The sequence below is a fragment of the Haloterrigena salifodinae genome, assembly GCF_003977755.1.
In the GTDB taxonomy this organism is placed as follows: Archaea; Halobacteriota; Halobacteria; order Halobacteriales; family Natrialbaceae; genus Haloterrigena; species Haloterrigena salifodinae.
This window is the reverse complement of record NZ_RQWN01000001.1, coordinates 1282568-1455844: the sequence shown is the minus strand read 5'-3', so window position 1 is coordinate 1455844 and position 173277 is coordinate 1282568. Positions and strand designations below refer to the sequence as shown.

General features: G+C 66.4%; 158 protein-coding genes and 3 pseudogenes (1 of these 161 running past the window's edge). 95 read left to right on the top strand and 66 right to left on the bottom strand.

What is annotated here, in order from left to right; translation table 11 throughout:
- A partial coding sequence (locus EH209_RS07305) for a hypothetical protein (protein ID WP_211338330.1) occupies positions 1-1216 on the bottom strand: 1216 nt, incomplete at its 3' end.
- Between the two features lie 533 nt (positions 1217-1749).
- Here EH209_RS07305 and pdxS point away from each other — a divergent pair.
- Together pdxS and EH209_RS07295 are read left to right on the top strand one after the other, a co-directional pair.
- A complete protein-coding gene (pdxS, locus tag EH209_RS07300) occupies positions 1750-2664 on the top strand; it encodes a pyridoxal 5'-phosphate synthase lyase subunit PdxS (protein ID WP_126662225.1) in 915 nt (304 codons plus the stop codon).
- 97 nt (positions 2665-2761) lie between these two features.
- Positions 2762-3541, top strand: coding sequence for a hypothetical protein (locus tag EH209_RS07295; RefSeq protein ID WP_126662224.1), 780 nt, complete (start codon positions 2762-2764; stop codon positions 3539-3541).
- 7 nt (positions 3542-3548) lie between these two features.
- Here EH209_RS07295 and EH209_RS07290 read toward each other — a convergent pair whose 3' ends face one another.
- Together EH209_RS07290 and EH209_RS07285 are read right to left on the bottom strand one after the other, a co-directional pair.
- Positions 3549-3899, bottom strand: coding sequence for a hypothetical protein (locus EH209_RS07290; RefSeq protein ID WP_126662223.1), 351 nt, complete (start codon positions 3897-3899; stop codon positions 3549-3551).
- 41 nt (positions 3900-3940) lie between these two features.
- Positions 3941-4822 (bottom strand): homoserine kinase, encoded by an 882-nt coding sequence (locus EH209_RS07285; protein WP_126662222.1) that lies wholly within the window; start codon positions 4820-4822, stop codon positions 3941-3943.
- A 102-nt stretch (positions 4823-4924) separates the two neighbouring features.
- On the opposite strand from EH209_RS07285, the gene EH209_RS07280 reads away from it, so the two are divergent.
- Positions 4925-6319, top strand: a complete 1395-nt coding sequence (locus EH209_RS07280) for an FAD-dependent oxidoreductase (protein ID WP_126662221.1) — start codon at positions 4925-4927, stop codon at positions 6317-6319.
- A gap of 168 nt (positions 6320-6487) precedes the next feature.
- Here EH209_RS07280 and EH209_RS07275 read toward each other — a convergent pair whose 3' ends face one another.
- Positions 6488-9691: a methyl-accepting chemotaxis protein gene (locus EH209_RS07275; RefSeq protein WP_126662220.1), complete on the bottom strand. Its 3204-nt coding sequence runs from the start codon at positions 9689-9691 to the stop codon at positions 6488-6490.
- A gap of 312 nt (positions 9692-10003) precedes the next feature.
- On the opposite strand from EH209_RS07275, the gene EH209_RS07270 reads away from it, so the two are divergent.
- The gene (locus EH209_RS07270; protein ID WP_126662219.1) at positions 10004-11341 is read left to right on the top strand and encodes an ABC transporter substrate-binding protein; all 1338 of its coding nucleotides are present in this window, start codon (positions 10004-10006) and stop codon (positions 11339-11341) included.
- Positions 11342-11485: 144 nt separating this feature from the next.
- Here EH209_RS07270 and EH209_RS07265 read toward each other — a convergent pair whose 3' ends face one another.
- From EH209_RS07265 to EH209_RS07255, 3 genes are all read right to left on the bottom strand, one after another.
- Positions 11486-12757 (bottom strand): MFS transporter, encoded by a 1272-nt coding sequence (locus EH209_RS07265; protein WP_126662218.1) that lies wholly within the window; start codon positions 12755-12757, stop codon positions 11486-11488.
- A 99-nt stretch (positions 12758-12856) separates the two neighbouring features.
- Positions 12857-14095, bottom strand: a complete 1239-nt coding sequence (locus EH209_RS07260) for a polysaccharide deacetylase family protein (protein ID WP_126662217.1) — start codon at positions 14093-14095, stop codon at positions 12857-12859.
- A 134-nt stretch (positions 14096-14229) separates the two neighbouring features.
- Positions 14230-14826 (bottom strand): DUF6149 family protein, encoded by a 597-nt coding sequence (locus EH209_RS07255; RefSeq protein ID WP_126662216.1) that lies wholly within the window; start codon positions 14824-14826, stop codon positions 14230-14232.
- 267 nt (positions 14827-15093) lie between these two features.
- Here EH209_RS07255 and EH209_RS07250 point away from each other — a divergent pair, with 267 nt between their 5' ends.
- The 6 genes from EH209_RS07250 (at position 15094) to EH209_RS07225 (ending at position 19697) form a co-directional block, all read left to right on the top strand.
- Positions 15094-16332 carry an NAD(P)/FAD-dependent oxidoreductase gene (locus EH209_RS07250; protein ID WP_126662215.1) on the top strand — a complete coding sequence of 413 codons (1239 nt, stop codon included), beginning with the start codon at positions 15094-15096 and terminating at the stop codon, positions 16330-16332.
- A gap of 218 nt (positions 16333-16550) precedes the next feature.
- Positions 16551-16778, top strand: a complete 228-nt coding sequence (locus EH209_RS07245) for a hypothetical protein (RefSeq protein WP_126662214.1) — start codon at positions 16551-16553, stop codon at positions 16776-16778.
- 76 nt (positions 16779-16854) lie between these two features.
- Positions 16855-17265 (top strand): DUF7124 domain-containing protein, encoded by a 411-nt coding sequence (locus tag EH209_RS07240; protein ID WP_126662213.1) that lies wholly within the window; start codon positions 16855-16857, stop codon positions 17263-17265.
- A 110-nt stretch (positions 17266-17375) separates the two neighbouring features.
- The gene (locus EH209_RS07235; protein WP_126662212.1) at positions 17376-18260 is read left to right on the top strand and encodes an aldo/keto reductase; all 885 of its coding nucleotides are present in this window, start codon (positions 17376-17378) and stop codon (positions 18258-18260) included.
- 43 nt (positions 18261-18303) lie between these two features.
- On the top strand, positions 18304-19071 hold the full coding sequence (locus EH209_RS07230) for a class I SAM-dependent methyltransferase (protein ID WP_126662211.1): 768 nt from the start codon (positions 18304-18306) through the stop codon (positions 19069-19071).
- An 89-nt stretch (positions 19072-19160) separates the two neighbouring features.
- On the top strand, positions 19161-19697 hold the full coding sequence (locus EH209_RS07225) for a DUF5815 family protein (RefSeq protein ID WP_126662210.1): 537 nt from the start codon (positions 19161-19163) through the stop codon (positions 19695-19697).
- Positions 19698-19753: 56 nt separating this feature from the next.
- Here EH209_RS07225 and EH209_RS07220 read toward each other — a convergent pair whose 3' ends face one another.
- Positions 19754-22021 (bottom strand): hybrid sensor histidine kinase/response regulator, encoded by a 2268-nt coding sequence (locus EH209_RS07220; protein ID WP_126662209.1) that lies wholly within the window; start codon positions 22019-22021, stop codon positions 19754-19756.
- A 336-nt stretch (positions 22022-22357) separates the two neighbouring features.
- On the opposite strand from EH209_RS07220, the gene carB reads away from it, so the two are divergent.
- On the top strand, positions 22358-25582 hold the full coding sequence (gene carB, locus EH209_RS07215) for a carbamoyl-phosphate synthase large subunit (protein ID WP_126662208.1): 3225 nt from the start codon (positions 22358-22360) through the stop codon (positions 25580-25582).
- 864 nt (positions 25583-26446) lie between these two features.
- On the opposite strand, the gene EH209_RS07205 is transcribed toward carB, so the two are convergent.
- From EH209_RS07205 to EH209_RS07185, 5 genes are all read right to left on the bottom strand, one after another.
- Positions 26447-27103 carry a metal-dependent hydrolase gene (locus EH209_RS07205; RefSeq protein ID WP_126662207.1) on the bottom strand — a complete coding sequence of 219 codons (657 nt, stop codon included), beginning with the start codon at positions 27101-27103 and terminating at the stop codon, positions 26447-26449.
- A 194-nt stretch (positions 27104-27297) separates the two neighbouring features.
- Complete coding sequence (locus EH209_RS07200) at positions 27298-28032, bottom strand: CehA/McbA family metallohydrolase (RefSeq protein WP_126662206.1); 735 nt, start codon at positions 28030-28032, stop codon at positions 27298-27300.
- Positions 28029-28727 (bottom strand): CDP-alcohol phosphatidyltransferase family protein, encoded by a 699-nt coding sequence (locus EH209_RS07195; protein WP_126662205.1) that lies wholly within the window; start codon positions 28725-28727, stop codon positions 28029-28031. The genes EH209_RS07200 and EH209_RS07195 overlap by 4 nt, the downstream gene beginning before the upstream one ends.
- Before the next feature lie 158 nt (positions 28728-28885).
- Positions 28886-29461, bottom strand: a complete 576-nt coding sequence (locus EH209_RS07190) for a GNAT family N-acetyltransferase (protein ID WP_126662204.1) — start codon at positions 29459-29461, stop codon at positions 28886-28888.
- A gap of 111 nt (positions 29462-29572) precedes the next feature.
- Positions 29573-31231 (bottom strand): hypothetical protein, encoded by a 1659-nt coding sequence (locus tag EH209_RS07185; RefSeq protein WP_126662203.1) that lies wholly within the window; start codon positions 31229-31231, stop codon positions 29573-29575.
- 200 nt (positions 31232-31431) lie between these two features.
- Between EH209_RS07185 and EH209_RS07180 the strand changes: the two genes are divergently transcribed.
- The 3 genes from EH209_RS07180 to EH209_RS07170 all read left to right on the top strand — a co-directional run bounded on the left by EH209_RS07180 (position 31432) and on the right by EH209_RS07170 (position 34418).
- Positions 31432-32595, top strand: coding sequence for a hypothetical protein (locus EH209_RS07180; protein ID WP_126662202.1), 1164 nt, complete (start codon positions 31432-31434; stop codon positions 32593-32595).
- 65 nt (positions 32596-32660) lie between these two features.
- A complete protein-coding gene (locus EH209_RS07175) occupies positions 32661-33446 on the top strand; it encodes an ABC transporter ATP-binding protein (RefSeq protein ID WP_126662201.1) in 786 nt (261 codons plus the stop codon).
- A gap of 72 nt (positions 33447-33518) precedes the next feature.
- Positions 33519-34418 (top strand): DUF5518 domain-containing protein, encoded by a 900-nt coding sequence (locus EH209_RS07170; protein WP_126662200.1) that lies wholly within the window; start codon positions 33519-33521, stop codon positions 34416-34418.
- A gap of 95 nt (positions 34419-34513) precedes the next feature.
- Here EH209_RS07170 and EH209_RS07165 read toward each other — a convergent pair.
- Positions 34514-34884: pseudogene (locus EH209_RS07165) on the bottom strand (cupin domain-containing protein).
- Positions 34885-35116: 232 nt separating this feature from the next.
- Between EH209_RS07165 and EH209_RS07160 the strand changes: the two are divergent.
- Positions 35117-36208, top strand: a complete 1092-nt coding sequence (locus EH209_RS07160) for an endonuclease/exonuclease/phosphatase family protein (protein ID WP_126662199.1) — start codon at positions 35117-35119, stop codon at positions 36206-36208.
- Positions 36209-36417: 209 nt separating this feature from the next.
- Positions 36418-39009: a dihydropteroate synthase gene (gene folP / locus EH209_RS07155; protein WP_126662198.1), complete on the top strand. Its 2592-nt coding sequence runs from the start codon at positions 36418-36420 to the stop codon at positions 39007-39009.
- 336 nt (positions 39010-39345) lie between these two features.
- On the opposite strand, the gene EH209_RS07150 is transcribed toward folP, so the two are convergent.
- The gene (locus tag EH209_RS07150; protein ID WP_126662197.1) at positions 39346-39804 is read right to left on the bottom strand and encodes an FxLYD domain-containing protein; all 459 of its coding nucleotides are present in this window, start codon (positions 39802-39804) and stop codon (positions 39346-39348) included.
- A 405-nt stretch (positions 39805-40209) separates the two neighbouring features.
- On the bottom strand, positions 40210-40470 hold the full coding sequence (locus EH209_RS07145) for a hypothetical protein (protein WP_126662196.1): 261 nt from the start codon (positions 40468-40470) through the stop codon (positions 40210-40212).
- A 332-nt stretch (positions 40471-40802) separates the two neighbouring features.
- On the opposite strand from EH209_RS07145, the gene EH209_RS07140 reads away from it, so the two are divergent.
- Positions 40803-41579, top strand: coding sequence for a hypothetical protein (locus EH209_RS07140; RefSeq protein ID WP_126662195.1), 777 nt, complete (start codon positions 40803-40805; stop codon positions 41577-41579).
- Between the two features lie 88 nt (positions 41580-41667).
- On the opposite strand, the gene EH209_RS07135 is transcribed toward EH209_RS07140, so the two are convergent.
- Complete coding sequence (locus tag EH209_RS07135) at positions 41668-41928, bottom strand: hypothetical protein (RefSeq protein WP_126662194.1); 261 nt, start codon at positions 41926-41928, stop codon at positions 41668-41670.
- Positions 41929-42083: 155 nt separating this feature from the next.
- Between EH209_RS07135 and EH209_RS07130 the strand changes: the two genes are divergently transcribed.
- Positions 42084-43190, top strand: a complete 1107-nt coding sequence (locus EH209_RS07130; protein ID WP_126662193.1) for an aldo/keto reductase — start codon at positions 42084-42086, stop codon at positions 43188-43190.
- 36 nt (positions 43191-43226) lie between these two features.
- On the opposite strand, the gene EH209_RS07125 is transcribed toward EH209_RS07130, so the two are convergent.
- From EH209_RS07125 to EH209_RS07115, 3 genes are all read right to left on the bottom strand, one after another.
- Complete coding sequence (locus tag EH209_RS07125; RefSeq protein ID WP_126662192.1) at positions 43227-43496, bottom strand: hypothetical protein; 270 nt, start codon at positions 43494-43496, stop codon at positions 43227-43229.
- Positions 43497-43577: 81 nt separating this feature from the next.
- Positions 43578-43898, bottom strand: a complete 321-nt coding sequence (locus EH209_RS07120; protein ID WP_126662191.1) for a DUF7521 family protein — start codon at positions 43896-43898, stop codon at positions 43578-43580.
- A 1-nt stretch (position 43899) separates the two neighbouring features.
- Entirely contained in the window at positions 43900-44244 is a 345-nt protein-coding gene (locus EH209_RS07115) for a winged helix-turn-helix domain-containing protein (RefSeq protein ID WP_126662190.1), read from the bottom strand.
- Between the two features lie 102 nt (positions 44245-44346).
- Here EH209_RS07115 and EH209_RS07110 point away from each other — a divergent pair, with 102 nt between their 5' ends.
- Entirely contained in the window at positions 44347-44775 is a 429-nt protein-coding gene (locus tag EH209_RS07110) for a hypothetical protein (protein WP_126662189.1), read from the top strand.
- A gap of 28 nt (positions 44776-44803) precedes the next feature.
- On the opposite strand, the gene EH209_RS07105 is transcribed toward EH209_RS07110, so the two are convergent.
- Positions 44804-45607 carry an SDR family oxidoreductase gene (locus tag EH209_RS07105; protein WP_126662188.1) on the bottom strand — a complete coding sequence of 268 codons (804 nt, stop codon included), beginning with the start codon at positions 45605-45607 and terminating at the stop codon, positions 44804-44806.
- A gap of 206 nt (positions 45608-45813) precedes the next feature.
- Between EH209_RS07105 and EH209_RS07100 the strand changes: the two genes are divergently transcribed.
- The 4 genes from EH209_RS07100 to EH209_RS07085 all read left to right on the top strand — a co-directional run bounded on the left by EH209_RS07100 (position 45814) and on the right by EH209_RS07085 (position 49429).
- Positions 45814-47385, top strand: coding sequence for an ATP-binding protein (locus EH209_RS07100; RefSeq protein ID WP_126662187.1), 1572 nt, complete (start codon positions 45814-45816; stop codon positions 47383-47385).
- 138 nt (positions 47386-47523) lie between these two features.
- Entirely contained in the window at positions 47524-47658 is a 135-nt protein-coding gene (locus tag EH209_RS24570) for a DUF7560 family zinc ribbon protein (protein ID WP_126662186.1), read from the top strand.
- A 192-nt stretch (positions 47659-47850) separates the two neighbouring features.
- Entirely contained in the window at positions 47851-48840 is a 990-nt protein-coding gene (locus EH209_RS07090) for a bile acid:sodium symporter family protein (protein WP_126662185.1), read from the top strand.
- 124 nt (positions 48841-48964) lie between these two features.
- Positions 48965-49429, top strand: a complete 465-nt coding sequence (locus EH209_RS07085) for an NUDIX hydrolase (RefSeq protein ID WP_126662184.1) — start codon at positions 48965-48967, stop codon at positions 49427-49429.
- 50 nt (positions 49430-49479) lie between these two features.
- Here the strand turns inward: EH209_RS07085 and EH209_RS07080 are convergent, their stop codons facing one another.
- The gene (locus EH209_RS07080; RefSeq protein WP_126662183.1) at positions 49480-50916 is read right to left on the bottom strand and encodes a DUF402 domain-containing protein; all 1437 of its coding nucleotides are present in this window, start codon (positions 50914-50916) and stop codon (positions 49480-49482) included.
- Between the two features lie 22 nt (positions 50917-50938).
- The gene (locus tag EH209_RS07075; protein WP_126662182.1) at positions 50939-51316 is read right to left on the bottom strand and encodes a DUF7532 family protein; all 378 of its coding nucleotides are present in this window, start codon (positions 51314-51316) and stop codon (positions 50939-50941) included.
- Positions 51317-51457: 141 nt separating this feature from the next.
- Here EH209_RS07075 and EH209_RS07070 point away from each other — a divergent pair, with 141 nt between their 5' ends.
- A complete protein-coding gene (locus EH209_RS07070; protein ID WP_126662181.1) occupies positions 51458-52471 on the top strand; it encodes a PrsW family intramembrane metalloprotease in 1014 nt (337 codons plus the stop codon).
- 116 nt (positions 52472-52587) lie between these two features.
- On the top strand, positions 52588-54840 hold the full coding sequence (locus EH209_RS07065; protein ID WP_126662180.1) for an AAA family ATPase: 2253 nt from the start codon (positions 52588-52590) through the stop codon (positions 54838-54840).
- A 338-nt stretch (positions 54841-55178) separates the two neighbouring features.
- On the opposite strand, the gene ubaA is transcribed toward EH209_RS07065, so the two are convergent.
- Positions 55179-56018 (bottom strand): SAMP-activating enzyme E1, encoded by an 840-nt coding sequence (gene ubaA / locus EH209_RS07060; protein WP_126662179.1) that lies wholly within the window; start codon positions 56016-56018, stop codon positions 55179-55181.
- A 178-nt stretch (positions 56019-56196) separates the two neighbouring features.
- Between ubaA and EH209_RS07055 the strand changes: the two genes are divergently transcribed.
- From EH209_RS07055 to EH209_RS07045, 4 genes are all read left to right on the top strand, one after another.
- The gene (locus tag EH209_RS07055; RefSeq protein WP_126662178.1) at positions 56197-56382 is read left to right on the top strand and encodes an HVO_0416 family zinc finger protein; all 186 of its coding nucleotides are present in this window, start codon (positions 56197-56199) and stop codon (positions 56380-56382) included.
- Positions 56383-56542: 160 nt separating this feature from the next.
- A complete protein-coding gene (locus EH209_RS23955) occupies positions 56543-56701 on the top strand; it encodes a DUF7563 family protein (RefSeq protein WP_007260282.1) in 159 nt (52 codons plus the stop codon).
- Between the two features lie 97 nt (positions 56702-56798).
- The gene (locus EH209_RS07050) at positions 56799-58673 is read left to right on the top strand and encodes a UvrD-helicase domain-containing protein (protein ID WP_126662177.1); all 1875 of its coding nucleotides are present in this window, start codon (positions 56799-56801) and stop codon (positions 58671-58673) included.
- Positions 58670-59890, top strand: a complete 1221-nt coding sequence (locus tag EH209_RS07045) for a M24 family metallopeptidase (RefSeq protein ID WP_126662176.1) — start codon at positions 58670-58672, stop codon at positions 59888-59890. The genes EH209_RS07050 and EH209_RS07045 overlap by 4 nt, the downstream gene beginning before the upstream one ends.
- Before the next feature lie 22 nt (positions 59891-59912).
- On the opposite strand, the gene EH209_RS23950 is transcribed toward EH209_RS07045, so the two are convergent.
- Positions 59913-60065 (bottom strand): hypothetical protein, encoded by a 153-nt coding sequence (locus tag EH209_RS23950; RefSeq protein WP_164722008.1) that lies wholly within the window; start codon positions 60063-60065, stop codon positions 59913-59915.
- Between the two features lie 49 nt (positions 60066-60114).
- On the bottom strand, positions 60115-60402 hold the full coding sequence (locus EH209_RS07040) for a DUF7533 family protein (RefSeq protein ID WP_126662175.1): 288 nt from the start codon (positions 60400-60402) through the stop codon (positions 60115-60117).
- Between the two features lie 134 nt (positions 60403-60536).
- On the opposite strand from EH209_RS07040, the gene EH209_RS07035 reads away from it, so the two are divergent.
- Positions 60537-61190, top strand: coding sequence for a riboflavin synthase (locus EH209_RS07035; RefSeq protein WP_126662174.1), 654 nt, complete (start codon positions 60537-60539; stop codon positions 61188-61190).
- 419 nt (positions 61191-61609) lie between these two features.
- Here the strand turns inward: EH209_RS07035 and EH209_RS07030 are convergent, their stop codons facing one another.
- The 3 genes from EH209_RS07030 to EH209_RS07020 form a co-directional block, all read right to left on the bottom strand.
- Positions 61610-62395 (bottom strand): SDR family oxidoreductase, encoded by a 786-nt coding sequence (locus tag EH209_RS07030; protein WP_126662173.1) that lies wholly within the window; start codon positions 62393-62395, stop codon positions 61610-61612.
- A 97-nt stretch (positions 62396-62492) separates the two neighbouring features.
- Positions 62493-63977: a sodium:solute symporter family protein gene (locus tag EH209_RS07025; protein ID WP_126662172.1), complete on the bottom strand. Its 1485-nt coding sequence runs from the start codon at positions 63975-63977 to the stop codon at positions 62493-62495.
- A complete protein-coding gene (locus EH209_RS07020; RefSeq protein WP_126662171.1) occupies positions 63974-64276 on the bottom strand; it encodes a DUF3311 domain-containing protein in 303 nt (100 codons plus the stop codon). Before EH209_RS07020 ends, EH209_RS07025 begins: the two co-directional genes overlap by 4 nt.
- Before the next feature lie 215 nt (positions 64277-64491).
- On the opposite strand from EH209_RS07020, the gene EH209_RS07015 reads away from it, so the two are divergent.
- The 4 genes from EH209_RS07015 to EH209_RS07000 all read left to right on the top strand — a co-directional run bounded on the left by EH209_RS07015 (position 64492) and on the right by EH209_RS07000 (position 67532).
- A complete protein-coding gene (locus EH209_RS07015; protein WP_126662170.1) occupies positions 64492-65319 on the top strand; it encodes an ArsR/SmtB family transcription factor in 828 nt (275 codons plus the stop codon).
- 175 nt (positions 65320-65494) lie between these two features.
- Entirely contained in the window at positions 65495-66901 is a 1407-nt protein-coding gene (dnaG, locus tag EH209_RS07010) for a DNA primase DnaG (RefSeq protein ID WP_126662169.1), read from the top strand.
- 114 nt (positions 66902-67015) lie between these two features.
- Complete coding sequence (locus EH209_RS07005) at positions 67016-67255, top strand: hypothetical protein (protein WP_126662168.1); 240 nt, start codon at positions 67016-67018, stop codon at positions 67253-67255.
- Positions 67256-67331: 76 nt separating this feature from the next.
- Positions 67332-67532, top strand: a complete 201-nt coding sequence (locus EH209_RS07000) for a hypothetical protein (RefSeq protein WP_126662167.1) — start codon at positions 67332-67334, stop codon at positions 67530-67532.
- A gap of 69 nt (positions 67533-67601) precedes the next feature.
- Here EH209_RS07000 and EH209_RS06995 read toward each other — a convergent pair whose 3' ends face one another.
- Positions 67602-68951 (bottom strand): DUF92 domain-containing protein, encoded by a 1350-nt coding sequence (locus EH209_RS06995; protein WP_126662166.1) that lies wholly within the window; start codon positions 68949-68951, stop codon positions 67602-67604.
- A gap of 210 nt (positions 68952-69161) precedes the next feature.
- Between EH209_RS06995 and EH209_RS06990 the strand changes: the two genes are divergently transcribed.
- A complete protein-coding gene (locus EH209_RS06990; protein WP_126662165.1) occupies positions 69162-69767 on the top strand; it encodes an undecaprenyl diphosphate synthase family protein in 606 nt (201 codons plus the stop codon).
- On the opposite strand, the gene EH209_RS06985 is transcribed toward EH209_RS06990, so the two are convergent.
- Positions 69764-70147: a DUF7344 domain-containing protein gene (locus tag EH209_RS06985; RefSeq protein WP_126662164.1), complete on the bottom strand. Its 384-nt coding sequence runs from the start codon at positions 70145-70147 to the stop codon at positions 69764-69766. The two genes, EH209_RS06990 and EH209_RS06985, sit on opposite strands and share 4 nt — an antisense overlap.
- A 90-nt stretch (positions 70148-70237) precedes the next feature.
- Positions 70238-71194, bottom strand: coding sequence for a polyprenyl diphosphate synthase (gene uppS / locus EH209_RS06980; protein WP_126662163.1), 957 nt, complete (start codon positions 71192-71194; stop codon positions 70238-70240).
- A 116-nt stretch (positions 71195-71310) separates the two neighbouring features.
- On the opposite strand from uppS, the gene EH209_RS06975 reads away from it, so the two are divergent.
- The 4 genes from EH209_RS06975 (at position 71311) to hemA (ending at position 74946) form a co-directional block, all read left to right on the top strand.
- A complete protein-coding gene (locus EH209_RS06975) occupies positions 71311-71718 on the top strand; it encodes a DUF5778 family protein (protein WP_126662162.1) in 408 nt (135 codons plus the stop codon).
- Between the two features lie 128 nt (positions 71719-71846).
- Positions 71847-72929: a siroheme decarboxylase subunit beta gene (ahbB, locus tag EH209_RS06970; RefSeq protein WP_126662161.1), complete on the top strand. Its 1083-nt coding sequence runs from the start codon at positions 71847-71849 to the stop codon at positions 72927-72929.
- 29 nt (positions 72930-72958) lie between these two features.
- Complete coding sequence (locus EH209_RS06965) at positions 72959-73615, top strand: precorrin-2 dehydrogenase/sirohydrochlorin ferrochelatase family protein (protein ID WP_126662160.1); 657 nt, start codon at positions 72959-72961, stop codon at positions 73613-73615.
- Positions 73612-74946: a glutamyl-tRNA reductase gene (gene hemA, locus EH209_RS06960; RefSeq protein ID WP_126662159.1), complete on the top strand. Its 1335-nt coding sequence runs from the start codon at positions 73612-73614 to the stop codon at positions 74944-74946. The genes EH209_RS06965 and hemA overlap by 4 nt, the downstream gene beginning before the upstream one ends.
- Positions 74947-74949: 3 nt before the next feature.
- Here hemA and EH209_RS06955 read toward each other — a convergent pair whose 3' ends face one another.
- The gene (locus tag EH209_RS06955; RefSeq protein ID WP_008893856.1) at positions 74950-75129 is read right to left on the bottom strand and encodes a hypothetical protein; all 180 of its coding nucleotides are present in this window, start codon (positions 75127-75129) and stop codon (positions 74950-74952) included.
- A gap of 230 nt (positions 75130-75359) precedes the next feature.
- Between EH209_RS06955 and EH209_RS06950 the strand changes: the two genes are divergently transcribed.
- Complete coding sequence (locus tag EH209_RS06950) at positions 75360-75641, top strand: 4a-hydroxytetrahydrobiopterin dehydratase (RefSeq protein ID WP_008893857.1); 282 nt, start codon at positions 75360-75362, stop codon at positions 75639-75641.
- Between the two features lie 2 nt (positions 75642-75643).
- A complete protein-coding gene (lwrS, locus tag EH209_RS06945) occupies positions 75644-76033 on the top strand; it encodes an LWR-salt protein (protein WP_126662158.1) in 390 nt (129 codons plus the stop codon).
- Between the two features lie 46 nt (positions 76034-76079).
- Here lwrS and EH209_RS06940 read toward each other — a convergent pair whose 3' ends face one another.
- Positions 76080-76517: a DUF7344 domain-containing protein gene (locus EH209_RS06940; protein WP_126662157.1), complete on the bottom strand. Its 438-nt coding sequence runs from the start codon at positions 76515-76517 to the stop codon at positions 76080-76082.
- A 185-nt stretch (positions 76518-76702) separates the two neighbouring features.
- Between EH209_RS06940 and EH209_RS06935 the strand changes: the two genes are divergently transcribed.
- Positions 76703-77332: an HAD family hydrolase gene (locus EH209_RS06935; protein ID WP_126662156.1), complete on the top strand. Its 630-nt coding sequence runs from the start codon at positions 76703-76705 to the stop codon at positions 77330-77332.
- A 63-nt stretch (positions 77333-77395) separates the two neighbouring features.
- Positions 77396-77593, top strand: coding sequence for a hypothetical protein (locus EH209_RS06930; protein ID WP_126662155.1), 198 nt, complete (start codon positions 77396-77398; stop codon positions 77591-77593).
- 324 nt (positions 77594-77917) lie between these two features.
- Here the strand turns inward: EH209_RS06930 and EH209_RS06925 are convergent, their stop codons facing one another.
- The 3 genes from EH209_RS06925 to EH209_RS06915 all read right to left on the bottom strand — a co-directional run bounded on the left by EH209_RS06925 (position 77918) and on the right by EH209_RS06915 (position 80932).
- On the bottom strand, positions 77918-78181 hold the full coding sequence (locus EH209_RS06925; protein ID WP_126662154.1) for a glutathione S-transferase N-terminal domain-containing protein: 264 nt from the start codon (positions 78179-78181) through the stop codon (positions 77918-77920).
- A gap of 99 nt (positions 78182-78280) precedes the next feature.
- Entirely contained in the window at positions 78281-78934 is a 654-nt protein-coding gene (locus EH209_RS06920) for a helix-turn-helix domain-containing protein (RefSeq protein WP_126662153.1), read from the bottom strand.
- A gap of 126 nt (positions 78935-79060) precedes the next feature.
- Positions 79061-80932, bottom strand: coding sequence for a molybdopterin biosynthesis protein (locus EH209_RS06915; protein ID WP_126662152.1), 1872 nt, complete (start codon positions 80930-80932; stop codon positions 79061-79063).
- Between the two features lie 260 nt (positions 80933-81192).
- Here EH209_RS06915 and EH209_RS06910 point away from each other — a divergent pair, with 260 nt between their 5' ends.
- From EH209_RS06910 to EH209_RS06840, 15 genes and pseudogenes are all read left to right on the top strand, one after another.
- Positions 81193-82656, top strand: a complete 1464-nt coding sequence (locus EH209_RS06910; protein ID WP_126662540.1) for an MATE family efflux transporter — start codon at positions 81193-81195, stop codon at positions 82654-82656.
- Positions 82657-83261: 605 nt separating this feature from the next.
- Complete coding sequence (locus tag EH209_RS06905; protein ID WP_126662539.1) at positions 83262-84284, top strand: eCIS core domain-containing protein; 1023 nt, start codon at positions 83262-83264, stop codon at positions 84282-84284.
- Positions 84285-84287: 3 nt separating this feature from the next.
- A complete protein-coding gene (locus tag EH209_RS06900) occupies positions 84288-85205 on the top strand; it encodes a hypothetical protein (protein ID WP_126662151.1) in 918 nt (305 codons plus the stop codon).
- A gap of 70 nt (positions 85206-85275) precedes the next feature.
- Positions 85276-85473: pseudogene (locus tag EH209_RS06895) on the top strand (eCIS core domain-containing protein); the annotation flags it as partial.
- Between the two features lie 559 nt (positions 85474-86032).
- Positions 86033-86356, top strand: coding sequence for a hypothetical protein (locus tag EH209_RS06890; RefSeq protein WP_126662150.1), 324 nt, complete (start codon positions 86033-86035; stop codon positions 86354-86356).
- A gap of 37 nt (positions 86357-86393) precedes the next feature.
- On the top strand, positions 86394-86723 hold the full coding sequence (locus EH209_RS06885) for a hypothetical protein (protein WP_126662149.1): 330 nt from the start codon (positions 86394-86396) through the stop codon (positions 86721-86723).
- A complete protein-coding gene (locus EH209_RS06880) occupies positions 86720-87760 on the top strand; it encodes an AIR synthase family protein (protein WP_126662148.1) in 1041 nt (346 codons plus the stop codon). The genes EH209_RS06885 and EH209_RS06880 overlap by 4 nt, the downstream gene beginning before the upstream one ends.
- Positions 87761-88319: 559 nt before the next feature.
- Positions 88320-89681 (top strand): bifunctional hydroxymethylpyrimidine kinase/phosphomethylpyrimidine kinase, encoded by a 1362-nt coding sequence (gene thiD / locus EH209_RS06875; RefSeq protein WP_126662147.1) that lies wholly within the window; start codon positions 88320-88322, stop codon positions 89679-89681.
- Positions 89678-90670 (top strand): TIGR03560 family F420-dependent LLM class oxidoreductase, encoded by a 993-nt coding sequence (locus tag EH209_RS06870; RefSeq protein WP_126662146.1) that lies wholly within the window; start codon positions 89678-89680, stop codon positions 90668-90670. Before thiD ends, EH209_RS06870 begins: the two co-directional genes overlap by 4 nt.
- A gap of 96 nt (positions 90671-90766) precedes the next feature.
- Complete coding sequence (locus tag EH209_RS06865; RefSeq protein WP_126662145.1) at positions 90767-91189, top strand: hypothetical protein; 423 nt, start codon at positions 90767-90769, stop codon at positions 91187-91189.
- A 97-nt stretch (positions 91190-91286) separates the two neighbouring features.
- Positions 91287-91616: a tRNA-binding protein gene (locus EH209_RS06860; protein ID WP_126662144.1), complete on the top strand. Its 330-nt coding sequence runs from the start codon at positions 91287-91289 to the stop codon at positions 91614-91616.
- Between the two features lie 248 nt (positions 91617-91864).
- Positions 91865-93364 (top strand): globin-coupled sensor protein, encoded by a 1500-nt coding sequence (locus EH209_RS06855; RefSeq protein WP_126662143.1) that lies wholly within the window; start codon positions 91865-91867, stop codon positions 93362-93364.
- Between the two features lie 96 nt (positions 93365-93460).
- Complete coding sequence (gene mutS / locus EH209_RS06850) at positions 93461-96238, top strand: DNA mismatch repair protein MutS (protein WP_126662142.1); 2778 nt, start codon at positions 93461-93463, stop codon at positions 96236-96238.
- Between the two features lie 75 nt (positions 96239-96313).
- Complete coding sequence (locus EH209_RS06845) at positions 96314-98278, top strand: PAS domain-containing protein (protein ID WP_126662141.1); 1965 nt, start codon at positions 96314-96316, stop codon at positions 98276-98278.
- 73 nt (positions 98279-98351) lie between these two features.
- Positions 98352-99386 (top strand): hypothetical protein, encoded by a 1035-nt coding sequence (locus EH209_RS06840; RefSeq protein WP_126662140.1) that lies wholly within the window; start codon positions 98352-98354, stop codon positions 99384-99386.
- A 36-nt stretch (positions 99387-99422) separates the two neighbouring features.
- On the opposite strand, the gene EH209_RS06835 is transcribed toward EH209_RS06840, so the two are convergent.
- On the bottom strand, positions 99423-100259 hold the full coding sequence (locus EH209_RS06835; RefSeq protein WP_126662139.1) for a YihY/virulence factor BrkB family protein: 837 nt from the start codon (positions 100257-100259) through the stop codon (positions 99423-99425).
- A gap of 186 nt (positions 100260-100445) precedes the next feature.
- Between EH209_RS06835 and EH209_RS06830 the strand changes: the two genes are divergently transcribed.
- The 3 genes from EH209_RS06830 (at position 100446) to mutL (ending at position 104948) form a co-directional block, all read left to right on the top strand.
- Positions 100446-101243, top strand: coding sequence for an SDR family NAD(P)-dependent oxidoreductase (locus EH209_RS06830; RefSeq protein WP_126662138.1), 798 nt, complete (start codon positions 100446-100448; stop codon positions 101241-101243).
- Between the two features lie 381 nt (positions 101244-101624).
- The gene (locus EH209_RS06825; RefSeq protein ID WP_126662137.1) at positions 101625-102521 is read left to right on the top strand and encodes a dihydrodipicolinate synthase family protein; all 897 of its coding nucleotides are present in this window, start codon (positions 101625-101627) and stop codon (positions 102519-102521) included.
- A 195-nt stretch (positions 102522-102716) separates the two neighbouring features.
- Positions 102717-104948: a DNA mismatch repair endonuclease MutL gene (gene mutL / locus EH209_RS06820; protein ID WP_126662136.1), complete on the top strand. Its 2232-nt coding sequence runs from the start codon at positions 102717-102719 to the stop codon at positions 104946-104948.
- Between the two features lie 51 nt (positions 104949-104999).
- Here the strand turns inward: mutL and EH209_RS06815 are convergent, their stop codons facing one another.
- Positions 105000-105203, bottom strand: a complete 204-nt coding sequence (locus EH209_RS06815) for a hypothetical protein (RefSeq protein WP_126662135.1) — start codon at positions 105201-105203, stop codon at positions 105000-105002.
- A 222-nt stretch (positions 105204-105425) separates the two neighbouring features.
- Here EH209_RS06815 and rtcA point away from each other — a divergent pair, with 222 nt between their 5' ends.
- The 7 genes from rtcA (at position 105426) to EH209_RS06780 (ending at position 113293) form a co-directional block, all read left to right on the top strand.
- Complete coding sequence (rtcA, locus tag EH209_RS06810; protein WP_126662134.1) at positions 105426-106589, top strand: RNA 3'-terminal phosphate cyclase; 1164 nt, start codon at positions 105426-105428, stop codon at positions 106587-106589.
- A gap of 135 nt (positions 106590-106724) precedes the next feature.
- Positions 106725-107678 carry a bifunctional 2-dehydro-3-deoxygluconokinase/2-dehydro-3-deoxygalactonokinase gene (gene kdgK1, locus EH209_RS06805; protein ID WP_126662133.1) on the top strand — a complete coding sequence of 318 codons (954 nt, stop codon included), beginning with the start codon at positions 106725-106727 and terminating at the stop codon, positions 107676-107678.
- Positions 107679-107811: 133 nt separating this feature from the next.
- Positions 107812-109179 (top strand): PGF-CTERM sorting domain-containing protein, encoded by a 1368-nt coding sequence (locus EH209_RS06800; protein ID WP_126662132.1) that lies wholly within the window; start codon positions 107812-107814, stop codon positions 109177-109179.
- 194 nt (positions 109180-109373) lie between these two features.
- Positions 109374-110549: a hypothetical protein gene (locus tag EH209_RS06795; protein WP_126662131.1), complete on the top strand. Its 1176-nt coding sequence runs from the start codon at positions 109374-109376 to the stop codon at positions 110547-110549.
- A 102-nt stretch (positions 110550-110651) separates the two neighbouring features.
- Positions 110652-112130 (top strand): dihydrolipoyl dehydrogenase family protein, encoded by a 1479-nt coding sequence (locus EH209_RS06790; RefSeq protein WP_126662130.1) that lies wholly within the window; start codon positions 110652-110654, stop codon positions 112128-112130.
- Positions 112131-112195: 65 nt separating this feature from the next.
- On the top strand, positions 112196-112777 hold the full coding sequence (locus EH209_RS06785; protein WP_126662129.1) for an Hsp20/alpha crystallin family protein: 582 nt from the start codon (positions 112196-112198) through the stop codon (positions 112775-112777).
- A 156-nt stretch (positions 112778-112933) separates the two neighbouring features.
- The gene (locus EH209_RS06780; protein ID WP_126662128.1) at positions 112934-113293 is read left to right on the top strand and encodes a hypothetical protein; all 360 of its coding nucleotides are present in this window, start codon (positions 112934-112936) and stop codon (positions 113291-113293) included.
- A gap of 171 nt (positions 113294-113464) precedes the next feature.
- Here the strand turns inward: EH209_RS06780 and EH209_RS06775 are convergent, their stop codons facing one another.
- Complete coding sequence (locus tag EH209_RS06775; RefSeq protein WP_126662127.1) at positions 113465-113869, bottom strand: CBS domain-containing protein; 405 nt, start codon at positions 113867-113869, stop codon at positions 113465-113467.
- A gap of 191 nt (positions 113870-114060) precedes the next feature.
- Between EH209_RS06775 and EH209_RS06770 the strand changes: the two genes are divergently transcribed.
- From EH209_RS06770 to EH209_RS06760, 3 genes are read left to right on the top strand one after another with little or no spacing between them, the layout of a single operon-like run.
- Positions 114061-116358: a hypothetical protein gene (locus tag EH209_RS06770; protein ID WP_126662126.1), complete on the top strand. Its 2298-nt coding sequence runs from the start codon at positions 114061-114063 to the stop codon at positions 116356-116358.
- Entirely contained in the window at positions 116351-117469 is a 1119-nt protein-coding gene (locus tag EH209_RS06765; protein WP_126662125.1) for a PD-(D/E)XK nuclease family protein, read from the top strand. The genes EH209_RS06770 and EH209_RS06765 overlap by 8 nt, the downstream gene beginning before the upstream one ends.
- Positions 117462-121268, top strand: coding sequence for an ATP-dependent DNA helicase (locus EH209_RS06760; protein WP_249038757.1), 3807 nt, complete (start codon positions 117462-117464; stop codon positions 121266-121268). The genes EH209_RS06765 and EH209_RS06760 overlap by 8 nt, the downstream gene beginning before the upstream one ends.
- Before the next feature lie 99 nt (positions 121269-121367).
- On the opposite strand, the gene EH209_RS06755 is transcribed toward EH209_RS06760, so the two are convergent.
- Both EH209_RS06755 and EH209_RS06750 read right to left on the bottom strand, forming a co-directional pair.
- Entirely contained in the window at positions 121368-121787 is a 420-nt protein-coding gene (locus EH209_RS06755) for an EamA family transporter (RefSeq protein WP_126662124.1), read from the bottom strand.
- Positions 121784-122206: an EamA family transporter gene (locus tag EH209_RS06750; protein ID WP_008893893.1), complete on the bottom strand. Its 423-nt coding sequence runs from the start codon at positions 122204-122206 to the stop codon at positions 121784-121786. The genes EH209_RS06755 and EH209_RS06750 overlap by 4 nt, the downstream gene beginning before the upstream one ends.
- A 183-nt stretch (positions 122207-122389) precedes the next feature.
- Between EH209_RS06750 and EH209_RS06745 the strand changes: the two genes are divergently transcribed.
- A complete protein-coding gene (locus EH209_RS06745; protein ID WP_126662123.1) occupies positions 122390-122935 on the top strand; it encodes an 8-oxo-dGTP diphosphatase in 546 nt (181 codons plus the stop codon).
- A gap of 204 nt (positions 122936-123139) precedes the next feature.
- On the top strand, positions 123140-123943 hold the full coding sequence (locus tag EH209_RS06740) for a hypothetical protein (protein ID WP_126662122.1): 804 nt from the start codon (positions 123140-123142) through the stop codon (positions 123941-123943).
- A gap of 29 nt (positions 123944-123972) precedes the next feature.
- Here EH209_RS06740 and EH209_RS06735 read toward each other — a convergent pair whose 3' ends face one another.
- Entirely contained in the window at positions 123973-124947 is a 975-nt protein-coding gene (locus EH209_RS06735) for a quinone oxidoreductase family protein (RefSeq protein ID WP_126662121.1), read from the bottom strand.
- Positions 124948-125095: 148 nt separating this feature from the next.
- Between EH209_RS06735 and EH209_RS06730 the strand changes: the two genes are divergently transcribed.
- From EH209_RS06730 to gltB, 3 genes are all read left to right on the top strand, one after another.
- The gene (locus EH209_RS06730; protein ID WP_126662120.1) at positions 125096-125872 is read left to right on the top strand and encodes a YihY/virulence factor BrkB family protein; all 777 of its coding nucleotides are present in this window, start codon (positions 125096-125098) and stop codon (positions 125870-125872) included.
- A 64-nt stretch (positions 125873-125936) separates the two neighbouring features.
- Positions 125937-127418, top strand: a complete 1482-nt coding sequence (gene proS / locus EH209_RS06725) for a proline--tRNA ligase (protein WP_126662119.1) — start codon at positions 125937-125939, stop codon at positions 127416-127418.
- 514 nt (positions 127419-127932) lie between these two features.
- Positions 127933-132537: a glutamate synthase large subunit gene (gene gltB / locus EH209_RS06720; RefSeq protein ID WP_211338329.1), complete on the top strand. Its 4605-nt coding sequence runs from the start codon at positions 127933-127935 to the stop codon at positions 132535-132537.
- A gap of 67 nt (positions 132538-132604) precedes the next feature.
- Here gltB and EH209_RS06715 read toward each other — a convergent pair whose 3' ends face one another.
- The 4 genes and pseudogenes from EH209_RS06715 to EH209_RS06700 form a co-directional block, all read right to left on the bottom strand.
- The gene (locus EH209_RS06715) at positions 132605-133213 is read right to left on the bottom strand and encodes a peroxidase-related enzyme (protein ID WP_126662118.1); all 609 of its coding nucleotides are present in this window, start codon (positions 133211-133213) and stop codon (positions 132605-132607) included.
- An 88-nt stretch (positions 133214-133301) separates the two neighbouring features.
- Positions 133302-133526: pseudogene (locus tag EH209_RS06710) on the bottom strand (DUF123 domain-containing protein); the annotation flags it as partial.
- 186 nt (positions 133527-133712) lie between these two features.
- Positions 133713-135986 carry a hypothetical protein gene (locus tag EH209_RS06705; RefSeq protein WP_126662117.1) on the bottom strand — a complete coding sequence of 758 codons (2274 nt, stop codon included), beginning with the start codon at positions 135984-135986 and terminating at the stop codon, positions 133713-133715.
- A 172-nt stretch (positions 135987-136158) separates the two neighbouring features.
- Positions 136159-137166, bottom strand: a complete 1008-nt coding sequence (locus EH209_RS06700; protein WP_126662116.1) for an RAD55 family ATPase — start codon at positions 137164-137166, stop codon at positions 136159-136161.
- A 175-nt stretch (positions 137167-137341) separates the two neighbouring features.
- Here EH209_RS06700 and EH209_RS06695 point away from each other — a divergent pair, with 175 nt between their 5' ends.
- On the top strand, positions 137342-138331 hold the full coding sequence (locus tag EH209_RS06695; RefSeq protein ID WP_126662115.1) for an NAD-dependent epimerase/dehydratase family protein: 990 nt from the start codon (positions 137342-137344) through the stop codon (positions 138329-138331).
- Here the strand turns inward: EH209_RS06695 and EH209_RS06690 are convergent, their stop codons facing one another.
- Positions 138332-139408, bottom strand: coding sequence for a peptidase (locus tag EH209_RS06690; RefSeq protein ID WP_126662114.1), 1077 nt, complete (start codon positions 139406-139408; stop codon positions 138332-138334).
- A 159-nt stretch (positions 139409-139567) separates the two neighbouring features.
- Here EH209_RS06690 and EH209_RS06685 point away from each other — a divergent pair, with 159 nt between their 5' ends.
- The gene (locus EH209_RS06685; protein WP_126662113.1) at positions 139568-140629 is read left to right on the top strand and encodes an NAD(P)-dependent glycerol-1-phosphate dehydrogenase; all 1062 of its coding nucleotides are present in this window, start codon (positions 139568-139570) and stop codon (positions 140627-140629) included.
- 97 nt (positions 140630-140726) lie between these two features.
- On the opposite strand, the gene EH209_RS06680 is transcribed toward EH209_RS06685, so the two are convergent.
- The 3 genes from EH209_RS06680 to EH209_RS06670 form a co-directional block, all read right to left on the bottom strand.
- Positions 140727-141548 carry an ABC transporter permease gene (locus tag EH209_RS06680; protein ID WP_126662112.1) on the bottom strand — a complete coding sequence of 274 codons (822 nt, stop codon included), beginning with the start codon at positions 141546-141548 and terminating at the stop codon, positions 140727-140729.
- On the bottom strand, positions 141545-142501 hold the full coding sequence (locus EH209_RS06675; protein WP_126662111.1) for an ABC transporter ATP-binding protein: 957 nt from the start codon (positions 142499-142501) through the stop codon (positions 141545-141547). Before EH209_RS06675 ends, EH209_RS06680 begins: the two co-directional genes overlap by 4 nt.
- Positions 142502-142608: 107 nt before the next feature.
- Positions 142609-144429: a S9 family peptidase gene (locus EH209_RS06670; RefSeq protein ID WP_126662110.1), complete on the bottom strand. Its 1821-nt coding sequence runs from the start codon at positions 144427-144429 to the stop codon at positions 142609-142611.
- 315 nt (positions 144430-144744) lie between these two features.
- Between EH209_RS06670 and EH209_RS06665 the strand changes: the two genes are divergently transcribed.
- Both EH209_RS06665 and EH209_RS06660 read left to right on the top strand, forming a co-directional pair.
- Entirely contained in the window at positions 144745-145320 is a 576-nt protein-coding gene (locus tag EH209_RS06665) for a hypothetical protein (protein WP_126662109.1), read from the top strand.
- A gap of 206 nt (positions 145321-145526) precedes the next feature.
- Positions 145527-146588 (top strand): glycosyltransferase, encoded by a 1062-nt coding sequence (locus EH209_RS06660; RefSeq protein WP_126662108.1) that lies wholly within the window; start codon positions 145527-145529, stop codon positions 146586-146588.
- A 908-nt stretch (positions 146589-147496) separates the two neighbouring features.
- Here EH209_RS06660 and trpB read toward each other — a convergent pair.
- From trpB to EH209_RS23945, 3 genes are all read right to left on the bottom strand, one after another.
- Complete coding sequence (trpB, locus tag EH209_RS06650) at positions 147497-148654, bottom strand: tryptophan synthase subunit beta (RefSeq protein ID WP_126662107.1); 1158 nt, start codon at positions 148652-148654, stop codon at positions 147497-147499.
- A 157-nt stretch (positions 148655-148811) separates the two neighbouring features.
- Positions 148812-149795 (bottom strand): YeiH family protein, encoded by a 984-nt coding sequence (locus tag EH209_RS06645; protein ID WP_126662106.1) that lies wholly within the window; start codon positions 149793-149795, stop codon positions 148812-148814.
- Between the two features lie 4 nt (positions 149796-149799).
- Positions 149800-149940 carry a hypothetical protein gene (locus EH209_RS23945; RefSeq protein WP_164722007.1) on the bottom strand — a complete coding sequence of 47 codons (141 nt, stop codon included), beginning with the start codon at positions 149938-149940 and terminating at the stop codon, positions 149800-149802.
- A 15-nt stretch (positions 149941-149955) separates the two neighbouring features.
- Here EH209_RS23945 and EH209_RS06640 point away from each other — a divergent pair, with 15 nt between their 5' ends.
- Positions 149956-150159 carry a hypothetical protein gene (locus tag EH209_RS06640; RefSeq protein ID WP_126662105.1) on the top strand — a complete coding sequence of 68 codons (204 nt, stop codon included), beginning with the start codon at positions 149956-149958 and terminating at the stop codon, positions 150157-150159.
- Positions 150160-150180: 21 nt separating this feature from the next.
- On the opposite strand, the gene EH209_RS06635 is transcribed toward EH209_RS06640, so the two are convergent.
- Positions 150181-151866 (bottom strand): NADH-quinone oxidoreductase subunit D, encoded by a 1686-nt coding sequence (locus EH209_RS06635; protein ID WP_126662104.1) that lies wholly within the window; start codon positions 151864-151866, stop codon positions 150181-150183.
- Positions 151867-152219: 353 nt separating this feature from the next.
- Between EH209_RS06635 and EH209_RS06630 the strand changes: the two genes are divergently transcribed.
- The 3 genes from EH209_RS06630 (at position 152220) to EH209_RS06620 (ending at position 154088) form a co-directional block, all read left to right on the top strand.
- Positions 152220-153110 (top strand): acyltransferase, encoded by an 891-nt coding sequence (locus EH209_RS06630; RefSeq protein WP_126662103.1) that lies wholly within the window; start codon positions 152220-152222, stop codon positions 153108-153110.
- A 93-nt stretch (positions 153111-153203) separates the two neighbouring features.
- A complete protein-coding gene (locus EH209_RS06625; protein ID WP_126662102.1) occupies positions 153204-153533 on the top strand; it encodes a DUF7577 domain-containing protein in 330 nt (109 codons plus the stop codon).
- A gap of 234 nt (positions 153534-153767) precedes the next feature.
- Positions 153768-154088, top strand: a complete 321-nt coding sequence (locus tag EH209_RS06620; protein WP_126662101.1) for a HalOD1 output domain-containing protein — start codon at positions 153768-153770, stop codon at positions 154086-154088.
- A 127-nt stretch (positions 154089-154215) separates the two neighbouring features.
- On the opposite strand, the gene EH209_RS06615 is transcribed toward EH209_RS06620, so the two are convergent.
- The gene (locus EH209_RS06615) at positions 154216-154965 is read right to left on the bottom strand and encodes a hypothetical protein (protein WP_126662100.1); all 750 of its coding nucleotides are present in this window, start codon (positions 154963-154965) and stop codon (positions 154216-154218) included.
- Between the two features lie 242 nt (positions 154966-155207).
- Here EH209_RS06615 and EH209_RS06610 point away from each other — a divergent pair, with 242 nt between their 5' ends.
- Positions 155208-155453 carry a hypothetical protein gene (locus EH209_RS06610; protein WP_008893919.1) on the top strand — a complete coding sequence of 82 codons (246 nt, stop codon included), beginning with the start codon at positions 155208-155210 and terminating at the stop codon, positions 155451-155453.
- A gap of 161 nt (positions 155454-155614) precedes the next feature.
- Here EH209_RS06610 and EH209_RS06605 read toward each other — a convergent pair whose 3' ends face one another.
- Together EH209_RS06605 and prf1 are read right to left on the bottom strand one after the other, a co-directional pair.
- Complete coding sequence (locus EH209_RS06605; protein WP_126662099.1) at positions 155615-157033, bottom strand: CARDB domain-containing protein; 1419 nt, start codon at positions 157031-157033, stop codon at positions 155615-155617.
- A gap of 222 nt (positions 157034-157255) precedes the next feature.
- Positions 157256-158515 carry a peptide chain release factor aRF-1 gene (prf1, locus tag EH209_RS06600; protein ID WP_126662098.1) on the bottom strand — a complete coding sequence of 420 codons (1260 nt, stop codon included), beginning with the start codon at positions 158513-158515 and terminating at the stop codon, positions 157256-157258.
- Between the two features lie 181 nt (positions 158516-158696).
- On the opposite strand from prf1, the gene minD reads away from it, so the two are divergent.
- Positions 158697-159554 (top strand): cell division ATPase MinD, encoded by an 858-nt coding sequence (gene minD / locus EH209_RS06595; RefSeq protein ID WP_126662097.1) that lies wholly within the window; start codon positions 158697-158699, stop codon positions 159552-159554.
- Positions 159555-159876: 322 nt separating this feature from the next.
- Positions 159877-160473, top strand: coding sequence for a hypothetical protein (locus EH209_RS06590; RefSeq protein ID WP_126662096.1), 597 nt, complete (start codon positions 159877-159879; stop codon positions 160471-160473).
- Between the two features lie 104 nt (positions 160474-160577).
- On the opposite strand, the gene argS is transcribed toward EH209_RS06590, so the two are convergent.
- From argS to EH209_RS06570, 4 genes are read right to left on the bottom strand one after another with little or no spacing between them, the layout of a single operon-like run.
- The gene (gene argS, locus EH209_RS06585; protein ID WP_126662095.1) at positions 160578-162365 is read right to left on the bottom strand and encodes an arginine--tRNA ligase; all 1788 of its coding nucleotides are present in this window, start codon (positions 162363-162365) and stop codon (positions 160578-160580) included.
- A gap of 58 nt (positions 162366-162423) precedes the next feature.
- The gene (locus tag EH209_RS06580) at positions 162424-162960 is read right to left on the bottom strand and encodes an NUDIX domain-containing protein (protein WP_126662094.1); all 537 of its coding nucleotides are present in this window, start codon (positions 162958-162960) and stop codon (positions 162424-162426) included.
- Between the two features lie 25 nt (positions 162961-162985).
- On the bottom strand, positions 162986-164089 hold the full coding sequence (locus tag EH209_RS06575) for a pyridoxal-phosphate dependent enzyme (protein ID WP_126662093.1): 1104 nt from the start codon (positions 164087-164089) through the stop codon (positions 162986-162988).
- Between the two features lies 1 nt (position 164090).
- Entirely contained in the window at positions 164091-165050 is a 960-nt protein-coding gene (locus EH209_RS06570; RefSeq protein WP_126662092.1) for a succinylglutamate desuccinylase/aspartoacylase family protein, read from the bottom strand.
- Positions 165051-165211: 161 nt separating this feature from the next.
- Here EH209_RS06570 and EH209_RS06565 point away from each other — a divergent pair, with 161 nt between their 5' ends.
- Complete coding sequence (locus EH209_RS06565; RefSeq protein WP_126662091.1) at positions 165212-166600, top strand: MFS transporter; 1389 nt, start codon at positions 165212-165214, stop codon at positions 166598-166600.
- Positions 166601-166667: 67 nt separating this feature from the next.
- On the opposite strand, the gene EH209_RS06560 is transcribed toward EH209_RS06565, so the two are convergent.
- Positions 166668-168197: a stage II sporulation protein M gene (locus tag EH209_RS06560; RefSeq protein WP_126662090.1), complete on the bottom strand. Its 1530-nt coding sequence runs from the start codon at positions 168195-168197 to the stop codon at positions 166668-166670.
- 160 nt (positions 168198-168357) lie between these two features.
- On the opposite strand from EH209_RS06560, the gene EH209_RS06555 reads away from it, so the two are divergent.
- Positions 168358-169524: an MBL fold metallo-hydrolase gene (locus tag EH209_RS06555; protein ID WP_126662089.1), complete on the top strand. Its 1167-nt coding sequence runs from the start codon at positions 168358-168360 to the stop codon at positions 169522-169524.
- An 88-nt stretch (positions 169525-169612) separates the two neighbouring features.
- Positions 169613-169783 carry a hypothetical protein gene (locus EH209_RS23940; RefSeq protein ID WP_164722006.1) on the top strand — a complete coding sequence of 57 codons (171 nt, stop codon included), beginning with the start codon at positions 169613-169615 and terminating at the stop codon, positions 169781-169783.
- Between the two features lie 14 nt (positions 169784-169797).
- Here EH209_RS23940 and EH209_RS06550 read toward each other — a convergent pair whose 3' ends face one another.
- Positions 169798-170181, bottom strand: a complete 384-nt coding sequence (locus EH209_RS06550; protein WP_126662088.1) for a nuclear transport factor 2 family protein — start codon at positions 170179-170181, stop codon at positions 169798-169800.
- Positions 170182-170450: 269 nt separating this feature from the next.
- Complete coding sequence (locus tag EH209_RS25085; RefSeq protein ID WP_394343686.1) at positions 170451-170591, bottom strand: hypothetical protein; 141 nt, start codon at positions 170589-170591, stop codon at positions 170451-170453.
- Here EH209_RS25085 and EH209_RS06540 point away from each other — a divergent pair.
- From EH209_RS06540 to EH209_RS06530, 3 genes are all read left to right on the top strand, one after another.
- Positions 170529-170693, top strand: coding sequence for a TrkA C-terminal domain-containing protein (locus EH209_RS06540; RefSeq protein ID WP_249038771.1), 165 nt, complete (start codon positions 170529-170531; stop codon positions 170691-170693). The genes EH209_RS25085 and EH209_RS06540 overlap by 63 nt on opposite strands.
- 108 nt (positions 170694-170801) lie before the next feature.
- Positions 170802-171305, top strand: a complete 504-nt coding sequence (locus tag EH209_RS06535; RefSeq protein ID WP_126662087.1) for a DUF367 family protein — start codon at positions 170802-170804, stop codon at positions 171303-171305.
- A gap of 152 nt (positions 171306-171457) precedes the next feature.
- Positions 171458-171607, top strand: coding sequence for a 50S ribosomal protein L40e (locus tag EH209_RS06530; RefSeq protein WP_126662086.1), 150 nt, complete (start codon positions 171458-171460; stop codon positions 171605-171607).
- A gap of 135 nt (positions 171608-171742) precedes the next feature.
- On the opposite strand, the gene EH209_RS06525 is transcribed toward EH209_RS06530, so the two are convergent.
- Complete coding sequence (locus EH209_RS06525) at positions 171743-172360, bottom strand: MBL fold metallo-hydrolase (RefSeq protein WP_126662085.1); 618 nt, start codon at positions 172358-172360, stop codon at positions 171743-171745.
- Between the two features lie 184 nt (positions 172361-172544).
- On the opposite strand from EH209_RS06525, the gene EH209_RS06520 reads away from it, so the two are divergent.
- Positions 172545-172718, top strand: a complete 174-nt coding sequence (locus EH209_RS06520; RefSeq protein ID WP_008893937.1) for a DUF5786 family protein — start codon at positions 172545-172547, stop codon at positions 172716-172718.
- A protein-coding gene (locus EH209_RS06515) for an endonuclease dU (RefSeq protein WP_126662084.1) crosses the window boundary here: on the top strand, positions 172718-173277 show its 5' portion. It continues 28 nt past the right edge of the window; 560 of the gene's 588 nt are visible here — the first part of the coding sequence; its start codon is at positions 172718-172720; its stop codon lies off the right edge, out of view. Before EH209_RS06520 ends, EH209_RS06515 begins: the two co-directional genes overlap by 1 nt.

The window sequence follows — 173277 nt, the reverse complement described above, 5'->3', positions numbered from 1 at the left end:
CACCGTCGTAGGGCCAGTCGGGGTCCTCGTTGTAGGCGCCGCGATCGTACGTTTCGTTGGCGTTGATGAGGACGAGGTACTCCTGACCAGCCTGGAGATCGTGCTCGATCTGGAAGCTGTCGCCGGAACCGAGATCCGAGATGTCGACCGTCGTAAGGGTGTTGCCGAGCCCGTCAGCGAGTTCGGCGCTGTCCACACCCGTTGTCTGGTCGGAGATCGTGAGTTCGAGGCCTGCGAGGTCGTCTTCGACTGCGATCCGAACTCCGCTGGGAGTGGTCGTGTCGGGCGTCACCCGCGTGTCCGCAGGCCTGTCGACGCTCCCTGCGACGTCCTTGTTATCGTCATCATCGTTGCTGTCGTCCGGGAGCGCAGTTAGCTCGGTGTAGGCGTAGAAGTTAGCGGTCGAGGACCTGTCGCGGGCCCAGATGCCCTCGAGAACCTGGAACGAACCACCGTCGTAGGGCCAGTCGGGGTCCTCGTTGTAGGCGCCGCGATCGTACGTTTCGTTGGCGTTGATGAGGACGAGGTACTCCTGACCAGCCCGGAGATCGTGCTCAATCTGGAAGCTGTCGCCGGGACCGAGATCCGAGATATCGACCGTCGTGAGGGTGTTGCCGAGCCCGTCAGCGAGCTCGGCGCTGTCCACACCCGTTGTCTGGTCGGAGATCGTGAGTTCGAGGCCTGCGAGGTCGTCTTCGACCGCGATCCGAACCCCGCTGGGAGTGGTCGTGTCGGGCGTCACCCGCGTGTCTGCGGGCCTGTCGACGCTCCCTGTGACGTCCTCGTTATCGTCATCATCGTTGCTGTCGTCCGGGAGCGCAGTTAGCTCGGTGTAGGCGTAGAAGTTAGCGGTCGAGGATCTATCGCGGGCCCAGATGCCCTCGAGAACTTGGAACGAACCGCCGTCGTAGGGCCAGTCGGGGTCCTCGTTGTAGGCGCCGCGATCGTACGTTTCGTCGGCGTTGATGAGGACGAGGTACTCCTGACCGGCCCGGAGGTCGTGCTCGATCCGGAAGCTGTCGCCGGGACCGAGATCCGAGATATCGACCGTCGTGAGGGTGTTGCCGAGCCCGTCAGCGAGCTCGGCGCTGTCCGCACCCGTAGTCTGGTCGGAGATCGTGAGTTCGAGGCCTGCGAGGTCGTCTTCGACTGCGATCCGAACCCCGCTGGGAGTTGTCGTGTCAGGCGTTACCCGCGTGTCCGCGGGCCTGCTCACAGTCCCTTCCGATTGGCTGTCCTCATTAGCTGCACCCACCCCGATCGAGGCGAGTCCACTAGCCGAAAGCGCTGCACCTGTCGCCAGTACCGAGCGGCGATGCCATTCTGGCATATGGTCGACCAGGCTGGATAGTGTCATCAATATATAGTTGGTAAAAGGTAGTTTTCAACAGCCCAATTGTTTCAGACGGGAGTGACGGACCGCGAGCCGTCGAATCTGGGCTGTTCGGAAATCGCCTTGAGCCGGTATCTCATTCGACGCGGACCGATCGTCTCGCCGTCGACGGATATCGGACCGAAGTGTCCCGCTAGGACGAGTGACGACGGACATCCCAGTCGATCTCGGTTGCGGTTATCGGGAATGATCCGAATCAACGTTTGAAACCGGACTTCGGGCCGGAAATCGACGGTTGGAACCGCCCGCTCTCACGAGCCTCGGTCGTGGTGAGTCGAAGCGTGACGCCACCGACCTACGCCGAACCGTAACGGCAGAAGGACACGCGTAAGTGCGGTGGCTTACAACCGCGTACTATGACCGCCGAAACCGACACCGATCTCGAGGAACTCAGGCGCGGAACCGATCTCGTCAAGCGGGGGTTCGCCCAGATGCAGAAGGGCGGCGTCATCATGGACGTCGTCAACAAGGAACAGGCCCGTATCGCCGAGGATGCCGGCGCGGTTGCCGTGATGGCGCTGGAAGCGGTCCCGGCGGACATCCGAAAGCGCGGCGGCGTCGCCCGGATGGCCGACCCCGCCGACGTCGAGGAGATCGTGAACGAAGTGTCGATCCCGGTGATGGGCAAATCGCGGATCGGCCACACGAAAGAGGCCCAGATTCTCGAGGCCGTCGGCGTCGACATGATCGACGAATCCGAGGTGCTCACCCCTGCCGACGACGCCTACCACATCGACAAGCGCGACTTCACCGCGCCTTTCGTCTGCGGCGCGCGTAACTTGGGCGAGGCACTGCGCCGGATCGACGAGGGCGCGGCGATGATCCGAACCAAGGGCGAGGCCGGCACCGGCGACGTCAACCAGGCCGTTCACCACCAGCGGACGATCAAGGGCGCGATCCGCGAACTCGAGGGCATGAAACACGAGGAGCGCGAGGCCTACGCCCGCGAGATCGAGGCGCCCGCGGAACTGGTCCACGAGACCGCCGAGATGGGCCGGCTTCCGGTCGTCAACTTCGCGGCGGGCGGTATCGCGACGCCGGCCGACGCCGCGCTCATGATGCACCACGAGTGCGACGGCATCTTCGTCGGCAGCGGCATCTTCGGCGCCGAGAACCCGCCGGTGATGGCCGAAGCGATCGTCGAGGCGACGAACAACTGGGACGACCCCGAGCGACTCGCCGAAATCTCGAAGAACCTCGGCAAGGGGATGAAAGGCGACGCGAACGCCGACCTCCCCGAGGAGGAGAAGATGCAGGGTCGCGGCGTCTAACCGACTGGCGGCGAAACTCGCTTTCGGTACCGACGGTCCCGACGCGCAACCGATCGGCAAGCAACTCCGTTATCTCCGCCTAGCACCTCTATTCCGTATGAGTCAGACGAAGTCTCCATCTGCCGCCGAGCAACTGTCGGACCGGCTCGAAGCGGGAACCGAACGGTTGCTCCGGGAAACCACCGACGGCGAGCCGTCCGATTCGCTGTCGGCGACGGCGGCCGAACTGTGGGACGTCGTCGAGGAAGTCGAAGACCTCCTCGAAACGATCGATCTCGAGAATCTGCCGGACGTCGTCGAGACGTCGGCGCTACCGGATCTCCTCGAGCTAGACGGACTTCCCGACGCGATTCGCGAGAAGGATCTAGACCAGGTGCTGGATCTCAGCACGATTCGACGCGCCATCAACCTTCACGAACTCTGGAACACCGTCGACCTCGTCGATTTCCAGAGGGAGCTACGACAACTCAAGGCCGAACTCGAGGACGTCGTCGGTCCCGACGCGCTTGACTCCTCGGGCGACTCCGAGGCAGCAGCGGAAGTGAGGTCGTTCGTCGACGAGATAAAACCCGACGCGGCGGACGCGGCGATCCAACAGAAGGCAAAAAAGGCCGCCAAAACGGCACGGAACGGGGTCATCGAGGGACACTCGAAATTCGAGACCCTGTACGAGTCGAAGCAACGAGGCTCCGGCTACGCCGGCCGGAAACCGGTGTCGAATAATCCGACTGCGGTCTCATCGGTGCCTTACGGCCCGCTCCCGGCCGGCATCTCTACGCGCGTGTCGACCGTGCCAGGGAACGTTCGCGGGGCCAAGGTCAACGCGCTTCCGCGGATCTACGGACGCCGTTGGAAGACGGCTCGCAGACCGCGGTAGCTCGGGGCTACCACCACGTCTCCGGCGGTGGAACGACCCTTGTTTCGACGAGCACGAGAAACGCGAGATACGTCACCGCTCCGCCACAGAACAGCGACAGTACGACCTCCGGTGCGGCGGTGGCGCCGACGGCGACGACGATCAGCGCCGCGACGAGAGACAGTCCCTCCACAAGTGGTCGTTCCCAGTAGTCGCGGACGGTCTCGTACGCCCGAGCGGCCACGAGTTCGAAGACGATCGTGCCGAGTCCGCCGAGAGCGACTGCGAGGGGCGATAGCGACGCGTCGACAAGGACGAACGCGATCCCGACGGCCGCGAGAACGAGTGTCGCGAGCGCGGCGTCAGTTCGGGTCCCCATGGTTCATTCGACTCGAGACGACTCGAGACAGGAATTGACGATCAGTCCCGGTACAGCGTCGCGCCCTTGCCGATCCGGGTCTGGTAAGCGCGACTCTCGATGCCGAGGGCGTCAAACGCGTCGATCATCGCGCCGGCGATCGCGCCCTGGTCGGGGCGGTGACAGGCCGCGAGGATACCCGGCCCGGCGCCGCTGACGGTGACGCCCGTCGCGCCAGCCTCGAGGGCGGCGTCGCGAACGCGGTCGTAGCCGTCGATCAGGGCGGTGCGTTCGGGGGTGACGATGGCGTCTTCCATCCCGCGGCCGACGAGGTCGGGATCGTCGCGGGTCATCCCGACGGTCAGCGTCGCGGCGTTGCCGACGGTGTCGACGACGTCCTCGAGGGCGGCCGAATCGGGGACGACCTCGCGCGCGTCGCGCGTGGAAACGGACATTTCAGGGAGACAGGCGACGACGGGGATCGAGGCGTCGAGTTGCGTGACGCCGTCGTCGGTGACGACGGTGAAGCCGCCCAGCAGCGAGGGGGCGACGTTGTCGGCGTGGGCCTCGCCGGAGACGAGCGCCTCGCCCTCGGCGGCGATGGGGACGAGCTCCTTCCGGGAGAGCCCGCGGTCGTAGAGCGCGTTGAGGGCAACGGCCGCAGCGGCCGCGCTGGCCGCCGAGGAGCCGAGCCCCGAGGAGGGACGGATGCCCTTGTCGATCTTGATGTGGGCCGGCGCGTCGAGGGCGTCTGCGACCGCCCCGACGGTGTTCTGGGCCGGATCCTCCGGAATGTACTGGCTGCCGGCGCCGGTCACGGTGATCTGCGTTTCCGGCGCGCGTTCGACTCGGACCACGTCGGCGGGCGTGCCGAGGGCGACACCGAAGACGTCGAAGCCACTCCCGAGGTTCGCACTCGTCGCGGGTGCCCGCACGGTGAGCATGCCGATTCCTTCCGAGACGGCAGGCAAAAAGGTAGCGGACCGCGACGGCCCGCCGATCGACCGACCACAATTGCAAAGAGTCGCTACCCCCGTTCACTCGATATGATCGGCGTCGTCGGCGGATCGCTGTCCGGACTCGCGGCCGCCTATCGCCTCCGCCAGCGCGGCTACGACGTTCGCGTCTTCGAACCGGGTGACGAACTGGGCGGTATCGCGGCCGCGACTCCGCCTTCGACTGCATCTTCACCATCCCAGTCTCCGTCTTCGCCGTCCGGAACCCCCGCTGCGCCGCTCGAGCGCGTCCCCGTCTCGTTTACCTGTCCCGGGGACGAGGCCGCCCTCGAGTTGCTCGCGGAACTCGGCCTGTCCGGTCGCCTCGAGTGGGGACCGATCCGGACGGCGATGTACGTCCACGGCACTGTCCACCCTGTCGACGCGTCCTGGGAGTTTCTGGCCTACCCGCCGCTGTCGCTTTCGGATACCGCGCGTCTCGCCACGCTTCAGAGCGGGATCGATTGCCGCGGCCTCCCTCGGCGACGGCCGCGATTCGATGCCTACGAGCCGTCGGACTACGGCGATGTCCCGGCGGAGGAGTTCGTCCGCGAGCACGCAAGCGACGCCGTCTACGAGCGGTTCTACGGACCGCTGCTCGAGGCTCGCTTCGGCTCGGCGACGTCGGACGTCAGCGCCGCGTGGGTGCTCGAGCACTGCCGCGGACGGCGAGATCGGACCCGGTTCGGCCGGGAGAAGCGGGGCTATTTCGCCGAGAGCGCGGCCGTCCTCGTCGAGTCGCTGGTCGACGCCGTCGGTCGCGAGCGGATCACGACGAGCGCGCGCGTGAGCGAACTCGGGACGACGGACGGCGCCGTCGAGTCGATCACCGTCGACCGAGGCGGCGCGAACGAGCGCCACGCCGTCGACGCAATCGTGCTGGCGACCGTCCCCGAGGGCCTCGAGTCGTCGCTCGGCTCTCCGTCGGCGTCGTTCCGTACACGGACCTGTCTGCGGGTTTCGACGACCGCCGAGACGCCGCTGACCGACGCCTATCGCGTGACGATGGTCGACGACGCCCCCTTCGACGAACTCGTCACGCCGACGGTACTGCGTTCGCCCGACGCGACCGGCGGCCATCAGTACTACCTGCTCGACGGCGGCGAAGCGGTTGCCGAGAGTCGCTCGAGCGAAACGGTCGAGCGGCGGTGGCTCGAGGCGCTGGCGACCCGGTTCTCGTCGTTCGACCGGAACGACCTCGTCGCCGTCGACTCGACGCGGATCCGGCAGCCGATTCCCGACGGCGTTCACTCGAGCGTCGACGGGACGTCTCCGCACGCGCACACGATCGATACTTTTGACGGACTCTACGACGCGACGGTCGTCCGGCAGCCGCAGTTCCCCCAGCGACGGGCCGGCGGCGCGCTCGAGACCGGCCTGCGTTGTGCGCGGGCGGTTTCCGAACCGAATCGTCGCGTCTCGGTCCGGCAGCCAGTGGACCACTGAGCAGTGAGTAGGTACTGACGCCCCTGATGAGAGTAGTGGCTTCGCCACGGCTGGAGCCCCGGCTCAGCGCGGATCCCGTTTCGATCGTAGATAAAATGACAACGATGATCGGCGGCGAATCACTGCCGAAAGCGATCGCCGCGAAACGACTCGAGTCGCGTGTTCGCTCTACTCGTCCGTGTTGCCGAACGTGAACACGTCGTCGTTCTCGTCGGTGTCGGCCGTCTCCGTCTCGTCGGTGTCGGCTGTCTCCGTCTCGTCGGTGTCGGCTGTCTCCGTCTCGTCGGTGTCGGCTGTCTCAGCGTCATCCGACTCGGCGTCTTCGTCGCCGGTCGCATCGGACTCGCCATCTTCGACCGGCTCGATTGCCACCGCCGAGTCCGCGTCGTCCGCGAGCGGATCCGTCGCGTCCGCCGCGGCGTCCTCGGAGTCGTCGGTCTGGTCGGCGTCGGCTGCCGATTCGTCGGTCTCGTCGTCATCGGCTGCCGGTTCGCTGGCGGCCGTGCTGTCGTCGTCGATCCCGAGGATCTCCTCGGCACCGAGTTCGTCGCCGGCGGTCGTCTCATCGTCGGCCGTCGGCTCTTGGTTCGACCGGTCAGACTCCTCGAAATCGTCCGGAGCGGGGGCCGGCGTCGGCTCGGCGTCGATCTCACTCTCCGTCGTCGATCCGCTGTCCGTGATCGACACCTGCTCGTCCGACTCGGACTCGAGCGCGTCGGCGTCCGGAGCCGGCGCGGGTTTGGCATCGGCCGTCTCAGCGGCCGGCTCGACGTCGTCGGACTCGGTTTCCGCCGGCTCGGCCTCGAACGACTCGGTCGGCTGTGCCGCGTCGCGTTCGGTCGCCTGCTCGTCGGCCATCTCGGGCGACTCGAACGTCTCGCTTTCGTCGGTCGAGAGGGTGATTCCCTGTCCTTGCTGGTCGCGCTCGGAATCCTGGGTCTGCTCGTCGGACTGTGACTCGTCTCCGTCCGCGTCGACCGCGGCGTCAAACTCGGACGTAGTCGTCGCGGCGGTCGGATCGCCATCGCCGTCCGAATCGCGGTCGTCCTCGAGCTGCTCGCGACTGATGTCGGTCTCGAAGCGGTCGAGCGCTTCGGAGAGCTCCGCGGCCTGGCCGGAGAGGTCGGAGGCAGACTGGGTCACTTCGGTCAGGGCCGTGGTCTGCTCTTCGGCGGCGGCGGCGACGTTCTCGGCCTCAGTGGTCGTCTCCTCGGAGATCGTCGCGGCGTCGTCGACCATCGCGACGACTTCCTGCGTCGAGGCGGCCTGCTCTTCGGTCGCGGCGGAGATCTCCTGGACGCCCACGTTGGTCTCCTGGGCAAGATTGGCGATCTCTTCTAAGGCTTCGACGGCCTCGGTGACCTGCTCGCTGGCGGCCTCGATCTGGTCGCTGGTTCCCTCGACCTCGTCCGCGGACCGCTCGGTGCGTTCGCGGATCGCCTCGAGGCGGTCCTCGGCTTCGTCGGCCGCCTCGGCGACATCCTCGGAGAGCGCCTTGACCTCCTTGGCGACGACGGAGAACCCTTCGTCGTCCTTCCCGCCGGCCGAGCGGGACGCCTCGATGTTGGCGTTCAGCGCCAGCATGTTCGTCTGGCGGGCGATCTCGGAAATGGTGTTGATCAGTTCGTCGATCTGCTGGACCTCCTGCTCGAGGCGGCGGATCTCGCTGACGGCGTCCTCCGCCTCGGTCTCGATCTGGTCCATCGCGGTGACCGCTTCCTGGGCAGCCTCCTGTCCTTCCTGGCCAGTGTCGACGGTCTGTTCGGCGATGTCCGCGACCTCGTTCGAGGAGGCGGCGATCTCCTCGGTGGTCGTCGAGAGGCCGCTCATCTCCTGGTTGACCGACTGCAGCGACTGGTTCTGCTGCTCGGCGCCGTCGGAAATCTCCTGGATCGACTCCGTGACCTGCTGGGAGGCGGAGCGAACCTCCTCGCTGGAGGCGGTCACCTGCTCGGAAGCGGTCGCGACGTCGGTCGCGAATCGATTGAGATCGGCGACGGTTTCCTCGATCTCCTCGAGCATGTCGTTGAAGTCCTCGGCGATCTCCGCCATCGCCTCGTTGTCCGTCTCGGCGTCCATCCGGGCGGTCAGGTCGCCGTCGGCGGCCGCTTCCATCACGTCGCTGTACTCGTCGGCCGTCCGCTCGAGTTGGTCGTTAATCTCCGCGATGCGCTCGCGCTCGCGTTCGGCGTCCTCACGTGCGGATTCGGCCTCTTCGATCTGTTCGCCTAAGGCGACGCGCATCGAGTCGAAGCCCTCGTAGAGCCGGCCGATGTTGTCGATGCGTTTGGTCTCGAGGTCGACGCTGAGGTCGCCCTCTTCCATCTTGCTGGCCTTCTCGGTGAGACGGTCGATCGAAACGGCGGTGTTCCGACCGAGGACGACGCCGATCACGCCGATCATGAGCACGCCCACGATCGTCGCGATGCCGCCCCACTGGCCGACCGTGTCGACGAACCCGTAGGCCTGGCTCTCCGGTTCGTGAGTGACGACGACCCAGTCGGTACCGAAGACGCGGGCGGAACTGACGACGTAATCCTCGTCCTCGAAGCCGTAGGCGTCGGTTCCGAGGTCTAGCGAGGAGCCTGCGATCTGGTGGGTGCCGGCGCTTTCGGTGCGGGCCGACTGGACGATCTCGTTTCGATCTCCGTCGGGCGTGGCGTAGGTGGTGCCGAGCGTCTCGTGGTCCTCGCCGTAGCCCACGTTATCGAGCATCACCTCGTTGTCGCCGTCGAGAAGCATCGTCGTAACGCCGGACTCGTCGTTCAGGCGATCCGCGTACGCCTCGAGATCCGCCGTGTAGACGATCGCTTCGTCGTCCGAGCCCGGAACGGACTGGACGTAGGTCATGACGACGACGGAGCCGTCGCCCAGCTCCCGCTCGACGAGGTGGGCGTCGGAGACCCACGGGACGTCGTCGTTCTCGTGGACCCGTTCGTAGGTTCCGGATTCGATGCCGTCGATCTCGCTGGCCGCCGTTTCCTCGCTGTCGTAATCCGTACTCGCGAGGACCGTGTCGTTAGCGGTGTCGACGTAACTGATCGAGTGGATATCCGCATCGAGATGCTCTTCCCAATCCAGGAACCGGCTCTCGGCCGCAGCCGGGTCACCGTTCTCGACGACGTCGGAGCGGGCGATGACCCCAACCGTGTGTTCGTTCTGCTCGTTCCACATCTGGAGGTTCTGCGCCTCCTGGCTTGCGAGGGACGTCTGGTCGTTCTGGACCCGGTCTTCAACCTGCCCGGTAATCCCGGCGGTTGCGGCCATCCCGACCACACCCACCCCCAGAGCGAGTATTAATAACATGATCCCGAACTTGACCGCGTATCTGCGGCGAATAGCTGTTGGCACCAATCGTCGAAGGCCGTCCATAGATACTGTACGGGTCTGAGTGTCGATATATAAATGATGATCCGCTATTATCGAAGCTGATAACGTGTATCGGGCAGATTCCGTTATTTTTAATTTGAGATGGAGAGCGATCCGTCAGCGATGCTACCTACTCTCACTGTGTTCGCTCGTACCGGCGACCCGTTGCGGATGTCAATCCGATATCGGGCGGATTATCGGCCGAACTGCGCTAATTCGTCCGTGTTACGTCTGGAATCCCATTATCTCACATCTGGATGATGTATCGGCATCGTCAACAATCATTAAGACGTATTAGTAACAACAGCTGTCAGGATGACCGATTCGAATCGGCCGCAACTGCGGATGGGAACGGCGGGGAGCCGACGCATATCCTCGAACAGGCGACGATTTCTCAAGGCGACTGCCGGCGTGGGTGCCGGCGTCTCTCTTACCGGCTGTCTCGGCCAGTATCAGGTACTCGGCGGCAACAGTGACGAAGAGCCGGTCAAGATCGGCGTGCTGGCGCCGAATCCGAACAGCAATCGGATGGGACGTTCGATGGTTCAGGCTGCGGAACTGGCGGTCAAGCACCTGAACGAAGAGGGTGGGATCCTCGGCCGCGAGGTCGAGCTTGTCGTCGGAAACACGAAGGAGAGCTCGCTCGAGGCCAGGCGCCAGTACCAGCGACTGATCCTCGAGGAGGGCGTCGACGCGACGACCGGCGTCTTCTCGAGCGAGGCGCTGTTGAGCATCATCGACGACGTCGCCGAACAGGAGACGCTCCACCTCACGAGCGGGGCGGCGACGAGCAAAGTGAGTCGGATGGTCCGCGACGACTACGAGCGGTACAAGTACCACTTCCGGATCGGCCCGAACAACGACATCGACCTCGGGCGGATCCAGATGGACTTCCTGACCGAGATGTACGAGGACCTCGGCTGGAACTCGATCGCGCTGTTGGCCGAGGACTACGACTGGACCGAGAAACCGTGGGAGGTCTATCAGGACCGCCTCGCTGACACGGATATCGACGTCGTCTACGAGGAGCGATATCCGGCCGCGACCAACGACTTCACGGAGCAGTACGATCTGGCCGAAGAGGCGGACGCCGACGCGGTGTTCATCACGACCGCACACACTGGCAATCCCGCTCTCCTGAACTGGAAGCTACCCACCAAGCGATCGTTCGGGTTCGGCGGCGTCCACGTCCCCATGCAGCTGCCGGCGTACTACGACTTAGTCGGAGGACAGTGCCGGTACGCCGTCACGCAGACCAGTTCGACGGCGAAGACGTCGATTACCGAAAACACGCAGGACTTCGTGACGGCCTATCAGAACGAGTACGGCGGGCAGAACCCGATCTACACGGGCTACCACACGTACGACGGCGTCCGAGCCATCGCGTACGCCGCCGAGGAGTCGAACTCGCTCGACTCCGACGATATGGTCGGCGCCCTCGAGAACGCGTCCCACCCCGGCTACGCCGCGACGGTCGAGTTCTACGACAACGATTCTGAGACGCCCCACGACCTCGTCTACAACTACGGCGAGACGGTCTACTTCCAGTGGCAGGAAAACGAGGACGGCGAGGGCGTCCAGGAGGCCATCTGGCCGCCGGATAAGAAGACCGGGGACTACATTACGCCGCCGTGGCTCGAAACCGAGGCCTAACGCGACGAAATCCGCTGGCGACCAGGGTTGACTGATCGGATGGGTTTTCTACGGACGACTAATCGGGACGATTTCGGGCGACTCCGGGCGGCCGTCGATTCAGTCGAGTCCGGTCGGCCCGAGCGTTCCGTTGACGACGCGCCGTCAGTCGTCGGCCCGGGTATCGACTGTTTGATCAAGGTCGACGAACCTGTCGAGGCCGGCGAGCAGGGCCGCCGAGAGTAGTAGTCCGACGAGGGCGAAACTGGCGACCAGGAGGAAAAACGCCGCGAGCGGGAAGCCGCCGAGGACGAAGCCACCGATGGCGATGCTCGCCGAGCCGAAGCCGAACTCGCCGAGGTAGGTGTAGCCGTAGGAGAGCCCGCGACTGTCCGCGGGCGTGTAGACCGCGACGGCGTTCTGGTAGAACGGCTGGATCGCAAACAGGAAGAACCCGAAGGCGCCACAGAGCGCCGCGATCGCGACGATCCCCATGCCGGTGACGGGAACGAACGCGACGGCCAGCACCGCGAGGACGGCGAAGATGGTGATCATCCCGCGGGCCGGCGCCACGCGGTCGGTCAGTTTCCCGCCGGCATACTGGCCCGCCATCCCGACGACCAGCAGTCCAACGTAGATGTAATCGGCCGGCTCGATCCCCTCGAGGCTCGCGGGGACGGCGAAGCCGGCCATGGCCTCGAGGCCGTGGAGGATCTCGGGCAGGTAGGTCAACATCCCGCGGTAGTACAGCCCTTCGAACATCACGATGGCGAAGACGACGGCGAACGCGCTCGCGAACAGCGTCCGCGTCTCCGCGAACAGTTCCGAGATCGATAGCGCCTCGTCGGGGCTGGCGTCGACGTCGTCGTCGACGGCTGCCGTCGGATCGAACGATGCGCTGAGGCCGTACAGCACCGCGAGAACGCCGGGGACGGCCAGAACCGCCGCGACGAGTTCCCAGTCGAAGACGACGAGCAGCGTCGCCGTGACGAACGGACCCAGGGCGATGCCGGCGTTCCCGGCGATCCCGTGCCAGGCGAAGACGGTGCCGCGCTCCTCGACCCCGGTGCTGATGAGCGCCAGCCCGGCGGGGTGGTAGATACTGGCGGCGACCCCCCACAGGACGAGGGCGACGGCGATCGCGTAGACCGACCTCGCGAACGAGAGGATGAGGAAGGCCCCGCTCATCCCCGCGAGACAGTACAGGATGAGCCGCTTGGTCTCGTATCGGTCCGAGAGGATGCCGCTCGGCAGCGCGCCGATTCCGAAGAGCGCGTAACCGAGCGCGACGATCTGTCCGAACAGGGCGACACCGGTGTCGAACGTATCGAGCCAAACCACCAGGAAGATCGGGATCGACGTCTCGAACCAGTGGACGAGCGCGTGGCCGGCCATGGTGAAGCCGGCGATCGATCGATCATTGCTATCGAGTGCCATCGAATCGTCTCGTTGTTGAAACGGGTCTCTCTGGACACTTAGCGGCTTGGATCCCGACACCACCCGATCGCTCCCTGACGGGCGCGAGGTCGACCGCCCCTAGAACAGGAACCGCTCCTCGAGGTCCCGGGGAAGAATCACCTCGAGTTTGCCCTTCGACTCGTACTCGCGGATCATTTCGATCATTGTCTCGAAGGCCTCGAGGTGGTCGCCCTCGAGGCGGTGGAAGAAGAGACCGGTGATCCCGCGCCGTTCGACGGTGTGCTCGAGCGCGGTCCGGACGCGGTCGGCGCTGGGGTTGCCGATTCTGGAGGCCAGTTTCGTATTCGTCGTATACCCCTGAGCCGGCGGGCCGCCGCCGAAGCCGATCGAGTGGTACTCGTCGACGAGTTCGATCGACGTCGCGTCGTACTGGCCGAACGGGTAGGCGAAGTAGTCGGCGCCGTCCTCGAACCCTCGCTCGACGAGCCACTCCTTGCCCGCCCGGATCTGGGTCTCCTGTTCGTCGGCGTCGAGTTCGGGCAGTTTCGGGTGATTCTTCGCGTGGTTCGCGACGCACCAGCCGGCGTCCCGGAGTTCGCGGAGTTGGTCGACCGTCAATCGGGAATCGCCGCCGACGTCGCCGCCGCCGATGTACCCGGAGTTGACGAACGTCGTCGCGGGATAGTCGTACGACTCGAGGCGCGGCAACGCTTCCGTGTAATCGGTGACGTGTGCGTCGTCGAACTGGATCATCACCTGCCCCGTCTTCGGCCGCGGCGTGAAGTGAAGGTCGTCGAACCAGACCGTCCGTCGGTCTCCCTCGGTCGTCCAGAGGCGCAGGGACACTTTCCGGACGCTCGCCGCGTCGAACGCCGGATCGGTCTCGCTGACGCCGAAGTTGTACCGCTCGAGGGGGAGGTCGCCGACGATTCCGCGGCGGTACTCGATCGCGGCACCCTCGTCGTCGACCAGTCGGAGCCACGGGACGACGAGTTCGTCCGCCGCGACGGCGACGCCGGGAACGACGTCGGTAAGATCGCGCGGGTCGGCGAACGTCCTCGTGAGTCTAGCCATTTGCTCGGTCTCACCGACCGTCAGTCGGGCGCTCTGCGAGCCGATGGCGGCGCGGTCCGGATCCGCCGTCAGCGTCCCGCCGGCGACCGCCCACGCCTCGAGGTCCTCGAAGTCGTCAACGGTTCCGGCGACGTCGGGGAGATCCGCGGCGGGATCGCTCGCCGGCGGCGACGAGTCGTCGCCGTTCTCTGCGTCCTCGTCGAGCGCGGGCAAGTCGGCACAGCCCGCTAGCCCGAGTCCCGCCGTCGACGCTGCTGCCGCGAGATACGTTCGTCGGTTCATCGACGAAGAACAAATCTGCAAGCAATATTGTTACGATTGAATTACTATCCAGTAGACGAAAACAAACGCCGAAAACGTCGGTGCGAAACGCCTCGATCACGAACGCGCGCGACGGAACACAGACCGGGAGTCGGTCAGTCGGCTTCGATATCCTCGTCCTCGAGATCGATCGCCGTCGAGACGTCGGCGTCGTCCGGTTCGTCCTGGCCGCCCACGACGAGGTCACCCCCCTCGGTCTCGACGTAGACGTCGTCGGCGAATCCGCCCTCCGCGTGGGGGTGTTCGGGGTCGTCGAGTTTTTCGGGCGTCGAGGGTGCCTCGGGAAGCCCCTCCGGCGGTTCGAACTGGCCGAGCGGGTCGTCGATCGTGATATCCCACCGCTCGAAGAAGTCGCCGTAGCGCTCGTGGTGGGCCTCGAGTTCGTCGACCGGAATCTCCAGCATCTCGGTCCAGCCATGGTTGTAGAAGTCGAAGTTGGCCTGAATGTGAGTGATCTCGCGGGCTTCGGCCTCGGAGAACCCTTCCTGCAGCGCTCGCAGGTAGCTATCCATCGTCGCGTCGAAGAGGCCGTCGAGGTGGGCCTTTCGCTCCTCGGCGTGGGCGGGGTCGGCCTTCCCGGTGAAAATCTTCGTGTGCAGTCTGACCAGGCCCGCGTTGGCGACCGAACGGACGCCCGGCGTCTCGAGGGCCTTCCGATAGGCGAAGTGTTTCGCGTTTTGACGGAGTTTCATGCGACGATATAGGGAGCAGCGCCTAAAGAACGGTTCGGACAACTATGCAGGTCCGGCCCCGATATCGACGGCTCGCTCGGACGGGAGACCGTCAGAGATAACAGCAAACCTTGCGAAGTCAACTATCGGAAACGAAAGCTCGACGTGTGATTACCGATTTGAAGGTTCACATCCAATTTCATCATACAACTGTTGCAGGGAAACTCCCGTTGGGTAAAATAGACGAGATAGCAACCCACTTTAACCCGCATTACGAACGGTCCGAATATGACCCATTACGTGATCATCGGTGACGGAATCTCCGGCAGTTCGGCTGCCGAGACCCTCCGGGAGGAGGATCCGGAGGCGACGATTACCGTCATCACCGATGAGGGGGAGCCACTGTATAACCGCATTCTCATCAAGGAACACGCGAAGGGCAAACTGCCGGAAGCCCCCATCTCGATTCACGACGAAGAGTGGTACGACGAGCGCGATATCGACCTCTCACTGAACACTCACGTCACGAGCGTCGACACGGACGAGCGGGTCATCCACACCCACGACAACGGCGATATCGAGTACGACAAGCTCCTGGTCGCGACCGGCGGAACGCCGACGCAGCTCCCGGTCGAAAACAGCGACGCCGACGGGATCCACCACTTCTGGACGTTTCAGGACGCTCGCGGGATTCGCGAGCACGCTGAGCAGTCCGACCGCGGCGTCATCGTCGGCGCCGGCCTGCTGGGCATCGACTTCGCGGCCGTCTGCGGCGCGCAGGGCATCGAGGCCGACTACCTGATGCGTGGCGGCCGCTGGTGGCGCTACGCGCTCTCGGACGACGGCGCCGAGATCATGCACAAGGGCATGCGCGAAGTCGGCGTTGAACCGGTCTTCGACAGCGGCGTCGACCGCTTCGAAGTCGACGACGACGGCCACGTCACCGCCGCGGTCGACCCCAACGGCGACCGCTACGACTGTGACTTCGCCGGCGTCGCCATCGGCCTCACCTTCAACACGGAGTTCCTCCGCGGAGCCGGCCTCGAGCAGAACAACGGACTCGTCGTCGACGAGTACATGCAGACCAACGTCGACGACGTCTACGCCGCCGGCGACATCACGCGCTTCTACGACGTCCTGCTGGGCGATCAGGCCCAGAACGGCTCGTGGGGCTCGGCCAAGGAGCAGGGTCGCGTCGCCGCGGTTAACATGGCTGCCGACGACGAGGCAGAGGAGTTCGAGTGGGTCTCCTCGTACTCCATCACGCACTTCGACTTCCCGTTCCTTTCGTTCGGTCACCCGACGCTCGGCGACGAACACGCCGAGCGCAAGTACAGCGACACCGAGTGGCGCCGCATCGCCTTCAAGGACGGCAAGATCGTCGGCGGCGTCCTCATCGGCGACCTCTCGCCACAGAGCAAGTTCAAACAGCTGATGCGCGAACAACGCAAGGTCGCCGACCAGGCCGAGGTCCTCCTCCAGCAGCAGGTCGATCTCGACGAACTCGCGCCGACACAAGAACAGTAACGGCCGCCGACGGGAGCCGGCCGAACGATGGCCGGCACTCGAGGCGCTCGTTCGTCCGTTCGCGTCTTTTGCTCCCCTGCGTTCGGGTATCAACGACGTCGTACCGAGGGTCACCTCCGCGGTTCGTCACCGCTTCGGCAGTTCCGACTCGAGGCTGCGCTTTTGATTTCCGGTCGATTCGGCGGAATCGTTAAGTAGTACCACGACATTTGGTAACGATGAACATGGCTTCCGGCGAACTTCTCCAACGACAGCTCCGACTCGAGCGCGCCGACTCCGTCTCGACGGGCGCGACCGTCCGCCACGTCGACCAGCTCGACACCGACACGCTGGAGGCGTTCTACGAGAGTCTCGAGGCGAACCGCACGCTGGCGGAATCGGACGTCGACCTCGAGGCTGGCGATATCATCGTCTTCACCGAGTACTATCGGGTCGTCTGCGCCTAGGCCGCTCCGGTTCGTCGGCTCCCGTTCCGTCGAAAGTATCGAAGTCGTTTTCCCGCGTGCGCGCCTTCGGTGACCTATGAACGGCGACAGCGACATGACCCTGGCGTTCGAGCTCGAGGCGCTGAAAGAGTTCGCCTCGCCCGAGAGCGTCTTCGAAGACGCCAGAGGCTGGACGGAGTACATCGGCGTCGTCTCCGAGAAACCCACGTACGTCGTGACGAACTTCACTCGGAAGAACCGCATCCGACAGGACTTCTTCTCCGGACCGCGGGGCAAAGCCGAGAGCCTCGAGGGCGTCAAAGACCAGTTCGACACCGACCGGTACGTCTTCATCGGCTCGACCGAGGAGGACGAACAGCTCGCCGACGAGGTCGACTGGGAGTACTTGGACGTCGAGAACGCCGCGGAGGCGGCCGACTGGATCATCGCCGCGAACACCGAGACGGGCGACGACGACGCCGAACCGGTCCGCGACGACTGGCCCTGAGGATTCGGTCCGATCGCGGCGTCTCGCTTCGTTCACTCGTTCTACTCACGCAAGCCGGATCGCGCTGCCGATGGCCCGTGACTTATGTGCAGTCTCACCAATGGGCCGGTATGGAAACGCGTGACTTGGGCCCGACCGGCCACGAAAGCACGGTTGCGACCTTCGGTGCGATCGCGCTCAACTGGCTCGAGCAGGAGGGCGCGAACCAGATGGTCGAACTCGTCCTCGACCGCGGCGTCAACCACTTCGACGTCGCGCCGACCTACGGCGACGCCGAACTCAAGCTCGGTCCCAAACTCCGCCAGCACCGCGAGGAGATCTACCTCGGCTGCAAGACCCAGGAGCGGGACTACGACGGCGCGCGCCGCAAACTCGAGCGCTCGCTCGATCGGCTCGGCGTCGATCACATCGACCTCTATCAGGTCCACGGCCTCGAGTATGAGGAGGAACTCGAGGAGATCACGGGCAACGACGGTGCGCTCGCGGCGTTTCGCGACGCCAAGGAGGAGGGTCTGATCGGCGATATCGGCCTCACGAGCCACGGGAACCCCCAACTCATCCTCGACGCGATGGATCGGATCGATGACCTCGCAACGGTGATGTTCCCCCTGAATCCGGTCGTCGCCGCGAAGGACGACGACGATCACGATTACGAGGCCGTCCTCGGGCGCGCAGACGAGGAAGGAATCGGTACGCTCGGAATCAAGGCCTTCGCGAAGGGCTCGTGGCCCTCGACCGAGGAGTTGCCCGAAACTGATCGGCCGTACGCCAACTGGTACGAGCCGGTCGATACGCCCGACGAGATCCGCGAACGGTTCGACTTCGCCGCGTCGCAAGGACTTTCGACCGTCGTCACGCCCGGCGATCCGAAGCTCGTTGCGATGGTGCTCGACGCCGCCACCCGGTACGACGGAATGGCCGAGAGCGAACAGCGCTCGCTCGTCGAGGAGGCGCGCCACGACGACAGCCCGGTTCCCGAACAGCTCCACCACTGAACCCCTGAACCGCCCGCGACGGCGAGCCGACCCGCGAGACCACATGGACGTTCCACGCACCGTCACGACCGCCCTCGAGGACCGCCCGATCGAGGGCGCGGTCTGTCTGGAAGCCGGCGCCGGCGTCGGCAACGCGACGGCGGGACTGCTCGCGAGCGGCGCAGCCAGAGTCTACGCCGTGACCGACGATCGAACGCACGCGGAGACCGTGCTCGAACGGATCCGGACGGACCGCGACGCCGTCGACCAGAACCGAAACCGAGATGGAGAGCGGATCGAACGGCGACTCGCCGTCCTCGAGGCCGACCTTCGGGCGATCCCCCTTCCCGACGACGCCGTCGAGGTGATCACCGCACACGGGCTGTTCAACGTGGTTCCGCCCGCCGACCTCGACGCGATCGCCGGCGAGCTGACCCGCGTCGCCGCACCTGGCTGTCATCTCCTCGTCGACGACTACGAGCCGCCGCCCGACGACGCCGCCGTTCGTGACCTCTTCGCCCTCGAGAACGCGGCCGCACAGTTCGCCGACGGAACGCCGATGGTAACCTTCTACCCGGCGGAAGTGCTCGGTCGGCTGTTCGCCGGCTACGGGTGGACGGTCGATCGGCACCGAACGCTGTTGGACCCCGTCCCGTGGACCGCGAGCCACCTCGAGGCCCACACCGAGGTGGTTCGCTCGAGGGTAGATGCGCTCCCCGCGGACTCGGAACTGGGGGCCGCGTTGCTCGAACGGGCCGATACCCTCGTCGAAGTGATCGGCTCGGAGTCGACCGGCGAGATGTACAGCCTCGCCCTGCGCCGGCCAGAGTGAGCGCCGACGAAAGATCTCGGTCGGCGACTGCGGCCGTTGCGACGCCTCGAGTCGTCGCCCTTTTGGCTCGTCCCCCCCAACGAGGAGCAATGGCAGAGCCCCGCGTCCCGGGATCCGGCGGCGACCGGCACCTCGAGCTTCCCTGCGGCAACTCGATCGACCCCCACGAGATCGATCTGGGGATGCGCGAGTACTCCTGTCCCTGCGGCGCGTCCCACGCCGTCGTCACGGACGTTCACCCGCCCTCGCGGTTCTTCCCCGAATCGCTCGTCGCCGTCCTGCGGGAGACGATCGAGCCGGCCGACGAGTTCGAGGAGTTCGGCACGCCCCATCTGCTTGGCGTCGTCATGGAGGAGTTCCCCGAGAAGGTCCGCACCTACGACGCCAGCGACGACGGCGCCGTCGGCTACGCGATGCTGTGGGTGACCGACTTCGACTCCCGGCGGCTCCACGAGATTGTTGTCGAACTGGTGGTCGAACTGATGGAACACGCGGTCAGCCACGCCGACGACGATACCGCCATCTCCGAGTTCGAGACCCAGATGCTCGAGTTCGACATCGAGGAGTTCGTCGACCAGTACCGTCGCCAGCGCGAGTTCGAGAGCGAACACGACCGCGCGCTGTAACGGCCCCGGGCCACGTTTTCTGGCGAGTCGCGTCCGATAGCGGCCCGCCCGATCCGTCACGACGGGACGGAGACGGCCAACCGCAACCCACCCGCGTCGCTTTCTTCGACCGCGACCGACCAGCCGTGGGCCTCGACGACCTCGGCGACGATCGCCAGCCCGAAGCCGGTTCCCTCGGCGTCCGTACTGTACCCCCACTCGAGGACGCGGTCGCGTTCGCCAGGCGGGATTCCGGGCCCGTCGTCGGCGATCGCGAACCCCTCGAAGGTCGGCTCGACCGTGACGGTAACGGGCTCCCCGTCGCGTTCGCCGCGGTTCGTCGTCTCTTCGTCGAGATCCGCCTGGGTCCCCTGGGAGCCGGGGCTCGCGGAGTCGTGTTCGACGGCGTCCTCCTGAGCGTGCGAAGGAGGGCTCGTTGAACCGTGTTTGACGGCGTCCTCGGGAGCATCAGCGACCGAGGGCTCGGAAGACACACCGTGTCTTCCGTCGTCCTCCTGAGCGTGCGAGTCAGGGCTCGTCGAACCGTGTTCGACGGCGTTGCGGAACACGTTCTCGAAGAGGACCCGGAGCCGCTCCTCGTCGCCGTCGACCGTCGGCAGCGCCCCGTCCCAGACTACCTCGAGGTCGCCCTCGACCGTCCGGTCGGCGCGCTCGACGACGGCGGCGAGGTCGACCGGCTCGGTCTCGGTCAACCGCCGGCCGCTCCGGGCTAAGGTCAGGACGTTCTCGACGAGTTCGTCCATTCGGGTAAGGGCCCACTCGAGCTCTTCGACGTAGCGGTCGGTCTCGTCGTCGTCGCCGTCGATCCGGCCCGCGAGGAGTTCGAGGTGGCCCGTCGCGAGCGTCAGCGGGTTCCGGAGATCGTGTGAAACCGTACTGGCGAAGGCCTCGAGCCGTTCGTTCTGGCGCTCGAGTTCGCGGCCGTGCTCCGCGAGTTCGCCCTCGCGCTCGGCGCGGTCGAGGGCGGCTTCGGCGTTGGCCGCGAGGATCCGCGCCAGCGTCAGCGCCTCCGGATCGAAGTCGTTGGTCTCGAGCGAACTCACGATGAAGACCCCGTGATCGCCGAGCGGAACGTGGCCCTCGCTGCGGATCGGCGTCTCGGGGTTGCGAACGTTCGGCGCCTGCCGGACGTCGCCGTGGACGATCGCCTCGCCGGCCTCGTAGGCGTCCCAGGCGATCCCGCCGCCGGGTTCGATGTTCGACGGGATCCCATCGAACAGTTCGAGCACGCGGTCGCTCATCGCGACGGGAACGAGCCCGCCCTGCTCCTCGTCGGTCGCGTCCGGCGAACCGTCGCTGACGGGCGGCTCGCTCTCGCTAGGGGCGCGAGCCGCCGATCGCGTCAGCACGTTCGGCTCGTACAGGTGAACGGAGTTGAGATCGAGGTCGAGCGCGTCGGCGGCGATTTCGGTCACGATGCGGGCGATCTCGTCGGTCTCGGTCGCCGCCATTAGCCGGCGCGTCCCGTCGTGGAGCCGTCTGATCCGCCGCTCGCGCTTCGTCCGCTCCGAGACGTCGCGGATCACGCCGACGCTCCCGGTCAGCGTTCCGTCGTCGACCAGCGGCGCGACGTTGACTTCGGCGTCGCGGGTCGTTCCGTCGACCACTTCGACGGTCAGGTCGACGGTCTTCCACGTCCGACCGTCGATCGCTCGGACCGCCTCGAGCGTCGAGCGGATGCGGCCGGCGTCTTCGTCGGCGACGAAGTCGTCCACCGGCCGGCCGAGGAGTTCGTCGCGCGTCGTCTCGAACGCGTCGGCCATGGCTTCGTTGGCCATCTCGATGCGGTCGGACTCGTCGAGCACGTACATCGAGTCCCCGACCGTTTCCACGACCGTTCGATACCGTTCGAGGTCCTGCTCGCGTTCGCACTCTCGGTTCGGGCCCCCTGGCACCGCCCGCTGATCCGTCCGAGCGCGGCTCGCTTGGTTGGCGTCCGGTCCGCCCACGGTTTGCAACTGCTCGCGGAGTCGCTCGACCGAATCCGTCCGTCCCTTCGGAACGTAGCCCGAGAATCCGGCCGTGATCGCCTCGCTGGCGAGCGTCTCGCTCCCGTCGGCGGTGTAGAGGAGAAACGGGGCGGTCGCCAGTCCGTCGGCTCGCAGCGAATCGTACAGCGCGAGCGCGTCCGTCTCCGGATCGTCGAGGCGGTATTCGGTGACGACGCAGGCGTACGCGTTCGACCCGTCCGCGAGCGCGTCGCGGAGGGCGGCCGCGGTCGCCACCTCCTCGAGTTCGATCGCGGCGTCGGCCGCGAAGTCGCGCGACAGCCGCCGTCGATCCGTCTCGTCGGGATCGACGTACAGCACGGCTTTTGACGGCATCGAACGTGTGCGTCCGGCGTCGACCATCTCGTTGCGTCCGAACAGTAACGGGGCCACGATAAGCGATTCGGCCGGCGCGCGTGGACTCGCCCGTCCGATCGCCGAACTGTCGACCTCGAGACGGAGGACGCGGACGGACGCCGATCCGTAAAACGGCAGGGCGGATCACGCCGAAGATGAGATAAAATATGGGTAATTTCCGTCGAAACGGCACGACGGACCGTGCCGTCGACGACCCGTATCGAGGGTTGGGTTCGAATTTCGAAAAGCCATTTCGAGATTCGTACTGTATCGTGGGGCTTATTACGATGTGCGAACTCCAGACGAACAAGAGAAATGAGTACGGACCAGCCAAGCGAGGGCGAGACAGGGGACGGACGCACGATTCTGCTGATCGGGAGCGGCCCGATCCAGATCGGACAGGCAGCCGAATTCGACTACTCCGGCGCACAGGCCTGCCGGGCGCTGCAGGAGGAGGGCGCCCGCGTCGTCCTCGTCAACTCCAACCCCGCGACGATCATGACGGACCCGGAGATGGCCGACCGTGTCTACATCGAGCCGATCACGACCGAGGCCATCTCCGAGATCATCCGCAAGGAGCAGCCCGACGGCGTCATCGCCGGCCTGGGCGGCCAGACAGGCCTGAACGTCACGGCCGAACTGGCCGAGGAAGGCGTTCTCGAGGAGTACGACGTCGAGATCATGGGAACGCCGCTGGACACCATCTACGCCACGGAGGACCGCGACCTCTTCCGCCAGCGCATGGAAAAGATCGGCCAGCCGGTTCCCGCCTCGACGACCATCTCGCTCGACGAGGGCGAGGAGGTCTCGGAGATGACCGAGGAGGGCCTGAAAGAGCGCGTCCAGGCCGCCGTCGACGAGGTCGGCGGACTGCCGGTCATCGCACGCACTACGTACACGCTCGGCGGTTCGGGCTCGGGCGTCGTCCACGAGATGGACGAACTGCTGCGCCGCGTTCGCAAGGGTCTGCGCCTCTCGCGTAACAGCGAGGTGCTGATCACCGAGTCCATCGCGGGCTGGGTCGAGTACGAGTACGAGGTCATGCGCGACGCCGACGACTCCTGTATCATCATCTGCAACATGGAGAACATCGACCCGATGGGCATCCACACCGGGGAGTCGACGGTCGTCACTCCCTCGCAGGTCGTCCCCGACGAGGGTCACCAGGAGATGCGCACCGCCGCGCTCGAGGTCATCCGCGAACTCGGCATTCAGGGCGGCTGTAACATCCAGTTCGCGTGGCGCGACGACGGCACCCCCGGCGGCGAGTACCGCGTCGTCGAGGTCAACCCACGCGTCTCCCGCTCCTCCGCGCTGGCCTCGAAGGCGACCGGCTACCCGATCGCCCGCGTGACCGCGAAGGTTGCGCTCGGCAAGCGCCTCCACGAGATCACCAACGAGATCACCGGCGAGACGACCGCCGCCTTCGAACCCGCGATCGACTATGTCGTCACCAAGGTCCCGCGCTGGCCCAAAGACAAGTTCGACGACGTCGACTTCGAACTGACAACGGCGATGAAGTCGACCGGCGAGGCGATGGCCATCGGCCGCAGCTTCGAGGAGTCGCTGCTCAAGGCGCTTCGCTCTTCCGAGTACGAACCCGACGTCGACTGGGACGAGGTCGGCGACGAGGAACTCGAGGAGCAGTATCTGGCTCGTCCGTCGCCGGACCGTCCCTACGCCATGTTCGAGGCGTTCGAACGCGGCTACACGGTCGACGAGATCTGCGAGCTGACGGACATCTACGAGTGGTACACCGAGCGCTTCAAGCGCATCGCCGACGCCACGGTCGCCGCCCAGGAGGGCGACTTCACCGAGGCCGCGATCGCCGGTCACACGAACGCGACGATCGCCGCCGCGGCGGGCGCCGACGTCGGCGCCGTCGAACAGGAAGTGCCGGGTCGCACCTACAAGCAGGTCGACACCTGTGCCGGCGAGTTCGAGGCCGAGACGCCGTACTACTACTCCGCGCGCAAGAACGAGTTCGAGTCGGGGCCGCTGAAGGGCGACGCCGCGGCCGGCGAACTCGAGGTCGACCGCGACATCGAGAGCGTGATCGTCGTCGGCGGCGGTCCGATCCGCATCGGGCAGGGCGTCGAGTTCGACTACTGTTCGGTCCACGCGGTCCAGGCGCTTCGCGACATGGGCATCGAGGCCCACGTCGTCAACAACAACCCCGAGACCGTCTCGACCGACTACGACACCTCCGACGGGCTGTTCTTCGAACCGATCACCGCCGAGGAGGTCGCCGACGTCGCCGAGGCGACCGGCGCCGACGGCGTGATGGTCCAGTTCGGCGGCCAGACCTCCGTCAACATCGGCGAACCGCTCGAGGACGAACTCGAGCGCCGCGGACTCGACTGCGCGGTCATGGGTACGAGCGTCGAAGCGATGGACTTGGCGGAGGACCGCGACCGCTTCAACGCCCTGATGGACGAACTGGGCATCGCCCAGCCCGAGGGCGGCGCCGCCCACAGCAAGGAGGAAGCGATGGAACTCGCCCACGAGATCGGCTACCCGGTCCTCGTGCGCCCCTCCTACGTGCTGGGCGGCCGCGCGATGGACGTTGTCTACGACGACGCGGAACTCGAGACCTACATCGAGGAAGCCGTCCGCGTCTCTCCGGACAAGCCGATCCTGGTCGACGACTTCCTCGCCGACGCCGTTGAACTGGACGTCGACGCCGTCGCCGACGGCGAAGACGTGCTCATCGGCGGCGTGATGGAACACGTCGAGGCCGCGGGGGTCCACTCCGGCGACTCTGCCTGTATGATCCCGCCGCGCTCGCTCGACGACGACACCCTCGAGCGCGTCCGCGAGGTCACCGAGGCCATCGCGACCGCGCTCGACACCGTCGGGCTGCTCAACGTCCAGCTCGCGGTCCGCGACGGCGAGGTTTACGTCCTCGAGGCGAACCCGCGCTCCTCGCGTACCGTCCCATTCATCTCGAAGGCCACGGGCGTCCCGATCGCCAAGATCGCCGCCAAGGTCATGGCCGGCAACACGCTCGAGGACCTCGAGATCGAGGAGCAGATCCCCGAGCAGACCTCGATCAAGGAGGTCGTCCTGCCGTTCGACCGCCTGCCGGGCTCGGACCCGCGTCTCGGCCCGGAGATGAAGTCCACCGGCGAGGTCATGGGCAGCGCCGACACCTTCGGTAAGGCCTACGACAAGGCCCAGGACGCGACGAACAAGCCGATTCCCGAGTCGGGCACCGCGATCATCGACCTCTCGGCCGACAAGTTCCCGGATCCGGAGACCGAAGAAGGCGAGCGACTCGTCGACGGCTTCACCGAGTACTTCGACCTCTGCGAGGAGGTCGACCTCGCACAGGCCGTCCGCGAGGGGAAGGTCGACCTCATCGTTTCCCGCGACCGCGACCTGCTTGAGGTCGCCGTCGAGGAGGAAATCACCTACTTCTCGACGCCCGCCAGCGCGTCCGCTGCGCTCGAGGCGCTCGAGGCGAAGGACGAGCCGATCGACGTGCAGGCGATCACCGACCGTCCGAAGCGCACCGCCGAGTGGGGCCGCTCAGAATAAGGCCGGCTCGAGGGAAGCGAAATCGAGCCGTCACACGGTTCAGATCATCCGGCTGCCAATCTTCAGCGGGAAATTTATCTGGTCCACAATGCCAAGCGATAAAGCGAGTAATTCGATCGCTCAACATATACGGTAACGAGCGGAATGGGGTATACTATAACTCGTTAAAACGCGGTGCAACCATCGGTGTTACTATTGCTTCTATCCACGCTGCAACACCGATAAGCCATTATAAAATAGCGTAATTGAAGTACTAACTCCAAAAGTGAACGTACCGACGTAAAGAAGAGTTGCTACCAAGCATTTCTCGAGAAGAAAAACTAGATCGACTACTCGCCTCCTGTGGGAGAATCGACGGGGATAATCGGACGCTGTGTCAATAGACCTATAGACACTCTGACAAAAAGAGGACGGTCGATGCGGTAAGCGGAGGATCGGATCTTCTTGTCCGTATCACTGCTACTCCGATTGCCAATAGAGTATCGAAGCCGCTGCAACGAGTCCGGCCACAACTACTGGAGTTGAAGCGACGAGTATTGTCTGTTCGATCGTAACGTAGTCAGACAGTATATATAGTATTGCTGTCGCTAATGCCCCGGCCAATATGACAATGTTTGCAGTGTGGCGTTCGACACTTTTGTTGCTTCTATTCATACAGTGATTGAACTTTATATTAGATCCGCAGCAATTTTTCGATCAAGAGAGTGCTACGAGACTGCACGATTGCGACGGTCGCCGAAGCGGCGGGTATCGATAAAGTGACGGCCAGTACGATCTTCCGTCGAGGCGAAGCGAAACTGGTGAAATCGGCTCTCTCCGGCCCGGGACGGGGAGACCGACTCGAGCCGTGACGATTCGATCGGCTCAGCGCCCGAACCGGATGTTGACCGTCGTCCCGTCGGTTTCCGTCTCCTCGACGGACACCGCGGGGAGGACCGCGCGCAGTCTCGTCGGGACGAGCCCGCCGGCGACCGCGCTGATCGTCGCGAGTCGCTTCCGACACAGCGAGTAGCCGCCCGCGAACGCGACCAGGCCGAACAGGACGCGGTCGACGGCGGGTCCGGTCAGTCCGGAGTTGATGGCGACGGCCGCGAAGGCGAGGCAGACGAGGAAGTCCTCCGGCGCGCCCGAGTAGCGGACGTACCGACGAGGCCGGTGCCAGCGCCCGAGGACGTGGTTGTAGACGCCGTTTTCGGTCACGGGATTCCACGGCTCGCGCTCGGCGCTACCCCCGAGGACGTCCGAGAGCGAGTGGAGGGCGGCGGCCCCGACGGCGACCGTCAGCACCAGGAGCGCACCAGACCCCGTCAGGACGGCGAGCGCTGAGAGCACGAGCGTCGCGACCGAGAACCAGACCGGAAAGTGCAGCGTCTTCCGGTGGCGCGCCACCAGATCAGCGTCGGGCGCCAGACCGCCGAGGAACGCGGCCGCAAGCAGCGCCGGGCCGCCGTACTCGCCGACGGCCGGCAGGAGGAGCACGGCGGTCGCGAGGGCCATGAACCCGTGGGTGAGCGCCATCATAGCGATACTGTTCGGTACGTAGTTCTCAATCCTGATAAAGAAGCGCCTTTTCGCGGTCGTGTTAGTCAGGGGAGACTCGAGAGGCGACGGTCGATCAAACCGTACTCGAGCGAGGGCCCTCAAATCACGACGATAGCGCGACGAGAAGAACGTCGCGGCCGTATCGCCGGCCGCGTTCCTCCGGCGAGATGGAGTCAGAACAGCGAGAGCGAGGTCGTCTTCCGCCGGGCGTTGCCGACGACCTTGGTCAGGTACTGCCAGGTCGTCGTTCGGTCGCCGACAGGATCGGTTCGGCCGGCGCGCATCGCCTCGAGGACCGTCTCCGTCGAGGGTGTATCGGTGGTGGAAGGGACGGCGTCAGCGGGGAGTCGAACGTCGGTGGCGGCGCGGCCGACGTTCTCGGGCCGGTGGGCGTCGCTGGCGCCGAACCGAGGGAAGTCGCGGCGGGTCGCGAACCGGTCTGCCTGCCGGTTGCGGACGTTCGTGACGGCGTGGGCGTTGTAGACCTCGACGCCGTCGACACCCTCGATCGCGGCCTCGCGGGCGCCGTGGCGCGAGCGCTGGAACGGGTGGGCGACGACCGCGATTCCGCCGGCCTCCCGCACCGCTCGGGCCGTTCGGGGGAGTGGACGGCCGGGTTCCGGCGCGGCGTCGACGCCGAGCGCGAGCAGGTGACCGTCGGCGGTCGAGACCTCGCAGCCGACGATGACGAGGAGGTCGTCGGGTGCCAGCCGCGCGACTTCGCGGGCGCCGTCGATCGTGTCGTGATCGGTGACGGCGATCCCGTCGAGGCCGGCGCGGCGGGCGGCGTCGACCAGTTCCGCCGGCGTCGTCGTCCCGTCGTAGGACGCCGCGGTGTGAACATGGGGATCGATTCGGAGCGTTTGCGGCCCCGGATCGACCCCGGCGTACTCGGCCCGACTCGTCATAGGTAGCCGAACTCGAGGCCCAGCGCCAGGCCGACGGCCGCGACCGCGGCGAGGCCGGCCAGCACGTGGGTGCCGTCGGTCTTGTAGGCCTTGTAGTCCGAGACCATCAGCGGGCAGGCGGCGGCGACGAGCAGCCCCGCAACCCAGCCGTTCCACGGGCCGACGAGGGCGGCGACGAAGTAGTTCGCGACGACGAGGAGGTTCGTGTGGACGACGGTGGTTCCGTGGTAGTAACTGGCGCCGCCGTCGGAGCCGAACCCTTCCTCGTTGTGCCGAACCAGTCGCAAGCCGCCGAAGGCGAGCACGAGGAAGCCGACGACGAGGCTGGCGAGCACGTGCGGCGCGAGGACGAAGTGATAGAGCAGCACCGCCGGCACCAGGTAGGCGAAGATGTCGATGAAGGAGTCCACCTGCCGGCCGAAGGGTGACGACGTCCCCGTGCGGCGGGCGTACCAGCCGTCGGCCTTGTCCAGCAGGAACGCGCCGAACATGGCCAGCAGCGCCCAGTTGGGTTCGCCGCCGACGAACAGCAGCGCGCTGGCCCAGCCGACGAACAGCGCCCCGAGGCTGATGTAGTCGGCGCCCGTCAACTGTTCGAGCACGTTCGTTCGGTCCGCCGTCGTCCCGACGCGCCGATCGGCGAGATCCAGTCGGTTCCTGACGCCCCGTATCGCCTCTCGCAGTTCGTTGGTCATCCGCTCGCGTGACACCTCCACCCGAACCGGAATAAAGCTGCTCCGAGAACTATTTACTTAGTACGGATCTATATAGTTCTTGGTCGCTACGTACCGGTACGGAGTTCCAGATGATCGGCGCGAGGCGGCGAATTCAGCGTTCTCGAGGCGCGTTCCGGTCAGGGCGGCCGTACCGACCGGTGGGAGAACGACCCGACTCTGACGTAGCGGCGGCGGCGCCGCGGGTCGAAGCCGCGGCGCTCGAACAGAGCTCGCGAGGGGCTGTTGTCGAGCGCGACCAGCGCCGTCGCGCGCTCCGCACCCCGTTCCCGAGCGAGTCGGCAGGTCTCGCCGACCAGCGCCGTTGCGATGCCGCGATTGCGGTGGTCGGGATCGACGAAGACGCGCCTGATATACGCCCCCTCAAAGCGCAGTTCCCGCTCGAGGGGATGGATTTCGTGGGTCGCGTCGACGGAGCAAAACAGGTAGCCGCGGGGACGGCCGTCCTCGAGCGCGGCGACGACGAGTTCGTCGGACTGGAGTTCCTCGATCGGCGCGTCGAGCGCCGCGACCGTCGAGGGGTCGCAGGTCTCGACCGCGTACGCGCTGCGTTGAGCCCCGCCGTCGGCGGCCGGCGCGTCCTCGAGTTCGGCGACGTACTCGATCATCTCCGTCGCCGTGATTCCGCGACGTGCGAGCGCGTCGTAGACGGCGCGACCGTACCGATTCCGTGTCAGCCGCCACAGCCGTGGCATTGCGCGAGCGGTTTCTCGGCTCGCAAAATAAGTATTGGGCTGCCGACACCGGGACGTCGACGGTTGCCGGCGACGACGACGATTCAACCGCGCTCGAAGGGGGGCGTGGATTCAGTCGAGCGTGTACCAATCGAACCGTTCGACGGCGTACAGATACGAGACGACGGGCGCGATCAGGCCGGTCACGAGGACGGCCCACGCGGCGATTGTAATCCCGCGTGCGGAGACCGACACCGTCGGTCCGGGGACCCACGACGAGACAGCGACCACGGTCTCGGCGATCAGTTCGGGGGCGTCGGCGTAGAGCACGATCGCGGCGACCGCCGGGAGGACGATCGCCAGGGAGTAGACGACGAACGCGGTCTTGCTCGGCATCACCGCCTCGCGGTTGTTCGTGACCTTGACGCTGCCGAAGCGGGGCGCCACCGTCCCGATACCCGTCGCGAGCGCGGGCGTCACGACGGCGCCGACGGCGGTGCCCGCGGCCAGCGCGGCCGTCCGCTCGAGCGGGAGCGGGCTGGCGAGGCCGAGGGCGAGCGAACCGACGAGGCCGATCGGGCCGGCGACGAGCGCGCCGGCGACGACCAGTCCGGTGATCGCCTGTCGGCCAGACAGCGGCGACGCCACGACGGCGGGCAGCCCGCGGCCCAGATCGCCCAGCGGGTTGAGCGTGAACAGCGCGCCGGCGGCCCAGACGAGGTACACCGAGAGGATCACGGCGATGTACGCGGGCACGCGTCCGGTCTGGACGATCTCTTGGAAGAACACGATCGAGCCGAACAGCGGGTAGGCGACGTACGCCAGCCGGATTGGCGCTCGCTTCGTCCGTCGGATCGCGGTGACGGCCACCGTTCGGACCGGCCGCGAGAGGCCGCGACCGAGCAGGGCCGCGAGCCGGTTCGACGACTCCGTCGCGGTCGCCTCTTCCTCCTCGAACCGGGCTGGATCGGCGAACCAGTGGACGCGTGCGGTAACGATCGCAGTAGCGAACGCGGCGGCGCTGACGATAATGGCACCGACGAGCGCGCCCACGATCGCCGTACTTGAGGCGTCGACGTTCGGAACGGCCGCGAGCAGGATGTGGCCGGACCAGCCCAGCGGCGTGTCCTGGAGGAGCGAGAACAACCAGCTCGTGAGCCCATCGATGCGGCCCGTCGCGAACACCCAGAGGTACGCGATCCAGAACGCGGCGAACACCAGGATGCGGAAGCGAGCGATCGGTTCGTAGACGGTGACCAGATGGCGGACCCAGGTTCCGATCACGAAGCCGATCGGGAAGGCAGTGACGAACGCGAGACAGACAAACAGCGGGCCAAACAGAACCGGCCAGATCGCTCCCGCGCCGTAGGCGAACGCGGCCGAGATCAGTATCGTCGCCGGCACGATCCAGACACCGAATAGCAGAATTTCAGCGCCAATGACGCCAATGACGACGTTCCGTAACGAACTCGAGGTCAGTAGAAAAGCTGGTTCGTCGGGATCTGCCGCCGACGAAAATGTGCGTAACGTTGCGAAGAAAATCAGGAAGAACCAGCCGACGCCGACGCCGCCAGTGACGAAATCAGTTGTGAATGCGGCTTGGTCCGAGGACACCCCGTCGGCGAATTCCACGCCCAGTCCCGGGAAGATGTAACCGCTTGCAAAGAGGACTGAGCCGCCTACGAGAAGTGCCAGAAACCCCGTTACGAGGAGTTTCGTCGTATCGGACGCGACCGTTCGCACCGTCCGCCGAAACTCCGTTTTGGCGACGAGAGCGGGGATTCCCGTCATCAGTGATCGCCTCCGTTCTCGTCTCGACGTACCGTCGATTCGGGGATCATGATCGGAAACGCGCGCCGTACCCAGTAAATAGTTCGGATATTGTCATTCGAACGGAGTCGATCGAGCGCGTTGTTACCCTCGTTTAGTTTACCGAGTTGGAACGTCTCGGGTCCTTATAGGCCCTCGAGCGTTACTCCGGGTCGCGACCCATGACCGACCAGACCAGACGCGACGTGCTTCGGCTCGCGACCGCATCGGCGACCGTCGGTGTCCTTCCGTTCGGTTCGACGGCCGCCGCGCAATCGGACGACAGCGAGTGGGAACGGGTCGAATCGCCGACCGGAAAAGCGTTGAACGACGCCGTCGATACCGCGGCGGGGCCGTTCGCGGCCGGGGCCGACGGAAACGTCGTCGCCCGCCGCGAGGACGGCTGGCAGACGGTCGTGGCGTACGGCCCGCAGGCCCGGAGCCGTCGTTTGACCGGAATCGATGCCACTGACGACGGCCGAGCGGTCTGGTTCGTCGGCGGCAGCGGCGTCATCGGCGAGTACAACGTCGAGACGCGGACGCTGACCAACTACTCCGCGCCGAAGGGGAAGACCAGCACCTGGGAGGACTGCGCCGTGCGGGGGACCGCCGGCGAGAACGAGCGGGTGTACTTCGTCAACGGCTCCGGCGAACTGCTCGTCGGCGTCCGCCAGGACAGCGGTGCGATGCAGTACGAGGAGGTGATCAAACCCGGCGGCGGCTCGACGATTCCGGGGATCGACTTCCACGCCCGGGAGGCGGGCCACGTCTGTACCACGAGCCAGTTCATCGGGGAGACTGCCGACGGCGGCGAGACGTGGGAGCGGATCGGCATCGACTTCGCGGGTGGCGCGTTCTTCGATCTGGCAAGTCAGGGCCAGCAGGACGTGAACGTCGCCGCCGGCTCCGGCATCGTCTATCGCTACGACGGCTTCCGCTGGACGCCCCACGTCGTCGACGACAAGCGACGGGCGATCCGGGCCGTCGATCGCGACGGGACCGGCGGACTCGCCGCCGGCGACGGCGGGACGGTCTACGAGCGCCGGTCCGCCGGCCAGTGGCGCCGGCACGAAATGAGCGTCGAATCGAAACTCGACGGCGTCGCGATGGGGTCGTCGTACGACATCGCAGTCGGCGACGACGGGACGATCCTCGAACGGCGAGTCGAGGGCACCGGATCTGGCAACGACGAATCCGGCACCGAGAGCGGAAACGAGACGAACGAGACGTCTCAGGCGAGCGTGACGACACTCGACGCCGCGACCCTTTCACTCGACGCCGCCGAACGGCTCTCTGTCGAGAACTACGTCGAGGGCGAGTGGACGACGCCGGGACAGGTGCAGTAACGGCGCGCCAATCGCGGCCGCGATAAATGACACACCTTTAACTTTATTCGGACGAAGAATCGATCATGAACCCCGCTGACGTCCCCGCGATCGAGACCGACGGGTTAACCAAACGATACGGGGAGACGACCGCCGTCTCCGACCTGACGATGGACGTCGACCGCGGGACGGTCTACGGCTTTCTCGGCCCGAACGGGGCCGGGAAGACCACGACGATGCGGATGCTGACGACGCTCACCAGACCGACGTCGGGGACGGCCCGCGTCGCCGGCCAGCCGATCACCGATCGCAACGCCGTTACGCCGCACATCGGCTACCTCCCCGAGGAGCCGCCGATCTACGACGAACTCACCGGGCGCGAGCAACTCGAGTACGCCGCCGGGCTCCGCGATCTGCCGGAAGCCGAGTCGTCCGAACGGATCGAGTCGATGCTTGAGCGGTTCGACCTGCGCGAGGACGCCGGTCGGCGGATCGAGGGCTACTCGAAGGGGATGCGCCAGAAGGTCGGCGTCATTCAGGCCGTGTTGCACCAACCGGCCGTCGCCTTCCTCGACGAACCGACCAGCGGACTCGATCCCCGCGCGGCCCGGACGATGCGAGAGACGATCGCCGATCTGGCCGACCAGGAGATGACGATCTTCCTCTCGACGCACATCCTCCCCGTCGTCGACGAACTGGCCGACGAGATCGGCGTCCTCCACAAGGGCAAACTGGTCGCACAGGGCGACCCCGAAGAGCTGAAATCCCGCGCGGAGACCGGCGAGGCCCGGAGTCTCGAGGAGGCGTTCCTCGAGGTGACCCAGGAGACGCCCGAGGCCGAGGAGCGGTCGGCGGAGCCGTCGATCGAGTAGTCCGTACGGACGTTCCGGCTCCATCCGTCAATGCATTAATGGGTTTGTAAGTGGTATAATTCCAACAACACCATGCACCCGATCCGCGCCCTCCACGCTCTCCGCGATGGTGTGTCCGACAACTCGCTGCGGGTCGCGATTCTCGTCGGCCTCGCGACGGTCCCGTTCACCGTCGCCCTCTCCTGGGATCCGATTGCGGACGATATCGTCGCCGGCGGCTCCGTTTCGGGTGCGCCGCTCTTGCTAGCCGGATTGTTCGTCGGCTACTACTACAGCGATCGAGAAACGGAGAGTCGTCGCGCAGGTATCTGGACCGGTCTCGTCGCCTCGATCGCGGCGGTGCTGGTCTTCGGCGCTAATACGGTCGCGACGATCGTCTCCGAACCGTCGCAATGGGCTGTCGTCGCCGTGATCGGGACGCCGTTTGTCCTCGCTCTCGGCGTCGGATTGATCGTTCTGTTCTCGATGTTCACCGCGCAGTTTGCCGACTGGGTGACGACGAGACTCCGGCGCGCACACCGAGCCCCGGACGCGTCGGACGATGGCGGGTTGACCGTCCCCAATCCGAGGTGGCGGACGATCCTCGCTGCGTACGTTCTCGCTACACCACCCGTGCTGGGCTCCGTATTCCTCGAGATTCCTGCCAGCGGTGCCGGATTCGTCCTCTCGGTGCTCGGGCTGCTGGTTTTGGTTCCCCTCTCGGTAGTCGCCCTCGGTGCGCTTTTCGCCGATGCGACCGCTCCCCGGAGTTCGAAAACAGACTGGGCGCCGAACGCGCTGGCGTACGTCGGCGCCCCGATCGGGACGTACGCACTCGTCTACGCGGTAGCGGCGCTCCGCGGATCGGGTCATCCGGACGGCTACGCCATCTACGCGTTCATCGGCGTCCTCTGGATCACGGCCGTCGTCTACCTCTTCAATCGACATCGGTACTTCGACGCCGGTGGCTCGGCGGTCCGCCAACTGGGATGAACCGGGAGCGGTCGACGCGACGTTTCGGTGGTCCAAGCGGTGACTGCTGCGGTAACGGCGGCGATGACGCTGCGATGACGACGTGACCGTCGGAGTTAGGGGTCGAATACGCCCCGCTGAAGTCCCTCGCGAACGGGCGCGTGTTCCTCGTCCGTCGGCGGCGGCGCCGTAACTAACAGCGCCTCGGGTCGGCCCTATCGGAGGCGCGCACGCCGCGATCGACGTCGGCCGGAACGACGACGACGTCGCCCGGTTCGACGTCGTGCTCGGCGTCGCCCTCGCGGACGACTCCGTCTCCGGACCGGACGCAGATCGCCACGTCGCTACCCGGCGCGTGGACTGGAATGAACTGTCCCGGCTCGAAGTAGCCGAGGACGACCTTCATCCGATCGCTCCGGAAGACCGGCGCGGTGCTGAATCGCTCCTCGTCGTACGTCCGTTCGGTGTCGAAGTCCGTTGCTGGCATCGGTGATCGTCCTCCGGCGGCTCCCGAAATTACGCGTACGGGAGCGTAAACAGGCTGAACAGGTCGCTTTCTCCCGAACGTGTTAGCCCGTCGCGATTGGAACGGGACGTTCGATCGATCGTCGACCAGCGGTCAGCTATTCCAGTAACGTACTAATACGTACACAAATTTTAATAGATATAGATAAAATATTAAATATAAAACCGATCGTCGGATGATCAGTCGTTGACGCATGACTGACAGCGCGGACCTTCCGACGTTTCGACGGCGAACGGCACTAAAAGCCGGCGCGACCGGCCTCGGCGGCGCACTGCTCGGCGCGGCGGGCGCTTCGAAACCCGTTCGGGCGGCGTCCGAGTCCTATCGGTTCCTCTGGGTGAACGCGTGGCTCGCCGACGGCTTGGAGGGCGTTGCGGGCCTTCCCTTTCCCGTCGCGGCGAAACCGCAGTACCAGGAGCGGGCGAGCGAGCTCGGCAGGCGACTCGGCGAGGAGGGTTACGACGTCGTCGGCCTCTGCGAAGTGTTCAACGACGAGCAGGAGACGATCGAAGCCGAGTACGTCGATGGTGCCGGAACCGGGACGGCGATCCAGGGCCCCGGACCGGACGGCGGCGAGAAGGGTGCGGGACTGCTGGATCTGGTCGCGGGCGTCACCGTGACCGACCACGCGACGCTCGAGTACGACGCCGAACCGAGCGACCATCTGACCTACGTCGACGCCCACGTCGGGAAGGGGGCAAACTACGTCGAACTCGACCTCGGCCCCGGGAAGGTCGATCTGTTTACGACGCATCTGGTGTCCGGTTCGCTCCTGCCGTGGACCGACGGCGGCGACGAGGACATCCCGGCGCTCCGAAGCCAGCAACTCGAGGAACTGGGCGCGTTCGTCGCCGAGCGGACCAGCCCGGAGAACGTGACCCTTGTCGCGGGCGATTTCAACGTCGCGCCGGACGGCGCGGCGGCCGACGCCCTCGAGTCGTTCGCGTCGACCGCTGGGCTGTACGACGCGTGGCTCGACCACGGGCGCGGACCGGGCGGCACGAACGACGCCGCGATCGTCGACGGCTGCGCCTTCGATCCGAGCGGCGCGCCGCCGGCGTACTGTCCCGCCGACGACGCGGGCGAGCGAATCGACTACGTCTTCCTCGAGGAGCCGACGGCCGACCACGAGCTGGATCTGCGCGTCGACGCGCTCGAGCGCCGCGTGTTCTGGCGGGAACTCGCGCCGCCGGACCAGTTTTACGCGGACGATAACGGCGAGGTGCCGAACTACCTGGCCGATCACGTCGGACTCGACCTGTCGCTGACGGCGGCGGACGCGTGAGTCGCTGTCCGGTCCGCGATCGGCGTCTCCGCCTCGCGGAGACAGCACGCACTGAGCGAAATCTTCGGTATCCGCAAATCACGGGATGCGCTCGCCCGAACGGACCGACTATCGATCGCTCTCGAGACCCGACCGCAATCCGACCGAGACGCGACCGCGACGAGAGCGGAGTCCGACATTCCTAAGCGCGCGGACTCTGTGGTTCGGGTATGGAGTATTACGAGGCGGCGGATTTCTTATTCGATCTGCGGCGCTTTCGCCCCAAACCGGGGACGGAGTCGACGGCGCGGCTGCTCGCCCACCTCGGCGACCCCCACGACGGGGTCGAGTTCGTGCAGATCGCCGGCTCCAACGGCAAGGGAAGCACGGCGCGGATGGTCGAGCGAAGCCTCCGGGAGGCCGGGCTCTCGGTCGGCCTCTACACCTCACCCCACCTCGAGGACCTGCGCGAGCGGATCCGCGTCGACGGCCGGAAGATCCCCCGCTCGGCGGTCGGCGAGTTCGTCGAGGCGACCCGCGAGTACATCACCGACCGGGGCGCCGACGGCGAGTCGCCGACGTTCTTCGAGACGATGACCGCCATGGCCGTCTGGCAGTTCGGCCGCGAGGACGTCGACGTCGCCGTCCTCGAGGTCGGCATCGGCGGCAAGTACGACGCCACGAGCGTCGTCGACCCCGTCGCGAGCGCGGTCACGAGCGTCACGTTAGAGCACACGGGCATCCTCGGCGACACGATCGGCGAGATCGCCCGCGACAAGGCCCACGTCGCGCCCGCCGACGCCCCGCTGGTGACCGGTACCACCGGCGACGCCCTCGAGGGGGTCCGCGAGGTCGCGGGCAACGTGATCACCGTCGGGGCCGCGGATGCCGACCGCGACGACGAGCCCGACGTCCGCGTCGAGTACGGCGGCCGCGTGAACCACACCGAAGCCGCCGTCACCGTCGAGCGCGGCGACTGGAACCTCGAGACGCGGCTCTCGCTGCTGGGGTCCCACCAGGCCGAAAACGCGGGGATCGCCGCCGTCCTGGCCCGGCAGGTCGCCGACGTTTCGGACGACGACCTCGCGCGCGGGCTGCGAAGCGCCCACTGGCCCGGCCGGTTCGAGGTGATGGACACCGAGCCGCTGGTCGTCTTAGACGGCGCGCACAACCCCGGCGCCTGCGAGACGCTCGCGGCGACGCTCGGCACCTACGACTACGACGACCTCCACCTCGTCTTCGGAGCGATGCACGACAAGGACCACCGCGAGATGGCCGCGACGCTGCCGACGCCCGACTCGGTCGTCGCGACCGAGCCATCTCTCGACCGCGCCGAGGACCGCGACCTCCTCGCGAGCGTGTTCGAAGACGTCGGCGTCGCCAACGTCCGAACGTCGGCCGCCGTCCAGGACGCCCTCGAGACCGCCCTTCGGGAGGCCGACGCCGACGACTGCGTGCTCGTGACGGGCTCGCTGTTTGCCGTCGCCGAGGCCCGCTCGCGCTGGACGAACGCCGGCGTGCCCAAACGGATTCGCGACCGCGAGGACGCCCGGGAAACGCTCGCGACGGCGAACGTTCCCGCCGCGAGCGATACGGAACTGCAGGGCGACGCCGTCCATCGCGTCGTCTCGCTCTCGCTGGGCTACCGACAGGCCACGGCCGTCGAGCGAGAACTGCTGCGACTCGGCGGCGAGTGTGCCCTCTCGGGGCTGCAACGCGACGAGGAGTCGGTCGACGCCGTCCTGATGGGCACCGTTACCCAGTTCGAACGCCTCGTCGAGCGCCTCGAGTCCAACCCCGGACCGGAGGCGGGCTCGGACGCCGACGCGACCGCCCACGGCTTGCTCGAGGTCGCCCGGGTGCTTCGGGAGAGTCTCGAGATCGAACCGGCGGCGGACTCGAGTCCACAGGGGCCGACCGGAGAGTCCTTGAGTCCACGGGAGTCGACTGCGGCGGTCCCGAGCGGCCAGACCGCGACTGCCGGTTCCGACGCCGACGCGGGGCACCCCTGGGACGACCGAACCGCCGTTATGGGCATCCTGAACGTCACGCCGGACAGCTTCCACGACGGCGGCGAGTACGACGCTCTCGAGGACGCCGTCGCCCGCGCCGAGGCGATGATCGAGGCCGGCGCCGACGTGATCGACGTCGGCGGCGAGTCGACCCGGCCCGGCGCCGACCCGGTTCCGATCGAGGAGGAGATCGACCGCGTCGTGCCCGTCGTCGAGGAGATTACCGATCTCGACGCCCTCGTCTCGATCGACACCCGAAAAGCCGCCGTCGCCGAGGCCGCCCTCGAGGCCGGCGCCGACATCATCAACGACGTCTCGGGGCTCGAGGATCCCGAGATGCGCTTCGTCGTCGCCGACCACGACGCGATGCTGGTGTTGATGCACAGCATCGACGCGCCGGTCGTGCCGGGCCGCGAGATCGAGTACGACGACGTCGTCGAGGACGTGATCGACCGCCTCTCCGAGCGGATTCTGCTCGCGGAGAAGGCCGGCATCGACCGCGAGGATATCATCGTCGATCCGGGGATCGGCTTCGGCAAGTCGACTCGCGAAGCCTTCGAGATCCTCGATCGCACCGACGAGTTCCGGGCGCTGGGCTGTCCGATCCTGATCGGGCACTCCCACAAGTCGATGTTCGAACACGTCGGCCGCGAGACCGGCGAGCGCGGCCCGTCGACCGTCGCGGCGAGCGCGATCGCGGCCGATCGCGGCGCCGATATCGTCCGGGTCCACGACGTCCCCGAGAACGTCGCCGCGGTCCGGACGGCGCTCGCGGCCCGGGATCCGAACCGCTTCGACTGGCAGCCCTGACGCCGATCGCTCGAGTCAGGGGACCCGTTACGGTTCGTTTTCAGTAGATAGCAGCACGGTTTCTTTGTTCAGATATGGGTCTGAAAGCGAATCGAGTAATTTGGTAACTACAGGTACGAATCTAAGACTGATACTTCTATAATCTATCGGAAATGTTGGAAGAGCCTTGCTGAATACAGAGCGCGAGTGTTGCACGAGATCGTGACCGATCTACGAGAGCAGTGATCGCTCAGTACAGGAGATATCTGTCTTGGCCAGCACCGCTGGATGCAGCGCAAGAATAAGTCGCCTTCTGATGACGGATTCGGTTCGGCTTCCGATCTTTGAAGGCTGTTTTTAGTAGTTCGTTACGCTGGTTTCAATCTCGTAATTTTTGACACGGGATGAGTCGTCTCCCAAGAACATGGCGTCGAATTCCCAGACGCGTTCAGCAGCAAGATCGCTAGTGTTTGCCAGTCCTTCAGCAATCTGCACGCCTTCCGAGTCCAAGAAGTACACAGTGACTTCGACGTAGCTCAGCGTCTGTCCAGAGACGTTTTCGAGTTGGCCCTTGACACCAGAACTGTACGATTCTTCGTACCATGCGTGTTCAAGGAGTTTGACTTGTTCTTCGCTGCCACTACTTCCGTCACCATTGCCACTGCCGTTTCCGCTGTCACCGGAGTTGTCGTTATTGTTGGTGGTGTTGGTGTCGCCGGTTTCGCGGTCGTCAGGATCAGATGATTCCTCTGAACAGCCTGCAATGGTGGTGGTTAGTGCTGCGCCGCCCGCAACCAGTAATTTCCGTCGATTCATACAGTCAGGTATGTTGTCGTGTTAATAAGAATATCGATAAGTTCCTTTATGTTAGTGTTCAATGTTCTTTTTAAGATACTTTGGTGATCATTCTTCTCGGTTAACTTGCTATAATTCGCAATAGACGGGTAGCAGTTCACCTCATAATTCTGAGCAGGAGTGGAATTTGGTGTATGGATGGCGTATATATGTGTGGGATATAGCTATTCGCTCAGTTCGCAAGTCTACTGAACAGCCAAGTCATTGGATTCATCGTGAAACAAACGAAGGCGTTGTGCTGAACTCATGCTCTATATTCAGCAGGTCGTTTCTGACGCCTATCCGAGAGATGTGGAGCTGCTCCCGTAACGCCTTCGCCTGTACTGAACGCGATTTTCGCTCCCATCACTGAATAAAGAACCCGTATTACCAACTGCTGCTTTGGGCTTCGGTTTCGGCGTCAGTTCTCGATCCGGATTCGTCTGCCAGCAACGCCGACTGCACGTTTAGCAGGAGGGTCGTATCGAGCGTCCCGCCCTTGGCGGGGACCGACTCGAGCCTCAATGCCAGTTCGGCCGCGTCCCGCCGGTTCGAAGTGTCGGTGCCGGCGATCACACCGATCACCTGCTCCGAGAGCCCGTCCCACGAGAGGATCGGGTGGAGGCGAGCGAAAGCGAGGAAGAACAACGCCAGACCGAACAGAACGCCGAAGATCGGATGGGGATACGCGAGAACGACCAGCGTAGACCGTATTGCTCCTAACAGCCATCGGACGAATTACCCGATACGACGGAGTGGCGGACCGACTCGGCCGACAGCCAAACGGAGCCGCTCGAGGCGCATCGCTCGGGTATCGTGACCGCGTACGGCATCGTCGTTTCGCTCGGCTGACTGTTCGCCGACCGGCTGACAGCGATCGGTCGTCGATCCCTCGACGTTCAGCTTCAGTTGCCGGTCCAAGCTTCAACCGTCCGGGGGGTGTAGCCACCACGAGCGCAGCGTGCGCGGAGGTTCATCCAATGTCCGAGGAACACGATCACGATCTGTCGACGGAGCTCCCGACGGAAGCGACCGAGAAACTCGACGAGTACGACGTAGACGATCCGATAGGCGCGGTGCTGTCGATCGTCGGTGGCGATCTCAAAGCCGCGGTACCGCTGTTAGGGGGCGGCGTGGCGCTCCTCTCGGCGCTCCGATCGCTCGGCAAGGGCCAACTCCGGGCGATCCCGAAAGCCGCCGTCGCCGCCGGCCTGCTCAGCTACGGGCTGCGCAACCGCGGCGGGGACGAGACGGAGACGTTCCAGCCGACCTTAGACGATATCGAGGCCGGGACCGAGGGGAAAGACGTCTCCGACGCGGCCCATGCGGCCGCCGAGCGCCCCGATTCCGGACAGGAATCCGAGATCGACGCCAGCGGAGACGTTCACGAGTCGGCACAGCTCGGCGACGAGGGCGAGACGGGATCGCGGATCGAGTTCAGCGACGAGACGGACGAGGAAGAGACGCGTACCAAACCGGACCACGCGGGCGACGAGGAGGATCCGCGCCGGGACACCGGCGACGACGACGACGAGACGGTCGAGGTCGACGTCTCTGATACGGCCATGGCCGAGGAGACCAGCGAGGCGACGGGTCCCGATCCCGAACAGGCCCAGCCCACCCAGACCGACGCGACCGAACCCGAAGAGACGCCCGAGGAGGACGCCTCGGACATGAAAGTCGACCCGGGCGAGGAAGCCGACAGCACCGACGACGAGGACGAGACAACCGAGGACAGCGACGACGAGGACCAGTAACTCGAGTCGAATCCACACCGTTCGCGGACCGTCCGTACGGACGTGGAGACTGTTCTGTTTGGAAGCGGACTCCTTTTCGAGCCGTCGACTACGAGCGACGGCGCTCCCGCGGCGGTTCCTCGCTCGTCGACTGCTGTGCCGATTGCCACCCCGTGAGCAGGACGGCCGGAAGCGCGATCGCCGCGATCGCGAGGAGTACGCCGCCGACAACCGCCCAGTTCGTGATGCGACTCGGGTCGAATCGCGGGATCGCAGTGACTCTGAGGATGATGACCGCTACGATGGGGACGACGACGAATGCGAGTAGCAACGCGGCGTACTCGAGGCGTCGGTCCCACTGCGTGTCCATACCGTGGGTTGTCAGTCGACTCGCATGAGTCGTTTGGATCAGGAGCGGCGGCGCGACTGAATCGAGTCGACGGATTACGCAACCCCCATCATATTTCGGGATCCGAAAAGCGATATTCCGCATCCCATAAGTTCCCTCGATACGAACGGATGACTATGCAATACCAGGAACTCGGCGACTCCGGCGTCGAGGTCAGCGAAGTCGGCTTCGGCGCGTGGGTCGTCGGCACCGACTGGTGGGGCGACCGCTCCGAAGACGACGCCCTCGAGATGATCCGGTACGCCGTCGAGCAGGGAATCACCTACTTCGACACCGGCGACGTCTACGGCCACGGTCGCAGCGAAGAACTGGTCGGCGAGGCCCTTTCGGAGTTCCGGGACGAGGTGACGATCGCCACCAAGGTCGGCTACGACTTCTACGACAATCCCCAGGCCGGCCACGGCGAACTGCCCAAGGAGATGGACCCCGAGTACCTCCGGAACGCCGTCGAGCAGAGTCTCGATCGCCTCGGCGTCGACTCCGTCGACGTCCTCCAACTGCACAACGCCGACGTCGACGAGATCACGCCCGACGTGCTCGAACTCCTCGACGAACTCGAGGAAGAGGGGCTGATCGACGCGACCGGCCTCGCGTTGGGCCCCTCGATCGGCTGGCTCGCGGAGGGCGACCTCGCCATCGAGGAGGAGTTCGACTCCGTCCAGTTAGTCTGGAACGTGCTCGAGCAGGAGGTCGGCAACCACTTCCTCGAGACGATCGAACGCACGGGTTCGTCGACGAGCCTGATCCCCCGCGTCCCCCACTCCTCGGGGATCTTGAACGAGCAGGTCACGCCCGACACCGAACTCGGCGAGGGCGACCACCGCGGCTTCCGTCCCGACGAGTGGTACGAGACCGGCTGGGAGAAACTCGAGAAGCTCCGGTTCCTCGAGCACGCGGAGCCACGCTCCGCGGACGGCTTGAGCGAGCAGGGCTCGCGAGAGCGAGACGGAGAGCGAACGATGGGACAGGCGTCGATCGCGTGGCTGCTCTCCCACGAGTCGGTCGCGACCGTGACCCCGACATTCCGAACGAAAGACGACATCGACGAGTGGACCGCGGCGAGCGACGTTCCGAAACTCTCCGCGGAGGAACTGGCCCGCGTCGAGGAACTGTACGAGAACGACTTCGACATCGACCGCGACGACGGCATGGACTCGCTTCGCTCCTCCGTCGACGGCGCGGACATCGAGTCGGCCGGCCTCGACAAGCTGGCAGCTGACTGAGCGCGTTTTCGGTCCTCGAGTACGTCGCGGGAGCGACTACTCTCGATCGGTGTTCGTCAACCTGAACTCGAGTTCGAGGTGCCCTTCGGTCTTCACGTTGACCCCGCCGAGTTCGTCCGAGAGTTGCTCCCGCGCTCGAGAGCTCGGCTCGACGGTGACCGAGACGCTGTTACTGTTGGCGTTGTACGCGATGTTGCCGACCGTGACGTCGAACGCGAAGAGGTCGGGGACGTCCTCCCTGAGCCGATCGCGGACGTTGTCGACTTCCGACCGCACGTCGGCCATCTCGTCGTTTAACGTCGACATCGGTGAGCGTAGGTAGTGCGAGACGTTAACGCTTCACCTTGATAGTTCGACTCGAGTCGCCCGCCGACGACCAGCGGGGCGTCAGGAGGGCATTCGGAGCGCGTAAAGGATCGCGACCAGCCCCGACAGCTGACTGAGCTGACTGAGGACGGCGATCGCCGTCTCCGGAAGGAACGGAAGCGCCGCGTAGAGCACGACCAATAGAAACGGCACGGCGAGCGCGAGTGCGAACCCGACGGCGATGACCAGCATCGGTCGGCTGTCGTTTCGCCGGTAGCCGCGGTAGGCCTGATACGCGATGAACAGCCCGATGAAAGCACTCAGCACGTCGGTCGCCTGAACGAACGTCACGAGCCACTCTGTCGTCGTCGTTTCCCAGAGCTGGAGCGGTATGGGCTGCACGCTAGATCCCCTCGATGAGATCGGTGAACCGATCCGCGATATCCGTTCGGCGGTCGATCCGAAGCGACAACCCGTCGTCCTCGAGTTCGATCGTGATCCGCTCTAAGTTCGTCGCGTAGACGGTCCGGTGGTGGCCGCCCTCGGGATCCGGTTTCGTTCGCTCGACGAGGAGCCCGCACTCGCGGAGGTCGTCGAGCCGCCGGTACACCGTCGGTTTGGACGCGTCACAGCGGTCGCTCAAGGTGGTCGCTGACATGGGTTCCTGGCTCGTCTGGGTGAGGATCGTGCGCACCGTCGAGTCCTCCAGCAGGGTCCCGATCGTCTCGACGTCCGGCTCCTCACTCACGGTAGCATCGTCTACCGAGAACTACTATAAAGGGATTTTCACGACTGCAGCCGCTGCAGTCGTGCTCGCGGATCTTTTGGCCCTGAACGCGTTGATGGTCGTATGTCACCGTCGACTCGAGCGATCGACGATCGAACCGACTCGACGAGGCTCACGCGCCGCGCGGCGGGCTGGCTGCGGACCCGCCTCGGGCGCTCGAGTCCGCTCCGACCGACCGCCGGCGGCGGACTCGCACTGGTTGCGGTCAGCGCCGCCGTGAGCCTCGCGGCGGCCGGCCTCCTCGGGGAGACGCTCCGGATCCGCTGGAGCGTCGGCACCTACTACGGTCCTGAGTACGCGCCGACGGCGATCGTCCTCGCCGCGTTCCCGATCCTCGTCGCCGTCGCGGTCGGCGCGTTTCGCGGGGGCGCGACGCTCCTCGAGCAAACCGAGACGGACAGTAGAGAGCGGGGGTACTACGAACTGGCTACGCTGTCGGTCCTGCTGTCGCTGCTGGTCGCCCAGCTCGCCCTCGTCCTCGCGAACCTGTGATGATCGACGGGCGCGGACGTGACGGCGCCTATCGGCGTCCGCCCGCCTCGGGACGTTCGCGACGTGCGGACTCGAGCCACGTCTCCCACGTCGTGGTCCCGACGGTTCGATCCGGACAGCAGGCCGCACCGGACCGGAAACCGGCAGCGACCGACCCCGGCAGCGGGAGGCGGACGATGGGCCGTCGGAGACCCCGAACCTCGCGATAGGTTTCCGCGAGGTCGCGGACGGTCAGTATCTCGGGACCACCGACGTCTGGTACCCGTCCGACCGCGTCCGGCGTCGCGCGGTCGGCGATCGCCGCTGCCGCCTCGCCGACGTCGATCGGCTGGAGTCGAATCCCGGTCGGGAGCGGCCAGATCGGCACGCGCGCGATCGTCTCGAAGATGTCGTGAACGAACGAGTGGAACTGGGTCGCCCGCACGATGGTCGACGGAACGGGACTCTTCTCGACGGCCCGTTCGGCCGCCAGTTTGTGCTCGTAGTACGAGTACGGAATCTCGTCGACGCCGACGATCGAGACGTAAACGACGTTCGAGACGCCGGCGTCGGCCGCCGCCTCGAGCAGCCGTTCGGTTCCGCGGATGTCGACCGCCTCGGTGTCGCCCTGCGGGGCGGTCGCGGCGTGGACGATCACGTCGACGTCCGACACGGCGTCGCGGATTCCCGTCCCGTCGACCAGATCCAGCGCGGTCCACTCGACGTCGGTCCCGCCGTCGGTCGGCGGCGATCGACTCGCCGCGACCACCTCGCTGCCCGCGTCGCACAAGTGCGGTCGCAACGCCGACCCCAGCGTCCCGGTCGCGCCGGTCAAGAGTACTTGGCAACACATTGTGAATTTCCTTGTCCGGAAGCCCTGAAATAGATAGCCCGAGTTCGTCGAGACTCGGAAGGTGAACCGGGCGACGACCGATCGACTACTGATAACTGTAGTTGATGATACGGTTTCTTTATTCCGTCTTGGAACTGAATCCGAGCGATTGATTCGTTATGTAGAGTTGCGTAATACCCATGTCTCTCAAAGTAGTAGGTTATCCAATGACGGACCCGGAGACGTCGAGTAACCCCTCCAATCAAAGTTCTCCAGAAGCGGTCTTGGAGCGCGTAACCGACGCTGTCTTCGAACTTAACGATGACTGGCAGTTCACGTATTTCAACGACCAAGCTGCAACACTATTTGAGCGAGACCAAGCGGAACTCCACGGGAAAATTATCTGGGAAGAGTTTTCCGAACTCACCAATTCGACGTTCCAGTGGGAGCACGAACGTGCGATGGAGACCCAAGAAGCCATCACATTCGAGACACACTATCCGCCGCAAGACGGTTGGTTCGAGGTCCGTATTTATCCCACTGAAACTGGGCTTTCAGTGTACGTCCGCGACATCGCCGACCCGGATAACCGTCAGCAGGAACTCGAGAAACGTGAGCACGCTCTCCGGCGTGCTAATGAGGTGATGGCGGCCCCGGACCGACCGTTTTCCCAGCAGATAGAGGCGCTCCTTGAAATAGTCCGCACGACAGTCGGCACTGAGTTTGCGACGCTCTCACAGGTCAAAGAAGATACTGGTGAGTATATCTTCGAACATGTGGCCGCGCCGGAAGAGGTAGACCTCGAACCGGGCGACACGACGCCGCTAGAGACTCTCCCTAACTGCTCACGCGTCGTCGAGACCGAAGAGACGCTCGTCCTGCAGGACGTGAAGGCTGAGGCTCCCGAATTGGCCGACCCGGAGTGGGGAATTGCCTGCTATCTCGGGACGCCGGTCATCGTACACGGAGAAGTGTACGGGACGTTCTGCTTCTACGGGATGGAGGCGCAAACCGAAGCCTTCTCCGATTGGGAGGTCTCGTTCATCGGTCTGCTCAGCAACTGGGTGAGCAACGAACTCGAGTACAAGGTCTACGAAGAAGAACTTGAGGAGTCTAACGAGCGCTTGGAGCAGTTCGCTTACGCCGCCTCTCACGATCTCCAAGAGCCCCTACGGATGGTGACGAGTTATCTCCAGTTGGTGGAGTCGCGGTACGCAAACGACCTTGACGAGGACGGCCGGGAATTCATCGAGTTTGCAGTCGATGGTGCCACGCGAATGCGCGACATGATAGATGGATTGCTCGAATATTCGCGAGTCGACACGCGTGGGGACCCTTTGGATCCGGTTGCGTTGGATACCGTTCTCGAAGACGTTCGCGCGGACCTCCAGTTGAAAATTGAGGAGACGAACGCTGAGATCGTTACGGAGACACTCCCCACTGTCGAAGGCGACGCCGACCAACTCCGGGAGGTGTTCCAAAATCTGCTAGACAACGCCATCGAATACAGCGGCTCTGAGTCACCACGAGTATACGTCTTGTCCGAGCGAACGGGCGACAAATGGACGATATCGGTTCGTGATGAGGGTGTCGGTATCGACTCCGCGGACACCGACCGTGTTTTCAACGTGTTCCAGAGCCTCCACACACAAGAAGAAGGCGGGGGGACAGGAATCGGGCTGGCGCTGTGCGAGCGCATTATCAAGCGCCACGGCGGCGATATCTGGGTTGAGTCTGACCCACACGAGGGAACAACGTTTTCTTTCACCCTCCTGGAAGCAGATACGTCCGATAACTGAACGTGCTGTACCGAACACGAGTTTCACGGCCAACTTTGAATAAAGAAACCGTGCTACTAGCTACTGATACCCCTCTATATCTGGGTTGAGAGACTATGCCGAACGCCGACGTATCACTAATCGAGAGGGACACAGCCCATGAACACGTACGAATTTTCCTGTCCGAACTGTCAGAGAGCGATTCCGGTGACTAATCCGATGCGCGAGGCGACGCTTGCGAACGGCTGTCCGATCTGCGGTCGATCGGTTACCGGCGAACACTTCGCCGTTTGACGCCGCTGCGAACGCCGATCGCTCGACGGCGGTTTCGATATCTCGAACGGATAGCGACCGATTTCCCCGAGTGAGACGGACGAACTCGAAACGGTCGACGGTTCGGGCTGTCGAGACGCACTGCGGTCCGACGTGCGGAAATACACGGAAGCCGGAATGTTGATGCCCGAGACACGCGGATTGCTAATTCGAATGGGCTGGCAGTCTTCTCTAGAGCGGGTCGGTGAGTTCACGAGCAAGTACTCCGTCCTCTGGGTGCTGATCGCCGCGCCGCTGGCGCTCTACGCGCCGGATCTCTTCACGCCGATCGCGCCGTATATCACGCCCCTACTGGGAATCATCATGCTCGGAATGGGGCTGACGCTGACGCCCGACGACGTCCGGCGAATCCTCGAGCGGCCGCGCGACGTCGCCATCGGTGCGCTGGCCCAGTGGATTCTGATGCCGACGATCGCGTACGCCCTCGTCGTCGCGCTCGGGCTACCGTGGGAAATCGGCCTCGGATTGATCCTGCTCGGTGCGGCGCCGGGCGGAACGGCGTCGAACGTAATGACGTACCTCGGACGGGGTGATGTCGCGCTGTCGGTGTCGATCACGACGGTGACGACGATCGCCGCGCCCCTGGTGATGCCGGCCTGGATCGTCACGCTGGCCGGCGAGTCGATCTCGGTCACGTTCGCGGAGATGGCCGGGTCGATCATCCAGGTCGTACTGCTCCCGGTCATCGGTGGGCTGGTCCTTCGACACTTGCTCGATAGGTACGCGCCGGCCGTCGCGAAGGCGGGGCTCTCCGTTTTCCCGGCGATCAGCGTGATCACGATCGTCGCGATCGTCGCGGCCGTCGTGGGACTTAACGTCGAGACGATTCTCGGCGCCGGCGCGCTCGTCTTCCTCGCGGTCGTCCTGCACAACGGACTCGGACTGGGATCCGGCTACGCCGTCGGCCACGCGACCAATATGGCCGAGGATCGAGCGCGGGCCTGTGCGTTCGAAGTCGGCCTCCAGAACAGCGGCCTCGCAGTAGCCCTCGCCACGGCGCACTTTAGCGCCAGCGCCGCGCTGATCCCAGCGCTGTTCAGCGTCTGGCACAACGTCTCCGGGCCAGCGCTCGCGACGCTGTTCGCCCACCTCGATGCCGACGACCCCGTTGAGGGCGACGAAGCGGCGATCGTTTCGGACTAATCAGAATCGTCTCGTTCCCGTTTCGATGCCGACCATATTTCGGGACGAGCGCCCGATTTCCCTAATCTCCGGTAACACATCAGGTGGTGGGTTTTTACGGATACGTGATGTGGCTTCTACCATCATGATAGACGTAACGTACGTCCAGAAAGCGTGCGCATACATCACTCGCGGGTCGGGTGAGTTACTGGTCTTCGAGGGGCCGGGTCACGACGGCCTCCAGATTCCGAAGGGGACGCTCGAGGCCGGCGAATCGCCCGCTGAGGCGCTGTTTAGAGAAGTCCTCGAGGAAAGCGGTCTCGGCACGTTAAACGGAGCAACGAAGCTGACGACCGACGTCTGGACGCGCCGCGAGTCGCCGCCCAAGCGGTACGTCCGGCACTTCTTCCACGCGACGGTCCACGAACCGCGCGACAGCTGGACTCACACTGTCACCGACGGCGGCGAGGAACACGGCGCCGAGTTCGAGTTCCGGTGGATCCAGCCGTCGACGAACCGCGAGTTCGCCCTCGATCTCGACGACTACGTCCACCTGCTGCCGACCGGCTCCGCCTCCGGTGAGGGCGATATCGCGAGCATCTCTGACTGAGCCGGCACTCGGGGTTCGAACGTTATCCGGCGACCCGCACCGGCCCGCCCTCACTTGGAGAGCGCCCGTTCGACGGCCGCCGCGACGCTCGTCGCTTTCTCGGCAAGTTCTTCGGAGACGTGTCCGTCGTCGACTGCGGCCTCGAGTTCGTCCTCGTCAACGGTTTCGACCGTCCCGTCGGCGCGGCGGATCACGTCGACGTAGAGGTCGACGTACCGCGCCGTCCCGGGGAAGAGTTCGACGGGCGTACAGACGTTGACGTACGTTCCCTTCGCCGTCCCGTTTTCGTCCCTGTACGTCGTCGGATACCACCAGCGACCCTCCCGGAACTTGGTGACGGCGACGTCGCCCTCCTCCTTTGGAACCCCGAGCGCGTCGTAGCTGCCGCCGCCGCGCATCGACCGCTCGAGGGTGACCGAGCCGTCGGCGTCCCAGTCGGTCACCTCGCCGCGGCCGAGCGAGATGAGTCGCCCGTCGGGCTTGCCGTGGCCGATCTCGAGGCGGTCGCCGGTCGTCGGTCCGAACTGGCGCGAGACCGCATCGAAGGGGAACCCGTCGCCGTCGTCCTCGTTCTCACCGGGGGACTCGCAGACGGCCTCCGCGAAGTCGACGGCCGCGCTCGCGGCCCGGTCGGCGGCCTTGGTCCGGTGATGGCCCGCCATCGTCGTCTCGACCTCGCGGCGAACTCCGTCCAGCGCGAACCGCGACTCGCGGCCGAACCAGACCCACGTCGTGGTCCGCGGGGCGGCGAGGAGGTCGGGCTCGCCCGGCGTCTCGGGCGCGTCGGCGAGCGCGTCCTTGAGCGCCTGCGCGCGATCGACCGCGCGCTCGAGGGCGGTTCCCATCGCCTCGAGGTCGGCGTCGGCTGCCGTTCCCTGCCAGCGCACGCCCCAGTCGTCGGGGACGTCGACCGACAGGAGGTCGGTCATGCCGACGAGTTCGTCGGCCCGCTCACCCCGGAGTGCCGCTGAAACGCCGGACCGATCGCGCGAGAGGGTGACCAGTCCGTCCGCGGCTTCGAGGGTCGGCTCGACGCGCGGATCGTCGTCGGTCCACGGCGGCGTCGGCTCGGTGATCTGGACGCGGTAGCGGTTCCCCGAGTCGACGTAGCCGTCGGCGTCGTCGTAGTGGAGGTAGCCCCGTCGGCTGTCGCCGAGGTCGACCGTCGCCCCGCCCCCGCCGCCGGCGTCGACGACCTCGCAGTCGAAGACCGCGCCGCGGGAGACGTCGTCGTCCCAGCGGAAGCTATCGATCGCGAGGGACTCGAGTTCGCTCGCGACCGTCTCGACCGCGTCGGGATCGCCCGAGAGTTCGACGCCCTGTCGGTCCCGAGTCGTCTCGATCGCCACGTCAGCCGGCGCGGCCTCGAACGAGGCGTCGAACCGTTCTCGAATGGGCTCGGAGGCCTGGACGACCTCGAGACCGCGGTTGCGGAGCAACTGCGTGATCGCAGTGGTGTAGATGCCGCGAACGCGTCCCGTTGTCATCGCTGTCCCTCCATACTGGGGATCACCGCAGCGTCTCCCGGTCCGGCGCGAACCGCACGCGGCCGTTGATCGTCGGCCCGAGCGTCAGTTCGACCGACTCGTCGGGCAGTACGCGGCCGTCCTCGACGTAGACGCCCCACGTGTCGAACCGCAGCCAGCCCCGCATCTCGTCGGCGTGGGTCGTCAGGTCGAGGTACTCGACGGCGTGTTCGGGATACTCCGACGACGAGTGAGCCATGTCCATGTCCGAGTAGACGGTGTCGTGCTCGTCGAAGAACGCCTCGAGCGCCGCCGCGTCGGCTTCGACGGCCTCGACGACCGCCTCCGAGGCGGCCCGGAGATCGTCGGCCTCGAGGCCGACGTCACGAAGCGCCTGCTGGGTTCGCTGATCGAAGTGCATGGGAACCGATACGCGAGGCGGGCCTTTGTGAATTCCGAGTTGGGCTCTCTCACAGCGACGGTGAGTCCGAACGCCGTCGGGTACCCACCACTTGAGTCCGTGTGCCGAACCTATACTGGGCCGGCTCGTATACACTTGCGTATGGCACGCAGGCGCGATCCGGTCGAAGCGGCCAGCGAGGAGTCGACCGATCTGTACGACGTCTCGACGTGGGAGCCGAGATCCCACCTCGATCGATTCGCGTACGCGATCTACACCGCGATCAACTACGGGTTGCAGACGATCGTACTCGCGGTCGCGTTCGCGATCACGGTCGCATTGCTGGTCCAACCGGCGCTGCTCGTCCTCGAGGAGGGATCAATCTTCATCGCCGTCTTCTTCGGGCTCTCGGTCGTTCCGGCGGCGATCCTCGCGGCCTTCATCTGGTACTCGGATATTACGACGAACGAACCGCTCACGCTACTCGTCGCAACCTTCGTGCTGGCCGTGTTGTTCGCGACGTTCGCGGCCGTCGTCAACTCTCTATTCAGTCCGAGCTTTCAGGCGCTCGGCTCCGTCGGCATGCTCCTCTTTTTCTATCTGATCGTTGGCCCCGTCGAGGAGACGGTGAAACTGCTCGCGATCCGATTCTTCGCGTACCGGAGCGAGGCGTTCGACGCCGTCATCGATGGCGCGGTCTACGGCGCCGTCGCCGGACTCGGGTTCGCCGCGATCGAGAACACCCTCTACATCTCCGGTGCGGTCGCAACGGCCGACGGCGGACTCCTCACCGTCGCCGCCGGAACCACGACCGTCCGGGCGCTCGTCGGTCCCGGCCACGTCATCTACTCGGCGATCGCGGGCTACTACCTCGGACTCGCGAAGTTCAACCCCGAGCACGCCGGGTCGATCGCCACGAAGGGGGTGTTGATCGCCGCGTTCATCCACGGCACGTACAACGTCACGGTCGGTATCGTCCCGGAGCTCGTCACCGGCTTCACCCCGCTTCCCTTCGGTGCGGCGTTTATCGGCTACGTGGTCCTGTTCGACCTCGCCATCGGCGCGTTCCTCTACCGGAAGATCGCCAGATACCGTCGGGCCTTCCGCGCCGTCAGGGACGATACCGGACCGGAACCGCAGTCGGAACCGACCGAGTTCGACCCGCCCGGACGCTGACGGGCCTCCGTCTCGATCACCGTTTCAGCCGTCTCGACCCGTCAGAGCGGCGGTTCTGGCGCGGCCCGCGGGTGCAGGCAGCAGTGGCTTGCCTCGGAGCGGCCCGAGAGTCTCCCATGAGCGCTACGTTTACCGACGACGATCTCGAGAAAACCGTCGAGAACGAGTCCGGCGAGGTAATCGGGACCGTCGCGTCCGTCGAGGACGACACGGCCCTCGTCGAGCCCCGGGCCGGCCTGGTCGACTCGATCAGGGCCGCCCTCGGCTGGAGCGGAAACCACGAGGACGCCGTCGCGATCCACGAGGAGACCGTCGACGAGATCTCGAGCGAGACGATCCGTCTCGAGACGGCCGCGGCGGGCGAGACGTCGACGGACGAACCGGCGGACATCGACGGAGCGGCATCGACGCCGTCGGAGATCGACGACGCGACGGAGCCGGTGTCTCGAGCGGGCGACGAACCCGCGAATACTGCGGAACGCGAACCGGACACCGGACTCGCCGAGGAGATGAGTCGGACCGCCCAGCGGGACACCATCGATGAGGGAGAGACTGCGACGGGGAACGCAGCCGAGCGGACCGCCGAGCCCGCCGATACGCCCTCCGAGGCGCCCGATCCGTTCGAAGCTGACGACGCGCAGTCGGAGACGACACAGCCAGCGGAGCCGTCCATGATCGACGACCCGGATATCGACGAGTCGGTCGAACCGTCCGACGAACCGGAGATGGGCGAGCCGATAGACGCGCCCGGCGATCCGGAACTGGACGAGTCGCCGGACGCTTCTACCGACTCCGGCCCGATCGAACCGATACGTGGGACCGACGACTCGACGGCGGATGAATCGACAGACGCTCCCGCCGATAGCGACGCATCCGCCGGGAGCGATCCGTCCGAGACGGCAGACGAGACCGAGACGGTGGAGCCACTCGAGACGGACGAACTGGGAACGGAAGACGAGACGAGCAGAGGGGACGAGTCGGTGACGGAGCACGAGCCGGACAGAGAGAGTGAGCCAGACACGGGACCTGAACTGGACACCGAAACCACCGACGCACAGGCGTCGTCCGACGAAACGAGCGGAACTCGAGACGGGGACGTCTCCGACGAGATGGATCACGCGGGCGTCCAGAACACGCCGGTCGGCGAGGCCAAGTCGGCGCCCGACCATGCCGAGACGGGTGCGCCGGCCGATGCCGACCTCAAGGACGATATCGACTACGAGGACGACGCCGACAGCGGGGACGTCGCCGACTCGGCTGCGGAGTCGGCGACAAGCGACGACGCGTCGAAGTCGGCGACCGAGGAGACGGACCTCGCCGACAAACTAGACACCGGTAGCGATATCGAAGCTGCGGTAGCGTCCGACGACGAGCGGTCCGACGACGCGACTCGAGCGGAGCGTGACTCGAGCGACGACGCGGACGTCGCCGACGCGGTCGACACCGGTCTCGACCTCGAGTCGGCCGCGGAATCGACCGCCCACGACCGGGAGGCGGCCTCGAGCGGGACCGAATCGACGGATCTCGCCGATGCGGTCGATACGGGCGTCGACATCGAATCGGTCGCGACGGCCGACGCGGAGTCGCGGTCCGACGCCCGTCCGGAGACGGAACTGGATCCCGACATCGACGCTCGCTCGGGTTCCGAGGCCGACCCCCGGCCGGAGACCGCACTCGAGTCGTCGTCACCGACGGACGTCGTTCCCGACGTCGACATCGAATCCGCGGTCGACTCCGACGAAGATGCAGGTTCCAGTGCGGATGCGGAGATCGATCCGGAAGCGCTCGCCGGCCAGGAGGCCGACGCCGAGCCCGCGGACGGAGCGGTCGCCAGAGAGCGCGTCGACGAGGAGGAGGAGGTTTCCGACGCGGAGACCGAGACCGACACCGAGACAAGCGGCCGAGACGATCGATCGGGCTCGCCGCTCACAGCGATGATTTCGGCACAGCGGGCCGCGATGACCGGCGGACAGGAGCTGGTCAAGCAGGGAATCGCCGCCCAGCAGGCCGCCGCCCGCTCCGCGGTCGAGACGCCGCTCCGGCTGCAACGGCAGGGCCTCGAGGCGACGCAGTCGGCAACCAGCGGCTACTTCGACGCCGTCAGTGCGTTGCTGGGTGTCGCTGATTCGGATCGTCGAGCGTCCCAGTCGATGGACGAGTCGATCGGCGACCTCGAGGACGCACACGCCCAGCTCCCGGCCGACGAGTTCGAGCAGCAGCTCGCGTCTCACCTCGAGTTGCTCCAGTCGATGCGAGCGCAACTCGAGGAGACAGCCGATGCGAACGACGAAATTGCCGATGACCTGCTCGAGCGACAGGTCGCGATCCTTGAGGCGTGCCAGCAGCGGCTGGCCGACGACGCGGAATAGCGGGATCGATTTTTCACATGACGTTGCGCAGTGAAGACAGCCGTAGCGTTCCAAGGCGCGTTTCCGAACGGCGTTTGGATGAACGCGAGGTTCTGCCTCTCGTGGCAACAAGGAATTGCCACTCCCTCCCCAGCCGATTCGTTCGTTCACGCCGCTCACTCACTCATCCACTGAGAGACACAGAGCGTCTCTCAAGCCTTCGTTCACTCCGTTCACGAAGACCTCGCACGATGTTGGCTCGCGGTTCGCTGATAGCTCACCGCAATCCAGCGCGCGCCACCGTACAGCGGGTTCTCAGGCTGGAGTAATCGGAGCAGAGATCAGGTCGGTGTGTCCGTTCAATCCGCGGAAATCTCGCAGCTCCCCTCGTAGCTGACGTCCTCGACCGACTCGATCTTGGGCTCGTCGCCGCAGACCGGACAGGTCGGATTCGACTGGATCGGCACCTCCTCGAAGCTCATGTCCATCGCGTCGTACATGAGCAGGCGCCCCTCGAGGAGCTCCCCCTTTCCGAGGATGTACTTGACGACCTCGGTAGCCTGAATGCAGCCGACGGTGCCGGGCAGGACGCCGAGGACGCCGGTCGTGGCGCAGTCGGGGACGGTGCCCGGTTCGGGTGCCTCGGGGAAGATACAGCGGTAGCAGGGCGGAGAGTCCCCTTCTCCCCCGCGCTCGTTCGTGAACGTCGTGACCTGCCCCTCGAAGCGGTAGATCGCGCCGTGGGAGAGCGGCGTCTCGGTGAGGACGCAGTGATCGTTGAGCAGGTACCGGGTGCCGAAGTTGTCGCTGGCGTCTAAGACGACGTCGTAGCCGGCGACGAGTTCGCCGACATTGTCGGCCGTGATGCGGGTCTCGTAGGTCTCAACGTCGATGTCCGGGTTCAGCGCGTCGACGTAGTCGGCGGCGCTCTCGACTTTCGGGCGGCCGACGTCGGCGTCGCCGTGGACGATCTGGCGCTGCAGGTTCGACCGCTCGACAACGTCGTCGTCGACGATCCCCAGCCGGCCGACCCCCGCCGCCGCGAGGTACTGGATCGCCGGTGAGCCCAGACCGCCCGCCCCGACGACGAGGACGCTGGCCTCGAGCAGCCGTTGTTGGCCCTCGGGCCCGATCTCGTCCATGATGACGTGTCTCGAGTAGCGATCGAGTTGGGTCGCATCGAGGCGCAGGTCGCTCATGGGAGCTAGTTGGGCCGAGACCGAGAAAAGTCCGCGGGTCGTGCCGGCGACGCTGGAACACCGCTCGAGTCGACCGGAGGGGCGACCCCGTCATCGGGTCGCCAATGGTGTTCGGCGTTCGAGGCAGATGTGGGGGCCAACCCAATCGTTTAATACTGTGGCAGCCATTGACACACTTATGGCAACCTCACCCAATGACGGCGGTGACGACGTCATCGACCAATTCCTCTCGGACCGCGGTCACACCGTAGAACGAGTCGGGTGGGAGCAGGAGTATAACAAGAAGCAGTGCCCCGAGTGTGGCGGCCTGCACGACACGGCCGCTACGGCCTGTACCGTCTGCGGGTGGGAACCGACGCCGTAACGCGACTCCGCGTCGCTCGTTTTTTCGCGTCCGCCGAACCGAACGGAGCAGCGTTCGCCGACTCGAAGACGGAGAATTAGGCATCTGTCTGTCCGTAATTTCAACGCATAATATGCGATACAACTATAACGTATGGTTACCCTATAGTTCGCTGAGAACAATGCCGGAATGCCAGAACTGCGGCGCGTTCGTAACGGATGCCTACGCACGCGTGTTCACGCCGCGTGACGTCGACGATCCGCGGGTCTGTCCCGACTGTCAGGACAAGATCCGCGACGGGGCCGACGTGCGAACCGCCCGCTCTCCGCGGAACCCCTAACCGTCGGTATCGATCCGTTTCCGTCGTCGAACGGCCGTCGATTTTTGCCGACGAAAACCCACGTGACTTATGGGTATTGCGACCCTGAACAGGGATAATGGCTACCACGGAGACGAAGGTGACCCGGTTGTTCGGTGGTCCGGGCAGCGGGAAGACTACTGCCCTGCTCGACCACGTCGAAGAGATCCTCGAAGAGGAGGGTGTAACCTTCCGGGATATCCTCGTCGTCTCGTACACGCGAGCGGCAGCACAGGAGGTTCGCGAGCGACTGGCCGAGCGACTCGGCGAGAGCCCCCGCGCACTGCAGGGCAACGTCTGTACGATGCACGCGAAGGCCTACGAACTGCTGGACCTCTCTCGAAGCGACGTCATCGGCGAGTCCGACAAGGAAGAGTTCTGCGAGGAGTACGGCATCGAGTACGAGGACGAGTACTCGGGCGCCGGTCGCCGAACCGCCCGGTCGACGACGATCGGAAACAAGGTCATCGCGACCAGCCAGTGGCTCCAGCGGACCCGACGGGACGTCACTGACTGGTACGACGTCCCCTTCCAGTGGAACGACGAAGAAGTGCGACTGCCGCCCGAAATCGATCCCAACGCCCAGGAGGGCAACAAGTACACCCCGACCTGGCCCAGCGACGACGACCGGATCGACGTCCCCGAGGCGATCCGCGCCTGGCGCTCCTACAAGGGCGAGGAGGGCAAGATCGGCTTCGCAGATATGCTCGAGCGGGTCGCACAGCGCTCCCTGCTTCCGAGCGTCGACTTCCTGGTGATCGACGAGTTCCAGGACATCACCACGCTGCAGTACGACGTCTACGAGGAGTGGAAACCCCACATGCGGCAGGTGCTGATCGCCGGCGACGACGACCAGGTCGTCTACTCCTGGCAGGGCGCCGACCCTGCGCTCTTGCTCGACGAGCAGGTCGACGAGGACGTCATTCTCCCTAACTCCTACCGACTCCCCTCGAACGTCCTCAACGCAGTCAACAAGGAGATTCGCCACATCGAGACCCGCCAGGACAAGGACCTAAAGCCCCGCAAGGAGGGCGGGGCCGTCGAGGCGCGAGCGAACGCGTCGATGCTCGACGTCGTCCGGAACGTCCGGCGGACGCTCGACCAGACCGACGGCACCGTCATGATCCTGTTCCGGGCGCGCTACCAGATGTTCCAGTTCATCGACGAGTTCATCACCGAGGGCGTGCCGTTCACGTCGCTGACCGACCAGCGGATGTGGACCGACCGACTCACCCAGTACGTCCGCGCCGTCGAAGCCATCGACGAAGGCAGGGACGTCACTGGCCTGCAGGCTCGGCGGCTCGCCGACATGCTCCAGGAGTCGGCGTTCGGAACCAACGAGCGCGACGACCTCTTCGACACCATCGACGACCGCCAGGAGGAGGCCGGCATCGACGACTTAGCGGAGCTCATGATCCCCGCCGACGTCGTCGCGGACCACGTGCCGTTCATGCCCGGTCCCGCCTCGGCGGCCGACATGGTTCGGAAGGTCACCAACTTCCAGAAGAAGAGCGTCCGGTCGTACTTCGCGATTGGCGAGTACCTCAGGATGGAGACCGACCGCGTCCGCGTCGGCACCATCCACTCCGCGAAGGGTCGCGAGGCCGACCACGTCATCGTCGGCACCGACCTCACCGAGAAGGTCGTCGAGCAGATGGTCGCGACCGTCGACGACCCCGAGGACGTCCCCGGCTGCGAGGAGTTCACCAAGAACACGTCGCCGGTTCCCGTCCTGACCGACAACGAACGACGCGTCTTCTACGTCGGCATGTCCCGGGCCCGGGAACGGCTCGTCCTCCTCGAGAACTTAGTCGACGGCGCGCCGACGCTGCCGATCGACGTCCTGCTCAACAACCGGCTGACCGATATGCCCCTCGAGGACCTGATCGAGCAGGCCCAGCAACCCCAGGACGCCGAGGCCGACGACAACGAGGTCGAAGCCGAAGCGCCGTGACCGACGCCGACTCGACCGCGAACGACGCGGTCGACACTGCCGGGGCCCCCGTCGGCAGCGTCGCCGAACGCCTCGAGTCGCGTCTCGCCGACACCCTCGAGCGACGCGACGCCGTCGCGTTCGTTCACGTCGGTTTTCCGCGCGATCCGGGACTCAGGTACTGCCAGGTGGCGCTCGAGGATCTCGAGGAACTCGAAGACCAGCCGCCGGCCGAGCGGAATCAACTGCTCACAGCCGTCGCGTTCGACGGTGACGACCGCGAGTGGCACGCGGCCACGGCCGCCGACGCGTCGACCCATCCCGCTCGAGCGCTCGCCTCGCAACTCGCCGATCGCGTCGCTTCCGGAACGGTTCTGACACCGGCGCGGCTCCCCCACGACGCCGCGCTTTACCTCGAGGAAGCCGGCTTCGAACCGGCCTCGACAGACGTCCTCGAACGCGCTCGCGCGGCGAAGACGCCGGCCGAACGCGAGCGGATTGCCGCCGCGCAGACCGCCGCGGGCGCCGGAATCCGCCGCGCGGCCGCGCTGCTCGCGGACGCGACGGTCGACGACGGCCACCTCGTGGCCGACGGCGACGCCGTGACCCCGGCCCGGCTCCGGAGGGTAATCGACGAGAGCATCGTGGCAGCGGGCGCGTTTCCCGCGGGCAACACCGTCATCAATCCCGATCCCGGACACGCGCCCTCGAGTCGCGACGCAACCGTCGCCGCTGGCAGCGCCGACGCAGCCGACGAACCGCTCCGCCCCGCCGAGCCGATCGTCCTCGAGACAGCGCCTCGCGGTCCGGACGGCTACCACGGGGGTCTCGTCCGTACGCTCGTCGTCGACGGCGACGGCGGTCGGGAGCGGCGGGCCCACGTCGGCGCGACCCAGTCGTTTCGCTCCGCGGCGGCGATGCTGACCGCCGACGCCGAGTCGGTCACCGCCGTCGAGGCCGACCTCGAGGCCGAGGTCCGCGCGTTTGGCTTCGAGGACCCCGACGCTGTCGTGACGCGGGTCGGCGGCGTCGGGCTCGAGCCCCGAGAGCGACCGCTCGCGGGCGGCGACGAGATCGAGCCCGGAAGTGTCGTGCGACTCGAGTCGGCGGTGCGGGTCGACGGCGACCGCTGGCTGCGGATCGGCGACCTCCTCGAGAGAGGCGATCCCGGGGAGCGGGCGACCTATCTGGCGGCGCCGTCGCGCTCGCTCGAGCCGCGGGCGTTGCTGGAGGAGTGAGGAGTAGCGGCCTCCGAAACGCTCAGTGGTCGCCGTCGGCGTCAGCCGTCGAGCGCTCGTCGCCTGCCTCGTTGTTCGCGTCCGCTTCCGAGTCAGTTATTCGATCGTAAACGCGCAGGACGCCCTCGATGAGGAGATTGACCGCGTGGATGAGTCCGATGACGAGGTCGCTCATCTACCCGTTCGATAGCCGCTCGAACGAGATAACTATCGGTGGTTAGCCACTATCGTCGTTCGTCTTCGGGAGTGACGTCCACCACGTCGCGGTCGTCGTCCGACTCGGCTTCCGGGTCGCTGGCGATCGATCCGACGACCCGTTTGACGGCCAGTTCCGGGATGTCCGACGGCATGGTCAGCCAGTGCTGGACGACGACGAGTAACACCGCGAGGGTGAGCAGGGTCACGCCGACGAGCGTGTTCCCGTCGATCAGGAACTGGATCCCGGCCATGGCAGCGGGAAGCGCGAAGACGAGCGTCCCCGCGAGTTTGATCGTGTCGATGATACCGGCCATTACCCCGGCGTACGAACGATGCGGTCAAAAGCGCGGCGACTCCGTCACTGCCGCCGGCGACCCTCGAGTCGCCACAGAACTGGAACGAGTTCCGAGTTCGGAACGGCTTTATCCGTCGACTCGGACCTTCGAGTATGTTCACGGGAATCGTCGAGGAGACCGGCGAGATCGTCGCCCGCGAGCGGACCGACGACGGCCTCCGACTCCGCATCGGCGCCGACGAGGTCGCGACGGGCCTCGAGCACGGCCAGAGCATCAGCGTCAGCGGCGTCTGCCTAACGGTCGAACGCTTCGAGACGGGCACGTGGTTCGAGGTCTTCCTCGCGACCGAGACGGTCGAGCGGACCTATCTGGGGACCCTCGAGGAGGGGGACGTCGTCAACCTCGAGCGAGCGATGCCGGCCGACGGCCGGTTCGACGGCCACGTCGTCCAGGGCCACGTCGACGCGGTCGCGACGGTGACGGAAATCGAGTCCGTAGAAGAGGACTGGTTCTTCGAGTTCGAACTGCCCGAGGGGTACGCGAAGTACGTCGTCGAGAAGGGGTCGATCACGCTCGACGGGATCAGTCTCACCGTCGCCGACCTAGACGAAGGCGTTGCGTCGAAGACGCAACGAGACCGAGGCGGTGAAGCCGCCGAGGCCGCAGGTCGGGTGACCGTCGCCATCATCCCGACGACCTACGACCTCACGACGCTCTCCGAGAAATCGGTCGGCGATCGGGTCCACCTCGAGGTCGACGTGCTCGCGAAGTACGTCGAACGGCTGCTCGAGGCGCGGTTCGAGTGACGAATTCGGCGACGACTCCCATCGCAAGAAGCCTCTCACAATTCCTCGTATCCAGCCGTCGATCGATGCTACGGACTCGGCGGTGAGAATGGCGAACGGAGCGCTCCGAAGAACAGGAAATGCCCTCGACTCGAGAGTGGGAACGAACACGAGTGGTCTGCTGATTCTGGCAACGGGGATTGCCACACCCTCCCCAACTGATTTCTCCTCACGGGTGCGAAGCACCCGTTCGGATGGTTCGCGGGACCAGCGGTCCCGCGCTAACGCTCACTCCTTTCAGTCGTTCGCTCATCCCTCGCGCAGTTTCGTCGAGAGTCTTCGCTATCACTCAGACTCTCGACAGCGCACGCCACTGAATAGCCTACATCTCCCAGGCTGTTGAAACCCGTTCGGAAACGGTCGAACGCTGTCGGGTACGACTAGCTCCGCAACAGCCCGCCGTCGATCGGGAGCGCGACACCGTTGACGAAACTCCCGCGAGGACTCGAGAGCAGCGCCACGACGTCGCCCAGTTCGCGGGGCTCGCCGAGGCGGTCCATCGGGATGTCGCTCGACATGTCCGCTAGCCCCTCCTCGTAGTCCTCGTAGACACCGCGCTCGATGTTCGCCTCGATGAGCTCCTCGATACGGGGCGTCTCGATCGTTCCCGGGAGAACCGCGTTCGCGCGAATTTCGGGTGCGAACTCCCGCGAGACGGTCTTGACGAGGCCGATCACGCCCCGGCGTACGGAGTTCGACAGCAGGAGGCCGTCGGCTACCTCGCGGACCGTCCGGGACGTGATGCAGGTGATCGTGCCGTGTTCGGACTCGAGGAGGTGCTCGTGGGCGTTCTCGATCGTCCAGACGACGCTCATCACCAGCAGGTCGTAGGCCTGGTACCAGTCCTGTTCGTCGGTCTCGAGGAAGGTGGTGCTCGGCGGGCCGCCCGAGGAGGTGACGAGGTGGTCAATCCCGCCGAAGGCGTCGACCGTCTCGCTGACGAGATGGGAGACCTCGTCGGGGTCCGTGAGGTCGGTCGGCGTCGCCCGGACCTCGCCGTCGCCCGTGTCGGCGAGTTTCTCGCGGGCCTCCTCGAGGCGCTCCTCGTCGCGCCCGCAGATCATCACGTTCGCGCCCTCCGCGGCGAGGGTCTCGGCGCTCGCGAAGCCGAGCCCGCTCGAGGAGGCCGTCACCAGTGCGCTGTTCCCGTCGAGTTCGAGGTCCATGCGCGTACCCAGGGCGACGAACTACAAAATCCCGGTGCCAGTGGCAAGGGAGTCACGAGAAACCAGTTGCGACGGGGTCGGGCGGACGGACGGCCGTTCAGTCCGCACCCAGCCGCTCGAAATAGAGCGCCCGCCGCTCGGCGGCCGCGGGCGTCGTCACCAGCGAGACGGCGACGGTGACGAGCAGTCCGACGCCCATGCCGACGATGCCGGCCGTCCAGCCGGCGTAACTGCTGGGAACGACCGAGAGAAAGAGACATAAGAGGTAGAACGTCTGACTGGCGAGGATTCCGGCGGTGATCCCGGCTCGAGTCGTCCGGCGCCAGTAGAGAGCCACGAGTACGGGGAGGGCGAGCTGTGCGAACCCGCTGAAGGCGGCGTCGCCGAGTTCGAACAGCGTCGCGGGGTTCCAGAGGCTCGCGAGGAAGGCCGCACTGGCGAAGACCACGACGCCGATGCGGGCGATCAGATCCTCGCCTCGCTCGGAGAGCGCCCGTCCGAAGAACGCGAGGATCGGGCGACATAGGTCCCGCGTGAAATAGGACGAGCCCGACAGCAGCATCGAGTCCGAAGAGGACATCATCGCCGCCATCGCGCCGGCAATGACGAGCGCAGCGAACCAGACGGGCGTGTACTCGGCGAGCACGATTGGGAGCACGTTACCGCCCTCCGGCACCGTCAACTCGAGGCCGGCGGCCCACGCGCCGAGCATGAACGAGGGGACGAACAGCAGAACGCAGAGGATCGGCCAGAGGGCGAACGAGCGTTTGAGCACCGTCTTCGAGCCCGCGGCGAAAAAGCGCTGATTGACCTGCGGGAACATCGCGACGCCGAAGCCGATCGTGATCGCCGTCGAGAGCATCCACTGGGGCGTGTAGTAGGCGCTACCCAGCGAGAGGAACCCGCTCGTCGCCTCGCTCGAGGCGATCGCTTCGGTCGCGGCGCCGGGACCGCCGACGGCGGCGAGCACCCAGATCGTCGCGACCCACGTCGTGACGAGCATGAACGCACCCTGCAGGGTGTCAGTCCAGGCGATCCCGCGCATCCCGGCGACGACGACATAGAGGATCATGAACGCGGTGATCAGCCCTGAACCGGCGGCATAGGGAACGGCGCCTTCGGTGAGCGCCTCGAGGGCGGTCCCGGCGCCGACCTGCTGGAGCATCACGTACGGGAAAAGGTACAACAAACTGATACCGGCGATCAGCCCGCGGAGTCGTTTCGACCCGAAGCGGTCGCCGAGCATCTCGCCGAGCGTGACGTAGCCGTACTGGCGGCCGAGCAGCCACTGCTTGTAGCCGATGACATACCAGAGGACGGCGAAGATGATCCCGTCCATTAGCCCCATGACGAGGATCCACTCGGGACCCTGCGCGTAGGCGATGTTCGGACCGGCGAAGAAGGTAAACGCCGACAGCAGCGTCGCGAAGGTCGTAAAGAGCAGGACGACCGTTCCCAGCGTCCGACTCGCTAGGTAGAAGTCCTCCGCCGTCCGGTCGGTCAGTCGGTAGGCGACCAGTCCGACCGCCAACGCCAGCAGCAGGTAGCCGACGATGATCCCAAGCTGTAAGGCGACGCTCACGGCCGGTCACCTCCCGTTGCCGGCCGCGACGAGCGATTTCCGTGCTCGAGACCCGAAGGTTCCGACCCGCTCGCGTCGCTCGAGTCGCCCTCGCGCCCGGGTTCGATGCCGATACCCCATGCCCGCTGAGCGAATGTCCAGAAGACGACGGACGCGAGCCACATCCAGCCGACGTGCCACCAGAGCCACAGCGGCAGGCCGGCGACGACCGTCGAATCGCCCCAGAGGAACCACGGGACCGCCAGCGCACAGAGGCTGGTCCCGACCGTGATCCACCCCAGGAGTTGCAGTCGACGCATATCCGGGTGTTCGGCCCGACGTTGGTAACAGTTTCCCTTCAACCGTCGCGATTGAAGACGTTTCGTTATCGACTCCTCGAGAGCGCTCTCCGCCGACCGTTTCAGACTCAAATCGCTCTTTGACAGCGCAAGTCACTGGTTATCCGAAGGTAAAATCGCTCTTTCAGACAGGACAAAACGTATAGTAATCGCCGCGCGAGTACGAAGCGAACCACATGGCCCGGCTGTTCCCGTTTCGCTCCGAACCCGCCGAAACCGAGGGCCAGCCGCGCATCGTCGGTCTCGAGGGTGAAGACGCCGACGCGGTGTTCAGCGCGCTCTCCTCGACGACGGCCCGCCGGATCTACGCGCGCCTCGACGAGGAGCCCGCGACGCCCAGCGACGTCGCCGAGGCCATCGACTCCTCGATCCAGAACGTCCGCTACCACCTCGAGAACTTGGAGGAGGCGGGGCTCGTCGAGGTCGTCGACACCTGGTACTCCTCGCGGGGCAACGAGATGAGCGTCTACGCGACGACCGACGGGCCGCTGATCGTCACGAGCGACGACTCGACGGCCAGCCGGCTTCGCGAGGCCCTCTCGCGGTTCGTTGGCGGGGTCGCGCTACTCGCCGCCGGCGGCCTGTTCGTCCAGTACTCCCTCACGCGATGGGCCGAGTCGGTGACGGAGTCCGCGCCCGCCGAGACGGCGCCGACGGGCGCTGCCGGGGACGAAGGCGACGGACCGAACGGCAGCGAAACGAGCGGCGACCGAGCGGACGCAGGCGGGGACGGCGGCGGAACGGGAGCCGCCGAGGAGCAGTCGGACGACATCGGAATCGCCAGCAATGAGACTGGCGGCGACAGCGCGCCGAGCCCCGACGGCAACGGGACGACCGAGAACGCGACCGACAACGAGACCGTCGACGCGGCGGCCGACGGTGCCGCAGACGTGGCCGACGCGATCTTCGACGTCGCGCCGCCGGGACTGCTCTTCTTCCTCGGTGGCCTGCTCATGTTGCTCGCCGTCACGGCCTACTGGTACTGGTACCGCCCGACGTACTGAGTCCCGCTCGAGGCGACTCGAGGACATTCCGATCGCCGGGTCAGTCGACCTCCGCCGGCGGCCGATTCGACCCTCGGCGTTCTGCAAGGTCAACAGCTATTTCCCCGTCACGATCCAAAACCTACATAAACCGATCGCGATCCCGACCGTGGGACCGCGCAGCGAGGACAGATCTATGGAAGACACGTCGAAATATCTCATCCACGCCGATGTTACGGCCGAGGGCGTCGTCGAGCGGAGCGACGTCGTCGGCGCGATCTTCGGTCAGACCGAAGGCCTACTCGGCGACGAACTCGATCTCCGCGACCTCCGCCAGTCGCAGAAAGTCGGACGCATCGACGTCGAAATCGTCAGCACGGGCGGCCAGTCTCGGGGCCACCTCACCATCGCGACCAGCCTCGACAAGGTCGAGACCGCGACGCTCGCCGCCGCCCTCGAGACGATCGACCGGGTCGGCCCCTGCCGGGCCGACCTCGAGGTAACCGAAATCGAGGACGTCCGCGCCGCCAAGCGCAAGGCGGTCGTCGACCGCGCGAAGGAACTGCTCCAGACGGGGTTCGACGACAGCGTCATGTCCTCCGAGGAGATCCTCGCGGAGGTCCGCCAGCACGTCCGCGTCGAGGACATCACCGAGTACGAGGGCCTCCCCGCGGGTCCCCGTGTCACCGACAGCGACGCGATCATCGTCGTCGAGGGCCGTGCCGACGTCCTCACTCTTCTCAAATACGGCGTCAAAAACGCCATCGCGGTCGAAGGGACCAACGTCCCCGACGCGGTGGCCGAACTGACCCACCACCGTACGGTCACGGCCTTCCTCGACGGTGATCGGGGCGGTGACCTCATCCTCGAGGAGCTGTCCCAGGTCGGCGACGTCGACTACGTCGCGTTCGCGCCGGCCGGCGAGTCCGTTGAGGATCTCGACCACCACCAGCTGTTCACCGCCCTGCGGAACAAGGTCCCCTACGATACCGTCTCGGGGATGAACGAGCCCCGCGAGGCCGTCGCCGCGACCGACGGCAGTTCGACCCCGGCCCCGGCGCCGACCGAGTCGTCGACCGACCGCGACGCCGACGACTCGTCGCAGGCGATCGACGGTCCCGTGACGTCGCCGCCCGAGACAGCGAGCCCCTCGGCGCCGACCGGCGACACGGACGGCAGGGATGAAACCGTCGACGACGGTGCCGTCCGCGACGACGTCTCAGACGCGTCGGCCTCGGCCGAAACCGGTTCCGACGCGATAGTCGAAGACGTTACCAGCGACGCCGAACCCGAGACCGTTTACGGCCACGCGACGGCGATCGTCCGGCGGAACACCGGCCGCGTCCGCTTTCTCGACGCCGACGGCGACACCGTCGACGAGGCCGACGCGAGCGAGGCCTACGACTCCCTCGAGGGACTCGAGACGGCCCCGACGACGATCGTCCTCGACGAGATCCTCGACCAGCGGCTGCTCGACCTCGCGGCGGACCGCGGCGTCGAGCGGATCGTCGCGCACTCGCTGGGGCAGTTCACTAAGCGACCGACCGCCGTTCAGATCCACGCGATCGACGAGATCGCGGACGAACCGCCGAACACGGAGTAGCAGCCGCCGTCGGGGCGCCCTGGTCGCCCTCGAGTCCCGATTCGATCCCGATTCTCGAGTCGTCTGTCTCGTCTCCCAAGACTGAAGGTGCTACTGAATGACAATTCGGAGAAGATGGAGACAGCAGCGCTCGAGTCAGTCTCTGCACTCTGGATCGGGAAGTTCCTCGCGGCCGTCGTCGTCGGGCTCGGTATCGGCACGCTCGTGTCGCCGGAGCCCGTCGCGGTTCCGGTCGTCGGCACCGTCTCCAGACTGCTGGTCGGGAGCGGCGCCGTCGTCGTCGGGAGCGGCCTCTACCTGTGGATTCGACGGTCGACTGGCGGCCGTGGCTGTGGCGACTCCTGCGGCTGTTAACGCGGCGCTCGCGCGACTCCCAGCGAGCGGGACTCGGTCGAGTAATTGATAAGCCGAGAGCGCCGAGCGAGCGGTAATGACACCGCCGGTAACAGCGGCGCTCGCGTTGCTCGGCGTCTGGATGCTCACGACCTTCTGGGCGACCGCTGCCAGCGCCACCAGGCAGGCGCGCACCGACGACCGACTCGATCGCATCGTTCCCGACGATCGGCTCGACGACCTCGAGGCATCGACCGGGAAAACCGCCGAGCGCTCGTTCCCCACCGCCGACGACTGAGGCCGGCCACCGCAGTCGGGCGGACGGAACGCGTCTCGTTTTCGCGACCCTTGTCGATCGGTGTTCTTCTTAGCCGAGCACGGCAAACGACAGGACCAGCAGCGCACAGACCAGCGCGCCCGAGAGCGTCGCGAGGAAGTTGACGCTCTGGTTGCCAAGCACTCGTCCCTCGAGGGTCGCACCCAGCAGGCTGTCGACGGTCATGCCGACGACGCCGGCGGCGATGATGATCGCCGCGCCGACGGTCGCGACCGCGTCAAAGAGACCGTAGGAGATGCCGGCGACGACGGTCGCGCCCACGACGCCGGCGATCTCGCCCTGCCAGGTGACCCCGCCGTCGGTGCCGGGTTCGACGGGCTCGAGGGTGGTGATCAACCGCGGCGTCTCGAAGACGCTGCCGATTTCGCTCGAGAGGGTGTCGCTCATCGCCGTGGCGACGGAACCGGCGAAGGCGAACAGAAATAGGCTCGGTTCTGGATTGCCGGGCAACAGCGTCGCCGAACTGGCCGCGTATCCCAGAACGGCCCCGAGCGCGACGGCGGCGTTACCGAGGACGTTCCCGCTGCCCCGGGCGCCGTTGTTATCCTCGGCGACGCCGCGTTCAGCCTTCTCTTCGTAGCGGTACTTCGAGGAGAGGCCGCCGATAGCGAAAAAGGAGATGAGGACGGCGAACCAGCCGTAGCCGCCAAGGACGATCGTCAACAGCCCCAGCAGGATCCCGGTGAGCATCCCCGCGATCGAGGCCGTCTCGAGGGCGTAGGAGAGGTAGCCGAATGCGACGGTGATCGCGAGCGCGGCGACGATCTCGCCCCCGGAGAGGGCCAGCGCCGGCTCGAGCTCCGCGAGCAGCCAGCCGAGGAGGCCGACGGTGAGCATGACGACGGGATCGTCGTTCGCGAACAGGATGTCCCGGAGCAGCGACGCCAGCAACGCGCCGCTCGCCCCGAGGAAGAGCATCGTCGGCAGCGCCGCCGAAAGCGACTCGAAGGCGGCGCCGTCGGCGATCGAGCGCGCCACCGACTGGCCGACGACGGCGGCGACGGTCGCGACGACGCAGAAGGCCGCCGTGTGGACGACGTCGCGGTCGGTCCACTGGTGGGCGAGTTGCTCGGCGAGGTTGCCGTACCCGACCAGCAGGACGGTCCCGACGAAAACCGCGATCGACATCGACGTCGTGACCGCGATGAGGCCGAGCGTGGTCCCCGCGAGCACGAGCGTGACGATGCCGTAGAGGCGCCCCGCTTCGTAGTCGCTCGGATAGGCCAGCAGTTCGAAGAGCGGCCCGTCGGTCACGGCGAGCGCCCCGAGGGCTGCGACGGCGGCGATCACAGCCCCGACATGCGGGTTGCCGAGCGGAACGGCGAGTGCGAGCGTACAGAGGGCTGCAAACACGCCTGCTCGCCGAACAGGTGCTGTCACGATACCGAGTCCTTTCTGTGGCGTTCACTTGAAGCTTCGTGAACTTCGCTGTGGCCGTTCTACCCCGCCTCACCGGGGTGTTGCGTCGGAACCTCTCCGTTCGGATGACCGACCGGTCGGCTACAGGCGGGTCGATCGCCGGCCGGGACGAGGAATCGCTACCCGCGAAAACCCGAAACCGGTATGGGATCGGACGGGAAACTCACTGCCGTGGGTCTGTACGAACAGTATCTCAGCCTCCGCATCCGTCGCCACGACGGCGAATTCCCCGATCACATCGCGCTCGTCATCACCGAGCGCGACCTCCTCGAGCGGGACGCTTACGGGACGCTGACGGACTTCTTCGCGTGGGCCTTCGAGTACGCCACCCAGGTGACCGTCTACGTCAGCGTCCTCGACGCCGCGGCGGTACCGGCCCTGCGACGCGAACTCGAGACCCTCGAGGCGCCCCGCGAAGTGGCCGTCCGCGGTCCCGATGATCGGACGCCGGCGGAAGCGCCCATTCGCATCGGAATCGGTCTCGGCGGGAAACACGAGTTCACCAGCGCGGTCCGGACGCTCGCGGAACACGTCGAGGACGGACAACTGGCGCCCGAGGAGATCGACGACGAGCGGGTCGAGAATCACCTCGTGTTCCCCTCCGAGCCCGACCTCGTGATCAAGACCGGCGCCGAGCGGCTCTCGGATTTCATGATCTGGCAGTCGGTCTACTCGGAGCTGTACTTCACGGACGTCAACTGGCGGGACTTCCGCAAGCGGGACTTCCTGCGGGCCGTCCGGGAATATTGTAACCGCTCACGTCGGTTCGGCCGCTAACGGCGCCGGTCACGGACGTCGCTCGACTCGCGGTCGTCGCCGTCCGGCAGCGTTCCCAGCGGTTCCTCGAGGGCGACGAGGGGGCCCGACAGATGGACGGTTCCGGATCGGAGATCGTACTCGAGCAGCCCGTAGTCCTCGAGTTTCGGCAGCGTCGCGTGAACGAGCGTGATGCGGACCGCCATCCGGGTTCGCTCGTCGTCGACCGCGGCGACGTCGGCCGCCAGTCGATCGAGCGAGACCGGCGGGTCACACCGCGACAGCACTCGAAGCGCGATCCGCGTCCGCGAACTCCCGAGCAGGGTTGCAGCCGCCTCTATCGAGCAATTCGTCACTTGTGCGAGCCGCTCGATGTCGACGACGCTGCCAGCTACTACCATGGTTATTATTTTTCCACACATATCGGTAAAATTTTTGGGGTCGCGGCGGCTCCCTATTGCGACTGCGAGTGCGTCGGCGGTCGCAGCCGATCAGTCGGCGGCCCGACTGTTCGAGTCGATGCCGTCGCCCTGCTCGTTTTGGCTCGTTTCTAACTCCTCCGGATCGGGCTGTTCGGCGGTCGGTAGCGAGTCGCGGAACCGCTCGACGACCGACTTCGCCTCCGCGAGTTCGGCGTCGCTGACGGCGCCCAGTAGGGCCAGCGCCCGCCGAGCGCGGTTCCGTCGCCAGGACTCGGCGCGGTGCTCGTAGGTTCGGATCCCCCGCAGGAAGTCCGTCTTGGAGAACTCCGGCCAATAGGGCGTACAGAAGAAGACGGCCGCCTCGTTGCCGTTGGCGTGCCACGGCAGGAAGTTCGAGGTCCGCTCCTCGCCGGCGGGTCGGATGATGAGGTCGACATCCCGGATCGGGCGGTCGTAAAGTCGACGTTCGATGTCCTCGACGTCGATTTCCGCTGGGTCGAGGTTGCCCCGCTCGACGTCCTCGGCGACCCCGCGGGCGGCCTCGAGCAGCCGCGACCGACCGCCGTACGCGAGCGCGATGTTGAGCACGAATCGGTCGTACTCCTGCGTACGGCGTTCGGCGTATTCGATGGCGTGTTGTACCCGGTCGGGGAGCATCTCCGTCTCGCCGATCGCCCGGATACAGACCCCGTTCTCGTGTACGCGGTCGGCGTCCGCGAACTCGTGGAGTTTCTCGCAGAGCAGATCGAACAGCGCCTCGTTTTGCTCGTCGGGACGGTTGAAGTTCTCCGTCGAGAACGTGTACAGCGTCAGCTCCTCGACGCCGATCTCCTGGCACCACTCGAGGACCCGTTCGGTCGTCTGTGCACCTTCGCGGTGGCCCTCGGGAGCGTCGTCGCCGTTGCTGCGGGCGTACCGTCGGTTCCCGTCTTGAATCACTGCGACGTGGGTCGGTGCGCCGGAAATCTCCCGCGAGAGCAACCCCTCGTAGGCAGCGTCGACGCGTTCACGGAGCCACCGCTTCATTACCGGAGTAAAGGTCTTCTATCCCTATGTGTCTTGCGTGCCATCTAGCAGCATGAGAACGCAAGCCCTCGAGAAAATCGTGACCGCTATCCGTTCGGCCCCGCTCAGTTCGAACAATGGCAGACGCGATCGACGACGACCTCTACCAGCGGACCAAGGCACTGCTCGAGCCCGGCGAGATCGATCTCAACGGGGCGATCGTCCGCACCGACTACGACGGTCAGGAAGACGTCAAGATGATGCAGGCGACCCTCGACGTCGGCGATATCATCGCCGAGCGCTCGGAGTACGATCCCGAGGACTGCTACGTCTACTCGGGGAACGACGACCCCGATTTCTCCTCGAACCAACACCAGGGGCTGACCTTGGACGACGAGGAGTTCGTCTGGGAGTGCCAGCAGCTGCTTCGGGAGGGGAGCTTCGACATCGTCATCTACTACCGGGCGACGGCGGACCACGAGGCGATTCTCGAGGATATCCGCGAGCTCGGCCACGAGGTTACCGGCGTTCGAGGCGACGAGTAGCGGGACCGAGCCGACGCGGCGATTTTCGAACAGCTGTTGCCTCCGTACGGGACCCTCGAGCGGGTCCGAGTCGTCTCGAGGAGCACGTCTCCGAGGTCCTTATAGTTCGGTAGTCCGGAGTGCCGCGTATGACCACTGACGTCGACCTCACGGTGCGCAAGCGGGCGGTCGTCAACGCCTATCAGGGCGGATTCCCCGTCGCCGAACGGCCCTTCGAACCGGCCGCAGCCGCCATACGCGACCGCGGGGTCGACATCACGGCGGACGAGTTGCTCGAGACGATCAGCGAGTTGGACGAGCGCGGCGTCCTCTCCCGGTTCGGCCCGCTCGTCAACGCCCAGGAGATCGGCGGGGCAGCGACGCTGGTCGCCATGCACGCCCCTGAGGATCGGTTCGACGAGATCGTCGAGCAGGTCAACGCCCACCGCGAGGTGGCCCACAACTACGAGCGCGAACACCCCCATCTGAACGTCTGGTTCGTCGTCTCGGTGGCTGATGAGGATCGCGTCGACGAAGTCCTCGGGGAGATCGAAGACGAAACCGGGCAGGAGACGTACAACCTGCCCAAACAGCAGGAGTTCCGCGTCGAGGCGAAGTTCTACGTCGACGGCCCGTTAGACGGCGACGGCGATCCCGAACGGGCCGGCGTCGACTGTACCGACCTCGGCCCCGACGTGGCGCCGGTCGACAGCGAGACGCTCTCGCCGGCCGAGCGCGACCTGATCCTCGAGATTCAGGACGGACTCCCCCTCACGGAGACGCCGTACGCCGACGTCGCCGACGCCATCGGTCAGGAGCTCGAGTGGGTCCTTGAGACGATCAAACGGTTCGAACGAGAGGGGAAGATCCGGCGGATCGGCGTCGTGCCGAACCACTACGCGCTGGGCTACGCGGAGAACGGGATGACGGTCTGGAGCGTTCCCGACGACCGAGTCGAGGAGGTCGGTCCCGAGATCGCCGCCCTGCCCTTCGTCACTCACTGTTACGAGCGTCCGCGCCACGAGGGCGTCTGGCCGTACAACTTCTTCGCGATGACCCACGGCCGTAGCGAGGCCGAGAGCCAGCAGCGTATCGAACAGGTTCGGGAACGGATGGACGACTACTGGGACGTAACTGCCGACGACTGGGATACCTTGCACTCCACACAAATATTGAAGAAAACCGGCATTCGTTTGGACGAGCGTGCCGATGCGAACACCGAGGCCGAGTAACGGATGACGAACGAGCGTTCGATACCAGAATGATCCCACTTCTTCACGATTTCACGGGCGCCACGGTGCTCGTCTTCGGCGGTGGTCGGGTCGGCGCCCGGAAGGCCCGACGGTTCGCCCGCGAGGCCAACGTGGTCGTCGTCAGCCCCGACTTCGCCGACCGAGAGTTCGGCGGCGCCGAACTGGTTCGCGCCGCGCCCGATCCGGCCGCCGTCGACGACTGGATCGAGCGAATCGATCCCGCGCTGGTCGTCGCCGCGACCGACGATGAGGCGCTCAACGAGGCCGTCGCGGAGGCGGCTCGAGCGCGCGGCGCGCTGGTCAACCGTGCCGATCGATCTGGCGAGCGGGACGTCGGCAGCGTCGTCGTTCCCGCGACCGTGCGCGAGGATCCCGTCGTCGTCTCGATCGCGACCGGCGGCACCGCCCCCGCGTTGAGCAAGTACCTCCGACAGGACCTCGAGGAGACGCTCGCCGGCGCAGGGGAGATGGCGCGGGTCTGTGCCGAGTTGCGGACGGAACTGAAATCGCGGGACGTCCCGCCCGAACGACGGCGAGCGATCGTCACCGACATCGTCAATTCTCCGGACCTTTGGACAGCTTTACGTACCGGTGCTTCCAACTACCGTCAAGTGATTGAGGACGTGTTGGGCGAAGAGCTATATACTAGGGGTGATCGACCGTGATCTCGGCCGGAGTCGTCACGGCTGCGCGAGTAACACACGAGAGCGGCAGCGTCGACGACCTCGCGGCCGCGAGTCCGGAGAGCCAACGCGAGGCCGTCGCCGACCTGCTTTCGGTGCCGGAGATCGAGGAAGCGTACGTGCTCTCGACGTGCAACCGGGTCGAGGCCTACGTCGTCGGCACCGACGCCGCCGTCGGGCGGGCCGCACTCGAGGAGTTCTTCGCGGCGGTCGACGACGACGCGGTCGTCGTCAGCGACCACGACGAGAGCTTACACCACCTGCTGTCGGTCGCGGCCGGCCTCGAGTCGGTCGTCCTCGGCGAGGATCAGATCCTCGGGCAGGTCCGGAGAGCCTACGAGGACGCCCGCACGACTGGCGGCATCGGCGAGATGCTCGAGACCGCCGTGACGAAGGCGATCCACGTCGGCGAACGGGCGCGCACCGAGACCGAGATCAACGAGGGCGTCGTCTCGCTGGGGTCGGCGGCGACGAAACTCGCCGACCGGGAGCTCTCCCTCAGCGGGACGACCGCGCTCGTCGTCGGCGCCGGCGAGATGGGCCGTCTCGCGGCCCGCAGCCTCGCCGACGCCGGCGTCGAGGACATCGTCGTCGCGAACCGGACGGTCGATCACGCCGAACACCTCGCGACCGAACTCGACGCCGACGCCGAGGCGGTCCCGCTGGAGGCGCTTTCCACCGTCGCCAGCGGCGCCGACGTCGTCGTCACCGCGACCGGCAGCGAGGAGCCGATCCTCGAACCGGACCACCTCGCGACCGACGGTGGCGCCGACGCCGACGCCGAGACGAACCGCGTCGTCGTCGACCTCGGACAGCCCCGCGACGTCGAGCCGGCCGCCGGCGACCTCTCGACCGTCGCTGTCTACGATCTGGACGACCTCGAGTCGATCACCCAGGAGACCCGCGAACAGCGCGCGGACGCGGCAAGCGAGGTCGAATCGATGGTCGATCGCGAGTTCGACCTGCTCTGTGACCAGTACAAGCGCGCCCGCGCCGACGAGGTGATCGCCGCGATGTACGAATCCGCCGAGCGCATGAAGGAACGCGAACTCGAGACGGCGCTGTCGCGACTCGAGGGCGATGAGTTTTCCGCGGAACAGCGGGAGGTCGTCGAGGCGATGGCCGACGCGCTGGTCAACCAGTTGCTCGCGCCGCCGACCAAGAGCCTCCGCGAGGCGGCGGCCGAAGACGACTGGAGTACGATCAACACCGCCCTTCAGCTGTTCGATCCCGATTTCGCCGGCGACGACGGCCCCGTCGCCCCACCGGTCACCGGCACCGCCTCGCCGCTCGAGGCGACCGACGACGACTAACGGTTAGTGCCAGAGCTTCGTCGCGTCGACGATATCGAGTGCATCGTCGGCTTCGACTTCCCAGATCCTGAGGACGAGGTGTGCCTTGCAGTAGTACTCGGTCGTCTCGATCCCGGTGTGTTCGTTTTTGAGAACGAGTTGGCACGTCTCGTCGTTCGCGCAGTCGCCTGACCGGTCACACATTACACTGCCAGCACGTACTCCGCTCGTGGATAAGTCCTTGTCGGCGCCACGGCCGTCCGGACCTCGCTTCCGGCTATCGATTCGGTCGCGATGCGCGTTATCGTCTGTCGCGAGTGTTGTCGTCACGGTCGTCGAATCCCGATTCGATCCGCTCGCGGGTGTCTCGAGACCCGTCGCGGCCAATACGCCGTGGCACAATCATTATCTGATTGGCTTCCGTTCGAGCGACTATGGCCGACCTACTGTCCGACGACGAGATCGACGCACAACTGCCCGACGAGTGGACCCAGGAGGGCGACGAGATCGTTCGCGCCTACGAGTTCGACGACTACCTCCGTGGGGTCAACTTCGCCCAGATGGTCGGCGAGATCGCCGAAGCGCAGTTCCATCACCCCGAGATCATCATCCGCTACGAGGAAGTCGAGATCCGACTGACCTCCCACGAGGAGGGCGGCGTCACGGAGCAGGACATCGAGATGGCCGAGCTGATCGAGTCCGAGCGCGACGCCTGAGGATGGACGCCCGGTACGTCTTCCGCGCCGAGCTTCGCCTCGAGGCCGACGAGTCCGGGGTCCGGCTCGAGCCGTCGACGACCGAGACGACCGTCACGGTCTTTCGCGAGGCCCCGGAGCCGGGCGAGGAGGGCTGGCTCTTCTTCCGGGATACGCTGTGGCGCGGCGAGGTGGGCGATGCCGACTACGGCCGCCAACTCGCCGAGGAGTGGCTCGGCGAGCCAGTCGAGTCCGTCTCGTTTCGCGAGCTACAGGTCGACGAGGAGTACTTCGCGGCGCTGAAGGACGCAATCGCCGACGACCTCGACCTCTTTAACGCCGACACCGTGTCGAAGGCGCTCTCGAAGTATCTCGGCTCGAGCATCCGAGTGACGGATACCGAGGTCGAGTAGCGCCGAACCGCATCGGGTTCGGTCGCGGGCACCGCGACGGCTCGTTTCAGTCCTGATCGGTCGGCGCCCCGCCCGCGCCCTCTCCTGTCACCGGGCCTACACCGTCGGGCGTCGCACACGCATCGAGTACCGCTTCGAGCGGTTCCGGGAGGCCCTCGAGACGCAGCGTTTCGGTTCGCCGATCGTACGAGACGATGCCCGCGGCCGCCAGCGCCGGGACATCGGCGTGGACGAGCATCGTTTCGATCGTTTTCCGGTGTGTCTCGTCGACAGCGTCGGGAGTCGTCCCGTCCAGTTCCGCGGCGATCCGTCTCGCGAGGACGGACAGTTCCTCAGTACTTCGTTCACGCATCACGTACAGTGCGTAGCGCCGCCGCCGTTCGCACAGCAACCGCAGGAATTTGTCGAGATCGGATCCGCCGCCGTCGACCGCGTCCGTCGGAGTCACTGTCCCGTTTTGACTACTATCGCCGTTGTTCGTCATAGTATAATTGACTGGTACCACCTGGTTATATATTGTGGATAGTGCCGATCTCGACGGCCGTGCGATTTACCGCTACTGAGTGTGATATTTGTGCCCGGATCCCGTCGCCGATTGCGACGGGCCGCGGTGTTCGGGTGCGAACAGGCGATACATCTTTACTCGAGACGCTCGTACCACAGTGTCCGATGGACGGCGAGTACGACTTTTGGCTGCTCGATCTCGACGGCACGCTCGTCGATGTCGAGTGGTCCTACACCCGGGACGTGTTCGACCGGGTCGGCGAGCGACTCGAGTACGAGTTCACCGACCAGGAAGCCGACATCCTCTGGAGCGGACTGACCGGTTCCCGGGATCGACAGCTCCGGCAGTGGGGCCTCGATCCCGACGAGTTCTGGACCGCCTTCCACGACGAGGAGGATCCGCTGGTGCGGGCCGAGCAGACGTATCTCCACGACGACGCCGCGTTCGTCACCGACCTCGAGGAACCCGTGGGGCTGGTGACCCACTGTCAGGAGTTCCTCTGCGAGCCGGTGCTCGACCATCTCGGTATCCGCGACTGGTTCGACGCCCGCCTCTGTTGTACCCCCGAAACGGGGTGGAAACCCGACCCGAACCCGGTCTACCGCGTGATGGACGACCTCGGCGTCGGTGAGAACGGTCATACGGGTGTCCTCGCGGGCGACGGCGCCAGCGACGTCGGCGCGGCCTGGAACGCGGGCCTCGACGCGATCCACGTCGAACGCGTCGGTCACGAGCGCCGGGGCCGGTGCGTCCGCGGCGATTACCGCGTCGAGTCGTTCGACGAACTGTTCTGATCCCCCGGGGATCGGACACCGAAAAGGCTTCAGGACCGTGGTCGCAGCTAGCGATAGCAACGGATGAAGTACTGTCTGCACTGCGACTGGCACACGAGCGCGACCGACGAACCGTCCGCCCGAACTCGATCACGTGCGGCGATCGATCACCATGTCGAGACCGGCCACACCATCGACTCGAGCGACGGCGTCGTCCCCCCGCGGCTGCCTGACGTCCCCACCGAAATCTTCGTCGACGATCTGGTTCCCTCGAGCGACTGATTTCCGACTCGAACCCGAGCACGGACCACGTTGGAGCGACCGTTCCGATTCGGTGGTTGTCAGTTCAGCCACCTCGGCGTCGCGTACCGGAGGTGTTTTATGACGATAGGAGAAAGGGTGGGTAGACGGCACGGTCAGCAGTCACCTTTCAGCCCGTGTGGTTTCCACGCGGGTTCACCTGCCTTGACCTACCCCGTCACTTCAACACTCGAGAGCGGCTGCTATCGCAGTTTCTGAAACCTGTCGACTACCGACCGTCAGCTACGCGTACGTCGTAGTTCGCCGCCAGTGTGCTCGAGGAATCGACAGCGACGCACTCGACCGTCATTCGTAGTGTGTCTCGAGGTAGTCGATGATCTCCTCGCTTTCGGAAAGCGTCTCGCCGCGGTCGGTGTCGACGAGGAACGGGATCGCGTCCTCGCCGCCGATGTCGACCATCGCCTGCTGGGTCAGTTCGTTGAGGACGTCGCCGCCCTCGTTGCCGGGTCGACGCGGGTTGTGTATCACGTACGAGACGCCGAGATCGGTGAGCGTCTCCCGAACCTCGGCGCTGTGCGGACAGCCCTCCGCCTGGTAGAGTTCGAGCATGTACGGTATCGTCGTCGTTCGAGGGCGTAACCCTTGGCCACGCATTCGTCGCCGGGCGCGACCGCGAGCGGCGAGCGGGGCGATCGACGACCGCTCACGTCACTCGAGGTCCGATCGATTACTCGCCGGCTGGAGTTCGTCGTCGACCAGCGTCTCGTAGGCCCGCCGGAACCGTTCGGACAGCGCCTGGTGGGAAATTCCCAGTTCGTCGGCCAGTTCCTCCATCGAGATGCCGCGGGGGATCTCGAAGTAGCCGTGCTCGAGGGCGGCCTCGAGGGCCTCCTGCTGTTGGGGGGTGAGCTGCGTCTCGTCGTCCGTGACGCCGGTGACATCGCTGACCCGGCGCAGGTCGGCGGAGATGCCGGCTTCCTCGAGGCGGTCGTAGGCGTCGACGAGGGCGTCGCGGTCGCGAAACCGGACCCGTACCTGCCACCAGCCGTCGGTCCCCCACATCTCCAGCAGGGAGCCGCCCTCGGCGAGCAGTTCGTCGCTGAGCCGCACCGTCTCGTCCACGAAGGTCACGTCGTACAGCAGCTGTGACTCGGTCTCGACGAGGAGTTCGTGGCCCGCGACCGACGGGTCCGCCTCGAAGGCGGCCTCGGCCCGCTCGCGGTCGACGTCGGAGAGCCAGAGGGACGGTCGCGTCTTCGACACCGAGGACTCGAGTTCGAACGTGGCGTCGGGAACGTGCTCGAGGGCGACCCCCAGTGTCGTCTCCGCAGCCGGAAGGCGGAACTCGGCGATCGTGGACATTACCACCCGTACACGCTACTGGAACAAAAAGCGCTGTTCAGACGGAGATGACTGTTGTTCTCGTTGATATCGCCGGGGGATAATCACGGTCACGGCTCGTCTTCGGTCAGCGAATCCGGGACTCCGTTAGTCGTCGGCTTCGGTCCCGAACTCGGCCTCGAGGGCGGCGGCGAGTTCCCGCACGCTCTCCTTGCTCGTCCGATCGGGGTTCGCGAGGGCGCGGACCGGCTGCTCGTCGATGGGGACGAAGCCGAGGTCGAGTCGGTCGGCGGTCTCGTGCAGTCCGAGGGCGACGTCGGCCTCGCCCGCGATAACCTTGCGAGCGGGGCTCTCGTGGGCCCGCAAACCCAGATCGAAGCCGTCGATCGACTCGCGGAGGTCGCGGGCGCTCGCGTCGCGGTCGGCCGCGAGGTCCGATAGGGCCGCCTCGAGGCTCGAGCGCAGTCCGGAGTCGCTCGTCCGGTTGACGAATCGCAGGTCGCGCTCGATCAGATCGGCCAGTCCCTCCACCTCGCGGGGGTTGCCGGCCCGGGTTATCAGTCCCCACTCGCGGTTCCAGCGACCGATTTCCTCGGCGTCGAGGTCCTGATCGAGCGGCCCCGCCGCGACCGCGACGTCCGGCACGCCCTCGCGGAGCCGTCGCAGCCCGGGACGGGTGCCGACCGAGAGGTAGCGGGGGTTCTCGAGGCCGTCGAGCAACCGATTCAGCGTTGGATCGTCCTCGCCGACGCCCAGCAGCGTGGGCGGCCGGACGTCCGGCGAGAAGAGGCGGACGGTGACGGACTCACCCGCTTCGAGGTAGTCGGTCTCGGGACCGACCTCGACGACGCCGTCGGCCTCGGCGAGGCTGGTCGTCGCGCCACTGCCCTTGTCGACGGGGTAGACGAGTGTCTCGCCGTTCGAATCCTCGATCAGACCGACCGGCATCAGCCGCATCCGGCCCTCCTCGTAGCGCTCCTCTCGGGCCATCGTCCCGGCGACGGTCGCGGCCCGCGGCTCCGGCAGGCCCGCCGCCTCGCGAATCGCCGGTGCGACGAAGGTGCGAAAGACCATCATCGCGGAGACGGGGTAGCCGGGGAGGCCGACGTACGCGGAGCTCTGGAGGCGGCCGACGAGCATCGGCTTCCCGGGTTTGACGCTGACGCCGTGGAGGAGCAGTTCGCCCTGCTCCTCGATCACCCGGTAGATGACGTCGACCGCGCTCGCGCTGGTCGACCCTGAGGAGAGCACGAGGTCGCACTCCTCGGCGGCCTCCCGCAGAATGCGTTCCATCTCGTCCTGTTCGTCGCCCGCGTGAGGGTAGAGCACGGCCTCGCCGCCGGCGTCCTCGACGCCCGCCGCGATCGTGTAGCTGTTGACGTCGTAGATCTCGCCGCGCGAACTCTCTACGTCCTCGCCGGGCCGGACGAGCTCGTCGCCCGTCGAGACGATGCCGACCGTCGGGGGTGCGCGGACGGGAATCTCGTCGATCCCGAGCGCCGAAAGCAGGCCGATGTCGCGAGGAGTGACCTGCGTCCCCGGGCCGAGCGCCCGTTCGCCCGCCGCGACGTCGACGCCGGCGAACATCACGTTGTCGCCGGGCGCGACCGACGTTCGGACCAGTACGTCGTCGCCTTCCCCGTCGATATCGGTCCGCTCGACGGGGACCATCGCGTCCGTGCCGTCGGGCATCACCGCGCCCGTCGAGATCTCGACCACCTGGCCCTCCTCGAGCGCGACATCCGGTTCCTCGCCGGCGTGGACCTCGCCGACCACCTCGAGTCGCGCCGGGTCGGCCTCGTCGGCGCCGAACGTGTCCCGGGCCCGGAGCGCGTAGCCGTCCAGACTCGCCCGGTCGAACCCCGGTACGTCGAGTTCGGCGTCGAGTCGCGCCGCCAGCACCCGGCCGCGAGCGTCCTCGAGCGAGACGCGCTCGAGTCCGCCCTCGAGCGACAGCGAGTCGATTGCCGCCCGCGCCTCCTCGGGGGTCGCGAGATCGCGAAACTCCTTGCGTTCCATACCCGCAGTTGGCGACCCGGAGGTAAAAACGTCGGTCGAACGCGCCGGTCGACTCGAGCGGTCCGCGCCGGAGCGATCGGGAACCGCCGCCCCGTCGCACCGTTTTCGGCTTTGAATGTCAAAACCGAGGGGGTATGGATAATGAACAATGATGGTGTACTACTTGCTGAATGTGAGATATTCTCCCTAGATATCTCAACATATGAAGTCATTTAGTGCTCGGTCACGAACGAATCGTTGTGAGTTCTCGCTTGCGTACCGTGCCGAATCCCCTCCGCTGGCTGCTGCTCTCCGTCGGGTATCTGCTCGCGCGGCTGGGCGTGATCGCTCCCCAGCGCGTCGAGCGGACGACCGACCTCGCGTGGCCGCGGATCGTCACGGGGCTCGCCCGGATGTCGAAGTCCGCGGCGGACGTCGCGATGGTCGGGATCGCCCTCGGGCCGGCGGCGATCGCGGGCGTCGGCCTCGCGACCCCCTACTGGGGGCTGGCCTTCGGGATCAGCGGCGGGATCGCCGGCGCCACGATCAGTTTGGTCTCCCAGCGTTACACCGGTGGGAGCGTCCGCGAACTCTCGCTCGCGGTGACGACCTGCGCGCTCGTCACCGCCGCGATCATGCTGCCGCTGGCCGCGCTGTACGGGGCGGTCCCCGAATGGCTGGTCGGCCTCGTCGGCGACGACGCGGCCTCGATCGCGTACGGTTCGGACTACCTCCGCGTTCTCGCTCTCGGCGTCCCGTTCGCCGGGCTGAACCTCATCGGGAGCCGGACCCTCGTCGGCGCCGACGACGCATGGACGCCGATGATGCTCCGGGCCGGCGGCGCCGTCGTCAACGTCGCGATCAACGTCGTGTTGATCTTCGTCCTGGAGATGGGCGTCGTCGGCGCGGCGATCGGGACGGTCGTCGCGAACGTCCTCGTATTGACCGCCTTCGTCGTCGGCTTCACGACCGGTCGTCTCCCGGTTATCGGCGCGTTCCCCGTCACCCTCGACCTCGGCTGGCCGCCGGTGACGGTCGCCGACCTCCGCGACGTGCTCTCGATCGGGACGCCGCTGGTCTTTACGAACGGCGCCCGCCGGGCCGCCCAGTTCCCGATGCTCGCCATCGTCGCGCTGTTCGGCCCGAACGTCCTCGCGGCCTACGTCGTCGCCCGCCGCGTCCGCGACCTGATGGACACTCCCGGCTGGGGCTTCTCGCTGGCCTCGAGCAGCCTCGTCGGACAGGAACTGGGCACCGGCGACGAGCGCTCCGCTGACACCTACGGCCGCGAGGTGCTCTGGTTCGGCGTCGGGGTCTACCTGATCAGCGCGACGATCGTCTTCGTCTTCGCCGAGCAGGTCGGCCGCGTCTTCGTGGACGATCCGTCGATCCTTCCGCTGGTGACGACGTTCATCGCCGTCGCCTGCGTCAGCGTTATCTTCCGGGGAGTCAGTGGCGGCGCGACCGGGCCGCTGCGAGCCAGCGGCGACACCAACTGGCCGTTCTACGGGCAGGCGCTGGGGCTGTACGTCTTCGCGATCCCCGTCGCCTACCTCGGCGCCGCTGCCGTTCCGATACCGGGTCTCGAGGCCGCGACGCCGCTGGGTATCGGCGCGCTCTACGCCGCCCTGGTCCTCGAGACGCTCGTTCCGGCCGTCGTCACCTACTACCGGTTCGAGACCGGCTCCTGGAAGGTCATCAGCCGGAGCTTCCGTCCCGAGTCGGGCTCTTCACCCGGCGACTGAGGTCCGGGGCAACGGTGCTGGTTCAGTACGCATGAACGTGGGGTGGCACGACACCGCGCTGGTCTACGCCAAAACTCGACCGCCTCAGCGGTCGCGGCGACTGAATCGATGTCCGTTCGTTCGCTGTCCGGCCGACTGTGACGACCGACCACGACCCTCGAGAGCCGACGCTGAGCGATACCGGAACACCGGGTAAATCGTGGTATGAATTACGAGAGCAGTCTGCTGGTACGCTTCGTCCACAGTTCGCTCCGAAAACGGCCGGCGAGTTCGCCCTGCCCTTTCCCCAGAGACACTATCACAAAGAAATATATATTTAGAATTGAAAATTCAATACATCGATGGAATTCCGCTCCATGAGCGAGGTGACCGACGACACCGCTCGGTCGTCCGGCGGGGCCCGGGACCGCAGACGATTATCGAGTTCATCTCGGTCCGCTACTCCGTCACGCGCCCGGTCTGCCGGGAAACGATTCGGGATCGACTTCTACAAAGATGGATTAGAGACGAACCTCCAGCGTCTTGCCTACGACCACGGGCCACAGCAGGTCCGCGAGTGGGCCGACGAGGGGATGCCCGTCGATATTATGGGCAAACCCTGGGACATGGAAGACTTCCGCGAACGCCAACAAGACCGGCCCGCTGCGGTCCCCACTGATATCGAGCGCCGGAACAACAAGTCCGTCCAGCGCTCGCGGGGCGCGCACAACGAACCCGCAACAGCCGGCGACACGCAGGTGCCTGACAGCGTTCGGGACGTCATCTCCTCGCCCGGCCAGCAGTTGGATACGTCGATCCAGCGCGCGGTCGAGGAGCGCATGGGCGACAACCTCGGTGACGTCCGCATCCACACCGGCCCGAAGGCCGCCACCGCCTGCGAGGACATCAACGCTCGCGCCTTTACCGTCGGGAACCACATCGCGTTCAACCACGGCGAGTACGATCCAAGTTCGCCGGAAGGCCAGCACGTGCTGGTCCACGAGTTAGCACACGTTCGCCAACAGACCGGCAGTGCCGTCTCGATGCTTCCTCAAGATGGGGACCTCGAGATCGACCCCGATCCTCGCCTAGAACGTGAGGCCGAGGAGACGGCCGACCGCGTCATGCGTGGGGGCGAACTCGGCCTCTTTCGGATGCGTAAAACGGAGTTTCACGTCCAGCGGTTGCCAGGAGGAGAATTGGTGAACAAGGCCAAGGGTCTCCTTGAGACTGGGACGGAGAAAATCGACGAATCGACGACCAAGCGGTACCGACTGACGAAAGACCAATTGGTGGACATGGTACAGTCGGTCGAGACACCGACGGGACTCACCGAGTACATCGAGCACCACGATATCGACGTGGCCAGTCGTGTCCAGGACGCGGCCAGCAGCACAGTCAAAGGCGCGACAAAAGGCTGGACGGTAGGCTCGATGCTCGGATCCGTCGCTGGCCCAGTCGGGGCTGTTGCCGGCGGACTCTCTGGTGTGCCACTCGGAGCGTTCCTCACCACCAAGTTCGGTGAACAGACTGCCGGTAAAATACAGAAAATCGTACGTGAAGTCCTCGATCTGAAAACCGACCAGGAGTTCGATTCCGAGGACAGGTCTGGATCGGATGCCATGGTTGGTCAAAGCAGGAGAACATAAACCATGAACGCACAAATCACAGGAGAATCAGATGAGTTAGTTGGTCTAAGTGTTATCGATAGTAACGACATTGAGCATGTCCTTGATATTCGTAAAAAGGATGGTGAAATAACAGGCCACGAGCAGGACGGCTACCCGGACGATCCGAGTGAGCGAACATATAGCGAGGGCGAACACGTCAGTCAGGCCCGTCGGTACGCGAAGTATTACGTCGATCAGGAGACGGAGCACGACACATTGCCATGGGATCTGGACGCGGATCAGTTCGAGGCAGTCCGACAGGCGTTGCGGGCTCTCTCAAGTGAGGAAATAGAGAAGTACTTCGGCGACCTCCTTGCCCAGAGTTTGAGCCACTACGCGGACGACCCAGATGTCGACATCGGGGATACCTCGCGCCCGGAAGTACTTCCCGCGGAGCAGATCGGCGGTGAGGACGCGGTTATCTACAAACAGGAGATTTATCTCGATGATAGCGGCGCGATCGAGGCTGTGTCGGACATCGGGATGACCTACTACGTTGCCAGGGGCGAGCGCAAAACGGTCTGGCGCGGTGATACGCCGGACCGAAAACCGGATGCCCGAGTCGAACTGTTCCCAGCTCCGCTGGTTGATCCGGCGCCGTTTCGGGACTACCTCGTGTATAATCTGCGGTGTCAGATCCGAGACTGCTATCTCATGATGGGGCTGGAACCACCTGAGGAGTACCGGGTACTCGGTCACGGCCAGTATCGCTTCACCGGCAAATACGATAGCTTCGACATCTATCCGCCGTATCACGACTTCAACGCTGATATTCCTGGCTATACTCTCGAGTTCCGTCCAGATCTCCCGATCACTTGGGGTGAACTCAGCGGACTGGTCGATTCAGACGGCGATCAGTCGCTGTACGATCAAATCAAGAACACACTGTTCAGCCGCTAACCCGATGCTCGTTCGTTCCCCACAGCAAGTACCGGGAGATCGACTAGCCGACTCGATTCAACGGGCCGTCGAGTACGATCCATCCTCCCCGGAAAGCCAGCACGTCCTCGTCCACGAGTTGGCTCACGTCCGCCAACAGACTGGCGGTGCCGTCTCGATGCTCCCCCAACCGGGCGAACTCCGCATCGATCCTGACGAACACCTCGAGCGCGAGGCCGAAGAGACGGCCGAGCGCGTACTGCGCGGGGGCAAGCTGGGCGTACAGCGGTTCAGTTAGACCGAGTGTCGCGTCCAGCGGTTGGCCGAGGCTGAGCGGCCGGAATGGGCACGCGAGCAGGCGGCTGCAGAGAGATCACACTCACTCTCGCCGAGGAGCACTTCTACCCAAAGACCGTCTCTCCTCGCTCGAGCAGACTGTCAGCGGTGATTCAACCATGGAAGAATCGGAAATCGAATGTTACTGACGCAGGTCGGCACAACACGGATTGACCATCTTGCGGAATTGCCAGTAGCCTGTATTCGAGCGGAAATCTCTTCCTCGCTGGACGACGTCCGTATTCACACGGAGTCGACGGCTGCCAGCGTCTGCGGGGTGATCACCGCTCGAGCCTTTCCCGTCGGTATCGGACCAGCGTCGAACAGATATCCGCTAATAGAGCCCGCTGAATCGATCACTCTTGCACTATTTCAGCCATGCAAAACCGCCATCAGTCGAATCGCGATTCCAAGTCATCGCCGTCTAGCGGAAGATGTGTGCATACCAACCAGTTGCTTATAAGCACAGTCGGATGAATGGCTTTTTCCCCTCGAGCGCCAAATCCTGTGGTATGGCTACCCATGGCTTTCAGGACGGCTCCGGCACGGGCGTCTCCCTGCCCGACGCGGTGCCGTTCGATCTGCCGCACTTATCGCGACTGAGCTGGGAACTCGGATCGCGCGTGGTCGACGGCGAGGACGTCGTTCGACACAGCGAGTGGGCCCGGGCGGGCCGCTCGTGGCTCCTGACGATCTTTCGGGTGACGACGAACACTGTCGTCATGCGAGTCGAGACGCCCGTCGGCCGGGAACGGTTCTACGGCGCCGCCGAACAGGACCTCGAGTCGGCGCTGCCGAAACTGAAGTCGGCGCCCCGCTGGGATCGCCTCGAATAGCGAAACAGTTGTTATATTTTCAACCGAACGGGCGCGTATGGCAGACGCCACGACCGAGACCAAGCGCTTTGTCGTCTCGCTCCACCGTTCGCTGCTCGGCGTTTTGCTCGCGGTCGTCGCGCTGATCGGGTTCGGCTGGTTTCGCCGTGCGGCCGCCACCGGCGAGCACATCCTGCTCGGCCTCAGCGGACTAGCGGTTACGGCGTTCGCAATCGTCTGGCTCGCACGCTATTCGCCGAAGGTCTTCGCGAGCGGTAGCCGCTTCGCGACCGGCGTTCTGTCCGCGCGCGTCGAATTCTTTTGGAGCGGTCGCACCGCCCCGAAACCACTATCGCTAAGGCCACTCCGTGGGACCGCTCGAGCGTGAGCGACCTCGGCAAGATCGATCGGCAGTTCTTCGACCGCCACGTCGCGCCAAACCTCGGCGCGGACCGCGACGACGTCGCCGTCGGTCCCCAACACGGCGTCGACTTCGGCGTCCTCGAGATCGGCGGACAGGCGCTGGTGACCGCCACCGACCCGATCTCGATCATGCCTCAGTTAGGACTCGAGCGCGCGGCCCGATTCGCACTCGACCTCGTGCTCGCGGATGTCGCCGTCAGCGGAATCCCCCCGTCGCACCTCTCGATCTGTTTCACCCTCCCCGAGACGATGACTGACGACGAGTTCGCGACCGTCTGGGAGACGATCCACGAGGAATGTGCCGATCTCGGCGTGGCCGTCGTGACGGGCCACACCGCCCGTTACACCGGCCCCTCGCATCCGTGGGTCGGCGCCGCGACCGCGATGGCCGTCGGCAACCCCGACGCTCTCGTCCGGCCCGACGGCGCCCGCCCGGGCGATCGGCTGCTCCTGACGACCGGCCCCGCCGTAGAGTCTGTCGGGCTCTTGAGCACGTTGTTCGCCGACCAACTCGAGGATGGGTTGTCCGCCGACGTGATCGATGACGCGCAAGCCCGACTCGAGGAGGTCTACTGCGTCCGTGGCGCCCTCGCAGCGGCTGCCGCGGGGCCGGTGACGGCGATGCACGATGTGACCGAGGGCGGCCTCGCAGGCGCGTTGAATGAGATGGCCGACGGCGCCGGCGCTCGGTTTTCGGTCGATCGAGACGCCGTTCCGATGCGTCCCGGCGTCCGGGAGGTATGCGAGCACCTCGAGATCGATCCCTGGGCTGCGACCAGCAGCGGCTCGTTGCTGCTGGCGGTCGCTCCCGAGGGCGTCGACGACGTGGTGGCGGCCCTCGAGGACCGGGACACCGTCGTCGCCGAAATCGGCCGGGTGGAGGAACCGAGCGGTACGGACAGCGACGGCGAGGTCGTCGTCGATGGCGACCGCCTCCCGCACCCGAGCGTCGATCCCTCGTGGCGAGCGTACGCCGAACTGGCCGCTTCGGCGGACGAATAGGACGAACAGCGTTCTTGTCTCGACGTGGTCTCTCGGACCGCTCGAGTCTCCGTAGCGGACCTCTCTTTCTGCGGTGGCGCGTGCAGCGTCGCGGTGAGTCGATGACGAACCGAGACGCAACGCTGCGCGAGGGATGAGTGAACGACCGCAGAGAGTGAACGAATCGGCTGGAGAGAGTGTGGAAATCCCCGTTGCCACGATAGCAGAGGCACTGTCGTCGGAGCCGACACGACTCGATCATAGCGCAAACGAGCGTTCTGCTCATGCTGGCAACGGGGGAATCGCCTCGGCCTCCCCAGCCGATTCGCTCGTTTCACTCGCTCATCCCTCGCGTGGGATCGCCTCGCGGTTCGCTGGGCTCACGGCACACATCGCTCGCCTCCCGAGGCGCTCACGGGGTTCGCGCCTCGCACCCGCTCACCGCGAGGCCGCACGCGCCACCGCAGTTCGTCGGTAGAAGTTGCGTTCGTCCGACGGGAGGTGCGACGACGGCGATTGAGCCGACTCTCACGATCGTCGACCATGACCGCTTTGTATAACCGGAAAATACGATCCACGTATGAGAACGCCAGCACCCGATTCGCGCCCGGTAGCCCTGACGATCGCCGGCAGCGACTCCGGCGGCGGCGCCGGCATCCAGGCCGACCTCGCGACGATGGCCGCCCACGGCGTCTTCGGCACGTCCGCGATCACGGCCGTCACGGCTCAAAACACCCGGGGCGTCGAGTCCTCGCACGTCCTGCCGACGGAAGAGATCGACGCCCAGATCGAGGCCGTCACCGGCGACTTCGCGATCGGCGCGGCAAAGACGGGGATGCTCGCGACGACACCGGTCATCGAGACCGTCGCCGACTACGCCCGCGAGTTCGAGTTCCCGCTGCTCGTCGATCCCGTGATGGTCGCGACCTCGGGCGATCGGCTGCTCGAGCCTGAGGCCGAGCGCGCCTACGAGGACCTGCTCGGCGAGGCACGGCTGGCGACGCCCAACGCCGACGAGGCCGAGGTGCTGACGGGTATCGAGGTGACCGACGACGAGAGCGCGATTGCGGCCGGCAAGGCGATCCTCGAGACGGGCGTCGACGCCGCCCTCGTCAAGGGCGGTCACGTCCCCGGCGAGACGGTCCGGGACACGCTCGTCACCGCGGATGGCGTCCGGACGTTCGAGCACCCGCGGGTCGGCACCGAGGCGACCCACGGCTCGGGCTGTACGCTGGGGTCGGCGATCGCGGCCCGACTCGCGACGGGCGAACCCCTCGAGACGGCCGTCGAGGGCGCCACGCAGTTTCTCGCCCGCGCGGTGCGGTACTACTACGACGTCGGCGAGGGTCACGGCGCGGTCAACCACATGGTCCCGCTGCGAAACGAGGCCAGCCGCGAACTGACGGCCGAGGAGGTCCAGGCCGTCGTCGACCGCTTCGTCGACGCCGACGTGTCGGCGCTGGTCCCCGAGGTCGGGATGAACGTCGCCGGCGCGACCCCCTACGCCGAATCGGTCGCGGAGACCGCAGCCGTCGAGGGGCGAATCACGCGCACGCTCTCGGGCGTCCAGCCCAACCGCGGGGTTCGGTTCGGCGCCTCGAGCCACGTCGCCCGATTCCTGCTCGCGGCCCGGGAGTTCTTCCCGGAGCTTCGGTTCGCGGTTAACTGCCGGTTCGACGACGACGTCGAGGACGCGCTCGAGGCCCTCGAGTGGCCGGTCGCCGAGTACGACCGCGACGAACAGCCCGACGAGGTCGCGGCGACCGAGGGGAGCACGATGGGCTGGGGGGCTCGACAGGCCTTCACGGATCGCGACGACGCTCCGGTCGCGGTCGTCGACCGCGGCGAGATCGGGAAGGAGCCGCTCGTGAAGCTCGTCGCGAGCGATCCGGAGACGCTGGCCGAGCGAGCGCTGGCGCTCGAGAGCGAGGTGGACCGATGAGCGCCGACGGCGCCGGCGCCGCGACCGACCTCGACGTCGGACTCGTCCTCCCGCAGTACGGCACCGAGACGGAAACGGTCCGGAACGTCGCGATCGAGGCCGAATCGCTGGGCTACGACGCGGTCTGGCTCGAGGACCACTTCCAGTCGTGGATCGGCGACCCGCGGCGGGGAGTCCACGAGTGCTGGACGACCCTCAGCGCCCTCGCGGAGGCCACCGACGAGATCCGGCTCGGCACGCTCGTGACGAGTCAGGACTACCGTCATCCCGCCTTGCTGGCGAAGATGGCCGCACAGGTCGACCGGATCAGCGACGGCCGCCTCGAACTGGGCCTCGGCGGGGGCTGGTACGAAGCCGAGTACGACCGCTTCGGCTACGAGTTCCGAGATCCCCCGGCAAAGCGTCTCCGACGGCTCGCCGAGACGGTCGAGATCCTGCAGGGGCTGTGGACCAACGAAACGTACAGCCACGAGGGCGAGCACCTTGAGGTCGACCTCGAGGACGCCTTCTGCGAACCCCGGCCGGTACAGGACCCACATCCGCCGGTCTGGATCGGCGGCGGGGGCGAGGAGTTCACGCTGCGGTACGCCGCCGAACTGGCCGACGGCTGGAACTTCGGCACGCTCGAGCCCGAGGGCTTCGCCGACAAACTCGCCGTGCTGCGCGAGCACTGCGAGAGCGAGGAACGCTACGACGCGATCCGCAAGTCCGCGGAACTGTTCGTCTTCGTCGGCGAGACGACCGACGACGCCGAGGCGAAACGCGAGCGATTCGCCGACGACTTCCTCCCCGACGAGCCGTCCGAGCCCCGCGAGTTCTTCCTCTCGGGGTACGTCGAGACGGCGCCGACGGGGACGCCCGAGGAGGTTCGGGACCGCCTCGCGGAGTACGCGGACGCCGGCATCGAGGAGGTCATGCTCGTGGTTCCCGACGCGGCCGACGACGGGGACGAGAGCCTCGATCTGCTGGCCGGAGAACTGCTCGACTAGGGAGACCGATGCCTCGAGCCGTCCGTTCTCGGCCCGACGGGTTCGTGTTTTTATCCAAACAGCAGCGTTATGATGGATTCCGTAGTACGGACACGTATGATTGACTCGAGAACGTGGATGCCAGCGATAGCGCTCGGGCTGGCGACCTCGGGCGGCGTCTACTGGCTCGCCGATGTGCCGTTGCTCGCCACGTACGTCGGCGCGTTCTGGACGATCGGGGTCGGGCTGACGGCCTATCACGCGGACGCGATCCCGGGACTGTTGCGGGGCAACTCGGAGTGGGGGACGACGGCCCGCCTCTGGTCCGGCGCGTTCGGCGGACTGATGGCGCTCGCGGCGACCGCCGTGATGGGCCCGCAACTGCCGGTGTCCTCGGAAACGAGGTTCGCGCTGGGGCTGCTCGTCATCGGGGTCGCGATAACGATGGCGAACGTCGGTATCGGCCTCGCGCTCTCGCTCGCCGGGGACGGTGCCGGAACGGTCGAAACGCGAGTCGAAGCTCCCGGCAGCGATAGCTGAGCGCAGTCGACCCCGAACCCGGAGCCGGCTGTCACGACGAGCACACGCCGGTTCCGGGAACCGAACGCTCATTCTCGAGGATCGAGTATCGCGCCGCATGGTCGAGAGTCCGTTCGACGTCGACATTCGCGTCGGCGAGGTACTCGCGGCGGAACCGTTTCCCGAGGCGAACAAGCCGGAGATGACCAAGCTGTGGATCGACCTCGGCGGGGAACACGGCGAGGTCCAGTCGGCCGCGCAGTTGGATCACCACTACGATTCCGACGAACTCGAGGGCCGGCAGGTGCTGTGCGCGACGAACCTCGTCACGGTCCGGATCGCGGGCTTCAAATCCGAGGCGCTGACCGTCGGCGTCCCCAGCGACGAAGAGTATCCGATCCTGGTGTCGCCGGACGAGGGAGTCCCGACGGGCGGGCAACTGTACTGATCGGTCGGTCCGACCGTCCGATCGCGGTCATCGGTCGGCGGCCAAAAGCGCGCTCTCACCCGACCGATCGACGCGATTACGGATCTCGAATAAATACTTGATGGCTGATAATATATCGAACTCCTCTCACATCTACGTTGATTTTTGGCCGGTAGACAGGATATACCAAGTCATCCACGGAGATTGTTCGAGGCAACGGTAATTGTCCGGCAAGAACACTTATGGCGGTCAGGGGCCCTGATGTATCCATGTCACAACACAGTGGGCCCTCGAACTCACAGCTGCCCGACCGGAACGCAGGCGAAGCGGCGTCGTTCACCGTCGACCGAGCGACCGTCGAGCAGGTGAAATCGTTCGTCGGGATGGGCCCCCGGGACGAGGAGCTTCTCGAGTCGATGTCCGATATCTTCGAGCGGATCAGCGACGACCTCCCCCAGGAGTACTACAATAACGTCCAGGCCCAGCCGGAGGTCCTCGAGGCGTTTGGAAACGAGGGCGTGACAGCGGATCAGGTCGAACGCGAACAGCGAACGTATCTCCGTGAGTTCGGTCAGGGCGAGTACGACCACTCCTTCTTCGAGCGGCGCATGCAGACCGGCTATATCGACCCGTTCCTCGAGGCGGGACTCGACAAGTACGTCGGCTCGTTCGGGCTCGTCTACGAGCGGATGCTCAACGAGATCGCCGCCGACGTCAAAGCCGAGTTCGAGACGGCCGACGACGAGTCGGACGCTGAGCCCGCTGTTGAAGACGCGGTCGACGCCACCGTCGAACGATCGCTCGCGTTCCTCCGGACGGCGGTTATCGACCAGCAGCTCGCGATCGAGTCACGCGTCGACGTTTACCTGGCCGAACTCGAGGAACAGGAACACCGCCGGGAGCAGGTCCACGAGGAACTCCAGGGGATCCTCGGCGACTTCGAGGAGTTGGCCGACGAGATCAACGACGGCATCAACAACATCGACGGCTACACCGAGGAGCAGTCGGAGTCGATCTCGGAGATCGCCAGCGAGATGTCGACGCTCAGCGCGACCGTCGAGGAGATCGCCTCGAACACGGAGGAGGTCAGCGCGACCACCGAACACGCCGAGGAGATCGCCGTCGACACCGCCGAGACCGCCGAAGACGCGATCACCAAGATGGAGCGGGTGAAAAACGCCTCCGACGAGGTCACCGACGACGTCGAGAACCTCCGCGAGGGTGTCCAGCGAATCGACGAGATCGTCGAAGTGATCAACGATATCGCCGACCAGACCAACCTGCTCGCGCTGAACGCCTCCATCGAGGCGGCGACGGCCGGCGAGGCCGGCGACGGCTTCGCCGTCGTCGCCAACGAGGTCAAGTCCCTTGCCGAGGAGTCCCAGGAGGAGGCGACCAACATCGAGCGGATGATCGCCGAGATCCAGGAGGACACTCACGACACGGTCGAGAGCCTCGAGACGGCCAACAACGAGATCGAGGACGGCGTCGAACTCGTCGAGGAGACGGTCGACAACCTCGAAGAGATCGAGAACGCGGTCAAGGAGTCCTCCTCAGGTATCAGGGAGGTCGCGACCGCGACCGACGATCAGGCCGCCAGCACCGAGGAAGTCGCGGGGATGACCGACACCGTCATGGAGACGGCGACCAAGGTCGCCTCCGAGACCGACGACCTCGCGCAGGCGAACGCGGAGGCCAACCCGCTGGTCAAGGAGATCGTCGACCTGGTCGAACAGTTGACCGAGGTCGAAGAAGAGCACGAGGTCTAGGCGGTCAGACGAGCGGTCCCGTCTCCGTCGGGCACTCGAGTCGACGCCCGCGGCGGAACCCGCATGGTTTTAGCGGTGGCGGAACAGTCACCGCGTATGACCGAGGCGACGGGTATCGTCGGAGAGTTCTTCTCGCTCAAGGAGGACACCGACGCCGATCTGCTGACGATGCAGTGTGGCGATTTCTACGAGTTCTTCGGCGAGGACGCCGAGACCGTCAGCGAGGAACTCGATCTCAAAGTCTCCCAGAAGTCCTCGCACGGCTCGTCGTATCCGATGGCCGGCGTGCCGATCGACGATCTGACGCCCTATCTGAAAGCACTGGTCGAGCGCGGCTACCGGGTCGCCGTCGCCGACCAGTACGAGACCGACTCCGGCCACGCCCGCGAGGTCGTCCGCGTCGTCACCCCGGGGACGCTGCTCGAGACAACCGACGCCGACGCGCAGTACCTGGCGGCGGTGGTCGACGGCACCGAGTCCCCAGGCAACGGCGGCTACGGCCTCGCCTTCGCCGACGTGACGACGGGACGGTTCCTCGTGGCCGACGCCGAGGACGCCGACGACGCGCTGACCGAACTGTACCGGTTCGATCCTGTCGAGGTGTTGCCGGGTCCCGGCGTGCGCACCGACGACGACCTGCTGGGCCTCGTGCGAGAGCGGATCGACGCCGCGCTGACGCTCCACGAGACGGAGGCCTTCGCGCCCAAGCGAGCCGCTCACACCGTCCGGGAGCAGTTCGGCGAGGAGACGGTCGACCGCCTCGACGTCGGCGAGCCGACCCTCGCGGCCGCCGGCGCGGTGCTCGATTACGTCGCGGAGACCGGCACCGGCGTGCTCGCCTCGATGACCCGCATTCAGGCCCACCACGGCGACGACCACGTCACGCTGGACGCGACCACCCAGCGCAATCTCGAACTGACCGAAACGATGCAAGGCGACCGCGAGGGATCTCTGTTCGCGACGATCGACCACACCGAGACCAGCGCCGGTGGCCGTCTGTTAAAGGAGTGGCTCCAGCGGCCCCGACGATCGCTCGAGACGCTCGAGCGCCGCCAAGAGAGCGTCGCCGCGCTGTCCTCGGCGGCGCTGGCCCGCGACGAGTTACAGGACCGGCTGGACGAGGCCTACGACCTGGCGCGGCTAGCCTCGAAGGCGAGCCACGGAAGCGCCGACGCGCGTGATTTGCTCTCGGTACGGCAGACGCTCGCGGTGCTGCCCGCGCTCGCGGAGGCCATCGAGTCGAACCCCGACCTCTCGGCGTCGCCGCTGTCGGACATCGTCGACCGGCCCGACCGGGACGCCGCGAGCGAACTGCGGGAGGCCCTCGAGGAGGCCATCGCGGACGATCCGCCGTCGACGGTGACGCAGGGGGGACTCTTCCGGAAGGGCTACGACGACGAGTTGGACGAGGTGATCGACCGCCACGAGGAGGTCAAGCGGTGGCTCGATACGCTCGCCGACCGGGAGAAAGGGCAGTACGGTCTGAGCCACGTGACCGTCGACCGAAACAAGACCGACGGCTACTACATTCAGGTCGGCAAGTCGGCCGCCGACGGCGTCCCCGATCACTACGAGGAGATCAAGACGCTCAAGAACTCCAAGCGCTTTACGACCGACGAATTAGAGGAGAAGGAACGCGAGATCCTGCGACTCGAGGAGCAACGGGGTAACCTCGAGTACGAACTGTTCGAGGAACTGCGCGAGGAGGTCGCCGCGCGGGCGGAACTGCTCCAGGATGTCGGGCGGGCGCTGGCGACCGTCGACGCGCTGGCGAGTCTGGCGACCCACGCGGCCGAGAATCGGTGGGTTCAGCCCGAGTTGCACCGTGACGACCGCCTCGACATCGAGCAGGGCCGCCACCCGGTCGTCGAGCAGACGACGGAGTTCGTCCCGAACGACGTGCGACTGGACGAAGAGCGGGGCTTTCTCGTCGTCACTGGCCCTAACATGTCCGGTAAGTCGACCTACATGCGACAGGTTGCCGGAATCGTCCTGCTGGCCCAGATCGGAAGCTTCGTCCCCGCCGAATCGGCCGAGATCGGGCTGGTCGACGGTATCTTCACCCGCGTCGGCGCGCTGGACGAACTCGCCCAGGGCCGCTCGACGTTCATGGTCGAGATGAGCGAACTCTCGAACATCCTCCACACCGCGACCGAGGACTCGCTGGTGATCTTAGACGAGGTGGGCCGCGGCACGGCGACCTACGACGGCATCTCCATCGCGTGGGCCGCGACGGAGTATCTGCACAACGAGGTGCAGGCGAAGACGCTCTTTGCCACTCACTACCACGAGTTGACCGGCCTCGCCGAGAAGCTGCCCCGCGTCGCCAACGTCCACGTCGCAGCCGACGAACGCGACGGCGACGTCACCTTCCTCCGGACGGTTCGTGACGGTCCGACGGATCGCTCCTACGGGATCCACGTCGCCGACCTCGCCGGTGTTCCTGGCCCAGTCGTCGAGCGCTCGAGAGACGTTCTCGAGCGCCTGCGCGAGGAGAAGGCGATCGAAGCGAAGGGGGGCTCCTCGAGCGAGCCTGTCCAGACCGTCTTCGACCTCGGCGACGGCGAGTTCCGCGGGCCGGCGAACGCGGACGGGGGTGAGCCGAGTGAAACGAGGCGAACGTCAGAAGGCCGCCGGTCTTCTGGAAGTGAGCGAACCGACGGTTCGCGATCCTCGTCGGAGGCACCCTCCGACGGTGGCCAATCGGCCGACAGGGACGGGACGGACGAACACGAACAGGGCGAGACGGTCGACCCCGAGGCGAAGGCCGTCCTCGAGAAGTTCGCGGAGATCGACGTGAACACGACGCCGCCGATCGAACTGGTCACGGAGGTCCAGAAGCTCCAGGAGCGCCTCGAGGAGACGGACCGCTGATCCCCTCGTGATCCGGGATCGAATCGGACGGGCCCAAAACGTCATTCGACCCGTCACGAAACGGGACGTATTCCGATGACCGCCGAGGACGAGTCCGACGAGCGGCGACGGCGGCACTGCCAACGCTATCACGAGGCGGTCCTCGATCTCATGACCGACGAGGACGTCGTCGAGGGCGCCTTCGACGCGGCCCTCCGTTCGATCACGGAGACTGCCGCCGAAATCGTCGGTGCGACTCGCGTCAGCGTCTGGCTGTTCGACGACGGCGGCGACCGCCTCCGCTGTGTCGACCGCTACGACGACCGCACGGACGACCACACCGGCGGCACGGAACTGGTCTCGGCCGACTATCCCGCGTACTTCGAGGCGTTACGGACGCACCGATCGATCAGCGCCGGCGACGCCCGTACGGATCCGCGAACGCGGGAACTGACGGCCGACTATCTCGAGCCGACGGGGGTCGAATCGCTGCTCGACGCGACGCTCCGGTCGGAAGGCGACGTGATCGGCGTCGTCTGTCACGAACAGGTCGGCCGGACGCGCGAGTGGACCGAGACCGAGATCCAGTTCGCCGGTGACGTCGCCGACGTCGTCCATCGGGCCCTGCGCAACCACCGCAGCGCCGAGCAGCGACGGGAGCTCGAGTTCCGCCGATCGCTCCTCGAGGCCCAGCAGGAGGCGATGCCCGACGGGGTCCTCGTCGTCGGCGACGGCGGCGAGCTCCACACCTGGAACACCCGGTTTCGCGATCTGTGGAACCTCTCGGCTGACGGGCTCGAGCCGCCCCGCGGCGACGCCGTCCTCGACCGCATTCGCGACCGGGTCACGGACCCGGCGGCGTTCGTCCGCCGGATCGAACACCTCACCGAGAACCCCGCGGAAACGAGCCACGATGAGCTCGCGGTCGACGACGGCCGGGTGTTCGAGCTCTACTCGACGCCGGTTCGCAGCGACGCTGGAACGCAGTACGGTCGCCTCTGGCTCGTCCGCGACATCACGGAGCGACGGGAGCGACAGGACGAACTCGAGTTGAAGAACCGGACGATAGACGAAGCGCCGATCGGAATCACGCTTAGCGACGCCACGCAGCCGGACAATCCGCTCGTCTACGCCAACGATCAGTTCGAACGGCTCACCGGATACCCCCGCGAGGAAATCCTCGGTCGGAACTGTCGGTTCCTCCAGGGCGAGCGAACCGCGACCGAGCCGGTCGACGACTTGCGCGCGGCGATCGACGCGGAACGATCGAACACCGTCGAGCTCCGCAACTACCGGAAGGACGAGAGTGAGTTCTGGAACCGAGTCACCGTCGCACCGGTGGCGGACGAGAACGGGGACGTGACGAACTACGTCGGGTTCCAGCAGGACGTCACCGAGCGCAAGGAAGCGACGCGACAGCTCCGCGTGCTCCACCGCGTCCTGCGGCACAACCTCGCCAACCAGATGAGCATCATCCGGGGGACCGCCGAACAGCTCGCCGAGCGGTCCGGCGGCGACACCGAAGCCGCCGCGGAGACGATCGTCGAGGAGGCCGACCAACTGCTCGGCTTGACCGATAAACACCGCTCGATCGTCCGCCTGTTGAGCGAGCGACCGACGCCGGAGCCGATCGCACTCGAGCCGCTCTGTCGCCGACCGTGTCGGAGCGTCCGCACGGACTACCCCCACGCCGACGTTACGCTCGCGGGCGATCCGAACGCGACCGTCGTCGGGATTCCAACGCTCGAGACGGCGGTTCACGAGCTCCTCGTAAACGGCGTCGTCCACGGCGATCGGACGTCGCCGTCCGTCGAACTCCGCGTCGAGCGGCGACCCGAAACGGTCCATCTTCGGATCGTCGATGACGGTCCCGGCCTTCCCGAGGAGGAGCAGCGGATCATCACCGGCGACGGGACGGTCGAACCCCTCTATCACGGCCTCGGGATGGGGCTGTGGCTTGTTCACTGGATCGTCTCCCTCTCCCGCGGGACGATCGACATCGAGGAAACGGGCCCGGACGGAACGACGATTCGGATCGAACTCCCGCGCGCGGACGAGTGACGACGGGAACGGACGCTGGCAGCGCCCGTAGCGCAGCGCAGTGATTTTTGCCGGCAGGCGTTGCGGATCCGATATGAGCTACGACGCGCTCGTCGATCGACTCGCGAGTGACGATCGCGAGCGGCGGATCGCGGCGTTTCCGGACGGCAGCGTCGATACCTATTACACCCCGTTCGACGCGGCGGGCGATCGGATTGCGGACCGCGAGACGTTCGGGGATCGGATCGCTCGCGGCGACAGCGACTCAGTTCCGATCGAGCGCGACGCCCGGGAGCCGGGCGGGCAGGCGGTGAACATGGCCCGACAGGCCCACGCACTGGGCGACGAACCGACGCTCTACGGCCACCTCGAGGATCCGATCTTCGACGACCTGCCGTTCGAGACGGTGTCGGTAGGCAAGCCGTCGCGGATCTCGGTCTTCTCCTTCGATGACGACGACCTCCTGCTCTCCGAGCGGTCCTCGGCCGTCGCGAACTGGTCGCTGTCCGATCTCGAGGCCGCGGTGCCGAGCGGCGACGCCGGCGAGGCGCTGGCGGCCGACGCCGTCTGCTGTGGCAACTGGGCGTCCATCGAGAGGCTGACCGACGCGCTCGAGACGCTCGCCGAGGGCTCGCTCGAGTCATCGACGTTCGTTCTCGATCCCGGGCCCGTGAATACGCGGTCCGATGGGGCTCTGCTCGACCTCCTCGAGACGCTCGGCGAACTCAAGGAGACGACCGACGTCGTCTACAGCGTGAATCGGGCCGAACTCGAGTGCACGGCGGCCGCGACCGGGGCCGACTCGGATGCGTCCGGAATCGGCGCCGACCTCGAGCGCCTCGAGAGCGTTCGGGAGATGGCGGGGATCACGGCTGCCGTTCTCCACGAGACCGAGCACGCGGCGGTCGCGACGCGGACGGAGACGATGGTCGTCGAGAACGTCGCCCTCGAGGACCCCGAACGGCGGACGGGCGCCGGCGACCGGTTCGGCGCTGGCCTCGCCGTCGCCCGCGCACGCTGCTGGGACTGGGAGACGGCGCTCGCGCTCGGGAACTGCGCGGCCTCGTACTACGTCGCAACGGGAGAAACCGGCACGCGAGACGACCTCCGGTCGTTTCTGGACGACTGAACTCGAGTTCGAACGCCGACCGATCGGCGCCGCGGGTCACGCCCCGACTGTTTCCTGCGTGCTCTCGCCGTCGACATCGCGGTCGTCCTCACGGTCGGTCGCGTGGTGGCCACCGATCACGACGTTGACCGCCGCGCCGACCAGCAGAATCAGCGCGTTGCCATAGAGCCAGATCAACAGTAGGATGACCGCGCCGAACGTCTCGAACGTCCCGACGGTGTTCACCAGCCCCACGTAGATCCCGAAGACCGCCTCGAGGACGACCCAGCCCCCAGCGGCGATGAACGTTCCCGGCAGGGCGTCTCGAACCGAGACGTCCGGATCCGGGAAGACGTAGTACATCGGGAAGAACGCGACCGACAGGGCGACGAACAGGGCAATCGGCGTCGCCGCCTGAACGGCGGGGTGGCCGATCGCGGCCAGCGTCGTCGCCCCGAAGCCGGCGCCGACGGTGGCGATCAGGATGACTGCGAAGACGACGGCGCCGTTGACGACCTTCTCGGGGAACGAGTTCTCCCCGTCTGCGTAGAGTTCGTCGAACGCGGTCGTGACGCCGCGGAAGATCCGCAACATCCCCCACAGCAAGGAAACGAGCCCGATCAGCGACGCGCCGGCGCGCTCGGAGGCGTGGGTCAGCGCCTCGTAGACCAGCCCCTGGCCGGCGGGGCTCAGGTGGTCGCGAGCCATCGCGACGAGCTGTTCGGTCAGGTACTCGTTGCCGACCGCGCCCGCGACGAGAAATAGCAGGAGTAGGAGGGGCAATAGGGAGAGAAAGGCGGCGTGGGCGATGCTGCCCGCCATAAACGTCACGTTGTGCTCGTCGATGACCGCGACGACCTCCCGGGCGACGGCGTAGCTCCGTCGCGCGTCCATACCCGACTCGAGGCCATCGGCGCCGAAAAGACCGCCGCTGGCACGTGCCACCGTCTCACAACTGGGTCGATCGAGCCTCGAGAGCCGACTTCCAACCGGCAGGATCGAGCGACTGTTGGCCGGCCGTCGGGACGGAGAAGTGTCGGATCGGTACGACTATGGCTCGAGGCGACGCGAGTCGACACGATGCACGAACCGGAGTTCGGCGTCGCGGGGAAGACCGCGATCGTCACCGGCGCGAGTCAGGGTATCGGGGAATCGATCGCGAAGACGCTCGCGGCCGACGGCGCGAACGTCGCGATCTGTTCGCGTTCGATGGACCGCGTGGGACCGGTCGCGGAGGAGATCAACGAGAGCGAGGCTGACGGCGAGGCGCTGGCCGTCGAGTGCAACGTCCGCGAGCGCGAACAGGTCCAAAACCTGGTCGACGAAACCGTCGACGAGTTCGGCGATATCGACATCCTCGTGAACAACGCCGGCGGGGAGTTCGTCGCCCCCTTCGAGGAGATCTCCGAGAACGGCTGGCAGACGATCGTCGACCTCAACCTCAATAGTACCGTCCACTGCACGCAACTGGCCGGCGAGGTCATGCGCGAAGGCGACGGTGGCGCCATCATCAACCTCTCGTCGGTCAACGGCCAGCACGCCGCGCCCGGCGAGAGCCACTACGGCGCCTCGAAGGCGGCGATCATCCGGCTGACCGAGACGCTGGCCGTCGAGTGGGCCGAACACGACATCCGCGTCAACTGCGTCGCGCCGGGGCTCGTTCAAACGCCGGGCGTCGCCGAGACGCTGGGCATCGACAGCGAGGACATGCCGCCTCGAGAGAAAGCCGAGCGCCGCATCGGTCACCCCGAGGAGATCGCCGACGTCGTGCAGTTCCTCGCCAGTCCCGCCGCCTCGTTCATGAACGGCGAGACTGTGACCGCGAAGGGCGTTCCCCGGGCCGGGAACTCGATGTCGCAGGATCTGGGGCTCGAGTAGCGCGGGTTTCACCGCTTCTCCTGCGGTGGCGCGTGCTGTCGGGCGTCCGAACGAGAGTGATGACGACCGATGACAGCGCGCGAGCGTAGCGCGGAACCAACGGTTCCGCGGACCGTGCGAACGGGCAGAGCGCGGCGCAACGCGCCGCGGTTGTCGGGACGGCAGAGCCGCCCCGCAGCGCCCGTGAGCAGCAATCGGTCGGGGAGGAGGAGGAAATTCCGGTTGCCACGCGAGCAGGAACTGCACAATGCGTACCGGTCGGCGACGATCGAAAACCCGCCGAAACTGTACTCGAGCGAGCGATCACGGCCGACTCGAGCGCTCCCTAATCGAAATCGAGAGAGCGAGTATGTTTTTGCACCCCCCGGGAAACATCCACGTATGGAACTTCAGCAGGCACTCCGTGGAATCACTACTCCGCTCGTCACCCCCTTCGATCCCGACTCGAGCGATATCGACGAACCCGCGCTCCGCGACCTCCTCAAGCACCTCCTCGAGAACGACATCGACGCCGTCTTTCCCTGTGGCACCACGGGCGAGTTCGCCAGTCTCACGCCCGAGGAACGGAACCGCGTCCACGAGATCACGGTCGACGCGGTCGACGGCGAGGTGCCCGTCCTCGCGGGCGCTGCGGCCACGAGCGTCGCCGAGACGGTCGACTACGCCGAGGACGCGGCCGCGATCGGCGCCGACGCGGCGGTCGTCACGCCGCCGTACTTCCACACGGCGAACGCGCCCGAAGGCAACCAGCGATTCATAGAGCAGGTCGCCGATCGATCCCCGCTGCCGCTCCTGCTGTACAACATCCCGGTCTGTACCGGCCAGCGACTGGAACCGGAGACCGTCGAGGCCGTCGCCGCCCACGACAACATTCTCGGCCTGAAGGACTCGAGCGGCGACCTCGAGTACTTCCTGTCGGTCATGCGCCGAACGCCCGACGAGTTTCTCATGCTGCAGGGGTACGACGCGCTTCTCGTCCCTGCGCTACGCATGGGCGCCGACGGCGGCGTGAACGCGCTCTCGAACGCCGTGCCCGCACAGCTTTCCGAACTGTACGAGGCGTCCGGCGACGAGCGCGGCGACCGACTGCAGGATGCCGTCAGCGAACTGTTCGGCGCCTGCGCCGCTCACGGGTTCGCGCCGGCGGCGAAGACCGCCCTCGAGTACCGCGGCGTGATCCCCTCGGACGCCGTCCGTCCGCCGCTGGTCGAGGTCCCCGATGACGGCCGCGAGTCCATTGGGGACGCCGTCGACGGCCTGCTCGAGACGAGCGAGTAGCGCCCTCTGCGGCGCCGATATCGTCGAGCGAGACGCTCCGGCGAGTCGGACAGTCACTAATCCACAGATTAACCTCGCTCGAGCGAGAGCGACCGCCATGAACCGAGCGAACGGCGTCAGACGGACTCGTGCAGAGGACCGCAGTTCAGGCTCTGTCCTCGAGTCACACGACCGTTCGTACGCGGGGATCGAGCCATGACCGACGAGCCACCACAGGAGACCGAGATCCGCCAGCTAGACGAGGACACCGTCGCCCGCATCGCCGCCGGCGAGGTCGTCGAACGCCCCGCCAGCGCGGTGAAGGAACTCGTCGAGAATAGCCTCGACGCGGACGCCGACAGCGTCGACGTCACCGTCGAGGAGGGCGGTACCGAACTGATACGGGTCGCCGACGACGGCCGCGGCATGGGCGAGGTCGACGTCCGCGCGGCCGTCCGCGAGCACACGACGAGCAAGATCGAGGGGCTAGAGGACTTAGAGTCGGGCGTCGCCACGCTGGGCTTTCGTGGCGAAGCCCTACACACCATCGGCTCAGTCTCGCGGGTGACCATCTGCTCGCGCCCGCGCGGCGAATCCGGCGCGGGAACGGAACTCGTCTACGAGGGCGGGGAGGTGACCAGCGTCGAGCCGACGGGCTGTCCCGAGGGAACGATCGTCGAGGTCGAGGACCTCTTCTACAACACGCCCGCCCGCCGGAAGTTCCTCAAGACGACCGCGACGGAGTTCGCCCACGTCAACCGCGTCGTCACGCGCTACGCGCTGGCCAATCCCGACGTCGCGGTCTCGCTGACCCACGACGGCCGCGAGGTGTTCGCGACGACGGGACAGGGCGACCTCCAGGCCGCCGTCATGGCGGTCTACGGCCGCGAAGTCGCCTCGTCGATGATCCCCGTCGAGGCCGACGGCGACGACCTCCCGCCGGGGCCGCTCGAGTCGGTCTCCGGGCTGGTTTCCCATCCCGAGACCAACCGCTCGAGTCCGGAGTATCTCGCGACCTACGTCAACGGCCGGGCGGTCACCGCCGACGCCGTCCGCGAGGGGATCATGGGCGCCTACGGCGCCCAACTGGGCGGCGATCGCTACCCGTTCGTGACGCTCTTTCTCGAGGTGCCCGGCGAGGCCGTCGACGTCAACGTCCACCCCCGGAAGCGGGAGGTCCGGTTCAACGACGACGATTCCGTCCGCCGGCAGGTCGACGCCGCCGTCGAGTCGGCGCTGCTCGAACACGGCCTGCTGCGCTCGCGCGCGCCCCGCGGCCGGTCGGCGCCCGGCGAAGCCAGCGTCGTTCCCGGCGACGCCGCTCGCGGGACGAACGACGGGGAGCCGACGGCCGAGGACCTCCCGGCTGCCCTCGAGGGCGACGGCGAGTCAGAATCGGGATCCGATTCGTCGTCCAAGCCGACGGCCGACGATACCGCAGCGGCCTCGTCGCGGTCGCCGTCGACGGTCGACGCCGACTCCGCCGACGGCGGTTCGACGACGGGTTCGGCCGGATCGCCACCGGCCGGCGGCGCCTCGAGCGGCCCGTCGGGAACCGCTTCGAGCGGTCCGTCCGGCAGCGACTCGAGTGGGACGTCTGAAACTCCGTCGGGAACCGCCTCGAGCGGGTCAGCGAAACGCCCCTCGAGCGAACCGGCAGAGAGCGACTCGAGTGGCGCTCCGGAAACCGAGTCGACAGCGTCTCGAGCGGAGTCGAGCACCGATCGCGGGGGTGACGACCCCGATCGGACCGGCCGCGAGCCGGAGCGCAAGTTCGCCGCGGCCACCGAACAGCGGACCCTCGACGGCGAGGCGGCGACTGGCGACGAGACCGCGTTCGACTCGCTGCCCGCGCTGCGCGTGCTCGGACAGCTCGACGACACCTACCTCGTCTGCGAGACCGACGACGGGCTCGTGTTGATCGACCAGCACGCCGCCGACGAGCGGGTCAACTACGAGCGCCTGCAGCGGGCGTTCGCAGACGACCCCGCCGCACAGGCGCTGGCGGAGCCCGTGGAACTCGAGTTGACCGCCGCCGAGGCCGAGGCCTTCGAGGGGTACCGCGAGGCGCTCTCGCGGCTGGGGTTCTACGCCGACCGGACCGACGACCGGACGGTGGCCGTGACGACCGTCCCCGCCGTCTTCGACGAGACGCTCGAGCCCGAGCGACTGCGGGACGTCCTCGCGTCGTTCGTCGAGGGCGACCGCGAGGCGGGCGCAGAGACGGTCGACGCGCTGGCCGACGAGTTCCTCGGCGACCTGGCCTGCTACCCGTCGGTTACGGGGAACACGTCGCTGACCGAGGGGTCGGTGGTCGACCTCCTCGAGGCCTTGGACGACTGCGAGAATCCGTACGCCTGTCCGCACGGGCGGCCGGTTATCGTTCGGTTCGACGAGCGCGAGATCGAGGATCGGTTCGAGCGGGATTACCCGGGACACCAGGGGTGAGCCCGCCGGTTCTGACCGGCGCTCTGGACTCGAACGCGGGCTCGGCCGGACTCAGTCCGGCCGGCTGTTGATCCGGTCGAACCCCTTCCAGATCCCGACCACGATAAGGCCGGCCAGCAGAGCTAGCCCGGCGAACAGGGCGAGTTCGGACGACGCTTCCGCTTCGACCAGCCCGCCCGCCCAGCCGAGGGCGAACACCAGCACGCCCGTCACCGCGATGACGAGGATGACGAGTCGATCGCCGAATTCAGTCATGGGCGCCGTTGGCGAGCGGTCGTTGTAACGGGACGGCCTGCAACGGCGCCGTTAGCTTCTGTATCCTCGCATCAGTGGCTAACTCGCTCGATATCGGACGCCCCGATCGGCCCGCCGTTCCGTCGCGGTCACCGTAACCGACGCTGCTCGAGCGCGGCGAGTCGCCCGAGCGCCGGCACCGGCATCGGCAACGGTACGGGGATCGACGCCGAACGGCCGTCCATGACGATCGATCTCGACGGCGCGAACGCGGGTGGCCAGTTCGTCAGGACCGCGCTCACGCTGTCGGTCCTCGAGAACGAACCGATCCGCATCGAGAACGTCCGCGGGAATCGATCCACGCAGGGACTGCGCCACCAGCACTTGGCGGTCCTCGAGACGATGGCCGCAGTCTGCGACGCCGACGTTTCGGGCGCGGAACTGGGCGCCGAGACGATCGACTTCGAGCCCGACCTCGAGTCGACCGCGGACGCCAGCGGCTGGGGCGGCGCCGGACGCGGCCGGCTCGCGGGCGGTACCTACGAGGTCGACATCGGTACCGCGGGGAGCGCGACGCTGCTGTTCGACGCCCTCCTGCCGCTCGCCTCGGTGCTCGAGTCGCAACTGTCGGTGACGGTCACCGGCGGCACCGACGTGCAGTGGTCGCCGCTGCTGGACTACGCGCGACGCGTGAAACTGCCGCTGCTCCGCCGGGTCGGGCTCACCGCCGCGATCGAGGTCGATCGGCGGGGGTTCTATCCCGACGGCGGCGGGCGGGCTACGCTGCAGTTCGCGCCCTCGACGCTCGAGCCGATCGAGCTCGCGGAGCGCGGTCCGCTCGAGGGCGTCCGACTCTACTCGACCGAGTCCGCGTCGCTGGCCGATCGGGACGTGGCTCACCGGCAGGCCGAGGGCGCCCTCGAGCGGCTGGCGCTCGCGGAGGCCGACCTCGAGGTCGTCGACCGTTGCGAACGGACGGTCGAGAGCCCCTCACCAGGCTCGGCGATCGTGCTCCGCGTCGATCACGAGACGGGGATCGCGGGCTTTACCGCGCTGGGCGAGCGCGGCAAACCGGCCGAGCGCGTCGGCGAGGACGCCGCCGACGCCGCGAACCGTTTCCTGAAATGGGATGTCGAGGACGAAGGCGAGCCGGCGCCACCTGTCGACCGCCACATGGCCGATCAGTTGCTCGTCTTCCTTGCGCTCGCGGGCGGTCACGTCCGGATTCCCGCCGTCACGGACCACGTGGCGACGAGCCGCGAATTACTCGAGGCCTTCGGCGCCGATCTCGACCTCGACCTCGACCTCGAGCGCGACGCGGCGAGCGGCGCCGACGGCGAGACCGCTTCCACGGCCGATGACGCTCGGCCGGCGCTGGTGACAGTCGACTCGACCGTCGATACCTGACTCGAGGTCCGAAACCGCGGTCAACGGCTCTTACGCAGCGATTAACTCACCGCCATAACTTATACCGCAGCCGTCCCTTGCTCAGGGTATGACCGACGCAGACAGTACCGGCAACTCGGTTCGGGGGGCCGATTGGTGAGCGATATCGTCACGTTCGGGGAGACGATGCTCCGGCTGTCGCCGCCCCAGAACGAGCGCCTCGAGGACGTCGACGAGTTCGAGGTCCGAGCGGCGGGGGCAGAGAGCAACGTCGCGATCGCGGCGAGTCGGCTGGGCGCGACGGCGGCGTGGATTTCGAAGGTTCCGGAGACGCCGCTGGGGAAGCGCGTTGTCGGCGAACTCCGCCAGCACGGGATCGACACCGACGTCGTCTGGAGCCACCGCGGGCGTCAGGGCACGTACTACCTCGAGCGGGCGGGCAAGCCCCGCGGAACGAACGTGATCTACGATCGGGAGAACACCGCCGTCTCGACGGCGAAAGCCCGCGAGTTCGACATCGATCGGATCCAGAACGCGCGCGTCTTCTTCACGACCGGGATCACGCCCGCGCTCTCGCCGACGCTCCGGGAGACGACGGCGAACATGCTCAAGGCGGCCCGACAGGGCGGGACGACGACCGCCTTCGATTTCAACTACCGAAACAAGCTCTGGTCGCCCGACGAGGCCCGCGAGACCCTGACGCAGCTGTTCCCGGGGATCGACGTGCTCGTCATCGCCGCCAGAGACGCCCGGACCGTCCTCGGCATCGAGGGCGATCCGCGCCAACTGGCCCACCGGCTGGGCTCCCAGTACGACTTCACGACCGTCGTCGTCACCCGCGGTGCCGAGGGCGCGATCGGCTGGCACGACAGCGTCGTCCACGAGCAGGAGGCCTACGAGACCGACACCGTCTCGTCGATCGGCACCGGCGACGCCTTCACTGGCGCGTTCATCGCCCGCCGCCTCCACGGCGACGACGTCCCGACCGCCCTCGAGTACGCCGCGGCGACGGCGGCGATCAAACGGACGATTCCGGGCGACGTCGCGCTCGTCTCCAAGGAGGAGGTCGACGCGGTCGTCAAATCGGGCGGGACCGACCTCTCTCGGTAGAGCAAGCGTCTCCGAAGCTGGACCCGAGGGGGCTCTCGTGACGCTTGGCGTGCCGGTTTCGGCTCTTCGCGGCGTTCGTTTTGACGGGTTTGTCAGAAGCTATGTTATATCCCGGTCGGAAGCTGCGACCGTCATGAACCGTGGATTCGCAGTGATCGTGACGCTGCTCCTGGCGACGAGCGCCGTCGGCGCGGCGTTCGGAGCCGGCGCGGGCGCGTCGACCGGCGCGGAATCGAGTACGACCACCGACGGCGAAACCGAGACGGCGAGCGCGGCGACGGCCGGCGGCGAGGCGTACGCCGGCACCCACGTCGCGTTCGACGTCGAGGACGACGCGGTCACCGACTACCGGATCGGCAGCGACGAGACGTTCTCCTCGGTGGCCGTCCAGTCGACCAGCGAAGCCGGAGCCGGCGCCGATCTCGGCGCCGAGGTCGACCTCGAGACGCTGACGACCCTCGAGGGCGCCGGGCTCTCGCTGGCCGCCAAATCCGAGACGAACGCCGAGGTGCGAGCCAAGAGCGGCGCGACGCTGTCGGCCCACGACACCGAACGCGGGACGCTCGTTGTCGAGAGCGGCTCGGAGAGTCAGTACGTTCGGGCCGAGCTCGCCGCTAACGCCAGTGCCGAAGAAGAGGGCGACCGCGTCCGCGTCGAGACCGGCGACCACGAGGGCACCTTCCTCGTCGTCGGCGACGGCGAGGTGACGGTCACCGACGACGGCAACGTCACGGCCGAACTCGCCGAGAACGCGACGCTGACGTTCCGGTCGTACGAGGACGGCGAGCGCGACGAGACCGCCGAGTACGAGGAATCGCTGATCGCCGACGGGAACGCCGCCGTCGAGGTCCACGTCGAAGACCGGAGCGGCGAGGCGGTCGGCGAGGCCGTCACGTACGGGCAGGAAACCGGTGCCGAGGTCGAAACCGAGGCGCGCGATCGGGTCAACGTGACCATCGACCGTGCCACCCACGAGGGGACGGTCGTGCTGACCACCGTCTCCGAGGCGGCCGTCGGCAACCTCGAGGACCTCGAGGTCCGGGTCGACGGCGAGGCCGCCACGGAGGTCTCCTCGAAGAGCGAACTCGAGGGCGCGATCGGGAGCGACGAGTCCCGGTACATGGTCGCCCAGCAGTCGGAGGCGTCGGCCGAAGCGACGGTCTACATTGCCGTCAACCACTTCTCGGAGCGCACGGCGACGATCGACGGCGCCGACGGCGACGATTCGGACGACGGAGCCAACAGGACGGACGATGGCGACGAGACGGACGGGGCGGACGGCGACGATAGCGGAACGGACGACGAGACGGACGCAACTGAGAACAACGGGACGACCGACGGGAGTGAAAGCGGTGCGGACGGCGACGCCAGCGACGAAACCGACGACGGTGAGGAAAGTGACACCAGTGCAGACGGTGGCGACGGGATGCCCGGCTTCGGCGTCGGCGTCGCCGTCGCCGCGATCGCCGTCGCCGGTCTGTTCACCCGACTGCAGGATTGAGTGACGCCCGTCGGTGCGAGGCGAGCCAATAAGCTCGCAAACCGGTTCGTTCGAGTTTGTTCCTCTTTCTCAAACATCATCTTTCGAGAATAACTCGTATAGCTAGATGGGTACACAATCGTGCGGTCGTATCCTGCAGTTGGACGACTTTGTCAAAAGGGCCTTTACACCCCGGTGTCTCCCGGCGGAGTGCAATGCCCCGAATCGCAGCCGTTGCACTCGCAGCCCTCGTGACGATGGCGACCCTGTCGGTCGCCGTCGTCGGCGCTGCGGGCACAGCACAGCCCTCCGAATCGCACGCGATGACCGCCCAGGACGTGACGGCCGACGGCGAGGCGTACGCCGGTACCCACGTCGCGTTCGAGACCTCGAGTAACGCGATCGTCGACTACCGCGTCGACGACGAGACGGTCTTCGAGAACGTGACCGTCGCCAGCCAGAGCAATTACCAGAGCCAGACCGAGGCCGGCGCCGACGCCCGGCTCTCGGCCGTGGTCGATCTCTCCGGTCTGGGACTCTCCCTCGACGCGCAGAGCGAGACGCGCGCCGACGTCGCGACCGACGGCTCGGCGTCGCTGTCGGCTCACGACACCGAGCGCGGCATCCTCACCGTCGACGCGGGCGAGGACGCCCAGTACGTCGCGTTGAACCTCTCCGAGGAGAGCAACGCGACGGCCAGCGACGAGGGCGACCGCGTCCTCGTCGAGACCGACGAACGAACCGGCGCGCTCGTCGTCGCCGGCGACGGCGAGGTCGCGGTCAACGACAACGGCGACGTGACTGCCGACCTCGGCAGCGAGTCGACGCTAGTCTTCCGCTCCTACGAGGACGGCGAGCGCGACGAGAACGCCGAGGAACAGGAACGACTGATCGCCGAGGGAACGGCGACCGTCGAGGTCTACGCCGACGCGGTCGACGGCGAACGCGTCGTCGACGTCGCGACCTACGGTCACGACACCGCCGTCGAAACCGGCGCCGAGGCCGAAGAGCGCCTCGAGATGTCCGTCGAACGCGCCGAGAGCGAGGGGAAGATCGTGATCGTCTCCGTCTCCGAGGCCGCCCTCGAGACCGTCGGGAGCGCCGAGGACCTCGCGGTGACCGTCGACGGCGAGGCCGCCGCGGAGGCCTCCTCGTACAGCGAACTGGAAGGCGGGATCGGCGAAGAGCCCCGCTACATGGTGACCTCCTCGGGCAACGCCGAGGCGGCCGCCGACGTGCTCGTCGCGATCGACCACTTTTCGGAGCGGGACGTGGCGATCCAGAACGCGGACGACGTCGAGAGCGGCGACGACGACAGCCTCCCTGGCTTCGGCGCCGGCACGGCGCTGGTCGCCGCGCTGATCGGCGTCGGCGCTCGCGTCCACAGCTAACGTCTCCGCCGTCCGCCCCGCACCGCGTTTTCAGTGTATCGAACGCTTTCGCTCACCTACCTCCTGAGGAACGCCTTTTTGTCGCGCCGGCGTACACCGGCTATGGTACACGTCGCGATCGTCGGCGCGTACGGCAGCGCGGGGGTCGCCGTCGCCGACGAACTCCTCGAGCGCCGCGGGGAGCTCTCCGACCTCGAACTGACGCTGATCGACGACGGCGACCCCGGCGGCGGCCTCTGCATTCTGCGGGGCTGCATGCCGAGCAAGGACGTCCTCTCGGCCGGCCAGCACCGCTACCAGGCGCGCCACGACGACCGACTCGAGGGCGTTCCCGACGTCGATCCCGAGGCGGTCGTCGCCCGGAAGGACGACCACGTTTCGGGATTCGCCGAACACCGCCGCGATCGCGTCCACGACCTGGCTGAGCACGAGGGCGTCGAGTTGCTCCGCGAGACGGCGCGGTTCGTCGACGACCGCGTCCTCGCGGTCGGCGACCGTCGGATCGAACCCGACTACGTCGTGGTCGCGACGGGCTCCGTACCGAACATCCCAGATCTGCCCGGCATCGACGACGTACCGGTGCGGACGAGCGCGGACGTCCTCGACGCGACCGCGTTTCCGGACTCCGGGATCGTGCTGGGCAACGGCTACATCAGCCTCGAGCTCGGGCCCTACCTGAGCGAGGTCGGCGACGTCGACCTCACCGTCGTCGAGCACGACGAACGGCCCCTCGACGCGTTTCCGGACGCCTACGGCGACACTCTCCTCGAGATCTACCGCGACCAGTTCGGGATCGAGGTGTTGACCGCGACGGACGAGCGGCGCCTCGAGCCGACCGACGACGGCGGCGTTCGCCTGTTCGCCGAGCGAGCGGGCGACGGTGGGACGGGAGACGGCGGCGAGGAATTGACCGTCGAGGCCGACGAACTCTACTGTTTCACCGGTCGCAACCCGAACCTCGAGGGGCTGGGCCTCGAGCAGACGCGACTCGAGCCGGAATCGGGCTGGGTCGGGTCGAAGATGCAGGCCACCGACGACGAGCGCGTCTTCGTCATCGGCGACGCGAACGGTCGCGAGCCGATCCTCCACGTCGCCAAGGAGCAGGGCTTCGCGGCCGGGGCGAACATCGTCCACCACGCTCGCGGCGACGACCTCGAACCTTACGCGAACGTCCCCCACCACGTGATCTTCGCGGGGCTAGGCGTCTATCCTGTCGGCAGGGTGGGACACACGCCGGCGACGGCTGCCGACTCCGGCATGGACGCGTTCGTCGTTACCCGCGAGGCGTCGTCGGACGGCGTCTTCAAGACGAAAGACCACCCAGAGGGGCGGGCGACGCTGGTGATCGACGCCGACAGCGGGGCCGTCCTCGGCTATCAGGGGATCCACCTGCACGCCGACGTGATGGCGAAGACGATGCAGGTCGTCGTCGAAATGGGACTGGACGTCCGCGAGGTTCCCAACCGGGCCTACCACCCCACCACGCCCGAGATCCTCGACGGCCTCTTTCGGGAGGCCTGCGCCAAACTCGAGGAGCGCCAGCAGTGCGTCGGTCCCGATTCGAGCGATCCCGCGCTGTAGACGCGTGCTATCACGTGTCCAGAAATCCTTATTATTAATCGTGTCCTATAGGGCGTCGATTATCGATGGCATCCTTCGACGAGATGAACCGCATGTTTCGCGAGATGGACCGCGCGTTCGACCAGCTCCGCACGACCTGGATGCACGAGTTCGCGTCGCCCGGCTTCGGCGGGACCCTCGAGTCCGGTCGCACCGGTCCTGATTCGGATCGACACGCCCCCGGAACCGACCGCCGTACTCCCGAATCCGACGACGGCTCCCTCGAATCCGGACGCCACGTATCCGGCCCGCAGTGGCCCGTCTTCGGCGGCTTCGGAGGGCAGACCGGCGCCGCGATGGGTGATGCGGCGACCCTCGAGGACGAGGGCGACGCCTACGTCTTCGTGATGGACCTGCCGGGCTTCGAGAAGACGGACATTGGCCTCAGCTACGCGGACGGTCGCCTGACGATCGACGCCCGGACCGACGTCGAGTCGGGCACCGACACCGCTCGCTCCGTCCGGTCGCGCCGGGTCGGCCGCCACGTCCCCGTCCCGACGGAAATCGTCGCCGACGAGATCACGGCGACCTACCACAACGGCGTCCTCGAGGTCCGCATGCCGATCGCCGAGGACGGCGACGACGGCCACCGAATCGAGGTCGAATGAGAGGTGACGCGACGACGGCCGTCGCCCGTTTCGAGCGGACGCGAGTGCAGAACACACTGATACACCGCAGTTCGACGTACCGTATTCTCCATCGTCGGTTCTCGAACGATGGGGTCCGGGCGTACACCCAAGGCGGATGCGACCGAACGACTACCCATGGGTGAGGACACCACTCACGACGGAGCCGACGAGCGGGAACCGGAGCCGATCGAGGAGGATCCGACGGACGCGATCGATCTGGAACTCACCGAGCGCGTCCGCGTGGGCGTCACCCGCGGCGAGACCGACCTCGAGATCGGGCCGCCGCGGGACTATCCGGACCGGGCCGACGTCTCCGTCCGACCGGAGTCGGAAAACGGGGACCGGATCGTCGTGAGCATCGACGCGATGGCGGGCGATCACGGCACGGGTCACGCAGACGTCGAACTGACGCCGGCGGAGGCCCGACGGCTCCGGGATCGCCTCGACGAGACGATCCGCTGGATGCCGGACGGAAACGGCGATCCGGAGCGCTGACGCCGTTACCGTTGGCGCCGCGCTATCGATCGGATCCCGGCGAACGGGGCACAGGAACTCGTCATCGCCGCTCTGACGGCCACGAGAGCGATTCTCCCGTCAATCAGGTAAACGAGCCCGATGGCCCGAGAGCGGACACCGCGACTGAACGCCGACCGGCGGCGAAAAGAACTACTCGGGGCTCGGCGTCTCCTCGCGCGAGAGGTACGACGTCAGATCGGACGTCGTGACCATCCCGATCACGCCCACTTCGTCGTCGACGACGGGGAGGTGGTGGAACCCGTGCTCGATCATGACGTCCGCGGCGTCGCGGATGCTATCCTGAGCCGAGACCGTCACGATATCCTCGGTCATGTACTTCGAGACCGGCGTCTGGTCTTTCGGTTTCCGTTCGGCGACGATGCGAACGAAGTCCGTCGTCGTCAGGATCCCCTCCAGTCGGTTGTCATCGTCGGTGACGACGACCGAGCCGATCTCGTTCTCCAGCATCAGTTGCGCGGTTTCCTCGACGAGCGTCTCCCGCGTCACCGTGTGAAGCGACGAGGACATGACCCGTCCGACGAAAATATCCTCCATACACATCTGTATTCTTTATACACTATAAGAATTGTCGAAGTCGAGTCGTTCGCCGATGGTCGACGGGTCGATCGGGACGCGCGAGACTGCCGATCGATCAGCCTACCGACACGCCGAGTTGCGAAAACCACGTTCAGTCCGCGGCGCAGGTTTAAGTGCGAACTCGGCTATACTGGGTGACAGACCGATCGATGGCTCCGTCACCGGCATCCCTCCAGGGGACCTGCAAACTCCGCGCCGAACCGGCCCCCAGCGACGAGCTTTTCGACTGGATCGCCGGCGAGTACGCTGCCTTCGCGGCCGAGTACGGCCCGCGGAACGTGCTGGTGTTGAAACGCCATCCCGCCGGCCTCGAGCGCCTCGCCGACGCGCTGGCTGACACCGGAACGACGGACGGGACGCCCCAGTCCCCGCGCGTCGAGTCGCTGCCCGAGCACGCCTCAAAGGTCCTCGAGGCGCTGGACCCGACGCTCGACCGGCTCGAGTACGAGGAGCGCATCGAGCTCATCTCGCTGGTGATCGACGGCGCCAGCCGCGAGGTGCCGCCGTACCTCGAGCGCGCCGCCGCCCACGAGAGCTTCGCCCGCGACGTCGGGCAACTGCTGCTCGAGGCGACGCGCCAGCGGTTTCGCCTGGCGGACGTCGAGAGCGAGGACCCCCACGACTGTCTGGCCTTCCTGTACGCGATGAACGACCGGTTCCACGCCGAACTCGAGGACCGGGGCTACGTCGAACGGGCGGACGTGATCCCCCGAACCGTCGACGCGCTCGAGGCGAATACGGACGATCTGCGGACGCGGATCGGCGAGTCGATCGACGCCGTCCTCGCCGTCGAGTTCGAGGAGTACCGTCGGCTCGACCGGCGCTACCTCGCGGCGCTGACCGCCGACGCGGACCTTGTCTGTCTCGGCGAGCGCCACGCCAGCGTCGAACGCACCCGCGTCGAGTCTGGCTCGATCGAGGACTGCGTCGGCGACGGGCTGGAAATCGAGGTCCTCGAATCGGACGAGAACGGAAGCGAGACCGCGGCGTCACCGCACCGCTCCGTAACGCGATTGCTGGCGACAGGCGAAACGCCGCGGACGGCCGGCGGTGCACCGCAGACGACCGACGAGGCATCCCGGACGATCGATGGGCTGTCGCCGACGACCGGCCGATCAACCACCGGGTACGCCCGCCGAATCCGCACCCGGACCGCCAGGGAACAGATCCGGTCCGTCGCCACCGAGATCCAGGCGCTCCGGGATCGGAACGGCTGGAGCTACGACGCCGTCGCCGTCGCCGTCCCCCGGATCGAGCGGGTTCCCGAAACCAGAACGCAGCTCCGCGAGGCCGGGATCCCGACGGCGACGATCGGCACGCCGTCGCTCGCTGAGGATCCAGCCGTCAACGAACTCTACGCGTTCGTGACGCTGCAGTGTGCGCGCGAACGCGACGGCGACGGCTGGATCGACGCCGCGTTCGCCGGCGACCGCAGCTCTCCGGACCGTGACGCGGACGATCCGGAGACGGTCGCCCTCGAGCGGCTCCGGGCCCGCGTCGACGACTTCTCGCCCGCCCTGCTGGCCGACTGCGCCGGCGCGAGCGTCTCGCGGTCGCTCGAGCGGTGGATCCGCCGGACGGATCTGAAGGGGCGGATCGCCCGCGAGGAGGACTGGATCGACGCCCGCGAGGGGAACGCGGGAGTGCGTCGGGTCCTCGAGATCGCCCGGTTCGTCGAGGAGACCGACCTCGTAGGCCCGGACTGGGGCGGGCTGCGACGGATGCTCCGACGGACGATCCAGTACGACGCGCCGTACGTCCACGCGGTCGAGACCCAGCCGCCGACCGGCGGCGTGACGGTCTGCGCCGTCGACGACCTCAAGTACGACTCGCGGGAGGCCGTCTTCCTGCTGGACCTGATCGACGACACCTACCCCGGCGAGCAGTTTCTTACCCAACTGTTCCCGACGGCGTGGCTCCGCGAGATGGACAGCTACCCGGCCGTTACGGACCCCAGCGTCGAGGACGTGACGTCGACGTTCGCGACCGTCGACGCCGACGGCGTCGGCGATCCGTTTGAGACCTACCACGCCCAGCGTTCCCGGCGGCGCCTCGCGCTCGGGGCCCGTGCCGCGCGGAGCCGCCTCTACTGCTGTTCGTACGAACGCGGCGCCGGCGGCCTGCGGCGGACCTACGACGAGTCGCGCTACTTGCAGGAACTCGAGGCGACGCCCGGGCTCGAGCTCCGGGCCGTCGACGCCGACACGGACGCGGCGATCCACGGCGAGTCCAACGCCCTCGAGGCGTTGCTGGCCCAGCCGCGGGGCGAACTCGAGCGCATCCTCCGGGAAGCGAGTACCGGCGGCGAGGCCGACCTCGGCGCGACCGAGGAACTCTTCGAGGAGATCGCGGTCGTCCTCGCCGAGGGAGACGTCGACGACGAACTCGCCGAGGCGGTCCGCTCGCAGTTCGAGTTCGCCGCGGGCGAGGTGATCCGCGATGACTGACGGCGCCCGGCCGAACGCGGACCCGGACTCAGAATCGGATCCGAACCCCGTTCCCGACGCGCTCTCAACCGACGCCGTCGCGACCTACCTCCACTGTCCCCGACGGTACGAGTTCGCCCACGCGTACGATCTCGAGGTTGAGGGCGACGGCGACGAGTCGTCGATCGACGACCGCGTCGACCTCCTGCGGACCGCGATCTGCGACGCGCTGCGACGCGGCGAGGCCGACCGCGAGTCCCTACTCGAGGCCGCCCGAAACCGGCTCGAGGCGCTCTGGGACGACCACGACGAGCGGTTTCACTCGCTGGCCCAGCGCCGACACGAACGGCGGGTCCTCGAGGCGACCCTTGAGGCCTACGTCGAGGCGGTCGGCGCCGAGCACGCCGCTGGCATCGAGGCGCTCGCGTCCGACGCGGGGGGCGGGGAACTTATCGGCCCGAACCTGCCGCTCTCGAGTACGATATCGCTGCCCGAACGGGATGGGGACAGTGATGGAGCCGCCGATACGGGAGCGATCCCCGACAGCGTCGCGGTCGACGCGACCGTCGACTACGTTTACGCGGACGGCTCGTCGGTCGTCGGCGTTCGCTTCGTCCCGACGCTGGCGCCGCTGGGACTGCTTCGCTACCGCTCCGAGTGGGAGGGCGATATCTCCGGCCAGTTCACGGACCACTTCGAACCCGACGCGGACGCCTTCGAGCCGTCGTTCGTTGGCGCGCTCTTCGAAACTGCGACGGTCCTCGACGGCCTCCGGAACCGCTGTGCCCGGCTCGGCCTCGAGGACCGAACCTGCCGGTACGTCCAGATCCCACTGGCGGACCGCTCACGTACCGCCGTCAACTGGGTCCGAGAAACCGTCGAAACGAGCCTCGAGACGATGGATCTGACCGACCGCTACATCGACCACCACACCTACGGCATGACCCACGAACACCGCAATCAGACGGTCGACGATCGCCTCGCGCGCGTCGTCGCCGACCTCGTCGCGGGCGCGTTCGACCCGACCGACACCGGTCGCTGGGACGAGATCTCGAGCGAGGCCTGTCCCGACTGCGACTACACGGTCTGCTGTCAGGACTACATCGCCGCGGAGGTGCGGTTCGATGGCTGAGGACGACGCGCGCGGACCGCGTTCGGATGCTGGCGAGCACGTGGATGCGACCGTCTTCGACGCTCTGGACGCCCTTGAGCCGAGGGGCAACCAGCGGGAGGTCATCGAGAGCCGGGCGGACTGCACCTCCGTCGACGCCGGCGCCGGAACCGGAAAGACGACGACGATGCTCATGCGGATCGAGCGGGCGATCGAACGCGACGAGGTCGACCCCGACGACGTGCTGGTGCTGACCTTCGCCAACGAGGCCGCCGGGAGCATCCGCGAGGCGGTCGCCGAGCGCCTCGATCCCGCGGCCGCATCGGCGATCGACGTCTACACCTACCACTCCTTCTGTTACCGGCTGGTCCGAGAGTACGCCTACTATCTGGGCTACTCGCCGGAGTTCGACGTCGTCACCGAGCGCAAGCGACGCCGGATCGTCGGCCGACTGCTCGCGAGCAACGACTATGGGTTCGCGACCGCCACGCGGGGCGACGGCTCGCCCGACGACCTCACCGCCGCCGTCGACGACTTCATCCAGTCGATGAGCCAGGAGGACGTCACGCCCGACGAGCTCCGAGAGCGGCTCCCCGAGGTCCGCACCCTCGAACTCTGCAACGAGTTCGTTCTCTGGCTCGAGCGGACCGCCGGCCAGGATCTTTCCTTCGACAACGAGGCGCTGCGGTACTTCAACGCCGACGATCACCTCGAGACAGCCGCCGCGTCGTTGGTCGAGTACGGCAAGCTGCTGGAGTACTGCCGCGAGAAGATCGCCGAAGCGCCGGAGCCGTTCCGCGAGGACGCCGTCGTTCGCGATATCGATCGCTACCTCCGGGTCGTGCAGGACTCGGTGACGAACACGATCGAAGCGCTCTCGCTCGAGGATCGGACGACCAAACAGCTGCCGCGGGCGCTGTTTGGCAACGAGATCTGGCGGACCGCGACCGAGCGCGTCGAGCAGAGCCCGTTCGGCCGGCTGAAACACTACGTCGAGTTCCTGCGGCTGGCCCGCCACTACGCCGAGGTCTACGCCGACTACCACGACGCCCTCGAGGAGGAGGGCGCACTGGACTTCGACGAACTGGTTCGGACAGCTACCGGACTGCTGGACGACCCGGCGATCGCCGACGAGATCACCGGCGAGTGGACGCAGGTCTACTGCGACGAGTTCCAGGACACCGACGAGACCCAGTTCGGACTCATTACCGAACTCACGGACGGGCCGGACCGACCAGACCTGCTCGCGATCGGCGACAAGGATCAGGCGATCTACGGCTGGCGCGGGACCGACCGGGAGGGACTCGACCGGCTCGCCGACGCCTACGACGACCACCGGGGGATCGAACTCGAGCTCAACTTCCGGTCGCGCCAGGAAATCCTCGATCTCACCAACCGCTGCGACTATGGGCCCCAGTCCTCGAAACGGCTCCGCGAGGTCGGGCGGACTCCTGGTGAGTACCGAACGGAGAGCGACCCGACGGCAGGTCACGAAACGGGTACTGAACCGGACGAAGACCGACCGGATCGCGTCGTCAAGATCGAGAGCGATGAGCTCGGCCCGTCGCCGGCGGATCAGGTCGCGACCACCGTCTCGAGGCTTCTGAACGGCGAATCCGAAAACGTTCCCCGGCGCTCGCTCGAGGACATCGCGGTCATCGTCCGCACGAATCGCCACGCGCAGGCCGTCGCCGACGAGCTTCGAGAGCGACGGATCCCCTATGAGATCTCCGGCTCGCCGCGGGGCGAGATCGACCCCGGGATTCGGACGCTCATTTCGTATCTCCGGGTCCTCGTCGATCCCGACGCCGACGCGCACCTCCGGCGCGTGCTGCTCTACCGGTACCGGCTCTCCGAGGCTGACCTCGCGACGCTGCAGCGCGCGGACGGCTCACTGTACGACGCCGTGATGAGAATCGGTTCGGCCGAGGAAGTCGAGTCCACGGCGCTCGAGGACCCCGATCGCATCCGACGGGCACGCGACCACCTCGCGGAACTCGAGGACGTGCGTGACGTCTACCCGCTGTCGGGGTTCGTCCAGCGGTTCCGCGAGGTGACCCGCCTCGAGTGGTTCCTCACCGGCGAGGAGCGCGAGGAACTCGAGCGGATCGAGCGGTTCGTCGACGCCTACACCGGGGACTCGGTGATCGGGACGCTGACGTCGTCGTTCGTCGACGCGCTCGAGCGAACCCTTCAGGGCGGGGGCGGCGAGCGAACGCGTGGCACCCAGTCCTCGGATTCGGTCGACGTGATGACCGTCCACCAGGCGAAGGGCCTCGAGTTCGACACCGTCCTCGTCCCCTACCTCTCCGACGAGGAGTGGTGCGTCGAGCGCGACTACGCGCAACGAGCGCGCTACCGGCTGCTCGCGGCGACGCTCGACGACGAGATCGAGTCGCCGTTGCTGGCCGACCTCGCGACCGAAACCGTCGGCGAGGAGTGGCGCGTGCTCCACGTCGCGCTCACCCGGGCCGAGAACCACCTGTTCGTCTTCGGGAGCGAGTACGACTACGACGGCGACGAGGACGAACTCGGCTGTGCGACCGCCGACGCCTGTCTCTCCGACGACATCGAGTGGTCGGTCGCCGGCGAGCGGATGGAACTGTGGTCGTCGCTGCGCGCGAGCTTCGAGCGGGTGCGAGAGACCTACCCCGAGACCGTCGTTGACCGAACCGACGAACTCGCGGCCGCGGCCAGCGTCGATCCGGGGACGATCACCTACTACGCCGGCTACGACGACCGGTACGTCGAACCCCTCGAGACGCGGGACGCGATTCGGACGGTCCACCGACTGGGGCGACTGCTCCGCGGAGAGACGCTGTTGCCGGCCGCCGACGCGGCGAGTCACGGACTCGAGACCGGCGGGAGCGGTGGACTCGGTATGGCCAACGAGACCGGCCCGAACGGCGAGGCGGATCCGAGCCGGCAGGTCCCGACCGGCCGCCGGCTCTCCGCGCTGACGACCGACACCGTCCGCTTCCCCGTCGAGACGCTCTCGAACGCGACGACGCTGCCGGTCACGCTCCGCCACAGCTACACTGCTCTCGAGACTCACGATACTTGTCCGCGCAAACACTACCTCGATCACGTCGTGCGGGCGTTCGACGATCCGACGACGGGCGTCGGCGAAACGACAGCGCGACCGGAGCCGGACGCGGCGGCGGACCGACCGCTTGAGTCCGGCTCCCGGCTCGTCGGCACCGTCTTCCACGACGTCGCGGAGGAGGCGTTCTACCGCGAGTACCGGACCCGCGAGGCGTGGCGCGAGGCTGCCGTCCGCCAACTCACCGCGCGGGACTTACTCGAGTACCGCGAGGGCGTCCTGGGCTGTATCGATCGGTTCTTCGAGGCCGACGCGGCCGACTACGACGCGCCGGTCGCCGACTGGGAGCCGGTGGCCGCGGAACTCCCCTTCTCGCTCGAGGCGGTCGCCGACGTGACCGGCGACGTCGTGGGCTATATCGACTCGATCCGGCGGACGCCCGACGGCGAGCTGACGGTGCTCGACTACAAGGCGACGGCCGAGCGGATCGCGCCGGCCGACGCCACGCAACTGGCGCTGTACGCCCGCGCCTGCGAGCAGCGATTCGACGAGCCGGTGTCGGCGGTCGGCTACGTCTACGTGAGCGAGGCCGTCGGACCGCGCGTCGACCTGCTCGACGCGGACGAGCTGCCCCCGTGGCCGGCCGTCCGCGAGCGGCTCGCGGCGGTCGACGATCCCTCCTTCGAGGAGACGACGCCGGGCGACCACTGCCGGAACTGTCCCCACCGATCGCTCGGCTGCGGGCCGGACGACCTCGAGACCTCGAGCGACGACTGACTGCGGAGGGCGATGGATCCCGATGAGAATCTCAAATTCGGCGACGATCGACTCGCACTGAGCGACGAGAATGGCAGCCGGTGCCGACTCACACCGCGGTCACAGCGACATGAGGACGACCGCGAGCACGGCGAAGGCGATCCCCAGCCCCTTCCTGATCGTCAGGGACTCCTCGAGGACGACGATCCCGATGACGGAACTGATCGCGATGAACAGGCCGTAGATCGGGACGACGACGCTCACCGGACCGAGCGCGAGCGCCCGGTAGTAGGCCAGCAGGCCGACAGCGAGGAACGCGCCCCAGACCGCGATGTAGGGCGCTTTCGGGTGTGAGAGATACTGCCACGGAGATGTCCCGCGGTAGGCCATCAGCGCGCCGATCAGCACGGTCATGAGCCCGTTCGACAGGAAGACCGCGGTCGTGCTCGGGATCGACTCCATCGCGATCTTCAGCAGGGGCGCGACCAGACTGTACGTCGCGAACGCCAGCAGGGACAGGACGAGGTGGTTGCGCTTCACTGCTCACCACCCGCGCTACAGACGATCGCGAGGACCGCGCAGCCGATGCCGGCCGCTCGAGTCAGCGTCAGCGTTTCGTCGAGAAACAGGATGCCAATGACCGAACTGCCGACGATAAAGAGTCCGTAAATCGGGACGACGACGCTCACCGGGCCGGCCTCGAGCGCGGCCGTGTACGCTAGGATGCCGACCGTCAGGAAGACGCCGCCGGCGTAGACGTAGCCCGCGCCGGACGAGGTCGCGAGAGACGGGTCGGCGGTGCCCGTGGCGACCATCACGACGGTCGCGATCGCGAGGAAGACGAGCGTCGCGAGGAACAGCCCCGGCGCCGCCGGGACGTCCTCCGTGACGTAACTCGTCAGCGGCGCGACCGCGGAGTACGCCAAGAGCGCGACGAGAACCCACACTAGATACTCCATACAGATGCTCGGGGGGGAGACACTCTAACGGCTGTCGAAGGCGGCGAGGATTCCCGGGAAGATGACAACGGATGAATGTGGGCGCGTGACATAGTATGCGTCCGCCAATGGGCGGAGCATCGGACAGCGGGCCCGTTCGCTCGAGTGCGGGCGCTTTATCCCGACCGGGTCGAACGATGGCGTATGACCGAGACGACGCTGTGTTTTCCGCTGCGGAGCCGCGAGGTCGACGGCGGTGCGACGGGCGACGGCGAACCGACCGCGACCGACGAGGTGCTCCTGATCGAGAAACGTCGGGGGCTCGGCGCAGGCTGGTACAACGGCCCCGGCGGCAAACTCGAGGCCGGCGAGACGCCCCGCGAGTGTGCGGTCCGCGAGACCCGCGAGGAGGTCGGCCTCGAGGTCGATCCCGCGGCCCTCGAGAAGGCGGGCGAACTCGAGTTCGTGCTCGACGGGACAGAACATACGTTCTGCCACGTCTATCGGACGCGATCGTTCGCCGGCGAGCCGACCGCCAGCGAGGAGGCCCGGCCGGAGTGGATTCCCGTCGACGAGGTGCCCTACGACCGGATGTGGGACGACGACCACCTCTGGCTGCCGGGCGTCCTCGAGGGGCGGACGGTCGCCGGCGAGTTCCGGTTCGAGGGCGGCACGCCGCTCGACGAAGCCGACTTCGTCGATCACGACCTCGAGTGGGACGTCGATCTCGAGGCGAATTCCGACGACTGAAATCCGTAACTCGACGGCCGGCGTCCGTGGCCGGTCGATCGTCGCTCCAACCGATTCTACCCTCGAAATGATGCCGAACCAGTCTTTCTCAGAAAACTGTGCTTCCTCCGTAGGTGGGCTGTAACCACTCCGGACGATACGGACCCCGACTTGAGTACTGCGTGATTACTCTTCTATCCGCTCGTGGACGGTCGACCCGAGAGTATGACCGAGACGACTCCTCGGCGGACGTTCGTCGCAGCGGTTGTCGGCACCGTGGGCGCACTCGCGGGCTGTCTGGGCGAGACCCACGAGGACAGCGAGGAGAGTACCGAGGACGGAATCTTCCGAGAGACCGAATCGGTACAGTCAGCTGATAGAAGCAACGCGAACGAGGCGACGGACGACGGGGGCGATGACGGGTCCGACGGGAGCGATGACGGCGGAGAGACGGACGGCTCCGACGGCGCGGACGAGGACGACGGCTCCGACGAAACGAACGAATCGGAGAGCGACGGCGGAGCGGATGAAGACAACACTGACGACGGATCGGATGAGGACGACGGCGAAGCGGACGAAGAGGGAGACGACGGTGAGGAGGACGATAGCAGTGCGGACGAAGACGAGAACGATACCAGCGAGGACGATTCGGACGAAGACGGTGGCGAAGAGACGAACGCTGAAGAGGGCGACGGCGATGGCGGGAGCGGTTCGGAAGACGACGACGGGAGCGACGGTGATGGCGGGAGCAGTTCGGAAGACGACGGGGGCGACGGCGAGACGAGCGATGACACTGACGCGGAGCCCACGGACGACGGCGGATCATCGGACGAGGAGACGGGTGATGGAGACGGATCGTCTGGCGATGACGGGACGTCCGAAACGGATGATGGAGACGGATCATCTGACGATGACGGAACGTCCGAAACGGACGATGGAGACGGCACGGACGATGGAGACAGTACAGACGATGAGGATAATACGGACGACGAAACCGACGACGGAGAAGACTCGAATGACTCGGGGTAGTCAGCGCTTCACCGCCGTCCGATCGGCGTTTACGGCTTCAGCACGACTTTCCCGGAACTCTTGCGGTCCTCGATGTACTGGTGGGCCTCGGCGGCGTCCTCGAGCGCGAACGACTCGCCGAGGATCACCTCGAGGTCGCCGCTGGTCAACCCCTCGGTGAGTTCGGGAACGGCCGCCATGACCTTACTTGGGTCGTGAACGGAGGCCTGACCGAGGTGGAATCCTTTGACCGTCTTGTTCTCGAAGAGGAGGCGTCGGTTCTGGACCTCTGCGGGGACGCCGCTGGCGACGCCGAAGGTGACCATCCGGCCGAAGTGGGCCATCGCGTCGAGGCTGCGCTCGAAGACGTCGTCGCCGACGCTCTCGAGGACGAGGTCGACCCCCTCGCCGTCCGTTTCGTTGTCGACGACGTCGCGGAAGTCCGTCTCCGTGTAGTTGATCGGGTGGTCACAGCCCAAGTCGGCGGCGAGATCCAGTTTCTCCTGGGTACTCGCGGTTCCGAAGACCTCCGCGCCGTGGTTCGAGGCGAGTTGTACGGCGGCCGTCCCGACCCCGCCTGCGGCGGCCTGGATCAGGACCGTCTCGTCCTCCTCGAGGCCGCCCCACTCGAACAGACAGCAGTGGGCGGTGAGAAACTGGACGGGGAAGCCGGCGGCCTCCTCGAAACTCGTCCCCTCGGGAACGGGGAAGAGCATCGCGGCGTTGGCGGTCGCGTACTCCGCGTAGCCGCCGGTGTCGAGCATCGCGACGACGCGGTCACCCTCGGAGACATCGTCGACGCCCTCGCCGACCGCGTCGACCGTCCCCGCGGCCTCCATCCCCGGGACGTAGGGCGCGTCGGGACCGTCCGGATAGACCCCGCGGCGCTGCATGATGTCCGCGAAGTTGATCCCCGCTGCCTCGACCTCGATGCGGACCTCGTCCGCGTTCGGCTCCGGCAGGTCTGCGTCGACGACCTCGAGCGCGTCGCTGTCGCCGTACTCGGTGACTTCGATCGCTTTCATACCGAATGCATGTACCGGTGTCGGACACATAACGCTGTCAGAACCGGACGAAACCGAGGGAGCGTTCATCGTCGTCAAGAGGGAAACGAACCGAGACGGTTGCGACTGCCACGAGCGGGTTCAACTGGGCGGCCGTCGTACGACCGCTATGTCGACCGTCGGCTCCGTCGTCGCTCTCGCGAGGGATCGGAATCTCACGTTTCTGGCCGCGGGGATCGCCTACTACGCGTTCGTCTCGACGATACCGTTGTTATTGCTCGCCGTGACGGTCGCCTCGTTCGTCGGAGGACAGGCGCTGGCCGATCGCGTGGCCAGCATGCTCAGTCAGCAACTGTCGTCTTCGGGACAGCAGATGGTGTCGCAGGCGCTGACCAACCCGTCCGGCCGGGCGGCCGCGTCAATAGTCGGGTTCCTCGCGCTGGCGTGGAGCGCCCTGAAGCTCTTTCGCGGTCTCGATCAGGCGTTCGACGAGGTGTACGCGGGCGCGGTCGACGCGTCGCTCCTGGGCCAGATCCGGGACGCCATCGTCGTCCTCGTCGGGATCGCACTCTCCGTCGCGCTCGTCGTCGCCGTCGGCGTTGCGCTCTCAATACTCAGCCTGCAAATCCCGTTCGCCAACGTGATCGGAACGCTCGTGTTGATCGTCGTCCTGACGATCGCGTTTCTGCCGATATACTACGTTCTTCCGCCGGCGAGTGTCTCGATATCGGAAGTGCTCCCGGGCACGATCATCGCCGCGATTGGCTGGGTACTCCTGCAGATCGGGTTCCGGATCTACGCGGCCAACGCCGGCCGGTATGCAGCTTACGGCGTGATCGGCGCCGTCCTGCTGTTCGTCACGTGGCTCTACTTCGGCGGCATCGTAATACTGCTGGGCGCGGCGGTGAACGCCGTCCGTCGAGGAGCGACGGCGGAGACGAGGTAGGTGCTCACGACCAAGCGTCCGGCCTTCGCATGGTTTAAGACCGCGCTGACTGGATGACGTACCAATGAGCGACGAGAGCCAGGAACTCGGAATCACCGAGTCGAAATCGCACAAACCCGGCGAGTGGTATGCCGAAGTCGTCCAGAAGGCCAACCTCGCGGACTACGCGCCGATGGGCGGCTTCATCGTCACGAAGCCCCGCGGCTACGCGCTGTGGGAGGGTATTCAGGACGCGCTCGACGGCTGGTTCAAGGAGACCGGCGTCGACAACGTCTACTTCCCGCTGTTCATCCCCGAGTCCTTCCTCGAGCGCGAGAAGGACGTCGTCGAAGGGTTCGACCCCGAAGTGGCGTGGGTAACTCAGGGCGGCCACGAGGAACTCGAGGAGCGGCTGGCGGTCCGCCCGACCAGCGAATCGATCATCGCGCCCTTCATGGCCGACTGGACGCGCAGCCACCGCGACCTGCCGCTGCGGATCAACCAGTGGTGTTCGGTCGTCCGGTGGGAGGCCACCGAGACCAAGCCCTTCTTCCGGACGAAGGAGTTCATGTGGCAGGAGGGCCACACCGCCCACGCCTCCGACGAGGGCGCCTGGGACGAGGTCTGGACCCGACTGGGCCAGTACGAAGACCTCTACGAGGACGTGCTCGCGATCCCGGTGCTGCGCGGAAAGAAGCCCGAACACGACAAGTTCCCCGGCGCGGACACGACGACGACCGTCGAGGCCTTGATGCCCGACGGCAAGTCCGTCCAGGGCGGCACCAGCCACAACCTCGGCCAGAGTTTCGCCGAGGCGTTCGACATCACCTTCGCCGACGAGGACGAGGAAGAACGGACGGCCTACACCACCTCGTGGGGCGTCTCCTGGCGCGCGATCGGGGCGCTCATCATGACCCACTCTGACGATCAGGGGCTCGTGCTCCCGCCGACGATCGCACCCACGCAGGTCGCCATCGTCCCCATCTGGCAGGAAGACACCAAGGAGGACGTCCTCGAGTACTCCGAGAACATCGCCGACGAGCTCGAGGACGCCGGCTTCCGCGTCGAACTCGACGACCGCGACGAGCGCAATCCCGGCTTCAAGTTCAACGAGCACGAACTCAACGGCGTTCCCCTCCGGCTGGAGATCGGCCCCTACGAGGTCGAAGACGAGGAGGTCACGATGGTCCACCGGCCGGACAACGAGGAGTCCGTCGAGGACCGCGACGAAATCGTCGAGAGTGTCGACGAGCACCTCGACGAGATCTACAACAAGCTCTACGAGACGGCCGAGGAGAACTTAGAAGAGAACATCCGCGAGGCCCACAGCCCCGAGGAGATCCTCGGAACGATCGGCAAACACGGCGGCTACGTGAAGACGCCGTGGTGTGGCGACGAGGCCTGCGAGGAGGCCATCAAGGAGAAGATCGCCGCCGAGATCGTCATGCAACCGCTCGAGGACGTGGGCGGGCACTCGAGCGGCGAGGTGCCCGAACCCGATCACGACGAGTGCGGTGTCTGCGGCGATCCCGCCGACGAGATCGCCTACTTCGCGAAGTCGTACTGATCGCTGATCGGGTCGCCGTCCGCTTCGGTCTGTTCTTCACGTTCCGCTCGGACGGCGTACTCTCGTCGACTCGAGGCAGAATTCGGTTCTCGATCCGCAGTTGGTTCAAGTGAATTCGGTAGCGGGGCTGCCCGCGAACAGCGAACGGGTATATCCATCCGAACCTAACTCTTTAACCGAATCTTCCTTACGGAAAGAGTGAGTACGAACGGATGTGGTGTTCACTCTGGTGGGTGAGCACTACGTGCCTCTGACACTGCTGCCCTGCCCGGGCAGCGATCCTTTCCCGCTGGAGAACGTCGTTTTTCGAAGACAGTAGCCGCTTTGTAGAGACGGGTTTCGCGAACCAATTTTGGCGTTGAACGACCGGAACGCGTCCGCAGCGACGGATTGGCCTGATCAATAATGATACTTGTATAGTATGGCAATAGACCTTATATCCAGTTATATGTGTTTATAATACACTTAGCCATAATGGGACAGTCTCTTATAGCAGTTCTCGTAATGAGGGTGTATGTCACAGCCACAGATAGCGTCATCCGCCGAGCGTTCGCGGGGGCTTGTAGACCCCGCGGACGAACGGTCGAACTGCGGCGTCGGCGTCGTCATGGACCTCGATGGGGATGGGGGACACGACGTCGTCGCCGACGGATTGGAACTACTCGTCAACCTCGAACATCGCGGGACCACCGGCGCGGAGAAAAACACCGGCGACGGCGCGGGTATCATGCTGCAGCGACCTGACGCCTTCTTCGAGGACGTTCTCGAGACCGATCTCCCCGAACTCTATGCCGTCGGATCGCTCTTTCTGCCCCAAGACGACGCGGCCCGGGCGGCGCTCGTCTCGCTCGTCGAGGACTCGCTTTCGACCTACGATCTGGAGGTGCTCGAGTGGCGCGACGTCCCGACGGATAACGCGGAGCTCGGGAAGACTGCCGTCGATTCCGAACCGGACGTCCGGCAGGTCGTCGTCGCTCCCGAGGACGACATCGATCAGGAGACGTTCGATCGACGCCTCTACGTCGGTCGACGAGCCCTCGAGAACGCCGTTGAGCAACGTGCTCAACGAGCCTCCGCTCGCGATGCTCGCGGAGACGCCGTCGAGGACGTCGATCCGAAGTACTACGAGCGCTTCTACGTCGTCTCGCTCGATTCGAAGACGATCGTCTACAAGGGGCTGCTGAAGGGCGTTCAGGTCCCCTCCTACTATCCCGACCTGACCGACGAGCGCATGGAGTCGACGTTCGTGATGGTCCACGAGCGGTTCTCGACGAACACGCTCGGCGCCTGGCACCTCGCCCACCCCTACCGGAACATCATCCACAACGGCGAGTTCAACACCATTCAGGGCAACATCAACTGGATGCGAGCCCGCGAGACCGACATCGAGAGCGAGGTCCTCTCCGATCTCGAGGCGGTCAAGCCGATCATCGACGATCCTGATCAATCCGACACCGCGAGCGTCGACAACGCCCTCGAACTGCTGATGCAGGACGGTCGGGACTTAGCGCACGCCCTGCGGATGCTCGTCCCCGAGGCCTGGCGCGGCGACGACGCGATGGATCCCGATCGGAAGGACTGGTACGACTTCCACGCCTCGCTCGTCGAGCCATGGGACGGCCCCGCGCTGGTCGCGGCGACCGACGGCGAACGCGTCGGCGCCGTCCTCGACCGCAACGGCCTGCGTCCCTGCCGGTACGACGTCACGTCCGACAACCGCCTGATCATGGCCAGCGAGGCCGGCGCGCTCGATACCGACCCCGAAAACATCGAGGAGCGAGGCCGCCTTCAGCCCGGGCAACTCTTCCTCGCAGACCCCAACGAGGGGCGTGTCATCCCCGACGAGGAGGTCTTCGACGACCTCACCGACGAGCGCTACGGCGAGTGGGTCGAACAGGAACAGGTCCACCTCGACGATATTCAGACGACCGACGATAGCGCGCCCCGGCAGTCGGTCGACGACCTGCGCGACTACCAGGCCGCCTTCGGCTACACCCACGACGAACTCGAGAACCTGATCGAGCCGATGATGCAGAAGGGGAAGGATCCCGTCGGCTCGATGGGCGACGACACGCCGCTGTCGGTTCTGACGGAGTTCAACCGACCGCTGTTCTCCTACTTCAAGCAGCTGTTCGCGCAGGTCACCAACCCGCCGCTGGACTACATCCGCGAGGAACTCGTCACCTCGATGGAGTCGCGGCTCGGCTACCAGCGCAACCTGCTCGACGAGTCGCCCGAGCACGCCCGCCAGCTCGTGCTCGACTCGCCGATCCTGACCGACGCCGAACTCGAGTCGATCCGCGACTGCGAGGCCAACGGTATCACGGCCGCGACGATCGACATCACCTACGAGCCCGAACGCGAGGGCTCGGGCGACGACCTCCGCGACGCGATCGAACGCGTCCGTGAGGACGCCGTCGAGGCGATCGAGGACGGACACGACGTAATCGTCCTGTCCGACCGGAGCGTCGACGAGGATCGGGTCGCGATCCCGAGCCTGCTGGCGACGGGCGGCGTCCACCACCACCTCGTGCGCAACGGGCTGCGCAACCACGTCGGCCTCGTCGTCGAATCGGCCGACCCGCGCACCGTCCACCAGTTCGCGACGCTGGTCGGTTACGGCGCCGGTGCGGTCAACCCGTACCTCGCCTACCAGACCATCGCGGACATCACCGCCGGCGAGGACGGCGCGGACACCGAGGTCGCCATCGACGCCTACGTCGGCGCCGTCGAGGACGGCCTGTTGAAGATCATGGCCAAGATGGGGATCTCGACGGTCGAGAGCTACCAGGGCGCCCAGATCTTCGAGGCCGTCGGGCTCGACAGCGACCTTGTCGAGGAGTACTTCGAGGGCACCGAGAACCGCACCGAAGGGATCGGCCTCCCCGAGATCGAGGCCGACCTCCGTGAGCGCCACGAGACCGCCTTCGTCGACGAGGACGATCCGAACCTCCAGCGACAGGGCGAGTTCGAACACCGCTCGGGCGGCATCCACCACCAGTGGAACCCCGACACCGTCGGCGCGCTCCAGCAGTCCGTCCGCTCGAACGACTACGAGCGCTACCAGGAGTTCGCCGAAAAGATCAACGACCAACAGCAGAACCTCCAGACCCTGCGCGGGCTGCTCGAGTTCGATTCCGACCGCGAGTCGATCTCGCTCGAGGACGTCGAGCCGATCAAGGATATCGTCGAGCGGTTCTCGACGGCCGCGATGAGCCTCGGGAGCCTCTCGCCGGAGGCCCACGAAAACAACTCGATCGCGATGAACCGGCTGGGCGGCAAGTCCAACTCCGGCGAGGGCGGCGAGCCCCCGGAGCGGTTCGCCACCGAACGCGAGTGTAACGTCAAGCAGGTGGCCTCGGGCCGCTTCGGCGTCACCTCGACGTATCTTTCGAACGCCGACGAACTCCAGATCAAGATGGCCCAGGGCTCCAAGCCCGGCGAGGGCGGTCACCTTCCCGGTTCGAAGGTCAACGAGATGATCGCCCACGTCCGCAAGTCCACGCCGGGCGTCGGCCTCATCTCCCCGCCGCCGCTGCACGACATCTACTCCATCGAGGACCTCAAGCAGCTGATCTTCGACCTCAAGGCGGCCAACGAGGAGGCGGACATCAACGTCAAACTGGTCTCCGAGGCCGGCATCGGCACGGTCGCCGCCGGCGTCGCCAAGGCCAACGCCGACGTGGTCCACATCTCAGGCCACGACGGCGGTACCGGCGCCTCGCCGCGCACCTCGATCAAGAGCGCCGGCCTCCCGTGGGAGCTCGGTCTCGCGGAGGCGAACCAGATGCTCTGTGCGACCGGCCTGCGCGACCGCATCCGCGTCTCCGCCGACGGCGGGATGAAGACCGGTCGCGACGTCGCCGTCGCCGCCCTGCTGGGCGCCGAGGAGTACGTCTTTGGGACCGCCTCGCTGGTCACCGGCGGCTGCGTGATGGCCCGGCAGTGTCACAAGAACACCTGCCCGGTCGGCGTTGCCACCCAGCGCGAGGACCTGCGCAAGCGGTTCCCCGGCGAGCCCGAGCACGTCATCAACTACATGACGTTCATCGCCCAAGAACTGCGCGAGCTCATGGCCGAACTCGGCTTCGAGACCCTCGACGAGATGATCGGCCAGGTCGACGTGCTCGAGCAGCGCGACGACGTCGACCACCCGAAGGCCCGCAACGTCGACCTCTCGGAGGTCCTCGCGGACCCCGGCAGCGACGTTCGCCGCAAGATCCGCGAACAGGACCACGAACTCGAGGACCAGCTCGACCGAGATCTCATCGAGGCCGCGGCCGACGCCATCGAGGATCAGGAACCGGTCTCGATCGACGCCGAGGTCACGAACGTCGACCGTACCGTCGGCGCGATGCTCTCGAACCGCATCACCAGCCGCTACGGCGAACCCGGGCTCCCCGAGGACACCATTACCGTGGACCTCGAGGGCACCGCTGGACAGAGCTTCGGCGCGTTCCTCGCCAGCGGCGTCTCGATGCACTTAGACGGCAGCGCCAACGACTACGTCGGCAAGGGCCTCTCGGGCGGCAAGATCACGATCCGCACGCCCGAGACGGCCGGCTACGATCCGACGGAGAACATCTCGATCGGCAACGTCGCGCTCTACGGCGCGACCGACGGCCAGCTGTACGTCAACGGCGTCGCCGGCGAACGCTTCGCCGTCCGCAACTCCGGCGCCAAGGCCGTCGTCGAGGGCGTCGGCGACCACGGCTGCGAGTACATGACCGGCGGCGTCGTCGCCGTGCTCGGCGAGACGGGCAAGAACTTCGCCGCAGGGATGAGCGGGGGCGTCGCCTACGTCTACGATCCCGACGGCGAGTTCGAAGCGAAGGCCAACACCGGCATGGTCTCGCTGCACGACGCCCTCGAGGAGAAAGACGAACAGATGCTCCGACGACTCGTCGAGAACCACGTCGCCTACACCGGCTCCGAGCGAGGGGAACTCCTGCTCGAGAACTGGGAGCGCGCGCTCGACGCCTTCGTGAAGGTGATGCCCGAGGCCTACCACGAGGCGATCACCGAGCAGGGCAGCGACGACGTCCGCGAGGAACTCCCCGGCGCGCCCGACGTGGCCGCCGAGGCTGAATCGACCAGCTTCGCGGCGAGCGACGACTGAGCGGTCGCCCGTAATTTGACCGTCCGTTCGTTTTCCGCTGTTTTTGCGTTCCCGTCCGTTCTGAATGTCACTCTCGGGCCAGCGTGTGAAACTCCTCGTTGGGTCGCATATCGGCGAACATCGCCAGCCGATTGCTCAGGTTGTAGAACGCGGTCACGGACGCGATGTCCCAGCACGCTTCCTCGTCGAACCCCGCCTGACGGAGCGCCTCGAGATCCGCTTGTTCGACCTCGGCCGGCCGCTCGGTGAGTTTCACGGCGACGTCGAGCATCGTGCGATGTGCGTCGTTGATATCGGCGGTCCGGTAGTTCGCCACCAGTTGGTCCGCGAGGAGCGGATCCTCGGCGTAGATCCGTACGAGCGCGCCGTGGGCGACGTTGCAGTAGTAGCAGTGGTTGACGCCAGAGACGGCGACGACAATCATCTCGATCTCTTCGCGCTCGAGGGCCGTGTCCTCGACGAGGGCGTCGTGGTAGTCGAAGAACGCGCGGAAGTGGGAGGGCTTGTACGCCATCGCCGCGAACACGTTGGGCGTGAATCCCGCCCGCTCGCTCTCGTCCGCGATGCGTTCCCTGAGGTCGTCGGGAAGGTCCTCGAGGTCGGGGACCGGAAACCGGTTCATCGCGTCGTCGCGCAGTTCAGGATCGACCGCACCGTCGGCCTCGGATTCGGTCATAGGTACCGTTCCACACGGATCACATAACTCGCGGTGGCGGTTCGCAGTCGCGGTCTCGATCGGGGGTCGATCGTCGAGCGACGGCGAGCTACTTGAAACGCGGACGACCGCCTTCGGCGAGCGCCGCCTCGCGAATGACCGCAGCGTCGGCGCTCGGAGCGGTCAGCAGGTGCCCCGAACAGTCGCAGACCGACGCTCCGAAGCCGTCGACCTGCTCGCCCGGGAGCGACCCCGCGAGTTCGCACTCCCGGTCGACGTCGGGGAATGCGATCGCGCTCTCGAGGCGCGTCTTATCGTGTCCGAGCAGGTAGTCTCGCGCTCGCCCAGCGCTCCGACCGCGAGGGTCGCGCTCACGGGACGTCGACGACGAGCACGGAGGTGCCGCTCTCGCTCATAGTCGAGCGTCGGGCGCGAAGCGACAAAAACGAGGTCGGTTCGAAACGCGGTGAGGTCGGAGCGACTTGGATCGACTCGAGGCGGACGGAGACGGAAGCGGCCGTTAGCGATCGCGATCCTGCTCATCGTCCCGCGGAACGGGATCGTTCTCGTGGACGTGTCGTCGGCTGCTCATGTCTTCGTCCTCGCGCTGGCTCTGCTGGCGCTCGTCGCCGCCGCCGGGGAGCCCCTGACTCGACTGGTCGCCGCGGTCGGTCGAGGAGGGCTGATCGCGCTCGCGGTTCCAGTCGCGGTTGTGGCCCTGCTCGCCGCGGTCGTCGGCGCGCCGGGACACCTGATCGTTCGGGCTCCGGTACTCCCGGTCGAACTCCGGTTCGTCGGTCCAGTCGCCCTGCTCGGAGCGCTGGCTCTGGGGCTGGTGCTCGAGGCCGCCGCCGGACCGATTTTCAGGCTGATACTGGTCGGGAGAGTAGCCGGTATCGCTCCGGCCGCCAGTCTGTTGGCCGCCGCCCTGCTGTGCGCGGCCGGCGCGGGGCTGGCCGTGCTGGCCCTGATGTTGCTGGCCGCGTTGACCCTGGCTCTGCTGGTTGTACTGGTCCTGACCGCGATCGGACTGTTGCCCCCGACCTTGTTGGCCGCGCCGAGCGTCGTCTTGCCGGGCCTCGTTACGACGCTCGTGGCCGCGCTGGAAGCCCTGCTGGCTGCCGCCCTGCTGAGCGGCGTCGCTGCGGCCGCGCTGGCGCCGCTGATCCTGTTGCTGGCCCCGATAGCCGCGTTCGCGACGGTCCTGCTGGTTCTGTTGGTCCTGCATTTCCGTCTCGCCGCGGGGCATTCGTTCGTTGATTCCGCGTTCGCGTCCGCCCTGCTGGTCGCCCATCTGCTGGGGTTGCTGGCCGCCCTGTGGCTGGGACTGCTGGCTTCCCATCTGCTGGGGTGGCTGGCCCCCCTGCGGCTGGGGCTGCTGGCGCTCGTGGCGGGCCTCGCCGCCATATTGGAGGCTCGACTCCTGAATCGCATCGGTCTCGAAGTCGTTCTGTTGGCCCTGATGGGACTGGCCGCGCTGGCCCTGTTGTCGTCCCGTCTGCTGGCGGTCCTGCCGCCCGCGCTGTTGACCGCCCGTCTGTCGTCCGCGTTGGCCGCCCGTCTGTTGGCGATTCTGCTGGCCGCCCATTCCTTGGCGACCGCGCTGACTGCCAGTCTGTTGCCGACGCTGCTGACCGCCGGTCTGTTGCTGGCGCTGTTGGCCGCGCTGCTCCCGCCGGCCGCCGGGGGGCTGCGACTGGGCGCCGCTCTGTCGCCGGCGCGCTTCGGCGCCGTACTCGAGGTCCGCGTCGTCGCTCACGTCGGGTTCGAACTGACTCCCGGGCTGGCGCTGGCGTTCGCGGCGGGACTGTTCGTAACCGCCGTGTTGCTCGTACTGTCCGGTTCGCTCGCGGCCCTGTCCCTGCTGGCCGCGCTGTTCGTACCCCTGAGACCCGCGCTGGGGCGACTGTTGCCCTCGCTGTCCGCGCTGCTGAGTACCCATTCCCTGACGGTCCTGTTGGCCACGCTGTCGACCGCCCATTCGTTGGTTCTGCTGGTCGCCCATCTGTCCGTGCTGCTGCTCACCCATGCGCTGGCGACCCTGCTGGCCGCGCTGTTGGGGCTGGCCTTGCTGGCCGCGCTGTTGGGGCTGACCCTGCTGGCCGCGCTGTTGGGGCTGGCCTTGCTGGCCGCGCTGTTGGGGCTGACCCTGCTGGCCGCGCTGTTGGGGCTGACCCTGCTGGCCGCGCTGTTGGGGCTGACCCTGCTGGCCGCGCTGTTGGGGCTGACCCTGCTGGCCCTGCCGGCCGCTCCGACGCTGTTGGTCGCCCATCTGCTGGGGGCGCTGGCCGCCCTGCGGCTGGGACTGCTGGCGCTCGTGGCGGGCCTCGCCGCCGTACTGGAGGTTCGACTTCCGAATTGCGTTGGTTTCGAACTCGCTCCCCTGGCCGCCCTGCTGGCCTCGGTCGCCCTGATTCTGCTGGGGCTGTCCGCGGTGGCCCTCCTGGCCGCGCTGCGTTCGCTCGCCGCGGCCGGCCTCATCGCGGCGACCCCGCTGGCGGTCCCCGCCGGCCGACTGGCGACCGTAGTCCGGTTCGCCGGCGGTCCCGCGGACGTCTTCCTCCGAACTGTGCCACTCCTCCGAGCGGCCTCGAGAAGCCTCCTCGGAACGGTCTCGAGACGGGCCGTTCGCGCCCGTTTCCTCGCTGCCGCCGCGGCTGTAGAGTCCGTGTAACCAGCCGCGGTCGTCGTGGTGCTGTCGTCCCTCGGACTCGCGATACCGATCGTCTCGCTCGGCGTCGCTCGAGCGGTCGGTGCCTCGGTCTCGTCGGTCGCGGTCGTATCGGTCGTTCATGGCTGTGACTGTGGCGCTGTGGTCGCTCGGTGGTCACTCGTCTCGATTCCTGGCCGTGCGTTGCCGGCCGGTCGCGGACAGGGCCGGCACCACGGTGCTGTCGACATCGTGTGCTGGACCGTCCGGGCGGATAAAAGGAAAGCGCGCGCTAGCGTGCACGCGCCCGAATGTGTCAGCGCCGCTCCCGGACGCCCTGCATTTCCCGTGACGGCGGGCCGCCGGGCGTCGCCTGTCCGGCGGTCTCCACGACGGACGCGAGGAGGCCCCGAACTGGTTCGTACTCGTAGGTGATCCACTGGGGGAGAGAGCGGGCGCCGGTGAGCTTCCGGACGCCCAGCTGCCGGAGTCGCGTGTCGGGCTCGAGGTGATCGGCCAGCCGCAGGTCGACGACGCCGTCGAAGACCGATTCGTCCATCGCGACGCCTTCGTCGCCAGCCGTCCAGCCGCCGAAGATCGGCACGTACCGCGCCTTGCAGACCGTCGCCCGCGTCTCGGTGACAAACTCGTGGACGTGGTCCGTCTCGAGGCCGCGAGCGAGTTCGCTCAGTGAATCGATCGCGACCAGCCCGGTCTCGGTCATCTCGAGGTTGTCGAGCGCCTCGTTCAGCTCCCGCAGGATCGGTTCGACATCGGTCGGCTCCTCGATCGGGACGATCGAGTCGGCGGCGGCCTCGCCGACGAACTCGATCCACTCGCCGCGGTGGTCGCGGAACGCGTCGCGGTCGGCGAGCTGGTGGGTGAAGCAGTCGACGAGCCGGAGGCGGTCGTCCTCGAGGGCTGGTAGGACGTTCCAGCCGTTCTCGAAGAAGCGCTCGAGGACCGCCGCCGGCGGCGTAGTCGCGGTCACGAGAACGGCCGGCTCGCCGCGCTCGATGGCGCGCCAGACGAGTTCGGTCAGCAGTTCGCTCCGGCGGGTCCCTGCCTCTCCCGACAGACAGACGAACGAATCGGCGGGGACGCCGTTGGGAATCAGCGAATCGAGGGGTTCGACACCTGTAACGATGCGCTTGTACGCGCTCGGATCGGGCACCTCGTCTCCGTCTTCGCCGGCTTCGAGACAGGTCGTCGAACAGAACTGCCCGTCGTCGGTCTCTTCGGGTTCGCCGGGGATCGGATAGTGACAGTGGTCGCACTCGAGAGGATACTCGGGAGAGCGCTCCGGCCGCTGTTGTGATGTCATGGGTAACGCCGGCTACGACGAACGAGGAAAAAGAACCAGTTCGTATCGAGAGTGACTTTCGGCTGCGTCGAATAGTTACTTCCGACGCGGCGGTCGGCCGGACTCGCCGACGTCGAGCGGGTCGGATCGCCGTCCGGTTCGCCACCGTTTTCCACGCGACCGTCGAGGATCGGATATGGACGACGCACTCGTTATCGGCGGCACGCGCTTTATCGGCCGCCACCTCGTCGAAGAACTCCTCGAGCACGGCTACGACGTGACGATCATCAATCGCGGGAGTCACGAGAATCCTTTCGCGGACGACGACCGGGTCGACCACGTCGAGGGCGACCGGACGAACGAAGCGGCCCTCGAGGCGGCCGCGACGACCGTCGACCCCGACGCGGTCTTCGACTGCGTGGCCTACCAGCCACGGGACGTCCGCGAGGCGACGCGGATCTTCGCGGACTGCGAGGCCTACGTCTACGTCTCCAGCGGCTCGGCCTACGGCCGCGAGGACATTCCCAAGCGGGAGGACGAGACGCCCCTCGAACCCTGTACGCCCGACCAGGCGACCGACGACTCGATGGAGACCTACGGTAATCGGAAGGCTGAGGGTGACCGGGCCGTCTTCGCGGCCGCCGAGCAGGGGGTGAACGCGATGAGCGTCCGCCCGCCGGTCGTCTACGGTCCCCACGACTACACGGAGCGCCTCGACTGGTGGATCGACCGCGTGAACCGCTTCGACCGCGTCGTCGTCCCCGGCGACGGCACCAACGTCTGGCATCGCGCGTACGTCGAGGACGTCGCCAGTGCGCTCCGGATCGTCGCCGAGCGCGGCGAGCCCGGCGAGGCCTACAACGTCGGCGACCGACGGCTCGTCACGCTCGCGGAGATGGTCGAGCTGATCGCGGACCGGCTCGAGACCGACGTCGAAATCATCACCGCCGGCCCGCGCGAACTCGCCGCCGCCGACATCGAACTCGACGACTACGTGCTCTATCGGGACTATCCGCACGTCCTCTCGACAGCGAAACTCGCCGCGCTGGGCTGGGAGGCGACGCCGCCCGCCGAGGCGATGGAACGGTCGGTTGAGGCGCACCTCGAGAGCGACCGGGACGGCGACGACAACGGGCCGGACCGCGAGGCTGAGGAGCGCGTGTTAGGGATCCTCGATACGCTCTGATCAGCGCTCGCGGAGTTGCTCAAGCCGCCGGGCCCGTGACGGCTTCGCCGCGAGCCGTTCGTGGAGACGGGTCCGATCGTCGGTCGTGTCCGCTCCGGCCTCGATCGCGCGGGCGAGCGCGTCCGCACCGACCTCCTCGGCCGCGCGTCGATCGGCGGCGAACTCGGCTCGCTGGAGTGTTCGAAGGAGGAGCGGTCCGGCGACCGCGAGGGCGACGATCGCACCGAGGAACGACAGCCAAACGGTCAGCGTCAGGAACAGGCCGAACAGCACTGCCGTGACGACCGCTCGCCGCTCGAGGAGTCGACGGTCGTCAACGGCGCTGGCCCGCGCACTGAGCGCCGCCAGCTCGTCGTCGCCGAGGACCTCGAGCGCGTAGTCGGTGGCGTACGCGCGGCGGTTCCAGAACGGTCCGTCGAGATAGAGGCCAGCGATTTCGGTTTCGCGACCCGGGATCACGCCGACGATTGCGGCGGACAGGTCGGCCCGATCCGCCGCGACCTCGAGCCGTCGGCGCTGGTCGGGCGTCGGTTCGGTGACCGTCTGAGAGAGCCGAACGCTGTGCTGGAGCCAGGCGTAGCTCCCGAGGACGAGGACGAGAAAGAGGAGCGGGATCAGCGACGGGCGTGGGTCGGACGCGGCGACCAGCGCTGTGAACGGCGCGAGCGCCCCCATCACGAAGAGCGCGATCGCCGCGAGGTACTTGGCGAGCCGGCCGACTGCCGTCGTGGCGTCGGTCTCGAGGTCGCGTCGCTCGCGGGCGTACGGAAAGACGCCGAGGTACGCGACTAGCACGGCGACGATCGCTCCGGCCGCAGTCGGGAGCCAGGCGAGTGGTGCGGCGAGCCCGCCCGCGAGTGCCGGATGGACGGATGCGAGCGCGCGCTCGGTCGCGGCGACGAGGCCGCCGAACGCGAGGCCGATAACCGCAGCGAGGCCGACGACGGCGAGGAGCCGATACGTCCCGCGAGAGCGACCGTCGTCACGGGCGCGTCGGAGCGAGTACCAGCCGTAACACCGGCCACCGACGTAGCCGGCAGCGAGCAGGCAGACCCAGAACGCAGTCACCGCGATCATACCTCACCATACCAGTTGGAAATTTACTAATCTGTTCGATCGATTTGATAGACGGCGTCGGGCTCACCGCCCTCGACGTCGACGGGCCGTGGGTGAGAGCTCACCGATTGATGGCCCCGCGAGGAAAAACCCATGTCCCGGGGGTGTGTGTGATCCGGTATGTTCGAGAAGTCGACGTGGATTCGCCTGCCGCGCAATGTCGTGGTCGGGCACGGCGTTATCGACCGAGTCGTCGACGTCGTCGACGATCTGCACCTGCAGGGCCGGCCGCTGTTCGTAACCAGTCCGACGCCGAAGGACGTCGCGGCGGACCCGATCGCCACCGATTTCGAAGCCGCCGGAATCGACCCCGCCGTCGTCACCGTCGAGACGGCGTCCTTCGAGGCCGTCGAGGATGTGATCGAGGCCGCCGAGGCCGCAGAGGCCTCCTACCTGATCGGCATCGGCGGCGGCAAGGCCATCGACATCGCCAAGATGGCCAGCCACCACCTCGAGATGGGCTTTCTGTCGGTGCCGACGGCGGCCAGTCACGACGGCGTCATCAGTAATCGGGGCTCCGTCCCAGACGGCGACACCCGCCACAGCGTCGCGGCCAAGCCGCCGCTGGCGGTCGTCGCCGACACCGAGGTGCTCTCGCAGGCCCCGTGGGAACTGACGACCGCGGGCTGTGCCGACATCATCTCTAACTACACCGCGGTGATGGACTGGCGGCTCGCCAAACGGCTCAAGGACGTCGAGTACTCCGAGTACGCCGCCGCGCTCTCGGAGATGACCGCCGAGATCTTGGTCGACAACGCCGACCTCATCCGCCCGGGACTCGAGGAGTCAGCCTGGGTCGTCAGCAAGGCGCTGATGTCCTCGGGGGTCGCGATGAGCATCGCCGACTCCTCGCGACCGGCCAGCGGCGCCGAACACCTCTTCTCGCACCAACTCGACCGGCTGGCGCCCGACGCGGCGCTCCACGGCCACCAGGTCGGCGTCGGCTCGATCATGACCGCCTACTTACACGGCGGCGAGGACGGCATCTGGCGGGACATTCGGGACGCCCTCTCGAGCATCGACGCGCCGACGACCGCCGTCGAACTCGGCATCGACGACGAGACCGTGATCGAAGCGCTGACGACCTGCCACGAGATCCGCGACCGCTACACCATTCTGGGCGACGGGATGAACGAGCGGGCCGCGCTCGAAGTGGCGACGAAAACGGGCGTCATCAACTGATCGCGATCAGCCGGTCGTCTGCCTGATTGACGTCCAAAGCGCCGATCGCCGATCGGTCAGCGATCGACGGGTGAAAAGCGGGGACGAGAGCCGCCGATCAGCCCAGATCAGCGCGTTCGAACCGCCAGATGCCGAGCACGAGCGGAACGATCAGCCACGCCAGCAAGATGACGATCATCATCTCGCCCTCGAGATACCACGGCTGATCCTGGAAGGCCCCTTCGGGCAGGTCCGCGAGGAAGATATTAAACGCTCTAGAGAACGCTATCATCGGACTCATAAGCGCCTCGATGAAGGTGAGCACCTCTCCGGAGAGATCGCGGCCGAGGACGTCGTTGAAGATCCAGCCGAGTGCGGTGTTCACCAGTCCGAACAGGACGAGAACGGTCGTCACGAAGAAGAAGGCGATCGTCCCGCCCATCGCCCGCGAGCGCGAGGCCGTCGCGGCGGAGATGCCGATCGCGACCGAGACGTACGTCAGGGTAAACAGGATCGTCAGCGCGAGCGCTCCGAGGAACATCTCGACGTCGACTGACGGATACCAGAGGACCCCGAGAACGGCGCCGATCCCGAAGCCGAGGAGGATCGAAGCGACGACGACGCCCGACCGGGTGAGGAACTTCCCGAGGACGACCTCGCGACGACTGTTCGGGATCGAGAGCATGTACTTGATGCTGCCGGACTCGCGTTCGCCGGCGATGGCGAGATAGGCGGTCACGAGCGCGACGAGCGTGAGAACCAACGCTCCGGTGCCGGTCAGGCTCTGCAGGGCGTTTCGGAATTCGGGCTCCTCGACGCTGTTCTGACCGAAGTAGAACATCGCTACCGCGAGAAGCAGGTAGAGGCTGGCGACGAACCAGACGATCTTCGCCCGGCGAACGTCGAGGAAGTCCTTCTTCGCGACGGCTAACGTGCTCATGCCGACACCTCCGGTGCCGGTGCCTCGGCCTTATCTTCGTCTCCCGCGCGCTCGCCGTTCGTGTAGGTGTTGAACAGCTGCTCGAGCGAGGTGTCCTCGGAGATGATGTCCTCGACGGTCGTTTCGGCGGCGACGCGCTCGACGACGTCGGCCTTAGCCGAGGGCTCGGCGCAGGTCGCCGTGATCGTCGTCCCCTCGACGCTGACCGAGCGAACGCCCTCGACTCGTTCGAGGGCGAGCGAGTCGGGCACCGTCGCGACCTCGAGCGAGATCGGCGCACCGAGGTCGAGGTCGCCCTGCAGGTCGTCGAGCGTGCCGGTTGCGACCAAATTCCCGTCGTTCATGATTCCGATCCGGTCGCAGACGGCCTCGACCTCGCCGAGGATGTGACTCGAGAAGAAGACCGTAGTCCCCCGTTCGGCCTCCTGCTGGATGATTTCGCGCATCTCCTGCATTCCCGTTGGGTCGAGTCCCGAAGAGGGTTCGTCGAGGATGAGGAGGTCGGGGTCACCGACCAGCGCCATGCCGAAGCCCAGTCGCTGGGTCATCCCCTTCGAGTAGCCGCCGGCGGCTCGATCGCCGTCTTCGCTGGTGAGTCCGACCCGTTCGAGGAGGGCGTCCGGGTCGTCGTCGGTTCCCTTGGTGTCGATGACCCACTGGAGGTGTTCGCGCGCGGTGAGTCGGTCGTAGACGCTCGCACCCTCGGGGAGGACGCCGATTCGGTGGCGGATCTCGTCGGTGTCGGCCTGCGCGTCGAGGCCGAGCACCGTCGCGGTTCCGTCGGAGGGGCGAACGAAGTCCAATAGCATGTTGATCGTCGTCGACTTCCCGGCGCCGTTCGGGCCGAGGAAGCCGAAGACTTCGCCGTTTTCGACGGTCAAGTCGAGGCCGTCGACCGCGAGGACGTCCTCGCCGTACCGTTTGGTCAGGGCGGTCGTTTTGATAGCTTCCATACATGTTTTCCAAACCGCTGAACTGTAAGTCTTGCTAAGGTAATGGGGAACGATTAACGTCCGGCATGGGCTAACAAAACTAGCGGCCCAAATCCGTCTCGAGTCGATCAGACGTGCTCGTCGAGGAAGTCCGCGATCGTGGAGTAGGCCTCGATGCGGTTCTCGAGCTTCGAGAAGCCGTGGCCTTCGTCCTCGAAGATCAGCTTGCGGACGGGGACGCCCTGCGCTTTGGTCTTCTCCGCGATCTGCTCGGCCTCGCCGACGGGGACGCGCGGATCGTTCTCGCCGTGGAGGACGAACAGCGGCGCCTCGATGCGCTCGATGTTGTTCGTCGGCGAGATTCCCTCGAGGAACTCGCGGTCCTCCGCGAGCGAACCGTACTCGGCCTCGCGGAGTTCGCGGCGCCAGTCGCCGGTGTTTTCGAGAAACGTGACGAAATTGGCGATGCCGACGACGTCGACGCCGGCGGCCCAGAGGTCGGGGTACTCCGTCAGCGCGGCCAGCACCATGAAGCCGCCGTAGGAGCCGCCCTTGGCGGCGATCCGGTCAGGATCGACGGCGGGGTGGTCCTGCAGCCATTCTACGCAGGCCTCGATGTCGGCGACCGAATCCATCCGCTTCTCGACGTCGTCGAGGGCCGCGTAGTCAGCGCCGTAGCCCGCGGAGCCGCGGACGTTCGGTTCGAAGTAGGCGTAGCCTCGGTCGAGGAAATATTGCTTGACGGAAGAGAACGAGGGTCGGCGCTGACTCTCGGGGCCGCCGTGGATATCGACGATGACCGGCGTCTCACCGTCTTCGGCGCCGTCGGGAAGCGTCAGAAAGCCTGGCACCTCGAGATCATCGAAACTCTCGACGTGGACGAGGTCGGACTCGTCGAACGATTCGGAGGGGATGCCCGCCGTCGGCGCGTGCGTCCACTGTTCGGTCTCGCCGCTCTCGATGTCGACCACGAAGACGTTCGTGTTGACCGCGTCGCCGGTCGTCGACAGCGCGAAGCGCTCGGCGTCGGGATCGAAGCTCACACCGCCGGAGATCCCGCCCGGCAGATCGGGTTCCGGGAAGGTCTCGAACGCGGTGGGATCGCTCCCGTTGAATTCGCCCACGGTCAGGTCGGTGTAGCCCTCCACGTTCCGGGAGTAGACGAACCGGCCCGTCTCGTCGTCCAGCGCGACGCCGCCGACGTTCCACCCGTCTCCGTCGGCGACCGTCTCGAGGGCTCCGCTCTCGAGGTCGAGGTAGGCGAGATAGAGAGTGTCGGCGTCGCCCTCGTCGGTGACGAGGTAGATACCTTCGCCGTCCGGGGCCCAACTGGCGCTCTGATAGCGGACGTCGCCCTCGTGGGGCGTGAGGTGCTCGAGGTCGGGCTCGTCGGCCGCGAGGTCGAGCACGTACAGATCCTGGTCGAAGTTGGAGTAGGCCTGCGAGACCAGCAGCCGGGAGTCGTCGGGACTCCAGCCGGACAGCGAGAGCCAGCCGTCGCCCTCGTAGACGAGTTCCGCGTCCGCTCCCCGCTCGTCGCGGTCTTGGACGTAAATGTCGAAGACGGACTCGTCACGGCGGTTCGAGGCGAAGGCGAACCGCTCGCCGTCGTGGCTCCAGCCGCCCCACCGGTGTTTGGCGTCGGGCATCGCCGTCAGGTTCTCGATCTCGCCAGTCTCGGCGTCGAGTTTGAAGAGTTGGGCGCGCTCGTTGCCGCCCTCGTCCATCCCGAAGATCAGTTCCGATCGCTCGGGCGACCACGAGGCGAAGGTCACTCGTTCGTCGTAGAAGGTCCGCTGTTCGGGCCACGTGCGGGGTTCCTCGAGCGTCCAGACCTGCGGGGTCCCGGTCGTGTTCATCAGGAAGGAGAGTCGTTCGCCGTCCGGACCGAAGGAGGTCCCGTAGGCGCTTCGAATATTGAGGTAGCGTTCGATCTCGTAGCTGCCCATACACGGGGATGACGCCTCGAGTGGGTAGTGGTTTGGGTTGAGGCGATGCTGGTGCCGGGGATCGACGAGCCCCGACCGCCAGCCGCCGGTCGCAGTCAAGAGCGATCGCGCGCCGAACCGCGTTGTCCCAAATCGGTTCGGCATCGTAGCGCGGCTAGGGTGATCTTACAGCGGCGAGCGATCGAGTCCGCGGACGAAACGATTGATTCCGGCTCCTACGGCGCGCACGCCCGCGCAGAGCGCCGTTCGACTCGACGACTCGACACCTGATCGCAACGCGTAACAAACTGCCTCGAGCCGAAAGCCTGCGATACGATGCAAGATACTGGGGGCGAACCCGACGGCGGCGAGCGCGTCTCGACCGGCGCGGTCCTCGCGATGGTGGTCGTCGTGCTCGTCGCGTTCGGGCTGACGATCGCTGCGATCGGCGTCGGATTTTCGACGGGCGAGTCGGAGACCACCGACAGCGAGGAGTCGGTCGATATCGACGGGCTCGAGGACGACGGGGCTGCGGCCGAGGAAACCGAGGACGCCGCGGCCAACGACTCTCCGGACCGAGACGAGGGCGCTGACGGGAACGATTCGGACGACGGGAACGACTCGAGCCAGAGCGAGTCGGACGGCGGGGAAAATGAGACGGACGATGCGGACAGTGGATCTGGCAACGAGACCGACACGGATGGTAACGAGTCGGACGAGGACGCTGAAGCCGGCGAAGGAGACGGTGCTGATGACGAAAACGACACGGCCGGTGAATCCGCGGCGGAGGGGGACAACAGTTCGGAAGACGCGGCGACCCCGGCGGAAGGCGACGGCGACGATGGGAGTTCCATCGTCGAGCGAATTACCGGCTTCTTCAGCGACGTGCTCCCGGTCGGTAACGGCGAGTGATCGATTCGAAACGGACCGACGGCCCAGCGTCCGATCCGGCCGTGTCATTCGTCTCTCGTTCCAGCGCAGTACTCGATCGTCTCTCTCTCGAGAGCCGCTCGGTTCGCGGGACTCGAGACGCACCGACGTCACCTCGCGACGAGCGTCGGTGCGTCAACGGGACGAAAAAAGTGACTTTATAGCCGGGGGGTGCGTGGCGACCGAGTATGCGAATCGCGTTCGTCTCGCTCGAAACGGTACACCACCGCGATACCGAGACGAACCGGCGCCTCCAGTCGACGCTCGAACTCCTTCGGGATGCGGGCCACGACGTCCACCTATTCTGTACGCGATTTTGGGACGGCGACTCGCCGACGCTCGAGCGCGACGACGTCACCTACCGGGCCGTCACGGACGACCCCGACGCCCGGCGCTCGTTTTGCCTGCGGCTCCCGTTCGACCTTGGGGCGGCCGGACCGGATATCGTCCACGCGACCGCCCGGCCGCCGACCGCGCTACTGGCGGCCGGCTGTGGGGCGCGGCTCGCGCGGGCGCCGCTAGTCGCCGAGTGGTACGGCGACGGCGGCGTCGACGACGACTGGTGGACCAGGCGGGCGACGGGACGGGCCGATCGGATCGTCGCACCCTCGGAGCTCGTCGCCACGTGGGTTCGCGAACGCGGCGCCGACGGCGACCGCGTCGAGACGGTGCCCAACCCGATCGACCTCGAGCGCGTTCGGGAGGTGACACCCGACGACCGCGTCGACGTGGTCTACGCCCGGCGGCTCGACGAGGGGGCGAACTTAGAGAGTCTCCTGCTCGGGCTGGCGGAACTCCGCGGCCGCGACTGGACCACGACCGTGATCGGCGACGGGCCCGAACGCGAAGCCTACGAGCGACTCGCGAGGGACCTCCGGATCGAAGACCGGCTCTCCTTCGTCGGCGACTGCTCGCTCGAGGAGCGGATCGCGGCCTACCGCGGGGCACACGTCTTTGCGCAGACGGCCGAACACTGCGTGTTCCCCACGGAGATGCTGTGGGCGCTGGCCGCCGGCTGCGTCGGTATCGTCGAGTACCACGTCGACTCGAGCGCCCACGAACTCGTCGAGGGCTGGGATCGGGGGTTCCGGACGACCAGCGAGGACGAGCTCGCCGACGCTATTCTCGCAGCCGGCGACCTCGAACACCGGACGTTCGACGACCGGTTCGCCGACTACGATCGGTCGGCGGTCGCCGAGCGATACCTCGAGCAGTACCGGACGCTTCGGGAGGAGTACGGGCTGTTGTAAGCGATGTCGGCGCCGCTTCGATGGCGCAGTCGTCCCCCTCGGCCGCTCGGGGCCAGCGATATATTGGTTAGATAGAACTATCGACCATGACCGACGACTGCGAGTTCTGTCGACTCACTGCCGGTGAGCGACCGGCCCACGTCCTCGCCGAAACTCCGGCCGTCTCGGGCCACGCGCTGGTCGTCCTGTAACGGACGGGATGTGGCGCGGCGCAGTAACAGGAGAACTTCGGGTTGGTCCGTTGCAGAGCTGTTTGACGCCTCCCGAGAGTACGGACGGTCTCGAGCGCGTACCAATCGAATTCGGTCGCGGTGGCGCACGCTGGCGATCGGTCCGAACGACTGTGAGGACCGATCGACGGAGTCGTGCGAGGGATGAGCGAGCGGTGCGAGGGATGAACGGAGTGAATCCCTCGGAAGCGAACGGGGACCAACGGGAACCGTGAGCAGTGAGCGAATCGGCTGGGGAGGGTGTGACAACCCCTGTTGCCACGATAGCAGGATCCTTTGTTTTACTTCCAACCTCTCGAACGCCTCGCTCAATTATAGCAGATAGTAACACGATCCCGTTATCCAGAATCTGGGCTGAAACTGAGTTGGATAATTCGCCGAGTACATCTGCTTACTGAACATTCTTTATCCGTAATATTTTAGTGAACAGCCTAAGGGCACATCGGTATGGATGCCAAAGATTACGTGATTATGTATATCCTCAACGTGATTGCCACCGTCGTTGGAATCTTTGTGTACGTCACTATTGGCGGCTCGTTCTAAGGAGAGGCCTCTTCGGACTGCACAGGACCACACCGCTGCTGAACACGACTCCCCGTCTCACTCTGAATAAAGAACGTGTGCTATCACGCACTAATCGATAACGCGAAAGTCGAACGCGAAACTCTCGTTTCCTCGTTACTGTGAGAGGTCGAACTTCGAGGCCGCGGTCTCCATGTCCTTGTCGCCCCGGCCGGAGAGGTTGACGAGGATCGTCTCGTGGTCGCCGTCCTCGGCCAACTGGATCGCCCGTGCGATCGCGTGACTGGACTCGAGAGCCGGGATGATTCCCTCCGTTTCGCTCAGTTCGCGGAAGGCGGCCAGCGCTTCCTCGTCGGTGATGCCGGTGTACTCGCAGCGGCCGACGGCGCGGAACATGGCATGTTCGGGGCCGACACCGGGGTAGTCGAGGCCGGCGGAGACCGAGTGGACCTCGACGTCGTCGTCGAGCACGCGCGTCTTCATGCCGTGGATGACGTCGTCTTTCCCCTGTGCGAGCGGCGCGGCGTGACGGTTCGAGTCGCTCCCCTCGCCGCCGCCCTCGGCGCCGTAGAAGTCGACATCGTCCTCGCGGAAGGCGTGAAAGAGCCCGATGGCGTTCGAGCCGCCGCCGACGCAGGCGACCGCGGCGTCTGGCAGGTCGCCCGTCCGTTCCCGAAACTGCTCGCGGGCCTCGCGACCGATGACGCTCTGGAAGTCCCGGACCATCCGCGGGAACGGATCGGGACCGACGACGCTGCCCACGAGGTAGTGGGTGTTCTCGACGTTCTCGGCAAAGTCCTCGAGGGCCGCGTCCACGGCGTCGGCCAACCCTTCGTCGCCGCGGGTCACCTCGGTGACCTCGGCGCCCATCAGCCGCATCCGGAAGACGTTCATCTCCTGCCGTTCGACGTCCTTCTTCCCCATGTAGATCTCCGTCTCGAGGCCTAGCAGGGCGCCGACCATCGCGGTCGCGGTGCCGTGCTGGCCGGCGCCGGTCTCGGCGATGAGCCGGTCCCGGCCCGCGCGCTTCGCGAGCAGAGCCTGGCCGAGCGCGTTGTTGATTTTGTGCGCGCCGCCGTGGAGCAGGTCCTCCCGCTTGAGGTAGATCTCGGCGCCGTAGCGGTCGCTCAGGTTGCTCGCGTAGTACAGCGGCGTCGGTCGCCCGGCGAACTCCTCGAGGAGCCCGCGTAGCTCCGATTGAAAGTCGTCGGTCTCGGCGACCTCGTCGTAGGCGGTTGCGAGCTGTTCGAGCGGTTCCTGCAGGGGGTCGGGGACGTGCCGTCCGCCGTATCCTTCGAATGCGCCGTCAGACATACGTTCGCAGTGGCACGCCGACGGCAAATAGATTCCGTGCTCAAGCCCCGATCCGATCGCGCTTTGTTCGCGACCGGGGATCCGACCGGTGAGGATGGTCGCCGGGTCGTCGGCGCCTGCGAACACGTGTGATAGTCGCAGCTACTTTGACGCCCGGTCAGAAGAGCACCAGCAATGCCGCGAGCGAGAGCGCGCTGCTGACGAGCAACGCCAGTAGAACGACGACGGCGGGCATCGGTCCGGTGGCCCGGAGATCGGCGAGCCGGATCTCGGTTCCGAGGCCGACGAACGCGAGCACGAACAACCAGTCGTAGGTGTTCTCGATCGAGGTCACCTGGGCCGAAGAGAGGACGCCTGCGCTCGAGACGATGGCGAGCGCGAGAAAGCCCAGCACGAACGTCGGGAACTCGTTCCAGAGCGTCCGGACGGAGGGACGACCATCACCATCCGTGTTGGCGTAGTAACTCGCGTACGCGAGGACGACGACCCCGATCAGGGCGTTTCGCGCTAACTTCGTCATCGTCGCCCACTGGCCGGCGACGTCGGAGTGAGCGAAGCCGACGGCGACGACGGGGCCCGTCGAGAACATACTGACGCCGGCCCACGTGCCGAACACCATCCCGGAGAGGTTCAGCAGGTCGCCGACGATCGGGTAGACGACGATGGTGATCGCGTCGAACAGGAGGACCGTCGCGGCCGCGTAGGCGATCTGTTCCTCGCGGGCGCTGACGGCACCCGCGACCGCGACGACCGCCGAGACGCCGCAGATACTGGCGCCGGCCGCGAGCAGCGACCCCATCCGATCGGCCAGCCCAAACACGTTGCGCGCGAGGAATTCGACAGCGAGCAGCGTCGTGGCGGTCACGCCGACCACGAGCAGCAGGACGAGTCCGCCGACCTCGAGGACGGTCCCGAGCGAGATCGAGGCGCCCATGAGCACGATTCCCCCGGCCAGCCACAGGCCGTGCGTCGCGATCCCGGGCTCGAGGCGGTCGGGAATACCTGCGGCGTTCGTCGCGACGAACCCGAGCGCGATCGCGAGCAGGAGCCGGTTGAACCCCAGCGAGACGGCGAGCGCTCGGGCGAGTATCGCGCCGAGACAGAGGGCCAGCAGCCCCGGCAACAGTCGACGGCCGTTCATTGCATTATCGCGGAACCTGCAGTTCGAATGCGCTCGCCGGTGCGACGATCGCCGCGCCAACGCGGACGCTTCGCCAGTCGCGCTTGAGACCCCTCCGGCGATCCGTCGCGGCGACGGCGGTCGGCTGCCAGCCATCGATCGACATGTGTCCCGTGCTCGGGTGACGTCGCAGTTAACTGTTCTCGATTTCGTCGGCGGTTACGCCGCGTCGAAGGTCGATCGGGTCGTCGAACTCGCGGAGAAACTCGACGGGGTAGCCGAGGAGGCGTCGGGAGAAACTGTCGATCACATCCGGACCGCGCGAAACCACTGTCTCGAGTACGTCGAGGAAGACGGCGGCGACGAACAGCCGAGAACCGAGTGAGGCGCTCGAGAACTGCGGATCTCAGCGGTCGACGCTTCCGAGGACGATATCGAGACTCCCCAGCGAGGCGATCAGGTCGGCGACGTACTCGCCGTTTGCCATCTCCGGCAGCGCGGAGAGGTTGTGGAAACACGGGCTGCGGATCTTGAACCGGGCAGGCGAGTTCGAGCCGTCCGAGCGGACGTAAACGCCGAGTTCGCCCTTGGCGATCTCGACGGCGCGGTAGGTTTCGGTGCCCGCGTCCGGCTTGAGGGTCCGGGGGACGTTGCTCTGGACGGTCCGCTCGTCCTCGGGCCAGTCCTCGAGCAGGTCGAGACACTGCTCGATGATCTTAGCCGACTCCTCGACCTCCCGAAGGCGCACGAGGACCCGCGCGTGGTTGTCGCAGCTGTCTTCGGTGACGACGTCCCACTCGAGTTCGTCGTAGTAGCCGTAGGGATCGTCCCGGCGGACGTCATAGTCGATGCCCGAGCCGCGAGCGACGGGCCCCGTACAGCCGTAGTCCTTCGCCACCTCGGGCTCGAGAACGCCGGTGTTTATCGTTCGAAGCTGGAAGATTTCGTTGCCGGTGAGCAGGTCGTGGTACTCGTCGACCTTGGACGGGAGTTCGTCGAGGAAGTCCCGGCACTTCTCGATCCACTCTTCGCGCGGTTCGGGGAGGTCCCAGGCGACCCCGCCCAGCCGGAAGAAGTAGAACATCATCCGCTGGCCGGTCAGGTCCTCGAGGATGTCCTGGACGACCTCCCGATCGCGCATGCCGTACTGGAAGATGGCGGTGAAGTCGCCGTAGACGTCCAGCGCGAACGTCGAGACCGCGAGGAAGTGACCGAGCATCCGCCCGAACTCGACGGACATGGTCCGCAGGATCTGGGCGTACTCGGGGACCTCGATGTCCGCGAGGTCCTCGATGGCGCGGGCGACCGCCCACTCGTTGGGGAGGTTCGCGGTGTAGTCCCAGCGATCCGCGTAGGGGATGATCTGGTGGCGGTATGTGCCGTTTTGGCACATCTGCTCCTCGCAGCGGTGGAGGTAGCCGATGTCGGGGTCGACGTCAACGACCGTCTCGCCGTCTAACACCGTCTCGAGGTGGAGCACGCCGTGGGTCGCCGGGTGGTGGGGGCCGATGTTCAGGAACATCGTGTCGCTCTCGGCCTCGTGGTGGTCCGGCTGGATCGGATTGGCGTGTTCGGTGTATTTGACGACCTGGGGCTTCTCCTGGTCGTAGTCGAGCGCGAGCGGGTGGCCCTGCCACGTTTCCGGCAGGAGGATCCGTCGCGGGTTGGGGTGGCCCTCGTACTCGATGCCGACGAGGTCGAAGGCCTCCCGCTCGTGCCAGTCGGCCGTCCGAAATACGGGTTCAGCGGTCTGACAGACGGGGTCGTGCTTCGGGAGCTGGACCACCAGCGTCACCTCGTGGGTGCGGTTCCCGTACTTCGTGAGGTGGAGGATCGACTCGTAGCGATCCTCGTACTCCTGGGGGGTGATACACGAAAGGTGGTCGAAGCCGGCTTCGTCGCGCAACAGCGCCAGCACCTCCTGGATGTCGTCCGGGCGGATCACGAATCCGGGCGCGTTCTCGTGTTCGTCCCGGCGGAGCGTGTACTCGGAGAGCAGCGACTCGAGGCGCTCCTCGTCGACGCCGTCCTCCCGGAGGTGGTCGTACTCCGGATCGATGCCCTTCGGTTTTCGCTGACGTTGTTCACTCATTGGATACCCGTGCGCCGACGAACGGGGCGCGCGTACCAGGCGTACGACTGACACGGAATTGAGGGTTTTCCCGGGTTACGGTGACTGTCGTCGCAGCCGACCGACCGAGCGGTCGGCGGTTCCGATGTCTCGTCGTTCACTGCGACGCCTCGTGTTCACTGGGCCAATTGGCACGCAGAACTCGCGCCAGTGCCTCGAGGCTACATCCGGTACGAGCAATACTTCCCTGAGGGCGTCTCCGGTACTATCGCCGCCGACGGGCCCGCTCGCCAGTTTCTCGCGGTTCAGGACCGATCCAGCAAGCCGATTATTCAATCGAATCTCCTATTAACACGGCGACAATACCTCAGACTATGACAAAGCGGTACGTCTCGCTCCCCGGGGAAGCGGAGGCGGGAATGCGCGAGTTCATCGACGAGGTTGACCGACGACTTTCGAGCGACGAGGACACCTGTTCGGTCGTCGAGGACGTCCTGATCGATCTCTCGGGCGACCGCGAGGCCTACGAGCGCTGGCAGGATGGTGAGTCGGTCTCGCCGGCCGAGCGCGTTCGGTTACAGAGCTACGACCCCTGTAACACGACCCTCGAGAGCGAGTACTACGCCGAGAAGGACGAAGAAAAGTTCCGCCGCTCGAAGCACCTCCAGTGGCTGTGGCGGCAGTTCGACAGCCTGCCGATCGCGGACAACGTCGAGTTCGCGCTCCGATTCCGCCGGATGCTCGCCGATCACCTCTTCGAGGACTGCGGCGACGGCTGTCGCTTCTTCAAGGGGATCTCGTTCACCTACGGCCACAACATCACGATCGGCGACAACACCATCGTCCACGACGACGTCCACTTGGACGACCGCGGGAAGCTGACCATCGGCGACCGCGTCTCGATCTCCGACGGCGTCCACATCTACAGCCACGACCACGACGTCGTCGATCAGACGGAGGTCCGCAACTACCACACGATCGTCGAGGACGACGTCCGCCTCACCTACGACGCGATGGTCCGCGCGGGCTGTAAAGTCAGCGAGAACGCCATCGTCGGCGCGCGCGGCATCGTCCAGAACGACGTTCCCGCCCACCACATCGCCATCGGCACGCCCGCCAAGAGCGTCAAGATCAAGCCCGGCTGGGAGGACGCCGCCACCCCGATCGACGAGGCCGGCGTCAACCGCCAGGAGCAGCGCCGCATCGAGTACGACCTCCCCGACGACCTCGAGGTCTTCGACGAGTTCCAACGCGACCTCCGCTGACCGGTCGTCGAGCCTGTTAGTCGTTCCATTCTGACTCTCAGCGATTCCTGAGGCGGGGAATATCCAAGTGCCTTGAGAACCTATCGCATACTGATGGAGCTCTGGGGCTGGCTCATCGGCTACGTGGTCTTGTTCGCCCTCCTGCACCTGGTACTGTACTACGTTTACCTCCGCGGGGACGACGGCGACAGCACGGGTTCGCCCTCGTTCGCCGACCCTGACCGCGCGAGTTCCCGCACCCCGCCGGGACCGGACCGGTATCCGCGCGCGGTCGACGATATCGGCGACCCCGACGACCCCGAGGGCGACTACGACCTAGAGTTCGACGGCGAGACGATCCGCTGTCCCCACTGCGGCGTCCGGAACGAAGCCGACCAGACGTTCACCTACTGCTGGAACTGCATCTCGGCGCTCCGCCGGTGAGCCCGTCGCATCGGTCTCGATTCCGGTCGCCGCCTCGACGGTCGGGGACCGCCTCGTCGAAGTCGACCGAGAACCCTTCCTCGAGTCGGCCCTGTGCCCTTCGATTCGCCATTCTCGAAAAATAGACTGTCACATTGACCAATGAATATCCAATACATCCGTCAAAATAGCCGAGTAATGAACGATTACGCTTTTAGTCTTCAAGCACACAGTGGGCAGGGACGACGAACAGTCATGCACGGAAACCCTACTCACTCCCCCGCCTCGCAGTCTCGCTCTCCATCGGTCTACCGCGCAACGCACGACCCGGACGGTTCGGCCAGGCTCAGCACGACCGTGAGCCACGCGCTGGCCGACTGCATGGGTACCGACGTCACCGACGGGTACGTCTCGCTGTACGACGCCATCGATCCCGAGGCTCTGGACAGACTCTTCCGCCCGCGCCACGACGGCCGCCAGCGAAGCGGCGGCTCGCTCGACTTCACCGTCCGCGACCACTACGTGACGGTCTCGAGCGACGGCGAAATCCTGATCGAACCGCCCGCGAAGCGGTAACCTTCTTCTCGTCGATCGTCAGCATCCGTCGCGTCCGAAGTGACGACGGCGGCGACGAACCCTCTCCTCGTCCGAAGTGAAGACTGCCGATGCGGCGACGACAGCCGCGAAAAGCGACTCGACCGGCCTACGCCGACAGCGCGTCCGCCAGCGTCTCGAGGTGATCGACGCCGACGACGGCGACGATGTCGCTCTCGGTCTCGGTTCGCAGAGTCTCGAGCCGATCGATCATACAGCGCTCGCGGGTGTCGTCGCGGTAGGTGAGCGCGCTGCCCTCGGTCGCGACGCTGCCAAGTAGTGCCTGGACGCTGGCGACGTGGGAGCGCTCGTGGGCGGCCTGGCGCTTCGGCGTGTCGTCGTGGTCGCAGTCGTACTCGATCGGATCGTCGCAGGCGATGGTCATCGACGTCGCGTGGGTCAACGTTGCGGCAACGCGGCAGGTCAGCGCCTCTCGCGTCGCGCCGCCCAGCCCGGAGAGGACGCGGCGGGCCGTCGACGGCGAGACGCGGTCGGCGATCAGCCGCGCCACGAGCCGCCGGACGAACGACCAGTTCGGCGCGTCGATGCCGACGACGTCGGCCTCGGGCGCCGCGTTGATCGCGGCGCTCATCTCGCCGCCGAAGCGGGGCGGGGACGACGCGGAGCCGTCGCGGGCATAGGCGCGGTACAGCGGCAGAGCCGCCGACGGCAATTCGAGGGCGACCGTCTCGGGGGCGACCGACTCGAGGATGTGATCAACGCGCGCGATGCTTGCGGGGTGGTCGTGGACGACGCCGAGAAGAATACAGTCGCCCGACGACCCGGGCACCCGGCGGCAAAACTGGGGCGTGATCCGGGGGTCGTCGAACGACGCGGCGAAGGGAGGGGATTCGTCCATTGATCGACTGGTAATACGCGACTACCGGCATAACCCTTCTGTTGTGCACCGCTTCGAGCGGCGCCGAACGCCATTATCGCGCCGTAACCGGCGCCTACTCGAGCGATAGCGGGCGAGCGGGCGATAACGGGCCGGTGACCGGCGGAACGGTTTCGGCGATTTATTGCTCGCGTCTGCCTGTCGTCGGCTAGTCGGTCCGGCCGCCGGACCGGACTCGACGCGAGAACCATCGTCGAACGAGTATGAGCGAGAGGACACTCACCGAAGCGGACGAGGGGAAACGGGTCCTGAACACCGACGGGACCGAAGTCGGCCGGCTGGTCGACGTCCACGACGGACGCGGCTACGTCGAACCGGATCCGAGTCTGACGGACACGATCGCGGCGAAACTCGGCTGGGGATCCAGGAGCGAGGAGGCCCACCCGCTTGACGAGGGTAGCATCGCGGAGATCACCGACGACGCGGTCCGCCTCCGCGGAACGCTCTAGTTTTGGCCGCTCGACTGCGAGTACGTCCCTCGGCCTGTCGGGCCGTCTCGATCGGGACAGTCGTATCGCTATCTCAACGCCTCGAGTCGAGGCCGTCGTCGCCGTCCGCGCTTCGAGGGACCGCTTCGCGGCGGGCGTGATCGCCCTCGCGACCCCCGAACCTAGCTCTCGGTGCCGTGGACGGTGACCGACCGGACGGCCGAGTCGTCCGGGGTCTCGACCCGAACCGGGAACTGAGTCGTCTGGGCCGCCGGATAGGTCGTATAGCCCAACGACACCGTCGTGCTCGCACCCGACTCGAGGGAGACGCTCGTCGAGTCGACCTGCTGGGGATTGTGACCGACGACGAGCGCGACGGTGCCCGAGGCCGATCCGCCGCCGGTGTTCTCGACGACCGCCGTCACCTCGAGGAAATCGCCGGCGTTGACGGGAGTGTTCGTTCCGGAGATCGAAACCGAGAGGGTCCCCTCGCCGCCGTCACCGGCCCCGCTCTCGATCTCCTCGAGACAGGATTGGGCCTGCGGGTTCGAGCGGGAGATCGTCGCGGTCGGGTAGTCCGGCGGCAGCGTGATCCCGGTCAGCACTGTCCCGAGTTCGCCGTAATCCGGAACCTCCACGCGAGCGCCGTCGGGCGTGGCGGAGACGTCGCGTTCGTCGCCGATCTCGAAGACGATCGTGCCCGCGAACGGCGCGTCGACGTGGGTACCGATCTCGATCCAGTCTTCGATGATCGTGTTCCCGTAGAGCGGTTCGCCCCCGCCCTCGTTGTAGAAGCCGGTGCTCGCCGCCACGTTGTCGCCGTCGCCGAACGTGCCCGAGACCTCGGCCCGCGTACACGAGGTGAAGGTTACGTTCGTCTCAACGGGGTCGTCGTTCGTTCCGATCACGCGGACGGTCTGTTCGGCCGAATCGGACGAGCCGACCACCCGAGCCGGGAACTCCTGCGTGTTGGCGACGAGGGCCGTCTCGAACTCCAGGGTCACCAGTCGGCCGCCGGTGGACGGCACCGAAACGGTCGCCGAATCGACGGTCGTCGGATTGTGGCCGACGATCAACTCGACGGTCTCCGTCGTCGACACGTCGCCCTCGGTCTCGAGCCGTGCGGTCACCTCGAGGACCTCGCCGGTCGCGAGGGGATCGTTCGTTCGGTAGATGTCGATCGCGACCGGCGGCGTATCCGCGTAGACGAGGACGTTCGTGCGGTCGGTCGCCCCGTCGACGACGACCCAGACGGGAAACTCCTGATCGTTGTCGACGATCGCCGTCTCGAACGTGAGTTCGACGGTCGCCGTGGCCCCGGCTCCCACCTGTATCGACTGCGTGTCGACGACCGTTGGATCGTGGCCGACGACGAGCACGGCGTCGGTCGATAGGGATCCGCTGCCGCCGTACCCGACCGTCGCGGTCACCTCGAGGACGGCCCCCGTCTCGACCGGACTGTTCGTCTCTTGAATCGTTACGTCGATCGGTGCGTCCTGCATCGTCGCCCGCGGCGCGGCGGTCCCCGTAGCGGCGACGGGAACGAGTCCCCCGACCGCGACACCCTCGAGTACCCCCCGGCGCGTCGGTGTCTGCCACATATTCGATCGACGTCGGCGAACGATCGAAAAGGGTAGAGTCCGTTACATCTTCTAATCGGTGAATGCACCCCTTCTCCCGGTACTGGAGAGATTACAACTGACTGGTAACGGCCCTGTAGGGGAACGCGTTCGATCAACGGCGGTCAACGAACGAATCGGTCCGTCCGAAGTCGAGAGAAAGGATCAGCGATCGGACGGGCGAACGGAGCGAGTATGGGGTGCTTAGACGCCGGTGGAGTACCGCAGGAGACCGGCGAAGCCGCCGAAGGCGTTGTAGAGCTGTTCACCCTTCTCGAAGTCCGTCGAGATGAACTTGGTCTCGGTACCCCGCTGTTCGGCGATTTCGATGAGGTGGTCGATCGCGTCCTCGCGGTCGTCCTCGGTCGCCTCGACCTCGGTGCCGCAGTCGTTACAGGAGTGGTCGGGCGTGGACTTGCGGCGGTCGATGACTTCGCGGTCGGTGTTGCCACACTCCGGACAGTCGTAGGTGACGACGTCCTTGCGGAGGTCCTCGCTGATGAGCAGCCGGTCGACCGCGCCCATCATCAGGTTCCGGCGGGTCTGCTCGAACCCGTACGTAGCCTGATCGCCGGCGTTGAGTTCCTCGAAGAACTCCTCCATCACCTTCTTGTCCTTCATCACCTCGGCGTCGGCCAGCGCCTCCTCAGCGTTGTCGACGAGGTCCTTCAGGCCGGACTCGTCGGTGTAGGCGACGTCGAACTTGCCGATGACGTTGTCCTGGATCTCGTGGTGGAGGTAGTCGCCGTCGAGGAACTCGTCTTTGGTCGGCGAGGGACCGCCGACGAGGATCCCGTCGAGTTCGTGGCGCCGGGGGACGAACAGGTCGTTCGCCATCCCCGCGACCTCCTGGTAGAAGTTGTCGATGGCCTCGAGGCGCAGGCGGGCGAATCGCTGGGCGGACTGGCCGCCTTTGCGCTGCTTGCCGGGAACCAGCGAGGAGGCGGACTTGACGGGCTCGATGCGCTTACCTTTCAGCCAGCCGACGTTGGCCTCGCGCCGATCCAAGACGATCAGGCCGTAGAGGCCCTTGTCCGCCAGCATCTCCTCTAAGGGTTCGGTGAGGAACTCGGAGTCGCAGTGATAGCGGAAGGACTCGACGGGCTGGGGCGGGCTCTCGAGGACCTTCGTGACCATATCGGTGCGGCCGCCGCCGGAATCGACGGCCCCGGAGAACAGCACCATCCCCTTCTCCGGCGGGAACGTATCGTAGTACCGCAGGCGGTCCTTGATGCTCGTCAGCGCGTCCTGGACGGCCGTCCGCGTCTGCTTGGACTTGATGTTAGCCGCTTCGCTGTGTTCCTGCGTAACGTGTTGGACCACGTCGCTGACTTGCCGGTCTTCGGGAATGTAGATCGTCACGAGCTGCGTCCCGGAGCCGTCGTACTCCTTGAGATCCTCGAGAACCTTCCGGAACTCGTACTTCTTCCGGTCGGATTGCTCCTGTTCGCCCTCCTGGCTCATTGTCCCTAGAAAACGGTCCTGTGGGTAAGTATTCTTTGAGACGGCGGTGTCGATGGGAGACCCAGCGGACGACTACCGTCGCATTCGCGGTCGCCGCTCGGCGTTTGCGGGCCGATGTCGAATCGCGTGCCGAGGTCACGTTTTAAGGTCCTGCCGTTCTACTGTCCGGACAGTATCCAGTATGTCTCACGAGACGGTCTATGCTATCGCGAGCGGGAAGGGCGGCGTCGGGAAGACGACGACGACGGTGAACCTCGGCACGGCGCTAGCCCAAGCCGGCGAGCGCGTCGCCATCGTCGACGCCGACCTCGGAATGGCGAACCTCGCCGGGTTCGTCAGCCTCACCCCCGACTCGACGACGCTGCACGACGTACTGTCCGGCAACGCGTCGATCGACGACGCCACCTACCGGATCACCGATAACATCGTCGCGGTCCCCAGCGGCACCGGCCTCGACGAATATGCCGACACCTCCCCCGAGGGCCTGCGCGAGGTCGTCGCGGACCTCCGCGAGCGGTTCGACTACGTCTTTCTCGACGTCGGCGCCGGAGTCAGCCACGAAACCGTGCTCCCGCTCGGCCTGGCCGACGCCGTCGTTCTCGTCTCCACGCCCGAGCCCGCGGCGGTCCACGACTCGAAGAAGACCCTCGAGCTGACCGAACGCGCCGGCGGCGAGGTCTCCGGGCTCGTCGTCACGCGAACCCGCCCCGACAGCGACGTCTCCTACGAGGAGATCGCCGCGCGCCTCGAGACCCCTCTCCTGGCGACGATCCCCGACGATCCTGCGGCCCGCGAGAGCGTCTACGCCGGAACGCCGCTGGTCGTCTACGAACCCGACGGACCCGCCGCCGGCGCCTACCGCCAACTCGCGGCTGATCTGGCCGGCATCGCAGTTGCCGACACGACGGTAGACGCCGACGCGGCCGCCGAGTCTGAGACCGCCGATTCGGACGACGAGACGACCGAGGGGTCCGCCGAGCGGGAGGCGGCCCACGACGACGTCTCGAGTGCGATCACCGAGGCCGAATCCGACACCTGATCGGCGATTCACGGTGCTCGCCGACTCGAGCGATGGCGCTCGTCTCGCCCGGGCCGGTAGGCGGTGCCTGAACGGCTCGATTCGCGCTTGCGGCCGCCGATTCGCGTCGGATTCGATGTCGTTCACGAGATCGTGATAATCAGTCAATATTGTCGTTCATACAGCACATACCGTCGAGCGTCTCGTCGATAGCGGCTCACTCGAGCGCTAACAGCCGGCTTTCGAAGGTGAGGGGCCGTTTTCCGGAAAAACTCTCCGCGTAACCTTTGAACTGACTGTAACGAGCTAATTACTAATCAAATCCCGTAGCGATCGGTCGCCCATGGAGCGACGAAAGATCCTCCTTGGCAGTGGCGCAGCGCTCACAACCGCACTCGCGGGCTGTACCGGCAGCGGCAGTAACGACGACGATTCGGACGACGACAACGACGATACCGAGTCGATCACCGACAACGATTCCGAGAACGAAACTGAGAACTCCGGGAACGAAACCGAGAACACCGGGAACGAAACCGAGAACGGCGACGAAAGCGACTCCGAGGACTCCGACGGAACCGACGAGACTGCCAGTACGGATATCCCCGGGTTCGACAGCTCGAAACTCTCCCTCGAGAGCGACAAGGTGTCGGTCTCGTCCGTCGAGCAAGCGGACAGCACGGTCGATGTCGTCGCGACGAGCGGGATCACTGATTACCAGAAACTGTACGCGGAACTGGAGACGCTGGCCGAGGCACACGAGAGCGCGATCGTCGACACCGAGGCGTTCGCGGACGCGATTGACTCCATCGACTGGGTCGTCGACCACGACGCCAAGCGGGTGGTTTCGTTCTCCGTGAAGACCGACTGGCTCGTCGACTACCAGAACGGCGACCTCTCAGCGGAGGCGCTCCTCGAGAACGTCAAGTCGACGGCCGAGTGAGGCATTCGCAGCGACCGATCGACGATTCGACGCAACCGGCCTTTTTGACGCCGTCGACCGCCGTCAGCGGAGCTTGGCGGTAGTCGCGAGCGATCCGACCGCCGTCACATCGAGCGCGGCGCTTCGACGCCGAGGATCGATAGCGCGTTGGCGACCGTGTGTTTCGACGCGGCCACGAGCGCGAGTCGGGCCTCCCTGACGTCCGGGTCGACGTCGTCGGAAAGCACCGGACACTCCCGGTAGAAGGCGTTGAACCGGTCGGCGAACTCGCGCGTGTAGGTCGCGATCTGGTGGGGCTCGAGGTCGTCGGCCGCCTCGTCGACGACCGCCGGGAACCGCGCGATCGTCTCGAGGAGGTCGCGTTCGGCCTCGGTCTCGAGCAGGTCGGCCTCGAGGGCCTCGAGTTCGACGTCCTGTTCGGCGAGGTCGGTTTCGGGGTCGAGACCGGCCTCCTCCAGAATCCCGCAACAGCGCGCGTGGACGTACTGGACGTACGGTGCCGACTGAGCCTCGAAGTCAAGCGCCTGGTCCCACTCGAAGGTGATCGCCTTGGTGGGCTGTTTGGAGACAATGTCGTAGCGAACCGCGCCGATACCGACCTGGTGGGCGATCCGCTCGATGTCGTCCTCGTCTAAATCGTCGTCGCGGATGCGGTCGTCCAGGCGGTCCTCGACCTCTCCGCGGGCGCGGTCGATCGCCTCGTCGAGCAGGTCGTCGAGGTCGACGCCCGTGCCGCGACGCGTCGACATCTTCCCCTCGGGGAGGTTGACGTACGAGTAGAGCACCTGCTGGAGCTGCTCGGTGTCGTTGTCGAGCAACTCGAGGGTCGTGTTGAGCTGTCTGGCCTGCAGCTTGTGGTCCTCGCCCAGCACCGTCACCGCGCGGTCGTAGTTGTCGAACTTCCACTCGTGGTGGGCCAGGTCGCGGGTGGCGTACAGCGAGGTGCCGTCCGAGCGCAGGAAGACGAGGTTCTTGTCGATGCCGTGCTCGTCCAGTTCGAGCTGCCAGGCGTCCTCCTCGTAGACCGATTCGTCGAGTTCCTGCAGTCGGTTGACGAGGTCGTCGGTATCCCCGTTGCGCATGAACCGCGTCTCCTTGACGAACTCGTCGAACTCTGCGGGGAGGCGCTCGAGGCAGGCCGTCATGCCCGAAAGCACCTGATCGACGACCTCGCTGACTCGTTCGTAGGTCTCGTCGTCGCCCGCCTCGAGGCCCTGCATGATCGACTCGATCTCGGCCTCGGCGTCCTCGACCTTGTCTTCGGGTCCGTTCTCGAGGAACGCGTTGCCCTTGCGGTAGTAGCGCACAAGGTCGTACTCGATGCGGTCGCGTTCGGGCTCGGACTCGAGATCCGCTTCGTCGAAGGTCTCGTAGGCCCACGTGAAGACGGCCATCTGGCGGCCGGCGTCGTTGACGTAGTAGTGGCGATCGACGTCGTAACCCGCGTAGTCGAGCAGGTTCGCGACGGCGTCGCCGATGATCGGATTGCGGGCGCGGCCGACGTGGACCGGTCCCGTCGGGTTCGCGCTCGTGTGCTCGACGACGACGCTGGTGTCGCGGTCCTCGAGAGCGCCGTAGCTCTCCTCGGTCGCGGTCTCGAGGGTCTCGGCGAGGTAAGCGTCGCTTGGCAGGAAGTTGAGATAGGGACCCTGCGTCTGTACCTCGGAGACGTAGGTCAGCTCGGCGGCGTCGAGTTCGTCGGCGAGTTGGCCCGCCACCTGCGGCGGCGCCGCGCCGGCCTCGCCGGCGAGTCGGAAGGCCACGCTCGAGGCGAGGACGCTGTCGACGTCTTCCGGCGGTTCTTCGATCCCGAGGTCGTCGGTCGGGAAGTCGAGTTCGGAGAGCGCCCGCTCGAGGGCGTCCTCGACCTCCGCGCGTAAGGCAAGGAACATACCCGCCCGTATTCAGGGCCGAAGTAAAGGAATGTCGGGTTCGCCCGCCCGAGGGGGATTAGTCGAAGAACGCCGTGGCCTCCCGGAACCGCTGCTCGTGGACCGGTCGGAACGTCTCGCCGGAGGCGTCGAACTCGTTCGGTGACCAGAACCGGGCCGCGCTCGCGTCGCTGCCCGCGAGCGGCTCGCCGCTGGCGTCGGCCCGATCGGCGACGTAGTGGACCGTCATCACGTGTTTGCCGTCACGGGGCGCCATCGCGGACGCGCTCAGGATCTCGAGCGCGTCGGGGTCGACGCTGATGCCGGTCTCCTCCTCGAGTTCGCGCGCGGCGGCCGCCGCGGGCTCCTCGCCGATCTCGATGTGGCCGCCGGGAAGGGTCCACTCGCCGACCCCCGGCGGGACCCCGCGTTCGACGCAGAGCACCCTCGTGTCCACCCGCGAGCGATCGACGATCGCGACGCTCGCACAGGGGACCGGATTGTGCCAGACGATATCCTCGCAGACCGGACACCGCTTGCGCTCGCGGGCGTCGACGGTGGCCGTCTCGAGGCGGGTACCGCAGTCGGGACAGAACGTCGGCGGTCGGCTGACCATCTGTTCGGGTTTCGGGACTGGACCCTCAAAGCGTTTTCAGTCCGCTGCCGGTCAGGGGGACGACGACGTCGGCGTCGGCCTCGAGAACGTCGTCGTCGCGGTACTGCTCGAGCGCCGCGGGGGCGACCGCGCAGGTGGGCTCGACGTAGAAACCGCCGCGGTGGAGGCGGTCAAGCGCGGTCTCGATCGGGTCCGCGCCGAGGGCGATGGCGTCGCCGCCGGTCTCCTCGATGGCACGGAGGATCTCGTCCTCGCGGGCCGGCTTCTCGATCTTGATCCCGTCGGCGATGTCGGTGCCCTCGCCGTCCTCGTCGATGGTCCGGCCGCCGAGTCGGTCGACGATCGGCGCGTGTCCCGCCGCCTGCGCGCCGAGCAGTCGGGGCATGCCGTCGACGATCCCGGCCTCGTTGAGCAGCGAAAAGCCGCGGTAGGCCCCCAGGAACAGCGTCCCGTGGCCGATCGGAAGCACGACGGCGTCGGGAACGGTCCACCCCTGCTGGGCGGCGATCTCGAACGCGAACGTCATCGTGCCCGCGTAGAACGCCGGGTTCCAGGCGTGGCTGGCGTACCAGCCCTCACCGGCTTCGACGGCCTCGATGCAGGCATCCGTAACGTCCTGTCGGCTCCCCTCAACTCTGACCGGGCGGGCGTCGGCCCGCTGGATGGCCATCAGCTTCGACTGTTTGACGTCCGCCGGCACGTAGATGTCCGCCTCGAGGCCGGCGCGGGCCGCGTAGGTCGCGATCGCGGCGCCGGCGTTGCCCGAGGAGTCCTCGATGACCCTCTTGACGCCGAGTTCGACCGCTCGCGAGAGCGTCGTCGTCGCGCCCCGATCCTTGAACGAGCCCGTCGGAAACACGTACTCGAGTTTGAACTCGGCGTCCCAGTCGGGCGCGTCGACGAGCGGGGTAAACCCCTCGTGGAAGGTCACGTGCTTCTCGATGGGGAGGAACTCGAAGAACGTCCAGAGGCCCTCGGTCGTATCGAGGCTCTGCAGCGGCAGGGGGTCGCCCTGCGGATGCGGCCGTTCGGTGAACTCGAGGGCGCTCCCGCAGGAACAGCGCCACGGTTCGGACGGGCCAGCCTCGTAGACGGTCTCGCAGTTCGGGCAGATGAGATCGGATGCCATGTCAGTAGTCGTCGATGTCGGTGGCGACCGAGCAGACGTACTCGCCGCTGGCGACCTGAGGCAGCCGTCGGGTCCGCCAGAGGATGCCGTTGCTGTCGGCGGTCACCTCGGCCTTCCGTTCGCCGAAGGGGGTCGTCAGTTCGAACAGCAGGTCGCCGCGGCGGACGCGCTCACCGAGGTCCCGCTCGAAGGAGATCAGGCCGCCGCCGGGTGCGCCGTACTGTTCGAACCCGTTGGCCCGTGTCTGGGTCTCGACGGTCGTCTCCCCCTCGAGGAAGTCGTAGTAGGTGAGGACGTTGAACACGCCCTCGACGCCCTTGCGGATGCTCTCCTCGTCCCAGCCGACGGTGCCGCCGAGTTCTGGATCGACGGTCGGGATTCCCTCGTCCGGGGCGGCGCGGGCCAGTTGGCCGTCGGGCCCCTTCTGGTCGAGGATGTAGCCACAACCGAAGACCTTCGCGAGTTTGAGACAGTCGTCGTGAAGGCGGTGGCGCTTCCCGCAGCGGACCCGGACCTCGTCGATCATCCGACTGGTCGAGCCCTGGTGGAGGTCGAGGATCAGATCGGCCCGAGTCGCGATCTCGAACGTCGCCGCCGCGATCCGTTCGCTCGAGGTGCCGGCCTCGTTGCCGGGGTAGGCGCGATTCATCTTCGTGTCGTCGATCGGATTCCGGTGTTCGGCGACCTGAAACGCGTGGTAGTTGACGATCCCGACGATCAGGATCGTCCCAGTGATTTCGGCGGGATCGAGCTGCGGGACGACGCGCTGAATGACGCCGACACCGTTGAGTTCGTCGCCGTCGCTTGCCGCCTGCAGATAGAGCGTCTTTCCCGCACGGGCGCCGTTGATCACGGCGACCGGTAACCCGAACGAGCTTCCGTCCCGGGTTTCGCCGACCTCGAGACGGCCCGTGTCCATCTCGCCGGGGGCCGCACTCGCCGTTCCGAGCGTCGTCGTCATGTCCCTGTGGACGGACCCGTTCGCCTTTATTGGTTCGGTGTTCGCCAGCGAGCGGGCAGTTCCGACGGTATCGCTTCGACGTTGCGCCCCGTCAACTGCAGAAAACAACGGCCCCTCAGCGGTGGAAAACAACGAAGTCGCTCGGACGCTCACGTCAGACTATGAGTCTCGAGCAGGACACTCCCGAGACCGAAACGGCCGATCCGCTGGATGCTTACCGGCAGTTCTTCGCGCTCGAGCGCGACGTGCTGGTCCTCTCGGCGGCGATGTTCGCGTTCAGCCTCGGCTTTCAGATGACCAGCCGGTACATGGCCGAGTACATGTACGCGCTGGGGGCGTCGGCGTTCGTCGTCGGCCTCTTCGGGACGGTCGGGAACGTCATCAGCGCCGTCTACCCCTATCCGGGCGGGGCGATTTCCGATCGCATCGGCTCGCGGTACGCGCTGACCGCCTTCGGGCTGTGTTCGACGATCGGCTTCGGAATCTGGTTGGCCGCTCCCCTGTTCGCCGACGTTTCCGTCGGCTCCACGTCGCTCGCGGTCATTACGATCTTCGTCGGCCTGTTCTTCTCGCAGGCCTGGAAGTCGTTCGGGCTTGGCGCGACGTTCGCGATCGTCAAGCAGGCGGTCCCGCCCTCCCAGCTCGCCGCCGGTTTCGCGAGCACCGAGACGTTCCGTCGTACCGCCTTTCTCGTCGGCCCGCTGCTCGCCGCCGCGCTGTTCTACCCGTTCGGCTCGAGCGACGCCGACGTCCGGGTCGCCTTCCAGCTGATCTTGCTCGTCGCCGTGATCTTCGGAATCGTCGGGACGATCGTCCAGCACGTCCTCTACGAGGCCGAGGAGGACAGCGTCGGCAAGGAGTTCGCGGGCCTCTCGCAGGTCGTCGCCGATTTGCGGGCGATGCCCGACGAACTCCGGCCGCTGCTGGTCGGCGACACCCTCGTCCGCTTCGCCAACGGGATGGTTTACGTCTTCTTCGTCATCGTCGTCACCCGGTTTCTCGAGGTCGGGCTTACCCTCTCACTGCCCGCGGTAGGCACCCTCGAGCTCTCGCCCCAGTCGTACTTCGGCGTCCTGCTCGGGATCGAGATGCTCGTGGCCCTGCTGACGATGATCCCGGTCGCGAAAGCCGCCGAGCGAATCGGGCTAAAGCCGGTCGTCGCGCTGGGCTTTTTCGTCTACGCGATCTTCCCGATCCTGCTGATCAACGCACCCCGTGAGAGCGCGGGTGCCCTCACGCTCGCCGTGCTCTTCGCCTTCTCCGGGCTGCGATTTGCGGGCCTCCCCGCGCACAAGGCGCTGATCGTCGGGCCAGCCGAGCAGGGTACAGGAGGTCGCGTCACGGGCACCTACTACCTCCTCCGGAACCTGATCGTCATCCCCAGCGCCGCGCTGGGCGGCCTGCTCTGGGGCGGGTTCTCGAACCCGCTCTCCGGCCGGGAGCTGTTCGCCGGCTCGCCGACGCTCGCCTTCTCCATCGCGACCGTCGTCGGACTGATCGGCACCGCCTACTTCCTGCTGTTCGGCGAGGAGTTCGAGGCCTACGCCTAATCGGCCCGGCGCCGTCGAACCGCTCGAGACGCTCGAGGCGCGCCGGAGCGCGGGACGCCCGCGGACATCAGAGCAGCAGATCGTAATAGTACGGACTCACGAAGCCCTCGATCGCCGCCGCGACCGCCAGCAGGACGCCGACGCCGACCAGCACCCAGAACGCCCGCTCGAGCGCGTCGGCGAGGTCCGTTCGGCTCGCGTTCCCGCGGAAGGTTCGCCAGCCGATCAGCCCGAGCCGGATCCCCAGCGCCGAGGCGATGAAGATCGCCGGAATCTCGAAGACTCCGTGGGGGACGACAAACGCGAGCAGTTCCGTCGGTTCGGTCTCGGTTCGCGCGAAGATCCCCATCGCGAGCCCGTTGAACAGCAGCGAGGCGACCGCGGGCACCACCAGCACGACGCCGGACAACGCCGTCGTGAGCGCGACCAGCCAGTTGTTGGCGAAGAACTCGAGGGTCGCCCCGAGCGGATTGTGGTCGACGAGCCGCGCCGAGATCGACGTTTCGACGGTGCCCTCGACCGGCGCCGCGGCCGCCCAGCCGGCCCAGAAGCCGCCGAGAGCGAGTGCGACGACAAGCGCGTGCGTGACGGGCGTCTCGCGGACGAACGCGACCATCTCGGACCAGCCGTACCGAACGCCGTCTCGCAGCTGTCCGCCGAGGGACCGCACCGGCGCGGTCGGCGGCTCGAGGCGCCGTCGATAGTCGTTGTAGACGGCCGTCTTCAGGAGGTCGAGCGCCGGAAACACGACCAGCGGCGTCACCAGCGACAGCAACGTGGCGACGTCGACGAACGTGATTACCGCCGAGAGCACCGCGAGCGCGATCGTCGTCCCGAGTGCGACGGCGTAGTAGACCCCCGCCTCGAGAGGCTGCGATCGGATGAACCCGAGCGCGTTCGTCACCGCGTCGACCGCGGTCGTGTCGTCGACGACGACGGCGACCGACGCGAACGCGAACACCGCGCGGACCGCGAGCAGCGCGGCGAGGATCACGAGCCCGGCGACGGCGCCGACGAGGAGCGCGGGGCCGCCCGACCCGGTCGACAGCGTGACGATGCCGGCGACAACTCCCACGGCCAGCCCGATCGTCAGCAGGACGGCGAGCCACGCCAGCAACTCGAGGAGGTAGAGCCCGAGGAATCGCAGCCAGTAGCGGCGCGCGCCCGCGAATCCGGCCGCCACCCCTCGGTTCCCGCGAAGCCGCGCGGAACAGGCCGTTAGCTGTCCGGCGGCGACGGCCGCGTACAGGACGATCCACACGACCAGCGCCACGCCGATCGCCACGACGGCCAGCAGAATCAGTGTCGGCGTGAACAGCTGATCGACGAGCACGTCGAACTGGCTGGCCCACGCTTCGAACGCCTCGGGGTCGGCGTTCGGGTCCGGCGGCTCGGTGTTCAGGTCCTGTAGCTCCGCGACGATCGTCGCGAGTCGGCCGGTCGTCGCGAGGTAGACGTAGGCGATCACCATCGCGAGAAACGGGACGACGCGGGCGATCGCGGGGACGGCGGCGCCGAGAACGTACCAGGGGAGGAGATCACCCGGACGGTGACGCACTGCGTCGACGGCCGCGTCGACGGCCTCTGAGAGGGACATACCGATCGTTCGTCGGTGTGTCAGTTAAATGGACCTCTCTTCCGGAACGACAGTTGAACGAGTTCGACGCCCTCGATGTCGGTCGCGCGGTGAGCGGCCATGGATCCCGCAGCGGCACCTGCGTGGCGAGACTTACGTCGCGCGCTCTCGTACGATTCGTATGGTCACCACGCTCTCGGCCGACCGACTCGCCGAACTCGTCGACGAAGACGACGCGGTCACCCTCGTGGATACCCGGCCCGAGGACAGCTACGAGGCCTGGCACGTCCCGGGCGCGGTGCACTTCCCCTTCGGCCCCGAGGAGGAACTGGACGACCGCCTCGAGGAATTCGAGGACGCCGTCGGCGGCGCCGACCGCGTGATCACGATCTGCGCGAAGGGGATCTCGTCGGGCAACCTGGCGACCCGACTCGAGTCGGCCACCGACGCCTACGACGTGGCGACGGTCGACGGCGGAATGAAGGGTTGGAGCGGCGTCTACGAGCGCGTCGAGATCGACGTCGGCGGCGACGGCGCCGGGACCGCGACGGACGCCCCGACGATCGTCCAACTCCAGCGGCGGGCGAAGGGGTGTCTGGGCTACGTCGTCGGCTGTCCGGCGACGGGCGAAGCGATCGTCGTCGACCCGACGGACGATATCGACGAGTACGAGGTCGCCGCGGAAGAGGTCGATCTGACGATCGCCGGCGTCGTCGACACCCACGTCCACGCCGACCACATTTCCGGCGGTCGGGAGTTGGCCGACAGCCTCGCGGTCCCCTACTACCTCGGCGCGCGAGCGGCCGACCGCGGCGTCGACTACGCGTTCACGCCCCTCGAGCGAAACGAGGTCCTCGACGTCGGGGACCTCGAGGTCAAGGCGCTGGCGGCGCCGGGCCACACCAGCGAGATGATCAATCTGCTCGTCGACGGCGCGGCCCTGCTGACGGCCGACACCCTCCACGTCGACTCGGTCGGGCGGACTGAACTCGAGTTTAGCCAGGACGAAGGTGAGGAAGGTGCCGAGATGCTCTATGAGACGCTCCACCGGACGCTCCTGGCCGAACCCGAGGCCGTCGTCGTCCTGCCGGGCCACGTCACCGTCACTTCCGACGGCGAGTTCGAGCACGGCGTTCCCGGTGACCCGATCGCGACAACTGTCTGCGAGGCTCGTACCGGGATCGACCTGCTCGGCCTCGGGGAGGAGGAATTCGTCGAGCGCATGGCCGACGCCGGCGAGAAGCCGGCGAACTACGAGGAGATCATCGACCTGAACCGTGGCCGCGAGGAGCGACCGCCCGAGGATCGCACGGAACTCGAGTTGGGGCCGAACAACTGTTCGGCCTGACAGAGGTTTGCGGTGCGACTCGGATACCACCGTCCTTCGGAGGATATGTTATATACTACCGTGGCGTACGATACCACAGTGATATCGAATGCAGGTTACAGCGATCCGCGAAGCCGAATGTCCGCAGTGTGGGAAGCGAACGAGTATCCCCGTCCCCGTTCGTAGCGACGACCACGCGTCCGCCCGCCTCGGGACGCGGTTCGGCGAACAACGGACCGTGGCCTGTTCCAACGGCCACTCCTACTGGGTAGCGCTCTGACTTTCCGCTGAGCGTCACCGCGAGTACGTCTCGAGGCGACTGATCTGACTGCTCTCGCTCTCGTTCTCGCTTTCGAGTTCGAAGAAGTCCGCGAACTCGAACAGCGTCCGCTCCCCGTCGGCGTCGAGAACCCGACCCCGGACCGCGACGCGGTCGGTCTCGCCGTCGGCGACGACAGCCTCGAGATCGTGGCTGGTGTTGGGATTCGGTCGATCGTCGCGCATGAAGCGGACGAACGCCGCGCGGTCCTCGAACGTCCGATCCGGCCGCTGCTGGACGAAGTCAGGTGCCAGGAGGTCCTCGAGCGTCTCGTAGTCGCGCTCGTCGAGGGCGTCGTAGTAGTCGCGGACGAGCGACGCGGCGTCCGGATCGTCGGTCGGATTCGGCTCCGTGCCCATACCCGACCGTTCGGCGCCACCGCCAAAAGCACTCGAGATCCTGTCTCCGCGGTGGGACTCGAGTCAGTCCCTCTCTCGGTGCCCAACAGCCGTTCGCGCATGCTCCGCTTTCGAGCCGTCTCCGCGAGGAGTACCGAACACTCGACGTCGTCGAGAACGTCGATAATCAGCGACCCCTGAATGAGTCGCGATAGCAGTCCCTCTCCGGTCACGCCGATCACCAAGAACGTCGCATCGGTGGCCGCGTCGGCGATCGCGGTCTCGACGTCTCAATCGTCGACGACCAGGTCGGCGTCGCCGAGGTCGTTCTCGACCGCCCACTCCTCGAGCACGCGGTTCGACGGACGATCCTCCCCAGAGAGAGCCTCGTGATCGCGACCGAGCGGGGCGACACTGTCCTGGCGCCGCACGGCGAGACGACGATCAGAGCCGACGACATCGTCACCGTGTTCTCGAAGGACGGGATCGGCTCGAGGACGCTCGACGCACTCCGTCGCGACGGATCGTCGTGACGCCCGTCGCGAATCGCGGTCGAACGACGACTTGGGTATCCGTCTCGCTCTGTGGGTCGCGGCCCGCGTTCCGCGGCGCTTTTCTCCCGCTGCGTCCAACGCTCCGCTGTGGAGTGTCACGTCTACTACGAGGGCGACGACGACCCGAACAAGTGCACCGCGAAGCGCCTCGAGAAATTCGACGAGGCGACCCTCTACCGGTCGATGGGGCAGGTGCCCTACGGCGTCGTCCTCAACCCCCACGCCGAGCAGGCGCTGTCGCCGGCCGACGCCGAAGAGGGGCTGGGGACGCTGGTTGCGCTGGACTGCTCGTGGGAGTCCGCCGAGGCGGCGTCGTTCAAAATGCGGGGCGTCCACCGGGCGCTGCCCTTCCTCGTCGCCGCGAACCCGATCAACTACGGGCGGCCGTTCCGACTGACCACTGTCGAGGCGCTGGCCGCTGCCTGCTGCATCTTCGGCGATCGAGAGCGGGCCGAGGAACTCCTCGAGCCGTTCCGCTGGGGCGAGACCTTCCTGACGCTCAACGAGGAGCCCCTGCGTCGATACAGCGAGTGCGCTGACTCGAGCGAGGTCGTCGCGGTCCAAGAGGAGTATCTGGCCGACGAGGAGTGATCGTCGGCGCGCTGTGCGGTCTGACGGTCGCCGTTCAGGCTCGCTGTGGGCCGACAGGTTCCCCGAACCGCCGTGGAGGCGGGCGCCGACGGTCGCTGTCACGAAGCCACACAATCACAGCGATTATATGCACCACGAGCTAACGGGCCGGTATGCCAAGTTTCGACGCCGCCGAGAAACGGACGCTCGAGAAGATGATCTGCATGCGCTGTAACGCCCGCAACTCCTCAGGAGCCGACCGCTGTCGCAAGTGCGGCTACAAGAACCTCCGTCCCAAGGCGAAGGAACCCCGCGCAGCATAACGCGACTCTCCGTTTTCGTTCTCTCAGCACTGCCCCTCGAGTGGCGACTGTGTGCCCCTTTGAATGGCGACTACACTTCGAGTGCAACCGCGCCGTCGAAATCACGGGTGCGCGAAACGGGCGTCTCCGGTCCGCTCACTCGTCGGGATACTTCGGTTCGCGCTTCTCTGCTCGCTCGAGCGCCGTCGCCACGACGTCCCGGACGTCCCCGTGGAAGACGCCGCCGTGGCCGGCGTACATATGTTCGACGTCTTCGGGCATCCGCTCGAGGAGGGTCTCGATGCTCTCGATGAGCCGTTCGCGGGACTGGCCGGCCATGTCGGTGCGGCCGAAGCTGCCGTAGTCGAAGGCGCCGTCGTCGTGAACGACCACGTCGCCTGAGAACAGCGACGACTCGGAGACGAAGGAGACGTGGTCGTCGGCGTGGCCGGGCGTGTAGACCACGTCGAACGCCTCGTCGCCGATCGTCACGGTGTCGCCGTCCTCGATCACGTCGGTGCGGGTTGAGTGGCCGTTGTAGGCGTAGACGTCGGGATCGAAGGCGTCGACCACGGCCTTGAGTCGGTCGACGTGATCGCCGTGCTGGTGGGTTACGACCACGCTGTCGACGCTGTCGGCGTGGCGTCGGATCTCGTCGACGACGCCGTCCCACGCGCCGGCGTCGACGAGCGTCGCCGTTCCGTCCTCGCCGACCGCAAGGAATGCGTTGCAGGTGAACGTCTCCGCGTCCTCGGTGACGTGATGGACCGCCATACCGGATGGCTCGAGCGCTGGCCTCAAAAACGGTGTCGTCGCAGGTGCTCGCTCCCGTCGCGAGTTGCGCTCGGAATGCGGACGAATGCGGACCGACGGACACAGCGTCCGCTAGCGACGACATAAACGCAGATAAACAGGTAACCACGAGATTTTTCACTCGTAAGCTCAAAGTGATCACTGTATGGGATTCGGGAGCTACGACGAATCCGAGCAACAGGAAGTCGACGCTGATTTTGATGATGACGACGCGGTAAAATCCGGTGAGAACAGCCACGAAGGGACGATCGAGTTCGAAAACGGCGCGTCCAGCGACGAACTGCTCGATCGACTCAAGGAAATCAAAGACGAGACCTGATGAAGCCCGGGGTGCGGGCGCTGGGCATCGCCGAGTCGTTTCGTCGCGACGCGGACCGAAGCACGCTCGCCGGTGCCGTCGTCCGTGCCGACCGCGTCCTCGACGGACTGGCGTACCGTCGGTGTACCGTCGGCGGCACCGACGCGACTGAGGCCGCTGTGGAACTGGTCGCCGAGTTGGGTCGACCCGACGTCCAGTACGTCCTGCTCGGCGCCGTCGCACCCGCGTGGTACAATTTTCTCGACCCGTCTCGCGTCCAGGAGGCCGCCGATCGGCCGGTGATCGCCGTCACCTTCGAGGCGAGCGACGGCCTCGAGACCGGCCTCCGAGACGCCTTTTCCGGACGGGAGCTCGAGCGGCGCCTCGAGACGTATCGCTCGCTTCCGGATCGGCGCGAACTGTCGGTCAACGACGAGACCGTCTACGTGCGCCACCGCGGCTGCGATCGCGACGAGGCGGCCGCGGTCGTCCGCGCGTTCACGCCTGAGGGAGGTCGTCCGGAGCCGATCCGGGTCGCGAGCACGGCCGCTCGAGCGGGCGATTCGTTCGTCGGGTCGCT

Coding starts and splice junctions, on each gene's coding strand:
- mutS (WP_126662142.1), top strand. CDS start 93,461: ATGACCGAGGCGACGGGTATCGTCGGAGAGTTCTTCTCGCTCAAGGAG.
- EH209_RS07080 (WP_126662183.1), bottom strand. CDS start 50,916: ATGACAACGGGACGCGTTCGCGGCATCTACACCACTGCGATCACGCAG.
- EH209_RS07265 (WP_126662218.1), bottom strand. CDS start 12,757: ATGGCACTCGATAGCAATGATCGATCGATCGCCGGCTTCACCATGGCC.
- EH209_RS07220 (WP_126662209.1), bottom strand. CDS start 22,021: ATGCCGTCAAAAGCCGTGCTGTACGTCGATCCCGACGAGACGGATCGA.
- EH209_RS06760 (WP_249038757.1), top strand. CDS start 117,462: ATGGCTGAGGACGACGCGCGCGGACCGCGTTCGGATGCTGGCGAGCAC.
- EH209_RS07200 (WP_126662206.1), bottom strand. CDS start 28,032: ATGACGAGTCGGGCCGAGTACGCCGGGGTCGATCCGGGGCCGCAAACG.
- EH209_RS06915 (WP_126662152.1), bottom strand. CDS start 80,932: ATGGAACGCAAGGAGTTTCGCGATCTCGCGACCCCCGAGGAGGCGCGG.
- EH209_RS06550 (WP_126662088.1), bottom strand. CDS start 170,181: ATGGGCACGGAGCCGAATCCGACCGACGATCCGGACGCCGCGTCGCTC.
- EH209_RS07040 (WP_126662175.1), bottom strand. CDS start 60,402: ATGGCCGGTATCATCGACACGATCAAACTCGCGGGGACGCTCGTCTTC.
- gltB (WP_211338329.1), top strand. CDS start 127,933: ATGTCACAGCCACAGATAGCGTCATCCGCCGAGCGTTCGCGGGGGCTT.
- EH209_RS06890 (WP_126662150.1), top strand. CDS start 86,033: ATGGCTACCCATGGCTTTCAGGACGGCTCCGGCACGGGCGTCTCCCTG.
- EH209_RS06950 (WP_008893857.1), top strand. CDS start 75,360: ATGGCCGACCTACTGTCCGACGACGAGATCGACGCACAACTGCCCGAC.
- EH209_RS06750 (WP_008893893.1), bottom strand. CDS start 122,206: ATGGAGTATCTAGTGTGGGTTCTCGTCGCGCTCTTGGCGTACTCCGCG.
- EH209_RS06670 (WP_126662110.1), bottom strand. CDS start 144,429: ATGGGCAGCTACGAGATCGAACGCTACCTCAATATTCGAAGCGCCTAC.
- EH209_RS06620 (WP_126662101.1), top strand. CDS start 153,768: ATGCACGGAAACCCTACTCACTCCCCCGCCTCGCAGTCTCGCTCTCCA.
- EH209_RS06840 (WP_126662140.1), top strand. CDS start 98,352: ATGAGCTACGACGCGCTCGTCGATCGACTCGCGAGTGACGATCGCGAG.
- EH209_RS06630 (WP_126662103.1), top strand. CDS start 152,220: ATGACAAAGCGGTACGTCTCGCTCCCCGGGGAAGCGGAGGCGGGAATG.
- EH209_RS07055 (WP_126662178.1), top strand. CDS start 56,197: ATGGCAACCTCACCCAATGACGGCGGTGACGACGTCATCGACCAATTC.
- EH209_RS06900 (WP_126662151.1), top strand. CDS start 84,288: ATGAACGCACAAATCACAGGAGAATCAGATGAGTTAGTTGGTCTAAGT.
- EH209_RS06645 (WP_126662106.1), bottom strand. CDS start 149,795: ATGAACGGCCGTCGACTGTTGCCGGGGCTGCTGGCCCTCTGTCTCGGC.
- EH209_RS07090 (WP_126662185.1), top strand. CDS start 47,851: ATGGGCTGGCAGTCTTCTCTAGAGCGGGTCGGTGAGTTCACGAGCAAG.
- EH209_RS06800 (WP_126662132.1), top strand. CDS start 107,812: ATGAACCGTGGATTCGCAGTGATCGTGACGCTGCTCCTGGCGACGAGC.
- EH209_RS06680 (WP_126662112.1), bottom strand. CDS start 141,548: ATGAGCACGTTAGCCGTCGCGAAGAAGGACTTCCTCGACGTTCGCCGG.
- EH209_RS06590 (WP_126662096.1), top strand. CDS start 159,877: ATGGAGCGACGAAAGATCCTCCTTGGCAGTGGCGCAGCGCTCACAACC.
- EH209_RS06955 (WP_008893856.1), bottom strand. CDS start 75,129: ATGTGTGACCGGTCAGGCGACTGCGCGAACGACGAGACGTGCCAACTC.
- EH209_RS07290 (WP_126662223.1), bottom strand. CDS start 3,899: ATGGGGACCCGAACTGACGCCGCGCTCGCGACACTCGTTCTCGCGGCC.
- dnaG (WP_126662169.1), top strand. CDS start 65,495: ATGGAAGACACGTCGAAATATCTCATCCACGCCGATGTTACGGCCGAG.
- EH209_RS06920 (WP_126662153.1), bottom strand. CDS start 78,934: ATGTCCACGATCGCCGAGTTCCGCCTTCCGGCTGCGGAGACGACACTG.
- mutL (WP_126662136.1), top strand. CDS start 102,717: ATGACCGACGAGCCACCACAGGAGACCGAGATCCGCCAGCTAGACGAG.
- EH209_RS06855 (WP_126662143.1), top strand. CDS start 91,865: ATGTCACAACACAGTGGGCCCTCGAACTCACAGCTGCCCGACCGGAAC.
- EH209_RS06675 (WP_126662111.1), bottom strand. CDS start 142,501: ATGGAAGCTATCAAAACGACCGCCCTGACCAAACGGTACGGCGAGGAC.
- EH209_RS06575 (WP_126662093.1), bottom strand. CDS start 164,089: ATGGCATCCGATCTCATCTGCCCGAACTGCGAGACCGTCTACGAGGCT.
- EH209_RS06615 (WP_126662100.1), bottom strand. CDS start 154,965: ATGGACGAATCCCCTCCCTTCGCCGCGTCGTTCGACGACCCCCGGATC.
- EH209_RS06530 (WP_126662086.1), top strand. CDS start 171,458: ATGCCAAGTTTCGACGCCGCCGAGAAACGGACGCTCGAGAAGATGATC.
- EH209_RS07035 (WP_126662174.1), top strand. CDS start 60,537: ATGTTCACGGGAATCGTCGAGGAGACCGGCGAGATCGTCGCCCGCGAG.
- rtcA (WP_126662134.1), top strand. CDS start 105,426: ATGACGATCGATCTCGACGGCGCGAACGCGGGTGGCCAGTTCGTCAGG.
- EH209_RS06905 (WP_126662539.1), top strand. CDS start 83,262: ATGGAAGACTTCCGCGAACGCCAACAAGACCGGCCCGCTGCGGTCCCC.
- EH209_RS07275 (WP_126662220.1), bottom strand. CDS start 9,691: ATGGACGGCCTTCGACGATTGGTGCCAACAGCTATTCGCCGCAGATAC.
- EH209_RS06525 (WP_126662085.1), bottom strand. CDS start 172,360: ATGGCGGTCCATCACGTCACCGAGGACGCGGAGACGTTCACCTGCAAC.
- EH209_RS07070 (WP_126662181.1), top strand. CDS start 51,458: ATGGCACGCAGGCGCGATCCGGTCGAAGCGGCCAGCGAGGAGTCGACC.
- EH209_RS07085 (WP_126662184.1), top strand. CDS start 48,965: ATGATAGACGTAACGTACGTCCAGAAAGCGTGCGCATACATCACTCGC.
- EH209_RS07100 (WP_126662187.1), top strand. CDS start 45,814: ATGACGGACCCGGAGACGTCGAGTAACCCCTCCAATCAAAGTTCTCCA.
- EH209_RS24570 (WP_126662186.1), top strand. CDS start 47,524: ATGAACACGTACGAATTTTCCTGTCCGAACTGTCAGAGAGCGATTCCG.
- EH209_RS06625 (WP_126662102.1), top strand. CDS start 153,204: ATGGAGCTCTGGGGCTGGCTCATCGGCTACGTGGTCTTGTTCGCCCTC.
- minD (WP_126662097.1), top strand. CDS start 158,697: ATGTCTCACGAGACGGTCTATGCTATCGCGAGCGGGAAGGGCGGCGTC.
- EH209_RS06830 (WP_126662138.1), top strand. CDS start 100,446: ATGCACGAACCGGAGTTCGGCGTCGCGGGGAAGACCGCGATCGTCACC.
- EH209_RS06985 (WP_126662164.1), bottom strand. CDS start 70,147: ATGGTAGTAGCTGGCAGCGTCGTCGACATCGAGCGGCTCGCACAAGTG.
- EH209_RS07205 (WP_126662207.1), bottom strand. CDS start 27,103: ATGATGGCGCTCACCCACGGGTTCATGGCCCTCGCGACCGCCGTGCTC.
- EH209_RS07175 (WP_126662201.1), top strand. CDS start 32,661: ATGAACCCCGCTGACGTCCCCGCGATCGAGACCGACGGGTTAACCAAA.
- EH209_RS07015 (WP_126662170.1), top strand. CDS start 64,492: ATGGCCCGGCTGTTCCCGTTTCGCTCCGAACCCGCCGAAACCGAGGGC.
- prf1 (WP_126662098.1), bottom strand. CDS start 158,515: ATGAGCCAGGAGGGCGAACAGGAGCAATCCGACCGGAAGAAGTACGAG.
- EH209_RS06930 (WP_126662155.1), top strand. CDS start 77,396: ATGAAGTACTGTCTGCACTGCGACTGGCACACGAGCGCGACCGACGAA.
- EH209_RS07140 (WP_126662195.1), top strand. CDS start 40,803: ATGTCCGAGGAACACGATCACGATCTGTCGACGGAGCTCCCGACGGAA.
- EH209_RS06765 (WP_126662125.1), top strand. CDS start 116,351: ATGACTGACGGCGCCCGGCCGAACGCGGACCCGGACTCAGAATCGGAT.
- EH209_RS06685 (WP_126662113.1), top strand. CDS start 139,568: ATGTTCGAGAAGTCGACGTGGATTCGCCTGCCGCGCAATGTCGTGGTC.
- EH209_RS06865 (WP_126662145.1), top strand. CDS start 90,767: ATGATTGACTCGAGAACGTGGATGCCAGCGATAGCGCTCGGGCTGGCG.
- EH209_RS06555 (WP_126662089.1), top strand. CDS start 168,358: ATGGTCACCACGCTCTCGGCCGACCGACTCGCCGAACTCGTCGACGAA.
- EH209_RS07160 (WP_126662199.1), top strand. CDS start 35,117: ATGACTGACAGCGCGGACCTTCCGACGTTTCGACGGCGAACGGCACTA.
- thiD (WP_126662147.1), top strand. CDS start 88,320: ATGAGAACGCCAGCACCCGATTCGCGCCCGGTAGCCCTGACGATCGCC.
- EH209_RS06635 (WP_126662104.1), bottom strand. CDS start 151,866: ATGAGTGAACAACGTCAGCGAAAACCGAAGGGCATCGATCCGGAGTAC.
- EH209_RS06795 (WP_126662131.1), top strand. CDS start 109,374: ATGCCCCGAATCGCAGCCGTTGCACTCGCAGCCCTCGTGACGATGGCG.
- EH209_RS07280 (WP_126662221.1), top strand. CDS start 4,925: ATGATCGGCGTCGTCGGCGGATCGCTGTCCGGACTCGCGGCCGCCTAT.
- EH209_RS06835 (WP_126662139.1), bottom strand. CDS start 100,259: ATGGACGCGCGACGGAGCTACGCCGTCGCCCGGGAGGTCGTCGCGGTC.
- EH209_RS06565 (WP_126662091.1), top strand. CDS start 165,212: ATGAGTCTCGAGCAGGACACTCCCGAGACCGAAACGGCCGATCCGCTG.
- EH209_RS07245 (WP_126662214.1), top strand. CDS start 16,551: ATGAACATGGCTTCCGGCGAACTTCTCCAACGACAGCTCCGACTCGAG.
- EH209_RS23940 (WP_164722006.1), top strand. CDS start 169,613: ATGCAGGTTACAGCGATCCGCGAAGCCGAATGTCCGCAGTGTGGGAAG.
- EH209_RS07180 (WP_126662202.1), top strand. CDS start 31,432: ATGACCGACCAGACCAGACGCGACGTGCTTCGGCTCGCGACCGCATCG.
- EH209_RS06740 (WP_126662122.1), top strand. CDS start 123,140: ATGACCGAGACGACTCCTCGGCGGACGTTCGTCGCAGCGGTTGTCGGC.
- EH209_RS07105 (WP_126662188.1), bottom strand. CDS start 45,607: ATGTGTTGCCAAGTACTCTTGACCGGCGCGACCGGGACGCTGGGGTCG.
- EH209_RS06695 (WP_126662115.1), top strand. CDS start 137,342: ATGGACGACGCACTCGTTATCGGCGGCACGCGCTTTATCGGCCGCCAC.
- EH209_RS07130 (WP_126662193.1), top strand. CDS start 42,084: ATGCAATACCAGGAACTCGGCGACTCCGGCGTCGAGGTCAGCGAAGTC.
- folP (WP_126662198.1), top strand. CDS start 36,418: ATGGAGTATTACGAGGCGGCGGATTTCTTATTCGATCTGCGGCGCTTT.
- EH209_RS07110 (WP_126662189.1), top strand. CDS start 44,347: ATGTCACCGTCGACTCGAGCGATCGACGATCGAACCGACTCGACGAGG.
- ubaA (WP_126662179.1), bottom strand. CDS start 56,018: ATGAGCGACCTGCGCCTCGATGCGACCCAACTCGATCGCTACTCGAGA.
- EH209_RS06885 (WP_126662149.1), top strand. CDS start 86,394: ATGGCAGACGCCACGACCGAGACCAAGCGCTTTGTCGTCTCGCTCCAC.
- EH209_RS23945 (WP_164722007.1), bottom strand. CDS start 149,940: ATGTCGATCGATGGCTGGCAGCCGACCGCCGTCGCCGCGACGGATCGC.
- EH209_RS06965 (WP_126662160.1), top strand. CDS start 72,959: ATGATCCCACTTCTTCACGATTTCACGGGCGCCACGGTGCTCGTCTTC.
- EH209_RS07000 (WP_126662167.1), top strand. CDS start 67,332: ATGACACCGCCGGTAACAGCGGCGCTCGCGTTGCTCGGCGTCTGGATG.
- pdxS (WP_126662225.1), top strand. CDS start 1,750: ATGACCGCCGAAACCGACACCGATCTCGAGGAACTCAGGCGCGGAACC.
- EH209_RS07250 (WP_126662215.1), top strand. CDS start 15,094: ATGACCCATTACGTGATCATCGGTGACGGAATCTCCGGCAGTTCGGCT.
- EH209_RS07030 (WP_126662173.1), bottom strand. CDS start 62,395: ATGGACCTCGAACTCGACGGGAACAGCGCACTGGTGACGGCCTCCTCG.
- EH209_RS07270 (WP_126662219.1), top strand. CDS start 10,004: ATGACCGATTCGAATCGGCCGCAACTGCGGATGGGAACGGCGGGGAGC.
- EH209_RS06580 (WP_126662094.1), bottom strand. CDS start 162,960: ATGGTCAGCCGACCGCCGACGTTCTGTCCCGACTGCGGTACCCGCCTC.
- EH209_RS07020 (WP_126662171.1), bottom strand. CDS start 64,276: ATGCGTCGACTGCAACTCCTGGGGTGGATCACGGTCGGGACCAGCCTC.
- EH209_RS07050 (WP_126662177.1), top strand. CDS start 56,799: ATGGCTACCACGGAGACGAAGGTGACCCGGTTGTTCGGTGGTCCGGGC.
- EH209_RS06870 (WP_126662146.1), top strand. CDS start 89,678: ATGAGCGCCGACGGCGCCGGCGCCGCGACCGACCTCGACGTCGGACTC.
- argS (WP_126662095.1), bottom strand. CDS start 162,365: ATGTTCCTTGCCTTACGCGCGGAGGTCGAGGACGCCCTCGAGCGGGCG.
- EH209_RS06780 (WP_126662128.1), top strand. CDS start 112,934: ATGGGTGAGGACACCACTCACGACGGAGCCGACGAGCGGGAACCGGAG.
- EH209_RS07225 (WP_126662210.1), top strand. CDS start 19,161: ATGGCAGAGCCCCGCGTCCCGGGATCCGGCGGCGACCGGCACCTCGAG.
- EH209_RS07005 (WP_126662168.1), top strand. CDS start 67,016: ATGGAGACAGCAGCGCTCGAGTCAGTCTCTGCACTCTGGATCGGGAAG.
- carB (WP_126662208.1), top strand. CDS start 22,358: ATGAGTACGGACCAGCCAAGCGAGGGCGAGACAGGGGACGGACGCACG.
- EH209_RS06935 (WP_126662156.1), top strand. CDS start 76,703: ATGGACGGCGAGTACGACTTTTGGCTGCTCGATCTCGACGGCACGCTC.
- EH209_RS06770 (WP_126662126.1), top strand. CDS start 114,061: ATGGCTCCGTCACCGGCATCCCTCCAGGGGACCTGCAAACTCCGCGCC.
- EH209_RS06790 (WP_126662130.1), top strand. CDS start 110,652: ATGGTACACGTCGCGATCGTCGGCGCGTACGGCAGCGCGGGGGTCGCC.
- uppS (WP_126662163.1), bottom strand. CDS start 71,194: ATGAAGCGGTGGCTCCGTGAACGCGTCGACGCTGCCTACGAGGGGTTG.
- EH209_RS06730 (WP_126662120.1), top strand. CDS start 125,096: ATGTCGACCGTCGGCTCCGTCGTCGCTCTCGCGAGGGATCGGAATCTC.
- lwrS (WP_126662158.1), top strand. CDS start 75,644: ATGGACGCCCGGTACGTCTTCCGCGCCGAGCTTCGCCTCGAGGCCGAC.
- EH209_RS07260 (WP_126662217.1), bottom strand. CDS start 14,095: ATGAACCGACGAACGTATCTCGCGGCAGCAGCGTCGACGGCGGGACTC.
- EH209_RS06825 (WP_126662137.1), top strand. CDS start 101,625: ATGGAACTTCAGCAGGCACTCCGTGGAATCACTACTCCGCTCGTCACC.
- EH209_RS06745 (WP_126662123.1), top strand. CDS start 122,390: ATGACCGAGACGACGCTGTGTTTTCCGCTGCGGAGCCGCGAGGTCGAC.
- EH209_RS06940 (WP_126662157.1), bottom strand. CDS start 76,517: ATGACGAACAACGGCGATAGTAGTCAAAACGGGACAGTGACTCCGACG.
- ahbB (WP_126662161.1), top strand. CDS start 71,847: ATGACCACTGACGTCGACCTCACGGTGCGCAAGCGGGCGGTCGTCAAC.
- EH209_RS06785 (WP_126662129.1), top strand. CDS start 112,196: ATGGCATCCTTCGACGAGATGAACCGCATGTTTCGCGAGATGGACCGC.
- EH209_RS06860 (WP_126662144.1), top strand. CDS start 91,287: ATGGTCGAGAGTCCGTTCGACGTCGACATTCGCGTCGGCGAGGTACTC.
- EH209_RS06700 (WP_126662116.1), bottom strand. CDS start 137,166: ATGACATCACAACAGCGGCCGGAGCGCTCTCCCGAGTATCCTCTCGAG.
- EH209_RS06775 (WP_126662127.1), bottom strand. CDS start 113,869: ATGGAGGATATTTTCGTCGGACGGGTCATGTCCTCGTCGCTTCACACG.
- EH209_RS07240 (WP_126662213.1), top strand. CDS start 16,855: ATGAACGGCGACAGCGACATGACCCTGGCGTTCGAGCTCGAGGCGCTG.
- EH209_RS07065 (WP_126662180.1), top strand. CDS start 52,588: ATGAGCGCTACGTTTACCGACGACGATCTCGAGAAAACCGTCGAGAAC.
- EH209_RS07170 (WP_126662200.1), top strand. CDS start 33,519: ATGCACCCGATCCGCGCCCTCCACGCTCTCCGCGATGGTGTGTCCGAC.
- EH209_RS23955 (WP_007260282.1), top strand. CDS start 56,543: ATGCCGGAATGCCAGAACTGCGGCGCGTTCGTAACGGATGCCTACGCA.
- EH209_RS07235 (WP_126662212.1), top strand. CDS start 17,376: ATGGAAACGCGTGACTTGGGCCCGACCGGCCACGAAAGCACGGTTGCG.
- EH209_RS07185 (WP_126662203.1), bottom strand. CDS start 31,231: ATGACGGGAATCCCCGCTCTCGTCGCCAAAACGGAGTTTCGGCGGACG.
- EH209_RS07195 (WP_126662205.1), bottom strand. CDS start 28,727: ATGACCAACGAACTGCGAGAGGCGATACGGGGCGTCAGGAACCGACTG.
- EH209_RS06735 (WP_126662121.1), bottom strand. CDS start 124,947: ATGAAAGCGATCGAAGTCACCGAGTACGGCGACAGCGACGCGCTCGAG.
- trpB (WP_126662107.1), bottom strand. CDS start 148,654: ATGTCTGACGGCGCATTCGAAGGATACGGCGGACGGCACGTCCCCGAC.
- EH209_RS23950 (WP_164722008.1), bottom strand. CDS start 60,065: ATGAGCGACCTCGTCATCGGACTCATCCACGCGGTCAATCTCCTCATC.
- proS (WP_126662119.1), top strand. CDS start 125,937: ATGAGCGACGAGAGCCAGGAACTCGGAATCACCGAGTCGAAATCGCAC.
- EH209_RS07075 (WP_126662182.1), bottom strand. CDS start 51,316: ATGCACTTCGATCAGCGAACCCAGCAGGCGCTTCGTGACGTCGGCCTC.
- EH209_RS06815 (WP_126662135.1), bottom strand. CDS start 105,203: ATGACTGAATTCGGCGATCGACTCGTCATCCTCGTCATCGCGGTGACG.
- EH209_RS06560 (WP_126662090.1), bottom strand. CDS start 168,197: ATGTCCCTCTCAGAGGCCGTCGACGCGGCCGTCGACGCAGTGCGTCAC.
- EH209_RS06520 (WP_008893937.1), top strand. CDS start 172,545: ATGGGATTCGGGAGCTACGACGAATCCGAGCAACAGGAAGTCGACGCT.
- EH209_RS06715 (WP_126662118.1), bottom strand. CDS start 133,213: ATGACCGAATCCGAGGCCGACGGTGCGGTCGATCCTGAACTGCGCGAC.
- EH209_RS07295 (WP_126662224.1), top strand. CDS start 2,762: ATGAGTCAGACGAAGTCTCCATCTGCCGCCGAGCAACTGTCGGACCGG.
- EH209_RS06925 (WP_126662154.1), bottom strand. CDS start 78,181: ATGCTCGAACTCTACCAGGCGGAGGGCTGTCCGCACAGCGCCGAGGTT.
- EH209_RS06660 (WP_126662108.1), top strand. CDS start 145,527: ATGCGAATCGCGTTCGTCTCGCTCGAAACGGTACACCACCGCGATACC.
- EH209_RS06705 (WP_126662117.1), bottom strand. CDS start 135,986: ATGAACGACCGATACGACCGCGACCGACGAGACCGAGGCACCGACCGC.
- EH209_RS07150 (WP_126662197.1), bottom strand. CDS start 39,804: ATGAATCGACGGAAATTACTGGTTGCGGGCGGCGCAGCACTAACCACC.
- EH209_RS06665 (WP_126662109.1), top strand. CDS start 144,745: ATGCAAGATACTGGGGGCGAACCCGACGGCGGCGAGCGCGTCTCGACC.
- EH209_RS06570 (WP_126662092.1), bottom strand. CDS start 165,050: ATGACGACGACGCTCGGAACGGCGAGTGCGGCCCCCGGCGAGATGGAC.
- EH209_RS06605 (WP_126662099.1), bottom strand. CDS start 157,033: ATGTGGCAGACACCGACGCGCCGGGGGGTACTCGAGGGTGTCGCGGTC.
- EH209_RS07190 (WP_126662204.1), bottom strand. CDS start 29,461: ATGCCACGGCTGTGGCGGCTGACACGGAATCGGTACGGTCGCGCCGTC.
- EH209_RS06975 (WP_126662162.1), top strand. CDS start 71,311: ATGGCAGACGCGATCGACGACGACCTCTACCAGCGGACCAAGGCACTG.
- EH209_RS07230 (WP_126662211.1), top strand. CDS start 18,304: ATGGACGTTCCACGCACCGTCACGACCGCCCTCGAGGACCGCCCGATC.
- EH209_RS07285 (WP_126662222.1), bottom strand. CDS start 4,822: ATGCTCACCGTGCGGGCACCCGCGACGAGTGCGAACCTCGGGAGTGGC.
- EH209_RS06690 (WP_126662114.1), bottom strand. CDS start 139,408: ATGATCGCGGTGACTGCGTTCTGGGTCTGCCTGCTCGCTGCCGGCTAC.
- EH209_RS07255 (WP_126662216.1), bottom strand. CDS start 14,826: ATGAAACTCCGTCAAAACGCGAAACACTTCGCCTATCGGAAGGCCCTC.
- EH209_RS06845 (WP_126662141.1), top strand. CDS start 96,314: ATGACCGCCGAGGACGAGTCCGACGAGCGGCGACGGCGGCACTGCCAA.
- EH209_RS06610 (WP_008893919.1), top strand. CDS start 155,208: ATGAGCGAGAGGACACTCACCGAAGCGGACGAGGGGAAACGGGTCCTG.
- EH209_RS07135 (WP_126662194.1), bottom strand. CDS start 41,928: ATGGACACGCAGTGGGACCGACGCCTCGAGTACGCCGCGTTGCTACTC.
- EH209_RS07125 (WP_126662192.1), bottom strand. CDS start 43,496: ATGTCGACGTTAAACGACGAGATGGCCGACGTGCGGTCGGAAGTCGAC.